Source organism: Methanobacterium veterum (genome assembly GCF_000745485.1).
In the GTDB taxonomy this organism is placed as follows: Archaea; Methanobacteriota; Methanobacteria; order Methanobacteriales; family Methanobacteriaceae; genus Methanobacterium_D; species Methanobacterium_D veterum.
This window is the reverse complement of record NZ_KN050693.1, coordinates 403,337-634,022: the sequence shown is the minus strand read 5'-3', so window position 1 is coordinate 634,022 and position 230,686 is coordinate 403,337. Positions and strand designations below refer to the sequence as shown.

General features: G+C 32.8%; 233 protein-coding genes and 6 tRNA genes (1 of these 239 only partly in view). 95 read left to right on the top strand and 144 right to left on the bottom strand.

All coding sequences use genetic code 11. The features are described from left to right. Window positions 1–130: 130 nt before the first annotated feature. The 11 genes from EJ01_RS13320 to EJ01_RS13270 all read right to left on the bottom strand — a co-directional run bounded on the left by EJ01_RS13320 (window position 131) and on the right by EJ01_RS13270 (window position 9,958). Complete coding sequence (locus EJ01_RS13320; RefSeq protein ID WP_048080690.1) at window positions 131–1,048, bottom strand: fimbrial biogenesis chaperone; 918 nt, start codon at window positions 1,046–1,048, stop codon at window positions 131–133. 114 nt (window positions 1,049–1,162) lie between these two features. Continuing rightward, window positions 1,163–1,675, bottom strand: a complete 513-nt coding sequence (locus EJ01_RS13315) for a hypothetical protein (protein ID WP_048080691.1) — start codon at window positions 1,673–1,675, stop codon at window positions 1,163–1,165. Between the two features lie 389 nt (window positions 1,676–2,064). Next, the gene (locus EJ01_RS13310; RefSeq protein WP_048080692.1) at window positions 2,065–2,616 is read right to left on the bottom strand and encodes a hypothetical protein; all 552 of its coding nucleotides are present in this window, start codon (window positions 2,614–2,616) and stop codon (window positions 2,065–2,067) included. 386 nt (window positions 2,617–3,002) lie between these two features. Beyond that, on the bottom strand, window positions 3,003–4,046 hold the full coding sequence (gene asd / locus EJ01_RS13305; protein ID WP_048080693.1) for an aspartate-semialdehyde dehydrogenase: 1,044 nt from the start codon (window positions 4,044–4,046) through the stop codon (window positions 3,003–3,005). 121 nt (window positions 4,047–4,167) lie between these two features. Further along, complete coding sequence (locus tag EJ01_RS13300; RefSeq protein WP_048080694.1) at window positions 4,168–5,325, bottom strand: phospholipase D-like domain-containing protein; 1,158 nt, start codon at window positions 5,323–5,325, stop codon at window positions 4,168–4,170. A gap of 53 nt (window positions 5,326–5,378) precedes the next feature. Further along, on the bottom strand, window positions 5,379–6,200 hold the full coding sequence (dapB, locus tag EJ01_RS13295; RefSeq protein ID WP_048080695.1) for a 4-hydroxy-tetrahydrodipicolinate reductase: 822 nt from the start codon (window positions 6,198–6,200) through the stop codon (window positions 5,379–5,381). 217 nt (window positions 6,201–6,417) lie between these two features. Further along, window positions 6,418–7,311, bottom strand: coding sequence for a 4-hydroxy-tetrahydrodipicolinate synthase (gene dapA / locus EJ01_RS13290; protein WP_048080696.1), 894 nt, complete (start codon window positions 7,309–7,311; stop codon window positions 6,418–6,420). Next, entirely contained in the window at window positions 7,308–8,528 is a 1,221-nt protein-coding gene (locus EJ01_RS13285) for an aspartate kinase (protein WP_048080697.1), read from the bottom strand. Before EJ01_RS13285 ends, dapA begins: the two co-directional genes overlap by 4 nt. Before the next feature lie 38 nt (window positions 8,529–8,566). Then, window positions 8,567–8,758, bottom strand: coding sequence for a 30S ribosomal protein S17e (locus EJ01_RS13280; RefSeq protein WP_048080698.1), 192 nt, complete (start codon window positions 8,756–8,758; stop codon window positions 8,567–8,569). Next, window positions 8,751–9,056 (bottom strand): chorismate mutase, encoded by a 306-nt coding sequence (locus EJ01_RS13275; RefSeq protein WP_048080699.1) that lies wholly within the window; start codon window positions 9,054–9,056, stop codon window positions 8,751–8,753. Before EJ01_RS13275 ends, EJ01_RS13280 begins: the two co-directional genes overlap by 8 nt. Before the next feature lie 35 nt (window positions 9,057–9,091). Beyond that, window positions 9,092–9,958: a shikimate kinase gene (locus tag EJ01_RS13270; protein ID WP_048080700.1), complete on the bottom strand. Its 867-nt coding sequence runs from the start codon at window positions 9,956–9,958 to the stop codon at window positions 9,092–9,094. A gap of 431 nt (window positions 9,959–10,389) precedes the next feature. Here EJ01_RS13270 and EJ01_RS13265 point away from each other — a divergent pair, with 431 nt between their 5' ends. The 4 genes from EJ01_RS13265 to moaC all read left to right on the top strand — a co-directional run bounded on the left by EJ01_RS13265 (window position 10,390) and on the right by moaC (window position 13,676). Then, window positions 10,390–10,650: an MJ0307 family thioredoxin gene (locus EJ01_RS13265; RefSeq protein ID WP_048080701.1), complete on the top strand. Its 261-nt coding sequence runs from the start codon at window positions 10,390–10,392 to the stop codon at window positions 10,648–10,650. A gap of 64 nt (window positions 10,651–10,714) precedes the next feature. After that, on the top strand, window positions 10,715–11,773 hold the full coding sequence (gene cbiD / locus EJ01_RS13260; protein WP_048080702.1) for a cobalt-precorrin-5B (C(1))-methyltransferase CbiD: 1,059 nt from the start codon (window positions 10,715–10,717) through the stop codon (window positions 11,771–11,773). Between the two features lie 70 nt (window positions 11,774–11,843). Continuing rightward, window positions 11,844–12,914, top strand: a complete 1,071-nt coding sequence (locus EJ01_RS13255) for a glycosyltransferase family 4 protein (protein ID WP_048080703.1) — start codon at window positions 11,844–11,846, stop codon at window positions 12,912–12,914. A gap of 288 nt (window positions 12,915–13,202) precedes the next feature. Beyond that, window positions 13,203–13,676 (top strand): cyclic pyranopterin monophosphate synthase MoaC, encoded by a 474-nt coding sequence (gene moaC, locus EJ01_RS13250; RefSeq protein ID WP_048080704.1) that lies wholly within the window; start codon window positions 13,203–13,205, stop codon window positions 13,674–13,676. 21 nt (window positions 13,677–13,697) lie between these two features. Here moaC and EJ01_RS13245 read toward each other — a convergent pair whose 3' ends face one another. Continuing rightward, window positions 13,698–14,051, bottom strand: a complete 354-nt coding sequence (locus EJ01_RS13245) for a DUF5518 domain-containing protein (RefSeq protein ID WP_052376185.1) — start codon at window positions 14,049–14,051, stop codon at window positions 13,698–13,700. 424 nt (window positions 14,052–14,475) lie between these two features. After that, window positions 14,476–14,814: a rhodanese-like domain-containing protein gene (locus EJ01_RS13240; RefSeq protein ID WP_048080706.1), complete on the bottom strand. Its 339-nt coding sequence runs from the start codon at window positions 14,812–14,814 to the stop codon at window positions 14,476–14,478. 191 nt (window positions 14,815–15,005) lie between these two features. On the opposite strand from EJ01_RS13240, the gene EJ01_RS13235 reads away from it, so the two are divergent. After that, window positions 15,006–17,099 (top strand): DEAD/DEAH box helicase, encoded by a 2,094-nt coding sequence (locus EJ01_RS13235; protein WP_211251410.1) that lies wholly within the window; start codon window positions 15,006–15,008, stop codon window positions 17,097–17,099. 50 nt (window positions 17,100–17,149) lie between these two features. After that, entirely contained in the window at window positions 17,150–17,686 is a 537-nt protein-coding gene (locus EJ01_RS13230; protein WP_048080707.1) for a DUF2115 domain-containing protein, read from the top strand. A 15-nt stretch (window positions 17,687–17,701) separates the two neighbouring features. Here EJ01_RS13230 and EJ01_RS13225 read toward each other — a convergent pair whose 3' ends face one another. The 5 genes from EJ01_RS13225 to EJ01_RS13205 are packed head-to-tail and all read right to left on the bottom strand — an operon-like array spanning window position 17,702 to window position 21,391. Further along, a complete protein-coding gene (locus EJ01_RS13225; RefSeq protein ID WP_048080708.1) occupies window positions 17,702–18,298 on the bottom strand; it encodes a 4Fe-4S single cluster domain-containing protein in 597 nt (198 codons plus the stop codon). Next, window positions 18,298–19,038, bottom strand: a complete 741-nt coding sequence (locus EJ01_RS13220) for a ComEA family DNA-binding protein (RefSeq protein WP_048080709.1) — start codon at window positions 19,036–19,038, stop codon at window positions 18,298–18,300. Before EJ01_RS13220 ends, EJ01_RS13225 begins: the two co-directional genes overlap by 1 nt. Window position 19,039: 1 nt before the next feature. Next, complete coding sequence (locus EJ01_RS13215) at window positions 19,040–19,252, bottom strand: DUF2997 domain-containing protein (RefSeq protein WP_048080710.1); 213 nt, start codon at window positions 19,250–19,252, stop codon at window positions 19,040–19,042. Window positions 19,253–19,256: 4 nt separating this feature from the next. Next, complete coding sequence (locus EJ01_RS13210; RefSeq protein WP_048080711.1) at window positions 19,257–19,739, bottom strand: hypothetical protein; 483 nt, start codon at window positions 19,737–19,739, stop codon at window positions 19,257–19,259. Between the two features lie 11 nt (window positions 19,740–19,750). Next, window positions 19,751–21,391, bottom strand: coding sequence for an AAA family ATPase (locus EJ01_RS13205; protein ID WP_048080712.1), 1,641 nt, complete (start codon window positions 21,389–21,391; stop codon window positions 19,751–19,753). Between the two features lie 239 nt (window positions 21,392–21,630). Between EJ01_RS13205 and EJ01_RS13200 the strand changes: the two genes are divergently transcribed. After that, window positions 21,631–22,164, top strand: coding sequence for a DUF2115 domain-containing protein (locus EJ01_RS13200; RefSeq protein WP_048080713.1), 534 nt, complete (start codon window positions 21,631–21,633; stop codon window positions 22,162–22,164). 1,190 nt (window positions 22,165–23,354) lie between these two features. Here the strand turns inward: EJ01_RS13200 and EJ01_RS13195 are convergent. From EJ01_RS13195 to EJ01_RS13185, 3 genes are all read right to left on the bottom strand, one after another. Beyond that, window positions 23,355–23,702, bottom strand: coding sequence for a HepT-like ribonuclease domain-containing protein (locus tag EJ01_RS13195; protein WP_052376182.1), 348 nt, complete (start codon window positions 23,700–23,702; stop codon window positions 23,355–23,357). Beyond that, complete coding sequence (locus EJ01_RS13190; protein ID WP_048080715.1) at window positions 23,695–23,976, bottom strand: nucleotidyltransferase family protein; 282 nt, start codon at window positions 23,974–23,976, stop codon at window positions 23,695–23,697. Before EJ01_RS13190 ends, EJ01_RS13195 begins: the two co-directional genes overlap by 8 nt. A gap of 233 nt (window positions 23,977–24,209) precedes the next feature. Then, a complete protein-coding gene (locus EJ01_RS13185) occupies window positions 24,210–24,617 on the bottom strand; it encodes a hypothetical protein (RefSeq protein ID WP_048080716.1) in 408 nt (135 codons plus the stop codon). Between the two features lie 524 nt (window positions 24,618–25,141). On the opposite strand from EJ01_RS13185, the gene EJ01_RS13180 reads away from it, so the two are divergent. Beyond that, window positions 25,142–26,152: a S1 family peptidase gene (locus tag EJ01_RS13180; protein WP_048080717.1), complete on the top strand. Its 1,011-nt coding sequence runs from the start codon at window positions 25,142–25,144 to the stop codon at window positions 26,150–26,152. A 37-nt stretch (window positions 26,153–26,189) separates the two neighbouring features. Here EJ01_RS13180 and EJ01_RS13175 read toward each other — a convergent pair whose 3' ends face one another. Both EJ01_RS13175 and EJ01_RS13170 read right to left on the bottom strand, forming a co-directional pair. Beyond that, the gene (locus tag EJ01_RS13175; RefSeq protein WP_048080718.1) at window positions 26,190–26,576 is read right to left on the bottom strand and encodes a DUF488 domain-containing protein; all 387 of its coding nucleotides are present in this window, start codon (window positions 26,574–26,576) and stop codon (window positions 26,190–26,192) included. A 110-nt stretch (window positions 26,577–26,686) separates the two neighbouring features. Next, entirely contained in the window at window positions 26,687–27,307 is a 621-nt protein-coding gene (locus EJ01_RS13170) for a hypothetical protein (protein ID WP_048080719.1), read from the bottom strand. A gap of 824 nt (window positions 27,308–28,131) precedes the next feature. Between EJ01_RS13170 and EJ01_RS13165 the strand changes: the two genes are divergently transcribed. Further along, window positions 28,132–29,316, top strand: coding sequence for a trypsin-like peptidase domain-containing protein (locus tag EJ01_RS13165; RefSeq protein WP_048080720.1), 1,185 nt, complete (start codon window positions 28,132–28,134; stop codon window positions 29,314–29,316). Between the two features lie 83 nt (window positions 29,317–29,399). On the opposite strand, the gene EJ01_RS13160 is transcribed toward EJ01_RS13165, so the two are convergent. The 6 genes from EJ01_RS13160 to EJ01_RS13135 all read right to left on the bottom strand — a co-directional run bounded on the left by EJ01_RS13160 (window position 29,400) and on the right by EJ01_RS13135 (window position 35,790). Then, window positions 29,400–30,194 carry an EFR1 family ferrodoxin gene (locus tag EJ01_RS13160; RefSeq protein WP_048080721.1) on the bottom strand — a complete coding sequence of 265 codons (795 nt, stop codon included), beginning with the start codon at window positions 30,192–30,194 and terminating at the stop codon, window positions 29,400–29,402. Between the two features lie 38 nt (window positions 30,195–30,232). Then, window positions 30,233–31,021 (bottom strand): EFR1 family ferrodoxin, encoded by a 789-nt coding sequence (locus EJ01_RS13155; protein WP_048080722.1) that lies wholly within the window; start codon window positions 31,019–31,021, stop codon window positions 30,233–30,235. A gap of 100 nt (window positions 31,022–31,121) precedes the next feature. After that, complete coding sequence (locus EJ01_RS13150; protein WP_048080723.1) at window positions 31,122–31,859, bottom strand: 4Fe-4S binding protein; 738 nt, start codon at window positions 31,857–31,859, stop codon at window positions 31,122–31,124. 102 nt (window positions 31,860–31,961) lie between these two features. Continuing rightward, window positions 31,962–32,555: a TetR/AcrR family transcriptional regulator gene (locus tag EJ01_RS13145; protein WP_048080724.1), complete on the bottom strand. Its 594-nt coding sequence runs from the start codon at window positions 32,553–32,555 to the stop codon at window positions 31,962–31,964. Between the two features lie 279 nt (window positions 32,556–32,834). Then, window positions 32,835–33,845, bottom strand: a complete 1,011-nt coding sequence (locus EJ01_RS13140) for a histidine kinase dimerization/phosphoacceptor domain -containing protein (protein ID WP_052376180.1) — start codon at window positions 33,843–33,845, stop codon at window positions 32,835–32,837. A gap of 130 nt (window positions 33,846–33,975) precedes the next feature. After that, a complete protein-coding gene (locus tag EJ01_RS13135; RefSeq protein WP_048192891.1) occupies window positions 33,976–35,790 on the bottom strand; it encodes an MJ1255/VC2487 family glycosyltransferase in 1,815 nt (604 codons plus the stop codon). 1,245 nt (window positions 35,791–37,035) lie between these two features. Here EJ01_RS13135 and EJ01_RS17370 point away from each other — a divergent pair. Continuing rightward, window positions 37,036–37,185: a hypothetical protein gene (locus EJ01_RS17370; RefSeq protein ID WP_157197546.1), complete on the top strand. Its 150-nt coding sequence runs from the start codon at window positions 37,036–37,038 to the stop codon at window positions 37,183–37,185. A 157-nt stretch (window positions 37,186–37,342) separates the two neighbouring features. On the opposite strand, the gene EJ01_RS13125 is transcribed toward EJ01_RS17370, so the two are convergent. Beyond that, entirely contained in the window at window positions 37,343–37,642 is a 300-nt protein-coding gene (locus tag EJ01_RS13125) for a DUF2098 domain-containing protein (protein WP_048080727.1), read from the bottom strand. A gap of 34 nt (window positions 37,643–37,676) precedes the next feature. Continuing rightward, a complete protein-coding gene (locus EJ01_RS13120) occupies window positions 37,677–37,970 on the bottom strand; it encodes a PRC-barrel domain-containing protein (protein WP_048080728.1) in 294 nt (97 codons plus the stop codon). Window positions 37,971–38,170: 200 nt separating this feature from the next. On the opposite strand from EJ01_RS13120, the gene EJ01_RS13115 reads away from it, so the two are divergent. After that, window positions 38,171–39,259 (top strand): site-2 protease family protein, encoded by a 1,089-nt coding sequence (locus EJ01_RS13115; protein WP_048080729.1) that lies wholly within the window; start codon window positions 38,171–38,173, stop codon window positions 39,257–39,259. Between the two features lie 28 nt (window positions 39,260–39,287). On the opposite strand, the gene EJ01_RS13110 is transcribed toward EJ01_RS13115, so the two are convergent. Then, window positions 39,288–39,632, bottom strand: a complete 345-nt coding sequence (locus EJ01_RS13110) for a hypothetical protein (RefSeq protein WP_048080730.1) — start codon at window positions 39,630–39,632, stop codon at window positions 39,288–39,290. Between the two features lie 299 nt (window positions 39,633–39,931). On the opposite strand from EJ01_RS13110, the gene EJ01_RS13105 reads away from it, so the two are divergent. Genes EJ01_RS13105 through EJ01_RS13090 form a run of 4 tightly spaced genes read left to right on the top strand, consistent with a single transcriptional unit; the run spans window position 39,932 to window position 42,972 of the window. Next, the gene (locus EJ01_RS13105) at window positions 39,932–41,572 is read left to right on the top strand and encodes a tRNA uridine(34) 5-carboxymethylaminomethyl modification radical SAM/GNAT enzyme Elp3 (RefSeq protein WP_048080731.1); all 1,641 of its coding nucleotides are present in this window, start codon (window positions 39,932–39,934) and stop codon (window positions 41,570–41,572) included. 32 nt (window positions 41,573–41,604) lie between these two features. After that, a complete protein-coding gene (locus tag EJ01_RS13100) occupies window positions 41,605–41,865 on the top strand; it encodes a hypothetical protein (protein ID WP_048080732.1) in 261 nt (86 codons plus the stop codon). A gap of 43 nt (window positions 41,866–41,908) precedes the next feature. Next, complete coding sequence (gene deoC / locus EJ01_RS13095; RefSeq protein ID WP_048080733.1) at window positions 41,909–42,613, top strand: deoxyribose-phosphate aldolase; 705 nt, start codon at window positions 41,909–41,911, stop codon at window positions 42,611–42,613. 5 nt (window positions 42,614–42,618) lie between these two features. Further along, complete coding sequence (locus EJ01_RS13090) at window positions 42,619–42,972, top strand: cyclophilin-like fold protein (protein WP_048080734.1); 354 nt, start codon at window positions 42,619–42,621, stop codon at window positions 42,970–42,972. Window positions 42,973–43,046: 74 nt separating this feature from the next. Here the strand turns inward: EJ01_RS13090 and cofH are convergent, their stop codons facing one another. After that, window positions 43,047–44,162, bottom strand: a complete 1,116-nt coding sequence (gene cofH, locus EJ01_RS13085; protein WP_048080735.1) for a 5-amino-6-(D-ribitylamino)uracil--L-tyrosine 4-hydroxyphenyl transferase CofH — start codon at window positions 44,160–44,162, stop codon at window positions 43,047–43,049. A 235-nt stretch (window positions 44,163–44,397) separates the two neighbouring features. On the opposite strand from cofH, the gene EJ01_RS13080 reads away from it, so the two are divergent. Together EJ01_RS13080 and EJ01_RS13070 are read left to right on the top strand one after the other, a co-directional pair. Then, window positions 44,398–44,730, top strand: coding sequence for a hypothetical protein (locus tag EJ01_RS13080; RefSeq protein ID WP_048080736.1), 333 nt, complete (start codon window positions 44,398–44,400; stop codon window positions 44,728–44,730). 481 nt (window positions 44,731–45,211) lie between these two features. Beyond that, window positions 45,212–46,522, top strand: coding sequence for an ATP-binding protein (locus EJ01_RS13070; RefSeq protein WP_048080738.1), 1,311 nt, complete (start codon window positions 45,212–45,214; stop codon window positions 46,520–46,522). 604 nt (window positions 46,523–47,126) lie between these two features. Here EJ01_RS13070 and EJ01_RS17365 read toward each other — a convergent pair. Continuing rightward, window positions 47,127–47,291: a hypothetical protein gene (locus EJ01_RS17365; protein ID WP_157197547.1), complete on the bottom strand. Its 165-nt coding sequence runs from the start codon at window positions 47,289–47,291 to the stop codon at window positions 47,127–47,129. A gap of 202 nt (window positions 47,292–47,493) precedes the next feature. Here EJ01_RS17365 and EJ01_RS13065 point away from each other — a divergent pair, with 202 nt between their 5' ends. Next, entirely contained in the window at window positions 47,494–47,700 is a 207-nt protein-coding gene (locus EJ01_RS13065) for a histone family protein (RefSeq protein WP_048080739.1), read from the top strand. A gap of 298 nt (window positions 47,701–47,998) precedes the next feature. Continuing rightward, window positions 47,999–48,490: a rubrerythrin family protein gene (locus EJ01_RS13060; RefSeq protein ID WP_048080740.1), complete on the top strand. Its 492-nt coding sequence runs from the start codon at window positions 47,999–48,001 to the stop codon at window positions 48,488–48,490. 872 nt (window positions 48,491–49,362) lie between these two features. On the opposite strand, the gene EJ01_RS13055 is transcribed toward EJ01_RS13060, so the two are convergent. From EJ01_RS13055 to EJ01_RS13040, 4 genes are all read right to left on the bottom strand, one after another. Beyond that, window positions 49,363–49,707 carry a hypothetical protein gene (locus EJ01_RS13055; RefSeq protein ID WP_048080741.1) on the bottom strand — a complete coding sequence of 115 codons (345 nt, stop codon included), beginning with the start codon at window positions 49,705–49,707 and terminating at the stop codon, window positions 49,363–49,365. Between the two features lie 568 nt (window positions 49,708–50,275). After that, window positions 50,276–50,455: a hypothetical protein gene (locus EJ01_RS13050; protein WP_048080742.1), complete on the bottom strand. Its 180-nt coding sequence runs from the start codon at window positions 50,453–50,455 to the stop codon at window positions 50,276–50,278. A gap of 259 nt (window positions 50,456–50,714) precedes the next feature. After that, window positions 50,715–52,574: a glutamate synthase-related protein gene (locus EJ01_RS13045; protein WP_048080743.1), complete on the bottom strand. Its 1,860-nt coding sequence runs from the start codon at window positions 52,572–52,574 to the stop codon at window positions 50,715–50,717. Continuing rightward, window positions 52,571–53,242, bottom strand: a complete 672-nt coding sequence (locus EJ01_RS13040) for a GltB/FmdC/FwdC-like GXGXG domain-containing protein (protein WP_048080744.1) — start codon at window positions 53,240–53,242, stop codon at window positions 52,571–52,573. Before EJ01_RS13040 ends, EJ01_RS13045 begins: the two co-directional genes overlap by 4 nt. 155 nt (window positions 53,243–53,397) lie before the next feature. Between EJ01_RS13040 and EJ01_RS13035 the strand changes: the two genes are divergently transcribed. The 3 genes from EJ01_RS13035 to EJ01_RS13025 all read left to right on the top strand — a co-directional run bounded on the left by EJ01_RS13035 (window position 53,398) and on the right by EJ01_RS13025 (window position 55,057). Beyond that, window positions 53,398–53,946, top strand: coding sequence for an ArsR family transcriptional regulator (locus EJ01_RS13035; protein WP_048080745.1), 549 nt, complete (start codon window positions 53,398–53,400; stop codon window positions 53,944–53,946). Window positions 53,947–54,318: 372 nt separating this feature from the next. Beyond that, complete coding sequence (locus tag EJ01_RS13030) at window positions 54,319–54,516, top strand: hypothetical protein (protein ID WP_048080746.1); 198 nt, start codon at window positions 54,319–54,321, stop codon at window positions 54,514–54,516. A 121-nt stretch (window positions 54,517–54,637) separates the two neighbouring features. After that, the gene (locus EJ01_RS13025; protein WP_157197548.1) at window positions 54,638–55,057 is read left to right on the top strand and encodes a hypothetical protein; all 420 of its coding nucleotides are present in this window, start codon (window positions 54,638–54,640) and stop codon (window positions 55,055–55,057) included. A 39-nt stretch (window positions 55,058–55,096) separates the two neighbouring features. On the opposite strand, the gene EJ01_RS13020 is transcribed toward EJ01_RS13025, so the two are convergent. Genes EJ01_RS13020 through EJ01_RS13010 form a run of 3 tightly spaced genes read right to left on the bottom strand, consistent with a single transcriptional unit; the run spans window position 55,097 to window position 56,384 of the window. Next, window positions 55,097–55,339 (bottom strand): hypothetical protein, encoded by a 243-nt coding sequence (locus EJ01_RS13020; RefSeq protein ID WP_048080748.1) that lies wholly within the window; start codon window positions 55,337–55,339, stop codon window positions 55,097–55,099. A gap of 3 nt (window positions 55,340–55,342) precedes the next feature. After that, window positions 55,343–55,924: a DUF2953 domain-containing protein gene (locus tag EJ01_RS13015; protein ID WP_048080749.1), complete on the bottom strand. Its 582-nt coding sequence runs from the start codon at window positions 55,922–55,924 to the stop codon at window positions 55,343–55,345. A 49-nt stretch (window positions 55,925–55,973) separates the two neighbouring features. Beyond that, the gene (locus EJ01_RS13010; protein WP_048080750.1) at window positions 55,974–56,384 is read right to left on the bottom strand and encodes a GerW family sporulation protein; all 411 of its coding nucleotides are present in this window, start codon (window positions 56,382–56,384) and stop codon (window positions 55,974–55,976) included. 336 nt (window positions 56,385–56,720) lie between these two features. Here EJ01_RS13010 and EJ01_RS13005 point away from each other — a divergent pair. Further along, window positions 56,721–56,792: transfer RNA gene (locus EJ01_RS13005), tRNA-Val, on the top strand. A 3-nt stretch (window positions 56,793–56,795) separates the two neighbouring features. Next, window positions 56,796–56,868: transfer RNA gene (locus EJ01_RS13000), tRNA-Phe, on the top strand. Between the two features lie 400 nt (window positions 56,869–57,268). Here the strand turns inward: EJ01_RS13000 and EJ01_RS12995 are convergent. The 8 genes from EJ01_RS12995 to tes all read right to left on the bottom strand — a co-directional run bounded on the left by EJ01_RS12995 (window position 57,269) and on the right by tes (window position 65,334). Further along, entirely contained in the window at window positions 57,269–58,069 is an 801-nt protein-coding gene (locus EJ01_RS12995; RefSeq protein WP_048080751.1) for an MFS transporter, read from the bottom strand. A gap of 143 nt (window positions 58,070–58,212) precedes the next feature. Next, window positions 58,213–59,022 carry a hypothetical protein gene (locus EJ01_RS12990; protein WP_048080752.1) on the bottom strand — a complete coding sequence of 270 codons (810 nt, stop codon included), beginning with the start codon at window positions 59,020–59,022 and terminating at the stop codon, window positions 58,213–58,215. A gap of 168 nt (window positions 59,023–59,190) precedes the next feature. Beyond that, complete coding sequence (locus EJ01_RS12985; RefSeq protein WP_048080753.1) at window positions 59,191–60,465, bottom strand: tRNA (N(6)-L-threonylcarbamoyladenosine(37)-C(2))-methylthiotransferase; 1,275 nt, start codon at window positions 60,463–60,465, stop codon at window positions 59,191–59,193. Between the two features lie 125 nt (window positions 60,466–60,590). After that, complete coding sequence (locus tag EJ01_RS12980) at window positions 60,591–61,244, bottom strand: protein-L-isoaspartate O-methyltransferase (protein ID WP_048081047.1); 654 nt, start codon at window positions 61,242–61,244, stop codon at window positions 60,591–60,593. A 2-nt stretch (window positions 61,245–61,246) separates the two neighbouring features. Further along, a complete protein-coding gene (locus EJ01_RS12975; RefSeq protein ID WP_048080754.1) occupies window positions 61,247–61,846 on the bottom strand; it encodes an HVO_0476 family zinc finger protein in 600 nt (199 codons plus the stop codon). 85 nt (window positions 61,847–61,931) lie between these two features. Further along, window positions 61,932–62,423 (bottom strand): homoaconitase small subunit, encoded by a 492-nt coding sequence (gene hacB, locus EJ01_RS12970; protein WP_048080755.1) that lies wholly within the window; start codon window positions 62,421–62,423, stop codon window positions 61,932–61,934. 173 nt (window positions 62,424–62,596) lie between these two features. Next, window positions 62,597–63,595 (bottom strand): beta-ribofuranosylaminobenzene 5'-phosphate synthase, encoded by a 999-nt coding sequence (locus EJ01_RS12965; RefSeq protein ID WP_048080756.1) that lies wholly within the window; start codon window positions 63,593–63,595, stop codon window positions 62,597–62,599. A gap of 206 nt (window positions 63,596–63,801) precedes the next feature. Further along, complete coding sequence (gene tes, locus EJ01_RS12960) at window positions 63,802–65,334, bottom strand: tetraether lipid synthase Tes (RefSeq protein WP_048080757.1); 1,533 nt, start codon at window positions 65,332–65,334, stop codon at window positions 63,802–63,804. A gap of 66 nt (window positions 65,335–65,400) precedes the next feature. Between tes and EJ01_RS12955 the strand changes: the two genes are divergently transcribed. After that, window positions 65,401–65,982 carry a CDP-2,3-bis-(O-geranylgeranyl)-sn-glycerol synthase gene (locus EJ01_RS12955; RefSeq protein WP_048080758.1) on the top strand — a complete coding sequence of 194 codons (582 nt, stop codon included), beginning with the start codon at window positions 65,401–65,403 and terminating at the stop codon, window positions 65,980–65,982. Between the two features lie 315 nt (window positions 65,983–66,297). Then, entirely contained in the window at window positions 66,298–66,741 is a 444-nt protein-coding gene (locus EJ01_RS12950; RefSeq protein WP_052376178.1) for a response regulator, read from the top strand. A 46-nt stretch (window positions 66,742–66,787) separates the two neighbouring features. On the opposite strand, the gene EJ01_RS12945 is transcribed toward EJ01_RS12950, so the two are convergent. After that, complete coding sequence (locus EJ01_RS12945; RefSeq protein WP_052376177.1) at window positions 66,788–67,297, bottom strand: CcdC protein domain-containing protein; 510 nt, start codon at window positions 67,295–67,297, stop codon at window positions 66,788–66,790. A gap of 77 nt (window positions 67,298–67,374) precedes the next feature. Here EJ01_RS12945 and EJ01_RS12940 point away from each other — a divergent pair, with 77 nt between their 5' ends. After that, entirely contained in the window at window positions 67,375–67,614 is a 240-nt protein-coding gene (locus EJ01_RS12940; RefSeq protein ID WP_048080761.1) for a hypothetical protein, read from the top strand. Between the two features lie 89 nt (window positions 67,615–67,703). On the opposite strand, the gene EJ01_RS12935 is transcribed toward EJ01_RS12940, so the two are convergent. From EJ01_RS12935 to EJ01_RS12900, 8 genes are all read right to left on the bottom strand, one after another. Next, window positions 67,704–68,432 (bottom strand): hypothetical protein, encoded by a 729-nt coding sequence (locus EJ01_RS12935; RefSeq protein ID WP_052376175.1) that lies wholly within the window; start codon window positions 68,430–68,432, stop codon window positions 67,704–67,706. Window positions 68,433–68,573: 141 nt separating this feature from the next. Then, window positions 68,574–69,269, bottom strand: a complete 696-nt coding sequence (locus EJ01_RS12930; protein WP_048080762.1) for a hypothetical protein — start codon at window positions 69,267–69,269, stop codon at window positions 68,574–68,576. Between the two features lie 62 nt (window positions 69,270–69,331). After that, window positions 69,332–70,012, bottom strand: a complete 681-nt coding sequence (locus EJ01_RS12925) for a hypothetical protein (RefSeq protein WP_048080763.1) — start codon at window positions 70,010–70,012, stop codon at window positions 69,332–69,334. 126 nt (window positions 70,013–70,138) lie between these two features. Next, on the bottom strand, window positions 70,139–71,161 hold the full coding sequence (locus EJ01_RS12920; protein WP_048080764.1) for a hydantoinase/oxoprolinase family protein: 1,023 nt from the start codon (window positions 71,159–71,161) through the stop codon (window positions 70,139–70,141). 104 nt (window positions 71,162–71,265) lie between these two features. After that, window positions 71,266–72,267, bottom strand: a complete 1,002-nt coding sequence (locus tag EJ01_RS12915; protein WP_048080765.1) for an ATP-grasp domain-containing protein — start codon at window positions 72,265–72,267, stop codon at window positions 71,266–71,268. Between the two features lie 21 nt (window positions 72,268–72,288). Further along, window positions 72,289–73,590 (bottom strand): nucleotide sugar dehydrogenase, encoded by a 1,302-nt coding sequence (locus tag EJ01_RS12910; RefSeq protein ID WP_048080766.1) that lies wholly within the window; start codon window positions 73,588–73,590, stop codon window positions 72,289–72,291. 508 nt (window positions 73,591–74,098) lie between these two features. Then, the gene (wecB, locus tag EJ01_RS12905) at window positions 74,099–75,409 is read right to left on the bottom strand and encodes a non-hydrolyzing UDP-N-acetylglucosamine 2-epimerase (RefSeq protein ID WP_048080767.1); all 1,311 of its coding nucleotides are present in this window, start codon (window positions 75,407–75,409) and stop codon (window positions 74,099–74,101) included. Window positions 75,410–75,919: 510 nt separating this feature from the next. Further along, entirely contained in the window at window positions 75,920–76,699 is a 780-nt protein-coding gene (locus EJ01_RS12900) for a CPBP family intramembrane glutamic endopeptidase (RefSeq protein ID WP_048080768.1), read from the bottom strand. Between the two features lie 952 nt (window positions 76,700–77,651). Between EJ01_RS12900 and EJ01_RS12890 the strand changes: the two genes are divergently transcribed. Continuing rightward, the gene (locus EJ01_RS12890) at window positions 77,652–77,933 is read left to right on the top strand and encodes a DUF5654 family protein (protein ID WP_048080770.1); all 282 of its coding nucleotides are present in this window, start codon (window positions 77,652–77,654) and stop codon (window positions 77,931–77,933) included. A gap of 67 nt (window positions 77,934–78,000) precedes the next feature. Here the strand turns inward: EJ01_RS12890 and EJ01_RS12885 are convergent, their stop codons facing one another. Further along, entirely contained in the window at window positions 78,001–79,365 is a 1,365-nt protein-coding gene (locus tag EJ01_RS12885) for a DUF460 domain-containing protein (RefSeq protein WP_084689220.1), read from the bottom strand. Window positions 79,366–79,888: 523 nt separating this feature from the next. Here EJ01_RS12885 and rsgA point away from each other — a divergent pair. Continuing rightward, complete coding sequence (gene rsgA / locus EJ01_RS12880; protein WP_048080772.1) at window positions 79,889–80,938, top strand: ribosome small subunit-dependent GTPase A; 1,050 nt, start codon at window positions 79,889–79,891, stop codon at window positions 80,936–80,938. A 248-nt stretch (window positions 80,939–81,186) separates the two neighbouring features. Here the strand turns inward: rsgA and EJ01_RS12875 are convergent, their stop codons facing one another. The 12 genes from EJ01_RS12875 to EJ01_RS12820 all read right to left on the bottom strand — a co-directional run bounded on the left by EJ01_RS12875 (window position 81,187) and on the right by EJ01_RS12820 (window position 94,941). Next, window positions 81,187–81,849, bottom strand: coding sequence for a phosphatase PAP2 family protein (locus EJ01_RS12875; protein ID WP_245611211.1), 663 nt, complete (start codon window positions 81,847–81,849; stop codon window positions 81,187–81,189). 461 nt (window positions 81,850–82,310) lie between these two features. Beyond that, window positions 82,311–83,423, bottom strand: coding sequence for a M20/M25/M40 family metallo-hydrolase (locus tag EJ01_RS12870; protein WP_052376171.1), 1,113 nt, complete (start codon window positions 83,421–83,423; stop codon window positions 82,311–82,313). 328 nt (window positions 83,424–83,751) lie between these two features. Continuing rightward, window positions 83,752–85,134 carry a hypothetical protein gene (locus tag EJ01_RS12865; RefSeq protein ID WP_048080774.1) on the bottom strand — a complete coding sequence of 461 codons (1,383 nt, stop codon included), beginning with the start codon at window positions 85,132–85,134 and terminating at the stop codon, window positions 83,752–83,754. Between the two features lie 242 nt (window positions 85,135–85,376). Next, the gene (locus EJ01_RS12860) at window positions 85,377–85,706 is read right to left on the bottom strand and encodes a Rieske (2Fe-2S) protein (RefSeq protein WP_048192890.1); all 330 of its coding nucleotides are present in this window, start codon (window positions 85,704–85,706) and stop codon (window positions 85,377–85,379) included. Window positions 85,707–86,015: 309 nt separating this feature from the next. Next, window positions 86,016–86,864: a prenyltransferase gene (locus tag EJ01_RS12855; protein ID WP_048080776.1), complete on the bottom strand. Its 849-nt coding sequence runs from the start codon at window positions 86,862–86,864 to the stop codon at window positions 86,016–86,018. Between the two features lie 4 nt (window positions 86,865–86,868). After that, window positions 86,869–87,708, bottom strand: a complete 840-nt coding sequence (locus EJ01_RS12850) for a phytoene/squalene synthase family protein (RefSeq protein WP_048080777.1) — start codon at window positions 87,706–87,708, stop codon at window positions 86,869–86,871. Window positions 87,709–87,719: 11 nt separating this feature from the next. Then, window positions 87,720–89,192, bottom strand: coding sequence for a phytoene desaturase family protein (locus EJ01_RS12845; protein ID WP_048080778.1), 1,473 nt, complete (start codon window positions 89,190–89,192; stop codon window positions 87,720–87,722). Window positions 89,193–89,363: 171 nt separating this feature from the next. Continuing rightward, a complete protein-coding gene (gene cruF, locus EJ01_RS12840; protein ID WP_084689219.1) occupies window positions 89,364–90,113 on the bottom strand; it encodes a bisanhydrobacterioruberin hydratase CruF in 750 nt (249 codons plus the stop codon). Between the two features lie 288 nt (window positions 90,114–90,401). After that, on the bottom strand, window positions 90,402–91,697 hold the full coding sequence (locus EJ01_RS12835) for a hypothetical protein (RefSeq protein WP_048080780.1): 1,296 nt from the start codon (window positions 91,695–91,697) through the stop codon (window positions 90,402–90,404). 129 nt (window positions 91,698–91,826) lie between these two features. Further along, window positions 91,827–92,996, bottom strand: coding sequence for a nucleotidyltransferase family protein (locus EJ01_RS12830; RefSeq protein ID WP_084689218.1), 1,170 nt, complete (start codon window positions 92,994–92,996; stop codon window positions 91,827–91,829). A gap of 317 nt (window positions 92,997–93,313) precedes the next feature. Further along, a complete protein-coding gene (gene truA, locus EJ01_RS12825; protein WP_048080781.1) occupies window positions 93,314–94,120 on the bottom strand; it encodes a tRNA pseudouridine(38-40) synthase TruA in 807 nt (268 codons plus the stop codon). Window positions 94,121–94,521: 401 nt separating this feature from the next. Beyond that, complete coding sequence (locus EJ01_RS12820) at window positions 94,522–94,941, bottom strand: hypothetical protein (RefSeq protein WP_048080782.1); 420 nt, start codon at window positions 94,939–94,941, stop codon at window positions 94,522–94,524. Window positions 94,942–95,441: 500 nt separating this feature from the next. Here EJ01_RS12820 and EJ01_RS12815 point away from each other — a divergent pair, with 500 nt between their 5' ends. Together EJ01_RS12815 and hisA are read left to right on the top strand one after the other, a co-directional pair. After that, window positions 95,442–95,672: a hypothetical protein gene (locus EJ01_RS12815; RefSeq protein ID WP_157203593.1), complete on the top strand. Its 231-nt coding sequence runs from the start codon at window positions 95,442–95,444 to the stop codon at window positions 95,670–95,672. A gap of 223 nt (window positions 95,673–95,895) precedes the next feature. Beyond that, a complete protein-coding gene (hisA, locus tag EJ01_RS12810; protein ID WP_048080784.1) occupies window positions 95,896–96,615 on the top strand; it encodes a 1-(5-phosphoribosyl)-5-[(5-phosphoribosylamino)methylideneamino]imidazole-4-carboxamide isomerase in 720 nt (239 codons plus the stop codon). Between the two features lie 357 nt (window positions 96,616–96,972). Here hisA and EJ01_RS12805 read toward each other — a convergent pair whose 3' ends face one another. Continuing rightward, window positions 96,973–98,211 carry a putative PEP-binding protein gene (locus tag EJ01_RS12805; protein ID WP_048080785.1) on the bottom strand — a complete coding sequence of 413 codons (1,239 nt, stop codon included), beginning with the start codon at window positions 98,209–98,211 and terminating at the stop codon, window positions 96,973–96,975. Window positions 98,212–98,821: 610 nt separating this feature from the next. Here EJ01_RS12805 and EJ01_RS12800 point away from each other — a divergent pair. Further along, window positions 98,822–99,280, top strand: a complete 459-nt coding sequence (locus EJ01_RS12800) for an adenylyltransferase/cytidyltransferase family protein (RefSeq protein WP_211251411.1) — start codon at window positions 98,822–98,824, stop codon at window positions 99,278–99,280. Window positions 99,281–99,374: 94 nt separating this feature from the next. Here the strand turns inward: EJ01_RS12800 and EJ01_RS16710 are convergent, their stop codons facing one another. From EJ01_RS16710 to EJ01_RS12780, 4 genes are all read right to left on the bottom strand, one after another. Then, a complete protein-coding gene (locus EJ01_RS16710; RefSeq protein ID WP_157197549.1) occupies window positions 99,375–101,999 on the bottom strand; it encodes a pseudomurein-binding repeat-containing protein in 2,625 nt (874 codons plus the stop codon). Between the two features lie 913 nt (window positions 102,000–102,912). Continuing rightward, complete coding sequence (locus EJ01_RS16705) at window positions 102,913–103,839, bottom strand: transglutaminase-like domain-containing protein (RefSeq protein WP_245611210.1); 927 nt, start codon at window positions 103,837–103,839, stop codon at window positions 102,913–102,915. A gap of 778 nt (window positions 103,840–104,617) precedes the next feature. Continuing rightward, complete coding sequence (locus EJ01_RS16700; protein WP_052376163.1) at window positions 104,618–106,837, bottom strand: transglutaminase domain-containing protein; 2,220 nt, start codon at window positions 106,835–106,837, stop codon at window positions 104,618–104,620. Between the two features lie 417 nt (window positions 106,838–107,254). Beyond that, window positions 107,255–108,433 (bottom strand): glycoside hydrolase family 10 protein, encoded by a 1,179-nt coding sequence (locus tag EJ01_RS12780; RefSeq protein WP_048080786.1) that lies wholly within the window; start codon window positions 108,431–108,433, stop codon window positions 107,255–107,257. 400 nt (window positions 108,434–108,833) lie between these two features. Here EJ01_RS12780 and EJ01_RS12775 point away from each other — a divergent pair, with 400 nt between their 5' ends. Then, window positions 108,834–109,874: a thiamine-phosphate synthase family protein gene (locus EJ01_RS12775; RefSeq protein ID WP_048080787.1), complete on the top strand. Its 1,041-nt coding sequence runs from the start codon at window positions 108,834–108,836 to the stop codon at window positions 109,872–109,874. A 236-nt stretch (window positions 109,875–110,110) separates the two neighbouring features. Continuing rightward, on the top strand, window positions 110,111–111,130 hold the full coding sequence (locus tag EJ01_RS12770; RefSeq protein ID WP_048080788.1) for an SIS domain-containing protein: 1,020 nt from the start codon (window positions 110,111–110,113) through the stop codon (window positions 111,128–111,130). 106 nt (window positions 111,131–111,236) lie between these two features. On the opposite strand, the gene EJ01_RS12765 is transcribed toward EJ01_RS12770, so the two are convergent. The 3 genes from EJ01_RS12765 to EJ01_RS12755 form a co-directional block, all read right to left on the bottom strand. Further along, window positions 111,237–111,671 carry an Hsp20/alpha crystallin family protein gene (locus EJ01_RS12765; protein ID WP_048080789.1) on the bottom strand — a complete coding sequence of 145 codons (435 nt, stop codon included), beginning with the start codon at window positions 111,669–111,671 and terminating at the stop codon, window positions 111,237–111,239. Window positions 111,672–111,797: 126 nt separating this feature from the next. Next, window positions 111,798–112,415 carry an Hsp20/alpha crystallin family protein gene (locus EJ01_RS17865; protein WP_245611209.1) on the bottom strand — a complete coding sequence of 206 codons (618 nt, stop codon included), beginning with the start codon at window positions 112,413–112,415 and terminating at the stop codon, window positions 111,798–111,800. Further along, window positions 112,387–113,388, bottom strand: coding sequence for an NOG1 family protein (locus EJ01_RS12755; protein WP_048080790.1), 1,002 nt, complete (start codon window positions 113,386–113,388; stop codon window positions 112,387–112,389). The genes EJ01_RS17865 and EJ01_RS12755 overlap by 29 nt, the downstream gene beginning before the upstream one ends. A gap of 369 nt (window positions 113,389–113,757) precedes the next feature. On the opposite strand from EJ01_RS12755, the gene EJ01_RS12750 reads away from it, so the two are divergent. Then, window positions 113,758–114,186 carry a hemerythrin domain-containing protein gene (locus EJ01_RS12750; protein ID WP_048080791.1) on the top strand — a complete coding sequence of 143 codons (429 nt, stop codon included), beginning with the start codon at window positions 113,758–113,760 and terminating at the stop codon, window positions 114,184–114,186. A 313-nt stretch (window positions 114,187–114,499) separates the two neighbouring features. Here the strand turns inward: EJ01_RS12750 and EJ01_RS12745 are convergent, their stop codons facing one another. Then, the gene (locus EJ01_RS12745) at window positions 114,500–115,060 is read right to left on the bottom strand and encodes a TIGR00296 family protein (protein ID WP_048080792.1); all 561 of its coding nucleotides are present in this window, start codon (window positions 115,058–115,060) and stop codon (window positions 114,500–114,502) included. A 43-nt stretch (window positions 115,061–115,103) separates the two neighbouring features. Next, window positions 115,104–116,477 carry a TldD/PmbA family protein gene (locus EJ01_RS12740; RefSeq protein ID WP_048080793.1) on the bottom strand — a complete coding sequence of 458 codons (1,374 nt, stop codon included), beginning with the start codon at window positions 116,475–116,477 and terminating at the stop codon, window positions 115,104–115,106. Window positions 116,478–117,027: 550 nt separating this feature from the next. Between EJ01_RS12740 and EJ01_RS12735 the strand changes: the two genes are divergently transcribed. Together EJ01_RS12735 and EJ01_RS12730 are read left to right on the top strand one after the other, a co-directional pair. Beyond that, entirely contained in the window at window positions 117,028–118,578 is a 1,551-nt protein-coding gene (locus EJ01_RS12735) for a homocysteine biosynthesis protein (protein ID WP_048080794.1), read from the top strand. Next, window positions 118,575–118,961 (top strand): 4Fe-4S dicluster-binding protein, encoded by a 387-nt coding sequence (locus tag EJ01_RS12730; protein WP_048080795.1) that lies wholly within the window; start codon window positions 118,575–118,577, stop codon window positions 118,959–118,961. The genes EJ01_RS12735 and EJ01_RS12730 overlap by 4 nt, the downstream gene beginning before the upstream one ends. Before the next feature lie 196 nt (window positions 118,962–119,157). Here the strand turns inward: EJ01_RS12730 and EJ01_RS12725 are convergent, their stop codons facing one another. The 3 genes from EJ01_RS12725 to EJ01_RS12715 form a co-directional block, all read right to left on the bottom strand. Beyond that, on the bottom strand, window positions 119,158–119,535 hold the full coding sequence (locus EJ01_RS12725; protein WP_048080796.1) for a DUF5518 domain-containing protein: 378 nt from the start codon (window positions 119,533–119,535) through the stop codon (window positions 119,158–119,160). 375 nt (window positions 119,536–119,910) lie between these two features. Further along, window positions 119,911–120,873, bottom strand: coding sequence for a methenyltetrahydromethanopterin cyclohydrolase (gene mch / locus EJ01_RS12720; RefSeq protein WP_048080797.1), 963 nt, complete (start codon window positions 120,871–120,873; stop codon window positions 119,911–119,913). Window positions 120,874–121,193: 320 nt separating this feature from the next. Next, window positions 121,194–121,943, bottom strand: coding sequence for an SDR family NAD(P)-dependent oxidoreductase (locus tag EJ01_RS12715; protein WP_048080798.1), 750 nt, complete (start codon window positions 121,941–121,943; stop codon window positions 121,194–121,196). Between the two features lie 269 nt (window positions 121,944–122,212). Between EJ01_RS12715 and EJ01_RS12710 the strand changes: the two genes are divergently transcribed. Together EJ01_RS12710 and EJ01_RS12705 are read left to right on the top strand one after the other, a co-directional pair. Further along, window positions 122,213–122,689, top strand: a complete 477-nt coding sequence (locus tag EJ01_RS12710) for a DUF2975 domain-containing protein (protein ID WP_048080799.1) — start codon at window positions 122,213–122,215, stop codon at window positions 122,687–122,689. A 10-nt stretch (window positions 122,690–122,699) separates the two neighbouring features. Then, a complete protein-coding gene (locus tag EJ01_RS12705; protein ID WP_048080800.1) occupies window positions 122,700–122,915 on the top strand; it encodes a helix-turn-helix domain-containing protein in 216 nt (71 codons plus the stop codon). 39 nt (window positions 122,916–122,954) lie between these two features. Here the strand turns inward: EJ01_RS12705 and EJ01_RS12700 are convergent, their stop codons facing one another. From EJ01_RS12700 to EJ01_RS12655, 10 genes are all read right to left on the bottom strand, one after another. Next, window positions 122,955–123,884 carry a TDT family transporter gene (locus EJ01_RS12700; protein ID WP_048080801.1) on the bottom strand — a complete coding sequence of 310 codons (930 nt, stop codon included), beginning with the start codon at window positions 123,882–123,884 and terminating at the stop codon, window positions 122,955–122,957. 43 nt (window positions 123,885–123,927) lie between these two features. Beyond that, complete coding sequence (locus EJ01_RS12695) at window positions 123,928–124,614, bottom strand: thymidylate synthase (protein ID WP_048080802.1); 687 nt, start codon at window positions 124,612–124,614, stop codon at window positions 123,928–123,930. 252 nt (window positions 124,615–124,866) lie between these two features. Then, window positions 124,867–125,823: a methionine synthase gene (locus EJ01_RS12690; protein ID WP_048080803.1), complete on the bottom strand. Its 957-nt coding sequence runs from the start codon at window positions 125,821–125,823 to the stop codon at window positions 124,867–124,869. 235 nt (window positions 125,824–126,058) lie between these two features. Then, window positions 126,059–126,943: an alpha/beta fold hydrolase gene (locus EJ01_RS12685; protein WP_048080804.1), complete on the bottom strand. Its 885-nt coding sequence runs from the start codon at window positions 126,941–126,943 to the stop codon at window positions 126,059–126,061. 38 nt (window positions 126,944–126,981) lie between these two features. Then, complete coding sequence (locus tag EJ01_RS12680; RefSeq protein WP_048080805.1) at window positions 126,982–127,878, bottom strand: SAM-dependent methyltransferase; 897 nt, start codon at window positions 127,876–127,878, stop codon at window positions 126,982–126,984. 138 nt (window positions 127,879–128,016) lie between these two features. Next, on the bottom strand, window positions 128,017–128,913 hold the full coding sequence (locus EJ01_RS12675) for a class I SAM-dependent methyltransferase (RefSeq protein ID WP_048080806.1): 897 nt from the start codon (window positions 128,911–128,913) through the stop codon (window positions 128,017–128,019). 353 nt (window positions 128,914–129,266) lie between these two features. Next, window positions 129,267–130,061, bottom strand: coding sequence for a TetR/AcrR family transcriptional regulator (locus EJ01_RS12670; protein WP_048080807.1), 795 nt, complete (start codon window positions 130,059–130,061; stop codon window positions 129,267–129,269). 45 nt (window positions 130,062–130,106) lie between these two features. Continuing rightward, the gene (locus tag EJ01_RS12665) at window positions 130,107–130,949 is read right to left on the bottom strand and encodes an MBL fold metallo-hydrolase (protein ID WP_048080808.1); all 843 of its coding nucleotides are present in this window, start codon (window positions 130,947–130,949) and stop codon (window positions 130,107–130,109) included. 96 nt (window positions 130,950–131,045) lie between these two features. Beyond that, the gene (locus tag EJ01_RS16695; RefSeq protein ID WP_052376161.1) at window positions 131,046–131,684 is read right to left on the bottom strand and encodes a class I SAM-dependent methyltransferase; all 639 of its coding nucleotides are present in this window, start codon (window positions 131,682–131,684) and stop codon (window positions 131,046–131,048) included. A 56-nt stretch (window positions 131,685–131,740) separates the two neighbouring features. After that, window positions 131,741–132,166, bottom strand: a complete 426-nt coding sequence (locus EJ01_RS12655; RefSeq protein WP_048080809.1) for a pyridoxamine 5'-phosphate oxidase family protein — start codon at window positions 132,164–132,166, stop codon at window positions 131,741–131,743. Between the two features lie 116 nt (window positions 132,167–132,282). Between EJ01_RS12655 and EJ01_RS12650 the strand changes: the two genes are divergently transcribed. Continuing rightward, entirely contained in the window at window positions 132,283–132,588 is a 306-nt protein-coding gene (locus tag EJ01_RS12650) for a carboxymuconolactone decarboxylase family protein (protein ID WP_048080810.1), read from the top strand. 13 nt (window positions 132,589–132,601) lie between these two features. Here the strand turns inward: EJ01_RS12650 and EJ01_RS12645 are convergent, their stop codons facing one another. From EJ01_RS12645 to EJ01_RS12620, 6 genes are all read right to left on the bottom strand, one after another. Beyond that, window positions 132,602–133,093, bottom strand: a complete 492-nt coding sequence (locus EJ01_RS12645; protein ID WP_048080811.1) for a hypothetical protein — start codon at window positions 133,091–133,093, stop codon at window positions 132,602–132,604. A 402-nt stretch (window positions 133,094–133,495) separates the two neighbouring features. Continuing rightward, window positions 133,496–133,798: a DUF1894 domain-containing protein gene (locus EJ01_RS12640; RefSeq protein ID WP_048080812.1), complete on the bottom strand. Its 303-nt coding sequence runs from the start codon at window positions 133,796–133,798 to the stop codon at window positions 133,496–133,498. A 41-nt stretch (window positions 133,799–133,839) separates the two neighbouring features. Next, window positions 133,840–134,313 carry a DUF1890 domain-containing protein gene (locus EJ01_RS12635; RefSeq protein WP_048081057.1) on the bottom strand — a complete coding sequence of 158 codons (474 nt, stop codon included), beginning with the start codon at window positions 134,311–134,313 and terminating at the stop codon, window positions 133,840–133,842. Window positions 134,314–134,340: 27 nt separating this feature from the next. After that, a complete protein-coding gene (locus EJ01_RS12630; RefSeq protein ID WP_048080813.1) occupies window positions 134,341–135,423 on the bottom strand; it encodes a hypothetical protein in 1,083 nt (360 codons plus the stop codon). Between the two features lie 351 nt (window positions 135,424–135,774). Beyond that, window positions 135,775–136,854, bottom strand: a complete 1,080-nt coding sequence (locus EJ01_RS12625; RefSeq protein ID WP_048080814.1) for a hypothetical protein — start codon at window positions 136,852–136,854, stop codon at window positions 135,775–135,777. A 171-nt stretch (window positions 136,855–137,025) separates the two neighbouring features. Continuing rightward, window positions 137,026–137,517, bottom strand: coding sequence for a GNAT family N-acetyltransferase (locus EJ01_RS12620; RefSeq protein WP_052376160.1), 492 nt, complete (start codon window positions 137,515–137,517; stop codon window positions 137,026–137,028). 247 nt (window positions 137,518–137,764) lie between these two features. Here EJ01_RS12620 and EJ01_RS12615 point away from each other — a divergent pair. Next, window positions 137,765–137,837: transfer RNA gene (locus tag EJ01_RS12615), tRNA-Ala, on the top strand. 147 nt (window positions 137,838–137,984) lie between these two features. Here EJ01_RS12615 and EJ01_RS12610 read toward each other — a convergent pair. The 3 genes from EJ01_RS12610 to hypA are packed head-to-tail and all read right to left on the bottom strand — an operon-like array spanning window position 137,985 to window position 140,057. Continuing rightward, window positions 137,985–139,010 (bottom strand): DUF354 domain-containing protein, encoded by a 1,026-nt coding sequence (locus tag EJ01_RS12610; protein WP_052376158.1) that lies wholly within the window; start codon window positions 139,008–139,010, stop codon window positions 137,985–137,987. A gap of 17 nt (window positions 139,011–139,027) precedes the next feature. Beyond that, a complete protein-coding gene (hypB, locus tag EJ01_RS12605; RefSeq protein ID WP_048080816.1) occupies window positions 139,028–139,684 on the bottom strand; it encodes a hydrogenase nickel incorporation protein HypB in 657 nt (218 codons plus the stop codon). Beyond that, window positions 139,677–140,057, bottom strand: coding sequence for a hydrogenase maturation nickel metallochaperone HypA (gene hypA / locus EJ01_RS12600; protein ID WP_048080817.1), 381 nt, complete (start codon window positions 140,055–140,057; stop codon window positions 139,677–139,679). The genes hypB and hypA overlap by 8 nt, the downstream gene beginning before the upstream one ends. 690 nt (window positions 140,058–140,747) lie before the next feature. On the opposite strand from hypA, the gene EJ01_RS12595 reads away from it, so the two are divergent. Continuing rightward, window positions 140,748–141,605, top strand: a complete 858-nt coding sequence (locus tag EJ01_RS12595) for a ribose-phosphate diphosphokinase (protein ID WP_048080818.1) — start codon at window positions 140,748–140,750, stop codon at window positions 141,603–141,605. A 49-nt stretch (window positions 141,606–141,654) separates the two neighbouring features. On the opposite strand, the gene EJ01_RS12590 is transcribed toward EJ01_RS12595, so the two are convergent. After that, window positions 141,655–142,467 carry a P-loop NTPase family protein gene (locus EJ01_RS12590; RefSeq protein ID WP_048080819.1) on the bottom strand — a complete coding sequence of 271 codons (813 nt, stop codon included), beginning with the start codon at window positions 142,465–142,467 and terminating at the stop codon, window positions 141,655–141,657. 237 nt (window positions 142,468–142,704) lie between these two features. On the opposite strand from EJ01_RS12590, the gene EJ01_RS17565 reads away from it, so the two are divergent. Beyond that, window positions 142,705–143,424, top strand: coding sequence for a DUF5518 domain-containing protein (locus EJ01_RS17565; RefSeq protein WP_052376156.1), 720 nt, complete (start codon window positions 142,705–142,707; stop codon window positions 143,422–143,424). Window positions 143,425–143,483: 59 nt separating this feature from the next. Here EJ01_RS17565 and EJ01_RS12580 read toward each other — a convergent pair whose 3' ends face one another. The 3 genes from EJ01_RS12580 to EJ01_RS12570 all read right to left on the bottom strand — a co-directional run bounded on the left by EJ01_RS12580 (window position 143,484) and on the right by EJ01_RS12570 (window position 147,921). Further along, window positions 143,484–145,064 carry a DEAD/DEAH box helicase gene (locus EJ01_RS12580; protein ID WP_048080820.1) on the bottom strand — a complete coding sequence of 527 codons (1,581 nt, stop codon included), beginning with the start codon at window positions 145,062–145,064 and terminating at the stop codon, window positions 143,484–143,486. A 189-nt stretch (window positions 145,065–145,253) separates the two neighbouring features. Further along, window positions 145,254–147,158 (bottom strand): ATP-dependent protease LonB, encoded by a 1,905-nt coding sequence (lonB, locus tag EJ01_RS12575; protein ID WP_048080821.1) that lies wholly within the window; start codon window positions 147,156–147,158, stop codon window positions 145,254–145,256. Between the two features lie 508 nt (window positions 147,159–147,666). Beyond that, complete coding sequence (locus tag EJ01_RS12570; protein ID WP_048080822.1) at window positions 147,667–147,921, bottom strand: hypothetical protein; 255 nt, start codon at window positions 147,919–147,921, stop codon at window positions 147,667–147,669. Between the two features lie 249 nt (window positions 147,922–148,170). Here EJ01_RS12570 and cobQ point away from each other — a divergent pair, with 249 nt between their 5' ends. Then, entirely contained in the window at window positions 148,171–149,673 is a 1,503-nt protein-coding gene (gene cobQ, locus EJ01_RS12565) for a cobyric acid synthase CobQ (protein ID WP_048081060.1), read from the top strand. 40 nt (window positions 149,674–149,713) lie between these two features. Here cobQ and EJ01_RS12560 read toward each other — a convergent pair whose 3' ends face one another. The 3 genes from EJ01_RS12560 to EJ01_RS12550 form a co-directional block, all read right to left on the bottom strand. Next, the gene (locus EJ01_RS12560; protein WP_245611208.1) at window positions 149,714–150,178 is read right to left on the bottom strand and encodes a universal stress protein; all 465 of its coding nucleotides are present in this window, start codon (window positions 150,176–150,178) and stop codon (window positions 149,714–149,716) included. Beyond that, complete coding sequence (locus tag EJ01_RS12555) at window positions 150,165–151,163, bottom strand: calcium/sodium antiporter (RefSeq protein WP_048080824.1); 999 nt, start codon at window positions 151,161–151,163, stop codon at window positions 150,165–150,167. Before EJ01_RS12555 ends, EJ01_RS12560 begins: the two co-directional genes overlap by 14 nt. 98 nt (window positions 151,164–151,261) lie before the next feature. Beyond that, window positions 151,262–151,657, bottom strand: a complete 396-nt coding sequence (locus EJ01_RS12550) for a hypothetical protein (protein ID WP_245611207.1) — start codon at window positions 151,655–151,657, stop codon at window positions 151,262–151,264. Window positions 151,658–152,126: 469 nt separating this feature from the next. Between EJ01_RS12550 and corA the strand changes: the two genes are divergently transcribed. The 4 genes from corA to EJ01_RS12530 all read left to right on the top strand — a co-directional run bounded on the left by corA (window position 152,127) and on the right by EJ01_RS12530 (window position 153,624). Further along, the gene (gene corA, locus EJ01_RS12545) at window positions 152,127–153,173 is read left to right on the top strand and encodes a magnesium/cobalt transporter CorA (protein WP_048080826.1); all 1,047 of its coding nucleotides are present in this window, start codon (window positions 152,127–152,129) and stop codon (window positions 153,171–153,173) included. A 125-nt stretch (window positions 153,174–153,298) separates the two neighbouring features. Next, window positions 153,299–153,372: transfer RNA gene (locus tag EJ01_RS12540), tRNA-Gly, on the top strand. A gap of 2 nt (window positions 153,373–153,374) precedes the next feature. Further along, a tRNA-Gly gene (locus EJ01_RS12535) sits at window positions 153,375–153,448 on the top strand. A gap of 102 nt (window positions 153,449–153,550) precedes the next feature. Further along, window positions 153,551–153,624: transfer RNA gene (locus tag EJ01_RS12530), tRNA-Gly, on the top strand. 243 nt (window positions 153,625–153,867) lie between these two features. On the opposite strand, the gene EJ01_RS12525 is transcribed toward EJ01_RS12530, so the two are convergent. Then, window positions 153,868–154,272 (bottom strand): CBS domain-containing protein, encoded by a 405-nt coding sequence (locus EJ01_RS12525; RefSeq protein WP_048080827.1) that lies wholly within the window; start codon window positions 154,270–154,272, stop codon window positions 153,868–153,870. A 344-nt stretch (window positions 154,273–154,616) separates the two neighbouring features. Between EJ01_RS12525 and nikR the strand changes: the two genes are divergently transcribed. From nikR to hycI, 3 genes are all read left to right on the top strand, one after another. Beyond that, on the top strand, window positions 154,617–155,063 hold the full coding sequence (gene nikR, locus EJ01_RS12520; RefSeq protein WP_211253436.1) for a nickel-responsive transcriptional regulator NikR: 447 nt from the start codon (window positions 154,617–154,619) through the stop codon (window positions 155,061–155,063). A gap of 106 nt (window positions 155,064–155,169) precedes the next feature. After that, window positions 155,170–155,988, top strand: a complete 819-nt coding sequence (locus EJ01_RS12515; protein ID WP_245611206.1) for a 50S ribosomal protein L11 methyltransferase — start codon at window positions 155,170–155,172, stop codon at window positions 155,986–155,988. After that, window positions 155,972–156,448, top strand: coding sequence for a hydrogenase maturation peptidase HycI (gene hycI, locus EJ01_RS12510; protein ID WP_048080829.1), 477 nt, complete (start codon window positions 155,972–155,974; stop codon window positions 156,446–156,448). Before EJ01_RS12515 ends, hycI begins: the two co-directional genes overlap by 17 nt. Before the next feature lie 90 nt (window positions 156,449–156,538). Here the strand turns inward: hycI and EJ01_RS12505 are convergent, their stop codons facing one another. Then, the gene (locus EJ01_RS12505) at window positions 156,539–156,901 is read right to left on the bottom strand and encodes a carboxymuconolactone decarboxylase family protein (RefSeq protein ID WP_048080830.1); all 363 of its coding nucleotides are present in this window, start codon (window positions 156,899–156,901) and stop codon (window positions 156,539–156,541) included. A gap of 223 nt (window positions 156,902–157,124) precedes the next feature. On the opposite strand from EJ01_RS12505, the gene EJ01_RS12500 reads away from it, so the two are divergent. From EJ01_RS12500 to EJ01_RS12465, 7 genes are all read left to right on the top strand, one after another. Continuing rightward, window positions 157,125–158,240 (top strand): ATP-grasp domain-containing protein, encoded by a 1,116-nt coding sequence (locus EJ01_RS12500; protein WP_048080831.1) that lies wholly within the window; start codon window positions 157,125–157,127, stop codon window positions 158,238–158,240. Between the two features lie 105 nt (window positions 158,241–158,345). Continuing rightward, on the top strand, window positions 158,346–159,425 hold the full coding sequence (locus EJ01_RS12495) for a glycosyltransferase family 4 protein (protein ID WP_048080832.1): 1,080 nt from the start codon (window positions 158,346–158,348) through the stop codon (window positions 159,423–159,425). Window positions 159,426–159,794: 369 nt separating this feature from the next. Beyond that, entirely contained in the window at window positions 159,795–161,210 is a 1,416-nt protein-coding gene (locus EJ01_RS12485; RefSeq protein ID WP_048080834.1) for a Mur ligase family protein, read from the top strand. Window positions 161,211–161,285: 75 nt separating this feature from the next. Further along, complete coding sequence (locus EJ01_RS12480; RefSeq protein ID WP_048080835.1) at window positions 161,286–161,744, top strand: hypothetical protein; 459 nt, start codon at window positions 161,286–161,288, stop codon at window positions 161,742–161,744. A 75-nt stretch (window positions 161,745–161,819) separates the two neighbouring features. Further along, window positions 161,820–163,034, top strand: coding sequence for a hypothetical protein (locus EJ01_RS12475; protein ID WP_048081062.1), 1,215 nt, complete (start codon window positions 161,820–161,822; stop codon window positions 163,032–163,034). A gap of 524 nt (window positions 163,035–163,558) precedes the next feature. Continuing rightward, complete coding sequence (locus EJ01_RS12470) at window positions 163,559–165,154, top strand: MFS transporter (protein ID WP_048080836.1); 1,596 nt, start codon at window positions 163,559–163,561, stop codon at window positions 165,152–165,154. A 16-nt stretch (window positions 165,155–165,170) separates the two neighbouring features. Next, window positions 165,171–166,421: a cation:proton antiporter gene (locus EJ01_RS12465; protein WP_048080837.1), complete on the top strand. Its 1,251-nt coding sequence runs from the start codon at window positions 165,171–165,173 to the stop codon at window positions 166,419–166,421. Between the two features lie 51 nt (window positions 166,422–166,472). Here EJ01_RS12465 and EJ01_RS17860 read toward each other — a convergent pair whose 3' ends face one another. The 5 genes from EJ01_RS17860 to EJ01_RS12445 all read right to left on the bottom strand — a co-directional run bounded on the left by EJ01_RS17860 (window position 166,473) and on the right by EJ01_RS12445 (window position 168,778). Further along, window positions 166,473–166,808 (bottom strand): AI-2E family transporter, encoded by a 336-nt coding sequence (locus EJ01_RS17860; protein ID WP_245611221.1) that lies wholly within the window; start codon window positions 166,806–166,808, stop codon window positions 166,473–166,475. Between the two features lie 435 nt (window positions 166,809–167,243). Further along, on the bottom strand, window positions 167,244–167,477 hold the full coding sequence (locus EJ01_RS17855; RefSeq protein WP_245611205.1) for a hypothetical protein: 234 nt from the start codon (window positions 167,475–167,477) through the stop codon (window positions 167,244–167,246). Between the two features lie 55 nt (window positions 167,478–167,532). Further along, a complete protein-coding gene (locus EJ01_RS12455) occupies window positions 167,533–167,904 on the bottom strand; it encodes a hypothetical protein (protein WP_048080838.1) in 372 nt (123 codons plus the stop codon). Window positions 167,905–167,971: 67 nt separating this feature from the next. Beyond that, complete coding sequence (locus EJ01_RS12450) at window positions 167,972–168,178, bottom strand: hypothetical protein (protein WP_048080839.1); 207 nt, start codon at window positions 168,176–168,178, stop codon at window positions 167,972–167,974. A gap of 75 nt (window positions 168,179–168,253) precedes the next feature. Next, window positions 168,254–168,778 carry a DUF308 domain-containing protein gene (locus EJ01_RS12445; protein WP_048080840.1) on the bottom strand — a complete coding sequence of 175 codons (525 nt, stop codon included), beginning with the start codon at window positions 168,776–168,778 and terminating at the stop codon, window positions 168,254–168,256. Between the two features lie 720 nt (window positions 168,779–169,498). On the opposite strand from EJ01_RS12445, the gene EJ01_RS12440 reads away from it, so the two are divergent. Then, a complete protein-coding gene (locus EJ01_RS12440; RefSeq protein WP_048192887.1) occupies window positions 169,499–169,861 on the top strand; it encodes a DUF356 domain-containing protein in 363 nt (120 codons plus the stop codon). Between the two features lie 25 nt (window positions 169,862–169,886). Here EJ01_RS12440 and EJ01_RS12435 read toward each other — a convergent pair whose 3' ends face one another. The 3 genes from EJ01_RS12435 to EJ01_RS12425 form a co-directional block, all read right to left on the bottom strand. After that, window positions 169,887–170,546 carry a TIGR04086 family membrane protein gene (locus EJ01_RS12435; RefSeq protein ID WP_048080842.1) on the bottom strand — a complete coding sequence of 220 codons (660 nt, stop codon included), beginning with the start codon at window positions 170,544–170,546 and terminating at the stop codon, window positions 169,887–169,889. Between the two features lie 145 nt (window positions 170,547–170,691). Then, window positions 170,692–171,297, bottom strand: a complete 606-nt coding sequence (locus EJ01_RS12430; protein ID WP_048080843.1) for a TVP38/TMEM64 family protein — start codon at window positions 171,295–171,297, stop codon at window positions 170,692–170,694. 347 nt (window positions 171,298–171,644) lie between these two features. After that, complete coding sequence (locus EJ01_RS12425) at window positions 171,645–172,877, bottom strand: proteasome-activating nucleotidase (RefSeq protein ID WP_048080844.1); 1,233 nt, start codon at window positions 172,875–172,877, stop codon at window positions 171,645–171,647. 420 nt (window positions 172,878–173,297) lie between these two features. On the opposite strand from EJ01_RS12425, the gene EJ01_RS12420 reads away from it, so the two are divergent. Next, window positions 173,298–173,756 (top strand): multiprotein bridging factor aMBF1, encoded by a 459-nt coding sequence (locus tag EJ01_RS12420; protein ID WP_048080845.1) that lies wholly within the window; start codon window positions 173,298–173,300, stop codon window positions 173,754–173,756. Between the two features lie 52 nt (window positions 173,757–173,808). Here EJ01_RS12420 and EJ01_RS12415 read toward each other — a convergent pair whose 3' ends face one another. Then, window positions 173,809–174,537 carry a UPF0280 family protein gene (locus EJ01_RS12415; RefSeq protein WP_048080846.1) on the bottom strand — a complete coding sequence of 243 codons (729 nt, stop codon included), beginning with the start codon at window positions 174,535–174,537 and terminating at the stop codon, window positions 173,809–173,811. 130 nt (window positions 174,538–174,667) lie between these two features. Here EJ01_RS12415 and EJ01_RS12410 point away from each other — a divergent pair, with 130 nt between their 5' ends. The 4 genes from EJ01_RS12410 (at window position 174,668) to EJ01_RS12395 (ending at window position 179,349) form a co-directional block, all read left to right on the top strand. Continuing rightward, window positions 174,668–175,270, top strand: coding sequence for a PH domain-containing protein (locus EJ01_RS12410; RefSeq protein WP_048080847.1), 603 nt, complete (start codon window positions 174,668–174,670; stop codon window positions 175,268–175,270). A 162-nt stretch (window positions 175,271–175,432) separates the two neighbouring features. Continuing rightward, window positions 175,433–176,599, top strand: a complete 1,167-nt coding sequence (locus EJ01_RS12405) for a geranylgeranyl reductase family protein (protein ID WP_048080848.1) — start codon at window positions 175,433–175,435, stop codon at window positions 176,597–176,599. Between the two features lie 175 nt (window positions 176,600–176,774). Then, window positions 176,775–177,809, top strand: coding sequence for a TIGR01177 family methyltransferase (locus tag EJ01_RS12400; protein WP_048080849.1), 1,035 nt, complete (start codon window positions 176,775–176,777; stop codon window positions 177,807–177,809). Window positions 177,810–177,843: 34 nt separating this feature from the next. Next, a complete protein-coding gene (locus EJ01_RS12395; protein ID WP_048080850.1) occupies window positions 177,844–179,349 on the top strand; it encodes a (R)-citramalate synthase in 1,506 nt (501 codons plus the stop codon). A gap of 63 nt (window positions 179,350–179,412) precedes the next feature. Here the strand turns inward: EJ01_RS12395 and EJ01_RS12390 are convergent, their stop codons facing one another. Further along, window positions 179,413–179,781 carry a hypothetical protein gene (locus EJ01_RS12390; RefSeq protein WP_048080851.1) on the bottom strand — a complete coding sequence of 123 codons (369 nt, stop codon included), beginning with the start codon at window positions 179,779–179,781 and terminating at the stop codon, window positions 179,413–179,415. A gap of 312 nt (window positions 179,782–180,093) precedes the next feature. Here EJ01_RS12390 and EJ01_RS12385 point away from each other — a divergent pair, with 312 nt between their 5' ends. After that, window positions 180,094–180,501, top strand: coding sequence for a hypothetical protein (locus EJ01_RS12385; protein WP_157197550.1), 408 nt, complete (start codon window positions 180,094–180,096; stop codon window positions 180,499–180,501). Window positions 180,502–180,667: 166 nt separating this feature from the next. Continuing rightward, window positions 180,668–181,162 (top strand): KEOPS complex subunit Cgi121, encoded by a 495-nt coding sequence (cgi121, locus tag EJ01_RS12380; protein WP_048080853.1) that lies wholly within the window; start codon window positions 180,668–180,670, stop codon window positions 181,160–181,162. 147 nt (window positions 181,163–181,309) lie between these two features. On the opposite strand, the gene EJ01_RS12375 is transcribed toward cgi121, so the two are convergent. Together EJ01_RS12375 and EJ01_RS12370 are read right to left on the bottom strand one after the other, a co-directional pair. After that, window positions 181,310–182,287, bottom strand: coding sequence for a DegT/DnrJ/EryC1/StrS family aminotransferase (locus EJ01_RS12375; RefSeq protein ID WP_048080854.1), 978 nt, complete (start codon window positions 182,285–182,287; stop codon window positions 181,310–181,312). Window positions 182,288–182,345: 58 nt separating this feature from the next. Continuing rightward, window positions 182,346–182,732, bottom strand: a complete 387-nt coding sequence (locus tag EJ01_RS12370; protein ID WP_048080855.1) for an ArsR/SmtB family transcription factor — start codon at window positions 182,730–182,732, stop codon at window positions 182,346–182,348. 172 nt (window positions 182,733–182,904) lie between these two features. Between EJ01_RS12370 and tsaA the strand changes: the two genes are divergently transcribed. From tsaA to EJ01_RS12350, 3 genes are all read left to right on the top strand, one after another. After that, window positions 182,905–183,855, top strand: a complete 951-nt coding sequence (tsaA, locus tag EJ01_RS17015; protein ID WP_084689216.1) for a tRNA (N6-threonylcarbamoyladenosine(37)-N6)-methyltransferase TrmO — start codon at window positions 182,905–182,907, stop codon at window positions 183,853–183,855. A 78-nt stretch (window positions 183,856–183,933) separates the two neighbouring features. Continuing rightward, a complete protein-coding gene (locus EJ01_RS12355) occupies window positions 183,934–184,470 on the top strand; it encodes a GyrI-like domain-containing protein (RefSeq protein WP_048080856.1) in 537 nt (178 codons plus the stop codon). Between the two features lie 283 nt (window positions 184,471–184,753). After that, entirely contained in the window at window positions 184,754–186,241 is a 1,488-nt protein-coding gene (locus tag EJ01_RS12350) for an Ig-like domain-containing protein (RefSeq protein ID WP_048080857.1), read from the top strand. Window positions 186,242–186,469: 228 nt separating this feature from the next. On the opposite strand, the gene EJ01_RS12345 is transcribed toward EJ01_RS12350, so the two are convergent. Next, window positions 186,470–187,636, bottom strand: coding sequence for an Nre family DNA repair protein (locus EJ01_RS12345; RefSeq protein ID WP_211251413.1), 1,167 nt, complete (start codon window positions 187,634–187,636; stop codon window positions 186,470–186,472). A gap of 149 nt (window positions 187,637–187,785) precedes the next feature. Continuing rightward, complete coding sequence (locus EJ01_RS12340) at window positions 187,786–188,181, bottom strand: PadR family transcriptional regulator (RefSeq protein ID WP_052376154.1); 396 nt, start codon at window positions 188,179–188,181, stop codon at window positions 187,786–187,788. A gap of 207 nt (window positions 188,182–188,388) precedes the next feature. Here EJ01_RS12340 and EJ01_RS12335 point away from each other — a divergent pair, with 207 nt between their 5' ends. The 7 genes from EJ01_RS12335 to EJ01_RS12305 all read left to right on the top strand — a co-directional run bounded on the left by EJ01_RS12335 (window position 188,389) and on the right by EJ01_RS12305 (window position 193,149). Then, window positions 188,389–189,279, top strand: coding sequence for an alpha/beta hydrolase (locus EJ01_RS12335; RefSeq protein WP_048080858.1), 891 nt, complete (start codon window positions 188,389–188,391; stop codon window positions 189,277–189,279). A 78-nt stretch (window positions 189,280–189,357) separates the two neighbouring features. Then, window positions 189,358–189,987: an SGNH/GDSL hydrolase family protein gene (locus tag EJ01_RS12330; RefSeq protein WP_048080859.1), complete on the top strand. Its 630-nt coding sequence runs from the start codon at window positions 189,358–189,360 to the stop codon at window positions 189,985–189,987. Between the two features lie 166 nt (window positions 189,988–190,153). Next, window positions 190,154–190,714 carry a GNAT family N-acetyltransferase gene (locus EJ01_RS12325; RefSeq protein WP_052376152.1) on the top strand — a complete coding sequence of 187 codons (561 nt, stop codon included), beginning with the start codon at window positions 190,154–190,156 and terminating at the stop codon, window positions 190,712–190,714. 16 nt (window positions 190,715–190,730) lie between these two features. Further along, a complete protein-coding gene (locus EJ01_RS12320) occupies window positions 190,731–191,537 on the top strand; it encodes a HEAT repeat domain-containing protein (RefSeq protein ID WP_048080861.1) in 807 nt (268 codons plus the stop codon). A gap of 35 nt (window positions 191,538–191,572) precedes the next feature. After that, window positions 191,573–191,911 carry a cupin domain-containing protein gene (locus tag EJ01_RS12315; RefSeq protein ID WP_048080862.1) on the top strand — a complete coding sequence of 113 codons (339 nt, stop codon included), beginning with the start codon at window positions 191,573–191,575 and terminating at the stop codon, window positions 191,909–191,911. A 96-nt stretch (window positions 191,912–192,007) separates the two neighbouring features. Further along, window positions 192,008–192,673 (top strand): hypothetical protein, encoded by a 666-nt coding sequence (locus EJ01_RS12310; RefSeq protein ID WP_052376151.1) that lies wholly within the window; start codon window positions 192,008–192,010, stop codon window positions 192,671–192,673. A gap of 2 nt (window positions 192,674–192,675) precedes the next feature. Then, the gene (locus tag EJ01_RS12305) at window positions 192,676–193,149 is read left to right on the top strand and encodes a hypothetical protein (RefSeq protein ID WP_048080863.1); all 474 of its coding nucleotides are present in this window, start codon (window positions 192,676–192,678) and stop codon (window positions 193,147–193,149) included. A gap of 46 nt (window positions 193,150–193,195) precedes the next feature. On the opposite strand, the gene EJ01_RS12300 is transcribed toward EJ01_RS12305, so the two are convergent. The 5 genes from EJ01_RS12300 to EJ01_RS12280 form a co-directional block, all read right to left on the bottom strand. Continuing rightward, a complete protein-coding gene (locus tag EJ01_RS12300; RefSeq protein ID WP_048080864.1) occupies window positions 193,196–193,837 on the bottom strand; it encodes a class I SAM-dependent methyltransferase in 642 nt (213 codons plus the stop codon). A gap of 26 nt (window positions 193,838–193,863) precedes the next feature. Then, on the bottom strand, window positions 193,864–194,487 hold the full coding sequence (locus EJ01_RS12295) for an MBL fold metallo-hydrolase (RefSeq protein WP_245611220.1): 624 nt from the start codon (window positions 194,485–194,487) through the stop codon (window positions 193,864–193,866). A gap of 21 nt (window positions 194,488–194,508) precedes the next feature. Further along, complete coding sequence (locus tag EJ01_RS12290) at window positions 194,509–195,297, bottom strand: EFR1 family ferrodoxin (protein ID WP_048080866.1); 789 nt, start codon at window positions 195,295–195,297, stop codon at window positions 194,509–194,511. 42 nt (window positions 195,298–195,339) lie between these two features. Next, window positions 195,340–195,894, bottom strand: coding sequence for a PadR family transcriptional regulator (locus EJ01_RS12285; RefSeq protein WP_048080867.1), 555 nt, complete (start codon window positions 195,892–195,894; stop codon window positions 195,340–195,342). Between the two features lie 212 nt (window positions 195,895–196,106). Continuing rightward, window positions 196,107–196,649, bottom strand: a complete 543-nt coding sequence (locus EJ01_RS12280; protein WP_048080868.1) for a hypothetical protein — start codon at window positions 196,647–196,649, stop codon at window positions 196,107–196,109. 277 nt (window positions 196,650–196,926) lie between these two features. Here EJ01_RS12280 and EJ01_RS12275 point away from each other — a divergent pair, with 277 nt between their 5' ends. Then, window positions 196,927–197,484, top strand: a complete 558-nt coding sequence (locus tag EJ01_RS12275; RefSeq protein WP_048080869.1) for a cysteine hydrolase family protein — start codon at window positions 196,927–196,929, stop codon at window positions 197,482–197,484. A gap of 70 nt (window positions 197,485–197,554) precedes the next feature. Beyond that, window positions 197,555–198,409 (top strand): MBL fold metallo-hydrolase, encoded by an 855-nt coding sequence (locus tag EJ01_RS12270; protein WP_048080870.1) that lies wholly within the window; start codon window positions 197,555–197,557, stop codon window positions 198,407–198,409. A 59-nt stretch (window positions 198,410–198,468) separates the two neighbouring features. Here the strand turns inward: EJ01_RS12270 and EJ01_RS12265 are convergent, their stop codons facing one another. Then, on the bottom strand, window positions 198,469–199,032 hold the full coding sequence (locus EJ01_RS12265; protein ID WP_048080871.1) for a GNAT family N-acetyltransferase: 564 nt from the start codon (window positions 199,030–199,032) through the stop codon (window positions 198,469–198,471). 53 nt (window positions 199,033–199,085) lie between these two features. Continuing rightward, a complete protein-coding gene (locus EJ01_RS12260) occupies window positions 199,086–199,565 on the bottom strand; it encodes a MarR family winged helix-turn-helix transcriptional regulator (RefSeq protein WP_048080872.1) in 480 nt (159 codons plus the stop codon). A gap of 107 nt (window positions 199,566–199,672) precedes the next feature. Between EJ01_RS12260 and EJ01_RS12255 the strand changes: the two genes are divergently transcribed. Beyond that, a complete protein-coding gene (locus tag EJ01_RS12255) occupies window positions 199,673–200,629 on the top strand; it encodes a ketopantoate reductase family protein (RefSeq protein ID WP_052376148.1) in 957 nt (318 codons plus the stop codon). Window positions 200,630–200,690: 61 nt separating this feature from the next. Here the strand turns inward: EJ01_RS12255 and EJ01_RS12250 are convergent, their stop codons facing one another. The 3 genes from EJ01_RS12250 to EJ01_RS12240 form a co-directional block, all read right to left on the bottom strand. Then, window positions 200,691–201,131, bottom strand: coding sequence for a hypothetical protein (locus EJ01_RS12250; protein WP_048080873.1), 441 nt, complete (start codon window positions 201,129–201,131; stop codon window positions 200,691–200,693). 46 nt (window positions 201,132–201,177) lie between these two features. Continuing rightward, window positions 201,178–202,104 carry a glutamine-hydrolyzing GMP synthase gene (gene guaA, locus EJ01_RS12245; protein WP_048080874.1) on the bottom strand — a complete coding sequence of 309 codons (927 nt, stop codon included), beginning with the start codon at window positions 202,102–202,104 and terminating at the stop codon, window positions 201,178–201,180. 273 nt (window positions 202,105–202,377) lie between these two features. Next, window positions 202,378–203,349, bottom strand: coding sequence for a tetratricopeptide repeat protein (locus tag EJ01_RS12240; protein ID WP_048080875.1), 972 nt, complete (start codon window positions 203,347–203,349; stop codon window positions 202,378–202,380). A 378-nt stretch (window positions 203,350–203,727) separates the two neighbouring features. Between EJ01_RS12240 and EJ01_RS12235 the strand changes: the two genes are divergently transcribed. The 4 genes from EJ01_RS12235 (at window position 203,728) to EJ01_RS12220 (ending at window position 209,082) form a co-directional block, all read left to right on the top strand. Then, the gene (locus EJ01_RS12235) at window positions 203,728–204,252 is read left to right on the top strand and encodes a hypothetical protein (RefSeq protein WP_048080876.1); all 525 of its coding nucleotides are present in this window, start codon (window positions 203,728–203,730) and stop codon (window positions 204,250–204,252) included. 128 nt (window positions 204,253–204,380) lie between these two features. Then, a complete protein-coding gene (locus EJ01_RS12230) occupies window positions 204,381–205,811 on the top strand; it encodes a DUF2142 domain-containing protein (protein ID WP_052376146.1) in 1,431 nt (476 codons plus the stop codon). 852 nt (window positions 205,812–206,663) lie between these two features. Beyond that, window positions 206,664–207,140 carry a GtrA family protein gene (locus EJ01_RS12225; protein WP_048080878.1) on the top strand — a complete coding sequence of 159 codons (477 nt, stop codon included), beginning with the start codon at window positions 206,664–206,666 and terminating at the stop codon, window positions 207,138–207,140. A 331-nt stretch (window positions 207,141–207,471) separates the two neighbouring features. Then, on the top strand, window positions 207,472–209,082 hold the full coding sequence (locus EJ01_RS12220; RefSeq protein WP_048080879.1) for an NAD(P)/FAD-dependent oxidoreductase: 1,611 nt from the start codon (window positions 207,472–207,474) through the stop codon (window positions 209,080–209,082). A 73-nt stretch (window positions 209,083–209,155) separates the two neighbouring features. Here the strand turns inward: EJ01_RS12220 and EJ01_RS12215 are convergent, their stop codons facing one another. Continuing rightward, window positions 209,156–209,725, bottom strand: a complete 570-nt coding sequence (locus tag EJ01_RS12215) for a GMP synthase subunit A (RefSeq protein ID WP_048080880.1) — start codon at window positions 209,723–209,725, stop codon at window positions 209,156–209,158. Between the two features lie 783 nt (window positions 209,726–210,508). On the opposite strand from EJ01_RS12215, the gene EJ01_RS12205 reads away from it, so the two are divergent. Next, a complete protein-coding gene (locus EJ01_RS12205; RefSeq protein ID WP_048080881.1) occupies window positions 210,509–211,126 on the top strand; it encodes a DUF447 domain-containing protein in 618 nt (205 codons plus the stop codon). Between the two features lie 67 nt (window positions 211,127–211,193). Here EJ01_RS12205 and EJ01_RS16685 read toward each other — a convergent pair whose 3' ends face one another. From EJ01_RS16685 to EJ01_RS12185, 4 genes are all read right to left on the bottom strand, one after another. Next, complete coding sequence (locus EJ01_RS16685) at window positions 211,194–212,423, bottom strand: histidine kinase dimerization/phosphoacceptor domain -containing protein (protein WP_052376144.1); 1,230 nt, start codon at window positions 212,421–212,423, stop codon at window positions 211,194–211,196. Window positions 212,424–212,653: 230 nt separating this feature from the next. Further along, window positions 212,654–213,532 carry an MBL fold metallo-hydrolase gene (locus EJ01_RS12195; RefSeq protein WP_048081070.1) on the bottom strand — a complete coding sequence of 293 codons (879 nt, stop codon included), beginning with the start codon at window positions 213,530–213,532 and terminating at the stop codon, window positions 212,654–212,656. Window positions 213,533–213,552: 20 nt separating this feature from the next. Further along, window positions 213,553–215,160: an adenine deaminase gene (gene ade / locus EJ01_RS12190; protein ID WP_048080882.1), complete on the bottom strand. Its 1,608-nt coding sequence runs from the start codon at window positions 215,158–215,160 to the stop codon at window positions 213,553–213,555. A 93-nt stretch (window positions 215,161–215,253) separates the two neighbouring features. Continuing rightward, window positions 215,254–216,321: an NAD(P)/FAD-dependent oxidoreductase gene (locus EJ01_RS12185; RefSeq protein ID WP_052376142.1), complete on the bottom strand. Its 1,068-nt coding sequence runs from the start codon at window positions 216,319–216,321 to the stop codon at window positions 215,254–215,256. 109 nt (window positions 216,322–216,430) lie between these two features. Between EJ01_RS12185 and EJ01_RS12180 the strand changes: the two genes are divergently transcribed. The 11 genes from EJ01_RS12180 (at window position 216,431) to EJ01_RS12135 (ending at window position 227,891) form a co-directional block, all read left to right on the top strand. Next, complete coding sequence (locus tag EJ01_RS12180) at window positions 216,431–217,234, top strand: class I SAM-dependent methyltransferase (RefSeq protein WP_048080883.1); 804 nt, start codon at window positions 216,431–216,433, stop codon at window positions 217,232–217,234. 551 nt (window positions 217,235–217,785) lie between these two features. Then, window positions 217,786–218,016, top strand: a complete 231-nt coding sequence (locus tag EJ01_RS12175) for a FeoA family protein (RefSeq protein WP_048080884.1) — start codon at window positions 217,786–217,788, stop codon at window positions 218,014–218,016. A gap of 198 nt (window positions 218,017–218,214) precedes the next feature. Further along, window positions 218,215–220,320 carry a ferrous iron transport protein B gene (gene feoB, locus EJ01_RS12170; protein ID WP_048080885.1) on the top strand — a complete coding sequence of 702 codons (2,106 nt, stop codon included), beginning with the start codon at window positions 218,215–218,217 and terminating at the stop codon, window positions 220,318–220,320. A gap of 95 nt (window positions 220,321–220,415) precedes the next feature. Next, the gene (locus EJ01_RS17355) at window positions 220,416–220,556 is read left to right on the top strand and encodes a hypothetical protein (RefSeq protein WP_157197552.1); all 141 of its coding nucleotides are present in this window, start codon (window positions 220,416–220,418) and stop codon (window positions 220,554–220,556) included. A 257-nt stretch (window positions 220,557–220,813) separates the two neighbouring features. Continuing rightward, window positions 220,814–221,173, top strand: a complete 360-nt coding sequence (locus tag EJ01_RS12165) for an ArsR/SmtB family transcription factor (RefSeq protein WP_048080886.1) — start codon at window positions 220,814–220,816, stop codon at window positions 221,171–221,173. Window positions 221,174–221,505: 332 nt separating this feature from the next. Then, window positions 221,506–223,854, top strand: a complete 2,349-nt coding sequence (locus EJ01_RS12160) for a heavy metal translocating P-type ATPase (RefSeq protein WP_084689215.1) — start codon at window positions 221,506–221,508, stop codon at window positions 223,852–223,854. Between the two features lie 504 nt (window positions 223,855–224,358). Continuing rightward, window positions 224,359–224,808: a sirohydrochlorin nickelochelatase gene (gene cfbA, locus EJ01_RS12155; protein WP_048080887.1), complete on the top strand. Its 450-nt coding sequence runs from the start codon at window positions 224,359–224,361 to the stop codon at window positions 224,806–224,808. A 64-nt stretch (window positions 224,809–224,872) separates the two neighbouring features. Next, on the top strand, window positions 224,873–226,798 hold the full coding sequence (locus tag EJ01_RS12150; RefSeq protein ID WP_048080888.1) for a heavy metal translocating P-type ATPase: 1,926 nt from the start codon (window positions 224,873–224,875) through the stop codon (window positions 226,796–226,798). 295 nt (window positions 226,799–227,093) lie between these two features. Next, entirely contained in the window at window positions 227,094–227,282 is a 189-nt protein-coding gene (locus EJ01_RS12145) for a DNA helicase PriA (RefSeq protein WP_048080889.1), read from the top strand. Further along, window positions 227,269–227,526 (top strand): hypothetical protein, encoded by a 258-nt coding sequence (locus EJ01_RS12140; protein WP_048080890.1) that lies wholly within the window; start codon window positions 227,269–227,271, stop codon window positions 227,524–227,526. Before EJ01_RS12145 ends, EJ01_RS12140 begins: the two co-directional genes overlap by 14 nt. After that, entirely contained in the window at window positions 227,523–227,891 is a 369-nt protein-coding gene (locus EJ01_RS12135) for a FeoA family protein (RefSeq protein ID WP_048080891.1), read from the top strand. The genes EJ01_RS12140 and EJ01_RS12135 overlap by 4 nt, the downstream gene beginning before the upstream one ends. 141 nt (window positions 227,892–228,032) lie before the next feature. Here EJ01_RS12135 and EJ01_RS12130 read toward each other — a convergent pair whose 3' ends face one another. The 3 genes from EJ01_RS12130 to EJ01_RS12120 all read right to left on the bottom strand — a co-directional run. Then, window positions 228,033–229,268, bottom strand: a complete 1,236-nt coding sequence (locus EJ01_RS12130) for an ornithine cyclodeaminase (RefSeq protein ID WP_048080892.1) — start codon at window positions 229,266–229,268, stop codon at window positions 228,033–228,035. 395 nt (window positions 229,269–229,663) lie between these two features. Continuing rightward, window positions 229,664–230,533: an agmatinase gene (gene speB / locus EJ01_RS12125; protein WP_048080893.1), complete on the bottom strand. Its 870-nt coding sequence runs from the start codon at window positions 230,531–230,533 to the stop codon at window positions 229,664–229,666. 70 nt (window positions 230,534–230,603) lie between these two features. Next, a protein-coding gene (locus EJ01_RS12120; protein WP_048080894.1) for a translation initiation factor IF-5A crosses the window boundary here: on the bottom strand, window positions 230,604–230,686 show its 3' end. Its footprint extends 307 nt past the window's final position; only the last 83 of its 390 coding nucleotides appear in the window; its start codon lies off the right edge, out of view; its stop codon occupies window positions 230,604–230,606.

Below are 230,686 nucleotides of genomic sequence, written 5' to 3'. Positions count from 1 at the left end.
CAAAATCTTCGATTTTGGGGTTCAGGAAATGTGTAACATTTCCTTCAACATGTGAAAAATCTCCGATTTTTTACGGCCACAAAAACTTCGTTTTTGTGAGTACCGGAAATTCATAGAATTTTCGAGTGAATTATTTTTTCCTTTCTATTTTAATATTGATCGGAGACTGAATTTCCTTTTTCCGGATAATCCAGATTGCTACAGCTAGAATTATTATAAGAATTAGCCATACTGGAATTACAAGAATTGTATCATGGACCTGAAGAAGCTTATCTTGCTGATATCTTCCATAGTTTATGTTTGTATCAGCAGAATAAAGACCAAAATCTGCAAATCCAGGTGTCCACTGTGCTGTTAAAGTATAATTATCTTCAGGATAAACACTGCCGTTTATCGGCACGTTGTGTTTACTTAATAAACCATTAATCTCTATACTTCCATTCATATTTGCAACTACTGTTCCATTATTGTTCAGCTGGTATGTAAAATCACCAGGCATGTACGAAAGAAGGATTGTAGGTGCACTATGCTGAAGCATCTGTATTGATTCAATTATTGGACCTGGAAGACCAGCTATTATCTTAATAACAAGTTCTATGCCCTGCTTTATAGCTAAACTGGAGAAAGTTGAGTTATTATTATTCTGAGATTGTATTGGGAGACCTCCAATAATTAGAGCTCCTTCTGCATCAGAATAATTTATAGTCGATGGCGCTTTAACAGTAAATGATACAACTTTACTAGCTCCAGGAGCTAATGTAAAATTTGTTGGATTAACAGATATCCATGTTGCAATTCCTCCATCAGAATAAAGCAGATGGATACTATCCATTAATAATCTTTTTTTATTAACCGTCACATTCATTGGTACGTCGCCTATATTTGTAACAGTTACCTGTCCAGTAACAGTTTGAGATGATGTTAAATTATATTTAAATTCTGGTGGAGAAGCTCTAAGCCCTGCACCATAAGCTGATCCAATAAGACTAATTAACACGATTAAAACTAATATAACAAATGAAAACTTCTTTACTTTTCCTGAAATCATCATGTACCTCCAGATCTATTAAATGATCTGTAACTAAAAAAAATAGAATTTATGAATATTTATAGATTTCTTAAAAATAAATAAAACTAAAAAAAAAAAATATTTTTTTTAATTTTATGCTACAGCGGTATAAGTTATAGTGTTAGTGTAAGAACCTGCTTCTGTTCCAGTTGGTATCATTAAACGCTGCAGTGTATCTAATGTGTTACTGCCATGTTTTGCAGTGTCTAATTTAGTAGAGGTTAATATTGTTCCTGCACCACTAGCTGCAGTGTGAATATCTGTCCAGGAACTTGCATCATTTTCTATCTGGAAAATATTAGTTCCTGATGTGTCAATAGGATCTGAACCTGCAAAGTTTTCATTTTCAAGCTTCGCATACACGTTTATTTTTACGTTTCCATCATTTGAAAGAGTATATTCATCACTGGTTGCGTAAGATCCATCATTTCCAGAATATGCTATACTTGGAGTGTTAACACTTAAAGCAATATTTTGATTGACAGTTACAGTTGCAGTTTGATCTGCTGTAGATGCTGCGGCCACTTGATTGTCCCCCACTGCAAAAACTGCTACAAACATCATTGCAGCGATTAAAGGGATTAATCCTACTATTTTTTGATTCATTATTAATCACGTCCTTATTAATATAATAATTATATAGCTATCGTTGTATCCAATTAGTGACGATTATCACTAAGTTATAACTGAATATCAATTAGAATGAGATATTGCGATCATTATATATAAATATAATGTCCTGTTTTTGTGAAATAGGATATATACAAACTTAAAATTTAATAATAACGTATTTATACTTCTTAATTAATATTAAATCAATTAAATTGTATTAAATCCAATGTTATTTAATGTATTAACTTATATAATAAAAAGTATTCCCATATAACTGAATTAATCAAATAAGAAGCTCATTAAAAAGAGTTTAAGGTTGTCATATTAATAAATTTAACAAAATTAGTAATGTTAATGAAAATCATAAATTAAAATTAAAATTTTTAAGTAGCTGTATAAGTGATTTTTGTGGTGTAAGTACCAGGTTCAGTACCTTCAGGAATTGTTAAAAAATAATTCATATGATAGGTCTTACTACCAACAAGTAAATAAGCATACGTCCCTACTAACTCATTACTCGTAGTAAACGATTTTTTGGTTGTAGTAGAACTTGAATCAGGAGAAGTATATTTAAAATTACTTAATGGGATACTATTACTGCCGCTTTTAAAATCACCACTTGCACTAACATAAAGACTAGCAGTTATTCCCACTGCGCTTACAGTAACATTTGTAGCATTGATATATGTATGTTCAACACCATCAGCCATTAAACTTCCAAAATTGATAGTTGATGGAGTTTCAGTGACACTCACCCATATAGACATTGGTTGAACTGCAGCATTCTTTGTTACATTTGTTTTTGTAATATTAGTTGATGTGCTATTTCCAGTTATATTTGAGGAATTAGAATCATCTGCATATACTGAAAATATACTTACAATTAAGATAGTTAAAATTAAAGTGATACAAAAAATATTGTACGATTCTCGCATAAAATTCCCCATGGTTATTCAATTTATATCACAAAAAATATCCATTTCTGTGAATATAATCACGTATAATTTATATTATTTCAACTAAATTGTGAGTATAGTCCCTATTTAAAAAAGGGTATATATAAAATTTATCCTAATTAAATCCCCATATTTGTTATATTACTTATCCATATATTTGTTATAAGTTATTTAAAAAATTAAATGTTATGCATAGCTTAAAAAGGTAATAAGTTAATAAACAAGTGTTATATAAAAATCAGAGAATTATTACTAAAAATTAAAAGAAAGTGAAACTCTGCCAAGCACCAAAATATCAGATTTAACTATTTTACACATTGAGAATCTCTAGAAACTATAAACGCATGAGATTCCCAAGTATACAACTACATTATCTCAGAAATAAGTTCAGCATTCAAAATGGAAGCGCCAGCGGCACCTCTTATGGTGTTATGCCCAACTAGTACATATCTGAGACTGTTATCAAATGCAGCATCTTTCCTTAATCTTCCAACAGTTACAGCCATACCATTATCCGCATTCCTGTCCATTCTTGGCTGTGGCCTGTTTTCTTCTTCCCTAATTACAACAGGGTTTTTTGGTGCAGAGTGGAGATCTAACTTTTGTGGAAGGCCTTTGAAATTACCCATTTGGTTTTTAACATCTTCAATTTCCAAATCATCTTCCATTTCAATGAAAACAGCTTCAGTATGCCCATCAACAACAGCAACCCTGTGACAGGAAGCACTTAATCCGAATGGCGCAGGGACTACAGATTCTCCATCAAATTCACCAAGCAGGTGAAGTGTTTCAGATTCCATTTTCTCTTCTTCGCCGCCGATAAAAGGCACGAGATTATCCACTATTGCCATTGAAGGAACACCATTATAACCCGCTCCAGAAACCGCCTGCATGGTTGAAACATACACCCTTTTTATGTTATACTGATCATAAAGCGGTTTTAAAGTGAGAGTTAAAGCTATAGTTGAACAGTTAGGATTTGTTACTATGAATCCATCCCATCCTCTGTTTTTTTGTTGAATTTCTACTAAATCCAGATGTTCAGGGTTAACTTCAGGTATCACCAGGGGAACATCGGGCTCCATTCTCATTGCACTTGCATTTGATGCTACAATACATGATTTGGCAAACTTCGGCTCAACAATCGCTGCAGTATCTGCTGGAAGCGCAGAAAACACAATATCAACATCTTTAGTTTCTTTAGGGTCTGTATCAACTACAGTAATATCTTTAACACTTTCTGGTATCGAACTATCAAGATACCAAGTTGCGGCGTCTTCATATCTTTTTCCTGCTGATCTTGCAGATGCTGTAAGAGCAGTGATTTCAAACTTTGGATGATCTGCCAAAAGTTCGATGAATCTCTGCCCAACCATTCCAGTTGCTCCGAGAATACCTACGTTTACCATATAATCACCTATAATACAGATTCATAACAAAATATCCTAGAAATGACTTTCCATTTTATTTATGTCATATTATCTTTAATTTACTAAATATATCTAATAATTTATGTTATCTACTATAAATTTATACACCTAATAACTTTATTTTTCCGTCGTTCTTTTGAAGTCCTAATCTTAATTCTCCTTCATGGACCTTTGTATAGCCGTTTGTTATTTCCAGCTTGATACCACATTTAAGTTTTCCACTCGGAATTATATTATCCCAAAGCTCTAAAGTGATATCTCCAGTGTTATCTTTAATTTTAACAAGTGTTAACACTTTACTGCCGTACTTAGTCTCCATTTCAATTACTTCTTCTATACTTACAACTTCTCCATTTATCCTAATTTTACTTAAACCTAGCCTCAAATTATTTATGTTAAATTCATCAGTACCCTTTGATAATTCTTTTATTATGAACTCGCTATGTCCTTCTATCCTGTTAAATTTGCCTGAAATTTCTACTTCATCACCAATTTTAGATGAATTCAAACTTCTGCTATCTCGCAAAAGTTTCACGGCAATATCTTTCCTTGTTTTTCCCAAAACATACGCCTTTTTACTATCCAAATAACCTAAAATTCCATTAAACTTTAAAGTTCCATCGTCCTTTACCCGCATCTTCTCCTGATTCACTATTTTATCAAAGTCCTTTCTGTATCTTTGATATATCCCAGATAGATGGTAAGATTTACATGATAACACATATTCATTATCAGCATATTTATTTGAAGTTTTATGGCTCCATAGCCTGACAAAAAAACCTACTCCATTTTCTACAGCTTTTCGGTCATTTGTATAAATATTTGCTTCGATCTGGGGCTTTCCTTCATAATCTCTAGATGATCCAAGACCGCTTCCAGTTAGATTTGAAGATCCAGCAATCATTTCAGTGTCATCGACAATTATCATCTTTGCATGAAGATTATTATTGTATTTTATAGATATATTATCACCGAAAATACTTTTCCACCTTTCAACATCATCTAATTGATGCAGCCTTCGAAATACATCTTCTTTTTCCAGTTTAGTGATAAGATATACTTCTACATCTTTATTATTAGATAAAGCATTTTCAAAAGGAATGATAAATTCCTCACCAAGCGTGATCCACGGATATACAATATAAATATGATTTTGTGCACCACTTATCATTTCATGAATCTTTCTTAAAGCAGAACGGTCTTCCTTTAAGAAAGTTGGAACAAATTCAGTTACTGGTTCACGTTTCTTAAAAAGCATATATCCCCCTATAAAAAAATAAAAATATCATATAAAATAAGCAAATTATTTTTTTATTTTATACCGAGAACATCTCCCATATCACTTATTTTCTTCGAAGCACCAACAACATATCTTACTGCTTTAATTACTCCAGATACAAATGCCTGCCTGCTGTGTGCTCTGTGGACAATTTCAATTCTTTCTCCTTCACCTGCAAAAAGTACAGTGTGGTCTCCAACGATATCTCCACCACGGACAGCATGTATTCCGATCTCTTCAGGAGTACGTGCACCTACCATTCCCTGCCTGCCGTAGACGCCGCATTCATTCGTATCTCTTCCAAGTGCCTCTGCCAGAACTTCATATGCTTTAACTGCAGTTCCAGATGGTGCATCAGCTTTATGCTTGTGGTGAGCTTCTATTATCTCCACATCATAATCATCTTTTAAGATTTTAGCAAGGTCTGCAATGATTTTAAAGAATACATTCACACCCACTGCCATATTTGGAGCGATAACTGCCTTAATATTATTTTTTTCTATAGCATTTTTCATTTCTTCCATTTGCTCGTCTGAAAATCCAGTTGTACCTACAACTACATTAACGCCACATTCTGCGGAAGTTTTGATTGTACCTACGGCTGCATTTGCTATAGTAAAATCAACAAGCACATCTGGCTTCTTTTCAGTTAGAACTTCAGCAAGTTTTTCAGCGCCGTTTACAGGAACACCTAGGGTTCCCACGCTGATTACTTCACCCACATCCTTTCCCTCAAAAGGAGTATTTGGTGCTTCTATTGCTGCTACAACTTTCATATCATCCTGTTCAAGTATGGTCCTAATTATTTTAGAACCCATTCTTCCGCTTGCGCCTGTTACAGCCACTCCAATCATTTTATCAATCTCTCCAATATTTAATATTTTGATTCAGAAAATCATTGATTTCGACCTAAAATTTTCTATTTCAGGCATAATATCTTTGATTTTTACCAACTTCCCTATAAAAATTATAAAAAAACCCGAAAAACATAGTTTTTGAGGGAATTTTTGAGTAATTATAAAAAATTAAATTAAATAATAGTTTTTAACGGATGTGCTAAAAAATAATAATTTAAATTAAATCAAGGTTTTTAAGCACTTCTTTTAATTTAGCCTTGTTTTCCTCATTAAGAGGTGCAAGAGGCATCCTTACATTACCTGCTGGCCTTCCCATCATACTTAAAGCTGTTTTTGCTGGGACTGGGTTTGTCTCAATGAATAGAACTTTCATGAGATCATAAAGTTCGTAATGGGATTCAGATGCAGATTCAAAGTCCCCTTCCAATGCATAATTAACCAGCTGGCTCATACGCGCTGGATCAACATTTGCAACAACACTTATCACTCCTTTTGCACCCAAAGCTATCATAGGAAGTGTAAGATCATCATTTCCAGATAGAACTGCGAATTTATCAGTTTTACCTATTTCATCAATTTTTTTAATTATTTGAGATACTTTATCCAGGTCAGGGTTTGCTTCTTTAATAGCAGCAATGTTGTCAAGTTCTGCAACTTTTCCTATAGTTTCAACGTCTATATCTGTACCTGTTCTTGAAGGTACATTGTAAACTATTATAGGAATATTTGTAGATTCTGAAAGTAATTTATAATGCTCATAAAGGCCATTTTGCTGCGGTTTATTGTAATAAGGTGTTATAACCAGTGCTCCATCTGCACCTATATCTTCAGCATGTTTAACAAGCCCAAGAGCTTCCTTGGATGAATTACTACCCGCACCGGCGATAGTCGTAACTTTACCATCAGCTTCATCAATTAAAATATCTAACAGCTTTCTGTGCTCATCGTGAGATATTGTAGCTGATTCACCAGTTGTTCCTGCAGCTAATATCCCATTAACGCCGTTTTCTATCAAATAATTTATGTTTTCACGAATCCCTTCTTCATCTATCTCATCGTTTTTCGTGTATGGAGTCACCATAGCCACGGTCGTACCTTCAAATTTCATTTTAAGACACCTTTTACAAGTTCATAAGCCTTATTACCATCATCCCAATCCACAAAAAGAACAACAGAAGTCTGACTTGAAGAAATCTCAACAATATTTATTTTACTTTTTTGTAAAGGTTCAGTTATTTCTGCTATTACTCCAGGAGTGTCTATAAAATCCTGACTTGCAACAGTTATCATTGCAATTTCTCTTCCCAGAGAAAGAGAACTTAAATCATCAGTTGTTACAACAACCTCATGGAGAACTTCATGAGCACGGTCTGAATCAGATTTATTAACGAATACAGTTATGGAATTTTGACCTGTAGAAATTCCATAGATGTTAATTTTATGTTTTGCAAGAGTATCTGTGATTTTTGACAAAATTCCAGATTTTGTTAAAATCTCTTCCCCAACAACAGCGATAACAGATATAGGTTCGCTGTTTATGGTCGCACATTTAATTAATTCATTATTAGATGGACCCATTATTTCAGTCCCGGGAGTAGATAAATCTCCTTTCTCATATCCAATTATTTTAGCATCTATTTTTGGATCTTTGTATTTCAAAGCATGAGGATGTAATACCTGTGCTCCATGAGTAGCAAGGTCCCTCATTTCTTCAACAGAAATTTTATCAAGCTTTTTAGCAGAGAGAAGTTTGTTTGGATCTGTAGACATTACTCCATCAACATCAGTTACAATAATAACTTCCTCAGCTTTGAGGCAGTGCCCCAGTAAGAATGCTGTTATGTCACTTCCTCCTCGCCCTAAAGTTGTGATATTCCCTGATTCATTTTTTCCAAGGTATCCGCAGACTACAGGAATTATTCCCTCATCTACCATCTCTTTAATCTTGCTTGATTTTTCTTCTGTTACTTCAAAGTTAATTTTTGCACTTAAAAAATTGTTATCAGTAATTACGGGCCAAGCATCTGCATATGGATCTACATATTCGGATTTAACACCTAAAGATTCGATAGTTGATGAAAATATTCTAACACTGGTCATTTCTCCCATTGAAACAACTTCAGCAAGCTGTTTGTCTGTTATAGATTTTCCCATAGCAGTATCTACAATTTTTAAAAACTCATCTGTCGTTTTATTTATTGCAGATACCACAACTACCATCTTTTTACCCTTCATGTATTCATTTACAACTGATTGCGCTGCTTTTTTAATCCGTTCACCATTACCAACGGATGTTCCTCCGAACTTGGCCACTATAATTCCCATTAACTGTCACACCTGAAATCTATTGATATCTATAAGATCTATTGAGGTCCTTGTTTTACTAGTCTAGTTACATATCCTGCAATTTTATTTCTAAGATGTTTTGTACTTACAGTAGAAAATTCTTCTACTAATTTTTTATTTTCATCAAAATCTGTGGTAAATTTACCCTCATATGTTTCTACTAATTCTTTTGCAGTTCTTTTTACGAATGATGTTCTTATGTTACCCATTAGTATTCCTCCTAAGTATTTTTTCTTGTTCTTTTTTGCTTAATTCCATCAAAATTTTCATTATTTTATTGATGAAGTCTCCATCTATTTCTTTCTGTTTGGAGATCTTTTTAATTTTATCTTGAATAAAATCTTCTCTTTTCTTATCTTCTATATCCATACCAAGAGCCATTTTTGCACTGACAATATCCTTGGCAAGAGATGTTCTTTTTTCTATTAAATATATTAGTTCTTCATCTATTTTATCGATTGCGACTCTAGATTCTTGAAGAACTTTTAAAGCTTCTGCTCTATCCACTTTTTCACCTTAATTTGTTTAAAAAAGGAGACTTATTAACTCAGAATTTCCTTCGTGCCTTCATTATCAACTTCAGTATGTATAATGTTGCCTTCATAAGAGCTCCATGAGTCTAAAACATTATCTAAAGCGTCATCATCAGTTACAGCTACAAACGAAGGCCCCGTACCGGATAATCCGGCCGCAATTGCACCTGCACTTAATGCATCAAGGGCAATATTAGGATTAAATTCAAGAGCTGCACAATATAAAAGTCCATTTAAAGTTAGAGCTTTATATATATCACCTTTTAAAGCCTGGTCAAATGCAAGCTTGACATAAGGTGAGAGAAGTTTCATCTTCAAAATATCAGATTGTGCAGTAAGTGATTTTTTATCTGGCATATATATTAATATATTTTGCTCTTCCATGTCTTGCTTTTTCAAAATTTTTCGATTCATGTTGTCGGTTACAGTTAATCCTCCAAAAAAGGAAGCACTTGCATCGTCAAATGCACCTGTAATAGTAACACCCGCCTCTAACGAGGCATCTATAGCTAAATTTAATACGTCTATATCCGACATATGATAATCAGAACCATATTCCTTTGATAAAGCTGAAACAGTGGCCCAAGTAACTGCATTTGAAGTTGCACTGCTGCTTGAAAGTCCAGATGCAACTGGAAGATCAGAATATGTTTTAACTCTAACTCCAGTATCAATATCAAATTTATGGAGAACGCTTTTAACACATAGCTCCATTAAACTTGTGTCTACATCTTTATCTGACTTACATATTATATTTGATGATTTTAATTCCACTTCTGCAGTTACATAACGTCTAATACCAAATGCAGAACCACAACCAGTGGCTATAGCATTTATAACTGTTGCAGAACCTGGCGATTTAACAATTGTTTTCAATATATCACCTTTAGGTGTTATCATTATTCATAACTAAATAAGAAGATTATGATATGTACTTTTATAACTCCTAATATTTAAATAAAATAGACATTACCCTTTTAAAATCATAATTTCATGACAATCCCATTTTAAATCTAATTCGTATGGTAAAAATATAATGCAAAAACAGAAATTAAGGATAAATGAGAAAAAAATAAACCAATAATGTGTTGAATGACTTTACTGCGCCCCTAAACTTAACTAGTTTAGAAAAACTTAGACTATCACTTAAAAGATACACTTCAACATGTTTTTATCTGCAGTAACTTGCGGGTTAAATTTAAATCTTAAAAAAACCAAATAGATATTTTATTAAAATAGAAATGCTAAAAATATTGAATAAATTGAATAATGTTAAAATAAAAATCTTATATAATGGAGGTTAAATAATGGCTGTTAAAGTAGAAGTATTTACATCTCCTTCATGCCCATACTGTCCTATGGCCATAGAAGTTGTTGACGCAGTAAAAAAAGAAATGCAAGACGATATAGAAGTTGAAAAAATTGATATAATGCAGAATCGTGAAAAAGCAATAGAATATGGCTTAATGGCAGTTCCAGCCGTTGCTATAAACGGTACTGTGAAATTTGTAGGAGCTCCTGAAAAAGATGAGCTAGAAAAAGCTATTAAAGAAGAATTACAATCATAACTTTAGAAAAATGGAAATCCACAGTGCACATCTCATTAATAAGTCCAAAGATACAGGGGAATTAATGAAAAACAATGAAAATTCCCCTTACGGGATTACAACAGGGAGCGCTGCAGCAGCAGCAGCAGTTGCAGCACTTTTAACTATAAATAGAAATATTATATCACAGATAGATATTGAAACTCCTTTTGGAATACTTAAAATTGACATAAATTGTTCAAGGAAAATTAATTCTAATTCTGGAAGGGCATGTGTAGTTAAAATGCCCTATAATGACCCCGATGTCACCACAAACCTTAAAATATGTGCTGACGTGAAAATAACTGAAAACAATGAAATAAAAATTAAAGGCGGGGAAGGTGTTGGTAAAGTAACCAAACCAGGTTTACAGATCCCAGTTGGAGAACATGCTATAAATCCTGTTCCAAGACAGATGATAAAAACTAATCTCCAAAAGGTGCTCCCTAAAGGAAAGGGAGCAGAAGTTACAGTATTTGTCCCAAAAGGAGAAGAAATTGCAAAAAAAACCATGAATTCTCGTCTCGGTATAACCGACGGTATTTCAATTCTTGGAACTACTGGTATCGCAAGGCCTATGTCTTCTAAAGCTTATAAAGAATCTTTAGCCTGCCAGATTGATGTTGCAGTGGCTGAAGGATATGAAGATCTTATCTTCGTGCCAGGTAACATTGGAGAACGCCTTGCAGTTAAAATTTTAGATGCCCCTAAAGACAAAATAGTCCAGATGAGCAATTTTGTAGGTTACATGTTAGACAAAGCTGAAGAAAAAGGCATCAGCAAAATTATATTATTTGGACACGCAGGTAAACTCATTAAAATCGCTGCAGGTATTTTTAACACTAAAAATAGTGTTGCAGATGGAAGAAGAGAAATAATAGCAGCATACTGCGGACTTTTAGGTGCAGACAAAAAGTTAATAGGATCTATTTTTAAATCTAAGACTACAGAAGACATGATAACTATTCTTGATAAAGAAAACATGACCTTCTCTGTTTTTGAACTCATAGGTAAATCTATAAAAGAGAAATGTCAGGAAAAATATAACATAGATTTTGACATAATTATCGTTACAATGAACGGCAGAATTTTAAATAAACAGTAACTGCTTTTAAATTATAATTAAATAAATTTATAATTTTTACAATGATATAACTTAATTTAAGGTGAACATAATGAAGATATGTATGGTTGGCCATTTTCCACCCCATTTAGGAGGTATTTCTTCATATACCTATCTTTTATCCAGAGAACTGGTAAATCGAGGGGATAAAGTATGTGTACTCACATATCCCCATGAAAATATTTCTGATATTGAAGGTATTCCTGTTTTTACAGCCCCAACTGTAAATATTAAGGGTATACGAGGATTTTTATTTTCAATATCTGCCACTTTTAAGCTTTTGAGCATGATTAGAAAATATAACATTGATCTTATACACGCCCATTACGTTATGCCTCCGGGATTAATAGCAGTTATTTGCAGTATGTTTTCAGGGACTAAAACGGCGATTACGATACATGGCTCGGATATATTTGTCCTGGCACGTAAACCCCTGTTAAAATCGATAATTAAATTTATTTTAAAAAGATCAGATTATGTATTCGTTGTAAGTGATTCGCTCAAAGAAAATGTCCTTAAGTTAGGCATCGAAGGACTTGAAGATAAACTATCAATCACCTACAATTCAGTAGATGTTGAACGATTTAGACCAGATCAAATGGGCACATTTAAAGAAGAAATGCATATAAACCCACAAAAGCCAGTTGTGCTTTTTGTTGGTAATTTAGTGTGGCAAAAGGGTGTTGAATATCTTATACGGGCAAAAGAATTCCTCAATGTAGATGCAGAAATAGTGATTGTTGGAGACGGACCCCTTCTTGAGGAACTCAAGGGCATTGTAGAATTCGAAAAAATAGAAGGAATTACTTTTACAGGTGCGAGAAATGATATTGAAGATATAATGCCTTCAGCAGATGTTGTAGTAGTGCCTTCGGTATCTGAAAGTTTTGGTATTGTGATTTTAGAGGCTATGGCGTCTGGTAAACCCGTAGTTGCAACTAAAGTTGGAGGAATTCCAGAAGTTGTAAATAAAAAGATTGGAATACTTATAAATCCCGAAGACCCAGTAGGACTTGCAGAAGCAATTAATAAAATACTGCAGGATAAAGAACTTAAAGAGAACATGGGAAAAAATGCAAGGGAACAGGTAATGAAATATTCAAGTATTGAAATTCCCTATTGATTAACACTCATAAAATTAATAGTGAATTACCAGATAATTTAGATTAATAATTGATCTAAAAAAATGTATTTACGTGGTTTAAACCTCTAAAATTTTGTTAACAAAATTTTGGGGTTCAAGAAATGATATACATTTCTTTCAACCTGCAAAAAATCTTTGATTTTTTTGACGGCTGTCAAAAATGAAAGTTTTGACGTATCGAAAATCTACGATTTTCGGATATATTTAAAATTAAGCGTTTAAAAAGTCACGTAATTCACTATAATAATTCACTAGGAGCTGACTTAAATGGAAGAAAAATCATTTACACACCTTTCTAAAAAAGGTGTTCACATGGTAGAAGTATCAGATAAACCAGTTGTAAAAAGAACCGCTGTAGCACAGGGTAAGATCTACTTAAATGCAGAAACAATTCAACTTATAGAAAAAGAAGAAATTAAAAAAGGTAATGTCCTTACTACGGCCCAAATTGCGGCTATTGGAGCTGTAAAATCAACACACCACCTGATTCCTCTGTGCCATTCCCTTAAAATCACAGGTGTCGATGTAAAATTCGATGTAAAACCCCAATTTATACAGGCCGAAGTCAGTGTAACTTCCCTCGGAAAAACTGGTGTTGAAATGGAAGCTTTAACAGGTACAAGCGTGGCACTTTTAACTGTATGGGACATGGTAAAAAGTGTTGAAAAAGATTCTGAAGGTCAGTATCCTTCAACCAAAATTTCAGATATAATTGTTGTTAAAAAAGAGAAAAAAGGGTAAAATTATCCCTTAACTTATTTTCTATCCTTTTATTGCTCCACCTATAGCTCCGCCAATTCCCATAAGGATTAAAGACTGAATTATTGCAACTACTACAACTACCAGTCCCACTGCAGCTCCTGCTAAAAATCCTGCAATACCTAAAAACAGTGTTCCTCCAATAACAATCAGTATGGCTGCTATTATTCCACCAAATGCACCTGCTATAGCGGCATTCCACGCGCCGTTTAAGGCCCCATCACCGACCATTAAACCGACGATTAGTCCAGCTATAAACAATCCAAAGTAATTTCCTCCGCTAAACATTGCGCCAAATAGCCATGACAATATTATCGATAGAACAAATCCTATAACTACTGCTCCCCAATTTACCATCAGATACCTCCTTTAGATACAGAGTGATATATACTAATTTATTTTTAATTTTTAATAAACTTTTCTCTTTAAATGCCATAACTGGTTGAATTAAGATTAAAATAAGTATTGTAAAAAATAATAGGTTTATTTAACTGATTTATTCAGTTAATAAATTAAATAGCCATATTATTTAGGAAATGAATCCTGAAAAAGAATTATGTACCCTTAAAGCATATTATAACTAATTCATCTAATTCAAACTATACAAATAATAATTATTTTATCTTATTCCAAATACTTAACCAAAGTTACTCCAAATTTGAAACTTCTCCCTAAATATTAAGTTATAAGTTGGCCGGATTTAGCTGAACATTTCAATCATTTAAAATTATAAATAAAAATAGAACTTCACTCAAATTTAGATACAAATCAAGTTTAAGAATTAGTCTGTTCCACCTACAAGGGGAAGTCTACTTATTTTCCAGGCCACAAAACCACCTAATATATTATAAGCTCCATCAAAGCCTGATTCTTTCATTTTACCCATAAAATATTCGCCTCTAGCACCACTTTTGCAATATATAATATAATTCTTATTTTTATCCAGCTTTTCTGCCTTTTCCTGGAAATGATGTCCATGATAATCCAGATTTTCTGCTCCAGGAATGTGTTCTTTTTCAAATTCATCCTCAGGTCGGATATCCAGAATAGTTATTTTATTACCTTTCTCTTCCATTAATTTAAGTGCTGCTTTTGGAGTTACGGTTTGAAATACAGGCATGATAAACACTCACTAACTATCTTTATGTATGATTATATTCCTGATCACTATTATTTTTTTCTAATTATAAAGAATATCAAGCAAAAATAAGAGGGAATTAATAGTTTTTAACTTATTGAGGGCATATAACCAGATTGTTAAATGAATATTTAAAGGTATACTATAAAAAGCAGTACACACTATTAATTTCTATGGAAAAAGTAGATCAGAAAATCAGAGATATAATCAGTGATTGCTATCCAAAGATTAAAGAACTAAATCCAGCGCAAAAAGCGGTTTTAGATTCAGGATTACTTGAAAATAAGTCTAATTATATAATAGCAATTCCCACTGCAAGTGGAAAAACACTTCTTGGAGTAATTGCTGCATTAAATACAATTTTAAACGGTGGAAAGGTTGTATATGCCGCGCCGCTCATATCCATACAGAATGAAAAACTGGCAGAATTCAAGAAGTTTGAAAAATTTGGTATAAAGGTAGGGAAACACCCCAAATTTTCAGACCTCTCAGTTATGGTCTTTGAATCATTTGATGCTATCACCCGTTTTTCATGGAACAATTTAAGAGAAATGGATCTTCTGATTATTGACGAGTTTCACATGATTGGTGAATACTCAAGGGGCCCAACAATTGAATGTGCACTAACACGATCAAAAATTATCAATCCAGCCCTAAGAATCATTGCACTTTCAGCAACACTTAAAAATATGGACGAGCTTGCAAGCTGGCTGGATGCAGAAATTGTGGAACATGATTACAGGCCGGTTCCACTTTATAAGGATGTCCTTATAACTGAGGAGCTTGGAGTTAAAAATAAAAATGATGCTGTTTTAAAAGTTTTAAACGAATCCATTGAAGATTCATCCCAGATCCTTGTTTTTGTATCTACAAGACGGTTTACAGAAGCTCTTGCAAATTTTATCTCAGGTAAAGTGAAAAAGAAAATTCCAAGGGATAAAAAACTTGCATTTAGAGCCGTAGCCCAAAAAATACTGGACGTGCCAAGGAAAAGGGGGTCACGCCCAACTTCAGTGTGTCTAAAACTTGCAGAATGCATTGAAAATGGAATAGCATTCCACCACGCAGGCCTTTTTGACAAGCAGAGGGAAATAATTGAAAATGAGTTTAGAGAAGGCAACCTTTACATGATAACCGCTACTCCAAGTCTCATGTACGGGGTAAATCTCCCATCTAAAAATGTTATAATACGAGATTACACTCGCTGGACATCCAGAGGTCCTCAAAGTATCCCCGTATTTGATTATGAGCAGATGTCAGGCCGTGCAGGTCGACCGGGATATGATACTGAAGGGTATTCCTATTTAGTTGCCAAAAGTATGGATGAGGGCTACAACTTAAAAGACCATTATGTATATGGAGAAATAGAACTTACATCCTCCAAACTCATAGAAAATAAAGACGCTGTTTTCAGGCAGATAATAGCACAGGTTGCATCTTCACTTGCCAAAACTCCACAGGAAATAACAGAATTTTTCAGTGAAACATTCTATGGTTATCAAATGAACTGCAACGAGTTTTTCGGCGCTCTAGCAGTAGATACAATGGAATACGAAATAAACAGTGCACTTGAGTTCCTGATTCAAAACGGGATAATCCAACTTACTCCTGAAGGGCTTAAAACAACAGATTTTGGAAATTTAATTGCAAGAAGCAACTACACAGTTGAAACTGCAGTAAGACTTAAAGAATACGCCAAAAGAGCTTCAGATCTTGATATTTACCAGCTTATTTATGACATTTCAAGGACTCCAGATATGCCTAAAATCTCATTTAAAAGCCGTAAAAGTAAAGAACCAGTGATGGACAAGCTGAATGAATATGGAATATTTGCCTGCGATATCAGCAACGATGAAGCTACAACTGCCGCTCTTTTAGAGTGGATAAATGAGAGAAGTGAGTACGGAATAGAAAATGCGTTTAATGTGTACGCTGCAACCACAAGAAGGGCTGCTTATGAAGCTTCCAGAATGGTAAAGTTCTTTAAAGAAATTTGCCATGTTCTAGACAACTATTCACACTCTAACGACCTCGATAAGTTGTCAGCACGCCTTTACTATGGAGTCCGCGAAGACATCATTCAACTTGTTGTCAGTGTTAAAAGACTGGGACGTAAACGTGCCCGAGCTCTTGTAGAAGCTTTCGGAACTGATTTAAGTTACGTTTCAGAGAAAGAACTGGTTAAAATAGAAGGTATAGGACCTAAGACTGCTGAATCCATAATGAACAAGTTTGGAAAAGGCAGGCTTGCAAAATTTGAGCCTTAAACCAGCTTATTATTTTTAATTTGATTTATAAACAGCTTCATGGAGTTTAAATGGTAAATAAACTAGAAGACCTTGATTTTACAGGCCAAATAACAGTAAAAGAACTATTACTTGTTCTTAAAAAAGAAGCCTCAGATATCTCTGTGACAGATATCATGACTGCCCATTCTTACTTGGTGGCTGAAGGAAAATATGTACAGGGAAATTACAGGAAAGAGTACCTGCAGGCATATGTAAAAGGATTTATTCTGCGGTTAAAAGAAATAAAAAATAATCAAAATAAATTTGAAGGCACGGTAAATGCCTGCGAGCTTAAAGAAGCTGTTGAACTCCTGAATGAACAGGAGCAGGCGCTGATTAAAATAAGGTCAAGAGAATCACATTTCTTTAAAATTTATAAAATTATATCCATCTACACAACTTTCATCCTAGATGAACCAATACATATAGTCGGGACACCATTTCCAGGTGGTTTTAAAGTTAAATATGAAAATGGAACATATTTTTGCCCTGTAAAAGATAAACAAAAGGATAACCCGGGCGCTGTTTGTGGATTCTGTATCGCTGAACAGGATGAAGACATGTGAAAAGGATTAAATAAGTTAGATTATCCCCTTAAAGATATCTTCTAATTTAGAAAAATTAGTCATTCCATTCACCAATATGCTGCCATCTTCCTGAATTCTAACTTCAATACGGTTAGAAACATCTGATATTTCATATTTAAGATGGATATAACGTGAAGTAAGGAAATGATATCTCTGATTATATGAACCTACCCATAAATTAGTTGGATCATGCCCTTCTGAAATATAAGGACCATCAATTAGCAGGTCAGTGACTGATAATAAGTCCTGCCAGCCAGGATCAGCGGAATTTTGGATATTCTCCAGAGTGTACCCTGTAAATGTAACTACAGATAACCCTTCTTTTTGAACTATGCAGCCCAAAGAAGCTAAAGATTTTGCCTGGTCAAATGGTTCCCCTCCACTAAATGTTATACCTTCAATATTAGGTATATTTAAAATTTTTTGGGCTAATTCTTCTACTTTAACCTTTTCTCCGCCGCTTGTGGGCCATGATTCTGGTACTGCACAATCAGAGCATTGAATAGAACATCCTTGAACCCAGATGCACGCTCTATTTCCCGGTCCTTCCACTTTAGTTTCAGGTAAAAATCTTCGAATTCTTATAAACATTAATAATCCACCAGACGGCCTGATGTTGAAGTCTCTGATTCTTCATTATCTGGAAATTCACCAGAAATAACTATTAATGGCCTAACTCTTTCAATTATATGAGGTTTAAGTCCTAAAATCTCACCAAATTCATCTACAGATTTAAATGGACTTGATTGACGTGTTTCAACAACCTTTTTGGCCAGTATAGATCCAACTCCAGGAAGATCAGCAATTACTTCTTCAGGATCATTGTTGATGTCAACAGGTTTTGGCTGTACTTCTAAATCTTTTACATCTTCTTTTTTAATCCCGCTGTTCATTGAAGATCTTTTAAATGGATTTTGAAATTTACTTTTTTCTTCATTTCCATAAGCATATTCCATGGCATATTTTCTTTTTAAATATTCATCATCTCTAATAGGTTCACTTATGGCTTCTAACCTTAATAAATATTCATTACGCACCCATAATGCATGGATCATGGAAATTATCCATAAGCCAAAGAAATAAAAAATTTGTAGATCCATGATCCAGCTATCTTCTGGTACCATTATTGAATAATCTGCTGTTGGACCTATTAACATGGCTGTTATAGCCGAGCTAGAGTATATCAATCCCCATAAAATCCATTTTCTTTGCTTTGTCCTAAATCCAATATAAAAAAATGACACCCAGCTCAAAAATCCAAATGCTAATGTCCATAAAATCCATAAAGAATGTGTTAATTCCCATAATGTACCTTTTGATGTATCAGCCATTTTACCGCTCCCTAATTCTCTGTTCTTGTTTTTCAGTTATTTTCACTGTTTCAGTTTCGTGAAATTCAGGAGTATAATTAGAATCAACAGCCTCAGCTTCCAAAAGTTCTTCCAGGATGTGGATATATTCTGTACATCTTTTCCCTTTTATTCCCTGAATCTCTGTTTGGATCGTACCGTCTGGAAAAATCTGGATCTTAATTTTCTTGGTCATATTTTTACTCCTGTAAAGCAAACGTAAGCACAATTGAATTGTCTTCTTTTACTTCTTCTGATTCAAGTTGGAGATTATGTCCACTAGCATTTTTTAAAAGATTCTGATAGACTTTTTCCTGGACCAATTTAGTGTATTCACCATTTATATCTGAAATAAATTCTTTAGCTTTCTCTAGTGAAATATCACCAAGGAATACAGCATTGAATACCTCATTTTCATCCTTTTCAAACATGATTCTTACTTTATCCAACTCTGTTTCCAGATCATCTCCAATTAATACATTTTTACAGCCATAAATTTTCAAAGTCTCTTCTAATAATTTTGTATCTTTAATTTTAGTCCCTAGGGTAAAATAACCAGAGGATTCTCGATTTTTTTCATTTCTCAATGTCCTTGCTAATTCTTTATTATTTTCATTTCTAGTTTTTATTGCCCCTGCTACGGCTGCAATTGCAATAGGCATAAGTACAATTTCCACACTCATATTAACCCTCTTTAAACATCTATACTTCGGCCACCGCGGGTGATATTTACATCACCACCCATATCAGCGGTTTCATTCTGATATCCTTTACTATCTTCTTTAGATGTAGCTGCAACTGCACGTACATTTGCCCATTCACGGATCCTCATAATTTCTTCTTCCTGTGTTTTAGAAAGAGGAACTGTGCTAATAATCGCCTTTTCAAAATCATGCAAATTAATACTCCTATCTTCTGAAAACGCATCAAATAGTGCGGATATAACCACCTGTTCAATTTCTGAACCCGAATAGCCTTCAGTAAGATCAGCTAAATGATATAACAACTCATCACTTAATTCAAAGTCACCTATAACATTCTGATCTATAAGACGTTTTTTGATATGAATTTGGAATATGTTTACTCTTTCTTTATGCGTAGGCATATCTACAAAAAATATTTCATCAAACCTACCTTTTCTGAGGAATTCAGGAGGAAGTAATCGAATATTATTAGCAGTAGCAGCGACAAAAACCGGTTTAGTTTTTTCCTGCATCCACGTAAGGAATGTTCCAAAAACTCTCTCGGATGTTCCTCCATCACCGCCGCCGATACCTCCAAAAGCCTTTTCTATTTCGTCAATCCACAATATGCATGGAGATATAGTTTCAGCAATTTTAATGGCCTCTCTCATATTCTTTTCACTACTGCCCACAACTCCACTGAACACCTTACCTATATCCAAGCGTAAAAATGGTAACTGCCACATGGAACTAATAGCTTTCACGATTAAACTTTTACCACAGCCAGGAACTCCCGTAATTAAAACTCCCCTTGGTGCGGATATGCCGTAACGCTTTGCTGAATCAAACCACGATTTATTACGTTTTTTAAGCCATGTTTTGAGATTTTCCAATCCCCCAACGTCACTCATTTCAAGATCTGTACTGATAAATTCCAGAATTTCAGTTTTTTTGATTATCTGACGTTTTTCTTCAATAACCACGTCTAAATCTCCGATATTAAGACAACCATCTTCCACCATAGAACGTGCAAATGCATTTTCAGCTTCTTCTAATGTTAAACCAAGGGATGCTCTTGCTAAGCATTCCTTTTCATGTGGATCAAGATCTACAGTTATCCTATTATTTCTTTTATTTGTTTCAATCATTTCTTCAATTAAACTTATAATTTCATCAAAGGATGGAAGCTCAAAATCAACAATAGTTATTTCCTTCTGTAGATCATCAGGTAATATTAATGATGGAGATACAAAAATGACATTTTTAGGGTTCAAACTTCTTTTAAGAGCTGAAGACACGTCCCTAATTTTTCGAATAACATGTAAGTCTGGAGCAGTTCCTGAACGACCAAAATAAATATGGAAATCTATAAGTACAAATATAGCAGGCTCTTCATACTTTTCAATAAAGTCAAGAACCTCTATTGGATCTTTAATTACCTTTTTCGTTAATGATTCACCAGTAGAAAGTCCGGTGGTGATTTTCCATGTGAATAACTTCCTTTTTGTTTTAATTAAAGAATCATCATCAATTACTGAACTTATTATAGATAATAAACGATCTTCTTCCCAAGTAGCTATATACAAATAAGGAAATCTGGCTTTAAGTAGATTACAAAGAGATATTTTAAACTCATTTGAATATGATTCCATGTTTATGCCCCCTTAACACTTAAATCATTTTATAACATTACCTTAAATATATTATTATTTGTATTATACTCAAAAACAAAGAATAACCCCCGAACTGTTTGAGGGTTCTGTATTGCTGAGCAGGGCGAAAATATGTAACTACAGGATTCATCATTACAGAAAGAAACCATTTTTTAACTTTTATATAATAAGTTAAACAAAAACAGGTTTAAAATTTATAAAAATTAGGGTCTTATTATATGGTTGAAACAATTGAAGAACTCGATTTTTCCAGGAAGATATCAAAAAATGAACTTTTAGGTGTTTTAAAACAGGAAGCATCACGAATTCACATGCACGACATAATGCTTGCCTCTGCTTATATTCAGGAAGATGCTAAATACATGCATGCAGGGTACAGAGAAGAGTTCATTGAAAATTTCACAAAAGCATTCATAAACCGTTTCAAAGATATCCGGGAAGATAAAGGAAACTATGAAGGACATATTAACAATAAAAAGTTTCAAGAATTTCTGGAAGTGCTCAACAAACAGATAGAAGAATCTAAACTTAGATCAGAACTTTATTTTCTACGTTTAGCAAAAATTGTTTCTATTTATACGACTTTTATTTTAGAGGCATCGATTCACCCTGTTGGAACTTCATTTCCTGGAGGATTCAAGCTTAAATTTGAAAACGGGGTGTACTTATGTCCTGTAAAAGATAAACAAATGAATACGCCGGGTGCTCTCTGCAGGTTCTGCGTTTCAAAGCAGGACAAGAGTGTAGAATAAATATTGATATAATTGTTATTTTACAGCTATAAAACATGATTTAATTTAACACTCATGTCTATGATCATGGTACACACTTCATGCTTTATATTAAATTATAATATCAATTAATTATATGAAATTATATTTGGAAGAGTGTAATTTACCCTATAACTCATAAAAATTCAAAGTAACATCGGCACAACCATTTAGACATGAGCGTAATTTAAAAATAAGCTAAATCTGGACAATGGTGAGAGAACTCTCAAAACTCTCACCATCTCCTCATTACCAGATTCTAAAAGAGAAATGATGAGAGAAACATCTCTAAAAACTCTCATCATATCTCAACTGACTACCCCTACCTTCAACTTGATAGCAACGATTTAACGGATAATCAAACCATTATAATTCGATTTTGATTATGTCAACAAAGCGGAGGCATCCCCTCACTCAATTACAGCAGGTTTGATTTCCCCATTGCATTTTGTGATATATACTGGAACATATCCAGTACAAGCTAGAACTGGTAGTTAAAATTTCATTTTACCAGCGTATTAATCATAATACTGTGCTAATTAGTATTATAGTTGTCATGCTTATTAAATGTTACGGATGATTAACCCATTTTTTAAGTTAATAAGGTTAACTAGATAATCTTACATTATAAAAGTACAAAAATTGTATTAAAAAATATTAAATTTTTATTATAAATTTTTATTAGAAGATCAAAATGGTTTTAGTGTAATTTTATCCTAAAAGAACAGGCTTTTTATAAGAATACAACAATATAACTGTAAAACTTTGAAGTAAATCTAAAAAGAAATGAATTGAGTAAATTAAGAGCACATTAAACCTAACACTTCATAATTTATAAGAAGCATCATAATTTCTTATTTATATATGTTTTAAATGATTCAAAAAATTTATAATTGGATTAATCAGCATATTCTTGCCAAGTTTTTAGTAACCAGAGTCTAGACCTAGGCTAGAGACAAAAAAATAGCGATACTTGAAAATGGATTCATAAATAAAGAATCTGTTAAAAAATAGTTTTAGTTTATTATTTTTATTAAAAGTTCATGATTAAATTACTAACTGGTAAAATTTACTTAAAGCAGAAGATTTGATTATTTCCCAACAGCTTCAATGGTTTTTAAAAATTTTTTCATCATTAAACAGGTTTAATACCATAAAAACTTTTTTTCAAATTATAATAAATCATTAAACAGGTTTAATGCATTAAGTACAGTTACTTTAAGTTCAGGAAGTCTATTCATTAAAACTTCATAAACAATATCTAAATCAACACTAAAATAACGATGAATAAGTTTATCCCGCATCCCAGCGATCTCTTTCCATTCAATTTGAGAATTATCAGCTTTGAAATTATTGGATAAATTTTTCACAGCCTCCCCAATTATTTCAAGGCTCCTTACACTAGCTCTTTGGATAACAGGGTCACTTAAAAGCTCTTTACTGCTGTTTATTGGGAATACTTCTTCCAAAAATTCAATTTCGTCTAGAATATGTCTTAAAAAGATTTGATCCCTATTCACACCAGACAACCTCTTTTTCAACAATTGGGCGTAAATAAGGATTTAAAGATTTTTGAGTAACTAAATCAACTTTCCTATCGAAAAGATTTTCTAAATAATCAATTAATCCCATAAAATTATGCAGTGTAGGTTCCTCAAACTCTACAAGGATATCTATGTCGCTTTTTTCATTTTCCTCATGCCGAACATAGGAACCAAACAAACCAATCCTTTTAACATGAAACTTCTCTTTAATTTCATTTTCATGTTTTTTAAGGACATTGAAAACATTCATACGGCCGCCACCTATATATGTACATTCTTAAATCGTTCTTTAAGATTTAATTTGTGTTATATAATATTTAATTATTACACTAGAAAAAGAAATGAAATTAGAAATAACTGCATTCCACATCATTCCAAACCACCTTTTTTCAAAAAAAAGGATGGATCAAAAAATCCTCGCTCACGCTGCGGAAAAAAGTAAACCATCTTAAAAATCACTGCATTCCACATCATTCAGAACCGTCAAAAACTGTCAAAATTGAAAATTTTGACGCCTGAGGAAATGTAATTTCCTCTGCCCCGAACATGAAACATGCAAAAATCTATGATTTTTGCTGCATCAAACATAATATGTTTGACAGTGTTCGAGGGCATCGAAAATCTCTGATTTTCGAATGCTTTGTTTTCGGGTCTCAAAAATCTATGATTTTTGAAGACCAGCATTTTCTTAGTTTCCTCATTAATAACAACAAGCAGTTTCTCATCCAACCTTATTAGCTCTGCTAATGGTTTTCCATCTAATTCAAGCCCCAATTTTCTTATTTTCCAGCTATGTGCTGCTAGCCAAGTTTTTATATCGCTGGTTATTCCCATCTTAGAATATTTTTCTTTAATTGAAGAATTTTCTTTATAGTTGATTAAAAACGGCATCTTTTTCGCCTCCTAATATTTTTGTATTCTTAATTTTTCCGCTAAATTTTACCTACATCTTAGGTAATTCTACCTAACAATAGTAATGTAAGTCCTTACTTATACATATTTCCCCACATAGTAGATATTTAAGCAAAATAGTAAGGTTCATACAGTATAAAACGATATATTACGCTGATGGTGGGCAAATTGTCATCTCAGATTATCACAAACATAACGAACCAAAAACAACTGGAAAAAATAGGAAGATATTTTAAAAAAGATAAATACATTCATTGTAATTAAAACAAAATGTTTATATAAAACTTCAAACCGAATAAAACCATCTTGAAATAGAACAGTTTAAAAATGGTCATCATGATGTACATGCCTTATACCAATTTGAAGGCTTTAACTAATTTTAAAATCTACAAAACCACTTCTTTTCAGGATTAATTACTAACAAACAGGATATAATATATATTATTCCAATTATACAAATATTTAAGATATTGTTGAACAACCAATCCCCATGAGGTGGAAACATGATTCTACCTGAATCAAAAAACAAATTATTAAATTTATTTAGAACATTTTTACTGATCATCATTGTTATCGGGTTTTCAGGAATTGGATGTGCACAGGCAGTTGCTGGAAGCTCTTCAAACACTGCAAATGTTGCAGATAAAACTGTTAGCGTTGAACAGGGCTTTTCAGGCACAGTTACAATTAAAGACCCCATGTTTAATGTAACAACCAATTTAACAGTCAACTACCAGCCCTACAGCTACGGGTCAGGTTTTATTATAAATAAAAACGGCTATATAATAACTGCATTCCACGTTTTAAGTGATTCCAGAGCATTAGAAAGCAAAAATCAGCTTAAACAAATGAATTCTAGTGATATAAAGTGGTATGTTGAAGAGGCAGGTTTACTGTACTATTTAAAAAATAAAAATCCAGTACTTGCTTACCAGTTGTTTAAAAATGTGCCCAAAACTCAAAATGACCGCAGGAAAGCCTTAGAACGTGCGACAGATGATTTCATTAAAAAAGGATTGATATCTTCAAACTCTTATAGAAGTGAGATTTATGTCAAGGGAAACGCATTGCACAACGTCAATACCAGTAATTCACTAAAAGCCAGTTTAATAGGTTCTGGAAATACCGCAAATGGTGAAGATATAGCACTTCTAAAAGTAAATACCAGTGGTGTGAATCTGCCCATTTCAGGTATTAGTTTAAGCCACAAAATGAATGAAAAAGTTGTCATATACGGCTATCCGGTAAATAAAAAAAGCAGCACCCCATCCAGCTCATCAGGTAATTTAAAGGCAATGGCACCTAACCCTCAAGGCATTATATATTACGTAACAAACGCCATTACAGGTGAAGGTTACAGTGGAGGTCCTGTTGTTAACAGCCAGAAAAAGGTGATAGGCGTTTTAGGTTACGGTATTTTGGATGAAAAATCTAAAAAGATTGCAGGCAGTCTTTTCCTATCCTCAAGTTACATCCAGAAAATATGTAAAAAATATGGAGTTACATTAAATTAACTTCATTATTATCCTTTTTTTTGAATCTAATTAAAAATCACCCTCCATGAAGCCTGCCCACAGACCTGCTGACTGTCCTGTATCCATTAAGTTTATCTTTCAAAACCGCTGCACAATTACATTCGGGGTCGCGTTTAGAATATAACAAAGTAACAGTTCCATTTTCTTTTTCAAAGTTCCGGATAATGGAAATAAGTGTCTTTTTCCTTCGCAGTTCCCTGCGATACTCTTCTTTAAACCCTTCAAAATCTACAGTGCTCTCTGTGATCCATTTATCTGTATCTTTTGTAGGGGCAATTTCTTTAAGCCATAAATCTACCCTTCTATCTTCTTTTGATAATCCTTCGGGCCATGTTTTATCTACTAAAATTCTAAATCCATCTTCTTTATCTGCAGGTTCGTAAATACTTTTAATCTTGAACATTTCACATCTCCAGTGTAAAAATATTCAGCCATCACATATCCTTTCAGTATTAATTATGAGAAAGATAATTAATAAATTTACTCTTAAATACTTCTAAAAACGTGAAATGTTTACCATGTGCATCTGTCCAGGAAACATGCCGCTAAATCTCTTGTTTTAGGGCTTGAACTATCCAATTGAGCCTCAATGAACTTTGATACCCTCTCTTTATCCTTAATCTCAGGATACATTTTTCTAAGTGCTTCTATGACATAAGACTTAAGCAGCTCATTCTGCCGGCCCTGATGAATGTTGTCTATATCCAAAAGCATGTCAAGTATTTTTGATTGGAGTTCTGGCTTGTTCAGTGCTATTTTACTGGAATTAAGAGCCACATGAGAAGCTGTCATGATCTTATCCCCTGCAAGGATTCCGTAATATTCATCGAAAATGTCTTCAAATTTATTTTCTTTATCTACCTTGGTAAGGTCTGCCAGAATATAAATAGCAATGTATTTATGGTAATTATTTTTACTTATGAGCATTTTATGGAAATAATCCCACTGAGGATAAAGAATTTCTGGTTTTTCTGCACTTATAACCTGAAGTACATTAAAACTATTAGATCGAGTAGTGTTATCCTTAGATACAGCCCCTTTAAGTAGTTCATGTAATAACACTTTATCATTTAGCGCTTTTTCGGCTAATTTTTTGATATCAGCATCTTTTTTATCTAAATTATATTTTGACACACTAAAACCCCTTTTTAGCAATTTATATTTAAAAAAATTTATTTATTAGTCCTCTTTAATTAATTACAAATATATACAAATTTAAATGATGGTCCATCATTTAAATAAGTCCCAATTTTTATATATTTACTAATTAACTGAATTTAAGGTATATAAACAATAAATACACTTACCTAACAGATGTCATTTACTATATTTATGACGCTTTTCATATTTATTTTCTTAAAATACAGTGAAAAATAACGTATTAAACTTATTTTACAAAAGTAATACATAATTTGGATTTATTCAACATAAAAAAAACTGAAAATTACATTTTTTACCAAAAAGTAAATTATCATGCCATATGTTTTTATCTAGAAGAAATATATCTCCTCCAAAATAGCTAAAATCATTTAATATTTTTAAAATTAAGGTTTAATCGTAAGGGCATAATCAAAAATAATAATAAATTATGGAAACTCAATAACAATTTGAAAGAAAACTTTCTCTACTGTCTTTTTTTGATAAAATAAGCATTAATTAAGTTTATTTTTGGAAAATATAGCGAAATATTTATATGTGATATGAGATTATTAGGGTTGTCTTGAAATACTATTTTTGAAAAATGGTTATCATGACATAAAAGCGGTTTAATTAAGCGGAATACTGCATACATACATATAATTATGTTATGTGGTTTATTTTCTGGTTTTAGGATATAAAAGAGCGCGGAAGATTAAAATATTGCAGATAATCGTTTAGAATTTCAAAGTAATTTATTCTAACATTACATGCAGTTTAATGTTCTTTTTATCAATCCAGAATAATTAAGAGGTGTAACAGTGATTTGCCCAAACTGTGGGTTTAAAAATACCACAGGCGCAAATTTTTGCGAAAAATGTAATGGCCGACTTAAAAAGTCAAATATTTTATCTAAAAATTTTTTACCATCATTTGATTTTAAAAACAAAACATCAATATTACTCAAAGCATTGATACTTATAGTTGCAGTGGTTGGAATTTTTGCAATGGTTAATGTCCATCCTGTTTCTGCAAACTCTTTATCCCCTAATTCACACGTAAGTGCTGTTCAAAATGGAACCGTTTATATTGAAAGCGGTTTTTCAGGAGTAGTTACAGTTAAAAATCCCATTACTCATAAGAAAGTAAATGTGACAGTTAATTATCAACCATACAGTACTGGATCAGGGTCAATTGTAACTAAAAATGGTTATATCATAACTGCATTTCATGTGGTAAGTGATTCTAATACGTTAAACAATGAAAATAAACTTAAAAAAATGAATTCTAACGATGTAAAATGGTATGTAGAAGAGATAGGTTTAATAAATTATATAAGAAAGGATCCCAAATTAAGTTCCAAATTCCTCAAAAATACATCTAACCATGATCCTGAAAAAGTTATGGGAGATGTTACATCTAAATTCATTAAAAATGGATGGATATCTACAAAAACATATAAATCAAGCATTTATATTAAAGGTCTTGGATTAAAAGGCAATGGAAGCAACAATTCTCTAAAAGCACGTTTAGTTGATGTTGGAGACTGTGACAAAGATCAGGATATAGCTCTTCTAAAAGTCGACCCTGGTAAAGGCAAGAAATTACCTGCATTAACAGTCAGTGCAAAGAATCCAAAAATAGGCGGAAAAATTTCTATATATGGATATCCTGGCAAAAAAATGGAAGCACGGCTAAATACAAATAATAAAACCAAACATTCAGCTTCAAAATCATTGAATTATACCCCATTTATATCATCAGGTCATTTGATGGCTAAAAAGCCTAATGCTCAAGGTACAATTTATTATAGAACAAGTGCAGTTACAGCTGAAGGTTACAGCGGAGGGCCAGTTGTTAACAGCGAAAATAAAGTAACAGGTGTATTAGTTTATGGAATCGGATCTAAGAAAAATCCTAAAAAAATAGCAGCTAGCCTTTACTTATCTTCAAAATACATTAAAGAAATTTGTAATAAAAATAAAGTGCCAATTACAGTAGCTTGATCACATTCGAAACTGAATTCTCGAAATTTTTTTCTTTATTCAAATTTTTAATAATGTTTTAAATCATTTAATTCAATAAATAATTAAAGATTCTTTCTCTTCAAAAATTCTTTTGCCTTAACAGCGCTGTATGTTTTCCCTTTATAATTAAAACTGCATGGAATAGCATGTTTAGGGCAGAGGGAAGTACATCTTAAACAGTATTGACAGTTTAATCCATGTACAGGATAGTTTCCACCAGTTATCATGATATTTCTGGTGGGGCAGAGGCCCACGCATATCCCACATTTATTACATTTTTCTTTATCCACCTTAAAGAGGAAAAGTTTCTGGTGTAAATCAACTCCAGTTAGCTTCAAAGCGCCCCTTGAAAATAAGTTCACAGCATCTGATAAAATTGGAACACGTCCCCATTCAGCTTTTCCATTTACAAGATCTAATGCATATTTTTCAGCTGCTTCCAGCCCTTTTTGAACTTTATCTTTGTTAGTTTTTTCATCCTGTATAAAAAATATGTTGGAAGGCATCTGGATTTCCACAGCCCCAACTGGATTATAACCATTCTCTGCGACAATCTTTCGAAGTGGACCAACAATTCCTCCAGAAGTACTCCCCAGGGTGTCAACCATGAAAATTTTGGTACCACCTGCACGGGGCAACGACTCTATAAAATCCCAGACTAAAGGATAAGTTGAAAATACTGCCACAGGAAACGCTATTCCTATCATATGCTCCAAATTAACCTCATCAGGATTTGATTCTTCAATTTTGTACAAATTTACAGTTATACCATTTTTTTCGAAAGTATCGCGCATCTTCTTTACTACAAGCAGAGTATTTCCTGTCCCTGAGAAAAAATAAAAATCAATATCCTTCATTATTTATCCCCCATAATACAGTGTAACATAAATCACAGCTAAATTAAAAGTTTATTTGCTTTAACAGCCCGGTAAGTCTTCCCATTATAGTTAATTTTGCAGGGTATAGCATCTTTAGGACAGAAAGAGGTGCACCTTAAACAGTACTGACAGTGCATAAGATTTTCAGGATATCCATCCTCCCCCATCTTAATGTTAGCAATGGGACACAATTTAGCACAGGTCCCACACTTGTTACATTTTCCTTTATCTGCAGCCAAATATAATAATTTCTGGTTTAATCGAGTTTCAGTAATTTTCAAACCCAATAAAGATGTATAATACAATGCATCTGAAATTACAGGTATTTTACCCCATTCAGCTTTTCCATTTATAATATCTGCAGCATATTCTTCAGCTTCAATAAGCCCTTTTTCGACTTTACCTTTATTTATTTCCTCGTCCTGTATATAAAAAATATTAACAGGCATGATGATTTCTTTTGCTCCAATTGGAACATATCCTTTCTTTTTAACGATTTCTCGCATATGCCCAACTACTCCTCCAGAAATACCTCCAAGCGTATCCACCATAAATATTTCTGTACCTTCAGATTGAGATAATGAATTTATGAATTCCCATACAAATTCATAGGTTGAAAGCTCAGCAACAGGGAATCCCAGGCCAATCATATTATTCAAATTAACTTTTTCAGGGTCTGAGTTTTCAATCCGGTGCATATTAACATCGATTCCATTTTTTTTGAAAGTTTCCTGCATTTTTTTAACTACAAGGAATGTATTTCCAGTTCCGGAGAAATAATAGAAATCTATTCTTTTTAAATTCATATTATACACCCCCCACCAGTTTATTCTTTTAAATATTGATTATATTACTCCATTGTTAATTCATATACCTTAACGCGCTTTAAATCTAATTTACACTATTTTATTTTTCAGGCCTACCAAAAGAATATTTAATTGCCCCTTTTGGACAGGAATCAACACATTGGCCGCATAAAATACATTCAAAATCATGCATATCCCCTTCTTTCACTTTTTGCTGCACATCAAGACTCATCGGACAGTTTCTACAGAGCCTGCATTCAGTGCAAAGCTCTTTATCAGCTTTAATGTGAAGGGAAGGCCATTTAAAAAAATTCTTTATTTTTGTCCCAATAATCATAAATGGAGCTATAAAGCAGAAATAGTGACAGCTAGCCCTTTTACCCGCTATTAATGAGACTGTAATTGTTGATAGCAGCACGCCGTAGTAAATAATGTACATAAATGGTTCTGAAATAGAAACTCCGCTGTTGGTCATAAAGAAAGGATCAATTTTAGTTAAACCGCCTGCTAATAAGGCCATTAGTGCAATAATAACCAGCCATGGTACAAAGAGGAAATATTTAATCCAGTTATATTTTCCACCCCTTGTTTTCCCATCATTTATTGAGAAGCAATATTCCTGAGCTCCCCCAGTTGGACAAGCCCATCCACAGAATGCTCTACCAAAGAACAATGATAAAATGAACAGAGCAGTGAAAGTTATAAAGCTGCCTGCAATTATCCCCAGGGAAGCTCCCCATATTATCAAAAAGGGTGAAAAGTAAAACATGGTAACTGGGAAGAGTAAAAATGAAATTAACAACGTTGTTTTTCTAATTTTCTGTTTTATATCTTTCATACAATAACCCCATTATTTTATCATAATAACATCTATTAAAGACGTATATTATTAATTAAGTAATTATATTCCTTTAATTATTATTTAATTAATTTAAACCAATTATGCTCCTTTTTCAATTGGTTTTATAAATTTTTCTTCAAATCGTTTTACCACTTCTTCAAGATTCAGCTGTTCATCAAGGACCATGTAGCATATAATTCCATCTAGTGCTGCTACTAATGTAACTGCACTAGTTCTTGCATCGTGTGAAACAAATTCGCCTGTTTCAACTCCCATCTTAAAAGCTTCTTCCATATAATTCATATAATCCCCAGTAAACTGCTGATAATACTTTAAGAGCTCAGAATTGTCTAAAATTTTAGTAATAGACAGAAAGAGAAAAGTAGTTTCTACAGGATGTTCTAGCCAGTACCTGAGATAATTTTCTATATAAAACAGCAGCCCTTCTTTAACTGACGGCATTTCCATTGATCCATGTGCTATTTCCTCTAATTTTTCACTTATCTTCTGGTTAACAAATACTAATACCATATCCTTACTTTTAAAGTAGTGATATAATCCTCCCTTACTTATACCTGCCTTTTTAGCAATTGATTCCATTGTAGTATTTTCATAACCTTTTTTTAAGAAAATTTCCATGGCAGCATCAGTAATATCATTAATACGTTTTTCTTTGGATTCTTTTTTAGTCATTATATTTCTCCAAAAAACCGACTGTCGGTTTGTTAAAATAAAAGTAATACATTTCAATATATAAAACTTTCTAAAACTTTCAAATAGTCCAAAATTATAAATTTTGAAATATCTTGAAATTCATCCAGTTTAAATCTTCTAAAATTAGTTTAAACAATATAATAAAAGATTGAAAAAAAATTAGATTTAATATATAAAAATATACAACCATTTAAAAGATTATGATACATTAACTAGCAAAATTAGTCATTATATAAAGTTAATTCATCAAAACTCAAATTATGGAAATTTTATGGTGAATTCTGTCCCTTGACTTCTATCCATATTTATTTCACCCATTATCTGATCTACCAGGCTGTTTACAATTCTTAAACCTAAAGAATCTGATTTTTTGTAATCTAACTCTTCTGGAAATCCGATTCCATTGTCAGAAATTATCAATACATAATTTTCACTGTCTTTGTAGAACTTTATTTTGATAATACCATTTCTACCATCCTTAAAAGCATGTTTCAGGCTGTTTGATATAAGTTCATTGACTATAAGCCCTAATGGAATTGATGTTTCAGTATCCAGTTCATGATTTTCTAAATCAAAATTAATTTTTATATTATTAGATTGTCCAGAATATGTTTCGAAAAGTTCCATAGATAATTTTTTGATGTAATTTGCAAAGTTAATCCATTTAAGGTCAGTTGTTTGGTAAAGTTTTTCGTGAATTAACGCCATGGATCTTGCACGATTTTGACTGTCCCTGAAAATATTCTGCGTTTCTATATCTTCAATATATCTTGCCTGTAAATCAAGAAGGCTTGATATAACCATTAAATTGTTTTTTACCCTATGATATGTCTCTCTAATTAACATTTCCTTCTCTTGAAGGGAATTTTTAATTTTATCTTCCATTATTTTACGTTCTGTGATATCACGCGCTATGTGCACGCTCCCAAGCGTATTTCCAGATTTATCCTTTATAGGAGCAGCAGTAACCATAAAATATCCGCCCAAATTAGGTTCATACACTTCTTCAGTATGCCCTTTATTATCCATTATCATTTTCGCATGGGGGCAGTTATCAACAGGCAATTTAGTACCGTGAATTGCCTCAAAACATTTAACTCCTAAACATGAATCTGTTGAAGTATTTAAACACTCCGCCATAGCAGTGTTCGCCCATATAATCTCATATTTATGGTTTAAAATAGCTATAAGATCAGGTAAGGAGTTTAATACAAACTTCCACCCATCAATATCTTCTAAAAAGGATGTTACTCGGTATTCTACATTCATTTTAATCATTTACTGAAAGTGTTTTATTCAAGTAACTCATTTTATAATTTGAAGTTTTATAAATAAACTGCCATAAGTTCCGAATAATAAATAGGATAAATTTTTTAAGAAAAAAATTAAAAATAAAGTTTTATTTTGCGTTTTCTCTTGATTCTATTAAATTAACAATTTTGTAGGTAGCTTGTGAATATTCCTTAGAATATTTTTCAATTGCGTCATTTAAAGCCTGGAAAATTTCCTGATTTCTATCATGTTTAAATGAACTAAGTGATTCACGGTACACATCTAACTTATCCAAGAAATTTTCAAAGTTTTCTTTAGTTAATAATTCATGGAATTCACCATAGCCCAGTTTTTCGATATACATCGCATTAACAGTCTGTTCTGGCTGTTTCTTTACAGGAATACAAAATATTGGCTTTTTAAGATACATTGATTCACTTATCAAAGTAAATCCACCATTAGAAACCACTGCTTTACACGATTCAAAGTCTTTGAAGAACTGGTTTTCATTAAATTTCCTGAAGTGAAGATTTCCATCTTCTTTTTCCATATTAAAACCATAAATTACAAATTCTTCATTAATAGATTTTAATGTAGAAATAAGCTCTAAATTAGAATCACTTGTTTGATAAACAAGCACATGGTTACCATTTACAGGGTTAAGATTTAAAATTTCTTCTCTAAGCACAGGAGGGAATAACTCTACTTTCTCCTTATTTTTAATTTCAGGATAGAAAAATGTTGTAATTAAATAACACTTAGGCCTGTTTATAAATAAACGTATAACTCCCCCAGCCACTATCTTTTCACTTAAATACCGTTCAGGGAGGTCTAATTTACACTGAGTAATAACATGTATATTATCAAGACTAATAAGGGGTATTCCAAGTAGTTTACTTAAAATGTTGGAGAATGCCTCAAAATCAGAAACTATAATATCCGGTTTAAAAGCCCGGGCGATATTATAAAGCAGTTTAATATTAAATTTTAAACTTTTTGGAAGGTCTTTAACTACAGAAAAGAATGTAGATTTATACTGCGCATTATTTCCACTGTAAACGGTGTTAGGCCCTTCTATATAATATACATCATCGAATTTTTCTGAAAGATATTTAAATGCTCTCCCTCCAGCAAAAATAACCACATCATTTTCCTTTAACAGATGTTTAATCATTACTGAACTTCGGATAGCATGGCCCATTCCTTCCCCACATACAGAATAAAGTATCTTCTTTTTCTTTTCTTTGGAATGTCCAAAGGTATAGTTTAATTCACCGGCTGTAATTTTCTTGCCCATGAAGTCGTACAGGGTACTCTTTGCATAAATTAACGCCAGGCTTTTAAGCCCTTCTTTTTCAAGCCTTCTTGTAGATATAAGAAGTTTAGGATCCCTTAGCACCTTAAAAGAGTGTATTTTCCCTATCCGTTCTATATAATCACTGTCTTCTCCAAAATCAAGACATTCATTAAATCCTTCTGCTTCCTCATGGATATCTTTCTTGGTTAAAATTCCATAGCAGCCTGCACCATGGGGCTTTATTGACTCTACAAGTTTCATAAAGAAGTTGGCAAAGTCATGTAATATTTTATCTTTCTTACTATCACTAATAGGAACTAATTGAGTTATACCAATATCAAGATCATTTTCAATAAATTCATTTAACGCAGATTCTAGATATCCTTCTGTTAATATTGCATCAGAATCCAGAAACAATAAATATTCCCCTTCTGCTACTTCAGCCCCTTTATTTCGACCCACAGCAGGAGATCCGCCATCTACAACTTTACATCCGAATGATTCTGCGATTTCTCTTGTTTTATCCGTGGATTTAGCATCCGCTACAATAATTTCATAATCTTTGAAATTCTGATCTTTTATACTTTGAAGTAATTTAGGGAGATAACACTCCTCATTGTATGTTGGGATTATTATACTAAGCATTCATAGATTAGTTTATTTTAATTTATTTTTAAAGCTTACTATTTAAAGCATAATTAATACTAATTATTATGTTTTTTATGTATAAATATAAACTAATTACCGATACCTATAAAATCCATTTTTAAGGAAACTTTTTAAAAAATTGAATTAGACCCCTATTAAAAAGAAAATAATCTTAATTTAAAAAAATATACATACTCTAATTAAATTTAATGTAAAACAAATGAAATTTCTTTAATTTTTGTCAATTATACCTGAAAATAATTTATTATAAACTCTTTTTTACCTATATCCGTCCCAATTCTACATAGAACATATCCTCAATTACTATTTATCCACGTTTAACTATCTTTTTACATAAACCCCTATTCAATTTTAACGTACGATCTCAGTAAATCAGGCTTAAACTACAATTATTCCCGGTAAAAAGCACTTAAACAGTGCATTAATATCAAAATAACAAAAACATCGTGGGGTTATAAAGTTTTATTATATTCCTATTTATTCTCAGCCATATTAACCCATTAAAATCATTTTAATTTATATTACACCATAATGAAATTTTATTTACCACTATCAAATTCTTTTTAATAAGTTATTTTAACCCTTGTTATATCTTAATACTCCCATGAAAAGTTAGATTCTTAATTAACTAAATTTTACGAATTATATAATATATAAACACATGTAAAATTAATATTATACTTAAAAAATAATTTTAATGCAATAATGTGAAATTTTTGATAAGTCTTTATATCTTTCAAAGTACAATACAATAATTGCAGAACAAAAATTATAAATAGAAGTTAAAATGGAAATTTCGATTTTTGATTTTATATTGTTTTTAACTTTTAATAGAATGGAGATGTTAACATAGACAGTATAGACGAATATTTAAGCGAATTTTTAGAATCTGCTGGCAAAACAGAAGAAGTTAAAAGAATAGATGATCAAATAAGCATCTATCAAAATGAATTAAATAATCTTGAGAATAAAGACACAATTACCACAAATAATATTACACGCACAGAAGAGGAGCTTAAATATCTTAAAGATAATTTAAAAGAAAATAACAGTGATTCAAGTCTTAAAGATATTGAGACTACAAAAATTAAATTAAATGATCTTGAAGAACGCCATACAACAATTAAAACATTGATATCTGAAAAAAATGAAACCCTAACCGAGTTAAATCATGAAAAAGACGAAATAATTAAAAAATGTCTTATGAAACTACATGCAGATATGAAAAAAAGTCACAGAAAAGTAACTGAAGACCATGATAAATATGTAGAGTTATACACAAAAGCAAGGGAAGAAAGACACAGTATAGAAAGAAAAATGAGAAATTTAAAAGTACTTGTCTATAAAACTTATAAAATACGACTAAAATAAATTTGACATGTTGTCAAATTTTATATTAAATTATAATCGCTTTAAAGAATGAGTTAATTACTTCTTTTTTGTATATTATTAAATTACAAAAAATAAGCGGCATAATTACGGTAAAAAAATTAATTAATAGAGCAAAACTATTTTTGAAGGATATAATTTATCCTCCACCGTCACAAAGTTCTGAGCTCATATCGATATCTTCATCAACTAGTTTCTTCCTGTTTTTAAGTTTTTCTTTGATGTCTTCTCTGGATTCTTTTTTAAGTCCATTTTTTTCTATTTTTTCAATGGCCTGCAAATAATTGCTTTTATACCAGAGATCTGTATCTTCTAATTTTGCCCAGGTAGCTTCATTTTCAGTTTTAATGTCAATAACTTTACCAATTGTGCCAGTTCCATTATATATAACATAGGAACCTTTCATTATAGGTTTACCGCAGGAATCTGAAACTTCCATTATTTAACCCCCTTACAGTTAATAGATTTAAACATCAATCATCTTTAGTAAGAGTTAATCTTGTCTTTTCAGGAGCTTTTTCCTCTTCTTCTTCAAATATTCCTTCTATTTCAGCTTCTTCAAGATTTAAGATTAGATAGTCCCCTACCTGTTGAATGTCACTGGGTTTAATTTCAAAAGTTCTATTTCTAACCCACACCTCACCAGTAGATATCGTGATTGTATCTATAATACCTTCTTTTGGCATCAAATCAACATCAGATACCTTGCCGATTTCCATTGCATTTTTATCCAGGACTTTTCTACCCATTAACTCGCTTACTTTCATAAATACACCTGTTTTTAGTCTATTTTTTAAAGCATATATTTTTTATGAGTGCACAATATAACCGTAGTATAATTATTATTAACAGCTTATATTCCTTAAATTTAGAATATACCTCAAAAATCTATTTAAAATTTAAATTAATTATTTTTAGGAAATATAATTTTATTAACTTGATGGGATCATAATAATATAGTGATGTTATGAAGTCTTCATTTAAAATATTCAGCGCCTTTGGAATCCCTGTGGAACTGCACATTTCATTTTTATTATTAATGCTTTTTATATATTTTATAGCCTTTTTAGGAATAATATCTACATATATCGCATTTTTAATCACATTACTATTTGTAACAGTTGTTGTACATGAATTAAGCCATTCCTATGTGGCAAAGAGATATGGAGTTAAAGTAGGCAAAATAGTTCTCTTACCCATTGGAGGTGTATCTGCAATGGAAGAGATTCCTAAGGATCCAGATCAAGAACTTAAAATAGCCGCTGCTGGGCCACTTGCCAATATTATAATAGCGTTAGCTTGTTTTATAGGCCTTATAATTATTGGAGGAGTAGGGTCTTTAACTTTTTACTCATTTTTTATATCAAATACTCCATCCGCAGATTTATCGCTGTTTCTTGCTAACTTTTTAGGAGTTAATCTGGTACTCGGACTTTTTAATCTTCTTCCTGCTTTCCCTATGGATGGGGGAAGAGTATTAAGAGCTTTTTTTGCAAAAAGAATGAGTTATACCAAAGCAACTAAAGCTGCTGCTTCGGTGGGAAAACAGTTCGCTATCTTAATGGTTATCTTAGGCATATTTTTTAATTTTATTTTGATATTGATAGCCATATTCATTTACTTAGGTGCAGACCAAGAATATAAAAATGTCATGATTTCATCAAAGCTCGAAGGAATCAGCGTTAGAGATATCATGACTAAAGATGTAAATACGTTAACTCCAGATACCTCTGTTTCAGAGGCATTAAATACCATGTTCAAGCAAAGGCACATGGGCTATCCCATAAAAGATCATGGAGAACTTGTTGGTATCGTTACTTTCGATGACATTTCTAAGATACCCGAAAATCAGAGGGATACACCTATTGGAAATATAATGACTAAAAAACTTATTTTAGCAAACCCTGACGAGCCTGCGATGAATACTCTAGAAAAAATTACTAAAAACAATATTGGAAGACTTCCAGTCATTGAAAATGGAAATTTAGTTGGAATAATCTCTAAAACTGACATAATGAGGGTTTTAGAGGTATTAGATACTAAACCCCATGAATAAATTCTTTTTCAGCACTTGGTAATTAAATTTACGTTTCTTCCAGGATAATTGTAAATTTATAGACCGGTTCAAACTCAGATTCAATACTATTTAAAGAAGATATGCCTCTAAATTTATATGAGACTGGTTCAATACTTCCATTAACTTTGTCTAATGAAATCAATTGACCATTTTTCACGGTCTGGTTTTCATCATTTTTATCTTCAAAGAATTCATGAATTATCTTTCCAATTTCACCTACAGCAGAAACATCGACCCTTTTAATTCCTTCCCTATCATTTTTCATCTCAACGAAATCTTTCAAAACTTTAAGTTTGTATTCTTCATTCCCACAGACTTTACTAAATGTTACTTTATTTACAGCCTCGCTCATAGAATACCTCCGTCATAATCCATGCAATTTCCGAGTATGAATTAATTAATTTTAGATATGAACTGAACTTATAAAAAAAATTTACTATTTTAAAGTCTAATCCAACAAATAGTTCATGAATAGTCAATAAAAAAATATTTAATTCAGTTAAACTATTTCCCATTTTGGGAAAAAATAAAAATTAGACATACATAACTATTATATTATACCAGTTGTCTATAAACTTATTAAAGTAGACACTTGAGATTATCTTAAAATTATCTTAAAATTTAAATACTTATTTTTTGGAGAAAATAATAATGGAAAATGCATGCAAACTCATAATTAACCAGATAATAGAGGGAAAAATTAAAACAAAGAAAGATCTGGAGAAAGCAAAACATAAGGCTTGCAGAGACTACAAGCTTGAAAAATTTATGAGTAATTCACTGATACTGGAGAATGCAACTCCTGATGAGAGAAAGAAAATAGTACGGATCATACAAAAAAAGCCCACAAGAACCATATCTGGTGTTGCAATAGTTGCAGTAATGTGCAAACCACACAAATGCCCCCATGGAAGATGCCTTTACTGCCCAGAAAGCGATGTAGCCCCTCCGAGTTATACTGGAGAAGAACCTGCAGCGTTGCGGGCTAGAATGTTTAAGTTCGATCCTTATTTACAGGTGTACAACCGCCTGCTTCAACTTGAAAGCATAGGTCATCCTTTAGACAAGGTGGAATTAATTATAATGGGCGGGACATTCCCTTCATATTTCCTGTGTTATCAAGAATGGTTTGTCAGCAAATGCCTTCAAGCTATGAACGATTTTGGAGTAAAAGATGTATCAGTTTCATCTGAAAATTTTAAAGGGTCCAATGCAGCAGATAATATTGAAATCCCAACTGATTTTGTTTACCTAAGTGATGTTCAAAGTGAAAATGAAAAATCCAATGTTCGATGCGTTGGGATGACTTTTGAAACCCGTCCAGATTACTGTAAAACCCAGGATGTTGATAGAATGCTCAATATGGGAGTTACAAGGGTCGAACTTGGAGTCCAGACCATTTACAATTATATATACAAACGGATTGACCGCGGACATACAGTAGAAGACTCCATAGAATCTGCAAGGATACTCAGGGATTCTGGTATCAAAGTAGCAATGCACCTCATGCCTGGCCTTTTCGCCGATTTTGATAGAGATCTGAGAATATTTAAAAGGTTATTTTCAGATGAACACTTTAAACCAGATATGCTTAAAATCTACCCATGTTTAGTGACTAAAGGTTCAAAACTCCATGAAATGTGGGAAAAAGGAGATTATAAACCATATACAAGTGAAGAAGCCGTTGATCTGATAGCTCAGATTAAAAAGAACCTTCCAAAATGGGTCAGGACCATGAGAATCCAGCGGGACATACCTTCTCCTCTAATCGAGGCAGGAGTTAAAAAATCGAATCTTGGTGAACTTGTATACAAAAAACTCCATGATTTAGACGTCAATTGCAAGTGTATTCGATGCAGAGAAGTTGGACATAAAGCAGCGCATGGTTTAATCCCAGATATTGATAACGTGAAATTATTAACGGAAAAATATCGTGCCGGGGAAGGAGATGAAATCTTTTTATCATTTGAAGATGTTAAAAAGGATATCTTAATCGGGTTCCTAAGGTTAAGGATACCCTCAGAACATGCCCATAGGGAAGAGATAGATGATAAAACAGCACTTATACGGGAATTACATGTTTACGGCTCGATGATGTCTATTGGTGAAAGAGAAGAGGGTCAGTGGCAGCATTTAGGCTATGGAGAATCATTATTAAATGAAGCAGCTAGAGTTGCATCTGAAGACTACGGCATGGAAAAGATACTTGTTACAAGCGGAATAGGGGCTCGAAACTACTACAGAAAATTTGGGTATGAAAAATTAGGCCCATACATGGCAAAGAAGATTTAAATTAATCATTAACACAAAAATTAATGATAAATATGAGTGATAATGAACTCAGACAGGAAATTTTAGAAGTACTCCATAAACAGGGAAGAAGATGTAATGCTGGTGTAAAAGAAGAATTTTTAATAGAAAATCTGGAAGCAAAAATCGACAAAAATGAATTAAAAATTCACATTGATTATTTAGATGAAAAGGGATATATTCTTATAAAACCTGTGTATGAGGGTTTTATAACAATTAGAAACATTAATATAACCGAAAAAGGTATAGATCTAGTTGGAAATCCCAGATTGTAGGTTTATATTTCGAAAGAAACTTTAAAAATAAAATGGTGTTCAAATGATAAGTTTAGTAGAATCTCCAGAAAAAATCGCCAAAATCATCGACCACACCAATTTAAAGGCCGATACACGAGTAAAAGACATAAAAAAATTATGTATTGATGCAAAAAACTATGGATTCGCTTCAGTCTGCGTTAACCCTGCAAATGTTGAACTATGTACAGAATTTTTAAAAGAATCGGATGTGAACATTTGTACTGTTATAAGCTTTCCTCTAGGAGCAAACACTTCTAAAATTAAATTCTTTGAAACTAAAGATGCACTGCAGCACGGAGCAGATGAAATTGATATGGTAATGAACATCGGCGCTCTTAAATCAGGACTTAATGATACTGTGAAAACAGATATAGAAGGAGTTGTCACTGCAGCAGAGGGTAAAATAGTCAAAGTAATCATTGAAACAGCATTATTAACAAAAGAAGAGAAAATTCTGGCATGTGAGATAGTCAAGGACGCAGGTGCAGATTTCGTGAAAACTTCAACTGGTTTTGGACACTCTGGAGCTACAGTGGAAGACATTGTCTTAATTAGGAAAACAGTAGGACCACAAATGGGTATCAAAGCTTCAGGAGGCATAAGAAGTATAAAAACTGTCTTTGATATGGTAAAAGCCGGCGCAACACGGATTGGTACCTCTTCAGGTGTTAAAATTATGGAAGAACTCTTCAAACTTAATCATGGAATGGAACCACCTAAAAGGTGAATATTATGGAAATTGAAATAGAAATAGTAGGAAAAGGTAAAGCTGCTGCAAAATTAGATGATAGAAACCCTGAAACTGCAAAAAAATTATATGAAACATTTCCACTTCCCGGAACTGCACATACCTATCTTGAAGAAGTATACTTTGACATGACACTTGAATTAGACTATGAAAACCCATCGAAAACCACAGAAGAAGGAGATATATGTTACTGGCCGCCAGGACCCGCTTTTTGCATATTCTACGGCAATTCACAGCCTGTTTCGGAAGTAAATAACATTGGAAAAATTACAGAGAATTTAGAACTGTTTAAAAAATGTAAAGATGGGGATGAAATAATAGTAAGGAAAAAAGAGTAATTAAAATCCCTAGAAATCTGTAAAAATCCATAATTTATGCAAAAATTAAAAATAGAAAAATTTTAGTAAATATTTTATATTTCCTCTATTTTAGTATACAGAGTATTCCTTCGAGCTGGAATCCTTCCAATATCTTTTATTGTTCTTTCCAGTTCGCTTGGAGGAGTAGATTCTCCATAGGATGCTCCTGCAGACTTGGATATGCTTTCTTCACCTAAAGTACCTCCAAGGTCATTTGCACCGGACATAAGACAGAACTGGGCAAATTTAAACCCAAGTTTAACCCATGAAGCCTGTATATTTTTGAGCAGGTCCCCAAACATTAACCTTGAAACCGCATAAAGCCTTAAATCGTCAGCTCCTGTTGTTCCAGGGCTTGAAATTCCGCTTCTGAAAATTGGGGCGTTTTTGTGCATGAATGTTAAAGGAACAAATTCTGTAAACCCGCCTGTTTTTTTCTGTATGTTCCTTAAAATCTCAAGGTGTTCAATTCTGTGATGTATATTTTCAACATGGCCGTACATCATTGTACAGGTTGTTGGAACACCAGTATTATGGGCCGTTTCGATGACATCGATCCACTCTGCTGTCTGTAACTTTCCAGGACATATGATATCCCTTATATCATCACTTAATATTTCAGCAGCAGTTCCAGGCATTGAACCAAGCCCTGCCTTTTTCAACATCTTGAGCGTGTCTTCTACCTCAAGTTCCGCTTTTTTAGACCCATAAAATATCTCCATTGGAGAAAACGCATGAATATGAACATTTGGGACTTCTTTTTTGACATTTAAAAGAATATCCTCATAAAAGTAAGCATCTATATCTGGGTGCAGGCCTCCCTGTATGCAAACTTCAATTGCACCCTCCTCTGCAGCATTTTTCGTTCTTCTAACGACTTCATCAATCTCTAAAAAGTACGCGTCTTTATCATTTTCGTCTTTTTTAAACGCACAGAAACCGCATGTTCCAGAGCAAATATCAGTAAAGTTGATGTTCCAGTTTTGAATATAAGTTACTTTGTCCCCAGCCAGCTCTTCCCTGAGCAGGTCTGCAGTGAAAATTAACGCTTGAAGTTCCCTTCCCTTAACTTTCATTAGTTTTTCTGCTTCATCCTTTGAAATTTCGTCATCAAAAGATTTTTCAAGTATTTCTTTTATCTGAGGATCGATGTTCATGGTGTCAAACATACAATTCCATATTCAGGTTCACTGTTTTAAAAGTTTTGGTGGTAAAATTTCAGATATTTCCATACTTACTTTGCACTTGTAATTAATTCTACAATTGTGCAAGGGACGCTAGTTCCTATTTTCAAACAATCAATTCAATTTACTGTACGGAAACATTCCGAATTACTTTAAAAATCCAAAATTATTTATGATATGTTTAGAAATAAGTATGCAAAATATTATTGAGGTAATTAACTTGGTAAAGATCAGAGATGTGGGTGAATTTGCATTTGGACTTTTACTTGTGTACGGTACAGTTTCCATTATATTTTTCGGCTATTCCATATCAATTATTAACATTATTTTTCTTTTAGGTGGAATATTTTTAATTTTTGAAAGTATTTTAAAACATAAAACAGCGATATTGTACTTATCGCTTGGTTTTGCAATATTAGTATCTACTTTTATTTGGATAATAACTCAAAAAGTATCTTTATTGCCCTTAGATATATTAGTTGGCATTATTACAGGAATATTTTTTTTAATATGGGGAATGCTGACGCGTTTAGGTTTTTTATCTGAAAAATAATGCATGCGCAAATCCAATAAAATAAATTTTAAAATAATTCACGAAGCAGTGATTTGCATCCTTAAACACAGCTTTTTTCATTCTGCAAGGAGTTATAATCCGTGTTTAGCTGTTTCTTGAAAATCTTCGATTTGCAATTCATGATTCACTCTTCCAAATTCTGAACAAGGTTGAGCAAACTCGCAAATTATATTTGCGAAAACCAAAAATTTAAGTATTTCACCCAACAATATCCACTTGAAGTTTCTTTGGCAATATATCATTAGAGATTTCATTTTATCACAAGGATGAATTATATAATTCCTCCATATTGAATTTATAGATTTAATTTGCAGTTAAATCAGATACAGCTAAAAATAAAAATGCACTTTTACAATATCCCCATAAACTTAATATTAAAAATACAAAAAATAAGCTATCATAACATTTATACAATCATGGAATTTAAAGGGGCTAAAAGAGTTTATTAAGAGGCAATAAAATGTATCATTTGACATCCAAATTGGTGATTTACAAAAACATCGACAAAGACAGCATTTTGTTTAGATTATCCAATATTTGCCAGCAGTTTGCAGCAGGCAACTACGAGAAAGAAGATCTAATTAGAGATATTTATATTGAAATCAATCGTCTGCTTGATATTTCAACGCGTTACGGCTTTGACAAAAATCTGTGGCACAATTATCTGGCTTTTGTTTTGGCCATGACTGAAAACCCATTTACACTTGTTTCAGAAAAAGTTGGGGGGAGTGTAGGTACTGTAAATAAGTTTGCCCGGAGCGATTTCTCCATCTTCAAGCAGTTGTTCGACTATGACTTCTCTGAGATAGAAAAAGAACTGGATATCGACTGCTTTACAATTATCACAGATTATGAGGCGGTTGTAAAAAGTGAACAGATTTTCAACAAGGGGGTGAGCGAAAAAGTTCAGCGGCTCAGCTGTGCTATTGAACAGGCTGAAGATGAAACTGAGCTGTATCAGATCATTACAGATTTCTACAAAACATACGGCGTTGGAAATTTTGGGCTGAATAAAGCTTTCCGTATTTCAGCTGGTGATAAGTCTGGAATTCTCTGCCCCATCACGGCAACCAGTGATGTACTGCTTGACGATTTGGTCGGTTATGAATCTCAGAAGAAAGAACTGGTACAGAATACGGAAGCGTTCGTTGAAGGGCGCAGGGCAAACAATGTCCTTCTCTACGGCGATGCCGGCACCGGCAAATCCGCAAGCATAAAAGGAATTTTAAATCAGTATTACAGCCGCGGTCTCCGTATGATCGAGGTCTACAAACATGAATTCAAGGAACTGCCAAAGGTCATTGAAGCCATAAAAAACAGGAACTACCGCTTTATTATTTATATGGACGATCTGTCCTTTGAAGAGTTCGAAATCGAGTATAAATATTTGAAGGCCGTTATGGAAGGTGGGCTGGAGACAAAACCTGAAAACGTACTGATCTACGCAACATCCAACAGGCGCCATTTGATCCGTGAAACATGGAGCGACCGTTCAGATATGTCGGAGGATGAACTGCACCGTTCAGATACAATGCAGGAAAAACTATCCCTGGCGGAGCGGTTCGGAGTGACCATCGCTTATTTCAAGCCTATGAGGAAAGAATATTTCAACATCGTTATAAATCTTGCAAGGCGGTACCCTGAAATCAAACTGACAGACGAAGAACTGAGAGCAGAAGCAAGTAAATGGGAAATGCGTCACGGCGGAATGTCAGGGCGTACTGCACAGCAGTTCATAGATTCACTGCTTGGAGCTGTTGATCTATCTTGATTCTTTTTTAGGAGATGAAGTGCAGAAATACTGCAATTGAAAAAAATAGAAAGCATACAACGTAATTGAGATGGACGTGTTGTTTTCCTCGCGAATAATCGCGAAATTTTTCTCTTTTAGAACGTAATATCCTCCGGAATTTAATAGGGTGCATCTATTAAACTAATTCTCTCACTCCCTTTAGTGGAATTGCTAGACCATTTGATTCATAAAGAAGAATCCATAAAAAAAGAATTTATCTATGTAATTGACAGCTTTTATTGAAACTGCATATTTGACTAGTTTTTTATAGTTTATTTAGAAAAAGAATTATTATGAAAATTGATTTTTTAATATTTGGAATAATCATTATTCTATTATATGCATATTACTTCTTAATACCTCTGAAAAATAAAAGTACAAATAACTCCCCAGATAAACATCCGAAACTTATGCTTTTAGCTGGAATTATAATTATTATTTGGGGAATTTTTACTAGTTATCCCAGTTAAAGACTGTTGCATTGATTTCATAAAAAGAAGCCGTAAAAAAGAATTTAGCTTGTGGTCGCATTTTGTTGAAATCATTTGATAACACATTTTATTGAATTCCTTTGATGCTGCCACTATAGAACTACCATAATTTTTTTTTCGGATTCCATTACTCCCCCCAAAGCTCCTTTAAGAATTATATATTCCCTTTTTCTAAAGGTTATACTCCCATTAAGGGCTACTCTTCTAGGACTTTTTGTGATGTATTTCACATGCCAGAGACTATCAGCTACCTCCAATGTTATGTCACATTACAAGTTGAGGCACATATTCAAAGTTCATGAACTACAATATTCTATTAATGATGTGCCATGCTGAGGAATTTACATATATACCAAACACATTTATTGAAACAGTAGGGAGTTACCCATAGCCAAAAACACTATGAAAATCGATAAGTTTAAATATTATAGATGTAAATCTAAATTAGGAGGTGAAATTATGGCTGAATTACCAATTGCTCCAGTTGGAAGAATCATAAAAAATGCTGGTGCTCAAAGAATTAGTGATGATGCAAAGGAAGCTTTAGCAAAATCATTAGAAGAAAAAGGTGATGAAATCGCTAAAAAAGCAGTAGAACTTGCAAAACACGCAGGAAGAAAAACTGTTAAAGCTGAAGACATCGAAATGGCTGTTAAAACAGCCTAAGTTTTCCTTTTTTTATTATTACGAAATATTTTTTTATTAGTTTAATTTATTTAGTAGTTTTAAATTATACATCGATTTTTGATTAGTACAGTACTTCTATTTTAGCTTTTAAATGATATTACATTAATAAGATGCAAGTTTAACCATTAACTAGCCCCATAATGTATAACAATTTAATAACAGCAAGTATCCCATTCTCAGCACAGAGGATCAAGATATTTTTTAACTGTCGAAAAAAATAAATATTTATTGAATCAAATAAAAGCTTGATATTAAACTAACTGACGGAGGCCGTTATATGAGTACTACTGAAAATTTAAAAGAAGCTTTTGCAGGTGAATCTCAGGCAAACAGAAAATATCTGGCATTTGCTAAAAAAGCAGACGAAGAAGGATTTTTCCAGATTGCAAGATTATTTAGAGCTGCAGCAGCAGCAGAGACCGTGCATGCTCACAACCACCTTAAAGTCCTTAAAGGAATAAAAAGTACCGAAGAAAACCTCAAAGAAGCAATAGCAGGAGAAGTAGCTGAATTTAAAGAAATGTATCCTGCAATGATAAAAGTAGCCAAAGAAGAAAATAACGAAGCTGCTCTCTGGAGCTTTGATGTTGCAAACAAAGTAGAAGAAATTCACGCTGACCTTTATGAAAATGCACTTAAAAACATTGGAAACAATGTAGAAACAGTTTATTACGTATGTAATTACTGTGGAAACACTGTAGAAAAAGAAGCACCTGAAATATGCCCAATATGCGGTGCACCTAAAAAAGAATTTACAAAAATAGAATAAATTAAATTTTATTCTAACTACTTTTTATTTAAATTAATTTTATTTTGAAGGGCGAATTTTATTTAAATTTAGCAAGTATTCGGAGATGCTGCTTCGCCCTTCATTTTTATTATTAAAATTAATAGGTATCATATTTATGGTAGTAAAAAAATAAGAATAAAGTACAGCCGTTAAAATTGATAATTTTGGACCTCAAAACCAAAAATTTTACATTACAACTCCTTACTTTTTGGTTCTATGTTTGTTAATTTATTAAATGAGCTATTTTATGCCTAATTTTAAAAAAGAAGATGCTCAAAAAAATAATATATAGACCTATCTCTCCAGCAGGTGCTGTTCTTATGTTTCAAAGAGAATATAACGAGAACCTAATCCGTAGCATTCCCTCAGAGATAGTTCTATTCATATACAAAGCATGAAATGATCTAAATTATAATATTAAACCTAATATACTGCTTAATAAAGATAAAATAGGACTTAATAAAGCTAATAAGCTCTCCAGCATAACTTTCACCCCCCTCTTGAATCATTTATGGGATTTTACTTCCATGTACTAAGAAATAAGGTTTGATTATTATTTATATAATTTTAAATTCATAATTGCAGACTAATGCATAAGCACAATAATGAATTAATGCAAAGATGAGCAAATACTTTATTTACACTCCAAAATAATGCACATGTGTAATTCTGCACACAATCACGAAAATGAAGTTATAAATAAGTGGAAATTGGTATCAATATCTACCCCATACCCTTACTCATCTTGGACAATTACTTCTTACATGTGTCCAAGATGAGTTAATCTATAAAAAAACAAATTAAACTCGAAATCGTAAAAAGAATAAGAATCAAAAAATTATAATAAATAACTATTGCCCGCTGTTATCTAACATCCAATCATCATGCAGCTCTTTCGTTTTCTTATATCTTATATTTTCTAATCCTTTTTCTAATCCATTCTGCAATTCAAAGCTTGCATTAAGATGATCTGCAATTAATTCCATCGCTAACTCTTCATCATCACTTTCTTCATTAGATGTGTAACCAATAATAGCAAATAGAGATTCATACCATGCTTTATATTCGTCTGTAGTTTCAAGAGCTTTTATTAAGTCTTTATCTATCCTATTTTCCTGATTTTCATTACTCATTCTTGTTTCTCCTTCCAGTTTTCCATTTATGTAAGCACTTATATCAACAATTGATGTTATCAACCATTATAAATTAAATTATCTATTTAAATCTTCTAAAGTTCTTCTAAGATTCTAATAAAAATTACTGTAATTTTAACTTTTAAATTCAAAAAAAGTTTAATTTCTTTTATTTTTAAAAATATTAAGGAGAATTGGTGGTGAGATGAAGATTGTCAGCTCTTCCAGTAATTAATTACCAGATGTTTTGGCTGACAATCTTTTTTCGTATTATACCCAAATAATATGGACATAATACGAAACACCTATCGTTATAGCAAGTTTATATCTACCCAACAAGTATATAAACTTTTATATAATCATCGAGAATTAATCCACATTCAGTTTGTTAAAATACACTTTATTAGTTGTTTTCAGTTACATTTTCAAAATTCAACATCAAGGGATATTTCAAAAATATTTTAATTTTCTGGTGTTGAATTTTACAAAATAGTTTTTCAGAATTAAATAATATTAATAAAAAAATTCAACGACTTTAACCATACCTGCGATGACCTTAAAATATAAAAAAATAGATTATAAATTATAAAATTACTTATCACTAATATCAAATCTAAAATTAGATTTATATTCACTTCTTATCAAAATATTTCATTCTTATAACATTAAATGCTACCACACACAGTATTATACCTATCCTAATTAAAGGGTTTAAAGGTGCAAATAACAGAAAATAAAGCAGTACAATCCCAACAAGAGCATGAACTAACCAATTCTTTGGTTCTTTCAAATAATCTATCACTAGTCCCATCCTATCACATTCCATATTTTATTTATTTCGGGTATTAAGTCAAAATGAGCTTATGCAGTATATATTATTTGCTCCATATCGTTATCTCCAAAATTAATATTTTTACATACATATGTACTGTTTACCCGCACGAAGACCACTTTATTCCATTTTCTAAGCTAATGTATGCAATTAAATCATAATATTAATGTTAAAAATAGAATAAATCATGAATTTATTTTTAGCTTTTATTTTAAACTAGAAAAATAAAAATATAGGTTTATGTACCTATAAGTTTAATTCCAGTTATTTCTGCTATATTTGTATTCAATGCCCGTAAATCATCCATAGAGAAGTTGCGTATATCATTGTGGCCTGCTAACTGCGCCAGCATTTTTGTTTCTTCAGTCATAGATTTTATATAATTTCCAACCCTTTCTGCAGATAAATCAACGTTCATTCTTTCTCTTAAAATAGGATCTTGGGTTGCCACACCTACAGGACATTTTCCTGTATAGCACATACGGCATGCACGGCATCCTGCAGCGATCATCGCCCCTGTTCCAATGTATGCTGCATCCGCCCCCATGGCCATAGCTTTAGCCACATCAGCGCCGCTTCTTATTCCTCCAGTAATTATAAGGTCTATTTCATCCTTCATTCCAATTTCTTTAAGGCCATTTACAGCTTGAACAAGTGACGCAAGTGTAGGAACTCCTGTATGTTCAATGACTACTTCGGGAGCAGCGCCTGTTCCACCTTCCATTCCATCGACTGAAATGATATCTGCTCCAGCCTCTGCAGCAATTTTAACATCTTCATCAACTCTTCCAGGTCCGAGTTTAACTATTATTGGAACGCGCCAGTCTGTGACTTCTCTAATTAGTTCAATGTGTTTTGCAAGATCTCCATCCCTGGTCGCATCCAGGAATCTACATGGACTTAAAGCATCAGTTCCAATTGGTATTCCCCTTATCTGGGCTACTTCTAGGCTTACTTTCTCAGCAAGCAGGTGACCTCCCATTCCAGGTTTGGCCCCTTGACCTATTTTCACCTCGATAGCATCACCCGCATTTAGATAATCAACTGAAACTCCAAATCTACCGGATGAATATTGAACAATTAGTTTATCTGCTTCTTCTCTCTCTTCAGGGAGCATTCCACCTTCTCCAGTATTTGCACATGATCCTACAAGTGAAGTGCCCTTAGCAAATGCCACTTTGCATTCTTTGCTTAGTGCACCAAAAGACATTCCTGCAATTAAGATAGGAGTATCTAAAACCAGAGGTTCTTCTGCATAACGAGTTCCGAGAACAACTCCCGTATTACAAGCCTCCCTATATTTATCTACAGGAGCAATAGATGCTTGAGCTGGGAGAATTACAATATCATCAAAATTAGGGAGGCTTCTTTCAGTTCCAAAACCTCGTAATACATATTTTCCAGCTTTAGAAGTGAATCTTATATCTGCAATGGTTCTGGGATCCCATATACTTCCAGCACCACTTGGTATCAAAACAGGACATGCTGCAAAACACGACCCGCACATTATACATCTGGATTTATCAATTTCTGCATGATTATCAATTATTTGGATTGCATCTGTGGGGCAGACAATTTCACATGTTCCACAAAACACACAGAGTCCCTGTGTTGCATTAGCAAGATCTGATGATGAGTAAGGAGTTAATGAAGATGTAGTTGAGTTTCCATTCATTTCAAATCCTTTCTGGACTCCTGCAGCTACATCTTTTACATCCACTGTTTTTAAACATTTAGACTCGCATGCATCAACACATACTGGTCTTCCGCCATTAAAAGCAGTGCACTGCTGTTCACATTTTAACATCATGTTCTCAGTGTAGGTTATACTCCCAATAGGGCACATTAATACGCATAACCTGCATCCTATACATTTATCTTGGTCGATTTTTACAACACCATTTTCACGGTATATGGCGTCCCTAAAACAGCCTTTAATACAGGAAGGATTAATACACTGTTGACAGACAATAGCCTGGTATCCCTCAGTCATTTTGTGCAAAAATAATCCACTTCCCCCATTAACTTTAGAACACGCTTCTACACATTCATTGCACCCATCACAGTTCTCAGGATTAGTTAAAAGAATTTGCTTCATTTTTCATCACCATAAAAAGGCCTTAATTTTTTGGGTTCTATTTTAGTAAAACTAGTAATATCTGCCTCTATTTTATAAATATCAAAAATATCTTTAAGTTTTTGCCGGTCATCATCGTTCATTTCATGAATTTCTGCATTTGTACCTGTATTATAGGTTCCTCCAACGTATATCGAACCACCGATCATCCAGTCACCCGTGTCGATACCTGTGCTGCCTGTTACGATGATATCTCCACTTAACATGTACAGGCCTGCCAGATTTCCAATGTCTCCATCAATAACAATTAATCCACCTTTATTTAATTGCCCTATACCATCACCTGCACTCCCATAGACTACAACTGTGCCGTCATAGGTTCCAAAGCCTACACCCTCTTCAGCCGAACCATTAACAATTATCTCGCCGCCAGTCATGTTATTACCAACATATCGTCCAGCATTGCCTTCAATCTCTATTTTAGCACCGTTATTAAGTGCTCCCACGAAATCGCCAACATCGCCCTTTAAAGCTATACTAACTCCATCTCCAAGCCCAACTGCTATGGAGTCCAATTTTTTAGGCATTTCAATTGTTAGAAAATGTCTTTCATCGGCTATTTCATTTTTAATCCCCACGTTTACCTGACGTGTGGATATCTCACCTTCAGATGTTATCACATTAGCCATATTATTCCCTCAATCATTCTTTATTTAAAATAAATTAGGAACTTAAATAAACCTTCTCATGCATATAACATGTATAGTTGACCAGTCTACAATTAAATGAGACTAAGTAACATAATTAAAATACTTAAAATTAGTAGTTAGTTACAGGTGAAAGAATGAGAACCCTAATTACAAACCTCAAGGGCCAGTGCTTGTTTAATGCATCAATGAAAACACAAGCTGAAGGCGTGATCATTTTAAGTGGAAAACATCGCAGAAGAACTGAATTAGATAAATTCATTAAAGGCGGTGAAATTAAAATTGAAACTGAAGATCCTGTAGAAATATGTAAAGAGATATCTGAAGTTATAAATGCAGCTAAAAAACATGGTGAAATATTTGTTGCATATGGGGGAGATGATCTGGGTTCTTTACTCAATTTTGTGGCTAATAAAGAAGGAATAAACGCAATTTTCAGCTGCCATAATGAGAAAGTCTTAAGAATTCCTCTTTTAAAACTGGATGTATCAAAGACAAGACAAAAAATTCTGGAAGTTTTAGCTAATGAAGATCTAAGTGCCGCTGAAATAGGGAAAAGTGTAAATATATCACGTGCGATGGTATACAAACATTTAGCAGGACTTATAGATAGAGGCTTAGTTAAAAAATCAAGATTATTTGAAAAATACGCCATAACGCAAGCTGGAATGATCGTAATCATTTAATAAAATTCATATTCCCCTATTTTTACCCACATACCTTACATTAAAAATAAAATATTAATTTTAAGAGCAAATGATAAATTCACCAAATTTTCCATTATTTTAATTTAAATTTTTTACATATTTTTATAAAAAGCTAATTATTTTAAACAATGTTCAAATATAATAATAATTATCTGAGCAATATAGGGATATTTAAGGAAAAAATTGAAAAATATTTATATACTAGTTCTGACACTTTATTATTGTATAGAAAATATTGACATATGATGTACATATTTCAACAAAACAGAGGATCTAATAAAAAAAATATGAAATAAATTATATGATCTGAAAATTTTGAGATAAGTACACGTACTCAAAACAGGTGGTATAATGGATGAAATGAAGGATGAAATCATTAAAATGAGATACATGATTCTTGTAAAGAAGGGGATTGTAGATAAAAAATATGAATCATACAAAAATATATCTAAAATTGTAAAGGAATATGAGAACCAGTTTATTCCGGGGACAGTCTTGTTAAGCGAGAAAGCCGGTTATAAATTACGTATTGAGTATCCCATGGAATGATAATTCCAAGAGGTCATATATCTGTTATTGATTTTAAAACCATTAAAAATTGTAAATCTGTTATAACCTTTGTTAATTTTTACAGATTAAATTTCAGGAGTAGTTAATGAGGGGCATTAATATGTGCATGAGATCCGGCAGCACAAAAAAAGGTGAACTTCCGAGAAATATAGCCAAATCTTTAGTAGATACATTACAAAAGGAAGGTTACCTTGTAAAACGGAACTTTGAATACCCTAATAAAATTTCAAGCAATTTTGATGTTAAATATCCTAGCTACACATTAGATATATTCGCAGTTAAACGAAATGATATAATGGTAATTAAATATGAAAACTGCTCAGATGTTTTATCTAACAAACATAAGAGGCTTTGGAAAGCATTATCTTCTAAACCTGGAGTAAATTTTCACATATTAGTTCCATCTTACTGCAGCAAAAAAGCTCATGTGAAAAGCAGGATGTTAAATGTTCCAGTAAAAATTTTATGCATGAATGATTGGAAAGATTCATTTGAATCCAGTTTAAGAAATTCTAAATAAACAATTATGTCTTAAAACCTGACTAGAATAATGTTTAGATCATACCATCTTTAAAATCTCATTCTGGTTAATTTTTTCATCAGTTAAAGAAATAATATATTTTTTTTCATTTTCTTCAATTACAAATGCAATTGGAACTATCCATGATCCAACAGTAGTCATTTTATTATCCTTTAAAATGGAAACTCTAACTATAGGATAGAGAATTTTACCTTGCGCTTCAATAGATTTACCAACTATAGTCTCAACATCGAAATTCTCTGCAAAGTTAGTTTTAACCATTGTTTAACCCCTAGTTTCTCTTAATTCTTTTAAAAGTGCCCTTACAGGTTTCTTGGTGAAAGCCCTTATAAGTTCAACAACTATCCAAAAAAGCCGGATTTTTATTTTTAAAGTTGCATCTGCTTCTATTTTTTCATTTAAAAAATCAGGTTCCAGTGATATATAAGCGTTAGGAATTAAATTTAGCAAAGAAGATGCAGCCCAGAAATAACCGCTGACCATAGCCGTATCTGCAGGATCTCCTAATCCTAAAATTAAATTTAAAGAAAATATTTCAAAAGATGTGGATTTTAAAAAGCTGTTAAATACCCTCTCAAGATAAGGCCATGATTCCACCAAAAGAGACAAAATTTTTGGAATACGGCTTATTTCAAATTTATTTTCCTTTTCATTTTCTTTCTTTGGCGCTTGTTTTTCTGGAGGTATTTCTCTCTGGATTAATTTTATTTTCATCCACGTTAATCTAAAAGTCCCTGTGATCTTAAAACCAGTATTGTATATATTCAGGTATATATGAAATGGAACCACCAAAATTCCAATTACAATTATTAGAATAATCAGGATTATGGCGGTCGCTATGAACATTAAATTCACTCTTTAAATTCCTAATTACAAAAAATAAGTAGAAAAGATTTTATTCACTTTCTTCCTTTTCTTCTTCTTTTTTTTCTCTCATCTCTTTTACAGTTTCTTTACCTTCTTTCATAAGGTCAATTACTGCAGGCATTGCTTCAGATATTGCCCTACCCATTGGGCTAGGCTTGGTTAGATGCATAACTCTAACGCTTTCAGGACCTTCCATACCTTTAAAGACAACTACCATGGCTATTGGTTCAATACCAGCTCCACCACCAGCACCACTGCCTTTTCCACTTTGATCTTTAAGTGCACTGCCTTCAGCGCTTGCAGCACCAAATGCCATTCCAAATTTTGTAACTGGAATAATTATTTTATCCTCAGTCTCTATTGTCTCACCAATCACATTTTCAGTTGCCAAGACTTTTAAAAGCTCATCTACTGTAGTTTTTATCGGCTCCACGTCCATATTCCAACCCTCCCAGGGATTTTTATATATAATAAGTTGTTTTACTAATATTTATAATTAATGTATGCTTTTTTACTTAAATAATCCAAAAATAATTCCCAATATCCCGCATATAACAGATATTATATTTTAATCTGTAAATTGCATAAATTAAAGTTTTAAAAAATATAATGTATAAACACATAGGATAGGTAGCAAATAATTTAAGCAAGTTTAACAAGAAATGGTTAAAAAGTCGGAATAATTTGATTTATTTTACTGTTTCACAAAAAAATTCCATTGAAAAAGGGAAAAGGTTATATAGGAATACAACTATATTCAAGTTAGACGCACTCCGGGCCGGTGGTCTAGGGGTATGATACCTCCCTGACACGGAGGTGATCACGAGTTCGAATCTCGTCCGGCCCATTTGCCGTGGTAGTTCAGTTGGGAGAACGCCAGACTGAAGATCTGGATGTCGCTGGTTCAAGTCCGGCCCACGGCATTTCTTTTATTCTAAATTATTATTTTTAAATCATTACAACTATTTTCTTCCCAATTCACTGTTTTTAATCAAAAAATTTATCCCGTTAAATGGTAATATTATTTTGGGAAAAATTCATGACAAAGAAAAATTTGTGTCCACGATGCAGTTCCAAAAAATAAATGGCATGACCTGCAGTTAAGGCTCTGGGAATGTGGAAAATGCAGCTATCGAGGTTCTGTAGTTATAGAAAACGGCAGTGTGCAAAAAAAGGTTAAAAAATCTAAAAAAAATAGAACGGCTCTCCTGGAAACGGCAGCTCAGGTAATTTTATATTATAAACACGAAACCTCAATTGTAATATTTGTTGTTTTAAAAACTAAATAACTACAAATTACTATTTTTTTAACATTAACTGATTTTATTCATCCATTTGCTTCTTAACAAAGATTCCTATTACTCCACCAATTGTCGCCAATACACCAAACACAATTATACCCATGAAAGCTATGGAGATTCCACCAAAAAATCCTAAAATGACTGAAGCTATGGCTCCCACTAAAAATCCATTGATGATTCCATCATCATAATCCTTACTGATACCAATAAAAGCAGCTAAACCCCCCGAAACCAGTGCAAAAATGCAGGATAATACAACAAGCGCTGAAAATGCAAATATAAAACCTGAATAATTGTAATAAGAATTACTAAACAAGTAAAATGATAACAATAGAGACGTAAATACACTTATTACGAAAAATACAACTCCTGCTACAATTGATAACCAGTTAATCCTCTCAGAGAAATTTTTTGATTCCCTATAATCATCATAATCAGTTGCAACCTTTCTAAAGGCATTATCTGACAATCTTTCAAGCCTTTGTTCATCAAAACTTTTGGTATTGCTAATTATTTTTCCTTCCTTTACTGCAATTAGCCTTCCACCACATTTAGAACAAAATATTCCTTCTCCATGTTCCCCCATACAGTTCGGACAGATAAATTTTGGTTTATCATTTTTTCCCACTTCTTTAAATGTTTCTTCAACATTTAAATTATTTTCATGAGGGATATCCCAATTTTCTAAGGATTCAGCTTCTTTAAGTTCGTTTTCAGGATATTTTAAGGTACCGCCGCATTGACATGCCTCAAAATTATCAAGGGATTCACCTTCTGCAAGTTCATAGCGTCCCCCACACTTTTCACAGATTACATAGTCCATAAAATCACATTGTTTAATAATTTATAGCCATAATTTCCGTTTGCTTAAGTTTTTGTGACATAAAAAGATTAGATTGCATTATTTACAGAACTTTAGTCATAATTTGTTTGTTAAGATTTCTTTCCATTCTGAAAGATTTTGCTTTAGATATATGATGTGTGTCTTCTAACATAAACCGCTATTAAGCCTCCGACAGCAGACATGGCACCCCCATAAATGATACTTATTATTAATACCATTAATCCAGCTATAATTCCAACACCAATATTTATCTGCCCATATAATCCTAAAAATAATAATCCAAATACCAGATAAAGTATTCCAGAAATAATTGTTATTACAATACCCACCATACTTCCAGTCATTATCCCGGTTACATAATTCCTTGTTGTGATATAAGATACTGCCCAAAAACCAGATGCTATTGGTATAATAGCAGAAATTAAGCCAAAAAACAGGACTATAACGTTGGTAATAGATATTAATGCAGTTGTATTTGCATTTTGAGCTACAATAATACCACCGCCTAAAAATATTCCTCTAACTATTCTAGTAACTATACTGGCTACAATATAAAATATAATTCCAGAGGTAACTGCACCCCAATGAATTCTATCAAAAAAGTGAATTGATGAACTTTCAGCTAAAATATGTCTATAATCACCCCTATTTTGGTGATACATTTTATTTTGGTAATTTGTTTTCCTAATCCTGCTACCGCATTTAGAACAGATTAAACTCTTATTTTGTTCATATCCACATATATTGCATTTAATACCCGATGGTTTTGTTCTCTCTTTCAGGGCGGACTTGTTTTGAATAGGACTCACATAACTCCAATTCTTCAAAAACAACAGTGTCCCGCCACATTGACATACGTCAAAGTCCGCTATAGATTCCCCTTCTTCAAGTTCGTAGTATCCACCGCATTTTTCACAGATTACATAGTCCATAAAATCAATATTGTTGATATATCATTAAAATATTTTATTATTTGATATCACTAACAAATAAAAACAATTATTCAAAATAAGAAGCAAATTTTAATAATTTCTAGGATATTTCTTCATAAAAAAATTAAAATTAAAAAAAATAAACATATTGAATTAATTATCTAAATATCACAAAACAGAACCTTTTAGATAAGTACTCGTGACTTCATTTATTTTTACCTTAACAAAAGTACCAATTTCACCATTTTCTATGACTACATGCTTGTAAGAATCTGTCCTTCCAATGTAACCGCCCTTACTACCTTTTTCTGTTATTAAAATTTCATGAACTTTTCCAATTTCTGCAAGGTTGTTCTGGTAAAGTATCTTTGATTTAAGATCATTCAGTACTTTAGACCTTTTTTTCATAATTTTATGATCTATTTCATGCATTGAGGAGGATATGGCCATTGGTCTGTGTCTGTATTTCGAAATATGAATAAAATTTGGCTTAATATCTTCGATTAACTTTAAAGTGTCTTCAAAGTCTTCATCAGTTTCTGTTGGATAACCCACTATTATATCTGTAGCTATAGAAACCTCGGGTATTTTTTCCCTGACTTCAGATATTATATCTTTATACTGTGCAACTGTGTGATCACGGCCCATATGATTTAATACAGAGTCGCTGCCACTTTGAATAGGAATATGCATGAATTTATAGACATTTTTATGCATGAAAGCCTCGATTAACCCATTTAGATCTCTCATCATACTCTTTGGGTGCATCATTCCAACTCTCAACCTGAAATCACCAGGAATCGTAGTGATCTCCTTTATAAGTTCAGAAAGTTTTCTTCCAGTATCCATCCCATATGCAGCCGTATCTTGAGCCGTAAGTTGAATTTCAACACATCCATCTGCTACTGCGCTTTCAATCTCATTCTTTATATTTTTAACTGGATAGCTCTGGAGTTTCCCCCGTGCAAACCTTGTACAGCAGTAAGTGCATCTTCCGACACACCCCTCGCATATTTGGGATATATGTACAAATGGATCAAAACGTATCTTTGGAAGGCCTGCTTTTATTTCATCACTGTGGCCAATAATCCGTGAAGTTTTACCATTCATACATGATTTCACAACATCTATAGTTGATTTAATTTGACGCGGCCCAATCCATCCAGCAGAAGGTGCAGCTTTTTTAAGTTTATCTGGATCAATTTCCACCATACATCCAGAAATTATCAATTTTTTATCTGAAAACTGCTCTTGAATTTTTTTAATCCTGTTTATAACCTTCTGTTCTGTTGGCTGCTTAACGTAACAGGTGTTGAGTATTATTACATCTGCATCTTCCATATTTGAAACTATCTGGGCATTATCTTCCTGCAGAAGCCCTGCCATTATCTGTGAGTCACCCTGATTAAATGTACAACCAAACGTATCAATGTAAACTTTCATTTTATCGAACCTGATCCTATGTAAAAATACAAATCAAACTATAATCTAAAATCAGCTGTTATTTAGATATATTTAACTAAAAATTATTTGGATAAATATAACTCTTAAAAATTAAGATTTTAAACCTATTTTTCAGGCCAGCCATGTTTACCAATCATCGGAACAAACACAACTCCGCCCAGTGATTTCTCTTTGAATTCAGTTTCGGATTTCTTAACCATGCAGATAAGATCCTGGAAATATGCCTGTTCCCCAACTGGGATTAAAAGTCTTCCACCTATTTTAAGCTGTTCTTTAAGGGGTTCTGGCACAAATGGAGCACTTGCAGTTCCATAAATTCGATCATATGGAGCTTCTTTCTCATATCCCTGTGTTCCGTCACCAATTATCACTGTTACCTTTTCACCGTAGCCTGTTCTTTCAAGATTCTCTTTAGCCAGCTCTGCAAGGTATTCTATTCGTTCAATACTGTAAACATGGCCTTTTTTACCCATAGCCTCTGAAATAACAGCAGCATTGTATCCAAAACCAGTACCAATCTCTAAAACTTTCATGTCCTCTTCAAGTTGAAGTTTCTCACATATCATTGCTACCATATGCGGTGCTGAGATTGTTTGACCTTTTCCTATTGGTAAAGGCTGATCAACATAAGCGTAAGGCCTGTTTTCTGCTGGTAAAAATTCTTCTCTTGGAACTTTTTCCATAGCCTGCCTTACATTCTCTGATTTTATGTATCCATATTCTAAAAGTCTCTTAACAAGTTCCTTTCTTTCATCCATCATCATACTATATTAGAACTTAGATCATAATTATATCTTACGAATTCTTCTAAAGGTCTTCCATAAACCCTTTTAGTCACATAAGCCTTTGCAAAACCTTTTCTAAGTTTTCGTTCAATGGTTTTCATGGAAGTTATTTTAAAAATCAAGTTTCCCATTTTGACTATATCTCCAACAGTGAACTCAAAATCCCTATCAACATCCACCTTTTTTGAGATAACTCTGCCACCGAAATCTACAGAAATTCCAACTCTCGCAGGTATATCCATTGAAGATGCCCAAATAGTTTCTATATCAGATACCTGACTTCTATAAACCCTTGCACTAGTTTTTATTTCAATCGAGTTTACTGCAACTTCTTTTCCATCGAGGTCTAAAATATCATCCACCATCAGCACCTCGTCAGGATAAAGTTTTACGAATGCTTTTTTAGATTTTTCAAACTCACTTATAACTATTCTAACATCTACTGGCTTTTCTCGTATTATGGTTTCCCTATAAATATTACCGCATTCTTCACACTTCAAAAGAAGCTCTTTTGAATGCTTGCCTTTTGATTTTAAAATTTCATATGATTCCGATTCACATACAGGACATTTCATTTACTTTTCCTCAAATTCTTATAAATTTTTTATCAGTATATAACTTATTTGTAATGCTTAAATAAAATTATGTTTACCTAAACCCCTATCCTTCTTTGAGTTTAAGGTAATGTTTAACTAATCCGCCGTCTTTTAAAATATCAAGCATGAATTTTTTAAACGGCTCTATTTTAAATGATTCATCAGTTGATTTGTTCTTTATAATGCCTTTTTCCAGGTCTATCTTTAAAATATCTCCTTTTTCAGCATTTATATCTGCCACAATGACAGGTAGCCCTATATTTATCGCATTCCTGTAAAAAATTCTTGCAAATGATTTTGCAACTATTGCTGAAACACCAGCGTGCTTTATGGCTACTGGAGCTTGTTCTCTTGATGAACCACATCCAAAGTTCCAGTCGGCAACTATGATATCTCCCTTTTGGACATTTCCTGAAAAATCAGGGTCTACACCTTCCATTACATGTGCTGCCAGATCATCCAGGCTGAAAGTTCTCAGATATCTTCCAGGAATTATCACATCAGTATCTACATTATCTCCAAATTTCCAGACTTTTCCTTCTATTTTTTTCTTCATATGAATCAGTGATGAATTTTTAAAGAATTTTGATTAATTTAGCGGTGTCAATCTATTATCATTTAATTTTTATATAAATTAATTTTAACCAATAGTTTAACACAAATGGTACTGTGTAAACAGGTTATGTTAAAATTTTTACTTTGATTATATCCTTGAATTTTTGAACATCATCAAAATTCTTTTTTCAGCGTAGCACCGCTATTTTTGGCTTCAGTAACAATAACTTTTCCACCAATCTCGTTCATAGTACTCTGAGCTACTTTTGATATATCTTTTGTGTTTGTATCAGTTACCGCATAAATAGTAGGGCCAAATGAACTCATTCCAACCCCTGCTGCACCTGCATCTCTGAGATTTTGAGCTATTTCATTAATTACAGAATCCTGAAACCCAACTTCTATTTTTTTAAATCCAATATTCTGTATTTCATTAACTGCAGATCCAAAAGAGTCTAAATCTTCTTCAACTAAAGAAGGCATCATTTTCATTAATATCAAATGAGATAATTTCTGTACTTCATCCAGCTTAATTGGGCAGTACCCCTGGAAAATATTTACCTCATTTTGACCTGATGCACCTGCAGGGACATTTGGAATTGCAAGTACTACTTTCCAATCCTCTGGAAAATCATATCTTGCTATTAAAGGTGCAGGACGTGCATTAGACGCGGATGATGGTAAAAAATCAGGCTTTTCATCCACCTTATGCCCACCGTCAATAATAAATCCGCCATGATCGAAGGCCCTGACTCCAATACCAGAAGTCCCACCTCTTCCAACGATTTTTGCTATTTGCCATGCATCCATATCACGATCATTAAGATTTAATATAAGCTTTGCAACTGCAAGGGATAGTTGAGTACCTGATCCAAGTCCAGAATGTGCAGGATAAGCTGTTTTAACTTCAAATTTAAATCCAGAGTCAATTTTAAGGAAATCAGTTATTTTCTTAACTGTATTTTCGATTTTTCTCCCATAATCCGCCATTATTTTTTCATTTAATTTATGAGATTCTTTAAAAAATATATCGATGCCCTCATCTTGAGATTTTGCTTCAAGAACAAGTTTGGGTTTTTTGATGGTAAGTCCTACACCACCATCAACTCTTCCAATAGTTCCATTAAGGTCTATTAAAGTCATGTGTAGCCTTGATGGAGTTTCTATAATCATTTGAACGACCTGCTATTTGATTTATTCCAGACTTTCAAAGAAATGGTACTTTGTACTGTTTTTGTTATATTTTTTGTTAAATTATTAATAGTTGATCTCTTGTTTAATTCTGCATATTAATAGTTTTCTGAACTTCCAGAAAATAAGTCTCCAAAAGAGAATTAGAAATAGTTATTTTAATTCCTAGAGTAACAATTTAACTCAATTTAGGTTTTATTAGAAGGTAAATCAGATTTTCCTTCCAATCTTCCACCAGTTATATTTCCCTTCTCAAATGGAATCGCAAATTTTTTCTCTATTTCTTCCCTGTGAATAGCATTCATAGAACAGAACGGGATTATTCTTCCATCTGGGACTGCATAGTGTATTACACACCTTTTTACCCTATCCTGATCAAAGTTCCATGGGTCCATAAAGTGCATGCATCCAATAAGAAGTGTTTTATGGTGGAAATCTCCAAGAGCGCTGTAAGATCTCTCTTTAAAAACCGAAGTCAATATAGATCGGATATCAACTGTACTTGGTGATTTTGACATATCTACTGTTCTTGGAAGTTCAAGTGTAGCCCTTGCTACTGTTTTTGCTTTTCCAGTTAATCCTCCGTCTTTTATGTCTTCAGCGCTTTTTGAAAGTAATTCAAAGAATTTATCCACATCTACAAATTGAGTAATTGGGATAATTTCGCCATCATCAATAAAAACATAAGTAGCAGCACCGCAGTGAGGGTGACAGGTAAATACAACCTGCTCTTCTCCTTCAATAGCTTCTATAAATTCTGAAATTGGTGTAACGCATGATGCAGGATGGAAATCTTCCACTTTAATTTGGGAGTCAGTCTGTTTTTCTACCAGTTTTTCAAAATCAGGAATTGTTATACGCTGTTCTTCCACTTCATCTGATGGTGTTCTTCCTGCAAAGGATACCGGCTGGAAGTTAACTCCCCTTATTATATCAAGGTTATCAACTGCAAATTTTATTATACCACCAATCTGGTGGTCATTTATTCCTTTTACAATTGTAGGAACCAGTACTATGCCCAAATCTACTGCTCTACAGTTTTCTATTGCTTTAAGTTTGGTTGCAAGTAAGTCTTTGTTTCTTGTCTTAAGATATGGCTCTTCTGTAACTCCATCAAATTGAAGATAAACTGTGTTTAATCCTGCTTCTTTGAGTTCTTTTGCAAGTTCCGGATTTCTTGCAAGTCTTAAACCATTTGTAGCTATCTGAGTATGTCTAAATCCTTCTTCTTTTGCAAGTTTAATCAAATCTACCAGATCTTTTCTTACTGTTGGTTCTCCACCAGCGTATTGAATTGCTGGTGCTGGAACTGGCTTATTTGACCTTAAAGTCTGAAGCATTTTCCTTATTTCTTCGTAAGTTGGTTCATATAAACGGTTTGAAACTGCAGCATTTGCAAAACATACAGGACATTTTAAGTTACACCTGTTTGTTACATCAATAAGACCGAGAATAGTTTGACTTTCATGATCGGAACATATCCCACAATTCATAGGACATTCTTTTTCAGATAAAGTTTGGGGATTAATTATTCCATTCCCCTTGTGATCACTCTCTGAAGCTTTTAGGTAGAGTTCATCACTACCCCAATAAGTACTATCAAAAATACCATGCTCTTTGCATTCTTTTTTTATCATAATTTTGTCGCCGTCTTCATAAACTTCAGCATCTACAACTGAAAGACATTGAGGACATAGACTTTTGGTTTTCTTTATAACCATCATCTCACCATAGATATATTTATAAATAACATAATTATTATCTTGCTTTAAAACAGGAGGTAAACCATGGATGCAAGTGTTATCAGTGTTTTAGTTTTATCAGCATATGTAATATACTTTATGTTACCGGCATACCTTGCAAATGTTTCAGCATTAGTCTTCGGAGGCGGTAAACCACTGGATTTCGGCCGTAATTTTCGTGACGGTCGGCGTATTATAGGTAATGGAGTAACTTGGAAAGGAACCATTATTGGAACATTAATTGGAACTTTAATAGGAATCCTTCAAGGATCTGTATCAGCGTATTATGGAAACGTCTTTAGCTTAATACCCGGAATTACGATAATTCAAGGACCAATACCGACAAGTATACTACAAGGTGCCATCATAGGACTTTTCCTAGGAGGCGGTGCTTTAATTGGTGATGCAGTCGGAAGCTTTATAAAAAGAAGGATTGGAATCGAAAGAGGAAAAGCTGCACCATTTCTAGATCAACTTGATTTTGTAATTGGTGCATTAATATTTGCTTCGCTTATAGTTTTTATACCATTAAACATGATTATAATTATACTTATTATAAGTATCGTTCTACATCTTCTAACTAACATGATTGCATATTTAATTGGTATGAAAGATGTTTGGTACTAAAACCAAACTCAAAATCTTAAATCGTGTAGATTGATCAAATTACACATTAAATTTCTTTTTTTACAATTTTCAACAAAAAATAATTTGAAAATTTTAATTTTTAATTTCACTATTTTTTTATGAACTGGAATAAATTTTTGAGTATTACTAATATGGCCAGATCATAGCCACAATTCCAAAAATTAAATTTATTAAGGATTAATTACAATATAATATAACATACGATGTCTATTCAACAATAGGAATATTGAAACTGATTCAATCACTTAAAACATGAATTAAAATTCAGTTTGTACAAGGATCTTGAGGCATACAATGAAGAAACCTGTTAAATTACTACTGGTTGAAGACAACCCTGCAGACATTAGATGGACAGTAGAAATTTTTAAAGAGTATCATATACCCGCTGAAATACACGCGGTTAAAGACGGCACAGAAGCATTAAATTTTTTGTATAAAAAAGGAAATGATAATTACAATCTGGATATAATAATATTAGACCTGTACTTACCCATTATAAACGGACATGAAATACTTAAAAGAATTAAAATGGATAAAAAATTAAATTCAATACCCACTGTAATTCTTACAGCTTCAAATTCCCCAAAAGATGCTAAAATTGCTTATATAAATCATGTAGATTGCTATATCTCAAAACCTCTTGATTTTAAAGGTTTAATGAAAATCATACAACGTACTGGGAAATTCAGGCTTACAACGACCACCTTACCTGGATGTATCGAAATGCCATGTAAATAATATTCTCATTTTAAATGTTGCATCATTAGGCCAATTTATAACTTTTTCAGTTAATTAAGTCCTGCTTTAAAGCATCATTCTTTTTAAAGTTTACATATTTCCAGTAAATGAATATACGGCGGGAAATCATTGCACCCACTGCCATAATAAGGAATATAGCTGTTAAAAGGTTTAAGTCTATAACTCTCATGCTGCTAACTGCACTTTTTCCATATATCCTAACTACAATAATTGCAGCCCATAGAAGCACCGCAATAAGAGAACCCTTCATTACCATAGAGCCATCTTCATTCATCTTAACTTCCATAAATCTGGATATTAAAAAGCCCATTAATATTCCTATTAAAAGGCCAAAAAATATAACTACGGCGTTGAAAACGCTGTATATTTCCACATAAATCATGGGAATTGTAATTATAGACAAAATTACTGGCATAATTATTAATTTCCTTAATTTTATCTTCCTTTCACGTAATTGCAGTATAATGATTAACAAAATTAGGATAAGGAAAGAAGGACTGGCCATAAAATTATTATCTGGTACTATCACTGTCATTATATCACTCATTATTGGATTTATTTCAAAGTATATAAATTACATACTAAACAAAAATAATAAAAAAGAGGCATCATATGTCACCAAATGACAGATTCAGCATTGCAGCAGGATGTATATTTCTAATTATTTTTATATATACATTGTATATTAAAAGTTACTTATATGCCCTCGGATGGCTTATACTAAGTGCAGCACTGCTTTTAGAGACATATACCCCTCGAAAAATTGGAGATATGGAAATTCTAATTATTATAAATGAAGCACTGCCTTTTATAGCCCTCGGAATATTTATTTATACATTGATTTATGGATAGATTATTTTTTAGTTTTTAAATTCCTTGATTTTGCAAAATTTAAAAAAAGTTAAACAATAATTATATGAAAAATGTTGATTTTCCATTAATTATATCGAATTATAAGCCGTGTCAACTAAATTATAGGTCACATTATAAGCTTCGCTGTAACTCACCCATTCAGGGATCTCATAAACAAATGTAGCGTGTCCAGTAGCTGCTAAAGGTTTTGTGAAAACTTCGGTTGATGTACCTTTCTTTTTAGGATTTTCATCGGAAGGCAGGAATCTTAATCCAGACATAGCTTTGTCAACCTTTTCTGCAAGTGTTACAGATTTATTATCCATTGAAGGAGTTGCAATGTAAAACCCTTCACCATAACCTTTTTTATGGTCATGACATATTATTATAACATCATAATCAGATTTAGCAACATCTTGAATGATATAATCTGCGGCAAGACCCTGTCCTTTGTTTCTACCTGCAGTATAATAATCAAAGTTTTCATGCACTACAATGGTGTAATGTACTATCTCAACATCGTGGGATTTAGCATAATCTTTTACTACAGCATCAGATACATTTATTGAAAGTGTTTCTCTAGGATGTATACCTGTAACAACTGCTACTTTAACTTTTTTTTGAGAAGAAGTACCAGTAAAGTTCGCCAATTTAGAGCTTAAAGTCTCATTTGGCATATACACATCCTTTATGACATAGCCTCGGCTGTCTGAACCTAAAGTAGTATGTTTAGTTGAACTAGCTGTATTTAAAGATGCAGCTGTTAATATGATAACAATTGCACATAGAACAATTATAGTTAATTTTTTTTTAATCATTGAATTCACCTAGAACTCTGATTTCTGGAAATTGTCAGCTCTGATTTTTGAATATTTAGAGATTTATTGACCTGCCTAAGAAAGGTTTGATCTAACCATATAAAAACTTTTATAAAAATTAGTAATAAAAAGGGAATATGTTTAAGTCGCCCCAATTGACTTAAAACATGCATCAATTAACTTATTAGAATTAGAATATACATTAGAGTTATCTAGCCATTCTGGAATCTCATAAACAAAAACGGGAGTCCCAGTAGCTACGATTGGGTCATCAACAGTGGTAATTGATGAACTTTGAGCCTTCGAATCTGCGTCTCTTTGATAGTAATTAAAATCAGGCAAGAGATTGTGTACTGATTCTGCCAGAGTTATAGATTGAGAATCCATTGTAGGGGTGGCAATGTAATAGCTATCATTACCATAGCCCTTCTCATGATTGTGGCAGATAATCACCAGTTCATAATTTGATTTTTTAATATCAGGAATTACATATTTAGCAACGAGGCTTTCACCGTTATGCCGGCCAGTTACAAATATATCAGGATTAGCAGTGACAGTTACCTGATAGCTTACAACTTCAACTTTGTGTGATTTAGCATAATCTGTTATAACTTCAGGCACCACCATTTTAGCTGAAATTTCCCTCGGATGCATTCCAGTTACAATTGCTATCTTCTTAGTCGATGATCCTGAATGATCATATATGGTTTTAGTGACGAATCCTTTATTATCTGACCCTAAAGTAAAATGTTTAATTGAACTGGCTGTATTTAAAGATCCAACCATAACTGCAACGATAATAACAACTATACCAATTATAACTAAAGTTTTTTTCATAATTATATTTCCTACGAGTTTTAACATATCGTTCAAAATAAAAAGTAAATGTAGTTAATTCTTTAAATTGAATTAAAACAGGCATCAATTAACCTATTGGAGTTAGTAAATACATTAGAATTACTTAACCATTCTGGAATCTCATAAACAAATACTGGAGTTCCTGTATTTACGATTGGAGTGTCAACCTGGGCAATTGATGAACTTTGAGCTTTTGAATCCGTGTTTCTCTGGTAGTAATTAAAATCAGGTAAAAGACTGCTCACTTTTTCTGCAAGATTTACCGATGGTGAGTCCATTGTAGGAGTAGCAATATAATATCCGCTGCCATATCCTTTTTCATGGTCATGGACTATTATTACCAGGCTGTAATTTGATTTTGCGATATCTGGAATTATATATTTGGCCACCAGACACTGACCGTTGTAACGACCGGTTGTGAAATCCTGCGGGCTGTCAGTAACTGTTACCTTATAATTTACAATTTCAACGTTGTGCGTAAGTGCGTATAATTTAATAACTTCCGGTACAACTGTTTTAGCAGAAGTTTCCCTCGGATGCATCCCAGTTATAACTGCTATTTTAGGTGCAGATGCGCTGTAATGAGCATATACATCTTTAGTGACATATCTTTTGCTATTTGAACCTAAAGTAGAATGATCGCTGGAATTATACAGCATAAATACTGCCGCGGCTATTATACCCACCATTAAAATGAGTATTATGAACATCTTCTTAATCATTAAATCACTACGCTTTCCGTTAATATTTGCAATTTAAAAGGTTTGGTTTTAGTTTAAAACTTATTATAATTTGCTGTTATCAAATTCAAAGATAGTCTTAATTTAATAAAAAAAGTTGAAATGAATTTAATCTTTTATGTGGTCCCTCATCATCAGCGCAGTACCAACTGCAGGGGCAACGACACATTCATCCTTTTTAAGTATTGTATCCATACCTGTTGATTCAAGTCCAGCTACTTCTGCTGCTCTTGCACCAACTATGTCCATGCCAAGACCAGTTGTTACAACTTTTGTGATATTTTCCCTTTCTGAAACTTCTAAAAGGGCTTCAGCAACTTTTTCAGCTTGTCTCTTGTAGATATATGCTGCAATCTTTTCTATATCAGATTCACTCAGCATATCCATATCTCCACAAATAACCCTTGAAATTCTTCGCATACACTCTTCTTTTGATTTTCCTGCCCCATCACAGGTACTGCAGCTGTAATCCTCTTCAGTTATGTTTCCAAGTACTGTGTGAATATCTGCAGTGGCTGCGAAAAGTTCTGAAGATACCCTTACCCATTCATCACCTAAAGGTACTTTATCTACTATTGCAGCCAAATTTGTCCGGAGAGTTGCGCTGTATACCAGTTCTCCTGTTTTTAATCTTTCAAGGTCAGATCTACCTTTAGCGCATTCAGATCCATTTTTAATTGGAATAATATCTGTGGTTGTGCTTCCAGTATCTATCATTATACAATTTTCCTCTATTTCTGCTGCTATTTTAGATGTTGCAATCCAGTTTGCTGCAGCAACTTCATCAGGCCTTTCAACAAGTTCTTCAAAACTTAAAACACCATTTATTCCAATAAAACCTACAGGAACCGGAAATGATTCCTTAGATTTTTTTGCAATGTCTATTACTCCTTCTCTCTTTGTTTTATATGCATCCACAAGTTCTGCTGTCATACAAATGCCCACAGCATCTATATCCTTTAAATCATCACCAAGTAAGCGTAAAAGGGCATCACCAAGTTCATTATTTTTTAACCACATTGGAAAATACTCAAAATCTGCTTTAATTCCTGTTATATTACCCTGATCATCAAAGTCAACCACTGCCAGGTCTGTATTTGCTCCACCTATGTCAAATCCCGCAATTTTCATAAAGATCACTCTATTATTTTAAATTATTTTTTAGATATCTCAAGATTTATTTCATTTAAACTTTCAATGCATTTAATTAAACTCATAATAGTTTTAATCATTACTCATCCCAATTTATCAAGCTTTAAAACATCGTCTTTTTTACAAAATGATATTGCTCCACTTAAATTAATTTTTGTAGGTAATTTACCACAGTAGATAGAATCTAAAATGGCATCACCAAGATTAAAATTCAAAAGATTCCTTAAAGCCACGTAAGGAGTTGTAATCCTTGAATTTATCTCAACCAGATGCACTTTCTCTCCCAGAATCATGTCAACACCAACATAGCCCTTAAGGCCATCTATTGATTCTACAGCCCTTTTTGCCACTTTTTTAGCTTCTTCTTCAAGTTCATGAGTTAAAGGCACCTGCCCCCCATTATAATTTATCCCCTCGTCTGAAAAATGAATATCTTGAAGATTCAGACTTAACGGAACTGCTTCCCTGCCGTTGCTTATCAAACTCACGCTGGCTGAAGTTCCCCCTATAAAGTTTTGAATTATAAAATAGGGAAGATTGGTTTCAATCAAAGAAGCTGCTTTTTTCATTTCACCCTTTGAGTTAACAACATGTACACCTGAGCATGAAACTCCATCAGCAGGTTTTAAAATCCGTTTATTATTAAATGGTTTATAACTATCCATATCCTTGAAAAATACTTTTTCAGTCTCAATTATTGGGACATTATCTCTGAGAGATTCATACATTTTGAATTTATCAGAGCATTTCATTACTGCATCTGAACTTGATCCTATAATCTCCACGCCTTTTTTTTCGATGAAATTTACTATATCATATAAAATAAAATCTTCTTCAGGAGCTATTACAAGACATGAGCCATAATTTGATATATTTTCATCTAACCAATTCATTAATTCCCCTTCAAGTTTAACTGGATTACAATAACTATTACGAGAAATAGACTGGTCCAAAGATATGAGATAATCTACATCTCTATCTTTAAAATCCTCTAAAAATCCATCAAGCATTGCCTGTCCTTCAGACCATAAAGAGGGATCGTCAATTCCCATAGCTGTGATATATTCAAGAACAAGTATTTTCAAATAATCAACTCCAGAAAAAGTTTAAAGCCGTCCAATTCCTTTAAAGATGACGCCTTCCATTTTAAATTCATCCGGGTTCAAAATAGGCCTTGTACAAACGAATATTTTATTTTCAATCATATCTGGCGTAATTGATTTATACTCATCATGATCAGTTATGAGCACGACGCAGTCACACTTCAAAACCTCTTCCATACTTACAGGCTCGGCACCAAAGTATTTTATTAAATCACTGGAAGTATGTGGGTCGTGGGCGTATACATCAAAGCCTTCCTCAAGCAGAAGTTCGATCAATGGTTTTGCCGGTGTTTCCCTGGCATCAGCTACGTTTCCTTTGTATGCGACACCCAGTATACCTACTTTAGAATCATTGATTTGTTTTCCAACATCATTTAACGTGTTAACTACAATTTCAGCAACATGTCCCGGCATTCCATCATTTATAGCTCTTGCATTCTTTATTAAAGTAGATTCTATTCCTTCTTGTTCAGCTATTTCCACTATGAAGTATGGATCAATAGATAAACAATGTCCTCCAACACCAGGACCTGGAGTATGTATATTAACTCGAGGGTGGTGGTTTGCAGCAGCTATAGCTTCTATTGCATCAATGCCAAGTTTTTCACAGACCTTTGCAAGTTCATTGGACAGCGCTATATTGGTATCCCTATACGTATTTTCCATTAGTTTGACCATTTCTGCAGTTATCAGATCATTAACCTTTATTATTTTGCCCTTTGTAATGTGTTCATAAAGAGAAACAGCTGTATCTGCGCTTTTTTCGTTGATTCCACCAATTACCCTTGCATTATGGGTCATTTCATAAATGGTGTTATTTGGAAGCGCCCTCTCAGGAGTATATGCTACTCCAAAGTCATTCCCTGCTTTTAACCCGCTTTCTTCAAGTATTGGAATTACAATGTTTTCACATGTTTTTGGGGGCGTAGTACTTTCTATTATAACAAGATCATCTTTATTTAAAGCTTTTGCAATGGTTTTACATGCTGATTCTACAGCAGATAAATCTGATTTTTTAAATTCATCTACAGGTGTTGGGACAATTACTATTTTGATTCTTGAATCTTTAGAAGCGGCGATTCCATCGTCAGTTGCAGTTAGTTTACCACTTTCAACTGCTTTCTTCACCAATTCATCAAGTCCTGGCTCCATAATTGGAGTCTTACCTTTATTTACATATTCTATCGTTCTCTTGTTTATGTCAACTCCTGTAACCTGCAAACCGCTATTTGCAAAAAGGGCTGCAGTCGGGAGCCCAATATGGCCAAGACCAAAAACTGTAATCTTTGAATTTTCGAGAATCATTGTTTCTATCCCTTTTAGTTAATATATAAAATATATAACAAATATCTAATTAATTTCAAAATTTATTGTTTCTATCCCTTTTAGTTAAATTGGAATATTGATAACAAATATTTAACTAATTTCAAAATTTATTGTTTCTATCCCTTTTAGTTAAATTAAAATATTAATAACAAATATTTAACTAATTTCAAAATTTATTGTTTCTATCCCTTTTTAGTTAAATTAAAATATTAATAACAAATATTTAACTAATTTCAAAATTTAATTAATCAATATTAATAACTGTCTCAATCAATTAAAACTTATCCAATTTATAGTGAATGACCCAATACTTTTGGCGCTATTTAATAAGATAATTTGTTTATCGTGCCAAAGCTAATTACCTAAATTTTATAAGTTTAGAAAAGTTACTTTATTCCCTATAAAAAAGTTAAATAAATTAAGTTACATCAATAATTTGAAGTATTGACAATTACTTACCAATACTCACTAATTTTCAAAATAACAACTAATCTGCTTTAAAACTATCAATTAATGCAGTTTTACCATTTAAGTTAAGATTCTCATAGGGAAATACAGCACTACCCTCTTCAAAGACCATTTTCACTATTGAATCATGGTTATTTTCAAATTCCAATACAGATATATCTTCTTTGATTTCAAGAAGTTTACGGGTCCTGTTTTTCATTATATCTTCAGGTACAGTTATTTTAAGCTCGCCTGCATCGTATAGACCCAAAATTGCATCAAGAATTCCTTTTGAAGAATTCCCAGTACCATAAGGATTTTCAGCTTTGCTCATTTTACCATAAAGATCATCATTATTTAAGATTTCTTTAACTGTACTTGTTATTTTATCTTTTTCTGCTCCAACAAGGATATTTCCTCCAGCTTTAACTGTTTCAGGGCGTTCAGTGTTATATCTTAAAGTCATACAGGGTACATTTAATGTAATTGCCTCTTCCTGTAGTCCTCCAGAATCAGTCATGATAAATTTAGACTTTGACAGGAGAAGTAAGAAATCAAGATAACCTACAGGCTTTATAAGCTTAATATGATCAGCATTCTCTAATTTCTCAAACATGTCAAATTCTTTAAGGGTTTTAACCGTTCTTGGATGTACTGGAAAAACAACTGTTACATCATCTAATTCTAACAGTGCATCTATAATATTTTGAAGCCTTTCTTTGTTATCAACGTTTTCTGCCCTGTGCATGGTAAGGGTGAGAATATCTCCATCAAAATCAAATTTAGGTTTTTCTTCTGACTTTTGTGCAATTTTAAGGTTTCTGATACATGTATCAACGATAGTATTTCCAGTAATAAAAATATCTTTGGGGCTGATACCCTCAAAAAGCAGGTTAACTGCTGATTCTTCGGTTGGCACGAAATAAAGTTTGGAACATACATCTGCAATTTCCCTGTTTATTTCTTCAGGCATGGATTTATCATAAGACCTTAAACCTGCTTCAACATGCCCTACAGGGATATGGAGCTTTGATGCCACAAGTGCCCCTGCAAGTACTGCATTAGTATCTCCCTGAACAAGAACTATATCAGGTTTTTCTGCAACTAAAACTTCCTCAATACCATTCATCATGGTCGCTGTTTGTTTCCCATGGGATCCAGAGCCAACCCCTATATTAAAATCAGGCTTTCTTAATTCTAAATCAATAAAAAACTGGTCAGACATTTCATGGTCGTAGTGCTGTCCAGTATGGATTAAAATATAATCGATATTTCTTTTTTCTATTTCATCGATTACAGGGGCCATTTTGATTATCTCCGGCCTTGTCCCAATAATGACTGCAATTTTCATAATGCAATTTAATATTTCAAGCTTAATAAATTTAATTCTTTGAAATTATCCAAGGTTACAAAGAAAATTTCCAGTTTATTAAGCTTTATTATATGAACCAAAACATATAGCTTACTTCTATGCAATAGCACCTATTTAATTACTTATTTTTGAAAATTTCAAATATTAAAGTATGGATACACGTATAGATCACTTATTTTTATATAATTCAAAATTTGGACATCCAGAATTATTTATATGTCAAGAATGATGTTAATTGAGATTTTTACATAGAAGACAAAGATGAGTTCAAATTAGATATTAAATTGTGTTTTATACAGTTATTGACCCCATTTATCTTTTAATTGGGATTATTTCACGTTTATGTACCAAATTAAACTTACTTACACAACTAATTTATCTGAATATAAATAACATAAAAACAGTTTTAAATTAGACCATTAACATAAATTGTCCTGGACATCGCATGGAAGTCCAGGATTGTAATTAAAAACATTCTTTGGTTTGAGGCTATTTTTCTGTTGGATAATTGAAGCCTATTTTTTTAGAGGCCCAGAACCATAAAATAACCAGGAACACTATACCAAAAGCCAATCCTAACAAACCACTTTCAGGGCTAAATATGTTAGTCATTTTAATTCCCAAAATACCGATAGTACTGCCGAAACCAAATAGAATATAAACTAATGTATTCCAAAGAGCATGGGAGAATGAGGATACAATTATAGAACCCGAAATGTACCGTAAGAGCCCAAAGGTCAGCCCCCCAATAATCCCACCAGTAATGTATATAGGAAGCATACCCAGCGTGAACGACGCGTCCAGGAAGAATAAAGGTAAATGCCATGAAGCAAAAGCTAACGCCGTGAGTAAGAGAATCAATTTAGGATTTATTTTGCCCCGTTCCAGTATTCCAAAAAGCCACCCTCTGAAAAAGCCTTCTTCAGTAGCAAATGCTAATATAAGTGTATACAGGAAAAGATAAGCGATTTTTCCAGCTGTTCCATCAAAGTATTGAATTCCACTAATATTCCCAGTTGCCAATGCAATGACAATAATCACTGCACAAATACTTACTGGATATAAAATAGCCCACATATAATCTCTTAAACTTCCAAACTCCAAACCCAACTCTTTACCATTCATTTTAGTCCAATAGGCTAAAACTAAAATTAGGGGGAATATTACAAACGATTGAAGTTGTTCATTATTAAATATTACTGGTGTAATTACACTAAAAATCATCACTAAAACATATCCAATTAAACCTATTTTGTAAACATTTTTCATTTTGACACTCTCTCAAATCATATTTAAATAGTTGTGAAAGACAAAAACCAGAGTAATCTCTCAAATCACTCTGATTTACAAAAAATTTCATCTCCACCAAAACATGCAATGGTAATTCTAGAAGTATTATCTGGGCAAATGGCATTTTCGTGAAATAATTGAGATTTATTTCAAATAAATCCATTGCCCTTATTTTATATTTGATTATTCCCTCCAAAAAGACTTATTTTTATTTATACAAGTTTTTTAAAAGGTTTTTACTCTAGAATCCCATTTATTACATGCAAATTCTAATTATCCATAAGTCGATAAAATTAAATTTAATTTTAATAATGTCATAATTTGCTATTATAAAAAAATAGAAAATATTATAGCATCTATTCCTAAATAAATTAATATTCTATTTTAATGAGCTAATCAAGATGTAATATTCACACAAAAATTAATAAAAATTTGAATAATACTTATTCAAAATAATAAGGTTGAATATAATATTTAAATTAAATAAAAAAACCGTAATACTGTGAATTTTATTAATTATAAGTTTATTTTAAGTTTTAATAGTAGTAGACTTAATTGAAAATATACGATTAGAATTTCATTGGTATAATGCTCCTACATGAAATGAAGTTTTCATCTGATAAAACTTTCAATTCAAAATAAGCATCAATATACCTTTAAATCAGTGAAAAAACTTTTATTATTCTTTCTACATTTAAATTAATCTATATATTAACCCAATTCACTAACAAATTTACTGAGTCTCGGCATACTTCAAACAAAACGAATTTGAAAGGAATTAACCTAACATTTCAGTTTTTATAATTATTAGAAATTAATTTTTCATTATCCATAATCAAGATTTAAAAAATATAATTAAGATCATAATTTATTTGATTAGTTTCATATATATTCAATTATATTGTAATTTAGATCAAAAAGGGAGATATTAATGAAAGAAAATGTAAATAATGTGAAAAGTACGGTTATGACTACAATATCCACATTGGTAACAACTGCTTTTGGGTTAATTGCTGCTTTAGCATGGAATGATGCTATAAAAGCTGTAATAGCAGAATTTTTCAAAACAGGGAATGGAGTTACAGGTTTACTCATTTATGCAGTTTTAATAACAATAATTGCAGTAATTGCAACACTCCTGATTGCAAGAGCAATACCTACTGAGCCTCCAGTACAGAATGTAAGAATTGTAGAAGATGCAACTGAAAAATAAACTATCTTTTCTTGTTTTTTTCTTTTAACTATATTAAATTAAAATAATTCAATAACTATAAATGAATTTAATCACCATTTGACGGCCTTCTTCTATGAGCCCTGTATTCATCTATCATTTTTAAGAGCTGTTTTTTCTCTTCCTTATTCCGTCTGTTTTCAACACGTGTTTTCCAGCTTTCAATTTCTTTATCTAAAATATCTTTATCTATAACTGCAAATTCATCAATTATTTCAAGATCAATTTTATTTGCATCTAGTACCGGCACCATACTCTTCTCAAATTCTTCCTCTGCAGGGTGCGACATTTTATCCACAAATATTGCGGCTTTTATACCCATATTAATCAGCATTGAAGCTGTTTGAGATCCCCCGCCTTCAGAACTTGATAAAAGAACCACATCTCCTTTTTTAATAGTCCAGTAATCCATAGCCTCTTTGATTTTCTCGCGGGTAAACGATTCAATGATCTTTACAGGGACTGCTTTTTCAGATAGCTCCATAACCCTTATTTCCTTCATGGAACGCAGATTCTCTTCAAGCTTTTCTCTAAGTACCCTTTCCTGAGTATACTTTTCCTGGAGCCCTTTTATAAGGGATACTTTTGAAGATATTTCCTTTTTACGCAGGATATCCTTTGAATACTCATAATGCAGTTTTTCTATTTTATCTTCAAGTCTGGAAGTCTTCTTTTTGTAGTGCCTGACATCCTTTTTAAGGAGCTTATTTTTCTTCTTCAAATAGCTCATCTGCCTTTCTTGAGACTTTATCTTATGTTTAAGTTTTATGGCGGCTTCTTCAATTCCTTTGAGTTTTTCTTCATCTATAAATTCAATGTTATTCTCCATTTCCTCAATCTGAACTTCCAGGTCATCCTTACCTTCAGGGATTTTTAAAACATCGTCTATTGCAGAAGTAATTGGACGGTCCCTGATGACCATACTTTTGACTTCGTCCACTTCTTCAGGTGCTAAACCCAATTTTTCAGTACGCCTCTCAATCTGCTGGAGCTTTTTTTGGTAATGCTTGTATGTTTTAATTGCAGCAGCTAGAGCATCTCTCTCGTGAGCATTTCCAGGATAATTATTAGAAGATATCTCATTTAGATAGCTATCTACAAGTTCTGTCTTGGAACTAACAGTAAAAGTTTTACTTGGAGAATAAATTTTAGAGTTAAGTGTTGATGCAAGCTTCCTAACATTTTTAGGGACAGGATAAACATCAGTAGCTATTAAAACAGTTTTTCCATGACTTATAATAAATTTTATTACTTCAGCTCGGGCCATTTCTTTGCAGCTCTTGGTTGCGATTACATTTCCCGAGAGATCTAAAATAGCTATTCCTACAGTTAATCCAGGATCAAAACCTACAATAAGCCATTTTTGTCTTTCCTGTGAGGATTTAGAATTTAAAAATAAGTTCGAGTTTTCAATTTCTTCAGTTTTATCTACGTTCTTATAAACCAGGGAATTTCCTCCTAAACACCTGTTTCATGCTTTAAATACGGATTATAAGATAAATGTAATATTTTAAATATTGATATCTTGATTAATAATATGGGTTAATACAATTTATATTATTTATTAAAATCTGGAAAATTGAAATTTTACTAAAATTGAAAAACAATGTAAAAAGTGGTAGCACTCATAGATAGATTTTAACAAAAATATCTTCATCACGTTTCTGGAAATTTTATTCTTATTAACATATAAGTTCATTAAACCACCCATAACGCAATATATGACCAAATATAGTCTAATTTAAAGAAATATAAATCGATGCAACCTCTAAAATATCCTGAAACCCCACGTAATACTATCTAACTTTTTCTATTTAATAAAAAACGCATAATACTTATATACTTATGAACAATTCCTAATTCAGTGAAAAATTAAGTATCAGAACCCAGATCTAAAAAGCTGAACACTGCCATATTAATAAAATGGAGATATTAAATTGAATAATTTATTAAAGAAATTAGGATGGAATGCCTTTTTTGGTAAACATTTTAGGAAGTATGTAGAGTTATATGAACCAGCAAGGGTCTCAACTGTATATAAAAACGGTTATAAAGTGTATAATAAATCTGAAGAGGTCCGTGCAAAAGTTTCAGGTAATTTACGCCAAAATGGAGAACTTCCCGCAGTAGGGGATTGGGTAGCCGTATCAAAAGATGACATAGGTTCTACTGTTATACATGCAATTCTACCTCGAAAAAACAAATTTTCCAGGAAAGGAGCTGGAAATGTTACTGAAGAACAGATAATTGTCACAAATATTGATACTGTTTTCATAGTTACATCATTAAACAAAGATTTTAACTTAAGAAGGATAGAACGATACCTTGCTATAGCTAATGAAAGCAAAATAGAACCAGTAGTGGTTCTAAGTAAATTAGATCTTTGCAAAGATGTTGAACAAAAAATAAGATACGTTAAAGAGATTTCACCTAATACAAATGTGGTTGCTATTAGTTCTATGGAAAATAAAGGCATAGATCAACTATCACCTTATCTTAAAGACGGTGAAACTGTGACACTTTTAGGATCCTCCGGTGTGGGCAAATCTACACTTATCAATATTCTTGAAGGTTATGAAAGACAAAATGTCGGTGAAATCAGGGGAAAAGACAGCAGAGGAAGGCATGTCACAACTGAAAGAGAAATGATCCTTTTAGAAAACGGCGGTTTAATTATAGACAATCCAGGAATGAGGGAACTTCAGTTATGGGATGCTGGAGAAGGATTGATCGATCTTTTCAGTGATATTGTAGAACTTGAGATGCAGTGTAAATTTTCTGATTGCTTGCATGAAACCGAACCAGGGTGTGCCGTCAAAAAAGCAATAAAAGAAGGAGCACTATCAAATAAAAGGCTGGAAAGTTACAGAAAATTACAAAAAGAAATGCAGGCTGTTGAAAGGAAAAAGAACCCTAAACTTGCAGAAAAAAAGAAATGGAAAGATATAAAAAAAATGGCCAAAGAGATTAAAAAAACCAGGAAATGATTGTATTGGATATCATACCATCTGCTCATTTTAGATTGATCATGTCACTACAAATCAGATATAGCGACCATGTGGCTAAACATATCAACATTTAACGACCATATGGCTAAAAATAGTAAAATTAATGAAGAAAATTTAATTAAAATATCCTTTTTTAATTTTTTATAATCCCATTAATACCCACATAATATTAAATTACTGATAAAATTGATTCAAATAAATATAAATTAATCTTGTTTAATTTTAATTCATAGATAAATTAGATCTAATACTATCAAAATAGTAAATACAAGAGCATGCCATTTTTCATTTTTAAGGTTTAAATTTCCAGTATCTAATAACCATTTTAATAGAACCGCTAATAGAACCATCAGAAACATTGCAAGCCCAATTCCAAATAAAACATCCGTTAGAAAATGCATGCCGGCCAATATCCTGCTGAAAGAAAGGCTTATTGCAAAAATCAGCAATAAAATTGCTAATGCAATTTTTATATTGTTTCTTTTAAAATACCCATCACTGGTTAAAAAGCAGATTATAATTGGTAATGTACCTGCAAATGCTTGAAAGGCATGTCCGGAAGGAAAAGAAGTCCCCCTTCCATGATATAAACTATTAATATCGAGGTAGAGTATCCATGGACGCGGAACAGCTGAATATAACTTTATTATATCTAATATTGGAATGCCGATGGCCAGAGTTATAAAGGCAAGGAAAAGTACCATCCTGTATTTTTTTAATTTATTAACTTTAAAAGCCGCTAAATAAAAGATTAAAACAAGAGGTATGATAGCATAAAGCATGTAATAAGTATAATAATAACATAAAGAGGCAAATAGTGGATCAGTACGTAATGAGTTGAAATTTAGTAAAAACCAGTGATTAAAATTAGGGGTAAGATAAGCTATCAAAGCAGCCAGCCATAATATGGTTATGCATAAAATAAAAAACAGTTTTTTATTAAATCCAAATTCGAATAATTTCAATTTTATAGCAAATTTGTTTGATTCATTTTTCATTAAAGATATTTTATTTCAACTGGCAATATATAATCCTTAATCTAATAAAAGTCTAATGTAAAAGTTTATTAAAATATTATATGAAAATTTTTCAAATCTGCAGGTTTACATTTGTATGCTTCATTTAAAAAGCTTAAAGACATATTACTATTATCCAAAAGTATTTCCTCCATAAATTAATCAAGGCATTAGGTATTTCATCATTCTAGCTTCTAACTGTTCAATTTTATGACATAATCATCAGATCTGTTTAATTAGTGTTTCATTTTGCAGCCTGTTCCTTTCTAGAGTTAATATAATCTCATTTTGCGCGGCTAAACGTTGTTTAAGTGTGCTGTATTCATCAGTGTCTTTTAAATTTCACCCTTCATCAATTCAATTACAATTTTTGTTATATTTTCAAGTTCAAAAACAGAAGTGCATTCTTCACAGGAATGGCAACCGTTCATGGCTGCCGCCAGCACAAGTCCATTTATATCATGCTGTTCTATGTTGTTGTTGTCGCTACCACCGAGTGTGGAGCATAGTTTACAAGGAATGCCTAATTTTTCACATACATTTTGAAACCTTTTTATAACAGAATGGTTTAATGGTGTTTCATATGCTTCTATACGAAGTTCATGTGTAACTTGCATTTTGGCCCCGTGTTCTTCCGTTATTTTGGAAAATATTTCTATAACTTCATCTAATAATCTAAAAGTCTCATCATGGGAATAACTTCTTATTTCTCCTTTAACAGCACATAAATCAGGCACAATATTTGGAGCGCGTCCCCCTTGAATAAGTCCTATGTTACATGTAGAGTTTTCATTAATCTTGCCGGTTTTTATTTGTGCAAGTGCTTTTGCAGCAACGATTATCGCATTAACATTTTCTTTACATTTAAAACTAGAATGAGCTGACTTTCCCTTTATGATTATATCAAAAGTAAGGAGTGAAGGCGCTTTATAAGCAGCTGATCCAACTTCTCCTGATAAATCAAGAGTGTATGATTCTTTTGATTTTATCATAGAATAATCAAAAAACTTTGATCCAAGACCATATATCTCTTCTGCAACGCAAAATAATACTTCTATTGGACGATGGTTTATGTTTTCTTCTTTTATTGCTGTAACCGCTTCTATAATGGCTGATACTCCAGATAATGCATCGCATCCCAAAATAGTGTCTCCATTTGATGTAATTGACCCATCATCATGGAATATGGCTTTTTTTCCTTTGGCAGGTTCTACTGTATCCATGTGCGCACAGAAAAGCAGTGGCTCTAAAGATTCATCCCCTGGTAAAAATCCATATAAGTTCCCACTGTTTCCCCCAATCTTTTCACCTACTAAATCTTCATGAAGGGTAAATCCTAATTTGCTAAGCTTAAAACTTAAATAATCACAAACAAGTCTTTCTGAAAGGGAGGGGCTGTAAATTGAAACTAAATCTGAAAATGTTTCCAGTAATCGCTGTTTATCCAAAATGTTCACCTGTTACTTAAAAAATGTTTAAGTTTTTAAGTAAAGTGTTACTACAGTGAATTTAAATTTTTTCATTTGTTTATAAATTAAAATTAATAATTAATTTTAGCAGTTTAAACAACTATGTATCTGGACTTGTAAAAATTATAATAACGCACTACCACATGTTAAGTATCAACCAGAATACATATAATATGCCATCAAGTAAAAACAAGTTAATTAAGCCATCAATATGAACCAGAGCATCATCACACATTAAATATCAGCCAGAATACATGTGTATGTCATTTAAGTGAAAACAAGTAAATAAATTAAGTTATCCATTGAACTAGAGCTTTCCATATTCATGGATTAGCTCTTCTATTTTTCCTCCAGAATTCAGATGTTTTATCAGTCTTTGAGCAGGGTTTTCTAATGATTTTGCTCGCTTATACAATGGATTTAGCAGCTTTTCCTCTTTGTTTCCCCTTTCTTTTAGGCTTTTTGATGCTAGATCAAGAATTTTAATTAAAAGCTTTTTAAGTTCTTTTTCCTCTACAAATTCTGGAAGATAAGATTTTACAAACATTTTTCGCAGCTCAGTTAAAGAGTATGGCTTGTTAAATATGGCAGTATCCTCATCTAAAATTTGGTTTACTTCATCTATCTGATTTATAAGTCCCAGATGGAATGCATGAGCAGTCATTGTTTCATTAATCGGCTGACAACAAACTGATCTAAATTCTATTGTGCCCCTAAAAGTTAAATCAACAAATTTAAAAGGTCGAAAATAATTAAAGTCCCCTTTTTTTGGTTTAAATATTATTTCATGATATTTTCCACCTTCAAAGTATTCTCCATTTATTTCATCTTTTTTAAAAAATTCAGTTACTACAGTAGGTTGGAAATTAAGGTACTTCCCTTCCTGTTCAGTACAGTATATGCTTGTACTGAGCAAATATTCAAGGAGTTCTTCAATATTTTGCGGTAGGGTATCAAACATTCCAATGTTTTTCTTATTATACCCATGCATACTGTCTTCCCACAGCATATCTCGACTGCAGGCCAGTTCCATGTTTTCTCCGTTTAACACAGAATTAGAAAAAAGAACAGCTTTTATTGGCTCAAGTTTGGAAAATACACTTAGGGCAAGTATTAAATCATCAAAATTAACATCTATATGAGTCTGTGATGCACTCGTAAACATACCAAATTCAGGCATATCATGAAAGTTTATTCCATCCCCATACAACTTATATAAACATAAATGATGATACAACATCCTGTATCTCCCATTAGGTATAGGAAGACGTTTGTTATGTTTTCTATAAGGATTAATGCCTAATCCGGTTAGAGTATGGTTTTCTTTATTTAATACGTCCTGAATAAATTTATAGTATTCTTCAAACCTTTCTTTAACATGGTACAAGTTTTTTTCTTTTCCAAATGAAATTTCAAGGTTGTTATAAGAACAATCGAAAGTATAGATATCACCTGTCACCTGATCTTCAAGGGCACAGATTACATTATTTTCATCTCTGTCTTTTATTTTGAAGTTAAAGTAGTTTTTAAATTTTACAGTCAATTTATGAACTAGTTTAAAATCCACTGCCGTTTTATTTAAGTTGATAATAGGTAATTCCAGTTCTACTCCAGTAAAAACATCTTTTTTTAGTTTTGTAGGTTCAATAAACCGTCTGTACATTAACTTTTTAACTTCCTCTCTTTTCATATTCTCCCACATATAGCTTTGTGACGCTTTTCAATATCTGAGGTGCCATGTTAGGACATAATGTGAATAGTTCAAGGAGTTTCAATCAAATAAAATTTTTGATTTTTGCAAACATCAAAACTCCGCGTTTTTTTGGAAGCTACGATTTTTCAACGGTAAATTTCGACAGATTTTTTCAAACACCAAATAAATTTAAACCCATCATTAAAACCGGTTATCCATTTTACAGTTCATTCCTCAATTTAAAATTTAACAAAAACAGAGTTATTTTCTATTTCAACGTTATAACTGTTCAAATCACGCGACCCTCCGCCTGTAACAATCTTCAAAAAGCCAGGGACATCTTTAACGAGTTTTCCAGTTTTAACATCGTACTGGGAGCCGTGCACCGGACATGTTACAATGCCGTTTTCAAACTTGCCAATAGGGAGGTACCCGCCCATATGGGGACACACAGCATCTACAGCATAAAATTTTCCACCTAAATTCGCCAGAAGAAGGTATCTGAATTTAACAGTGAACCCCCTTATAGCCCCTTCCGGAATATCAGAAACATTACATACCTTTTCCATTAAATTCACCTCTCATTATTCCTTAAACCTACCAAACCAAATTAGAAATTAAATATTTTCAGACACAACATTTCTTTTTACCACATTCGGGTACTGTAATTCAGTCTGCAGTTTTTACAGGGCTTAATTCAACTACCGAAATCCAGTATTTGTGAAAATTTACCATAAGTACCCACTGTAATAATATAAATAATATATTTATTAATACTTACCATGACTATTTTTAATTATTTTCATTAGCGTATTTTGTTCCAAACAACCGCTTAAAAACGTGTGATTAAATTAAAAAACGAATATTAATGGGTAAATTTACAAGCTTAAAATATTTTTATTAACAATCAGGGCAAAGAAAAGCAAACCACCTAAAGCTGTATTTACATAAGGCAAATACCAGTAAAGCTTATTAATATCCAATTTGTCAGTAATTAAGAGTAGAAGTGGAAACAGAGGATATAATAATACTAAAAAGCTTAATAACCTGAACCCTGCAAGTATTATTACTATTACAGATAATATCGACCAGAATATTAGTGTAAGAATTAATGCATATTTTTCACCTATAAAAACAGGAGTGGTATTTATTCCAGCAGCACGGTCATATTCAACATCCGGAATTGCAGAAAATATATGCATTGCAGATATATGGAAATAAGCACCTGTTAAAATTATTAGAGAAGGTAGAGAATTTGATACCATGCTGTAGGCAAATATTCCAGGCATTATATACAAATAATTAGATGAAAAATCCAGTAACGGCCTTTCTTTAAACCTTAGTGGTGGAGAACTGTAAAAGTACGACAGTAAAAGGAATATTAAAAATAAAATTCTTTCTAAATTTGTTTGAAAAAATAGCAGGACAAGACTGATACCTGCAACTAAATAAATGACCCTTAAAAGATTCCTTTTTTCAGAATTAACTATTCTATATTCTTTTTCATCTTTTTTAGGGTTATTTTTATCTGTTTCCTCATCCCAGTAATCATTGACTCCATATATAAACACATTTGCAAAAAAGAAAAAATATAACAGATAAATGTAGTAATCAAGCCTGAAAAAATCCCCTATTGTGTTAACGGCGAGAGCATAACCAACTACAAATGTTCCCCCTGTATAAATCCAGAATCTAAATCTGGATATCTTAAACATGAATGATAACATAATCTCACTTAAAACTTAAACCTGCGCTTACTGAATTAAATAAAACTTTAGAAATAATATTAGGAAATGAAGGCTTGACCTTTTTTTGATACACAACATGAGGATGCTTTTTAATCTGCGATCCCGTCCATTTATAAAGATCTGATGCTGTTTTAATTGGAACTAAATATCTAAAAGGTATATAAGAGAATCCCCCTTCTGCTTCTTTTTGCCATGAATAATAAGTATCTAATTGTTTTCTAACAAAAGCATTGAATTTTTCTGATTTTTTACGGATACATTCTTCATCTAGAGATTCAAGATTAAAAAATTCAAGATCACTTTGAGGAAAATAAGTTCTTCCAAGCTCGATATCTTCAGGAATATCCCTTATGAAGTTTATATACTGCATAGCCCTCCCCAAATAACGTGCATTCTCATAAGAATCCTGCGATAAATCCATAATTTTAGCCATAAAAAGCCCCACAACTTCAGAAGAACCATAAAGATAAACAAGGAGATCTTTCATTGTGTCATAGGTTGATTTTGTAATATCCATCTCCATTGAAGCTAAAAATGAATCAACCCAACTTGTATCAAAATTTTTTCGTTTTATAAGGCTAACAAACGAATCTATTACTACGTCTCCTGTTCTAGAACCATTAATTCCCTGATAATATCTCTCTTTAAAAGAATAAAACCCTTCAGTATCTTGAGGAATAGAATCTACATAGTCATCAGCCTTTCTCAAAAAGCTGTAAAGTACAAAAACATCTTCTTTAACATTTTTAGGGAAAAATAGGGTGCTGTAAAAATAAGTTTTACTTCCACCTTTAAATATAGAGTAAATGGTTTGATCTATCATGTGTTCTCACTCTACAAAAATTTACCTGAAAGCTCACCTGCGACGATTTGAGATGAAATAAGTGTCATTGGAACTCCAATTCCAGGGTGTGTGTAATGGCCAGAATAATACAAATTTTTAACTTTCTTGCTTTTATGGGCAGGCCTCCATAATGCAGACTGCCTTAATGTATGAGATAATCCTAAAGCAGTTCCTTTATATGCATTATAACGGCTTTTAAAGTCATCTAGCGCGAATATACGCTTTACGACAGTATGATCTCTGATGTTTTCATCAATTTTAGATTCAAGATCATCCATTATTTTATTATAGAAATTCTCTCGGAGTTTAGAATTATCTTCAAGCCCCGGAGCAAGGGGTATTAATATAAATAGTGTATCTGAACCTTGTGGAGCTGCAGATGAATCTGTTCTTGATGGAACATTCACATAATAAGAAGGATTTTCAGGCCATGCTGCTTTTTTAGAATCAAATATCGTATCGAAACCATGTTCCCAGTCATCATCTAAAAAGAGATTGTGATGAACCAGTTTGTCAATTGTGTGATCAACACCTAAATATACAACCATTGCAGATGGTGCCATAACCCTTGAATCCCAGTATTTAGCATTATATGTCCTATTATCATTTGTAAGGAAATTTAGTTCAGAATGCGCGTAATCTGCATTTACAATAACTAAATCAACATCATAATCTGCTTTACTTGTTATAACTCTTTTAACGTTATGATCATGAATATCCAACATTTCAACTGGCTCATTAAATTGAAAGTTAACACCATATGATTGTGCCAGTTTATATATTGAATCTACAACTTTTCTCATTCCTCCTTGAGGGTAAAAAACTCCCATTGTAAGGTCTACATGGGACATAAGATGGTAAAATGAAGGAGTATTAGCAGGAGCACCCCCAAGAAATCCTATAGCATACTCAAGAATTTTTCTTGCTTCGTCACTTTCAAATTTCTTGTTTACATAGTGCTGCAAATTTTCCAAAATATTCATTTTATATCCTTTAAGTAGAAGTTTACCGTTAAAAAAGTCCAGTATGGAAGTATAATCTTTGTACAACATTTCATTTAATGAAAAATCGTATAATTCCTTTGAAGATTTCAGATATTCTTCTAATTTTTTCGCTCCATTTTCTTCAAGACTGTCAAAAAGAATATAATTTTTTTCAATGTCTGCTGCTACATCTACAGATTTTTTGTTTCCAAAAAATATCCTGTAAGACGGATCAAGTCTTTCTAACTTGAAAAAATCTTCTGGTTTCTTCCCAAACTCAGCAAAGAATTTTTCGTATACATCCGGCATTAGATACCATGATGGACCCATATCAAAATAAAAATCTTCATCATTATAAACACTAGCCCTTCCGCCAGGTTGTTCATTTTTTTCAAGGACTGTTACATTAAATCCATTTTTTGCAAGTAATGCTGCTAGAGACAATCCACCAAATCCAGCACCTACAATTATCGCTTTCATTTTTACCACATAATTACAATTAAGACATAATAATTTTTAGTAAATTTTTAATAATTTATGTTTATAATGCTTTATATTTTTTAGCCGTAAAAATTGTGAATATTTAAAATTGAAAATAATAAAAAATTGTTTAAATCATTTAAAAAAACAAATTAAGGTTTTATAAATCATTTAATTAGAATAATTTCCTATTTTTCCCTTACTACCATTTAAAATAAAAATTAAAAACACTGTCCCGATAATCCCTGGAATCCACAGTTTTAAATAAAAACATGAAGGTGTCCAGAAGCACAGAATTAAAAATAAACTTGAAATTAAGGCTTCTGGCTTATTAGGATCAAATAATTTACCTTTTAGTAACACAATGCTTACTACAGCAGCTAAAAAACCAGTTAATATCCAGCCAATAAAGTTCATTAATGGAATACCATAATAAACCCCTTGAATTTTATATATCCAAAAATTTAGAGCCACTGCTGCAGGATCAAGAACTAAATCCGCGAGTAGAACAAAAAATGCAGTAAATAAAGATATTTCAATATAATTTCTAGATTTTAATGCTGCCAGATAAATACTGCCTATAAATAAAGGTACATAAGCAAAAGGAACTGTATATGGAGTGTATCCAAAAACCTTGAACCCAATAAGATTAGTATATACAAATTCTGAATAAGGAAATCCCGTGATTATTGCAAATGTTTCAATAGAAACAGCATAAATACTCATAATTATTATGAAAAATAAACCTTTTTTGTATCCTAACCACTTTATAGAAGCAAAATAAGCAGGTAATGATAGTGCAATAATAAAAATTCCAGAAATAAATGCCATTTCAGATTTTATAGGCATATTAGTTACAAAAAAAGCTATTATTACAAGAATAATTCCAGTAATCCAAAAAAATAAAGAATAATCTTTCATATACTTTTTATCCATTCTACAATTATATTTTCAAAGCCAAATTTAATACTAAATGGAATTTTAAATGATATTTGGTAAAATATAAAATGTTACCCAAACTCATTTATAAAACTTATTCGCTCATGTACATGATCCTGTGCATGAGTTATACTTCCTGTTAAATTGTAGTTTTAATTGATTATAGGGGATTTATCTTAAAAAAATGCAATTTACTTAACCAGTAATCACGTGAAAATGAAGTGATATTATTTACACAACCTTCTGGGCATGAGCGAAAATTAATTAAAATTACATCATTTTATTTATATCATGGCTCAACTTCTGCAGTTTACCTGAAGATTTAGCCTCAACATAAACTCGAAGCAGCGGCTCAAACCTGGAAGGACGTACAAGAACAAAAGAATCTTCTTCCTGCATTTTAATTCCTTCAGTAGTATCAATTTCGCCATTTTCTTTTAAATTTTCTTCTAAATTCGTTAAAACTTTCTGTTTTTCATCATGTTCGCAGTTTACAGAAAAAACAGTTCTTGGATACTCTGGTATTTCGTTAACCAGGGTAGAAAATGTTTTGTTGTGCTTGCAAATTATTTCTAACATCTTAACCGCCGCAAAGATTGCATCAAAGCATTCCTGGAACTGTGGAAATACATACATTCCAGAATCATCTCCACCGAATACTGCCTTATTTTTTATTATTTCATCTAAAACACAGTTCATTGGTGCTTTTAGAAGTTTACCCCCCTGATCTGATACTATTTCATCCAGAGACATTGATGCTGTAACTGAAGATACAATCGTCCCCTCTGGATTTTCAATTAAAGCTTCCCGTGCAAGTATTGCAAGTACAGTTTGATCCCTTATCACATTTCCCTTTTCATCAATGAAAATCACCCTATCACCATCGTTATCCATTGCAATTCCCATATCTGCGCCTACGGCATTTACAAGGTTTGAAACCAGAGAGACACTTTCAGGAGTTGGTTCTGCAAATTTTTTAGTACTTACATTGGTGGGCTGGCATCCAAATAGTATGACATCACAGCCCAACCTGCTTAAAATCTCAGGCAAAAACTGTACAGCCGAACCATTTGCACAGTCTATAACCACTTTAGGTGCCCTACTGCTTATAACATTCTTTTCTGTATTTTCCAACACTGCATTTAAATATTTATCAACGTAATCATGCACATATGAAAGCTGGCCCACTTTATCCCATGATACCTTCTCAGCGTGCCTTTGGGTTAATGGTATTTCATGATTGCTGAAGACTTTAATATCTATTTCTTCAGGGTTCATATGTGATGCAGTTATAGTGACAAGAACGTCTGTATTATAGAGATCTGCACCATAGTGAACAGTAGGTATAGGTGCAATACCAAAATCAATTACATCGATCCCTGCTGCCAGTATACCTGCAGTTATGGACCGTTTGATCATCTGAGATGGATCGTTTATATCACGTCCAACTATGACCTTTTTTCCAGATCTAACAAAATTTCCAATTATATTACCCAAATTTGATGCAAACTCGTTGGTTATCTCAGAATTTACAACTCCCCTAATTTCGTTTATATACAATGACATTTTAATCTCCGAAAGAAATTTTATTCACATAATCTATTTAGATAATTTGAATGAGGGATTTATTTCATTAAATAAAGGACCCTCCAATTTTAAAAGAGTTTTTTGTTCTATTGCAAATTATCTAGTAAATTATTTGGCCTCCAGCACATAATCCGAATCAATTATGGAATTTGGTACAATTTTCATATTATTAGTTATAGACCGTGAAGAGCGTACGATACTGTTTCTTCCAATTTCAACAAGACTTCCAGTTACAACACCATTTTCTACAACGGTGTTTTTATCAATCAAACATTTTGTATCTATTATACATCCATTTAAGAAAGAATTATCTTCAATTATACTGTTTGGAAAAAGAACTGCCCCGTCGATGTTTACATCCTTTCCAATTGAGACATTATCCCCTATTACACTTCCCCTTGATATTTTACATCCTTCCTCAATTGTACAGTTGTTTCCAATTACTACAGGACCCTCTATTCTGGCTTTTTCATCTATAAAAACATTTTCTCCGACCCAAATATTTCCTATTTTTCCAATACTCTCTTCCATTTTTGTTTTATAGAAGTTTTGATCTGTTTTCTGGTCTAAAATATCATAGGTAGCTTCAAGATATGTTTCAGGCCTACCAATATCGTTCCAGTACCCATCGAATACGTACCCATATATTCCGGCATCCTGTTTTATTACTTCAGGGAAAATATCCTTTGAGAAATCAACTTCTTTCTCTTTATCATCAAAAAAGTCGAATATCTCAGGCTCAAAAATGTAAATTCCAGTATTTGCAACATTACTGAATGCCTCTTCTGGAGATGGTTTCTCCAGGTATTCAGTTATTTTATGGTCCCTATCCATTACTGCTATTCCAAAATGGGTGGGATCTTCAACTTCAGTTAGTACCATTGTTGCAATTGCCCCTTTTTCTTTATGATACCTTACAACATCTTTAAAGTCAACATCAGTGAGCACATCCCCACTTACAACCATAAATGTATCATCTATATATTTTTCTGCTTTTTTAACACTTCCTCCAGTTCCCAGGGGCCATTTTTCAACCGAATATCTTATATCTATACCAAACTCAGAACCGTCTTTAAAGTATTTTTTAATATTTGTTGACATATAATTCAAAGTCATTATAAGATCGTTAAATCCTGACTTTTTCAACTTATTAACAGTATATTCTATAATAGGCTTATTTACCAGAGGTATCATTGGTTTAGGCCTTACTAATGTTAGGGGTCGCAATCTTGTCCCTTTTCCACCAGCCATCATTATTGTTCTTATAATATCACCCATTATTATTATTCTAGTTAAACACTTAAATAATTATGGTATTTCAAAATAAAAGGAAAATATAGTTTATTGTACGATAATAGCTTTTATAATCTCGTTTTTTGTTAAGCAAGTTTGATCATTATAAATCTTCATATTTTATTGAATTAACAATATTAAGAGCATAATAATGCACATTTAGATAAAAAAAATATGTTAAATACTATTATTTACTTTTAAGATTAAAATAAGCATAATATTAAAATTAAAATGATTTATAACAGTTTTTAATAAGCAATAATTTCCGGATAAATTATAATTAAGAGTAATAACTTAACTGATTAATGGCCAATTAATTCATCCATCATGATCTTTTCTGCAGCAGCAATAGTCTGATTATATGTATATTCATCCATAAGTGCAGATAAGAACTTGCTTTTTGCATATTCATCATATTTGAAGGTCACTCCTTCATAAATTGTATCCATAAGAATAAGCCCTTCTGGAGGCATGGGTGTAATAGCAGCAGTAGTTGATGGATCAAAAAATGTTTGAAGTTTTTTTATACTCAATTCGCCATTTCCAACCAAAAAAAGGGCAGTTGCTATTTTTCGAACCATATTCCATAGGAAACTTTCTCCAATTACATCAATTATCAAAAGGTTATCATTTACATTTATTTCTACATTATCTACTTTCCTTACAGGATTTCTTTCACTTCTTTTTGAGAAATTAGAAAAATCATGGTTGCCTTGAAAAATTTGAGATGCCTCTTTAATTTTATCTAAGTTAAGATCATCATTATTTACAATGGTATACCTGTAATGCCGGTATTTTGCAAACCTTGGCTTAAATCCAAAACGTACCCCTGCTTTGGCTAAAATTCGTATGCTTTTAGGTAAAAAATCATTGATCTGGTTTATTATGACATCTTCTGGTGTTCTAAACGAAACTACGTTACCAAGCGCATGAACTCCCCTGTCAGTTCTGCCTGCTATTGCATATCCTGAATCCTTTAGATTATCTATTAAATTAGCATTCTTTAAAGCATCTATAAGTTCGCCTTCTACTGTTTTAAAATCAGGCTGTCTTTGAAATCCATGAAAGTCTGTTCCTATATAAGCTACTTTTAAAGCTACTTTTCTCATTGTTTCACCTAGATAACGTTCTATTTATAATGAATGACCAAATATTTTTGACGCTTATTTAATAATATAATTTCTTTATGTGTTTTAATTTAAAGATGTAAATTTAATTAATTACCTAATTTATAAGTTTAAAAAATTACTTCATTCACCATAATTCAAGTATAGAAATACAACAAAAAATTATTCTCAGTTATATCATATCCAAAATTGATCTTGTAATCAGACAGGATTTTGAAAAGAATAGATCATGATTTTGTCTTTATTTAAAAATTGTATTTAATTATAATTAATACAAACCTTATCCTATATACATATCCTATAAAATAGAAAATTACTTAATTTAAAAAGCAATTTAAGAACATTTGACATTTCATGCCCTTAAAATAAGTAAAGAAAATTAATTAAGGGTATTTACGAATTCCAACACGTGGTGGGAATGAAAAACAGATATTTGGATATTTTCTTTTTTCTTCTTGCCCTATTTTTTCGATTATTTCATCTTCAAGGTCTTTAGTCTTGGTTGTATCTACAGAAAACACATTATCTTTAAATGATGCTTTAATATCTTCTTCACCAAGCTTAATATCAAATTTAACTTCTTTTTTATCATCTATATTTTCTAAAATATCATTTAAAATATCCTCAGATAATTTAAGAAATTTACCCTCATCAGGAGTATATGTATTATTTTCCGTTTCGATCTTTTCAATTAAAAATGGAGCACAGCCTTCACTTCTTACACCTTTACGGTTAGTCCAGAACAAGCCCATTAATAATTTTCTTTTAGAATCCATATTTCCAGTTATTTCCACAGATTTCATATTAATCCCCCTTTAAGTTAATTTCATACTCCACATAATCCATCAATTATTAAAATATAATATCTCTGCTTATTATTTGTGATAATAAATTTATAAAATTTACTACAAATTTATAGTGAATAACTTAACTTTCTAAACTTATAGATTTTGGATATTCGAAAATCCACGATTTTCGATACGTCAAAACTGAAAGTTTTGACAGTAGTTAATTAAGTTTACATTGATAAATTAAGGAAAATTCAAAGGATTTTATGAACATTCGAGAGTTTAAAGCACATAAACAAATTTCTTATAGTTAGTCAAAAATATTTGGTCATTCACTATAAACGATATAAATCTGCATAATAAAAAAAATTAAATTAAATAACTAATATTACTTTAATGTCAATACTTACATGGATAAATACTAATTTATTTTTACCATTACATCTTATGTCCCCGTACAAAAAAATCTAAATACTTAATGAAACAAACAGAGTCATTGTAAAAAATATAGAGGTATGAACGAAATGGGACTATTTAAAAACCAAAGTACTCATAAAAATAAAAAAGATGAAAATAGATATAAAGACATCATAGAAGAAGTTAATCATTGCAAAGGTGATGATTTAGAGTCTCTACTTCAAAAAATAGAGTCTGAAATTGAAAAAAGCGATAAAAAAGATAAAAAGCTTTTATCTGCAAAAACTATGGTAACAAGTAGAATTGCAGTCAGAAATAGTTCAAAATAAATTGTAATTTTTGTAAACAAGGGTAAAATTAACTCCCTTGGCCTCTTAAGAGGCAAATTTTCAATAATAACTTCAATCATAATTTATATCCTGCTTATTTAGATATTAAGGCTATTTTAAAAATATATGTTAGATCATTATTATTATCTTCTAAAAACTTCAAAAAAATATTATAAACATAATTAAATTATATTTTATATTCAAACATTTAAAGAGGAGTAATATGTTAATAATTCCTGCCGTGGATATTAAAGATGGAAAATGTGTTCAATTAGTTCAAGGGAAGCCTGGAACTGAACAGGTAGTCATTGAAAACCCTGCCGAAGTTGCAAAGGAATGGGAAAAAAAAGGCGCCAGTATTTTACACATTATTAATTTAGATGGTGCCTTCGGAGATAAAGAAAAGAATATCGATGTAATAAAAGAGATTATAAATACAGTCTCAATTCCAGTTCAGCTTGGCGGCGGTATAAGAACAAAAGAAGATGCAGCAGAATTACTTAAAATGGGTGTGGATAAGGTCATTTTAGGTACTATGGCCATAGAAAATCCTGAAAACGTTGCAGAACTTTCTGGTGAATTTGGTAGTGAGAGAATAATAATTGCACTAGACAGTAAAGATTCCAAAGTTGTGGTAAAAGGCTGGACAGAAAAAACCGAAAAAAGTGCACCTGAATTTGCAAAAATATTTGAAAAACAGGGAGCTGGAGGTATTCTATTCACTAATGTGGACTATGAAGGCCTTCTTAATGGATTTGACACTGTACCATTAATCGAATTATTAGATGCTGTAAATATACCTATTATTTACTCAGGAGGAGTTACTTCAATAGAAGATATCAAAAAATTGAGCCTTACAGATGCATATGGTGTAGTAATAGGTTCTGCATTGTATAAAGGCAAAATTGACTTTGAAGAAGCTCTACTGGCATCAAAATCATGAAGTTGAAGGGCCATTGATATTTTATTTTTCATAGAAGATCGTGTTATTGAAAATTTTTCAACAGCCTCAAAAATTCCATGAAATGGAATTTTTGGGCATCAAAATTATAAATTTCAACAGCTCTCAAATGCACAGCATGCGAAAATCTTTGAATTACCAAAATAATTAACCATTTTTTTATTTGAATATATAGCGTAAAATATGCACAGATAATAACACAGACCATATCATGTATCAAATTAAAATATTGATCAATCTAAGCATGATATGTTCAAAAATTATCAATTAAATTAATAGTACTTTTATGTAAATGGATGCAATATATCATTAACCAAATAATGAATTTAAATAGTATTTCTATGAAGTAAATCCGCGCTTTATAATCTCATTTTCAACATTATAGACTGTTTTTCGTATTTTAAGCACCTGATCTGGATTTGTAGAAATACTGCTTATTCCAAACTTAATGAGTTTTTCAACAATTTCAGGGTCTCCCCCAGCATGTCCAGACACACTGCTTTCTATACCATACCCATTACATTTTGCAATTACCATTTCTACCATTTTCAAAACAGCAGGATGCATGATATTAAAAAGTTTAGCAACTCTAACGCTTCTCCTATCAACAGCCAGTGAGCACATAGCCAGATCACTCATACCTAAAGACATAAAATCAATTCCTTCCTTTAAAAACTCATCAAATGTAAAAACCACAGATGGCGTTTCAACAGAGACTCCCACATCAATATCTTTATGCGGCCTTAATTCAGCGTCTTTTAAAATTTTCTTTGACAAAATATACTCACCAATATCTCTCACAAATGGAATTTTAAGCCCTATATTATCATAACCATCATCTAAAAGATATTTAATTGCCTGAAATTCAGCCATTAACACATCAATCCTATTTAAATCTTTTTGTATGCCCCTAAGTCCTAAAAGAGGGTTTGTTTCATAAGGCTCTACATCTCCCCCTCTTAAACGTTTCAATTCATCAGTTGGTATGTCAAATGTTCTAAACCATACTGGTTTTGGATAGAATGCATCTGCAATTTTTCTCACTCCACTGACAATAACATTTACTAATTCCCCATCCTCCAAAAGTTTATAAGGGTGTTTTAGTGTCCGCACCATCATATTCTCAATCCTTATAGAACCGACACCATCTGAATAAAGTGCAGCACTTTCTGCAATCTCAGGGACATTTAAATTAACTTTAATTTTTGTTGCAGGATTGTAAATATCAAAAAGTTCTTCTTCACCTTCAATTTCCATAAAACCCCCATAAACGTTTCCAGTTTTACCATCAACAGTTACTATCATCCCATTTTCAAGAATTTCCGTTGCATTTCCAGTTCCAACTATACATGGAACCCTCATTTCCCTAAGTACAATTGCAACGTGACTGGTAATTCCCCCATAATCTGTTATAACTCCACCAGCCTTTTGGAGATGTTGGAGCATGTCTCTTGAAGCTTTTGAAACCACAACAATTTCACCTTCTTTGATCTGTAAAATATCACGGTCAGTTTCAATTTTTCGTACTTTCCCAACTCCAACATAGGAACTCGTACCTATTCCTTTCAATAGTTTCATATTAAAAGATGTATCTTTATTACACAAATATATTTACATTATATAAAGAATTAGGAACCAATATAGGAATCGTTATTTATTTAATGAGGATTTTGAAAAACCCCAAAAAACAAATTTTTTGGGTTCAGGAAAACAAGTTTTCCTTCAACCTGCAAACACGCTGTGTTCGGGGCATCAAAAGCAAAGCTTTCGAATGTTCCGAAAATTCAGAATGAATTTTTGAGAACCTCAAAAAATTTTGATATCCTCCAAATCTGTCAAAAATCAACGATTTTTTATGTTTGCGGAGCTTTGCTCCGCAACTGCAAAAATAGAAAATTTTTGCATGCCTACAAAAAACCTGTGGTTTTTTGTGGCTGAGGAAATTTCATTTACTCAAGTATAGAAAAATGCACTGCATTTTTCTCTAACTTCGATTTTTGGGAGTTAAAAATAAATAAAATTGAAACATGCTGTATAACTATCACTAAAAAATAGTATATTACATATTTAATTTTAAAGACTAAAATTACATGATGGAAATAAACCCAATTAACAAAAAATAAATAAATCAAAATCCTCTAATGTTGATTCATATCATAATCTATTTAAAGCAAAACAAGGTGAAGAAATGAAAACAGTGATGGCAACAGGAACGTTCGATATAATTCATCCAGGACATGGATATTATCTTGAAGAGGCAAAAAAACTAGGAGGGGATGATGCAAAGCTCGTAGTAGTTATTGCAAGGGATTCTACTGTAAGGGCAAGGAAAAGAGTGCCTGTTGTGGGTGAAAATCAAAGGTTAGAAGTTGTTAAAATGTTAAAACCTGTTGATGAAGCTTATTTAGGGCATACTAGCGATATGTTTAAAATTGTTGAAGAAATAAAGCCAGATATAATTGTTATAGGTCCTGATCAGGATTTTGATCTTCGAAAACTTAAAGAACAGCTCAAAGAAAGGAACATTGATGTAGATGTCGTAAAAGTTACAAGCTATAAAAAATCTCCACTCGACAGTTCATGTAAAATAATTAAAAAGATCAAAGAAATGGAATTTGACGAAAAAATTTTTAAAAACGGACCGTAAATCGATTAATATTAATTAAATAATTATTTTTAAGTTTAAATATGTTAAACAGTCAAATTAAACTTATTTTAAAAAAGTAAAACATATGCTTTGCCTAGAAAGGCAATTCAGCATATGTGCCATAATATGTTGCTGTTGCAGTATTCCAATTATTGATAACACCGAAAGTGTTCTTGGAACTGGTTCCATCTGCATTGTACCATTTACCGTTCACCCATACCTGAGCGATGACGTGTCCGTACCATGTACCACTTGTAAATTGAGCCTTAACATGCTCATATCGTGCAGGAATTCCTGCAGCCCTTTCAAGAGCTATTAACAAGTGTGCGGTATCCACACAATTTCCGGTTTTGGCATTCAATGTACCTACCGCCCCATATTTGGTGTTATAATAGAAGGAATAACCTATATTGTCCCTTACCCAGTTGAAAATTGCTACTGCCTTATCGTAGGTAGAAGATTTACCGCTTGTTATTGATTTTGCCAGTGCTTGAATCTGTGAATTAGTCACCTGACAATTCTTGGTTTCCTTGAGATACTGCTGTAACTCAGATGGTATTGGCACTGTTGAAACAATACTCCACGGACTTACCGAAACATAATTTGGTAAAGCCTTGTTTGTACTGTCATATGCAAGTATCTTTGAATACATGTAAATCAAGGAGGAATATCCAATTTCACCAAGAGTAGTTGATGCATGGTTTGGTAAAGCTCCATTTGCATCTATGAATGCTTTGACCCTATTTGCAAGATCCATATAATTGGCTTTAGTTATGTTTCCACTTTTAATGCTTTCACTTGGTGTTGCTGCTGCGCTTACTGTTTTAAGTGATATCTGTGCATTTGATCCATCATTTACCTCAATTGTACCTATAAGTAACAAACGTAAGAAATCTGTCATTTTAACCTGTACTGAACCAATTGTTACATAATTTGGCAGATCATGATTAGATTCTATATAAGATTTGACGCTTGTTGCCGCACTTTTGATCTGGTCTAATGTAAATACCTGTGTGGTTTGGATATCACTACCCGACGATGGTGAAACTTTAACACCAGGATCCATTGAAACATAGCTTGGTAAAGCCTTATTTGTGTTGTAGTAGTTCAATATTTTAGAGAACATGTACACTAGCTGTTCATACTGAACTTTTCCGAGGCCAGTTGTTGCATAGTTTGGTGCAAGACCGTTTGAATCTATGAAAGAATTGATTCTCTGTGCAATATCCATGTAACTTGTTTTGTTTATATTTCCTTTAGTAAAAGACCCTGTGGAATTTTGAGGGTTATTTACTGTTTTAAGTATTATTGGTGTTGTTATTTTACTGTTTATCTGTATTAACCCTTTAACCATTAGTTTCAAAAATGCAGGCATTGTAACCTGGGTGGTACCAATTGTTACATAATTCGGCAGTTTGTGATTAGTTTCAATATATGCTTTTACTTTCGCTGCAGCACTTTGAATATCACTTGTATTAAAGCTCGGAGGAGCTATGAAATCTTTACTGATTAATCCATATCTGTAAAGTGCATATCCAGATGCCCCATTACTTAATGCTGATTTAATGTCTGCATTCAATTCACCAGCACTTAAGGGTGTTGTATCATAGTCTGAAATATAAGACTGAAGTCCCACAATCACTGGCTTTCCACCTGCATTATTAACTATGTATTTTGTTGTCGTTCCAATCCAGGTAGTGTTTTGACCGTAATTTCCTTTATAGATCATTGGAACAAGGAAGTCAAGATATTTAGAAAGCTGTGTATAGTTCTGTCCATAAGTGTTTGCATTTGTTGCTCCTTCAGGCATTACTGTTGCTGAAACAGCTGCTTTAGGTTTTATCGATTTAACGGCGTTATAGACTTTTTGAACGAATGATGTTATTGTTTTGGTTCCACTTGTACCTGCGGTATTGCTTCCTACTCCAGAATACCTTACGTAATCCAGAAAGATACCATCTACGCTGTAATTGGTTACGATCTTTTTAATTGCATTCAACAAGGTTGTTTGCTGAGTAGTATTTGCTGGATTAATCCATTTGCCATTTGCATCCTGGAAACAGGTGATCCATGCATGAACTCTTATTCCAGAATTCTTGAATTTTGTTATAATACTCGATAACACGCTGGAATAAGTTGGTGCTGAGATTAAATTTGCTTTTACGAATATATCTGTAATATTTGCTTTTTTTAGTTCACTTACAGTAATGTTTCCTGCATCTTCGGCTCTAAGCCAGATGCCATGAACATTGGTGTAAGTGGTTCCTGCTGCAGCTAGTTGTGGAATAGTCGTATTGTTTGCTGAATTTGTTAGAGATGTATTTGCTGAATTTTGATTGTTAGTCTCTGCAGTTTGTACTGCGTTTTGTGTATTTGTTAATGCATTTATTGAATTTTGGCTGTTTGAACTTATATTCGATGTAGAATTTGTAGTATTTTGAGCCTGTAGAGTTTTTGTTGTACTGTTTCCTGTAGTTCCTGTTGATGAATTATTTTGAACCCTATTTTGGATCCCTGTTTGGTTATTTTTAACAGTTTCAACTGGGTTTTGATTAACTGTTGTGTTATTATTTAGAGCGGAATCTGCATTAGTTTCCGCTGATTGCTGATTATCTACTGTGGCATATGAACTACCAATGGTAGAGATAGCCATGATGCAGATAATTAACATTACAAGCAACGAGTGTCGCTTGATAATACCGCCTCCTATTGTTTCCAAATTGTAAATAAACCATTGAGGTTATTCATTTACAAAGGGAGATAGGGAAATATAATATTTAAAGCTTTGGATTTTAAATTGAAAAAAAGGCATTCAAAACACTCTTTTTAGAGTTTAAAACGTTTTAAGAGCTTATTTAAAATGAAGATCAGAAGAAATCATGATAGGTTTATACTTTTATAAATTAAAAGTTCATTAGTGTATATTTAAAGTTAAAAATAATTTTAAACAAATTCGTAAAATTCTATTACCATTTTTAAGGGATTATTAAGCTTTTTAATTACGCATATATAACTAAATTATGTAAACCGGCATTTTGAGCATGCAATGTTTTTTAAAAACAAATTTAATTAATCAGCACATTATGTGTATATCTAATTTACTATTACCAGAAATCATGTGTCTTAAACCATTATTACACAGGAAAAGGAATATTAATTTAATTAATACATAATTTTAGTGATAATACTAACCAAACAATGATATTACAATCCTATTAAAAGCAAAATTTACATTAATTGCCATATTTAGATATAATAATAAAATAAAAGTTTTTATTTACTTCATATTAACTTTAGCATAATTTTTACCAATTTTATATGAATATAATGACAATAAAACTAGTAAACATATTATAATATATTAAAAATCTGTTAATTAATTTACGCTCATGTTCAGGATCTGGCATGAGTTACTTATGTTAAATTGTAATTTTAATTGATTACAGGGGATTCATCTTAAAAAAATGCAATTTACTTAATCAGCAATCACATGAAAATGAAACGATATTATTTGCACAACATTCTGGCATGAGCGTTAATAAAAATAAGGTAACTAAATAAAAATAAAAAAAGCTCAAACACAAATGTTTGAGTTTTAATGTATTTAAGGTGGTTTTCAAATAGCCATGTACTTAAAATGATAGACTATTGTGATAACCTTGGAATCTTACTACTTTTCCTCTCATTCCACCGAAAGAGTTTCTGTTGCTTGATGCATCTGCAGTGTACCATCTACCATTGGCTTTTATTATAGCCCATACATGCCCATAGATCCTACCACTTGAGAATCTGACTTTCCCGTGACCATATTTTGCCTGTAAACCTGCAGATCTTGCTAAAGCGACCACGAGGTGTGATGTATCAGCACAGTTTCCTTTTCTGTATTTTAATGCACCAGCTGCACCAAGTTTAGTATTATAATAAAAGGAATATCTCAAGTTATTCCGTACCCAATTAAATATTCTAGCTCCTTTCTGGTACTGTGAACTGGTACCTCTTGTAAGTGAATAAGCTAGTGCTTTTATACTTGAGCTGTTTGCACTTGATCTATGATATCTGTGAGCTCTATGAGTTTTTTTGTATTTGTGAACTTTACCGTGGTATCTGTACCATTTACCATGGTATCTGTACCATTTGTGGGCATATCTTACCTTCTTTTTATGTCCATATGCGTACTTAGGTTTCTCCCCATATGCATACTTAGGAACTGATTTTGTTACTGTATTATTTTTTGCCTTCACTGAATTTTTACTGGATGAAGCCACTGTTTTATTTTTATTCACAAATTGTGTAATATTGTTTGTAGTGTTAACAGTCTTTTTAACCGTTTTATACTTTTTAACGACCTTTTTTTGTGTTTTGATCGGTTTTTTTAGAGTATTTATATATTTATCATGTAAATTTATATCTTTTTGCACAGTATGGTGATTACCAGTCTGTGTTGTAGCAGTCCCAATGTTTGCTGCACTTACGCCAGCAATACCAATCAGCGACATACTTGCCACTAATAAGACTGCAAATAACAGTTTCCTCGTAATTATACCGCCTCCAATTGCCAATCATCAAAAAAATCCATTTGACTTTTTCTCGAGGTTGCCACTAGTTTGACTTCATACCTTATAAACGTTTTGGTAAAAAAGTTTAAACAAAGCATTCTTAAAAGCCCAATTTTAATTTAAACCATTCTAAATGGTTTTCATAAAATCAATGAAAGATCATGCATTGAAGTTCAAGCTTGATCACATTCAAAATACACCCTAAGTGAAATTAGAAAGAAAATTAAACTAATGAAATATTAATGTCATGTAAATGGTAGATATGTACCAAATAGAATAAATTAATTATATTATTTAGAACACACCATTATGACCATTATCTTAAGCAATTAAATCATTATAAGACGAGAACATATTCATCAAATTGCCATTTAATTGCCACAATTTATTATCAGAATATTTTAGATTTTTTATATGTAATAACTAATTATATTAAAAACTTAATTATTTGCATAGATATTAAAATCAAAGTTTATAGAAATTTAACACTTTACTCAAATACAATTGGAAATATGACATAATTTAAGAAAAATTAATAAGATATGCCCAATACGGTTTTAAACCATTAATATAACATATTAATAATAAAAAAAGTATTATTTAGTATTAATATTTAGCAAATTTTAACCCATGTTAATTTTGTATTTAAAGATTTAGAGCATTAAAAATTTTTTTTATGTTCAAAAATACAACGTATTTTTTCAACATTTAAAAAAAACTTATCTAAAACAAAAAAGCCCAAAAACTTTCAAATCTATAATCTGAAAGTTTTTGAGTTGACTTAGAAAGGCAGCTCTGCATAGGTGCCCTCTATTGTCGATTTATTTTTGTCCCAGTTATTTATTTCACCAAGTGAATTTCTGATGCTTATCCCATCTGCATCATACCATTTACCATTTATATATAACTGTGCCCAAACGTGCCCATATATAGTACCACTTGAAAACTTACAATAACCGTGTACGTATCTTGCTGGAATTCCCGCTGATCTTGCCAGTGCTATCATAAGATGCGAAGTGTCGACACAATTTCCTGTTTTTGCATTTAATGTGCCCACTGCCCCGTATCTGGTATTGTAGTAAAAGGAATAGCCCAAGTTATCCCTTACCCAGTTAAAGATCTTTTCGCCCCTATCATGGGTTGAAGTTATACCTTTTGTAAGTAATGATGCAAGTGATTTAATTTTAGGGTCGTTTGATTGACAATTATTGGTTGGTTGCAGGTATTTCTGCATTTCGGATGGTAAATCGTTCCATATCCCTGGAGTCATTGTTACATATACAGGTAAATATTTTTTTGTCTTGTAAAAGTTCAATATCTTTGAATACATGTAAATGGCAGATTCATACTGTATCTTTCCCAAAGAACTTGTTGCATAATTTGGTGCAATACCATTTTTTTCAATAAAGGACTTAATATTCTGTGCAATCTTTAGATATCCTGCTTTATTTATTATCCCATCTATTGTATCTCCAGCAGGCTTTACTGGTGAACTAGTACTTTTCAGTGCTATAGGTGTCTTTGTTCCGCTTTTTAACTGTAAGAGACTTGCAGTCATTAATCTTAACATATCAGGCATTTTAACCTGAGTTGTACCAATTGTCACATAATTTGGAAGTACATGATTGGTTTCAACATATGCTTTGACCCTAGCTGCGGCATCTTGGATTTGGTCCATTGTGAACTTAATCTGAGTGCCGGTACTGTTTTGACTGGTATATAATTTACTATCTATTAGTCCATATCTAAACAATGCGTATCCAGATGCTCCATTATTTCCAGCTGATTTAATGTCGCTCTTTAATTCGCCTGCGGGTATTACTTTTACATTTTTATCTGAACGGTACGTCTGAAGACCTGCTATAACAGGTGTTCCGTTAGCCTGGCTAACTATATATTTCACAGTTGAGCCTATCCAGTCTGTACCGCTTTTTCCATTACTGTTAGTACCTGTTGAACTGTTGTATCCGTAGTTGCCTTTATAAAGCATTGGAACCATGAAATCAAGGTATTTTGCAAGTTGAGTATAGTTCTGCCCATAATAATATGCGTTCATTTTTCCTTCAGGCATTAACTCTGCCGAAACTGCTACTTTCGGTTTAATCGATTTTACAGTGTTATACACTTTTTGAACGAAAGATGTTACTGCTGCGGTTGAACCTGAACTTTTATAGGCATTACCTGGATATCTGATATAGTCAAGATTGATTCCGTCTATATTATAGTTTTTAACTATCTTTGAAATGGAAGAGATCAATGAATCTATTTTAGATGTATTATATCCATATTTTGTTTGATATTTATAAGTGTATTTGTACTTATAGTAATATTTCCACTTATATTTCCATTTACCATTGTATTTGTACCAAGATTTGTACCAAACCTTGTATTTAATTTTTTTATCAGGAACTTTTACCGTATAACTGTATTTTCCCTGAGGATCGATCCAATTACCATTTACATCCTTAAAGCATGTTATCCATGCATGAACTCGAAAATTTGTGCCTTTAAGCTTGTTTAAGAGAGCCGTTAACACGCTTTTATACGAAGGAGCAGATAATAGGTTTGATTTGATGAATATATCTGTAATTCCTGCTTTTTTAATTTCACTTATGTTTAATTTGTTCACATCTTCGGCTTTTAGCCATATCCCGCGAACATTTTTATATAATTCAGCTCCTGCGGCGTCAGTAGAATTTTGAAGGTGTGTTATATTACTGTTATTTGTTTTCATTCTGCTATCGCTTGAATTCGATGCATTTTTTGGTAAGCTTTGGTTTTGTACTGTTTTGGTAACAGATGCTGTTTTTTTTACAGATTCTGTTGTATTTTGAATAGTCAAATTATTTGAAGTATTATTTGTTATATTTTCTTGAATTAAACTGGTGTTTAGGTAATTATCTGTAATCTGCGAATATTCTGTGGCGGCATATATATTAGTTACATTAAACAGCGCTGCAACAAAAAGGAGCAACACTATAAGCAACAAAAGTCGCTTCATTTTATATTGCCTCCCAGTTTTTTCCAGATGTCAGATCAACACCGATTTGGAGTTATTGACAATTAAAAAGTTGTTGCTTTGAACATATAAAACTTTTGATTTAAAATTTCAAGCGGTATGCTCCTAGTACTTATTTTTAAATTTAAAGCGCTCTAAAAAGGAATCAAAATCATATTTTATATTCATAATAACTTGATTTTACAAGTAACAACTAAAAATTTGTGCAGAATTAAATTAAAAACAATTGAATTATTAAAATATTACTTTGATATGATTAATAATTATTTATTTAAAATAGATACTAAAATAGCAGGTCTAAATAAAAAATGAATACCCTTTAAATCCTAAAAAATGAATTTAAAGAGCTTTTAACTAATTTAGTACATTAACCTTTTTATTTTCTGAATTTCAGTAGTTTCAAGTCCAGGTAGGTACATAAGAGCATCCAAACCCATATCTAAACAGTACAAAACCAGATGCCCCTCCAGCATTTGCAGAATTTACATCCTGTTGTAATGCATTTAGATTCAACGATTTAAGATTAGAATCAGAACAGTATGTTGTCAAACCTGCATATACTGGTTTTCCTTTTGCATTGCTTACGATATATTTTATTTTATCAGTTATCCATGCATTATTTGCATTATAGTTCCCATGATAAGTCATTGGAACTAGAAAATCAACGTAATCTGCAAATCTTCCGTAGTCCTGACCATAATAATATGCATTTTTTGTTCCTTCAGGCATTACTGCTGCTGAAAGCTCTTTAGTTACCACACTTCTGACACTTTTAACGAATGATGTTACTGCATTTACTGCTGCATTTACCCCACCATGCTGTTGATATGCTGCATTACCATATTTGGCAACTCCAGAATACCTCACATAGTCCAGGTGAATTCCAGAAACAGCGTAATTATCATTGATATTTTTAATTGCAGCTATTAATTTCTTATTGTAAGAAGTATCATAGCCTGTTTTTGTCACATATTTGTAAACCGGCTTATATATCCAACCCTTTTTATACTTAGTTACATATTTCCAGGTATATTTCCATTTATAGTGCCATTTACCGCGGTATATATATCTTGATTTGTACCATACCTTCTTTTTAACTTTGTATTTATATTTAATACCCCAGTACTTCTTTGTTTTTACGTAAACCTTCACTTTCTTACTGTAATACCCTGAAGGATTTATAAAATGGCCATTATAATTAAAACAAACTATCCATGCATGGACTTTTATTCCATACCTCTTTAACTGACTTATAGCATTATTTAATTCACTGTAATGATATTTTCCACTAGTGTCCCTTGTACAAACAAATACATCTGTAATCCCCTTTTTTTTAAGAGCGGCTGCCGAATTTGAATTTAACTTTGCAGCTGATGACGAAAACATCCAGTAGCCCTTCATTGAACTTGTTGACTGTTTAGTCACTTTAGATACATTAGATGATGTAGCGTGGATGGAATTATTTAATGTTTTATTCAATGTTGCATTGGACGTGCCGTTCATTGTGGCAGAATCAACAGCACTAACAGCACCTAAACCCATCAATACAATGCCAAATATCAATACTACAAGCAACATGTGTTGCTTAATCTTACCCCCTCCTTATCCAAAGATAATTTAATCTATGGAAATTTTAAGCATGTATAATGTATTTAAATCATAAATATATAAATATTATGTTTTAAATTTATAAAAAAAAGGTTTATAGTGGCAATATAAATATATAAAACTCTATTAGGATTAATTATATAAATTTATAAGGTATAAATTTCAATAATAGCACCATATACATACTTCCAGCCATTTATTTATGCATTAGATCATTTATGTGCTTTAAAACAAAATCAGTCTTTAATCAGGGGCATATAAAAAAAAATATGAAAATCCATTTTTATTGAAGTAGTTTATTAGACTAGATAGTACCCTCCCTTATTTTAATCCTAATCCTTATATCTGATTACAGATATAGTAATTAGTTATGGAAATAGAGAATCTGAAAAAAGCCGTTGAAATTATACAAAACTCTGAAGAATTAGCTGCATTTATTCCAGAGGTACGAAGTAATATTGTAATGGCAAAAGAGAACGCAAAAGATGTAAATGACGTGGCAGGAATTCCCGGAAGAATAACAATAGTACATGGTAAACCTAAAGCTTTCGTGGAACCAGAATTCGGAGTATCTTCACACATGGCTAGATTAGTATTGAGCATGATGAAACATGATTCCTCAAAGAGAAGTGCCATGAATATTAAATATAGCCCCAAAATAATTGAAATAAGTGAAAAATTAGGGCTCAAAGTCTCATTTTATGATAGAAATGATGAACCGGAGGACGTGAGACAAGTAGAAGGTGGTACCATCCCATGGGGTGTTGAGACTGCCGTTAAAAGAATTGGAGATATTCCAGACATTATATATCACAAGGGCGCCTGGGGAAAAGAACCTTCAATTACTTTAATTGGCACCAGTGCAGTAGATGTTGCCAAAATGGCAGTGTGTATCGCGAGAATTTTCAATATTGAAGGAGGTTATAAAGTAATTTTTACTCCCCCTACCGAAAAATCAGATTCAAAAAGTTCAGATACATCATGCATATTCTGTGCAATGGCAAAAGGTGATCCAGAAGTTTCAAAACATGTGCTTTACAATGATGGAGAAGATATAGTAGCTTTAAATATAGCTCCTTATACAACAGGACATCTCCTGGTTATTCCAACAAAGCATTACACCGATTTGGATGAATTAAATCCAGAATCTCTTAAAAATTTATTTAACACTGTAAAAAAAGCAGAAGAACTTATAAAAGAGGTTATACATCCAGATGGAATAAATATAGGGATTAACCTTGGTGAAATAGCAGGACAACGCATACAACATATTCATGTCCACCTTGTACCCCGGTTTAAATTTGAGTCCAGTTTTATAGGGACAACAGCAAATACTAGGATTATTAAAGAAAATCTAGATGAAACTTATACTAGATACATGGAAAAAATTGAGAAATTAACCAATGTTTAAACAATGCAGTTGATGTAAATCTTTAATTGCATATATTCACTGAAATGAGTTTTTGATGAAGCATTTTAGAAAAAAGGTTTATGTGAACAAATAAAGTAAAGTAATTATACTATAAAATTCTGAAAGTATTAAGGTGAATCCCTTAATATTTGAAATCAAAGAATTGATCAACATTACGCTAAATTAAAATCTTAAAAAGGAATTTATGGCATGAAAATTAAGGTTGAGTGAAAATAATGAAGTATAAAATGTATGATGAAATTATAGAACAGCCGAGATCCCTGAAAGATACTTTAAGTGAAGAAAAATCACATATGAAAGAGATTGCAGAAAAGTTTGAAGAATTTGATAAAATATATCTTTTAGGATGCGGTAGTTCACTTTCAACATGCTATTCTGCAAAAAGCGCACTTGATTTCATATCAGATAAAAATATAGAAGTTTACACAGGATATGAATTCTTTTATAATAAGAAAATTGAAAATGAGAATGCTGGAGCTCTTTTAACTTCTCAATCAGGAGAAACTGCAGATACTGTCGCTGCTCTTAGGATGTCACAGCAAAAAGACATTTATACCGTAGCAATAACCAATGAAAGCCAGTGCACAATGATTAAAGAAGCTGATGACACTGTGATTACAAGAGGCGGGCGAGAGAGCGCAATACTTGGAACTAAAACTTACGTAACTCAACTAATGAGCCTGTATGAAATTCTATTCAGCATGAACAATTTCAAAGATGATGCCCAGAAAATAAAAAAAGAAGTTTTAGGAAATATCGAAAAACTTCCATCTGTAACTGAAGACCTGATTAAAAAAACTGAAGGTGAAGGCAAAGAAATCGCCGAAAAATTCAAAGATGACGATATATTCTACTGTATGGGAAGCGGGCCAAACTACGGACTCGCATACAAGCTTGCAATGACCATGTTCATGGAAGGAGCTTTAAAACATGCATGTCCCCTTTATTCTGGAGAATTCAGACATGGGTTAATTGAACGTGCTGAAAAAGATGTTCCAATCGTGTTTTTAAATGCGGATTACCCTGGAGATGACATGACCACGCGTTCCATTGAATTTTGTGAAAAACTGGGAACTAAATCACTCGTTTACAATATGAAAGATTATTCAGATATGAACCCTTTGATGTCGCCTTTTTCCCTTGTAATTCCACTTGAATGGTTTATTTATTATCTTGCAGACTTTAATAATGAAGATCCAGGGGCTACAAGGCACATTGGGAAGGTCAGATATTGACCTTTTTAATTAAAATTAGTTTTTTATATTTTTAAATTTCAGTTAATATTAAAAATAAAGTCATTTATTTATTAAATTCCCAGGCTACATGTTAAAAAGAAAAGAATTAATTAATAGGCACTTCATGCCTTACCTTTTTCTCTGCTTTAGGCATTGTAACTGTTAAAACGCCGTTTTCAAGTTTTGCAGCTGCTTCTTCTACAATAACTTTTTCTGGAAGTCTTACAACTCGTTTTATTTTACCGTGTCTTCTTCCTTTTGATTTTACTTGAGCCCCTTTTTCCAGGGGAGTCTCTTCATAACCTAAAACTTTAATTTTAAGTTTTTCTTCTGTTAAATCTATTTTTATATCTTCCTTCTTAAATCCCGGAAGATTTGTACGGACTATTATGTTATCATGAGTTTCAATTAAATCTGTTTCTGGAGCACTTGTATAACTGCTAATAGATCTTTCAATTTCATCGCTTACATCATTGATATAATCCATAGCATCATCTATTATCTTATCAATCGAAGTTCTCCTTTTAGGCCTTCCATTCATTATATTTCCTCCATTTAATTCAAACTATGACATACTCATCAAATATCTATTAAAAATGAATAAATGGTCATGAATTCATGATCTCTAAAATAAAGTAAAAATTTTAAAATGAAATTACAGGTGTATTTAGTCAACTTTTACCTGAAACCTCTTTTTTTCTTCCAGTTTAGGAAGTGTTACTGTTAAGACACCATTATCAAACTTAGCTGATGTTTCTTTGACCTTAACTGCTTCTGGCAGTATTAAAGATCTTCTTGCTTCACCATATCTCCTTTCTTTTTTGATGAAGTTTTTACCTTCCTCTTCTGTTTCTTCTTCGAATTTTGCAAAGATTTCTATGGAGTCATCTGTTAAATCAATGACTATATCTTCTTTTTTAACACCAGGAAGATCTGCTTTAACAATCAGACTACCGTCAGTTTCTATTAAGTCTGTTGTTAACTTACTTGGAGCAGATGCTGTGTATTCAGATAAAGCCTTCTCAAAGTCCCCTCCTCTTTCACGGAATGTGCCTATCATATCATCGAAAAACTTCTGTGCAGCTCCTCTTCCTCTTTCTGCTCGGGTTTCCCATTCTGATTTTGTTTCTGTTTCAGGTTCATCTTGAAGTTTTTCTACTTTTTCTACTTTGACTTCTTCTACTTTTTCAGGTTCAGTTGATTCTGTTTTTGCTACTGGAACTTCTTTTTCAGTTTTTTCCATTTCTAATTCTTTTTTAGTCTTTATTTCCTTTTTTTCCACCATTAAATTCCTCCAGCTCTTCAATTATTAAATCCACGCCAGAACCTTCTGATGCTGAAATCATTAGAGGTTCATTCAGTTTACTAATATATTCATCTAAATACTTATTATTTTCTACTAAATCCATTTTGTTAAAAACACTTATTATTGGAGTGTCAAAAACATGTTTTATTTCTTCATATAATCTCATCTGAGCATCGAGAGGATAACCCGATGTTTCAGATGCATCGAAAATATATAAAATGACATCAGCTAAGTGTTCCAGTGCAACCATAGCGCGGAGTTCAATATTGTTCATGTCCCGTATAGGCCTGTCAAGAAGTCCAGGTGTGTCTATTATCTGGTATTTTTTCCATCTTTTCTCAAAGTGCCCTATTTGAATCCCATGGGTTGTAAAAGGATAGTTTGCAACCTTCGGCTCAGCAGGAGTAATCTGGCGAAGCAGTGTGGATTTCCCAACATTCGGGAACCCTGCTATAACTAATGTAAATGCTTCAAAATCTATGGTGGGCATATTTCGAAGTTTCCCTTTCACAAAGTCTAAGAAGTCAAGTTCATCTTTTATCTGGCGCATCACAGATGCAATTCTACCGAATGCAGCCCGTCTAACATTTGCTGCATTTTCAGACTTTGACCTTCTTACTTTAAACACATATTCATTTTCAATCTTGGATATAATACCCACTGCCCAGTTTAAAGCCCCAAGAGACTTTTTAAGCTCATCTACACCTACCATAACATCAATGTAGTCCTGGTAAAACATGTGCATTTGTTCCACCTGCGGTGTTTTATCCAGTAAATTATTTAATGTATCTTTTGTAACTTGACAGGCAGTTTTTATTCTGGCCTCTTCTGTTTTTTTCGCCATTTGATAACGGGGGACCTTGGATGTCCTTACTTTATCTGCTGCTTTTTTGGCCCTTCTAAAGCTTTTATCTAAGATTTCATCAGGCGTTGGTACTGTTGGTATAAACATATAATCACATCAATTCCTTTAATTAACTTGTTAAGCAAAAAGTATGATAAAAATCAATATTTTAAGGGATTTAAAATCTTTTCTCAAGACTTCAGTATTTTCATAATATGATATTGAATTTCATAAAACAAGTATTTTTATAAATCACTTTTTTTCTAATTTAGATATATATTTGAGATATATAAAGTTGTAGCTTTAAACAAGTTTTTATTTATTTTCAAAAAGGGATTTATTAGAACTTACTGAATCGTGAATTCTTCCCAAATTTGAATTTTGATTATATATGAAATCAACCCAGTTTTATTAACTATTCAAATAAATTTATTAACTTTCAGGAACATAATAAGACTAAACACAGGAGGTATTTAATTGGCAAAAGGAGATGTTTACAAAGTTTTTAAGAAGGATCATGCCCATATTAAAAAATTGTTTAATGAAACCTTAAGAGATACCTCAAAATATCCTGAAGCTCGGAGAGAACTGGAAGCTAACATGCTTGGTGAAGAGCAGTTCCTTTATCCTGCAATGGACTTTATTGATGAAGACATGGTAAATGAAACCAAAAGAGAAAATGAAGAAGCATTCAGAACAATGGCAAGAATGAAAAATATGAATGAAGAAGACCGTGAATGGGTGGACAGCTTAAGACGGCTGAATGATCTTGTGGTTCATCACATGGAGATTGAGGAAAAGGAAAATGGACTTTTTGATAAGGCATCTGAGGTTTTAAGTGAAGAAGCAGAAGAAGATATACTCCATTTATACAACGAACTAAAGGCAGAAAATCTTCCACCTTAATTAAAAAAAATTACAGCTCTAACTTAGTTTAAACCGATTAAAAAGTACTTTTTGATAGATTTAAAAAAAAATTAACACATTATATATAGTGCACTAATAACTAGCAAATAAAAAGATCCTGATTACTTTTCAGATTATCCCAGAATTTACGAATGGAGTTATAACTATTCCTAGACAGATAAATTATATACAAATTTGTGATTAAATTCATTAAATCTTTTCCGTTCATTCATAGAAAAATTTCAGAATGGAATTAAAGATCATGATAGCTAATCTAAGCAATATATAACATCTGAATTAAATTCCACACCTTTTATTCATGGAAAATTTCTGAATGGAATTTATAGATTTTTACATCATTGTAGAGCCAGCAGTCTGCAGTAAGTCCTGCTTTTGTACAGGTATTATATAAGAACTCCTCTACATTCCATCCCCATTCTACAGCTACTTGTGGAAGTAACAACCCTTTGAATGGGCCTCTTTCTATAATAAGGCCGTCTTTACCTATTTCAATCTTATCCAGATATTCTTCAGGTTTCTCAACCTCAATAATCTCAGGTTTTGTAAGTACACTTACTTCAATTTCAAGGTCGTCTATTTCATCAAGGCTTACCGGTGGAAAACGAGGATCATTTACTGCAGCAGATATAGCAACATCAATTACAGCATTTACAAGCGGCTTAACGGGTTCTGAATAACCTATACATCCCCTGAGCATTCCATTCTTATTTAAGGTTACAAATGCGCCCATATCTTCTTTTAAATTATTAGGAACATCTTCAGGTACATCCATAATTTTTCTGCGGACTATATAATTTTTTATGGACTCCTTTGCGAGTTTTACCAGAAATTTTCCTTCTTCTTCAGATACCATTAAATTTACCCCCTAAAATAAAAAAATAAATAGAAAAAATAATTTACATTGCTCCCCCAACGGTCGCTTCGCTGACTCTTACATGAGGTCCCCCATCTCCAACTGGAGCAGTTTGACCTCCTTTTCCGCAGAATCCAATGCTTAGTTTGAAGTCGCTTCCAACGCCGTCCACTTTATTGAGGATTTCCAAAATGTTTCCAGATAAAGATACATCTCTGAGTGGGTCTTTTACTTCCCCATTTTCTATCATGAACGACTCAGCAGCATTGAACTGGAAAATACCTTTTCCAGTGTCTACCTGTCCTCCCCTAGAACCTTTAAGGTAAATTCCATTAGCCATATCTTCAATTAACTCTTCAAATTTCATATCGCCAGGTTTAAGGTATGTATTACTCATTCTAACAATTGGCTGATCCCCAACTCTAGATCTTGCATTTCCTGAAGACGGAATTCCAAGTTTTGCCGCAGACTCTCTGGAACTTAACAGAGATACAAGCATTCCATTTTTAACCAGTACATTTTCACTGGTTTTTACACCTTCTGCATCGTAGGGATAATAACCAAATGCATCCATGCTGGCATCATCTATTATTGTAACTAATTCTGATCCAATTTGAGTCCCCATTTTACCTTTGAGGATAGAATCATTCTGTAAAATAAGATCAGCTTCTGAAGCATGTCCTACAGCTTCATGTATAAATACACCCGTGAGTTCACAGTCCAGTATCACTGGAAATTTTCCAGAAGGTGGTTTGTTTGCATTTAAAAGTCTTACCGCTTTATCTGCAGCCTTTCTTCCAAATTTCTCTATGTCCTGTTTTTGAAGCACTTCAAATCCACGTGCTCCCCCAATACTTCCATGTCCAAACTGGATCATATCTTCTTCTGATGCAACAGCATTCAAGAACATGGCAACCCGTGATTCTTCATTTGTAATTGAAGTACCTTCAGTGTTTAAAAATAAGCTTTTTCCTTCTGCATCAACATAGCTTACTGTAGTACTTACTATTTTTTCGATAGTTGCAGCCTGGTTGACTTCATTCATGAGGTCCTTTTTGTCCTCGATTGATACATTAGAAGGTTTTATTTTTGCCTTTGATTTTACACTGTCAACTTTTGCCTCAACATCTGCAAGTTCCACGTCACTTTTTAATGATTTTACCAGTTTAAGGGCAGTTTCTACGACTTCATCCATCCTTGAAAGCTCGGTTGTAAATGCCGAACCCCATGCCCCATTTTTCAAAACCCTGATAACAGTTCCAAAATCAGACCCGGATCTTATCTCCTGAACTTTACCATCCTTCATAGTGATAGCTGTATTTTGACTATCACTGACTCTTATGTCAGCATAATCCACTTTATTTTCTATTTTATTGAGTATTCCCCCAAATAAATCGAGATCTAGTTGATTTGTCATTTATATCTCCCTTTAATTGTTATTTTTCTCTTTTTATTCAAAATAAATCTACTTAAAGTATTGATATCAATATAAATGTTATTTTAGCCATAAAATATGACAATTAAGAAGTATAATGTCCCCATCAATTAATAATCACTTGCAGCGATTTTTTTTAAAAGATAGAGCTATTTATATTATGTAATAAGGCCTTTATATTAATTATGTTTAAGCTGGTTGTTGAATTTAATAACCCTACCCACGAAATAAAATTCACATTTCATTATTTAAAATGAGTGATGTTTCTTGAGACCACTATTTGAGTTAAATATATCTTAGAAAAAATGCAATTATGATAAGGTAATATAATTGACAAGTTTTTGATCTAAAGCTCTTTATTTTAGGGGACGAAAAATTCAGTTATGTTAATTAAACTTTATTTACTTGCATGTGGAGGCGAAATGTACATTACAACGTTTCTAAAACCGAAGCTGACTAAAGTAAAATAAAAAATAGATGCAAAATCTATTGCTTTTATAAAAATCATTATAATAATATTAGACGTGGTGAAATGAAGACAATCAAAGAGATTAACCAAAAAATCGAAACTGGTGACGCTGTTGTCTTAACTGCTGCAGAGATGACAACCTTTGTTGAACAAAACGGTGCAAAATCAGCTGCAGAAGAAATAGATGTTGTTACAACAGGTACATTCGGTGCTATGTGTTCTTCAGGAGCATTTTTAAATTTCGGTCATTCTGATCCTCCTATTAAAATGAATAAAACATATTTAAATAATGTTGAAGCCTATTCAGGGCTTGCTGCTGTTGATGCATATATAGGGGCCACCCAATTAAATAGAAATCCGCAAATAGGGATGGATTATGGTGGTTCTCATTTAATTGAAGATTTAATCAGAGGCAAAGAAATAGATCTTGCCGTAGAAGCTTATGGCACTGACTGTTATCCTCGGAAGGAGATAGAAACCACCATTACCCTCGATAAATTAAACCAGGCAGTGATGGTAAATCCAAGAAACTGCTATCAAAATTATGCCGTTGCTACAAATTCAACTGAAGAAACCTTATACACTTACATGGGAACACTCCTACCTTATTTTGGGAATGCAAGCTATTCCAGCGCAGGGCAGCTGAGTCCTCTCCTTAATGATCCTTATTTTGAAACTATAGGCATGGGAACTCGAATATTCCTGTGTGGAGGAGAAGGATACATAATCAGTGAAGGAACACAGCACTCTACTGATGCTGAACGTCGAAATGGAGTTCCTATCAGCGGTTCTGGGACATTAATGCTCATGGGAGATATGAAAAAGATGAGCAGTGATTTCGTCAGGGGAGCGACCATGCAGAAATACGGCCCTACATTATATGTTGGTGCTGGAATTCCTATTCCTGTTTTAAACGAGGACATAGCTAGAAGAACAGCTATAAGCGATGAAGATATTGTCTGCCAAGTTGTAGACTATGGAGTTCCAAGGCGCAGCCGTCCAGTTATAAAAGAAACAAATTATAAAGAGCTTAAAACAGGTAAAATTGAAATTAACGGCGTGGAAGTTAACGCATCGCCATTATCATCCTATAAAAAAGCTGAAGAAATTGCAAATGAGCTTAAAGCATGGATAACTAAAGGCAACTTCTTCCTTACAGAACCTATTATAAAGTTACCATCTGAAGGGTACACTGTAAACCCACTTGAAATTACAAAGCCTGCCACTCTTGTAAAGAATTTAGAAAGTAAACCTGTAATAAGGGCATATCCAACAGAGGGGATAAGCGACGTTGCTAAGAAGCTCGTTGATAACAACATAAATCACTTACCAGTTGTAGATGAAAATGGCAAGCTCAGGGGGATCGTGACTTCATGGGACATAGCAAATGCTATTGCAAAAGGTAAAACCAAATTGATGGATGTCATGACAAGAAGAGTCATAATAGCACGTGAAGATGAACCTGTGGATTTAGTAGCAAGAAGAATAGACAAACATGAGATTTCAGGGCTCCCAATTGTTGATAAAGATAACAAAGTTAAGGGAATGATCACTGCAGAAGATATCTCAAGATTAATTGGAAAGGAAAAAAATAACGACGAGGTGTGCAAATGAAGGCCTGGCTAAAATTTTCACCGGACATAACCAATAACTCAATAATTTCAGACACAATAAAATCCTATGATATAGATTTCAATATTTTAAGGGCAAATATAACTCCTAAGGGAGGTAAACTGCTGGTTGAAATATCAGGAAATCAAGTTACAGAGAGTATTGAATACATGGAAAGCCAGGGAATTAGTGTAGATCCTATTAAAAAAGTGGTGAAAAAAGAGGAAGAAAAATGCGTGGACTGCGGTGCATGCGTTTCTTTATGCCCTGTAAAGGCCATATCTATCTCTGATGACTGGACAATATTAGTAGATGACCAGTTATGTATTGGATGTGCATTCTGCACCAGTTCCTGCCCAATGAAAGCTATAAAAGTCACTGAATAGGTATCCACAGCATTAATTAAATTTAATGCTTTTTAAGCATTAAATTTTTATTTAAACCAATAACTCTTTTTTTTAAATTATTTTTATATGTTAATGATTCAATTTTTATAAAAAAAGTTAATTTATTTTTAAATCTGATTTTCAATTTATCTAGTTTAATTATAACTTAAAAAAAGTAGAAGAATAAGTTAAATACTTATTCTTGAACTGGAGTTTCTTTTATTTCTGCTCTTATTACAGATCCAAGAACTCCACCAACTATTGCTAGAATTATATCTGCAACCACGTAAATTACCAGATAACTGAGTATGGATGTTATTAAAGATCCATAACCCTGGCTAGCGTATATAATTACCAGTATTATAAGGAATATAACTGCCCCTATTATACCCATAATTGTTCCATTAATTGTTCCATCTTTAATTGTTCCCCCAACCATGAACCCGACTGCTATTCCAGCCAGTAAAAAGTCAGCGGTTAATAAACCTGAACTAAGCATTGATAACACACTTAAAATAACAGCAATTATTGTACCAATAATTATAGGTCTCCATTGAATCATATTATTAGCCATATTTTTTCACTTCCTAATCTATATAATAGAAAATTAGTAAGACCTATTTAATAACTTTTTCCAAATTTACACCCAAATCTATACCAGATTAAACTTATTTAAGAAGTCTCAAGTAATTAAATTATTATCCGCTGTAACAAAATGATGTGAAATAATTAAATCAGTGATTGATTAATTATTTAAATTCATTTAATAAAAAAGGCAAAAATAAGCCTATACATGGCTTAAAATACAATCCAAACAATTTTAAATATGTATCCTACCTGAAAACACATCATAAAAATAGAGCTGAAATTTCATAGCAGAACAAAATTACAGCTTGATATTGATTATAAAAATTAAAAATTAAAAATAAAAAATAAAAAATTTCGATTATTATAAACCGAATGATTTTTGAAGGAGCTCAGCGTTTACATATCCTGCTCTGAAGAGTTCACCAGTTCTTAGATCGTTTATGACCACTTCAGCAGGAGCAAACATTCCTTTATCTATTTTGTAGAAGTCGTATTCAGCTTCTTTAAATACGTCGTAGAATGGTTTTCCATATCCTTCTGATGCGGATGATGGGAGGTTTTCAGCTAAAGCTTTTAAATCGTCACCTTCTTCTGACTGGATGTAGTAGTAAGTCCTACCACCGAATAAAACTGCATCGTTTGTTTTACCCATTGCTTTGAGTCCGTCTGGGTCAACAGGTGCTATTGGTGCGATTCCTGCAGCAAATTTAACTTTTGTAACATCGAAGTCTAAAGCTTCCATCATTTTGTAGGTACCGTTTTCTACAACTCTTCCTGCTATCTGGATTGAACCAACTATTGAAGATGTTGGAGCTACGAGTACTATAACGTTTTCTGGTGAAACACCACAGTCTTTTGCGATTGCATCAGTCACGTCAGCGCCAGGTAATTTGTCAGCTTCTAGGGTAAGGATTGCAATATCTGCATCATCTTCATAGCCGATTACTTCATAGGTGTGGGCTGGTTTTTTAGCTAATGCCCTTGCAGGTCCTGAACCGAGTGCAAAGAAGTCACCTACGCTTACAGACCATCCTGCTTTTTGTGCTCCAAGGGTTGATATTGCTGGGGAGTTAGTTTTAATCTTTACAGAAGGTAATGCGAACTTTTCTGAGAGGTCTCCTGGAATTGAGATTCCCACTTCTGCGAGTCCTCCTAGACATACTTTTGTGTAAAGTTCCCCTGCTTTAAGGCTTCCATCGACATTTACACCGGCGTCGATGACTGTGGAACCATTTTCAAGTTTTTCTACGCTTATGTTTAATTCATCTGCGTTTTTTATCATTAAGTCTACTGTCTTTTTTGCTTCAAGATTGACACTTACCATTATTTCACCTCTAATAATGTGATTATTATATAAATACAAAATTTGTTTATCAAATGGATTTTAAGCTATTGTCCTTTAATTAGTTTACTATTTGATTTTTTGGAAATTATTTAAGATCCAATTTAATTAAAAAAATAGCTCTGTAGAAAACCTATGAAAAAACTAGAAATTAGTTTTTGAATATTAAGGACATACAAATTTAACAGATATTTCCATAAATTAGATGATTCCTACAAAACTTAAAAAATAGGTATGTAACTCTAAAATCCATTGCATCATATATTGATTTCCAGTACTGTTTCAATGTTTTGAGTTTTAAACTATCGTGCAGTGTACCCTCCATCTATAGGATAGAATCCACCTGTAGAAAAACTGCTTTGGTCAGAAAGTAGAAAAGCCACAAAAGATGCTATTTCACTTCGTTCTGCCATGCGGCCCATCGGGTGCAGTGATGCAAACTGAGACAGTACCTCTTCTGGCATTTCGCGTATTCGGGGAGTGCTGACATACCCCGGCCCAACAGCATTGATACGTATACCTTTATCTGCAAATTCAAGGGCCGCTGAACGAGTTAATCCAATGATCCCGTGTTTTGCTGCCGTATAAGCAGCCTGGCCGGCAATTCCAACTACACCATTTGCAGAAGACATATTCACAATAGCACCGCCTCCACTGCTAGAAATAGCCAGGATCTCATATTTAAGGCAGTGAAAAATACCTGTCAGATCTGTTGATATTACATCATTCCAATCAGAAATCTCGTAATCAGGAACTGCGGTTCCCGCAGGCCCCGTAATACCTGCATTGTTTACTGCAAAGTGCAGTGCCTCAAAACGCTCCATGGTAGCATCAATTAAATTTTTAACAGAGTTATGATCCCTAACATCCGCCTTAACTGCATAAACATGTTTACCAGTAGGATCCAACCTATTTGCCACATCTACTAACTGTTTTTCATGGCGCGCTGCGATCACCACATTAGCACCGCGTTTAAAAAGTTCCTCTGCAATCATTTCACCCAGACCAGTTGATGCACCTGTTACAATTGCCACCTTACCACTGAAATCCATAAAATCACCTCAAATTGATTTATATCAATCAAAATCAAGTTATTTTTATTTTCCATGTTTATTTATCTATTTTGATTCTTAATTAATTTACTATTTGATTTTTTAGATTTTTGGAAAAATGTGCCGTTAATGACTACATACTCCTAAAGTTTGGTGCTTTAGAAAAAACTATTTATATAACATAATCTTATTATCAATAAAAATATATTGTAATTCGATAAATAGTTTACGATAATCAATATATAATAATTAAGTGAGGTGTTTCTATTATGGAGAGAGGATCAACAATTTTTTTAAGAGGGCTTATTTCTATTATGGGGCTTGCAGTACTTGTTTTATGCATATTAGGTATGTACTGGTTTGCAAATAGAGTGTTAGAAGGAGAATTAATATACTTACATTATGCTATCTTACTGGGTTTAATTATACCTGCAGTACCATTTTTCTTTGCTCTGTATCAGACTTTAAAACTTTTAAACTTCATTGATAATAATAAAGCTTTCTCTAATTTATCAGTAAATGCTTTAAAGAACATAAAATATAGTGCAGTTATAATCAGTATTTTGTATGTTATATGTATGCCCGTCGTATATTTAGTTGCAAAGGAAACCGATGCTCCAGGTTTTATACTAATTGGATTAGCCATTACCTTTGCTCCAGTTGTAATAGCAACTTTTGCAGCTATTCTTGAAAGGCTTCTAAAAGATGCTATTGATATAAAATCAGAAAACGATTTAACGGTCTGAGGTAGATAATGTGGGAATTATAATTAATATTGACGTGATGTTAGCAAAAAGGAAAATGAGCGTTACTGAACTTTCTGAAAGGGTTGGAATAACCATGGCCAATATTTCTATATTAAAAAATGGAAAAGCAAAGGCAATTCGATTTTCAACTTTAGAAAAGATTTGTGAGGCTTTAGAATGTCAACCTGGAGATATTTTAGAATATAAAAATGATGAAACTGTTTAAACTTTATAAGTTTTTAATTTTCATCTAAAAACATTGAATTTAACTTGTTTTCTTATAATCTCCAAATAAAAAATTGGCATAATGAACCAGCACATAAACAACGAATAAAACCGCCAGCAGTTCCTCAAAGTACCCAACATACTGAAGCAAAGGTATTTCAATGTTCATATTTGCCAGAAAACTATTTGCATACTGCATTGCAATGGCGCTGATTACCAATGGAAATGCAAATGCAGAATAACTCGGATAAAACTTTAATTTAAGCATTTTAGGCATGTACAAAAGCACTGCAAAAAACATGATTACTGCTGAAATAACCAGTACCCAGAAAAGATTCATGTTTATAACATTAAAAGAGCTTAGATATCCCGCTAAACAGATGCTTGAAGGCGCTGCAAAAATAGTCAATGTAGGAATGGCTGGTTCTGGAAAAGATTTGACTACAAACACCCGGTAAAGCATTACCGGCAATAAAATCAAATAAGATATAAAGCCAAACCAGAACAACACCATTCCAACGTCCTCAGCGTTAAATATCGGCGCCACTATACTCCCAACTGCAATTCCAACATAAACAACAAAATAACATGGAAATACTTTGTTTATATTAAAATTAAAGATAAATTTCCAGGTAAACAGAATTACAATAGCAAACTGCATTAAAATCCCTGCAATCCACATGGCATAAGCCGCAGCAGGGAAAAATGAATTAACATATGTTGATAAAACAATGATTCCCATTGGAAAAGTGGAAGCAACACCCGCAACAGCAGGATTATCTAAATCTCCCTTAAATGCCCTTGGATTAGAAGCTATTTTTATTAAAATTAACGCTAAAATCAGTGCCGATATAGCCCCAAATATAGTTTTAAGTGCAACTTCTTGAGAAGATACTAAATTCCCTGCTTCCGCTAGACCCAGCATTAAACCAGATATAGGTACAGAAATTTTGTTTAACAAGTCTTTCATAATCTAACCATTTAAAAAAATAAATAAATTAGCCGTTAATTCACTATAAACCAAACATCTGCATGCTTAAAGTTTTTTTAGCGTCATCAAAATTAACTTCGTAAATATGGGCACTTATGGAGTGGATTGTAATCTCCCCTACTTCTACACCAAGCTGATCAGCTGCATATTTGGTTAAATAAGTTAAACCAACCGCATTTGGGAACCAGGCGCCATAGATGTCGTGTGACCTCCATAGGCCAGTCGTATAAAGTTTTCCGTCCCTTATTTTGAGATCTACAAGGATCATGCACGGTACTTCATCGACTTTTGTATCAACAGTTGGGTCCCATGTTACAGAAATTGATCTCCTTGATTCAGTACAATTTTTGAGCCTATCAATAGCCACTTGAATCTGGTCAATACCTTCAAAGTGTGCTCTCAAACGGTTGCCGTAAGTATAAACAAATCCCTGCTTATCATCACTTATAAACTGCTCAGAATAAATTTTAAGTTTTTCCCCTCTCCAGAAATAGCCCGTAGGTATTCGTATGTCTTCAAACATGTCATTTTCATCATTGTTTTTAGACCGCTTTTTTCCAAGGGGATCTCTTATTGTAACAAGGGTGTTCAAAACTTCTTTAGTTAATGAGCCCCTTTCATCATTTATATCCTTACCTTCTTCCATGATCTTTTTTACAAGTGTTTCCCAGCCGTCTGCTATTTGGTTGACTTCAATTTGAAATGACATGTTATATTCTCCGTTAAATTAAGTCTTTATTAAACTGTTATAAATGTAATGTTTTTTGAATATTTAACCCACGTAGGTATTATAATTTATAAAATTAAGTAAATTCAATACCATAGGCAATATCAAAATCAAACCTTAGCAACTATCAAAGCCTCTCAAAATTCGAAGCTATAGAAAATTGTGAATTTTCAATAAGTTAAAAATTGTAAATTTTTTATAAATTTGGGGCAACATTCAAAAATCTCTCAAAAATTAAAAATTTTTGGCAACGTTTACCATTACTTTAAGTTTTGAAAGTGCTGCCTCTCTTGACCTCAGCCTCATTCCACAGTCAGGGTCTGCAATCATGTTTTCAGCACCTATCAAATCTATTCCATTTTTTATCAGGTTTTCCACTTCTTCCTTACTTTCAATTCTATCGGTTTTGTTATCCAGACACCCGAACCCTATTTTTTTCCCGCGGAGATTCACATTTTCAAGCGCGTTGATATTGGCCGGGATACCTGCAAATTCAAAGTCCGCGATGTCTACCGGAAATTTTAAAAGCTGGTCAAATATATCCACCACTTCGCCGCATACATGCATAGATACTGGCACGGACAAACCATCTGCTATGATCCCTACAGCTTTCTTTGCAACGTTAATATCCACAACTCCAGTAGAAATAAATGGTTCGTCTATCTGTACCACTGCAGCCCCTGCATTTTCAAGATGTTCTGCTTCTTTCTTTAAAGCATACGCTAAATCTATGACTGCATCTTCTTTTTTATCATAGTATCCTTCAATTCTTGATGAAAAAACAAGTGTAGAAGGGCCTGTTATTATCCCCTTAACTCCTTTAACGCTGCCTTCAAGGGTCTTCTTAGGTTTTTGGCCATATTCATTTGAGATTCCCTTTGCTATCTTTATGGCAAATTTAAGATCATCTGCACATACTGATTTAGGTGAAGGCATTATCTTTCCCACAATTTTAGGCGTGTTATCTTCAACAGTCATCCCATAAATAGAATTAGCGAAAATTTCCACCATTCCATCCCTTACCTGTCCATCAGATATTATATCAATATCTGCACTTATTTGATCCTTCACTGCAAGTTCTATAGCGGGTTTATATGCATCATAAGCCCCAAAAACATTAGAAATCTTATCTGAAAATGATGATGGGTTTTTTAGTAATGGTGGGTAACTCCCAACGACTGTAGTTAACATGATTGGCCTCAAATATATTAGAGTACTAATTTTTTACTTTAAACTTTTATATTTCACCTATGATCTTAAATATATAATCTTAGATATATAAAAAATGTGTTCTTAGGTTTACAACATGATTATATTAATTACTTTTTCTAAGTACTAGCTTTTAAATTGTTTTAACTTAACTAGAGAATAAAAAGAAGAAAATAAATTATTATATTGTACTCCAACTACAGCAGATGATAAGCTGTTATGGTTGCTTTAAAAACTCTAAAACTTTTTTATTCACCATTTCGGCCTGTACTGAAGCTAAATCATGGCCTGCATTATGAATAATTTCTGTTTTTATCTGAGGAGCCACAGTATTAAGATGTCGAACTGCTTTTTCAGCTGAATAAATCTTCTCATTTTCGCCTACTACATAAAGCATTGGTACTCCTATGCTTTTCCATTCATCATCATCGAAAACTGTTGGTTCCGGAGGACGTCTTGTTTTAAAAGATTTTGACGCCAGAAACATAGCATCCACTAATTCACTCATTGCTTCCTCATCTTTCTTCACTGCATCTTCCATAACCCAGTACATTAATCTTTTAGTAAAATAGCGGACAGGCAGCATGCTAAAAATAGCCCTTATACCAAAAGCAGAACTTACTGGCAATACGGTAGCAGCTGGTGCTAATAATGCAACTTTATTGAGTCTATCTGGGAATCTGAGTGCATATAGACCTGCCTGCCAGCCACCATACGACATTCCCATAAGATTAATATTATTACCTAACTCAAGGACATCAAATAACTCATCAAGCCAGTTTACAAAGTCATTTGAGTCCTTGATGGTTTTAGTATATATACTTCGCCCGTTTCCATAAATATCATCTATGGCATAGGTTCTATAATCTTCAGATAAACTTTCAATGTTTCGCAGCCACATAAGTGAATTACTACCCATTCCATGTAAAAGAACCAATGGAGGAACATCTGCTGGCCCACTAATGCGCACAAATGTTTTACCATAAGATGTATCTATCATTTTAACTTCAGAAGGAAGTGGCCAAAGCTTTGCAGTATCATCGTATAATTTCAGATACGCTTCTTTTGCATCTTGGGATTTAAAGGGATGATAATTTTCCATAAGTCAATCTCCATCTTAATTTTTTAGGGTTAACAATTTTATTCAACAACAGCATGTGCAAAGTATAAAAGTTCACAAACATCCCGGTTTTCATTTTTACCATGAAAATACGCTCTTTTATAGTCTTCACTGGTTACATTTTGAATTCCTGAAAATCCGAATTCAGTAAGAAAATCCTCAATTTTTTCCTCTTTAATTCCAAATTGGAGTGGCTCTTCTAGTTGTATGAGATGGTTTCTAATATTCATCCCTATTTCTAGTTTACAAGTTCCATCAACCACTGATTCAGGATAATAATCAAAAATAACCTGACTACCATTACCTGAATTTTTTACAATAAATAAAAGAGTTTCAGCTACAGCCTTAGGAGGAATGTACATTATAAGTCCTTCCATAATAAATAAAGTCTTTTTTAAAGGATCATAGCCATTATCAAATAATTTTTGACCTAGAGTATCCTTTTCAAAATCAACAGGCACATAAACAACATGATCAGGACGAGAACCAAAAATATCCCCAATCTTTTGAATTTTAAAACTCTGAGTGTTAGGATGATCAACTTCAAACACTTTTATATCCTTTAATTCCTCAATTCTATATGCTCTAGTATCATATCCTGCACCAATCACAACTAACTGCTCAATTCCCTCAACAATTGATTTTTTAGTAAAATCATCAAAAAATCTAACTCTAGCCATTATTGAGCTGCTAAGCCCTGGAAAGAGCTTTTCCATTTGTTCTACTTTTTCTTTGGCTTCTTTCGGATGTTTCATCCCAAATTTTATTATCTCAGGACTGATAAAATGTACAGCATAAGGATCATAACAGATTCTTTCACCTTCAGGCTTAGCTGATTCACCAAATCTTTGCATTGCAATTCCTTCAGCCATTTTACTTGGGTTTTCCCTATTAACTTCAACTTTATTTTCAGACATTTAAAAACCTCAAAAATTTTTTATTTTTGTGGTCCTCGAACACTTTGTGTTCGAGACATCGAAAAAATTTCATTTTTTCGAATGTTCAGGAAATGCATGCATTTCCTTCTACCTCTTTTTTAAAATTTAAGCGTCATTCTATTCAACCACTGCATAGGCGAATGATGATAAACTATTGACCTCTCTATTCTTGTTTTTCCCATGGAAATAGGCTTTTTTATAATCTTCGCTGGCCATATTCTTGATATTCTTGAATCCTCTTTGAACTAGAAATGATTGAATTTCTCCATCTTTGATACCAAAAAGAAAAGGCTCTCCAACTGCCATAACTCCATTTCGCCAGTTCTGTCCTGCTTCAAGTTTACATGTACCACCAACCACAGATAGTGGGATGTAATCAAAAATTATGGCACTGCCTTTGCCGGAATTATGTACTATGAAAGATAGTATCTCGTCCACGATTTCAGGAGAGAGATACATTAAAAGCCCTTCCATAATAAAAAGAGTTTTCAGAGACTTGTTATAGCCACTTTCCAGAAGCTGCCGGCCGAAATTATCCAATTCAAGGTCCATTGGAACATATGTTACATGATCAGGAAGTGAACCAAAAATCTCAGTGATCTTCTCGATTTTTATACTCTGGGTGGCAGGATAGTCTACCTCGAACACTTTAACATTATCCAACCCTTCAATCCGGTATGCTCGGGTATCATATCCAGCTCCAAGTATGACAAGCTGTTCAAGGCCTTCATTAATGGATGACTTTACAATATCATCAAAAAATCTAACTCTAGCCACAATTGAGTTACTGGCCCCTGGAACTAAGCTTTCATTTTGAGCTACGAACGCTTTATACTTCTCAGGATTATGAGCCGCAAAATCCAGCACCGCCTGGCTGACAAAGTGAACAGCATACTGATCATGACAAATGCGCTCATCTTCAGTTTTTCTCGATTCACTCATCCTTACCACAGCTATTGTCTCAGCCGTTTTACTGGGGTTTTTTCTATTTACCTCAATTTTATTTTCGGGCATTTTTTCACTCCATATTACAAGCTATTTTCAAAAAACAATGCTTAATAACAATTTTTGATAATCTGTTTATTTATTCAATGACACCATGTCACTGACATAATGTCATTTAATGACGTTGTGTCATTATATATTTAAAGTTTTTGATAAAAGAGTCCATCATTAATTCTGAACTAAAATTAAAAATAGCATAAAATTCAAATTAAAACTATATAAACTGACTATTAACTATTATTTGTATAAAATCAGCATGTTAACTAAAAAAAATAATCATTATAATAAAGTAAAATCAAAATTCACCCATCTAACATTAAATTATACAAAATATACAATCAATAAATACATAATCAAATAAATTATTTAGTTTTCCTTATATTCTTTCTGTTACTAATCATATTACCCATTAACTCTCCAACATCCTTTAAAAATTCTTTCTGACTGATATTCTGACTTTCAAGTAAATCTTTAAGGTCCGGAGGTAAATTATCAATACTATTTGCAATTAAAGTTTGCAGAACAGTCACTTCAACAGAATTGACATCAGGCCTAACTATCCCTTCTTTTTTACCTTGTTCTACTGCACTACTAAAAATATTCAACATCTCCCGGCGCAAAATAAGTATTTCATTTAAATATTCGCTGGTTGTGAATTTTGGTATTGGAAAATTAGGTATAATGCCTTTCTCTAAATTTCTTATATATATTTCTTCAAATTTCTTTTTATATTCAGAATAGAGTTTACCTTCAGAAGAAGGAAATAGTTTATATTCTGAAGGCTCAATGCCCGCTAAATCAAACCTTCCAGACAGCAAATAATTATATGCTTTAAGATAATCCGGATGTTCTTTAGCAAAGTTATAATAAGCATTTCTAAATCCTGCAAGTTTTGAAAAACTGCTTTTTCCTTTCTTCACTTCATCATTAATCATTTTATATAATATTCTGGTTCCACGAAGGACAATTGCAAAAAATAATTCTTCTTTATTCTCAAAATATAAATAAAGCGTAGATCTACCTAATTTCACTTCTTTAGCTATATCCTTTAAAGAAACGTTTTCATAACCTTTAGAAAAGAATAATTTCTCTGCTGCGTTTAATATATCATTTCTTCGCTGTTCCTTTTCTAATTCTTTCCTGGCTATGAGTGACATTATCTTTTCACCTGTAAAATGTATCAATATTAGTTTACATTTAATTTATAAAGTAATTTCCATCCCAGTATAAATGCTTTTTAACTTATCGCTTAAAATTGGTTTCATTATATTAAATCCACGTTCTCCAGTACAATGACCCGTGTAAATTTGTCCTGCAGCTTCCAATTTTAACCACTCTGCTATTTCTTCAACTTCTTCATTTTCTGCCACCTCAAATGTACGGGCTCCAGCCTGGAGATGGAACCCTCCAATCACATTGCCTATTTTTTTATCAGGGAAAGCTTCTTTAGCTGTATTTATGATATTTTTGATCCCGCTGTGCCCGCAGCCAGTTAAAACGATGATTTTATTGTCATTTTTTATTACCATAAATGATTCATGTTTAAAATTATCTTTTACTAACTTTCCGTTTACTTTTTCAAATAAAACAGAATTACTGGAAGGAACTGAGAATTTTTTATGAATATTAGGCACTATAAACACATTCTTGGCTATTTCTACAGTTTTATCAATAAAATATAATCTTTCTGTATATTTTTCTACTATTTTGCTGTCGATACCAATGTATTTTTCGCCTTCAGGACGTTTAGAATAATAAGAACCTAAAGCTTCCTTTTTAAGGTAAACTGGTGCTTTATCGTTAATCTGGAAAAATTTTAGAAGTCCTCCGGTATGATCGTCATGTCCATGAGAAATAATTACAGCGTCCACTTTCCCTAGATCAATGCCTAATCTTGATGCATTTTTTATTGCACTTTCCTGAGGACCACCCGTATCAAAAAGAATGTTATACCCATCTTTTTCAATAAATAGTGAGATTCCATGTTCTGCAATTAAATCAGAATTTTCTAGCTTGGTATTTTCAGTCAAAACAGTTATTTTCATCTCAAGTCTCCAATTTAAATAAGCTGTATCAAGTGTAATATTCTATACTTATTAAACCTCATAAAATTCAGCGTTTAGAGAAAATATTAACATTTTTCATTTCAGGGTTACTGCTTTAATATAATTAACTGTAACATAGTTAGGGTCCGTTTCATCACGAATAATTTCCTTGCTGACCACTTCAAATCCAGTCTTATCCAGCATATTCACTATCTTTTCTTGATTTAAAAAATGACCAGTAGTTGGGATCTTACGATAATTTACAAGTGCTTTAAACCTGAACTTTAAGTTTCCATAAAAGGATAGAAAAGAAATGTCAGGGTCTGCTATTATAAGTAAACCTCCAGGTTTTAAAATTCGGCGGCTCTCTTTAAGAGCTTTTTCGGGTTCAGTAAAGAGAAGAACCAAACCCATAAATACAGTATCAAATGTTCCTTCCTGGAATTTACAATCTTGACAGTCCATAACCTGAAATTCAAATCCTTTCAGGTTTTCTCTAGCAATTGACAGCATTTCCTCTGAAATATCAGTTGAAATAATACTTTCTGATTTATCTGCTAGTGTTTTTGTGAAATAACCTGTGCCACAGCCAAGTTCAATTAAATTTCCTAAATTATCTTCTTTATTTAACTTTTCCTGTATTTTTGGCCTTATTTTTTCTCCCATAATATTATCTATAGATGAATCGTATCTATTTGATAATTCTGCCCAAAATTTAATGAATTCTTCCGCCAAAGAAACCCCTCTTATTACAAAGCATGCTCCAGATAAAAAAAGAATATAAATTGTATTTAACCAAAATTAATGAACTTTTTAGGCTCAAAATTGGTTGCCATTGTCCAGAAATAGGCTTCACCTTTAGCAATACGGAAAATTATAAGGCCAGGACTGTCAAATGTCATACCAAACTCCTTAAGGAATGGCCTATCTTCCAAAACCTTTTTCTTAAGATCTGGGTCATCAACAAATTCTATTTCACCAGCTACCCTCATCATTTTTCCTGTCGCCTCGTCTGGCTGCCAGAAACATGCCTCCACTTTAGGATTTGCTTGAAGCTGTCCATACATATCTTTCATGCCCCCGATCTGGAAGTAAAATCCACTTTCATCAGCAAACCAGAAACCAAGAGCCCTAACTCTCGGTTGATCGCCTTCAGTTGTTGCAAGGTAGCAAACAGGTGTTTCATTTGCAAAATTTATACAGTCTTTAAAATCCATAATATCATTTCCCCCATTCAATTAATTCAAATAGATTTAATTATATTTATTTTTTAATAAAATATATAAAATATGTTATCTTTACAGGAGAATCATAAAATTACGGAGCAAATAAAATGGAAGAACAGAAGCCAAGACCATATAGATTTACAGAAGCAGTAAGTGACGAATTGAACGATGCATTTCAAAATTTAGCCGTCCAAATAATGAAAGATGGAGCATTATCTTCAAAGGAAAAATCAATAATAGCACTGGCATGTGCAGTAGCTCTAAAATGCGAACACTGTGTAAAAGCCCATAAAAAAAGCGCTTTAGCCGCGGGTGCAAGCATGGAGGAGATTCTCGAAGCTGCCGCAGTTGCAGGTCAGGTCAGGCTTGGATCAGGTTTAACCTTTGCATCATTCCTTCTTGATGAAGATTAAATTAAATAACTCTTTATTTTTTTAACCCAATGATACTCTCACAGTAATCATCACCTGCACACATTCTTTTAGTAAACATTTGAGTATATCTTGGATTAAGAGACTCAACAGCACTGGTACAGTAGGCCTGGCAAAGATCAGGCATGCTGATAACAGGGATATACATCTCTGCATGAACATTAAAGTTAGGACAACTAGTACAATGATCTATAACAAGTTCACTGGCTTCATCTTGAGTTTCATGTTCTGATTTTCCCATAGTTATCATTCCAACAATTTTCAACGCATTATTGACATCTATTGCATTTTCAGAAGGTAATTTCAAAATATCTGCAATTTTTTTTACTTCTTTACCACATTCAGCCCATACTATCTCTTCTACGTTCCTAACAGCTTTTTCATCCATAATTTGCCTAAATGATGCGCCATAACCTAAAAAAAAGCTTTGAAATGTCTTTATGGCGATTTTCCACTTTAATTCAGCAGGTATATCATCTAATTTCATAATATAACCTCCAAAAACCGACGGTTTTTGGGGTTTCGGAAATCTCTGATTTCCTTCAACCTCCAAAAATTGCAGATTTTTGGGGCCGTCGAACATTTGTGTTCGGGCATCGGAAATCGCAGATTTCCGAATGTTCAGAAAATACTAAAGTATTTTCTTCAACCTGTCATCAGTGATAATATTTTTGTTGATGATATATCATATTGTTTTTGTTGATGTTACTTACTTTTACAAAAATAAAAAAGATTTTTAAAATTAAAACAAAAACATCCGAAAACCCCATAAAATAAAAAGCTAATGCTTAAAAAGCATTATTATATTCAATTAATTATTTTTATCAACATTAGAATTAAAATATTTTAAAAATAGAAATGCAATTAAATAAAAATTTAATGTCCGACATTATTTAATATTTAACTTTTTTACATTGTCTATTTCTTCTTGACCAACAGGTATTTCAACTACAGCAGTTCCATGGCAAGGTTTTGTATAAGGAAACAGCACAGTACCTTTTTTTTCATTGATACCTACAGATATTGGAGGTATTCCAATAATTCTAGCGCCTAAAACCTTATCTCCAGGATTAACGTAGATTATTTCAAGAGCATTTTCTTTAATAACTTCAATAGCTTCTTTAAAACCTGTTCTGGCTATTAATACTTTATAATCTTCAGATTCTTGCAAATATGTTTCAAGACAGAACATAAAATCCCCCTAAGATTGATTAATTCCTATTAAATTTAAATTCAAAGAGCATTGGATTCTTCAAGCTTTTTGATGGTTTTATCAAATTTCACTCTGAGTGGAGTCGGATTGTGGTAAGCCCTTGCAGATACAATTTCTGCATCTGTACTTTCTGAAACAGTATCTATAAATTCAGCAAGCTTATCTGCATCTTTTTCAAAAACTATAGCTATAGATTTTGTATCAAGTATACTATAAAAAGTTACAAAATATGAAACAGCTGCATCTTTGTGGATAAACCCAACAAGGAGATCAAAAGCACCTTTGTCCAGTTTTTCAATACATGAATCAATATCTACTTTATTTTGAATATATAACTCCTCAGGATCTCCCACTTCCAGCAGTTTCATTGCAGAAGGAGTACTTGCTGTTGTAACTTCATATCCCATTTTTTTAAGTTTATATGTAACATAAACAGCCATGGGAGTCTGAGAAGGTGATTCAGGACATCCTAATAATATCAAGGCTTTTTTCATTTCTTTTCCTCCTATCATATTCCAATTTTAACGGGTGGTTCTTTTCACCATCACCACATGGCCCAAAACCAGTGCACCCATAAGCATGAATGTTAAAAGTGCCATTCCATTTATATCCCTGTTAGAGAAAAACAGCCCCATTATTGCCTGGGTTGAAAATGCAGTAAGTGCACCTATAAGCAAAGCTTCTCTACCAAGATAATTCCGGTTACCGTTTTCCCTCTTCTCACGGTATGCTGACAGCATTTTAAACCCTACAAAAATCACGCCTGCACAGTATATTAAAAGGCAGATCAATGTAATGTACCCGAAGTCAAATGTCCATCCAAATATTCCTGGCAAGAAATAATCTATTACATCCTTTTTACTTACTAAAACCCCATAAAATACTGGGAACGGCAAAGTAAGCATCGTGATCAAGGTTAAAGGTAAACTCACATAACCGCTGCCAAATCCAGTATCAGCTGAAGCCCAGTAACTTGAACCCTGAACGTGGCCTAAAAGCGCTGAATTCTTTAAAACCATTGTAATACTTGGGAGAGCATTCTCTTCAAGCCTGCTGAACCTTAAAAGAGGGCTTAATACAGACATATTTAATGCATCAGCTAATAACTGGAGAGCTCCAAAACTTACAACTACTACTCCCACCACTGCAATTACCCTTTTAACTGTAAGGAAAGATTTTTGGCGGAATGATTTTGAAATAATAAATAAACCTATCAAAAGTCCTAAAATCCACAGAACTAAAAAAACCCTATGTACTACACTTCCAGCAATTGCAATTACGCCTATAACCATAAATATAAATATTCTTAGATTAGCCACTCTTATACCTACTTCTTTCATCATTGGTAAAGCAGCAAGTAAAGTTACAACGGCAAATAATGCTATTGGACCATAGGGAATACTGAATTCATGAGCATATGACACAAATAAAAGCCCAGCATCAACACCAAACAGCAAGGCAAGTCCTACTGCCAAAATAAGCGTTGCAAAAAGCACGAGACTCAATGATATTGGAACTATATTAAGCAGTAATATGATCCCTATCTGTATTATAAGTCCTACTTCTACTATGAATTGTAAATGATTTTGAGCGATTAAAACCAATTCTATTCCTCCAGCCCCCTGAGGGACTTACTATTCTATTATTTTGAGTATGTATAAGTTAATTTGATGAAATTATTTCCATATTATTAGAAAAATTTAACTCTTAAACCTTCTTAATCTCAAATTTTACTTTTATATATACTGACTCATCTATACATAAACTCATTTAAAAGTTTTTTGGAGAGTCCACCTATTAATTTATTAAAAATAAACTATAATTTGTTCATATTACTATAACTTATTAATGGTATTAACCATTTGATCTTTATGATATCTTAATTTTATATTCCAAAGATAGAATTTTAGATCAATATAATTCTAATTTATTGCTTTTATAATAAATCATAGTTTTTATCTTCTTTTTACAGTCAAAACATGGCCCAAAACCATAGCCCCTAAGAATATGAAAGTTACAAGTGCTAACCCATTTATAGACCTATTCTGTACAAATAATCCAATTATAGCTTGAGCTGAAAATGCAGCCAGAGCTCCTATAAGCAGAGCTTCCCTTCCAAGATAATTCCTGTTACCATTCTCCCTCTTCTCACGGTATTCAGCAAGTATCTTAAATCCAACGAAAATAACACCAGTACACAGAATTAAAAGAAATATCAATCCCAAATACCCAAAATCAAATGTAAAACCAAATATTCCAGGTAAGAAATAATCCACTATATCCCTTTTATTTGATAAAACTCCATAAAATATTGGAAGTGGCAGAGTGAGTGCTGTAATCAATTGATAAGGTAAACTTATGTAACCACTGGCAAATCCAGTATCCAATGTTCCCCAGTAACTTGAACCCTGAATATGGCCCAACATTACTGAATTTTTCAAAACCATTGTGAGACTTGGGAGTGCATTCTCTTCAAGCCTAGTTACTCTTAAAAGCGGGCTTAAAACTGACATATTTAATGCATCAGCTAATAACTGGAGAGCTCCAAAACTTACAACCATCACCCCCACCACTGCAACTATCCTTTTAACTGTAAGGAATGATTTCCTACGGAATGATTTTGAAATAATAAATAAACCAATCAATAGTCCTAAAATCCATAGAACTAAGAAATCCCTGTGTACTATACCTCCAGCAACTGTAATTAAGCCTATAATCATGAATATGAATACTCTTAAGTTAGCTACTCTTATACCTACATCCTTCATCATTGGCAAAGCAGCAAGTAACGTTACAATAGTAAATAAAACAATTGGACCAAAAAAGTGAGTAAATTCGTGAGGGTTACCTAAAAATAAAAGTGAAAAAGCATCAAAACCAAATATTAACATAATTCCCACTGATAAAATAAGCATTGCAAAAAGCACAAGACTCAAAGAGATAGGAACTATATTAAGCAGCAGCATTACTCCAACCAGCATCATAAGCGCTACTTCTATTATGAATTGTAAATGATTTTGAGCAATTAAAACCAATTCTATCCCCAAATCCTATAAAATTTATTATTTTAACAATATAACAGATTAATTAATAAAAAATCAGTTATAACCTGTGAATAACTTAAATGTGCATCTTAAGTTATCCAATATTAAACTTTATTATTATTAAATTAATTAGAGTAAATTTACTTAAAAAGTTTGCGGAATTCAACCTATTAATTTATAAAAAACAACCATATGCTGTCCCATACCGTTATAATTTTTAACAGCGTTTGTACCCAAAATATTTATAGTTTCCTGGCTCTTGTCTTCCAAAAATCCTAGTTTTTTATAAAAAGATATAGAATTCCAGTTTACAGGCTTTGTAATTAGATAAATCTTTTTACATTTTTTTAAAGCTGCTTCTTCAGTGAACTTTTCTACCAGTTTCCTTCCAATATGTCTGCCCCTCATTTTCGGGTCAACACATAAAAGATGGATGTATGCGTCTTCAGGATTTTCCTGAGATAGGAATCCTAAAAGAAATCCACCTAGTTCTCCTGAGGGTAACTCGGCCACAAAAGATGTGCTTCTAAAAAATTTAGTAAATATATGGTAAATAGAGTTCCTTTCAGTTTCCATCGGACTGCAGTTTTCTGCCAGATCAGCTATTTCAACAAAATCTTCTTCTAATGCGCTTCTTATTTTAAGATCTTCCATATTTTAAGCTCCATCACATTTTAAAATAAGTACTAGACATTCATGACATGAATGCATCGTAAATATTAATTATGAAATATTAAATCTTTTAATAGATTAAAATCCATAGATTTCTTAAATTAATTAACATACAATGAAATCATAAATATGCCCTGAAATGAACACAGGCAACATTAGGTTTAAATATCATGATGTCAAATTGTTAATATACCTCGATGTTATATTTTATAATATCAAGTTTAAATAAGGGCTGGTAGCTCAGGTGGTAGAGTGTCGCCTTGGCATGGCGGAGGCCCCGGGTTCAAATCCCGGCCAGTCCATTTTTATAATTTAAAAATACAAATTCTGATCAAAGCTGTTTTTATGCCTATTATCCATTAAACAGACTACATTACTTTTTTATACTTAAAAATTTAAAAACTGCACAAAAATAGAAAATAAGAAATTTTAAAAATTAATTAATTATTTTAACCATTTGCAGACCTGTAAATATGATCTACAACCAGATTAAATAGATCCTCTGTTTTTATTTCTTTTACGTTCCGGCCATCCGATAACAATTCAAATGCAATATCTATAATTTCGTCTACATTTGTAGATCTCTTCATAAAGCCGTTATCTACATAATATTTATCCACAGATAATAATTTTCCAGGATAACATGAAATAACCGGAGTGCCTAAAAGTACAGCTTCCCTGTTCATCGTTCCCCCAGCGCCGATTACAAGATCGCATTTTTTCATGAGGCTGAAGGTATCTACAGGAGGTTCTATTAAAGTGACATCAGGATCGTTTTCAAATATCTGCTGCTGTTCTTTAAATCGTGGGATCACCAGTATATTCGCATGGTCTTTTAATGCATCCACAATTGGTGATAAAACAGATGTTTTACAATCTGCATCCAAATAAGATGCAAGAGCAGGTTCAGTTCTCATTAAAATTGTTTTTTCTTTCTTTAAATTTAATTCCAGATCATCGAAGATGTTTTCATTATATTTAAAGTCTTTAAAATGAGTAAGCTCAGAGGTACCAGTATACCTGATTAAACTGTTTGGATCAGCGCCTGTTTTAAGAACATTCCACACATCAATCGCTTTAGGAATTATTATTTTATCACAAAGGGATAATGTAAGCTTATTTGCAGCGATAGCATGTTCATTATCTAAAACAAAAACACTTGGTATTCCCAAACCAAATGCAACTCTTGGAAGCTCAATTGAGTGTTTTGATACTGCCACATCGGGTTTTTCTTTTGCAATTAGTTTTGAAAGTTCATAAGCTCTTTTTGTACTTTCCTCAAGTTTTTGTGATAATGTAACTCCATGTTTTCCAACCGATGTGTACTCTATTTCAAAAAGGTCAAGGAGTTTATGTATATCTCCAAATTTACGAGTTGTTATAAACACCTCTTCCCCTTCATTTTTCAAATAATCAATTATGCTCTTAAAAAATCTCACATGCGGCGCATTTACTAAATCAATCCAAACTTTCAATACATCACCCGACCCAATTAGGCTTCATCCATAAATTTCTGGATGCTTTGTATAATCTCATCCAGCCCTTCACCAGTCTTGAGACTGCTTTTTATGACTATTGCATCAGGATTAAGCTCTAAAACATCATTAGCCATTTTGTTTTCGTCAGCACCGACTGCTTCTGCAATATCTACTTTATTAATAACCACAATATCCGCATCCTTAAAGATCAGAGGATGTTTTTCGGCTGTATCGTCCCCTTCGCTTACACTTATTACAACCATCCTTATATGGGAACCGAGGTCAAAATCAACGGGACAGATGAGATTTCCAACATTTTCTATGAAAAGTAATTCCATATCATCAAGTGGAAGGTCATGAAGAGCATGTTCTACAAGATGGGCGTCCAAATGGCATTCTTTTCCAGTGTTAAGTCCTACAACAGGTACATCGTGCTTTTCAATTCTTCCAGCGTCAAACCTGCTTATTACGTCACCTGCTATGACACCTATTTTGTAGTCCATTTTTTCTATGAGCGCTTCTATAAGTGATGTCTTTCCAGAACCTATTGCCCCTAAAAAGTCAACTGCAAATACGCCTGCTTTATCGAATATTTTCTGATTTCTTTTGGCAAGTTTCTTATTTGCAACCATGATATCGTGTTGTATTTCCACTTCAGCTATTTTATGCATCTTCATCCTCCTTCTCTATTTTAATAGTTTTAACGTTACATTCTCTTCCTTTAATTATTTCAACATTTCGTTCTTCACATTCAGGACAGGTAACAATTGGTACATAATGATCTGAATCATCTGAAACGGCCAGCCCTTCAAAGTCACAGGACCTGCATTTTATCTCAATCGGAATTTCATTAACTATAACTTCAGCTTTCTCAAGAAGAGTATCTTCACTTAACACTTCAATCATGAACTTAAGCTGTTCTGGATTAAGCATGGCAAGTCTTCCAACTTCTATGGTTACTTCAGTGATCTCCTGAGCGTCATTTTTTTCTGCAACATCAATTGCAGTCTTTACTATAGCATCAGCCATTGAAAGTTCATGCATTCTAATACACCATCCTTCAAAGTACAGTATTTAATAAAAAATTTATTAATCAATCGTTATATGATTTAATGTTACCATTCAATTATTTCATAGAACTGAATTCATTTTGCATATAATTTCTTATCTTATAGAACTATATGTATAAAATACTTATTAATAAAGTTAGCAAAATATGCAATAGTTAACTTCATTACGATTATGAACTCTACTAAATAATTGAAATTAGAATTTTAATTACATTATAGTTAATTTCATAATATTAAAAGTTTTACATCCATATAACCAGATAAATAAATAATTTCATCTTTAAAAGAGAAATATAAATAAATTAACCGGTTATAACAATAAAATACAAATGAATTTTAATTGTATTTATAATTAATTTGGATTTACATCAATGTAAATATATTTAAGTAGATTATATGTCCAATTTAATTCATGGATTTTAATCTATAATAAAATACAAATAAATTTTAATTGTATTTATAATTAATTTAGTTTTACATCCATGTAAATGTAATTAAATAAGTTCTTAATGAATAATTTAAGTATATTATATGCCAATTTTAGTTATAAGTTAATTCATGGATTGGTTTTAATACTCATTGTAAACATATAATTAAGTAATTCTCTTAAAATATAAAGTTAAATAAATTAATTGATTATATCCATAAAGTATAGGTGATTTTAATGATTATAGGTGGATCCGCTTCACAAAAATTAGCTGCAAAGATCGCGAAAGAACTTGAATGTCCCTTAATTCCAATAGAAACCAAAAGATTCCCCGATGGCGAACGATATGTGCGTATAAAAGGAAAAGTGGGTGAAGAAGTAACTGTTGTCCAATCAACAGGTTATCCTCAGGATGAAAATTTAATAGAACTTTTTTTAATCCTTAAAAATTTAAAGAGTATGGGTGTTAAAAAAATAAAAGTTGTAATTCCTTATTTTGGATACGGAAGGCAAGAGAGACGCTTTAAAAGTGGAGAAGCCGTTTCAGCTGTTATAATTGCAAATTTACTTGAAGCTGCAGGTGCTGATGAAATATTCTGTATAAATTTACATGAAGACAATATCAGGGAGTTTTTCCAGATTCCAGTACATAATTTATCTGCAATGAAACCAATTGCAGAATATATCAAAAATAATTTAAATGATCCAGTGATTGTTGCACCAGATAAAGGTGCCCTTGGATTTGCAAAGGAAATTGCTGAAATTCTCGGTTGCGAATATGATTACCTTGAAAAAACAAGGTTATCCCCAGAAGTTGTAGAAACAAAACCAAAAAATCTTGATGTTAAAGGGAAGGAAGCTGTCATAATTGATGATATTATAAGTACAGGCGGTACAATAGTGAATGCCACAAAGATTTTAAAAGAACATGGAGCCACAAAGGTGGTTGTATCATGCGTTCACCCTGTACTGGTTGAAGATGCGCTGCTTAAACTATTTGCAGCAGATATTGATGATGTAATTGCTACTGATACTCTACGTTCAGATGTAAGTCTGATTTCTGTAGCTCAAATTGTCGCTGATGCAGTAAAATAAAAAAAATATTTTTTACATCATTTTATTTCTAAATAAATAATTTATAATATTATTTTCCAGATTTACTGATCGTTTTTGCGGGCTCTGGGTTTTTTAAGTCTTTACGACTCACCGTTTTATTTTCCAAATCATCTAATATATATCTGGGTTTATTTCCGTATTTTTTAATATAATACTGGATTTTTTCATCATCAATATCTCTAAAATGATTTTTTACTATTTTAACTGTATCACTTTCAGAATAGGATATTTCAACCACTTCAAAAAAAATCTTTAAAATTAAAGAAATTATCTTAGATAAAACACTAAAATCCGTTATTAAATCGTATTTAACTCCTTTTACTTCAAAAGTCCATGTTGTGTGTACAATTAGGTTCATTTTATTTAAATTTATTTTGTTTATTACGTATTCAAAAAACAGAATAAAATAAAAGGGGATCGATTTTAAACCCTTATTTTTTATCCATTCTCCTAATCCGATTTTTTTTTGATTTAAAGATTCAGAATCCATTATTTTATCTGCAATTAATACAGCATCATACTTTGAGAATTTATTAACCATTTCTTCTTTTGTTTTAACTCTAAAATCTTTTTTTATTCCACCCATAAGTTCTTTAAAAATTACTAATGAGCTTTTTTTGGTGTTATCTAAAAATAAAACGGGCTCATAATAATTTAAATTAAGTTCTTTTAAAGCTTTATAAATATTAGATGATTTACCTGTTCCTGGAGAACCTGTAACTAGAATAATTCTTCCCCGACTACGTTTCAACTTTTTAAATTTAGCACATAGCTTTAAAAATGAATCAGTTACTACAAAATCGTCATTGTCTTTTGAAGAAATTACTTTATGATTTTCCATAGTATAATATTGTTTATTTGTTCATATCTATTTTACATTTAATATGAAAAATATAACTGTAATTAACTAATTTTTTAGGCACCCTATATTTAAAAAGATAAATAACCACTTTTTAGATTTTCAATTTGATTAACAGAACGATTTAAAATAAAAGTTACCTTTTTTTCAAATCAAAATTAATAATAAAAATAAAAAATATATTAATACTAATGATGATTTAAATAGGTGAGAAAAAAAATGATTAAATGGAAAGCCATAATTATTGGGTTTATTCTAGCGATAATATTAACTATCATTTTTGGAGGTGCAGGAGGAACTGTTGGTTTTTATTTAGGCGTATTTATAGCAGGCATAGCCGTTGGTTACATCGTTGATGTAAATATAAAAAATGGTGCCACACATGGGGCTATTACTGGGCTAATTACAGGAATAGTTTCAGCAGTATTAAGTATAATAGTAGTTTTAGCTTATGGCGCAGGTGGAATGTTACTAGGATTAAATGTAGTTGCTGAATTAATATTGTCCCTCATTTTATGGACAGTTCTCGGAGCAGTTGGTGGAGTTATAGGTACTATAATAACCGAAAGGTTATGGCAAACGGTTTTCACAAGGGGAATGATGGGTGGAACAGGCAAGACTGGCAGTCCCGAAGAAACAAAACCAAAAATTGAATTTACAAGAGAAAATATCACAAAATGTTTATGTCCTCAATGCCCAGTTCAGGCTGAAAGCGAATGTGCACAAATAAAAATGAAAATGCTTCAAGAATCCATGAGAGGTATGAGTCCAGAACCTTCAGATGTTCCAGGAGTGTACTGCGCAACAGGGACAGCAACATGTAGTGATCTTGACCCAAGTAAAATGTGTAACTGCCCTAACTGTGATGTATTTAAAGAAAATAACTTAGAACAAGGTGAACCTAAAGGATACTTCTGCCAAAAAGGGAATATAAAATAAGCGTTTTAATGTTAAAAAAATAGAATTTAATTAAAAGTAAAATTAATTTTTACTTAATTTCACTTTTTATTTGCAGGTTCCATATTTGCAGACTTACCTTTGATTTTACATCTGCCCATTATAGATAAAACTTCACCTGCATTTTCCTCTGGAATTTCAACAAATGAGAATTTGTCAAAAACATCTATTTTACCAACTATCTTACTTGAAAGCCCTGTTTCTTCTGCAATAGCCCTAACTATGTCCTTTGCTTTTACCCTCTGTTTACGTCCGACGTTGATAAAGAACCTTACCATTCCAGGACTTGCACCAGTATCTCCAAAGCCTTCATCTCCAGACTCCTTCTGGTCTTTTTTGGTCATTATCATCTTTAGAAGAGCAGCAGCTATTTCGATAGATGTGTAATCTTCTTTAATTAGCCTTTCAATTTTTGTGGTGTAATCATCCAGATCTTCTGTATTTATGACGTGTTTTATATCGTCTAAGAACATATTTGTCTTGATTTTTTTAACATCACTGAGAGATGGGATTCTGTGCTGTTCAATTTTTGTTTTGGTGAATTTTTGTATATCCCTAAGCTGATAAATCTCCCTACCAGAAGCAAATGTGAATGCACGGCCTGATTTACCTGCACGGCCTGTTCTACCTATCCTATGCACATAATATTCATCATCGTTAGGCACATCATAGTTAAATACAGCTTCTACATCACCTACGTCGATTCCACGGGCTGCAACGTCTGTTGCAACAAGGATCTCAATCTGACCTGATCTGAATTTGGACATGACTCTATCCCTCTGTCCTTGAGTCATATCTCCATGAAGTCCATCTGCAAGATATCCCCTTACCTGAAGGTGAGTTACAAGAGTATCAACCCTTCTTTTGGTATTACAAAATACCAGAGATAGTTGAGGGTTGTATATGTCTATTAAACGGGATAAAAGTTCTAATTTCATTTTCTCTTTAACTTCAAAGTATATCTGCTGAATTTCTGGAACTGTCATCTGCTGGTGAATGACCTTTAAAAATTCAGGATTAGTCTGATATCTTTTGGTTAAATTCAAAATTGCTTTAGACATGGTTGCAGAGAAAAGGAGAGTCTGTCTTTCTTCAGGCATATCCTCTAAAACTGTTTCTATATCTTCCCTAAATCCCATGTCAAGCATTTCATCTGCTTCATCAAGAACCATAATTTTGACGTTGTTCATTTTTAAGGTTCCACGCCGCATATGATCCATTACACGTCCAGGAGTACCAATAATAATTTGTACACCTTTTTTAAGGGATTTAATCTGCCTTTCAATTGGTTGACCACCATAGATTGGCAGAACATTGAGTTTTCTCATGTATTTTGAAAGCTTTCTGAGTTCTTCAGCTACTTGAATTGCAAGCTCTCTTGTAGGGCATAAAATTACAGCTTGTAGACTTTTATTATCTGGATCTACTCTTTCTAAAGTGGGAATTCCAAATGCTGCTGTTTTTCCGGTTCCGGTTTGGGCCTGCCCTATAACATCTTTTTCATCTAATATATATGGAATTGCAAGTGACTGAATCGGGGTTGCTTCTTCAAATCCCATATCTTTAATGGCTCGTTTGATCTCATCTGAGAGATCTAAATCAAAAAATCTTAATTTTTCCATCTTTATCGTTCCTTCATTTTCTATTTATCATTAATTAAGGCAAATATTAAAATGCGTGTAATCAAAATTAGCATAACAATAATTCATCCTAAATATTTATGATATTATATAATTCAATCCATTTAAAATAAAATGCTATTTTAAATATAAAAATAAATGAAAGGAAAAAAATTCCTTTCAAGATTCAAGTTAATGAGTTGTTGGGTTTTGTAAACCTATGTTAGGTACCATATTGGTGATTTTCTGCATTCTGTCAAGAAGACCTTTCTTATCTTTTCCAAGTAATGCATGTTCCAATACTTCACTCATGTTTTCTACAGGAATTATTTCAATTTTATTTCTGTATCTTTCCTCAATCAGAACATCATTCATATTTGACTTAGGTATTAAAACCTTTTTAATTCCTGATTCTGCTGCAGCTTCAATTTTACCAGTCACTCCACCTACAGGGAGAACATCTCCTCTGACACTTAATGAACCAGTGAGTGCAACTGACTGGTCTACAGGAATGTTTTCCAGTGACGAAATTACTGCTGTAGCTACTGAAACACTTGCACTGTCCCCTTCAACACCTTCATAAGACTGCAGGAACTGTATGTGAATATCATAGCTTGATATATCTGTTCCAGTATGCTTTTTAATTAAAGCGCTGACGTTTTGAACAGCTTCTTTGGCAATTTCACCAAGTTTACCTGTTGCAATGATCTTACCTTCAGATTTACTTTGGGCAGGAGCAGCTTCAGCAACTATTGGGAGGATTATACCACTTCTATCTCCAATTATTGCAAGACCATTTACAGTACCTATTTTTCCACCTTCAGATGCAAAAGTCTCGTACTGTTTTTTCTGGCCAATGTAACGATCTGCAATTTGCTGTTCAAGTGTCCTTGCAAGCTTTTTAGCACCTAATACATGCTCTAAAGTGACGTGCTCTGCACCTTCTCCTTTTGCAATATCACCTGCAGCCCTTACAAGACCACCTAAATCTCTTAATCTTAGAGTAAGTGTATCCTTTTTACCAGCTCTTCTTTGAGCTTCCCTTATAATCTCCGCAACTGCTTCTCTACTAAAGTGAGGTATCCTACCATCTTTTTCAACTTCTTGAGCTACAAATTGAACCAGTTTATCCCTATTTTCAGGTGTGTCTGGCATTGAATCTTTCATAAATACTTCGTAACCATATCCACGTATCCTTGATCTAAGTGCAATATGCATTCCCTCAAGTACTTTGAGATTTCCAGATGCTACAAGTACGAAGTCACATGGAACCGCCTGGGATCTGACCATTGCCCCACTGCTTGTTTCACTTTGCCCAGTTATTGAATATTTCTTTTCCTGCATAGCAGTCAGTAACTCTTGTTGAGTTTTCATATGCATGGTCCCAATTTCGTCCACGTAAAGAACACCTTTGCTGGCTTTGTGAATCATTCCAGCTTCAACACGTTCGTGGGCAGGAGTTCCTAATCCTCCTGATTGATAAGGGTCATGTCTTACATCACCTAAAAGAGCTCCTGCATGTGCACCTGTTGCGTCAATGAAAGGAGCAGTAATGTTGTTTTCATTGCTTACAAGAAGTTTAGGAATCATAACTGTAGTTCTAGGCTTTATTTGCAGAAGTGCAACAAAAACAATTGCTGCTGCTATTAAAGCCATGAAAAATTGGTTCACCACAAATCCCACAATTAGTATAAAGGAAATTATAATCATTGTGAACATGTTCTTCCTTTCTTCCTGAGATTTTGCTTTGGCTTTATAGTTTGCAACTATTTTTTTACCTTCCCCAGCAGGCATAGTTCCAATTAGAGGGTTATGATTATCTTCAATATTTGGATAAACCAGGATATCTTGAAGTTCTTCTGGAGGTAGCAGTTCTGCCATTCCCTTTGCGAGCATGGATTTACCAATTCCCGGTTCCCCAATTAAAAGAACATTCCTTCTCTGTTTTGCAGCCTTCTTAATAGTCTCAACTGCTTCTTCTTGACCTATAATTTGATCAATGATCTTTTCAGGGACTTTAATTTCCTCTGATGTCTTATAAGTTCTTAAATTGAATGAATTTGAGCTTGAACTTGAGTCTGAATTTAGATTTGCCATGATTCATGACAACCTCCTATTTTCATTTTATATTTAAAAAATCAACATTTTTATTTATAATAACTTTATGGAATATTAACTTTATTGATATATAATATTGTTATATATAAATATCTACTTTTCGTTTCTTGAATTTAAAAATATTTCACTTTAACTTTAACCAATTAATTATTTTAAATTCTTTTTAGAATAATTTTATGACTGATTTCATATTTATAATTGTTGAAATCAGTTTCTATAATTTCCTCGATGTCTGCAAAACAAATTTTAACATCAATTAGAATAAAACTCATTATTCAAAAATTTTTCTAAAAGTTAACCATGCATTTTAGAATAAATGCAGGATAAACCGAGAAATGAGTTTATTTACCTACTTACTTATTTGAATATGCATTTTCATTTTATTTAATAAATGGAATAATCAATTAGAATTCACATTATATAACCCTTTTGCAATACACTTAAAATATCTAAAAATAAGTTATATCAATTTAAATAATAAACAATCTTACTTTTTTTCAATTTTACTTCCTAATCTTACACTTTGTATTGCTCCACCGCTGATCATTTCTTTAATACCGTCAGCATACTCTACAATGAAATTTAAGTTTTTGAATTCAATAGCAATTATTTTGGCGTGCACTGAACTGCCATTTAAAAGTATAATAGTGGCCTCTTCCCCTTTAAAATTTTTAAGCTCATTAAAAAAGGCACTTTCAGTCTTAGATACAGTTTTAGGTACTTCAATCTTTTTGCTCATCATAATTATCTCCTCAACTTGATTTTTTGGCGCAGTAAATTATTTTGAAATACAGAAGTTTCCATAATATCATACCATCAGTATTACTATTTTTGAGAATTATAACATAATAAAATTACTTTTAATATAATTGAAAACAATATTGAAACAATTTTAAAATATTTACTATTAACTTTAAAATTAGAGGTAGATCATTTTAAATTTAACATATACGGAGGCTGAATTTTGCGTTCTGATAAAACCAAATGCATAATGGTACAGGGAACTTCATCAAATGCAGGAAAAAGTGTTGTTGTAGCTGCACTTTGTAGAATATTTTCAAAGAGAGGATACAACGTTGCACCGTTTAAATCTCAAAACATGTCCCTTAACTCATATACAACTCATGAAAATGCAGAAATAGCAATTGCGCAGGTTCTGCAGGCTGAAGCCGCAGGTATTGAACCTTCATACCATATGAACCCAATCCTCCTTAAACCAAAGGAAGATTTCATATCCCAGGTAATAGTGCATGGGAAACCTGTTAATGATATGAATTTCTATGATTACCAGAATTCATTTAGAGAAAAAGCTTTAAAAGCTATAAAAACATCTTTAGATACTCTAAAGGAAAAATATGACATAATAGTGATAGAAGGTGCAGGTTCCCCTGCAGAAATAAATATGCAGGACAAAGACCTTGCAAACATGAAAATAGCAGAAATTGCAGATGCAGATGTTATATTAGTTGCAGACATCGATAGAGGAGGAGTTTTCGCATCAATCGCAGGAACATTTGCTTTACTTCCTGAAAAAGACAGGAAAAGGATAAAAGGAATAATTATCAACAAATTCAGAGGTAACCTGGACATATTAATTCCGGGAATACGTCAAATTGAAGAAATTGTAGGAGCTCCAGTACTTGGAGTTTTACCATATGATGAAAGCTTAAAACTTCCAGAAGAAGATTCTGCATCATTATCAGAACGAAAATACAGTAAAAACGAAAAAGTAACCATTGGAGTGATGCGCCTCCCAAGGATCTCTAATTTTACAGATATAGATCCCCTCGAATACGAACCTGATGTTGGTATAAAATTAATAGAAATGGGAGATGAAATAGGGAATGTAGATGCACTGATACTTCCAGGGACAAGAAACACTGTTAACGATATGATAGCTTTAAATGAAGCTGGTTTCACCGATGAAATTGCCAGTTTATCCAGAGAAATACCTGTTTTTGGGATATGTGGTGGATACCAAATGCTTGGAAAAAAGATAATTGATGAATCATTTAAAGAATCCAAATACGGCAGCGTGGAAGGAATTGGTATTTTAGATGCTAAAACTAAATTTGACAGAATTGACAAAATTGTCACTCAAAGTAGAGCAAGCATACTTGGAAATGGAATATTTAAAGAAATAAAAGGAGATTCTGTAAATGGATACGAACTGCATGAAGGCCTTACACTTCTTGGAGAATCCAAACCACTATTTGAAGTTATTGAAGGATGTGGAAATCACCCATCATCTCCATATGACGGCGCAGTGAATGGTTATACTGCAGGTACATATCTTCACGGAATATTCCACAATTTCACCTTTAGAAGGTTCTTTACAGATTATTTAAGGGCTCAAAACGGTATTGATATGCTCGGTTTTAGTGAAGACAATTTTGAGAACCTTAAGAAGTATTCAATCGATAGGCTTGCTGAAATCGTTGAAGACAATGTAGATTTAAAATTAATTGAAGAATCTATTGAAAAAAGAGTGTAAAAATAAAAAAATATACTTTATTTATTTTTTTTAATTAAATCTACTCGATCTGCTCTAAAGGCTTATGTTTAGACCTTATCAAAAGGACTGTGCATGGAGCTGAGTGGACAACTTTTTCAGATACGCTACCAAGCAGGTGCTTATCTATTTTGCTTTTTCCAGTTCCCATTATTATTACATCTACATTTTCATCTTCTGCAGTTTCAACTATCTTTTCTGCAGGATCCCCCTCAATAAGCATCGGTTTGAAATTTAAACCTGCATTTTCGAATTCTTGTCCCATGCTTTCTAAAACTTCTTTTCCTTTGCTTTTCAACTCGTTAACCATCATCTGTTTAACTTTACTTGGAGTCAGGAAAGGTGCAGATGTATCTGCAATATAAAGGCCAATGACTTCTATCGATCTTCCATCTACTAAATCAAGAGTATGTTCAATTATTTCATCTAAATATTCCCCAGTACTTGTAACCAATACTTTTTTATACATAGTATCACCCGAATACAAATATTCTTATTACTGCATAAGCTATATATGTTGCCAGCAAAATTAATCCATTGCTTCTTGTAAGTTTCATATCTTTTTTTATAAGTAATAACAGCAGTACTGTAACAAAAATCATCGCAGGAGCATCAAAGATAAGTGAAGTATGGTCTACAGGAACGTTCAAAATAAGGGCAGGTACTCCAATTCCTATAAGTATATTGAAAGTGTTACTTCCAAGAACGGTCCCTATTGATAAATCATGTAAACCTTTCATGGCAGATGAGAACGTAACCACAAGTTCAGGGATACTGGTTCCAATAGCAAGCACAAATAGACCCATTATCATTTCAGGAATACCTAAAATCTTCCCAATTTCAGTTCCACTGTAAACTAAAAGCCTGCATCCGATTATCAGTCCTGCAAATCCAACTAATATCCACACTATGCTCTTAGGAGGGATTGATTTAAGTTTGGATCCAGACTTTTCATTAATGTTTTCAAGTTCAGATTTTTCTTCAATTTCAATCTTATTACTTTCAGCATCTTCTTTTTGGGCTTTTATTAAGCTTCTCAGGTAAATTGCATATACAACTATCATTACAATAGCTGCTATTTTTCCAATGTCCCCAAAGAACATGAAAAACATCAGTATAAGCGCGGTGGCAAGTGTAACTGCTCCGTCCCTTTTAAGCCCTTTAGTATCTGATTTTATAACTCCTGTAAAAGCGGCAGTTATACCTAATATCCCTGCAATGTTCCATATATTTGATCCAATTACAGTTCCAACTCCTATATCCACACTGCCGCTTAAAGTAGCTATCATAGCAGAACCAAATTCTGGCAGAGAAGTCCCAATAGCCGACGCTGTAACTCCCAGTATTATCTGGGATATCCCCAACAAAGCACCGACTTCTACCAAATGATCAACAAAGATATCTGCTGATTTTATTACAATAAGTAATGAAATTATCAAAATAACAATTAGTTCTACTAAAAATATTTCCATAAACTCACCAGTTTTTTTATTAAATTAATAATAAATGGACAATTATTTTGTACCATAATTAACCATCATATGTTTATATAAAAAAATGAGTTAAATTATTACTCATGATATATTCCAAAAATAAGAACTCCTGCAAGCACTATAACTAAAAATAACAACTGAGGATTATCAAAAAAAGGAGCCATGCCCCTCTGCAAAATATCATCAATAAAAGACCGGGAAGTAAGTTGAATTCCCATGCTTAAACCTATTACTACCCCGTTCAGTTTCAATCTTTTCTTTTCTTTCTGTATAGCAAGATATTCTTTATCAAAATCAATCTGAGAATGACAACTTAAAAGTCCAGATCCTAATTTATATTCCTGTGGAAGATTTGAAATATCTTTATAAGTCTTCCTGTATTTTCCTGATGCTTTACGCCAGCTTTCACGCTTAGCTTCCTGGCTACAATTACTAATATCAGATGGACAGTATTTTTGATTTGGTGATTTCACTTCAAATGGTTTACCGCACCATTTACAATATTTTATTTGTGTAATTTGACCGCTAATCGTAAAACCTCATATTTTTGAATTTTAATTAGATATCCATTATTATACTGACTTTAAATTTATGTATATTGAATATAAACTGCTTTAATGCTGTTTACAAAAATTAACACAGCCAATATAACAATGCACCCCATTAAATAAATCTCATTTAACTTATTTTCATATTTTTGAGCATTGCATGATTAAATAAGTCAACATATATAAAATTTTTACACTATATATTCTACGCCGGAAGTAGATTGCCTTTTTCCTTATATAAATGTTTCGAAGAAATAACATTATCCAATAATAAATTTAAATTAATTCTCAAATTTATACCAGCTTTAAGTCTAATAAAATATTTCAAAAATTAAATAATAAAATAAAAATTAGCATTAATCTTATAAAAATAAATAAATTTTAACGTGAAAACATGCTAAATTTGAAACAACGGTCAAAAAAAGCAGGACTTCCTCCAGGATCACTTATTTACACAGGTGCAGAAAATATACCCACTAAAATGATTCTTATCGAATATAATAAAGATATTTTCAATGAAAAAACGATAGATGAATGCCCCCAATTTGCAAATAAAAATACAATAAAGTGGATAAAAATAAATGGCCTTAAAGATGTAGAAAATTTAAAAAAAATAGGTAAATGTTTTAATTTACATCCACTGGTACTTGAAGACGTATTAAACACAAATCAGCGCCCGAAAGTAGAAGATTACAGCGACTACCTTTACATAGTCTTGAAGTTATTTGATGTCAGTGAAAATGATCAGATGGTTACAAAACAGGTTAGCTTGATTCTCAAGAAGAATCTGGTAATTTCTTTCCAGGATGATGATGAGCCCTTATTTGATTTAATCATCAAAAGAATAAAAACTAAAGAGAACCAAATAAACAGCAGGGGAGCTGACTACTTATTGTATTCATTAATAGACACAATTATCGATAGTTATTTTTTAGATCTGGAAAATGTTGAGGACAATATAGAGCGCATAGAATATAATCTAATAGAAAATACAAGTCCTGCGGTTCTTAAGAGAATTCACAGCATTAAAATGGACATTATAACCCTTAGAAAAACAATTCGCCCCCTCAGAGAAATGCTGAGTACACTTGAATCCTCAGAATATTTTCAAATTGCAGAATCAACAGACTATTATTTTAGAGATGTCTATGACCACTCGCTGCAGATCTATGAGATGTTAGAATCTTTAAGAGATAGAACTTCAGAAATATTAGATATCTATCTTTCAAGCACAAGTAACAAATTAAATGAAATAGTAAGGGTTCTAACAGTGATATCTACTGTATTCGTGCCTTTAACATTTATTGTAGGGCTTTATGGGATGAATTTCAACAACATGCCAGAACTAAGGGAACCATTAGGATACCCTGCTGTTTTAGTAATAATGGTGATAGTAGCACTATTTATGCTGGCTTACTTTAGAAGGAAAAAATGGATATAAAAACATATTAATATTAACAGAGAAATTATTCAATAACATCGATTTTGAGGAAATTTGGCATTTGACCTCACAAAAAACCTAAAAGTTTATATATGATGAACCTAAAAAGGATGGTATGCTGATATGCGACGTTAGTCCAGTCTGGTTAAGACTCTGGCCTGCCACGCCAGTGACCCGGGTTCAAATCCCGGACGCCGCATTGCATCTGTAGTCTAGTCTGGTTAGGACTTGGGCCTTCCAAGCCTACGACCCGGGTTCAAATCCCGGCAGATGCACTTCTTATAATAATGAATTTTAAAATTAATTAAACTAAATCCACTTATATTTATTCTATCCCTATTTTAAATCAACTTATTTTAAATCCAGGAGATCTCATTGCATCTGTAGTCTAGTCTGGTTAGGACTTGGGCCTTCCAAGCCTACGACCCGGGTTCAAATCCCGGCAGATGCACTTCTTACAATATTGAAGATTAAAAATTAAAATTTTAAGCTGAATTCTTATTTTACTCATCATATCTTGTTAAGATTAACTTATTTTAAAAATATAAAAATAAATTTCATTTTACAGTGATTTCAGAGTTATAAAAAATGATTTAATAGAATTTTCAAAGTTAAAAAATTCAATAAATAAAAATATAATTGACGGTCTTAGTGCGACAGCCAATTTAATGTACTAAAAAAGTTTTAGAGCAGTTTAATATTCTGGCACTAAAATTTCAGCTGCTACCAACCGACATATATCTGTTTTTGTAATTACTCCAGCTGGTTTTTCATTTTCCAGAACCAAAAGTCCAGATACATCAGCCCTTAACATCAAATTTGCAGCATCTTCAATTTTATCTTCTGCAGATATCGTTATAATATCTTTTGACATTATATCTTCAATCTTTAGATTATCAGATACTGTTGTACGTGGCTTAAAAGCTCCAAGCATGCCTACAAGATCAAGATAAGATATTACACCCACGGGATTTTCAGATTTATCCATAACAAAAAGTCGTCTTACTCCTTCTTTGTACATCTTTTCAAATGCATCAATTGGCCTTGTATTTGGGTCAATTGATATTATGCCTTTATTCATCGCTTCCCTAACTTCCATCCTATCCCTCCTGATTATCCATTACAATTATTAATTGATCTTTTAAAGTTATATGAGTATTGAAAAAGTAAGAAGATAAGTACTTATTTTTGTATTACATAAGCTATTTCATATTACAAATTTCAAAAAAAGTAATTACACCATTGTTCTCTTAGAGCAATATTGCTCTTCAAGGACAAAGTTTAAATAGTAATATAGTAATCAAATAGTATTATATCATATAATTCGTGTTTAAAATATGCATGAATATTGTTGGCCATGCACAATATTGTTGTGCAATAACAACATTTAAATACTATAAAATGTTATGATAATAATAACGTAATAATGGAGGGAGAATTGTGATGAGAATTAGTATGTCGTTGCCAAAAAAATTGTTAAATGAATTTGATGGAGTATTAAAAGACAGAGGATACCCGTCAAGATCAAAAGGTATCAGAGATGCTCTTAAAGATTATATCGTAAGGTACCAGTGGATGAATGAAATGGAAGGAGAACGTATAGGAATAATTGCTGTAATATACGACCACCACTACACTGGAGTAATGGAAGACCTTACTGAAATTCAGCATGATTACAAAGATTTCATTAACGCAGTTATGCACGTACACATGACAGACAAACACTGTCTTGAAGTCATAGTTGTTAAAAGAGACGTTAAATACATCCGTACACTTTCAGAAAAAATCATGAGACTCAAAGGTGTAGAACACGTACGTCTTACCAGTACAGCAGTCGGCAAATCAATCGATCTTGAAAAAGCCGGTGCAAGCAGCCCAATGTCACCTTAATTAATGAATTTTATTATAAATTAACAACGCAATTGCTTATCGTGACTCGTGTTCAACCAGTCACGATAAGAACACTTACTCTTTTTAAGTATATTAGGTGAAAAATGTGCACCTTAATGAAATTGAACCACTGATTAAAACTAAAATTCGCACAACACCCTATCATCTCAATCTTTTATCTGATGAAGAAAGGATACTTGCCTTTTATGAAGCAATAAAAGAAAAAGCTGAAGGTACTATATACGATATAGGTACTGGATGTGGAATACTTTCGATTTTAGCAGCCCCTTATGCTGATTTTATTTATGCTGTTGAAATAGATCATACTGCCGCAAAACATGCCAAATCAAACCTTGAGTATTTTAGTAATGTTTTAGTGATAAACAAAGATGCAAAAGAAGTTACTTTTCCGAAAAAAGCAGATTTAATTATCTGTGAAATGTTAGACACTGCATTAATCGATGAGGAACAGGTCCCTGTTCTTAATTCTATTTTAAAATATCTGAAAAAAGATGGTGAAATCATACCCCAAAAGATCCTGAACGGTGCTGAAGCCATTGACATGGAAAGAGAAAACATCTGTTACGAGGATAATGAGGCTAATGAAAATCCAAATTACGACGTTATGAGTAATTTCAAGATATACAGTGAAATTGATTTTAAAAAAGAAATTAAAGAAGATGTGGAAACTGATTTGGAATTTAAAATTTCCAAAAAAGGATCTGTTTCAGGGATTAAAATCACTACTTTTACTTTACTAACTGACCACCTGATCTGCGGGCCAACTCCAATGCTCAATCCACCATTGCTTATTCCAACTGAAAAAATCAAGGTAGATATAGGAGATATCATAAAAGTTAAATTGATCTATAAAATGGGTGGTGGATTAGATAGCATTAAAACCAGAATTGAAAAAGTTTCTTAGAGGATATAAAAAAATAGTAATTTTGGGCATTGGCAATGAAATAAAAGGTGACGATGCTCTTGGAGCCATTATAGCTCAAAAATCATTATTATTATTTGACAAAAATGAAAATATTGTTGTTTTTGATGGGGGGACTGTCCCTGAAAATTATACTGGATTAATAAGAAAAGAAAACCCCACCCACATAATCTTAGTTGATGCTGTGGATATGAAAAAAGAACCAGGACATATCCGTGTGGTGGAGAAGGAAGAAATTGCAAACTATAACATTTCAACACATGCTATGCCTATATCATTTTTAATAAAATATATGGAAACTACATTAAGCGCACAGATAATATTGTTAGGAATTCAACCAAAAAGCATGGGTTTTGCAGAGCCCATTTCAAAAGAAGTTGAAGAAAGTATTGGAGAAGTTTTAATTACATTTGATAAAGTGATTAAAGAGAATTTTAACTGAATTTTTAATAGTTTTCAGTAGTTAACGATTTTAAAGCTTATATAATCTAGTTTTAAGGAGTTATTATCTAATGCGTAATTTTCAAATTATTTAAAGCTTTTTAATGACTTCGGAGACAATATCTCTACAATTAGCTAATGCAGGGGCTCCGGATGTGAGTAAAACTACCCCAAGTAAATCTGCTATTTCTTCTTTTGTTGCTCCAGCATTAATAGCAGCATGCAACTGCTGTTCAACACAGTAACCACATTTACCCGAAATAATAATTCCAAGTGCTATCAATCTTTTTGTTTTAGTTGGAAGTGCACCATCTTTTAAAATTATATCATCGAACTCACTTATTACATCCAGAAGTTTGGGATTTAATTTTTCATACATGTCCAGTATGTCTGGAGAAAAGCCCATTAATTTTCTAGCTTTTTTAATAGCCTCATGTCCTTCTTCATGTACCATAATATCACCAGTTTAGTATATGACATTCAAATTTATTAAATTTGGTGGAATTATTCATAACTATTAATCTTTATATTGAATCCCAATTAAACTATCTAAAAATTAAAAAGCAAATCAAATATTTTTAAGTAAGAAAAAACAAACCTGTTAATGTTGTAAAATAATACGTTTAAACAAGGCTAATATTACTAAAGATTAATGTTAAGTGATTTCCAGTGATAAAATGAAGATACTATTTATAGGGGCAAGACTTTTTGATGATATTGCAGCATATACAAAAAAAGAAGGAATTACAAGCATAGTAACAGAATCCAATCCTGATTCTAAAAATCTAGATCTTCCTGATGCTCACCATATTGTTCCAAGAGGAATGGAAGGACCTAAAGAAATTGCACTTAAAGAAGATGTAGATGCAGTTGTACCCCTTATAGGGATAGATAAGCCTCTTTTTGAAATTGCAAAATTAAAAGAAGATTTAGAAAAAAATTATGGATTACCTGTTGTTGCATCTCCAGTAGATGCTGTTTCTATATCAAGAGACAAACTTAAGACAAAGGAATTCTTTATTAAAAACCAGATTAAAACTCCTTCTTTTAGTAAAGTTTCTAAGAATCTCCCTGAAATCCCATTACCTGCAGTATTAAAGCAGTTAGAAGGCCAAGGAGGTAGTGGAGTAAAAATTGCGGCGAGTGAAGATGATCTTAGGGGCTGCATCAATGATTTTGAGGGAGCATTTATAGAAGAGTTCGTTGAAGGCACAGAAGTATCCATTGAAGTTTTAAGATGGAAAAATGAAACTGTTCCTCTTGTTCCAGTTTATAAAGGAAAAACAACTCTTGAAGGTACCCATCCCCTAGATAAATTAAAAACTGCTCCTTTAAATATAGAAAATCAAAGAAATGAAGATATAAGGCAGGTAGCTGGAAAGATTGCCGATAGTTTGGGATCAGAAGGCGTAATTGATATTGACATAATTATTGATAAAACAGGGATCAATTATTTTATAGAGATAAACACACGGCCCAGCGGTACACGATACTTAACAGCAGCTTCAACCAACATAAGTCCAATGCACGAACTTGTAGATATGGCTTCCCAAAAATGGAATTCTAAAGAAGTTCAAAAAAGGATCATGCAATACTACGCACTTGAGATACCTGTAGGTGACTACAAAACAGATAGGAACAACTATAAATTCAGAGATTTTGAAAATAAAAATTGCTGGGTAATTCACGGCCCTCAAAATTTTCAACGTATAACTATACGCGCTGAAAATGCACAAAAAGCATATGAAACCGCAAAAATGTTAAATGTGGATTATAACAAATTTCGTAAATAATTATTGTCAAAAACAAAAAATTAAATTTTAATAAATAAATATAATAAACATAAAAAAGTCAGGATTAGTAATAATAATATAATAAATTTAATATAAGGTGGTAAGTTGAATAATTTCCAGATAGACATTTTAATATTCATTATTGCATTATTATCAACAATATTCTTTACAATAGTCATAAAAAGAGTATTGATAGAAGCTAATGTAACAGATAAACCTATTGTAACCGAACACAGCCATAAAGCAGGGACCCCTACAATGGGAGGGCTTGCAATTTTACTGGGTATTCTCCTTACTTCGTCGATCTATTTTACAAATAGATACTTAATGATAGTGGCCATTATAATGGCAACTGCAGGAATTATAGGACTTTTAGATGATTTACTTGGACTTAAAACCAAAGAAATTCAAAAGAAGGTTCGAAATATATACTCCACCCCAATAGAAATGGGAAGATTAATGCTTAAACCAGGGGAAGAAGCACGAGTCGCAACTGAAAAAGCCAAAAAAGACCTAGTGAAATATTTAGCTGAGAAGAAAGTTGAAATAGTTGGTGAAGCCCCCATTAAAAGTGAAGTAGAAGAAAGTGAAAAAATAATTGCCCAAATTATAATTTCATTATTTTTATTAGGCTCAGGAGCCGTTAGTTCCTCAGTACTCGGAATTGATATCGGCTATTTTATAATACCCGTTGTAATATTTGGTATAGTTGGAGCTATAAATGCAGTAAACCTTATTGATGGTATGGACGGTCTTGCAGCAGGAATACTTGCAATAGCATCTTCTGCCTGTGCAATTTTTGCCATTACAACCAACAACGTAGATGGTGCACTTCCATTCATAGCACTTGCTGGAGTTTCATTTGGTTTCCTCGCTCTAAATAGGTACCCTGCCAGCATATTTATGGGAGATACTGGTTCTTTCGCACTAGGGGCAGGTTACATTACAGCAGCATTTTTAGGCAATGTATTATACTTTGCACTGATTGCACTTGCTATTCCTATAATTTCAGTTATAGTGAGCCTTTTACACCGTGCCCATATTATAAACCTGCCAGTAGAACCATTACACCATACTTTAAATTATAAAGGACTTTCAGAAAAGAAAATAGTGCTTCTTTACTGGGGAATTACCCTCATAATATGTATTCTAGCACTTTATTTCTACCATGCATTTATAATTTAAATATTTTTTTACATTTTTTTGAAATAGGGTTAGAATAGGGACCCTCAAACACAATGTGTTTGGGGGGGCCAAAAAATCAAAAGCCAACAAAAAACTTTGTTTTTTGTGGCGTGCAAAAAAATTTTATTTTTTTGCAGTTGCAAATCCCTCAAAATTCTTCGAATTTTGGGGCACAAACACTGTCAAACACGAGGTGTTTGACGCATCGAAAATTTTCAATTTTCGAATGCTTCGTGTTTGTAAGCTTCGATTTGCAAACGTCAAAATTTTCAATTTTGACAGATTTTTTGAGCAAAATACTTATCTAGAATTTTAACACCACATTAATTAGACCATATTTAAAATTATTAGATTACAAATCGTGAAAAAATGAAAGAACTTACAACATCGATTATTGCAGAAAAAGTAGAAGGAGTACTAACAGGCCCTGATAAAAATATGGACGGAATTTTTAATATTTTAAAGGACGCTCAAAAGGGAGATGCAGTAATAAGACACTGGATAGATGAAACCGGGGTAAAAATTGCAGCTCAAAAAGGTGTTTCATGTATAATAACTCAAAACCCTAAAGGCAGTGCAGTAAAAACTGCAGAAGAGCTGGAACTACCTTTTATAGTAACAGAAAAAATAGAACTGGCCAATGCTTTTGCTATTAACTGGGCCCTCGAAACATTTGCAAAGAATTCTTTACGTGTTGTAGTAACTGGAACTAACGGAAAGTCCACAACTACCCATATGATTTACCATATTCTAAAGGAAGCGGGTTACAGCACATATACAAACACTGATTCTGAATCTGAATTCAATACACTTATAGATCCGATGGTTGCAAAGCAAATCGCAGAATTCGATGCTCCTATCGAGGCTGCAGTGATAGAAGTCTCTGAGGTTCAAGGCTGGCTCGGAGATATTATGAAAGACCATGCATACCTAATGACGTCAGCAATCAATCCAGATGTAGTGATTGTAACCAATGTAGCTCTAGATCATATAGGTCTCGTAAATTCTATTGAAGAAACATTTAATGAAACCTCAGGTGCAGTTAAAGGCATAAAAGAGAATGGGACTTTAATATTGAACTATGAGGATCCACTTGTTTTAAAAATGAAAGATTTAACTTCAAACTATGGAAAAGTCTTATTTTTCGGGGATAATGCAGATATTAAATTTGAAAGTACTGGAATAACATATAAAGATAATATTTTAATTAAAATTGATGATTTACCATTTAAAAGCCGCCATTTTGTCCAGAACACTATGGCTGCTGCAGGCGCAGCTATAGCTTTAAATATTGATCTCGAAACCATTAAAAACTCGATTTCATCATATAAAGCATTAAAAAGGAGATTTACAATACTACACAATGATCCCTGTATAATAGATGACTTTGCACATAATCCAGATGGGATTCTTGCTACAATACAAAATGCTGCTCTAATTGGGAATGGAACCCTCTTCGTGGTTTCAGCTATCAGGGGATCAAGAGGAGAAAGTATTAATCAGGCAAACGCGGAAGCCATTGCTAAGGGACTTCAAAATATCCCATATAAATTGATTATAACAAGCAGCACTGACGTGGTGGATCATTTAAACACAGTAACAGATAATGAAAAAAAAGTATTTATAGATGCACTTGAAAAGGAAAAAATAACATATATCTTTAATGAGAAACTATATGATGCATTGAAAAATGTACTTAAATTATCACATAACAAAAACACAATTTTATTAATTGGTGCGCAGGGCATGGATCCTGCAAGTGAACTTTTAAACAAAATTCTATGAAATTTTTTAGCAAGTCTTAAGTTAACAGAAATTCATATTATATAATTCAAATTCATATTCACACTTGGTGATGAAATGTTCATAAAAGTAAGAAGAGATACTATAATCATTTTAACACTCGCATTTTTATTAATAGTATCAGGGAGGGTCATGAGTTATATGGCGTTTGCCGAATCTCCTGCTACAGATCAGGGAATACCCATATCTGGAGTCATGATAAAAGGAAATAATCTCGTACCAACTGATTCTATTCGAGCTAATATATATGCATCAGGTTTAAGGCCAGGAAGTTACATCAACGGAAGTACATTAATTACAGACAAACGAGAATTGCCTTTAAATGAAGCAATAAATAATGCCCAGCAATTTGCAACGTTGACGACCATTCCCGGTACAAGACTAACACCTATAGTAGCTGCAGATGTTAAAGTAGACAGCACAACAGGAAGTGTCACAGTAACTGTTGTTGAAGACTGGTCACAGGTAGTAGTAAATACAACGTCAAGTACTACAAGTTCATACACAACGGGGTAAAAATATATGAAAATTCCGCAAAGACTTCAAGGAAAATATGTAAAAGGAATATTAGTATTCCTAATCACAGTTGCAATGATTATTGGACCTGCTGCAGCAACCTGTAACATAATCGTTATAACAGACCCTACAGGAAAGGATCCAAATGGCGCAGCAGCAGGGAGTATGTCATTCCAGAACAACATGTTTCAGTCAACTTTCTTATCCTCATCAAGCGGCCATTTTGCTATACTCTCCGGGGGTGAAGGGTCATCTACACCCAGGCTGCAGGCTATTGTTGCATCTGTAAAAGCTATGGAAGCTGGAGCTTCCCCACAAGCAGCAGCGAACCTCGCAAATTCATACAGTGGAATCAGGGTCCTGGTTGGAACCGCTACTAAAGGTGCGGCAGTAGGAGGATCATACGACGTTTACGTGGTTACTGTGTCAAATAATGGGACCATTACAGTAACACCTCACTCATCAGATGGAACCGCAGTTTTACCTGCAGGGACAAGAGGAGCTATTATTCACTTAAGAAACACCGAAGGTAACCCGATGTATGGAACAGCTTCTAAAGTACGTCAGGAAACTGCAGTAAACATGGGTAAAATGATAAGAGACGGTTATTCTGCAACTTACATACTGGGACAAGCATTTGGAGAAGTAGCAAATGATTCCGGTGAAAAGTACGGTGGTGGTGGAGTTAACCTTGTTTCAGGAATCACAACTGGAGACATGTTCACTCCAGCTCAGTTAAACACAACCGGTTATGCTATGAACACTCCCTATGCTAAAATAAGTACATCCAGCGACGGATGGAGTATAGGTTATCCCGCAGCAGAGCAATACCAAACCGATCCATATGATGGTTCACCACTCAAGATAGAGTATGCTTATGAAGCACTTATAAATGCCATTACAGTTACAGGGCAAACCGTACAGGTTTCTGTTTATGGAAGTGACGATATAGGTATTTCAGAAACTACACAAGAAATTGTAGCTGCAACTGTAAAGAAATATGGTTACGATAACGTTCAAATAGCAAACAGAATCAATACAGCAATAGACAGTGGAACTATTGTAGGCGTTAACCATGTAGAACCTAAAGATATCAACGTCAAGTCAAGTTCAAGGGCAGTAGGAGTCTATTACAAACCTCTCGGTAACGACAGGTCTTCCCCACCATGGAATTTACCAATAAGTTCTTCACTTTTAGACTTAATTGGAAATATCCAAACTGCAATCGGTTTAATACTGGTACTCCTGGTTCTGTTTAGAAGTACTCTAATCAAATCATTCATGAGATAATGAAAAAGGATTTTACAATCCTTTAACTTTTTTAATTTTATTTTAATTAATTATTTCACAGTATATATCAAAATAAAGATTTCTACCAACGCATTTTATACTATTTTAAGCAACACATTCTTTTCAATTAATTCACTATTTTTTAAGTTTTAAAAATTATCATTGATTTCATCACCCCTCGCTAAACCATTGCTAAAAAACAATACGAAACATGGTATTTCACTAGAATTGGCAGATAGCTAATATTTAAATAATTTGAAGGTAATAATTAATATTATCAAAATAAATGATGATATTATGGAGAGAAATTTTAAATTAATCTTCAACGAATTATTGTCAATTTTTATGTTAGCTAATGCTTTGTTTTTAATGATTTTAAGGGTTTATGTGGATTTTAATTCAAAATTATCCTCTTTAATCACACAAAATATAATAAAATTTGATTTACTTGTTTTTCCAGATAATTATGCCTGTAATTTTTAAATCAAATAAGATGCTGTAACGCTAAGGTAATGAGTGATAAAATGAATGCAGAAATAGTAAAAAATAAAGATTCTGAACCTGGAATGGTAGTTCTGGCCACCCTTATTCTAGTAGCTGCAGTAGCCAATTTAAATTTATCAGTTGCTAACGTAGCTCTGCCTTCTATAGGTTTAGCTTTTAATGCTTCGCAAGTTCAGATTAATATGGTAGCTGTAGGCTTCTCACTTGGCCTGGCTTCTTCAGTACTATGGTTTGGTGCTTTAGGTGACCACTACGGCAGAAAAATGATGCTTATAATAGGAACTATCATATCCATACCTGCATCTTTAATTGCAGGTTTTGCCCCAACTGTTGATGTGCTGGTTTTAGCCCGTATAATGGGAGGTTTAGCTGCAGGGATGTCATTTCAAACCACTTTAGCAATAATAACTGCATTGTGGTCAGGCCCTAAGCGGACAAGATCTATTGCACTTTGGTCAGGTGTGGGCGCCGCTATTGCAGCTCTAGGGCCTCTTCTCTCAGGATATCTTCTTATATCCCATGATTGGGGATCTGTATTTTTAATTACACTGCCTCTGGCAGTAATATCATTAATTATGGCCATTAAGTTCGTTCCATCCCATGTAAATGAGACAAAAAATCCAGTGGACAACCTTGGAGGATTAATGTCTCTTATTCTTATAGGAATATTAATTTTAGCTATTAACTTTGCTCCAGTACCAAGTATAAGGACTTTCGTAGTTGTTTTAATAATTATGGCAGCCATAATTGGATTTTTATTCATAAAACACCAGAGGAGTATACCTAATCCCCTTTATGATCTGAAAGTCGCTAGCCGACTGATTTTCTGGGTAGCGGCAAGTGCAGGGATAATTGTTTTTGGAGCATTAATGGGTGCTATGTATATTGGACAGCAGTTTTTACAGAATGTTTTAGGTTATTCCACCTTTGATGCAGGACTTTCAATTATACCTGCAGCGATTCTCATGATCCTGGTGGCACCGAGGTCTGCCAAGCTAGTGGAATCACACGGGTCCCGTTTCACGCTTCTTGCAGGTTATTTATTCTGTTTGTTAGGATTCTTGACCATGTTATTACTATGGAACGAAGGCATACCCTACTGGAAAGTCGGAATGGCTTATGCATTAGTCGGAATTGGAGTTGGACTAGCAGGGACTCCAGCATCCCATTCTCTTACTGGATCCGTTCCAGTTAAACGTGTGGGTATGGCCTCAGGTACAGCAGACCTGCAGCGTGATTTTGGTGGTGCAATTATGACATCTATCTTCGGTACACTACTTACAGCAGGCTATGCTTCTGCATTTGCTGCAAAAATCAATAATGCCCCTCAACAAATCTCAGCCAGCGTGGAAACAACACTCCAAAAATCATTTGCCAGCGCTACCACCCTCGCTCAACAGTACCCCCAATATTCAGACCAGATCATATCTGGAGCAAAAGCCTCATTTTTAGCCGGAGACAGATGGGCCTATCTTGCAGGAATTATTGCCATTTTAGTTGGGGCTGCAATTGTATTTTATAAGTTTCCAAATATGGAAGAAGAAAAAAAATTACTTGACCAATACTATAAAGAAGATACAAAGACAGAAAATATGGAAGAGAAAAAATTAGAATAATTCCCCTGGTGATTTTATGTTTGAAATCATTTTCTTTTTTATAATGCTCATGGTAGTAGCGATTTTTTCTCGTTTAATTGGCAAACTTCCAGTTAGTTTCCAGATGATATTTATTGTAGCAGGAATGTTTACAGGGTGGCTTGTTACAGGATATGTAGACATTACAAAACCGCCATATTCAACTATAATTTTTTTAATTGCAGAAATAGCTCTTGTTCTTGTTCTTTTCAGTGATGCATCTCGAGTAGGATTAAAAGCACTGGATAATAACCTGAGTACCCGACTACTGACCATAGGTTTACCTATTACTATTATTTTAGGAGTGGTGATAGCAACCTTACTATTCCCCGACGTACCCTGGTGGGTAGCAGGCATTATAGGTGCTGCGCTAGCTCCAACAGACGCAGCATTGGGACAAATAGTAGTTCAAAACAAAAAAGTACCTGAAAGAATACGCAAAACAATAGAAGTAGAAAGTGGATTAAATGATGGGGGTTCAGTTCCTTTCCTTTTAGTTTTTATAGCCATTGGTTTGGCAGCAGAAACTTTTAGACCAATTGGGTACTTCATTCAGGTGGCCCTAGAACAAATTGGTTTTGGGATAATTGTAGGTTTGATCGTTGGAATTGGGGGAGGGTGGCTGGTTTTAAAAGCCAGGGATAAAGAATGGATCACTCCCAACTTCCAGAGAATAGCTTTTCTGGCAATGGCAATACTCACATTTCTTATAGCAGATCAATTAGGAGGAAGTGGATTTATAGCGGCTTTTATCGGTGGTTTGGCATTAGGATATGTTGTTAAAGATGCAGGAAAAATTCTAATAGATTTTTCCGAAACAGAAGGGCAGTTGCTGAATTTAACAGTTTTTTTCCTATTAGGAATAGCAGTTCTTCCCCTGCTCTTGAATGTAACATGGCAGATAATTCTCTATTCTATTTTAAGTTTAACAATCATTCGGATGTTGCCTGTTGCAGTATCATTGATTGGGACTAAATTAGACATTGATACCCTCCTTTTTATAGGTTGGTTTGGCCCTAGAGGTTTAGCATCAATAGTACTTGCACTTTTAGCTTTAGAGGAATTAAAAGTATTCCCTGGAGACAGCACTTTTATTTCAGTTGTTTTCATCACAGTGCTGATAAGTGTTTTTGCACATGGGTTTACAGCTTCCCCTTTATCAACCATTTATTCAAGAAAAATAAACCATGAAGAAGTGGAAATAGAAACAAATGATGAAAAAGAATCATTACCTCCAAAAAGCGGGTGATTATAAGATTTTTCAGCGTTATCTAAATAAATTGATTTTGTGTATAACTATTTATTCCTCTTTTTTCTGCTTATTATCTGTTAACTGTACATCTTCATCATCACTGGCCATAAGTAAGGCCAGCCATCGTGTTTCGTCAAAATTTTCCAGATATTTTATGATGATAAGCGTCAACGGCACGCCAAGGAAAAATCCAACAGGCCCCAAAATCCATCCCCATACAAACAGTGAAGCAAATACAACATAAAATGACATTTGAAGCCCTTTTCCGGTTAATCTGGGAAATATATAGCTTTCTGCAATGATATTAATTGTAATAAAGAAAAGTCCCATTATTATAGCTGCCTGTATTCCATATTTACTCCAGGCCACCAGCACAGGAGGAATCGCTGCTATTACAATACCCCAATATAGAATAAATCCAAGTATAAATGTTAATAAACCTCATAGTACTGCAAAATTAATGTCAAATATGAAAAGAACACCTGCAACGCCTATACCATAAATAAGATTTATCTTTACCCTGATTATAAAATATTTAATGAAATCGCCGACAAGAGCAAAAGTTTTATTTAAAATAAGATTATCTTCACCTAATCCTTTGATCAATCTTTTTTTATTTGAGGAAGCTCATAAACCAGGAATATCACCACAAATATAATAAAAGTACCATCTGCTATAATTCCATTTATATCTGTTATAGGTATATTGGAAACAATAAACTCAATTATTTGATTTCCGTATTGTGCAGAAATTAGGTGATTTTATCGATAAACTAGGGGAGTGCCTGTACTAATTGAGACAATGTTACTACCAGAAATGCTAATATTCCAAGACCCAAATAAAAATTCCCAGAAGAGTTATCACCATTCCAATGTTGTAAGAGAGACCTCTTTTTTCCAACCATTTTAAAAACAGGTAGATAAGTAAGCTCAAGAATATAGAAAGCAGTATAAGGCTAGTTATAGGTGCAGTAAATTTCAATGCAACTACTGCAGATAAAATAACCACAATTACAATAATCTGCTGAGAATTGAGGTATTTTAAAGTTATCAACCATTTTTTGGCTCTTTATTCCAATTTAAATAATAATCAAAAAAAATGAAAAGTTTTAGAATTTTTGATCTATATTGACAACCCCCATATTCTCAGATGTACTTCGAGTCTGTACAGTACTTCCACCCTGAAGCAACTGTATAATTAAAGTATCATTGCCTTTATTCTCTATAGAAACCGTGACATGACCTGGATTAGGGCCTAAATTATAACTAGCATTCCCTGTTCCATTAATTTGCACATTTCCATTTGTATATGCATAGTCACCAGTCCACGGACTATTCGATATAATTTGTAAGGTTACATTAGAGCTACTTTGATTTGAAATATTGGCACTGTTGTTTGTTGACATATCACTACTTGTGCACCCAGAAGCAAAAACAACCAGTATAGAGACAGCTAATATAATTCCCGCAATTTTTTTCATGATAATTTCCTCTTGCCCATAATTTTACCATGAAGCCATTTTATACATAATAATCCACATTTTATTTTTATTCAAACAACAGATCATACTCATCTTCTGTTATTACTCCTTTATTTTTCAGTAATTTAGCTAGTTTCTTTAATGTATCAAAATCAACAGACTCTCCCATGTTATTTTGTTCATCCGATGGCTTGTTAGATTCATTCATTGCCATCATTCTCCTTCTTGTTCTTCTTCTAGCTCCGCCACGCCCTAAAGGTCCTAAATCAGGCATAATATCACCTTTTTAGTTAAATTAATATATCTTTTTTAATTTTTAAAGAGACGGGCTTGCATATTTTAAATAATTTTAAATTTCTGATTTTCCAGTACTTACCAAATCAGATGGATTAACAAAGAATAGAGCTATTCCATCAATTATCAGCCAGATTCCAATTAACAAAGCAAGGTAATAAGGGTCCCATGCAAATGAAGCTAGTATTATATATAATATACCCAGTATGACACCTATACCTCCAGATCCTTTAGCTGCTGTTCCTTGTTTAGCAAATAGTGACATTATACCTGAAATTATCAGGAAAAAACCTGCAAAGAAGAGAGCTATGCTTGCTAAGAAGCTAAATGCAAGTATATGCCCAAATAAACCTATTCCACAAATTACTGCTACGAGTCCAAGTATTAAAAATGCAATACTTGCGGCTTTGCTTGCTCCCCATGTCCCAAAACTCTGTGCTAATAACCAGATTCCTAAAAACACTACAGCCAATCCTGCTAGGACACTGGCTGTTAAAATACTTAACAATGGGAAAGCAATGACCAAAATACCTAAAATTACAGCTAAAATACCTAACAACGCGTTGTTACCTTCAGCCATATAACATACCCCCTTTTATTTTTTAAGCAAGCCCTAATAAATTATTATATTAATAAATATAAATAATTATTTATTACTAGTACGTGGTAGCCCATATGCCCAGAATTAATTTGAGGAATATTAACAACAGAATTAAAAGCATGATAATTATAGTTACCTGATACTCCAAATGAGATATGATTAAATAAAAATTGAAGAGTGGTTAAACTTTAAAAATGAGAACTATAAGTAGAGAACAACCGGAAATAATTTATTAAATATGGCCACATAGCCTGTAAAAAAATTTAACAGATTTGTTTATCTGAAAATGTATACCTATATCTTGAAGAAGATGCTTTCATAACCGATTTAAAATCATTGCAAAAACATGCTAAATAATCTGAAATTAGTAGCCTAATGGATAAACTTAAAAATCAATGGGACTGCTTGATCATAAGTGATCAATGGAAAAAAATTTGAAAATATAGAAAAGAAATGTTTTACCTTTTAAACAATCCCTCATTAATTATACAGCTACATAAGATAAATTTAAATACAGTAATCTTAGATATAATAACCCTTATACCATTAATTGAATCCTAAATACTAATTTTATATTTTTAAAAAGTAAAGAATATTTAATTAGAAATCATCTACAATACTTATATATCCACAAAAATAAGTTTAAAAATTAAATTTTATTTAATTAATCATATCAAAAATAATTACACCGGTGAAAAAATGACCCTAATTTTAATACGTGCAAACAGTCAAGGAAAACTATTGAATGCCATTGCAGACATTGAAAGGCATGCTAATTTAAAAATATCAGGAAACCCAAAGATAATTGAACCCCAAATTGCAGACAAACTGGCTAAAGGCATTCTTAAGCAGAATTTAAGATCAAAATGTGAAATAGCAGCTCTCTTAAAAGTTTTAGACGATACAACAAAAAGTATAATGCATATTAAAAAAATACACCCGCCAGCACATATTGTCGTTATAAGTGAAGAATATAAAGAATTTGAAGAAATAAAAAAGATGTTTAATAGGTTACCTGTACTTAAAGGCTATTATTCACATAAATCAGTTCCTTCAAATTAAAATTCTTTATTTAAAAGCAATGATATTATTTTTCAGCTTTAATTAAAAATTCGCGTATTGAAATACCAATTACTCCTCCAATAAGGCCAAAGAGGGCAAGGATTAATATGGCACCGCTCATTTCAAAAATGAATATTTCTATATTAAAGAGGACATCATCAATAAATAAAAAATTACCTCTAAGGCTTAAAATTAAGATTGCAGCTATTACACCAACTACAATTCCATTTATAGCCCCATCTTCACTTTTTCCTCCAGCAATTAGCGATGCAACTATTCCCCCAATTAGAAGCAGTAACAATGCATAATTCGAATCTACAAATATTAAAGTAGGGATCACTACAATTAAAATGCCTACAATAATTGCCACAGCCCTCAATATCCATTTATTAGATGTAGATTTTAGCACATTTTTATTAGCATCAGAATTATTTTCTTCATTTTTGGTATCTTTTATCATTTTACCACATGATTTACAGTATTTTTCACCTGCAGAATTCTCAATTCCACAGTCAGGACAAATATTAAATTCATTTATAGGGTCTAATTCTTCGTCGAAATGCGCATTAAAATTTTGAACATATCTGAGGGTTCCCCCACACTCACATGCCTCAAATTCATCCGGCTTTTCTCCCTCTTTAAGCTTGTAATAGCCACCACATTTCTTGCAGATAAGATAAGACATCTAAACACATCAACTGAGATAATCTACTATTATTATTTGTTTTGCATGCTTAATAAATTTTTAATAATGCAGAATAAATAATGACCTTAATCAGGATTAAATGTCTTTTTATTTTTCAAAATGACAATCATAACTCCCGGGAATATCATAGCAGCTGCAAAAGCAAACAAAAATGAATTAATATGCGCCGAATAAGCCCAACAGCTGCATAAACCATAGATATACCCAAATTAGATATTGTAACCATAGAAATAAAACGGTTGAATTTCATACGGCCAATTCCTGCAAATAACACTGAAGTTTCAGCAAGTAGTGGAACTGAACGTGAAATAATAATTATCCAATCCCCATATTTTTTTTGAAGAGATTCAAATCCAGAAATTTCTTTTGTATCTACCAATCGAAGAACTGCAGCACGTCCAAATTTAGCCCCAATCCAGTAACCTATTAAACAGCTGATTGTCATACCCACTAAAGAAATAATAGTTCCACCTATAAATCCCAGAAAATAGCCCCCAGCTGTACTTAATATACTAGATGGAACTGGAGCTATAACATCAATAGATAATAAAGATCCAATAACTAAGCTTGCAATTAGATTAGAAGGTTCAGATTGAAAAAAACTATTAGTCCAGTTATCTAAAGGATCTCCAAATAAAACAAAAGAGATTAAAAGCAGAATTAAAATTGCAGATGTTAATAATATCCCTTTAATTCCAATACGAGTTTCTAAATTTATTTTATTTTGCAAGATTTAACTCCTACAACCATCACATGCATAATACTTATATTAAAATTAATATTAATATGTAACCTAAAATAAATAATTTTATTGAAATTCTGCAAAATAGTGTAAATTCATTGCTTAATTAATTTAAATTCAATTATACCATTAGTAAAAACCTATAGAATCTAAATTAAATTAAAAAAATTGGATTAAAAGTCGAATTTAATAGTAATAATAATATAATAAGCCTCAGATCGCCCATCATTCATCACGTATCAGAGCTCATAGGGTTCATCACTGGCTTAAAATTAGATTTTAAATTATAGAATAAATAGTTTGTGGATTAAATAATTAAAAAAGAAAAAAATAGTTTAACCGTACATTACGCCGGCTTCTCTTCTAACTTCTTCTTCTTTCTCAAGACCTACAATTTTATCAATTGCATCCATGAAGTCGTTCATTGTAACGCTGGATCTCTCTTCCCTTATTGCAAACATACCTGCTTCTGTACAGATAGCTTTAAGGTCGGCACCAGAAGCACCTTCAGTTAATGATGCAACAAGTCTTATATCCACTTCTTCTTCTAAGGACATATTTCTAGTGTGGATTTTTAAGATCTCCATTCTACCGTCTTCATTTGGAATTGGAACTTCTATGAACCTGTCAAATCTTCCAGGACGTAAAAGTGCAGGGTCTAATATATCTGGCCTGTTGGTCGCTGCAACGATTCCAACATCTCCCCTGGCTTCGAAACCGTCCATTTCTGCAAGTAGCTGCATGAGCGTCCTTTGAACTTCTCTGTCACCACTTGTTGAACTTTTGAGTCTCTTAGCTGCAATTGCATCTATTTCATCAATGAAGATGATACTTGGTGCTTTCTCTTTTGCAAGTTCGAATACACCTCTAACTAATCTTGCACCTTCACCAATGTATTTTTTTACAAATTCAGATGCAACAATTTTTATGAATGTTGCATTGGTCTCATTTGCAACTGCCTTTGCAAGAAGAGTCTTACCTGTTCCTGGAGGACCGTATAAAAGTACTCCTTTTGGAGGTTCAATTCCAATATTTGCAAATAATTCTGGTTTTTTAAGCGGTAATTCTACTGTTTCCTTAATTTCAACGACTTGTTCTTCAAGTCCACCAATTTGCTCGTAACTTACGTCTGGTTTTTCTTCTACTTCCATACCGCTGATTAGAGGATCTTTCTCAGATGGTAGTACATTTACGATACTAAATGTTTGCTGATTTAAAGCAACCCTTGAGCCTGGTTCTAATGATTTTTTATCTAATAAACGTGAATAATTTATAACGAAATGAGGTCCTGTGCTGCTTTTTACTACAAGTTTTCCGTCTTCTAAAACTTCAGTTATAGTAGCCACTACAAGAGGAGGGGACCTAAACCTTTCAATTTCGCCTCTTAGAGATTTTACTTCTCTGTCGAGCCTCATCTTTTCATTTTCAACTAAAACTTTGTCTTTCTCAAGCTTTCTAACTTTCCACATCAAATTTCTTTTAGTTTTAGTATTCTCCTCCTTTAGGAGTTTAATTTCCTTCTTAAGATCTTCAGTTTTTTTCATTATATTTCGGGACATGTCTTCCATGATCCTTATTCACTCCTGAAATTTTTATTAAATTGAAAATATTTATTAATTAATTCAGTCATATTTTTGTTTTAATAATATTTAAATATTGAGGGTACACAATATAATAGAAAAGTATAATTTAACGTTTTTTTTAAAAAACCAATCAAAATAAAGTTTTTCATATCTCCAAATTGTAAAAAATTTTATTTCAAATATTGGAAAATAATAAATTATAGAAAATAAATGCACTTTCACCTGCATAAATTCATAAATTTATGAAAATATTTACAACATACATTTAAAGAAGCTAATCAAAGAGACATAAATATTATAAAGAAGAATAAAAAAAGTATAAATACTTAAACAAGAACAACTGTTCGTTTTATTGCATTATCAATATTATATATTACACTTACATGAAAATACAAAGTGATCAGCATGAGATGCGAGATATGTGGAAAGAAAATAGTTGGAGAACCAGTGAAAACAAAAATTGAAAGCTCAATTATGGTTACATGTAATGAATGTTCTAAATTCGGAAAAGTACAGAGAGAACCACCAAAAGCAAGGAAACCAAGGCCAGTAAGAAGAAGTCCTAAATTCAGGGAACCTTCAGAAGAAGTTATCGAAGATTTCAAAGATATTATACGAGAAGGCAGGGAAAGAAAAGGTTGGACACGTGAAGTGCTTGCTGAAAAAGTATATGAAAAAGCATCTGTGGTTAACAGGGTTGAATCTGGAAAAATGGTTCCAGATATTAAACTTGCAAAAAAATTAGAAAAAATACTGGACGTAACGCTCATTGAAAAAACCGACGATGGAAAACAGGAAGATTTAGGCCCGCGGGCCAGAAGAGGAGCCACAATCGGAGATATAGCTCGGATTAAGAGGAACTAAATCCAATTTGAAAAAATATCAGAAATATATTTTTTCAACTTCTTTTTATTTTCTAATAAATATCAAATAAATCGCCTAAAACAACTTTTTTATCAGTTTTAATCAATTTAGGGATTTTTCCGACCGTTCCGGCAGATTCGCCGACCACAATCATAACACCCCTAAAATAAGGTTTAAAGTCTTCAGCCCTTGCCAGGCAGTTCTGCACAGCATCCTGTTCTAAATCACCTTTAGCTTCATTTGCAATGCTTGTTGCAAGCGCGTCGGCAATGCTGGCATGGTCTGCAAATACAGTTACAGAATCTGCCCTGCCTAAACTTATAGAATGCCCAACAGTTCCAGAAGAGGTGCATATTCCCATTGGAGTTTTTTCGTATTTTATTTTAAAACCGATCTGTCCAGAAAGTGATGAAGTTCCGGCGTAAAGGCCCATTACCACATTTTTATTAGTTTTGATGGCTATATCCCCACCGTTTTCTACAACTGCATATTTTGCACTGTTTTCTATTAAGAAATTCATTGAGAGTTCAGATATCGTTCCTGCAACAGCGGCCATAGGACCTACTTCTGCAATTTTACCTGCTTTTGCCATTACGTTAGCTATAAAAGGTGCATCTTCAACTTCTACCGGCTCAAAAGATATTAAAAATTCCTTATTCTTTCTAATATAATTTATAAGCTCCATACGCTGGCTTAAAATAAAATTAGGAAGTTTATGATTTATTAAGTCTGTCTTAAGTAAAATGTTAGTTTCATCAAGCCTAATTCTTTCTGTGATCATCGTGGTTAGTTTGTCTTACATAAAATATTTAGATTACTAATTCTAAATTATGCATAGATAAAACACAGAAAGGATCATAATTAAATTTAGTTTATCCCTCCTAAAGTAGTGAAAAATAAGTGGTGATTTTATGAGACACACAAAAGATATTCGTTCAGGAGAAAGAATTTTATTTGAGACCAAGCCTCGCTTTTTTATGTATTTAAAATCAGCTGTAATTAAATTCATCGCATTAATTGTAGTTATATATCTTTTCGAGCCAGTAGTATCTCTCGTTGCAAGTATACAAAATTATATCATAAAATATATCCAGGTTCCACTTGTAGAAGCTACCACCATAATCCTGTTCTTTTTAATGCTTATTTTGATTCTCTGGATTATATGGGATATACTTTCATGGGAATACACAACATATACCCTTACAAACTACAGAGTTATTCTGGAAAAGGGAATAATCCGTAAAAACAAATCATATATGCATTATGATAAAATTCAAGATGTTAATGTTTCACAAGGATTAATAGAACGATTAACCTCCAGTGGAGATATATCAGTATATGGAGGTCATGAAAATACCAGAATAATACTCAATGATATTCCAGATCCTAAAAAAGTAGAAGATAGAATAAACCAGATGATTGAAGGGGACTACATAGTTGAAAAACCATCTGGCCCCAAAAAGATTAAAGATTCGGTAATGGACAGATATGACAAAAAATTTAAGAGATATTAATTAAAATCTTAAATAGTTGTAGTTACAAACTTCAAATGTACTCTTCTAACACTAATTTAACATATATTACAGGTATTTCCTGTTTTTTACAGTCCCCGAAAACATGTTTTCGTGGTTTTACATGGAATGAGATGAAATAGCGTTGTTAACGGATAAGATAACATGAAAAATTATGATGTGGCTATAGTCGGAGCCGGACCTGTAGGCTCAACATTTGCAAGATATATGGCAGGAAAAGGGCTTAAAGTAGCAATATTCGAGAAAAAAAAGGAAATAGGAGTACCTCTACAGTGCGCGGGACTTCTAGGTACCAAAATAAAAGATGTGAATGTTCTACCTGATGAATTTATACTTAATGAGATATATGGGGCCTGTTTATATTCTCCGTCCAGTACTATGATCTCTATGCATAAAAAAGAAGAGCCTTTAGCCTACGTTTTAGATAGAGTTGCATATGACAAATATCTAGCACAATTAGCAGTGGATAAAGGAGCAGAGCTTTTTTTAAACCATCGAGCAGAAAAAATAGACATAGAAAATGGAGAGATATACTTCAAAGATAAAAAAATATCTGCTGAAATTATTGTAGGTGCTGATGGCCATTCATCCATAGTATCTGAAGCTTTTAACAACGATACCAAATATGTACATGCAAGCCAGTATTTAATCGAAGCTGGAGAAAATGCATTTAAAGAAGATTATTTTCAGGTATATGTGAATTCAAAAATATCTCCAGGGTTTTTATGGGTTATTCCAATTTCAGAATCCACTGCAAGGGTAGGTCTATTTGGTGATTTTGATTATAAGGATTTAAGTGAGATTTTAAATGATTTTTTAAAAAACAATGAAACTTTAAGAAATGCAAAAATTTTAAAAAAATATCACGGTAAAATTCCCATATATGACCCTAAAAAAGACATAGTAAAAAACAGGGCCATACTTATAGGGGACGCAGCTTCCCAGGTTAAACCAACTACAAGTGGCGGACTTATAATAGGATTTAATTGCGCAAAAATCGCTTCAGAAGTGGTATATGAAGCAATTAGTTCTCAAAACATTGATATTTTAAAGAAATATCAAAAAAGATATAAAAAAATGTATAATACAGAACTTAAAATGCAGCTCAAAGTACAGGATACCTACAAATCCCTGGATGATGAAAATCTTGACTCTGTAATTTTAAAACTTAAAGAAAAAGAAGTAGGAAAAATAGTTTCTGAATATGGAGATCTAGATTCCCAATCACCACTCATGATAAAATTAATAAAAAACGGAGTAATTTTCTCAGTTCTTCCTAAACTGCTGTCACGTAAAATATTTGGTTTATAAAATTAACATACTTTTCATTACTTATTTTAAAAATAGTTAGTTCAAATGAAAAATTATTTTGTTTAATTTGAACCGTAATTAAGTAATTTATTAAAGGTGAAACCCCCAACTATCAGTTAATCTATGAAATATAAAAAAATAAATACCACTCAACTCATTAAAAGGTGTCTAATCTATGGAAATAATCTTCATTTTATCCGGTGAAAACGAAACTTTACCAAAAGCAGAAGTAACAGCAAGTTTAGAGGCTGAAAATGTCTCCTTTAATATAAAATATCATCAAAATGGAATTTTAATTATTGAAATTGCAGATGAAGACTCTGCAGTTATTGAGGTAATTGGTAAAAAAGTTGCCTATACCCATGAGATATGTAAATTACTGTTTAAAACCAGTACTCCTCATTTAAACGATGATATCCAAAAATACCCCTGGAAAGATATTATTAGTCAAGATTATGCAGTAAGGGTTAAAAGAGTAGGCATTGACCCTGATTTTAACTCCCAAGCCATGGAAATCGAGCTTGGAGGTATCATTAAAAAAGAGTTAGGAGATAAGGCCAAAGTAAATCTTGAGAACCCAGATACTTTTTTAAGAACCATCGTACTTGATGATTCTGTTATAGTCAGTAAACAACTGGTTAAAAGAAGTAAAAAACATTATAATGACTTAAAGCCCCATAAAAGGCCATTTTTCTATCCAGGATCCATGAGCCCTAAACTGGCAAGGGGAATGGTTAATTTAGCACGGGCCAAAAAAGGAAGGGCTGTTCTAGACCCATTCTGCGGAACAGGGGGCATTTTAATAGAAGCAGGAATAGTAGGGGCCAGAGTAATAGGAACTGATATAGACGAGAAAATGGTTGAGGGAACTAAAAAAAATCTTGAGTACTGCAATATTAAAGATTATAATATTTTTCAGGGAGATGCAAGGTATATTACCATTGAAGAAAAAGTCGATGCTATTGTAACTGATCCTCCTTATGGTATCTCAGCTTCAACAGCAGGTATAGACAGCAAAAAGATTTATGAAGAATCCCTTGTATCTATGCAAGAACTGCTAAAAGAAGACGGATATATCTGTATGGCAACTCCCCACTACCTGGACATCCATGAACTTGTGAGTCATACTAAATTTAAAATAATAGAACAATACAAGATAAGAATGCATAAAAGTTTAACCAGAGTTATCTCTGTACTTACAAAAAAATAAAGTTTATAAATTTAAAATAAAAAGAGGAATTCCTTTGAACGCTAGAATATTAGATACAACACTTAGAGACGGCGAACAGACCCCTGGAGTTTCTTTAACTCCCGATGAGAAGCTGCGAATGGCCCTAAAACTTGACGAACTTGGTGTAGATGTTATTGAGGCAGGATCTGCCATTACATCAATTGGTGAAAGGGAAGGAATTAAAAAAATCACTGGTGAAGGGCTTTCTACTGAAATATGCAGTTTTGCAAGGGCTGTTAAAGTCGATGTAGACGCTGCATTGGAATGTGACGTAGACAGTGTTCATCTGGTTATTCCAACATCTGATCTTCATATAAAATATAAGTTAAAGAAAACAAGGGAAGCAGTTAAAGACCTTGCAATTGAAAGCACACAGTATGCTGTCGATCATGGACTGCTTGTAGAACTTTCTGCAGAAGACTCAACCAGAAGCGACCTTGATTACCTCACGCAGGTGTTCCAAGAAGGAATAGATGCTGGCGCAAAAAGGATATGTGCATGCGATACCGTTGGAATGCTTACTCCTGAAAAAGCCTATGAATTTTACGGACATTTATCAAAACTTGATGCACCTTTAAGCGTTCACTGCCACAACGACTTTGGACTCGCTGTTGCAAATTCACTTTCAGGTTTAAGGGCTGGTGCAAGTCAGGCCCATGTTACAGTAAATGGAATAGGTGAAAGGGCAGGAAATGCATCTTTAGAAGAATTAGTGGTTTCATTATATTCACTTTACGGTGTGGAAACAAATATAAATATAGGAATGTTATATGAAATCTCTAAAATGGCCTCAAGGTTAACCAATGTTCCACTACAGCCAAATAAAGCCATTGTTGGAGAAAACGCGTTCACCCATGAATCAGGCATACACGCAGACGGTGTAATTAAAAAAGCCGAAACATACGAGCCTATAACCCCAGAACTTGTAGGACATAAACGTAGATTTGTAATGGGTAAACACATAGGGTCAGGCCTGCTCAAAAAGCGGCTTCAAGAGATGGGACTGCGTGTAAATGATGAAAAACTCAACCAGATATTTACAAGGGTAAAAGCTCTGGGAGATAAAGGTAAATGCGTTACAGATGTAGATTTACAGGCAATTGCAGAAGATGTACTTGGAATAGTGGCCGAAAAAGTGGTTGAGCTGGAAGAGCTTACCATTGTTTCAGGAAATAAAATTACTCCAACCGCATCGGTAAGACTTAATATTAACAACAATGAAGTTCTTGAAGCGGGAATAGGTATAGGTCCAGTAGATGCAGCCATAGTTGCTGTTAAAAAGAGCATAGCTGATTTTGCAGATATAGAACTTGAACAGTACCACGTAGATGCTATAACTGGAGGTACCGACGCACTGATTGATGTAATTGTCAAGCTCAAACATGAAGACCAAATTGTGACTGCAAGGAGTACACAACCTGATATCATAAATGCAAGTGTAGAAGCTTATTTAAGTGGAATTAATAAAATATTAGGCGATAAAAAAGATATTAAAAAGATAAAAGAAGGGGACCTCTAAAACAGGTTTTTCTCTTTTAAAATACTTTTTTTTAATTTAGATTCTTTTTATGGTTATAATAACCTAATTTGGAGCTCTCTTTACATTGCGATATTTCACATAACCATAAAACCATCTTATGGACCATATAATGTGAAATCCAGACCACCAGATAATTCCAATGAAATAAACCATTATCCCTAAAAAGATATTGATCAATGCCACCATTAAAAAAACAATGGGATTTCTATAAAAAAATGATGTAACTCCCATAAACTGTTGTATAGTCGATGAAAAGAAAATTGTGGGGTTAACACCTATTAAAATCCATAGTAACAAACCAAAAGTCCCCAGAATAATTCTAAATACTGCTCTAGCTGGAGATAATTTTTTTTCAAGATCTGCTGCTAATTTTTTTTCATTACTAACTGTATCCTTTTTACCTTTTCTCAAGAAATTATCCCCCATTATTTTTAAAAGTAAATTGAACCTTAATAAACATTTCTTAAATTACAGGCAGTGTTTATTCTATTTAAAAAATAAAAAATATATTTTAACTTAATTAAATAAACACAACACCTGCATTACACGCATAAATACCAAATAAAAGCTTTTTAGAGACTATATTCTCTATTTAAGTATGTATAAATAATCAAGTCTTTAACTTAATTTTTAAATATTTTAATTAGCAGTGATGATGCTTAATTTTACCAGATGATCTATATATTTAGAAAATTAAATAATAGTTTTTATATATTAAATGATATGGAAACCAAAAATGAATCATATCAAGTTAATATTGAAGAATCATTTTTAGAAATTATTAAAGATTTTAAGGACTCTTACAGCGGTCTTTTTATTAAAGGCGTTACAGATCCCCAGGTTATAAAAGAAGGAAATCTAGAGAAAATAGGAGAATCACTGACAAGAATATCTGAATTTTTAGACAACAGACTTCAAGATCTAAAATTTGAAGCCAGTGAAGAAAAAGTCAATGAAATAAATTCACGTCTAAAAACTGCTGTAAAAGTGGTCAATGAAATGGGAAATGAAATAAAATCATTAGAAAACCATGAACCAAAAGATTACCACTGGTATGTAGTTGGAACACTTACTGTGGTTTTAATAGGCTTATTTGATTATATTGAGATTTATATGGAACACCACCCCTAATTCAAATAATCATCAACAAAAAATTTAAAAGACCCGCTGTCTTAACTAATAGTTGACTGTCAAACAGCCCATATTTTTACAATACAAAATAATAAAATGGATTAATAGAATAAATAGCATGTATTAAAGCTATAACAAGTTTAAAATTATCTTTGAGGAATACACTATGGAATACAATATCCAGATAGCTGGTTTCAGGTCAAATATCGAAGATTTCGGAAAATTAATGAGTGATATTAACAAAATGAGCAAAAACTGTACTGTTCAGCTTTTAAATGCTGATGGAATCGCCGGCCGTGAGCATATCATCCATGCAGCAGTTCATGCAGTTAAAGCATTTGAGAGGAATGAAAACATTGCAAAAGACCTTGGACTTGAAATATGTGTGCGCGCATCTGCTCAAAGACAAATATCCAAGGCACTTTCAATTTTAGGGCTAAAAGAAGGCGAAATGAATATTTGTGCAGTTGTTGTAGACTGCAGTGAAAATATTATGGAAGAACTGGAAACTGTACTGGATAAAAGAGACGACAGCATCTTAAACCCTGATGAGGCTCTCTTAGAAGGTATTTACAATATTTCAGAAGGGGAAATAAAAACTGCAGGTGGAATATCCAGTTTGATGATTGAAAAAACCACACTGCTGATACTGGAAACTTAAGTACATTTGCCAGTTTTTCAAATATTAACTCATTTAAATTTAAATTAAATCGACTACTTCTTTAACAATTAAATTTTATACTGGAAACTTAAGATGAGATTATATTTAATCAAAATTTCAATCCCTTTTTTTCAAATATTAACTTCTTTAATCCATTACTTCTTTAATAATTCGAACGATCTCTTTTAAGTTATCATTTTCCAGAGACTGCATATCAAGATTCTTAACCTCAATACATACAGCATCCATCATCACTCGTTCATATCTAGGGCAGACAGTTATTATACTCCTCCCATCAGCTTTTAATTCTTGTCTGAGTAAATATCCAGTTTTTTTGGGATCATCTGTTTTCAAAGCAACACTTATTCCCCTTTTATTAGAGTGAAGTACAGATTTAAATTCTTTTTTAAGCATAGCACATGCTTCAGTTGTTTTTGACAGTATCTGCGAGGCGTTTTTAATTTCTTCTGATATTCCTGCACATGTTACAGGACTTGCTTTTAATGTTTTCAAAAGCACCTTTGATTTTTTTAAAATTTCGTTGTGGTTTGTTGAAATAAAACCCCCACTTCCAACGTTTACTATTTTAGGAGATCCTGTTGAAGCCACAATTACATGGGCGTGTTCACCATTTCCCAGCTTTTTTTCTCTATCTCCAATTCCCCCTGAAGCATCTTCAACCAGAATTACTCCTTTATCGTCACATACTTCAAACAGCTCTTTTACAGGTTGTTCTGCAATGTACCCTGCAAAACTCGTTATAACAAGAGCTTCAGGCTTATGTTCATTAATAGTGTCTTCAAGGACTTCAGGGTTAATAATTCCAAGATCTGTAGGTACTTCTACAACTTCAATACCCCTAAACTCGGCCATGTTTCTAAATCCAGTCCAGCCACCCTGATCTGGAATCAACACTTTATCATTAAAGGAATTCATAGCCGTCAGAATCGCGGAATTTCCACTGTTTACAGTTTTTACGTACTCATGCCCTGTTATTTCACTTATTTTATCCTGTGCAAGTTTGACTTCATCAAATCCCCTGTTTGATGCATAATCAATATTCACTGCAGCTTCACACATTGCACTTCTAGCTTCTTTTGACGGTTTTTTAAAGTGTAGTTCCAATTAGATCATCCCATAAACTTAACTTAAAAATAGTTAATTCCAATAACATTAAATAATATTAATCTTTATTTCTTTCCAAAAATGATTTTGCAAGCTCCATTCTTTGCTTTGTTTCTTTAAATTTTCTTTTCATGACCATATTTTCTCTGTAGGTGGTTTCAATTGATTTAACATAATTTTTTCCATATTCAGTAATTATATAAGTTCCATGCTGAACTTTTTCCACGAGAAATTTATCTTTTAAGTCATTCAAATGGTTAGCTAGTGCAGATTTTTTCAAATCAGTTTCTTCAAGCAGTGTCTGGAAGGTTAAAGGCCCTTCTAAAAGCAGGGTAAGAATTTTAAATCTATTTGGATGGGCAATTGTTTTTAAAATAGAAACAATTTCATCAGATGAATTTAAAAGAAATTCTTGTGAAGGGTTTAAATTACTTTTTTTATCCATATGCTAGTTTTTTTTTAGAAGTTAGATAAAAATCTTTTCTTTAAATTAACTTTTGTATTTTACCCATCCCACACTAAAGTTCACAAAATTATGGAGTAATATTCCATATTATAGTAAACTTTTAATATAATAAAATTCAATTCACAACTGTAGATTTAAAGGAGAATTCAAAATGAAAATTGAATTAAAAACCGTAGAAGAAAATCAAGTAGCCAGCATTTCACATGTAGGGCCAGTAGAAGAAATGGGCGAGTTAATAGGTGAGTTGACAGGATGGGTAATTCAAAAAAGGCTCCAAGTTACACAACCACCGTTTGTAGTCTATTATACAAGCCCTATGGAAGTTTCCACTGAAAAAATGGAATATGAAGTTGGAATACCATTTAAAGGAGAAGCAAAAGAAGATGAACACGTAAATATAAAAATAATGCCAAAACATAAAACCATCTCCACCCTATTTAAAGGCCCATACCAAGAAATATGTCCTGTTTATGCTGAAATAATGCAATACATCATGGAAGGGAAATATGAAATGATCGGAGCCCCACGGGAAGCTTATCTCAACAACCCCCAGGAAGTTCCAGAAAATGAACTTCTAACTGAAGTTATATTTCCAGTTATAGATTTAGAAGACTGCGAGAATCCTACTGAAAATGTCAACATAACAGAGAATCCAGAGATAACAATAGAAGAAGAAAATTCATATACAATTTCACCAATAGGATATGCAAAAAGAAATGGTATGGATGCATTTTTGGAAATTGATGGCAAATATATCCCTGGATTAAAAGAACTAGATAATTTCAGCCACGTGATGGTACTTTGGTTAGCAGATAAAATAGAAAATAGAAATATGCTGCAAATGTATCCCCCATATTCAATGAATACGTTTACAGGAGTTTTTGCAACCCGTTCAGAGTATCGACCGAACCCCATAGCAGTAACTACATGTAAAATACTGGATATTAATGAAGAAAAAGGTATTATTAGGGTAGCAAACCTTGATGCAGTTGATGGGACTCCAATTATAGATTTGAAGCCATATATGCCGTCGTTTGATCGGGTTAAAGAACCAGAAATTCCCAAGTGGCTTTCTTTTCTGTGGCCAGAATGGGTGCATTAAACAGTCAGCTGAGACATCAATAATTAATAGAGGGTCATCCTAAAGATATTATTAAATATTTTTTTCGGAAGTATCAATATGGCCTCAAATAAATCTTTAAAGCCTTTAAAGGTGGAAATTACTGGTTTAAAAATGCTTAAATTAATAGGATGTGTTTATTATGGCGATCCATTTCATTCTAATGAAGAATGGAGTGTAGAAAATGAAATAGGATTGCTGTGGAACCGTTTCTATAAGTTATGTGAGAAATATGGAGATATACTCCAAAAAAAAATAGTTAATGACCTGGCCTATGAAGTTCATCTTCAACCTGAAGATTATAAAGAAACTGGGAAATTTTACGTTTATGTTGGAGTTGAAGTAAGGGAAATAGAAGAAATGCCCCTTGAAATGTTTTGTAAAACATTCCCAATGACAAAGTATGCTGTCTTCACATTTAAAGGAGAAAAAATGTCTCAAGGGGGAGAACACATCTGGAATGAATGGCTCCCAAACTCAGATTACCATGAAGCTCATCCATACATGGCATTAGCATATGATAAAGACCGGTTCTTTGGACTAGATAATCCCGAATCAGAAATTGATTTCTATGTCCCTGTAAAACCAAAATATTGATAAAATGATTTTTAACATTGCTTTAAAACATTTGATCACTCTCATCCCCCTTAAAACAATTAAATTAAATAGTAAATTTTAAATAACAATTTAATGTTAATATCTCCATTTAGTAATAATTTGCTAATTATTTTCTAAGACACAAAAGGGGATAGATAAAATTAATGGGAAAATAAGGCATAAATACACGAGCAAGTTTATAATATTAGTTTTTTTATTCAGCTTAACTTTCATAACATTATCAGCAGTTAATGCAGTTTCTGCCAGTTCATCAGTCATTTACGTGAACGGTTCACATGGAAACGATGCAAATGACGGTCTCTCCTGGAAAACCGCGAAATTAACAATTGCAAACGCGACAGGAACCGTATCAGATGGTGGGACTGTAAATATAGCAAATGGAGTTTACAGAGGGTCTGGCAACACCAAGATCATAATTAACAAGAGCATGACTATAACAGGACAAAGTAAAAGCGGCACTATCATAAATGGAGACAATAGTGCACAAATATTCAAGATTCAAAAGTACCCTAGAGAAGAATCAATGCCAAACTTAAATATAGTAATCCAGAATTTAACAATTACAAATGGAAATCCTGTAGGAACAAGAGGCACTATTTCAACTGATAATGTATGTGAAGATACTCTAACTATCAAAGACTGTATTTTTAAATATAATAATGAGGCAATTTACTGTAATATGGGCACCTGTGCGGTTACTGGATGTACTTTCATAAATAACACACGTGCTATCTCTAACACTGCTACATTAACTATTACTGGCTGTACTTTCGTAAATAACACTGCGTATTCTGGTGGTGCTATTGCCACTTCAGGTACTTGTACTATAACTAGAAGTGTATTCACAGGTAATAAAGCAACTGGCGATACTGGTGGTGCTATTCACAACATAGGCACCTTAAATGTCTTTAACAGTGCTTTCACATATAACAATGCCGCTTATAACGGTGGTGCTATTTACAGTAAAGGTAACTTAACCGCTAACTTCAATCAGATTACTGAAAATACATGCAGAATGGGAGGATCTATTGTTCGTAATACTGGTGGAACAACAAATGCAGAACTAAACTGGTGGGGAAACAATAATAAGCCTACTGGAATAGGTGGATTTACCATTAACAAATGGTTCGTACTCAAAGTAAACACAAATTCAAGCTCTGTTCCAATTAATACCAACTCTAAGATAACTGCAGATTTAAGGTATGACAATTATGGAACACTCCATACAGAATCATATTTACCAAATGGAATACCAGTGGCTTTTACTACTAACCTCGGAACTGTAAGCGCGAAAGCTTATACTGTTAAGGGAATAGCACAATCTACATTAAAAAGCGCATTAGGGGGCACAGCTAACGTTTCAGCTATAGTTAATTCTCAACAAGTATCTAAATTGATTAAAATTATAGATAAAATCCCACCTAAAGTGAGTTCAACAAATCCTAAAAACAATGCAACAGGATTTTCAAGAACAGCCACTATCTCAATTAAATTCAACGAGAACATAAAAGCAAGCACATACTGGTCAAAAATCTATGTTAAAAACATGAAAACAGGGAAAACTGCCGTAATCAGCAAAGCAATCAAAGGAAATACACTTTACATCAAAATGAGCTCAAAAAGATACCCATACACATGGTACCAAATTTACATTCCAAAAACAGCAATAAAAGACAATTTTAACAACAATTTAGCGGCAGCTTATACTTTCAAGTTCAAAACAGGAAAATATCCCTTAAACTACCAGTAAATTGAAATATATTCAGCACTTTTGCTGAATTCTAATTATTTCTTTTTTTATATTATTTTAAGGATTTAAAACTATTTTACAGAACTAGGGCATATAGTGACACCCTTCCTATAGATTACATTATTTAAACTCACCATCAAATTCCAAATTCAAAAAAATATTTAAAAAAAAGTCAGATATCGAATTTGTGCCCCTTGAAATTGGTGGGACCTATCAATTAAATTAAAATTACCTGAAAAAGTTATCCAGCGTCATCTGCCTGGACCTCATCAAATCCTGAAGCAAAGTACTTGTTTCTTTGAATTTATCCATAGGGAGCTTTAATTTACTTTCAATATAAGCAAGGGCTGTTTTCATGTCTTCAAATTCCCTTGGGATTTCACTCATTGCACTCCTTACATTTTCCCTGACGTTGAAAACTCCCAGAGGGACATATCCATTATAAGCTTCCCTCAGTACTATAGCGCCGGCCTGTTTCTTCTCACGGGCAAGGGCTTCCAGGATTGCCATCTTACAAGTATAATAGCATCCACCTACACATGAATATTCTTTTTTACCACCGTTTAATTCGTGATCTGCAAATATGAGCTCTTCACGGCCCATAACATGCATGAACGCTTCGATCCATTCATACTGCCATTCCATTGGGAGTAACAACACAGCATAATAATTGTTGAGGCTGCTGAATTCATATACTCTGTAAGTATCCAGTATATCATAATGCCGGACTTCTCGAAGCAAATTATCTGCTATAATTGTATCACAGGCTGTAATTGACCACCGTGTAGGGACTAATTTCCTGTTTTTTTCAACCCCCATTGTTCCCACAGAAAATGCCTTCTGGATACTTGAAAAGGGAACCCCTTTGCTGTGGAGGTCAACTGTGGCTGCAGCTGCCTTAAAATCAGTGTCGTAGTACACTTTTTCCAGCTGGCGGTCCCATTTAACTGCATCTATGTCAAATTTTTCAATTAAAGCACTTGGACCGTGTGGGGCGGTTTCATCGCTGAATGAAAGACCCTTAGGGCGACTCCCAAATTCAGCCTCGCTTTCAATTGAAGTGGATGCAAGGGAAATCTCCTGCAATTTTTCAACAAACGAATTATTAAAGTCCTGTATCCCTACAGTTTGTTTACCGCGTACTAAATTCAACCTGTAGCCTATGATCTCTTCCTGAGTTGTCTGGTTTGGAATCCATGACTCAGGACTGTCCATAATAGATATATCGCCCTGCATTGGTGCAATCATTGGGCCGGCATACACTTTAGGATAATTCCAGCTCCCAATGAAGACTGAAGGCGGTGTAGTTCCATCGAGTTCTTTTCCTACATCAACTGATTTCATGTTGATGTTTGCTGTGAGCCTTTTGAGGTAGGCTTCCTTGCCCTTTATCATGATCTTATATATCCACTTACCTTAATAAAAAAGTAATGAGAGCATATGGAAATTATCTTTAGAATTATTTGATGGCATTTTTACCCCAAATTATGATTCATAAGTGAAATTGAAAATACCGTTCGCCAATTTTAATTTTTGACTATATGTTAAATAGAACCCATATATTCTTGAAATTCTGTCCATAGGTTAGCATGATCCTTTTTAGCATGGTCAGAGAGTTTTTTGAAGCTTAAAATGAAATTTTTACCTTCATCAGTTATTACATAACATTTTACCTTTCTTTTTCCTTGATGCTCCCAAGATCCTTTTATTAGTCCATTCTTTTCTAAATCATGCAGTACTGGATAAATCTTACTGGTACTTGGCATTTTATTATCATAGGGGTTAGAATTACTAAGTGCAGTCATTATCTCATATCCATGCATCCTCTTTTTGTTAATAAGCCATAAAATCATAATATTGCTGAAACCTTTCATTAAACCTTTAATAAGTTTTCTTTCATATTTAGACAAACTTTTAAAGATCTGCATATGTTCTTCCATGAAATTAACTCCTTTATTCCCTGTGAAATATCAAAATTTGATATATCACTTTTTGATACTAATGGTTTGATATAGCGATTTTATATAATTTTTTAAATATTCACAGATAGTGAGATAACTGAAAAGTATTTTTTAAATTAAATTCAAATTAATTATATTAAATTTTAAAATCTAATAGATACATGTTTTACTTAGAAAGGGGTTATCATGAGCAATAAACAAGCGGAAGAAGTATTGGACACAATAAACAAAAATATTTCTTTAAGTCAGGGAAATATATTTCAGCTAAGAAAAGATTTTGAACAGCTGTATCTTAAATTCAGTTCTAAACATGAGCTTAATGTGAAAATTCAAAACGTCAGTGATATCCCTGGATTTAAAATCTGTGCTGAAAATGCTCAAGATGACCATATAATACTGTTTTTCCATGGAGGCAGCTTTACAACAGGCTCTACAAAGGATCACCTTGACTTGTGCGGGAAACTATCTCGTGCATCAGGTTTTTGTGTTTTTAGCATTGATTACAGGCTTGCACCAGAATATAAATTTCCTGATGCTGTAGAAGACTGCCTAATGTCATATTTATGGCTCTTAAAGAATGGAATAGAAGCCTCCCAAATTGTTATTGCAGGAATATCTGCTGGTGGAACTTTAGCGTTATCTACGCTTTTATCTCTACGAGATAATGAAGTTGAGCTTCCAAGAGCTGCAGTATGCATGTCACCCCTGGTTGATATGCTATTTGAAGGTCATTCCATGGTAACAAATAAAGGAAAAGACTGGATTACCCAAGAAAGGCTTGAAAAATCAAGGAAAATCTATTTAAAGGGTAACAGCCTAACTCAGCCTTTAGCTTCACCCCTTTATGCAGATTTACATGGATTACCGCCCATAATGATTCAGGTCGGCAGCCATGAACTGCTCCTGGACGATATTATAAAATTTTATGAAAAAGCAATTGATTCCAATGTTGAAGTGACTTTTGAACTCTGGAAAGACATGTTTCACAGTTTTCAGATTTTTTCATCATGTATTGAAGAAGGGCAAAATGCCACCCGAAATGCTGGAAAATATATAAAGCATATGTTATCACTGTAATTTCCATATTAATATTTGAATTTATAAAAATGAACTATTTATGTGATTTATAAATATAAAAACAACAGAGGACTATTTATGAAAACTATTCTTTGTTACGGTGATTCACTTACATGGGGCTATGATCCTTCAAATGGTAAGCGTATTGCAAGAGATAAACGATGGCCAGGAGTTTTAAGGAACGATTTAGGCAGCAATTATTTTGTAATTGAAGAAGGACTGAATGGTAGAACAACATTATGGGACGACCCACTACATGGGGGTTATAAGAATGGAATGAAATACCTTATACCATGTCTTGCATCCCATAGACCAGTTGATCTTGTAATATTATTTTTAGGCACCAATGACCTTAAAACCCGCTTTTCTCTTTCTGCTACAGAAATTGCCCGTAGTATCCGTGTTCTGGTGGATCTAATCCTTAAAAGTGAAGCAGGTCCCCACGAAAATGCACCAGAAATATTATTAGTTGCTCCGCCAATAATTACAGAACTATCCAATTTTGCTGAGGAATTTGAAAGTGGAAAAACTAAATCAAATCTATTAGGCAAATATTACAAGCAGGTAGCTGAAGAGCATAATGTTCATTTCTTAGACTCTTCAGAAGTGGTTGTAGCAAGCGACTTGGATGGAATTCATCTGGATGTCGGGGAACATGTTAAACTCGGCCATGTAATGGCCAGTATTGTTGGAAAAATCATGAAATAAAGATGTTAAATCAGATTATATATCAAAAATATTAGGAGAAGCAAAAAAATAGTAAGATTTAACTAGTTTAAGTTCCATCAATAAATTTCTATAGGTTAAAATCAATAAATATACACAGATTAATTTTTAAATTGATGAATTTTATAAAGCATGAGGGATGAAAAACTTGAGAATAAGACCAGGATTTCCGAAACTATCTACAGAAAGATTAATTTTACGCAAAATGACCAAAAAAGATGCAGAAACATTATTTAAGTTCTGGTCTGATGATGAAGTTACAAAATATATGAATATGAACTCTTTTGTAAATATTGAACAGGCCACATATATGATTAACTTTTTAAACAACCTTTTTAAAAACAAAGAGGGTATTAGATGGGCAATAATACGAAAAGAAGATAATACCCTTATTGGGACCTGTGGTTTTAACACATGGATCAAAAGAAGCTCTAGAGGAGAAATTGGATACGAGTTAGGCCACGGATATTGGGGAAAAGGATACGCTACTGAAGCATTGAAAGAAGTGATCCGATTTGGATTTAAAGAAACACTTTTAAACCGTATTGAAGCATATGTTGTCCCTGAAGCATCAAGATCCATTAATGTACTTGAAAAGCTTGGCTTTAGAAAAGAAGGGACCCTCAGAGAATATGGGTACTGGAACAACAGGTACTGGAGCGAGCATATTTACGCATTACTCCGGAAAGAATGGAAGCAGTTGAAATAAATAATAATGAGAGTACATGATAACTGAAGATAAAAAGAAACAAAGTAGGAAAAAAAGAGGGCAGATTTCATCAGAAGAACTTGAACCATGTATTGAATTTGATGCAGAACGTTTAATTGAAATGTTAAACAGCAATAATCCCCAAGAAAGAACGATTGCTGCGACTATATTAGGAAATAGAAGAGATAAAAAAGGGATATTAACACTATGTAATTCTTTAAAGAAAGAGAAAGCACTTTATTCACGAATTGCAATGTCTGAAGCGTTGGGGAAAATGGGCGAATCAGCAGTTCCTCCATTAATCAAATTATTGGGCCAGATTGGAAATAATCAGGAAAGAGAACTACCAGAAAAATATTTTAACAAGAAAAGTTTTCCACTGGCACGCGATATGGCTGCAAGGACAATTATAAAGATTGGAAAACCTGCCACACCCTATTTAATTGAAGTAATAGAAAAACAGGATGATTATATCTCACAGCAGGCAGTTGATGCTTTAGGAGGAATAGCCGCTAAGACAGGTGACAGGAGTGCACTGCCTGTACTGCTTAATAGCCTTGGTTCAAATAATGAAATTACCTTGTGGAAAGTAATCAGGTCTTTAAGTGGATTTAAACATAGTTCTAAAGCACTGCCGCCACTGCTAAATATTTTAGAAAGAGATTATGACGCTGCAATTATCTGGGAATCTGCAAGAACACTAGGCCAGATAAATATCAACAACCAGGATGTTATGGATGCTCTTTGTAAATTAGAAAAGAATGATCACCCTGAAATTAAAAAGGCAGCAAAAAATGCGTTGATAAATCTTGAAAATCTTTAAGACATCCAGAAATTTGTAACACATGGGGAATAAACATGAAGACATATAAAATTGGAAAAACAAGTGAAGATGATTATATTAAAGTTTTTGACGGAATAGAACGAAAAACACTGGTTTATGGAGATAATACACTTTTAACTGAATTTAAATTAGAAAAAGGAAAAATACTACCTGCACACAGCCACCCTGAAGAGCAGACTGGCTACCTCGTATCGGGCCACATAATACTGATTATCAACGGCGAAAGGCATGATATAAAACCTGGCGACAGCTGGGCAATTCCAGGCGATGCAGAGCACGGTGCAGAGACAATTGAAGATTCAGTTGCTGTTGAAATATTTTCGCCGGTTCGAGAAGATTATATCCCTGAATAAATGTTATCTACATTTTTTATTTTCAGCTATTGTTTAGGAATACTGTTCCAATTAAAAAATTGAATTAAAAATGCATTATGTTGCAGGTATTATTTTATGGAAAATATACTGAATTTAATCAATAGTTTAAACAGCCCCAATGATATGGAATCATTAAAAGCATTTAAAAAAATTTCCCGCAAGGCTTCTAAAAATCCGTTGATTGTTGAAAAATACAGATCACATCTTACTGAAAAATTATATCATGAAAATCAAGAGATATGCGCATATGCCTGCTGGTCAGCAGGTATAATCGGTAGAAAGAAGCCAGAATGGTATACAAATTCAATTTTAAGGCTTTTTAACCTTATAAACCATTCAAATGATCAGATACGAGAATATGCTCTTTTTGCATTAGGATGGATTGGTAGAGCAAAACCAGAATTAATAGAGGAACACCTTGATAAACTTATTGATAAACACGATGATCAATGCCCTAAAGTTCGTGTTAGTATGATATGGGCATCGGAAAATATAGGAAATGCAAAACCAGATTTGTTCAGAAACTACATTCATATTTACGAAGAACTATTAAACGATACAGACAAAAGAGTTCGCAGCGAAGCTCCAGAATTTTTCAGAGTTATGGGTAAAAGTAGGCCAGAACTGGTTAAAAACTCAATCCCAAAATTAAAGGCAAAATTAAATGATGAGTATCATGTGACCAGGGTCCATTCTAATGGAGCAATAAAAACAATAGAAAAAAATTTAAAAGGAGATTAAATTTGCCTCAAATAAATAAAGGAGGAAAATACGTTTTTGGATGGTCACCCATTAGCAGAGATCTACACATAAAAATTCCAGATGAAATTATTTTGGAGTATGATCTGCTTAAAGAAGGAAAATTGATACTTATATCTGGAAGTAAAACATCAGGAGGATTTGTTGTATCCAGATTAGACTTAATAAAACAGTCCATAATGAAAGGATTATTAACAGATTACCCCGACATTGAGGATTATTCGCTGCCGGAAGGAAAATGTGTTAAATACAAAGGGAGACATTACTGCTGGGTTAAGATCAACACAAATGGAATTTTAAAACTGCCTGAAGAAACAGCAGAATGCTTTGATGTCAAAGAAAATGATAAATTATTATCCATCAGGGGAAGTAACATTGGATTCGTCCTTGCAGTTAAAGGCCCAATTGTAGAAAGTGCAAATAACTATGATGGAATAATTGAAGAATACATCTGCTAAATTATCTAAAAATAAAAAACATATAAAAAAATTAATTTAAACACGATTATCTCTTTTTCCCAATATAATAAAACCCATTTGATTTATGGCCGTTCATGGTGTCAAAAACTGTTTTTTCAAATACAATCTTTTTGAAATCATTTGTTAATTTCAAAATATGTTCTTCAGTATGATGCCTTAAAACTGCACCCTCTGGAAGTTCAAAAATACCATAAATCCCATATTTATCTTCATATTTTTGGTATCTCCCAAGATTTCTTTTATCCGAATTTATTAAAAAATCAGTTAGATATAAAATCCCATCATCTTTAAGCACTCTAAAGATTTCTGAAATCAGTTTTTCCTGTTCTTCATCTTTAACATTGGACGTTAACACAGAAATAAGAAGCACAGCATCAAATTTGTTATCAGGAAATGGTATACTGTCCCCATCAGTTTTAATAAGATTTAAATAAGGGTGTTCATTTAAACCTCGCTCTACCATTCCCTTAGAGTAATCAATACCTGTTAAATTCTTAAAACCATTACTGTAAAGTTCATTTAGAATCCTTCCATAGCCACAGCCCACATCTAAGATGTTTATTTCCTTTGAAACATGTTTTTCAAACTCTTCAATTTTAAAAGGGGTTGGAAATTCTTTTTCTTTGGCTGCTTCGTTCCAGTATTCCTGATTGTGAGTATCTTCCATATATTTTCCCCATCTAAGCTTATACCTTAATACAATTCTTTTAACTGCCCATTTCTTTTAAGTGGTTCACCATGGGCAGGACATATCCACTCAAAATCAAAATTATCAATTTTAACCAGGGACTCTTTTAAAACAGAATCATTCCAGTTCATAAATGATTTCATGAGAGCTATTTTTCCATTTGATGTCCTGAATAAGTCACCGGCAAATAAAACACCATTATAAATGAAACATACATGCCCCGGAGTATGTCCCGGAGTGGATATAGCTTCAATATTCCCTATTTTTCCATCTTCAGGATAAGAATTTATATTTTCCGGCTTTTTAACTCTCATAATATATGAAATCAATTTTTTGATACCAGGACGGTTTTTTTCTCCATAAATATAAGGAATATCTTCTTTTGAGGCCCATATTTTAGCCCCAGTCGCCTGCTGCAGGAAAGCAAGGCTCCCAATATGGTCTACATCATGGTGTGTTATTAAAATATGTTTAACATCTTTAGGTTCTATATCCATAGATTTCAAATCATTTAAAATCCCTTTTCCCTGTCCAGGACGTCCTGTATCAACTAAAATTATTTCTTCGCCAAAAATTAAATAAGCATAATTTCCTTTTGTTGAATCCAATGCATAAACATCATTAGTCACTTTCAAGAAATCCACCCCCCCCTATCTTATCATTATATCTTTTACCTTTATTTCAGGATTATGATAGCGCCTTTTAGGATCCTCATTTTTAATATGAATTGCCTCTTTAGGGCACCACTGAATACATGCCTGGCAGAATTCGCAGTTTTGAGTCCAGTGAGGTTTATCATTTACTACTTCAATGTTGTTGCTCGGGCAAATCCTCTGGCAGTTTAAGCACATACTGCACTTTTCATCAGCCCAAAATTTACCCATGGTATTTATCCGGCTCATACCCATCCCATAAACGAAGTTACCAAATTTATTAAGCATCACGGAACTTGTTTCAGGTTCATGTTCCTTTTTATTAGTTATAACTTCTACCATCTCTGAAAGCCTTTCTTTTCCAGACTTAGTTATCTTGCTGTTCCTTTCAATTAGCATGGCAATTTTAATAAAAATGTTATCTTCCTGAATCGTATTAGCAGTTTCCCTAACTGCAAAACCTGCATGTAAGTCTGTACCTTTCTTTTGAAGCATCTTCTGCAGCTGAACCAGTGTTTCACCCGGCTGACCTGCACATGTGGTTACAGCAAAAACATATTGATCACTGCTTATTTTAAGTTTTTGAACAAAATCAACCACCATATTAGGTATTCCCCACATATAAACTGGAAAAACAATCCCAATATCAGAATCATCGGTTTCAATATGTCCATCTACAACTGCAGGAATTGAAACAAGTTCTGCACCCCCAAGTTCATTACTAATATCTCTTGCAACGGATAATGAGTTGCCAGTTCCAGTAAAATAAAATATCTTAGTTTTCATAGCTTTTTCCCCAAAATTTATTTAATTTTATTCAATCATTCCCTAACTTTTTAATTCTTCAATACATTCTTCAGCCCATTTTACAGCAGTTTCTAAATTCATTATGCCTCTTTTAATGGTAAAATTCCAGAAGATCTCCTCTTTTTCAGGGATATCCACTGTAAACTCATGGCGATATCTACCAAAATTCTTTTCTATCCCTTTTAATGATCTTAGATACTCTTTCTTTTGCAAAATAAATTGATTAAATTCTGTTATTAACTGTTCTTTTTCTAATTTTGACCCAAAGAAAATTTTAAGCATGAATTCATCCCTTTTTGGAGATGTAAAAGTCCCTGAGAAATCTTTTAGCCACTCCTGAAATGCATTTCTACCTTCTTCAGTTATATTATATATCTTCTTATCAGGCCGATCTTCCTGCTTTTTAATAGTTGATTGCACATATCCTTTTTTTTCTAAAGCAGATAGTTCTCTGTAAATTTGACTTAAACTAGCCGACCATACATGAGATATCGATTTATCAAATATTTTTTTTAAAGCGTAGCCAGTTAGAGGCCTGTAAGTTAAAAGACCTAAAATTGCATGTGATAACGACATTACTATCCTCCAAAAAATTTAAGATTTAATATATAACTTGTTATATATAACTTGTATCATAATATATAACAAGTACTATATAAACTTTTCATAGAACTAACAAAAATAAATGCATTAAAAATGAGTATGGACCCTTAAAAACATTACTTAAACCTTAATGGGACACTTAAATTAAAAAATATATCTAAAATAAAATAAAGGATTTACAAGATTTATATACCATAAAATTCAATTTTTTTAAGTAAATCCCTAGTCCTCATGACAAGATACTTTTCATCAGACATATCCCTATTAAATTCCAGAATTTTCTCAGATTCGGCGCTTATTTTTATTTTATTGCTTAAAATATCATTAATTATAACTATAATAAACTTTTTAGTTTCTAAAAGAGTATCTTCAGGAGCATGCTCATGAAATTTGCTCTTTTCTATTATGTCAAATAACTCTTCAGCATACTTGAGTTTTAAAAAAGAATCTGCTTCACTGTAATTATCTGAAATAAAATACAGTACTTTTTTTAATAAATCATATTCACCAAAATAGTTTATAATTAGTATCAACCCATTAAGCGAACTATTATGTTTAACATCGAGCTTTGAGCATAATTTATCTATTAATTCATCTTTCCAGATTAATTCTTGGTCTTTAGATATATTATAACTTTTATATTCGTCTAAATCACCGTCTTTCCACATGAAAAATTCATTACCATAATAACTGAAAAACAATTCTTTAGCCCTTTCTTCACTCACCAAGAACCAACTCCAAAATATTACTTAAATTCGCTCAGGCATATTTTACAAATGTTACTGCTATAATTTATGTGAATTGTTGATTAAATAAATTGAATTCTTTTAAACAAATTCAACTAATAATATAATTTAACATAAAGTAAATATTTTTGCACGTTATCATGAGCGTTTAAAATAATTATAGCATTAAAAAGAAGATCACATTCCAGTTATTAACTATAAAATACCATTCTAACTTTAATAGTTTCATTTAATCATAAATTAGAAAGTGAGGAAAAATATGAAAAGAGCACTGCTTGTAATAGATGTACAGAATGAATATTTCACTGGTAAATTGCCAGTTACATATCCAGAAAACAGCTTTGAAAATATTATTAAAGTTATAGATTTTGCAAATGAAAATAAAATTCCAGTACTTCTCATTCAACACACCAATCCTGAAAAAGATGCAGCTACCTTTAAAAAAGGTACTGATGGACATAAAATTCATGAAGAAGTAATGAAAAGAGAATATGATAAAATCATAGAGAAAAATTTGCCAGGAAGTTTTACAGGAACAGAATTAGGGCTCTGGCTTAAAGAAAACAACATAGATACCCTCGTAATCAGTGGATACATGACTCAAATGTGCTGTGATACAACTGCAAGGCATGCCATGCATCTAGGTTTTAATGTTGAGTTTTTAAGTGATGCTACCGGAACACTTGATATATCAAATTATGCTGGAGAAATCAGTGCTGAAGAACTGCATAAAGCCATATTAATTACACAAGCCACGAGGTTCAGTGAAGTCATGTCTGCAGACGAATGGATAAAAACAGCTGTAAACTATAAATAAGATGAGTTTTAAATGAGTATTCTTCTTGAATATATTGAATAAATAAAAAGATCACTAAGGAGTTAAAAATATGGAAATTAGAAAAAATGTCCACGCAATAAAAATTCCTTTTCAGGTAAAAACTGAATTAGGAACGCTTGATAGATTCGTTTATTCATACCTGATAAATGGAGAACAGGTATGCTTAATTGACAGCGGAGTTGTGGCATCTGAAAGTGTGATCTTTGATTATATGGAGAAAATCGGTTTAAAGCCCGAAGATATTTCTTTAATGATTTTAACACATTCACATCCTGATCATATCGGATCAGCCAGGTCAATAAAGGCAAAATCAGGATGTAAAATCGCTGCCCATTCCGGCGAAATACTGTGGATTGAAGATGTTGAATTACAGGCAAAAGAACGGCCGGTACCTAATTTCCACTTGCTGGTAGAAGGGTCTGTTGATGTTGATGATATCCTTGAAGATGGAGATACACTTGATTTAGACGAAAATATTAGCTTGAAAGTTATCCATACTCCAGGCCATTCCAAAGGTTCTATTTCTCTTTTAATAGAAGAAGAAAGAGTTATAATAACTGGAGATGCTGTTCCACTTAAAGGCGATTTGCCAATTTATGAGGATATTGAAACCTCTGTAAATTCAATTAAGAAACTAAAATCCATTCCTAAAATTGAAACGCTACTAGCTTCATGGGACGACCCCCAAGAAGGTGACAGCGTATACCAGATTATGGATGACGCTCTGGATTATCTTCAAAGCATTCACAAGTCAGTTATAAAAATTAACAAAATGGATCCATCTTTAGAGCCCATGGAATTCTGTAAGATAGTTTTAAAAGATTTAGGAATACCGGAAGTAGCTGCAAATCCAATAGTTGCTCAGTCTTTCCAGGCTAACTTGAATGTCAAGGATTTATTTTAATAAAAACAGCTTATTTTTATTTTTTTAAATTTATATCCGGTAAATCCATTTTTTATTTTTTAAAGATCTTTAACCATAACTGTCCTGTCCTGATTATTGTAAAACCCATTTTTGATATAAAATTCTTCAGCAGGTATTCCATTATTGGTTAACAAAACCAAACGAGTATAATCTTCTTCAATAAGCTGTTTTTTTATATAACCCATCATTCGGGTTCCAATTCCATTTCCCTGGCTTTCATTTCTCACATAAAACTCATCAATGAACAGTTCTTTTCCCATCCACCATGATCTCCTATGACCAAAGCAAACTGCTACCAACTTTAATCCACTATATGCAACATATCCCTCAAAAACAGGGTTTTCGATTAATTCTATTAAATAGGTTCTTGCCTGCTCCAAAGATACCCAGTTATCGTACCAGGGATACTCTGAAAACACTTCCTTAAACAGTTTAGCACATTTATCCGCATCTTGAACTGTGAATTTTCTCATTAAAAGAGTTTCATCTTGATAAACTAATTTCATACCGCTAAATCCGTGCAAATAATCAAAATGATTCTTAAGGTGCCTTGAAATTGGACTATATGAAAAATGATCTTTAACCGCTGTTTTTATGGACATAATATTATCTCTCCCTAACAGTTTAGTAGCTAAACTGTTTGATAAAAAAAATATTATTTTTTATTCTTTAAAAAGGTATCGATATATTCTTCAATTCTAGGTAAAATCTGGAGAAAAGAGTCAATTTGTTCAGGAGTAAACATTTCTAAATGGTTTATAAACTCATATTCCATCTTTTTATGGAAATCATCCTGAACTTTAAAGGCATTTTGCCCTTTTTCAGTTAAAGATAAGATAATTTCTTTCCCATAATCCTTATTTCGTTCCTTATTTATGAAACCTTTATCTTGAAGTTTATTTACAACCTGCGAAACAGCGCCCTTTGTAATTTCAAGTCTTTTACTTAGTCCTGTAACAGTATTTTCATAGCCGCTTCCAACAGCTACTATAACATGAAACTCAGAAGGATAAAGTTTTTCCCCAATTCCTACATCAATAGACATCTTTTCCAGTTCATTGAACTTCTTTGTGATTCTCAGGAATTGAATCATTAACTGGAATATAGTTTCATGAGTAATTTCGTCTGGTTTCATTTATTTCACACTTTTCAAACACATTGCTTTTATTATCATTATATTCCAAAATATTTAAATAGCAATTTAACATAATTAATCATGTTAAATTGGATGGAGATAATTAAATGAAATATGATAATGAAATAAAAAGAATATGCATTTATGGAACTGGGGGCGTAGGGGGCTTTTTTGGCGGCAAAATGGCCAATGAAAGTGAAATTTTCAAGGAACTAGAAATATACTTCATAGCACGTGGAGATCACTTGCACAAAATTCAAGAAAGGGGATTAATCCTAAATACAGTTCAGGAGAAGGAGATAATCTGTAAACCAACAGATGCATTAAAAAATTACAATGAAATACCAGCTCCAGATTTAGTCCTAATCTGCGTAAAAGGTTATGATCTGGATGCAGCAGTCGATAAAATTTCAGGCAATATAAAAGATGACACAATCATTATTCCTTTGTTGAATGGTGTAGATATTTACAATAGAATTCGAAAAAAGCTACAAGCAGGGATAATATTACCTGCATGTGTATATGTTGGAACTTACATTGAAAAACCAGGAGTTGTAACTCAAACTGGGGGAGAGGGCAAAATAATCATGGGTAAAGATCCAAATTATCCATTATTTGTACCCAATTCTATTATAGATCTATTTAACAATCTAAATATTGATCATGAGTGGGTTGGAGATTCTTTCCCTGCTATCTGGGAGAAATATATTTTCATTGCTCCATTTGGGCTTGTTTCTGCCGCATATGATAAGAGTTTAGGTGAACTAATGGCCAATTCAAAACTAAGGGAGCAAGTTCAAAAAATAATGGAAGAAATTGTTTCAATTGCTGTCTTTGAAGGAGTAAAACTAAAAGAAACCATAATTGAAGAATCTCTTGAAAAAGCTAATAATTTCCCCTATGAAACAACCACTTCATATCATAAAGATATTGAAAAAGGCAAAAAGAATGAAGGTGATTTATTTGGTGGAACAATAATAAGATTAGGAAAAAAATACAACATCCCTACGCCAGTTACTGAAAAATTAGATGCAATAATTCAAAATAAATTAGAAGAAATCTAAAACCGGTCTATTGACTAAAATAATTTAACTAAAAAATTTCTCTAATTTTTTTCAATGATATTTAAAACCTCAATTCTTCCCTGCGCTTTGGATCCATAATTTGATCAAAAAGGAAAGAACCACTGATAGTTATAGCTTCCTCAAAGATTTCCTGAGTATCTAATCCTTTTTCTTCTAAAAAATCCCATAAATGCACTAGTTCAAGAAGATCATCACGAAAATCAGGCTTTCCATCCCTGATTGAAGCTGAAATAAGCCTGTACATTACATAACGCTTTGGATCAGATTCTAAACATGGAGGGATCCAATGAACAAGTTTGTAACTTAAATCTATATCGTTTTGAACAAATTCATTTATAGAAGACTTTTCTAAAGGGCTAGAATTCTTATAGATCTCAAATAATTCCTCAAATAAAGGTTGATATTCTTTTCTGTTAACCACTTTTAAATCACCATGATCAAATGGAATTTGAGTAATTATTTCTTTAAACCGTTCTGACATGCTTTAACCTGAAAATAATAAAAAAAGTAAGTTAAATTTAATTAAATTATGCAAACTCAATAGTGCTAGGTGGTTTATCACTGACTGAAAGAGCTACATGAGTTACTTCGGAAACCTCAGCTGTAATCCGTGCTGAAATTGTTCTTATCATTCCCCATGGGAGTTCAGGCACATTAGCTGTCATTGCATCCCACGATTCAACCATTCTCAAAACTACAAGGTATCCAAAGTCCCTTATATCCCCTTTAACCCCTGTAACCTTAGTATCAGTTAAAACTGCGAAGTACTGCCAGAGCGATTCGTCAAGTCCTTCTTTTTTAACTTCTTCTTCCACGATAGCATTAGCCTTTCTGCAGATTTCTATCTTCTCAGGAGTTAATTTTCCAACAACACGGACTGCAAGTCCCGGACCAGGGAATGGCTGCCTGTTGACTATTTCATCCGGAAGGCCCATTTCACTTCCTACAACTCTCACTTCATCTTTGTAAAGTTCTCTTATAGGTTCTACCAGTTCTAAAACTAGTCCATGAGGTAAAGCTACATTGTGGTGGGATTTAATTTTTCCTTCACTTTCAATCCAATCCGGTGCAATTGTACCTTGTACTAAAAATTTAGCACCTTCTTTTTCTGCTTCTCTTTCAAAGACCCTTATAAAAACTTCACCTATAATTTTACGTTTTTCCTCAGGGTCTTCTACTCCCTCAAGTTCCTTTAAAAATTCTTCACTTGCATCAATGCAGTCAAAGTTGAGTCTTGGTTCAAATGTTTCTTTAACGTATTCGGCCTCCCCTTCACGTAAAAGACCGTGGTCAACAAACACTGCCAGGAGGTTATCCCCTATAGCTTCAGAGACTAATACTGATGCAACAGAACTATCTACCCCTCCAGAGAGAGCTATTATTGCTTTTTCGTCTCCTATTTGTTTTTTAATTCCTTCAATTGATTCCTTTATAAAATCAGATGGATCAAGCATTTTTTTTCACCTAAAAACTGTTAAAATTTTTATTTATTCAATTAAATTATCTTATACTGTTATATTTTGTAATTTATATAATTATATTATTTTAAATTCGTAAATACAATACTGGACTGAAAATTTTATAATTTCAAGCCATTTAATTTAATTCAGTAACATAAATCATAATATCATTATGTTCCTTTCCTGAACTCTTTAAAGATTAATATCACCATTAATCCTTATAATTTTTAGTATATATTACATGAAAATATAAGAAAAATTTCGTTATTATTTTTCAGATTTATACGCTGAAATATCCGCTTTTCCTTTTTTAGCAGCTACGGAATCCGGACTCAATTCCAGTACTCTATTATAACACTCCAAAGCTCCTTCGAACTTATTAAGACCTGCAAGAGCATTACCCTTACCAATTAAACTATCAATATACACTTGAGGTATATCCCCTTCAGAATATAATCTCAAAGATTTATCAAAGCTTTCTACAGCTTCATCATACTTTTTAAGGCCCAGAAAACTGTTTCCCCTAACATGCCATGTGATCTGTTTGTTTTGATTTTTATTCTGCACCCCTAACCCTTTGTCTTCAAGAATTTCAAGGGCTTTATCTGTGCATTTAAGAGCTTCTTCAAACTTTTTAAGCTCATTAAGAACCGCACCTTTATTAGCCCAAAGCATAGGATTTTCAGGATCCAATTCTAAAACTTTTTCTAAGCATTCTAACTCTTCATCATACTTATTAAGGAATCCCAGAGCTAAACTCTTGCTAACTAACGCGTCAAAACTATATGGATTTATTTTCAGGATTTCATCAAATGACTCAACTGCATCCTCGTATCGGCCGATCTGGTTTAAAATTAACCCTTTTCTAAAATAAATATCCACATAGCGATTTTCAAAGTTTTTAAAGCCCAAATCCAGAGATTTATCATAGTACTCAATTGCTTCTTCATATTTACCTAACTTTTGATAAACCAGTGCTTTACTATACCATGGAGCTGCTAATTCAGGATCTAGTCTTATAGCCTTATCTAAACATTCAATTCCCTCTTCAAGATTGGCCATCCCTATAAGCACGTTGCCCTTAAGATTCCATGCTAAAGCATAAGCTGGATCCAATTCTAATGCTTCATCAACAAGTTCTAAACCTTTATTAAAGCTTTCTAAAGATTGATTATGACCCATAATGTTTGTAGCCAGTTTAATTAACGATTCTTTTTTATTATCATCAGATGAACTCATAAATAACACCTACATATCTTATAATTCAATATATTCAACTTTTATTATGTGAAATTTAGATTATAACGGATAAATAATTTTTATATCCTACCATATAAAACTATAAAATTTTATCGAAATTTAATTAAACCACATTAACCAGTACAATATCAGAAAATATTGAATTTTCCGATTTATTGAATTTAGAATCTTATTTTTAAAATATAGTAAATTAAGATTTATATATAAAATTTCAATATAATCAATCTTTATAATTTATATAATTATTTTAGTTTATTAGATATTAATAACAACTAGGCCAATATAGTTATAAATAATTACTGCCATAAAAACTAATCAAAGTGCTGCACAGGATTTTGATGAAGATAGAGGGATTTTTTGAACCAAAAATATAAAATTTTAACTGTTATACTAATCGTTGCAATAGTATTATGTGGATACTACGGATATGAACAGTACAACCTCTCAAAAACTCAGGAATACTTACAAACATCCTTAATTCATAAAACCGCTGCTAATAATTATTCAGCCCAGGCAAGCGCTTATGCAAACAAAAATGATTATGCAAATGCCGTTACAATGTTTCAAAAAAGTTCAGATGAAATATCAAAAGCTTTAGAAAGCGATAATAGTGCATTATCCTATGCAAATAACCTTTATAAAGATTATATTAATAATGATATTCTTATGTTACAAACTACATCCAAATTACTAGATTTTCAAATATATTTAAACAAAGTGAAAAATAATGATTTAAACCAGGGGCAGGAAAAAGTTAACCCAGTTGATCTGTATCCCCACATAAATCAATTAAAAGAAGATATTTCAGTTTATAAAAATAATGAAAATAAAATCATATCTGCAAACCCTGAAAAATTTAAATTCTTGAATTCCAGTTCCTAGTTAGTACTACTATTTAGAAAGTTAATAGAATAACTTTTTATTGATTAACATGGAAATATATTAACCTCAATTTTGATAATTCAATCCATTAGATATTTATAAATAAAAATTCCGAGTCTGTGTCAATGATGAACAAGTTCAGAGATATCAACCCTCAAACCGCTTTTCTTATTATAGGGCTAATTTATGGATTAGGTTTCCTTCTTGCAACTCCTGCTTTTCAGGTTCCTGATGAATACGAACACTTTTACAGGTCATTATATGTAAGCGAAGGACATATAGTGCCTGAAAAATTAGGTAACCTGTCAGGAGTTTACGTTCCTGAAAGTGTGAAGTTTACATCAGATACAGTTAATCAAGAATGGTATACATTCCTTCAGGACAGAGACAATAAGACAAATCTAGCTCCTCTTTTACATTTGCCATTTAACAGCAAGAATATGGTTTTTGAAGACATTTCAAGAATTGCAGTAATCACTTATTCCCCTGTCCCGTATTTAGTATCTGCATTTGCTATAGATCTTGGTAAATTGTTTAATTTAGCTCCGTTAGTACTTATGTACATTGGAAGATTAGCAAACCTGCTGGTATGGATTTTTCTCACATATCTAGCAATCAAAATAACTCCTGTCCATAAGTGGGTTTTCTTTATGTTAGCATTGCTTCCAATGACAATTTTTGAGGCAGCTTCACTTTCTGCAGACAGTTTTTTACTGGGAATATCCTTTTTAATCATTGCAATTTTCTTCAAATATGCATTTGATGATAATAAAAAGAGAATAGGCTTTAAAGAAATTTATATTTTAGGTATACTTCTCCTGCTAGTAGGACTTGCAAAAAGTAATTATATTCTACTGTTATTTTTAATATTTCTTATTCCTGCACAAAAATTTGGGAACAGGAAAAACAGGATTTTAGTAACAGGATCTTTATTTTTAGTCGTGATCGCAGTTGTAGGTATCTGGAATCTTATTGTTAACGGGCTTTATGCTCCCATTATACCACAAGTATCTATTTCAGGCCAAATCGCCTACCTTCTAGGAGATCCTTTCAGGTTCCCATACTTACTAATAAACACATTTATTAGCCGCGGCTTATCCTATCAATTTTTATTTGTAGGTAATTTCTGGCTGGATATCCCATTACCTACATGGTGGTTAGGTTTTTATTTAATTACAATAATTCCTGTAGCTTTACTTGATAAAAGCAGGATAAATATAACCCGGAATCAAAAATTAATTTCAGCAGCGACTTTCATCCTTAACGCCATTATCGCCTGTGCCCTTGTGTACATTACATGGACCCCTGTTGGACAGAATGTTATAGATGGAATTCAAGGAAGATATTTCATTCCTATATTCCCGCTTCTCTTCCTGTTGTTATACAAAGTAAAAGATTTCGAAAATTATTATAAAAAAATAGACAGCAATAAACTGGTTATTAAAGATAAAGATATTGTTAAAATTATTCGCGAGAACTTAAATTTAATATTAATTGCATATATTATTATTTTCCTGTCAATTACACTTTTAATATTTATATTTAGTTATTACATCTAAAATACAATTATACTCTTAATCAAAGCTTAAACTTTGTTTTATAGTGAATTACATTTGAAAATTTTTAATTTTCACGGTTGCAAAACTCCGTTTTGCAAACAGCGAAAAACAAGGTTTTTTGCATGCTATCGAAATCTTAGATTTCGATGCTCTCAAACACTCCGTGTTTGGAGCCACGAAACTACGTTTCGTATGGCACCGAAAATCGTAGATTTTCGAGTGCTATGCGTTTTTCTACACGTAAAAAAAATCAGAACTTACGAAAATCGTAGATTTTCGTGCCCCAAAAATTCTTTGAATTTTTGAGGGATTTTTTTAAGATTTTGACAGATTAATAAAATTTAGATTGAATAAATTGAAGGAAATTCAGAATGAATTTCCTGAACCGCAAAAACGAAGCTGGCAAAAATCTTTGATTTTTGCTGCCTGCAAATCTGAAAGATTTGCGGTTCGGAAATCGTAGATTTCCTCAACATCAAAATTGAAAATTTTGACAGTTTTGCAGGTTTAAACCACTTAAATACATTTTTTTAGATCAATTAATCTAAATTATTTGTTAATTCACTATAATTAAAAATAGCACATAATACATGTTTTGGTTTTTTAGAAATAGCCTAATTTCATGTATTCTAATAATTAAAAGGTGAGTATTTATTATAAGTAATTATTACTTACAAAAATCAATGAATAAAGCGTTCTTATAAAAAATAGAAAAATATAACGAATGTTAAAATGAATATTTTATATGCAGGACAAATGAGAACTAAATAGCAAAGATTTATACAGAATAAAATTTAGAATAATATAATACACACTTACAATTATCTTACTTATTTTAGATGGAGATATTAAATGACAGATATAGAAGATACTATTATAGACAAATTACTAAAAAATCAAACAGATCAAACACATATCCAGTTCTTCCGTTACATGTTCGTTGGGGGAGCTGCATTTTTAGTGCAATTTGCATCATTTATGATATTTATAAACGTCAATATCAATTATCTTATTGCTACGCCACTGGCATTTATTTTAGGATTAATAGCTAACTATGCTTTAAGTATTAACTGGGTCTTTAACAAACATGCACTTGACAATATGTGGTCAGAATTTGTGATTTTTGCAGTTATTGGCGTTATAGGAATGGTAATAACTGAAATACTTACATGGTTCTTTGTAGATTTCGTTGGTTTCTATCAAATTTTTTACAACGTTCATCTATACAATTCAAGTCATAATATAGGCTTTTATGTGGCAAATGTTGTTACCGCTGCCTTAGTATTATTCTGGAACTTTTTTGCAAGGAAATTAACATTATTTAAATAAGGATAACCCCATCCTTATTAATTAAAAACTACAATTATAGTTGAGTAACAAATGTTTTAGACACTAATCTATAAAAAAATTGTTTATATACTTTAAACCAAAAATTGCAAGGAAATTAACAATATTATACGAGTATAACCTTACCATTATCAATTAAAAACTACAATTAATATACTAAAAATTTCTGCAAAGAAATTAACATTATTATAAGGATACACAATATTATTAGTCAAAAATTGCAATTATAAAAATAGTTAGTATACTAAAAGCGATGCTTAGTAAAAACATCGATAATAATCAAAACACAAGGATTTAAGCAAGGAGTACCGATATGAGTCAAAAAACAGCGATTATAATAGGAGCAGGACCTGCAGGATTAACTGCAGCTTATGAATTACTTGATAAAACTGATATCAAACCAATTATCTATGAAAAAAGCGAAGATATTGGAGGAATCTCAAAAACCGTTGAATATAAGGGCAATCATATAGACATAGGCGGTCACAGATTCTTTTCAAAAAATGATCGGGTTATGAAATGGTGGCAGAATATCATGCCGCTACAAGGGACACCTGCAAAAGACGATTTAACCCTTGGAAGAGAAGTTCCATTGGAGAAAGAATGCTTAAAAAGAGAAATAGGGCAAAAAGAAGCTAAAAAAATTGCAGCACCTGATCCAGAAGAAGAAGATAAAGTAATGCTTAACAGAGGGCGCCTTTCAAGGATCTATTTCCTTAGAAAATTTTTTGATTACCCTGTTAAATTAAATTCCAACACTATTCGAAATTTAGGCGCCTTAAGAATGATTAAGATAGGCCTAAGTTACGCTAAAGTCACAATATCTCCAATTAAAGAGGAAAATACCCTCGAAGACTTTTATATCAACAGGTTTGGTAAAGAACTTTACGGCACTTTTTTTGATGATTATAATATAAAACTATGGGGAGTTCCCTGCAGTGAGATTGCACCCGATTTTGGAGCCCAAAGGGTAAAAGGCTTATCTATAACTAAAGTTGTCACCCACGCATTAAAAAGTGGATTTTCAAAAAACGATTCCATAGAGCAGAAAAACGTGGAAACAAGCTTAATAGGACAATTTATGTACCCCAAATATGGGCCAGGACAAATATGGGAAGAAGTAGCAAGAATTATCACTGAAAACGGCGGCGAAATACACTTCAATCAGGAAGCTGTTGGAATTGAACATGATGGCAATAACGTTAATCAAATTGAAATTAAAGACGCCAAAACAGGTGAAATAAAAAGTATAGAAGGAGATTATTTCTTCTCAACAATGCCAGTTAAAGACTTAATTAACGCTACAGAAAATGTACCTCAAAATGTTCAAGATGTTGCAAATGGCTTGATATACCGTGACTTTATTACAGTAGGTTTACTTTTAAATGAACTTAAAATAAAAAATGAAACTAATCAAAGGACCATCAATAATATAGTCCCAGATAACTGGATTTATATACAGGAACGTGATGTTAAAATTGGTAGGCTTCAAATATTCAACAACTGGAGCCCTTATCTTGTAAATGATGATTCCAAAACATGGATTGGTCTTGAATACTTCTGTGATGAAGGAGATGAATACTGGACTATGAGTGATGAAGACTTCTCAAAATTTGCCATAGACGAACTTGCAAAAATTGACATCATCGACAAAAAAGATGTGCTTGACAACGTAGTAATACGAGTTCAAAAAACGTATCCTGCATACTTTGGTACTTATAACCAGTTTGACACCGTTAAAGATTTCACAAATAAGTTTGAGAACCTGTTTTTAATTGGAAGAAATGGAATGCATAGATACAACAACATGGACCATTCCATGCTCACTGCAATGACTGCAGTTGACAATATTATAAAAGGAGTCACTTCCAAGGATAATCTATGGTGTATAAATACCGAAGAAGAATATCATGAAGAAAAGTAAGTATTTAGCGCCTTAAATGGCACTAATTTTCTAATTTTATTTTTAAAATTTAAAAAGTGAACTAATTTATTCTTTACTGACTTGAGTAATTCTTACAAAATTCATAGAAATTTTCAAGTAGTTTAGGCCCGTTTTCAGTATGATGAACTTCAGGGTGGAACTGTATACCATATAACGGTTTAGTTTCATGCTTCATCGCTTCAATTTCACAAATTGGAGATGTTGCAAGCAGTTTAAAACCTTCAGGTAACTTTGTAACCTCATCCTTATGAGATGTCCAGACTTTCATGGTATCTCCAAGTCCCTTAAAGATATCATTCTCTTCTTTTATGGTAATTTCAATTTTTGCATAACTTTCCATCCCTGCAGATCCTACTTCTCCACCATAAGCTTTTGCTATTATTTGATGGCCAAGGCAAATCCCTAAAATAGGATAATCCAGTTCTTTAACATATTCAAAACAATTTCCAGTCCTTTCTATAGATGGTCCTCCACCCAGTATGAGACCTACGGGTTCTTTTTCATTTATTTGATCAATAGATGTTGAATTCGGAATTAGTTCTGAAGGAATCTTTAGATAATGTAATGTTCTATGGATTCTGTGATTGTACTGTCCATGATTATTTATAACAAGTATTTTCATTATATATCTCCCAAATATTGTTTTATTAGTAAATTAAGTCATGTAAACATAAAAATGTATAAATATATTAAAATACAATTAGGATATATGGAATTTAGAGATATCATATATATAATAATAGCTATTATAGTTGCAGTAATTTTACTCAAGATACTATGGTTCTTGCTACCAATAATCATTATACTTGTCCTAGCCTTTATCGTATATATCTTTTTGAAAGGCAGAGACAGATACGGATAATCAAAACAATTTACCTCCCATTTAATTTTATTTCAAGTTAATATTAATTAATCATACAATAATTTTACTCAATTTCTATTAACCTCATTTCGATATGAGTATGATTATTTCTGAACGATTTCTAATTAATGATTTCAGACGAAATACATTCTTTAAACCTGTTTTAATGTTATTAATTATCATAAAATTATATCACATCTCCATTTGGACTGTTTTTAGAAATTCTCTCAAGATATAGTTCTTAAGCCAATCATAGCCTTTATCATGTATATCTTTAAAAGGCAGAGACAGATACAGATAAATTAAGATAATTTACTCATTTTCTATTTATTTAATTAAATAAAATAGTTTATTTTAGATTTAATATACAATTAATTTATTAAACATGCTACTTTTTAATTTAAATCCTGTTTTTATAATATTAAATTTAAATAATCAGTTATAACCCGTCTAACTTAAAAATAGATTCTTCACCACATAATTTATTAACAGTACTAAAGAAATCAAATGACATAAGTTTAACTAAATTAGCAGGGTGAACATATGCAAGATCTTGAATCTGTGGGAATGAAAAAGGGATTACTCTATGAAACAATTATAACCACTCAAAATAGGAACGGAGTGCCAAATGCAGCCCCTATAGGAGTTATCTGCAAAAATAAAAGTGAAATCGTGCTGAATCTTTTTGAAGGAACCCACACTCTTGAAAACATAAAAGCGAACTCCAAATTTGTTGTAAATATACTAAAAGATCCTCTAGTTTTTGTAGGTTGCACCACTGGAGATCTTTCTCATGATCATTTTAAAAAGCATGGTGATGTGTTTTACATTAAAAATACAGATGCGTTTTTTACTGCAAGTGTAATCGGCACTAAAGAAATTGAAAAAGAAGATAATATCAGCAAATCCAAGATGACAATAATAAAAGCCGATGTAAATGAAGTTATTATTAAAAAAGAAAGTGTTGAACCTTTAAACAGGGCCATTTTTGCGATAATAGAATCACTTGTTTATTTAACAAGAATTAAAATGGTAGATGAAAATACTGCAAAAGAATATTTAGAACGAATTCATGAAATGTCAAGAACTGTAAACCGTGTTGGAAGCTTAGATCATAAAAAAGCGATGCAAAATATTCTAAAATATATTGAAAACGACTGATAAACCCTTTAATTTAAAATAATATAATGAATATATAAATTTAAAAAAAAGACTTTTAAAATTTTATCTATACACTGGATTCTCTAAATATAATTTTAAATTCACAACCATTATCCTTTTCAAGATCAATGAGCCCATCAAGCTGTCTCACCAATGCATTTACCAGTTGCAACCCACTAGTCTCTGCATATCTAAAATCAATATCATCAGGTAAGCCAATTCCATTGTCCCCCACTTTTAATGTGAAATTACCATCATCTAAAGTAAAGAAAATATTTATTTCTCCAGTTATATCATTTTGACCTTTAAATTGATCATTTACAAATTCACGGTTAGATGGCTGCGTAAATCTACTTTTTAAGAGTTTACGATCTTCAAAATACGACGATGGGAAAGCATGTTTTATGGAGTTGGTGACGAGTTCATTTAGAATTAAACCACATGGAACTGCAGTATCTATATCCAGCAGAATTCCATCTATCTTTATCTTTGCATTTATATTTTTATCAACTGTATATGACTTAAACAGGTGATTAATTAAATCATGGGCATATTTATTAAAATCAATTATTGCAAAGTCTTCAGATCTAGATAGAGTCTCATGAATTAAAGCTATCGTTTTAACACGGTTTTGGCTTTCTTGATAAATCTCAATAGGTTCTTTATCATTGAGCTGAGTATATTCTAGTCCCATAAGATTAGATATTGTCTGTAAATTATTTTCGACTCGATGGTGTATCTCTTCAAGGAGTATATTCTTTTCCTCAAGTGATGTTTTAATCTCATCTTCAGCCATTTTACGTTCTTCAATTTCATTTTTAAGCTTTTTATTTGCTTCCTGAAGTTCAATTGTTCTTTCTTGAACCAGTTCCTCAAGATGATCTCTGTGCCTTATCAATTCACCCTCAATTGCTTTACGCTCGATTGCATATGATATAGATCGCGACAGAAGACTGCTGTCAACCTTTCCTTTAATTAAATAGTCCTGTGCTTCACCTTTAACTGCATTAATTGCCACATCTTCATCATCGAATGCACTTAATATAACGATAGGAATTTGAGGTACTCTTTCTTTAGCTTTTAGAAATGTATCAAAACCAAAACTATCCGGTAAGTTTAAATCCAGTAACAGCACATCTGCCCCATTTTTTTCGATATAATTTAATCCATCTTCAAGGCGGCGAGTATTATGTAACTTAAATCTATGTTTTCGTACTTCATTTAACATTTCCCTTATTAAAGCTGTGTCTGTAGGATTATCTTCTATCAAAAGAACGTTAATGTACTTAGCATCCATCTTATCATCCTTAGGTCTTTAAGATTAGCATTTTGAACTATTGGCTATTTAATGGCATTATCCCAAATAAGATGGTTATATTTACTTTTATTACAATATAAGTTTTTTTATTATAAAACAGAATTCTACTTTTTTAAAGCTATTTAACCATCATAATATGAATTATACATGATTTAACAGCCATCACATTTTAAAATTTTTAAATAAATAACCAGATGCTCTTAATAAATTTAAGTTCTATAAAATTGTTTCCGTCTTGCCTCTAACAAATCAGGTTCTTTACCTACGATTTGAGATGCTACCATTATTTCACCACCAGATTCCTTCTCTACTGAATTTACAAAATTGGTATATCTCGTACTCCTTAAAAGGTGATGGTCCAATACCACTTTAGGTATTTTTTCCGCTATTTCAATTAAATTGATTCGAGCTTTTTCGATATCTTTTCTCTCAACGGCATATCCTGCAAGATAAATAGGAGGGCCGCTTAATATCAGCATATCCGGTTTTTCTTCGAGAATAAAATTCTTTGATTCGCCATAAATGGGGCCTTGAACATCAGATGCATGCATAAAAGTTTTTCCATCCCACATGATGGTTACCGCAAGTACATAACCTAATTTACTCCCCTGCGATCCATGGGGAAGAGGATTTGAAAATTTAATAGATGTATCTCCAATTTCAAATGATTTACCATCGGCATATGATACTTCACAGTCTAAATCCTTTAAATTCTTTAAAAAATCAGAAGCTCGTTTTTGCTGGCTTTTGTTGATTTTGGAAGTGGGGTGTTTAATGAACAATTTTTTTCCTTGATACAGCTTTTCTGCAATTTTCGGTGAAGAATCCAGAAATTTTCCAAGTTCAAATGGAGTGTAGTGGTCATGGTGGTAATGGCTTATAGTGATAATATCTGCTTTTTCTGCATATTCTTCAATTCTAGCTCTGTTTTCGTGCAATGCATCAAATTCGGTCTTCCATGGAGGATATCCAAACCTTTTAGGCGCTATAGATGTCCCAGGATCAATAAGTATTTTCTGGTCGGTTTCAACAAATGTAGCCATGGACCTTACGCCCATACTTTCAAAAGCAAGCGGTATAACTTTCATGAGATCACCTGAATTTCCATTCACTTTACAACATCCACAAAATCAAACTTTTCTACATCAAATAGTCCCATATCACTTATTTTTAGTTTAGGAATTACTAGAAGGGCTAAAAATGACATGGTCATAAAGGGTGAATCCAGTTTACAGCCCATATCATCCAGAGCATTGTGTAAAACTTCAAGTTTAAAGGCCACATCTTCAGCAGATTTCATACTCATTAAACCACCGATTGGGAGTTTTAAGGAATGTATACACCCATTAGATGCAGTTACAAGTCCGCCGTTATTTTTAACAAGACTGTTAACAGCATCTACCATATCCTGACTGTTTGTTCCAACTGCAATGATATTATGTGAATCATGGGCCACACTTGATGCAATTGCTCCCTTTTTAAGTCCAAATCCATGGACAAATGCATTTGCCATTTTGTTATGGCCGTATCTTTCAAGAACTGCTATTTTTAAAATATCATTTTTTACATCCGGCCCTATTTTACCACTGGCAACAGTTAATACTGCTTCAGATTCTCCAGTAAGCAGCTGCCCCTCACGTACATCAATTACCCTTACTTTTTCTTCTCCTTCATGAGATGAAATTTCAAAATCTGCAGGTTTTTTAGAACTTATTTTAAATGTACTTTCAAGTGCAGGAGGATTAACTGAAAACAACGCTTTTCCTTCACGTGCAACAATATTTCCATCAATATAAACTTCTTTTACATTGAAATTTACAAGATCATCAACTACGACCATATCTGCAGATTTTCCAGGAGCAATTAATCCAGTATTTAAGCCATAATGAGCTGCAGGATTAATAGTTACCATCTTAACTGCTTTAACAGGATCTTCTCCCAGTTCAACAGCTTCCTTCAGCATTAAATTAACATGCCCTTTTAAGAGATCTTCAGGATGTTTATCATCAGATATTATGAAATCTCCACCAGCGCATATTAAATCCGCCAAATTTTTTGCAGACGAGCCCTGTCGGAGCATCACCTTCATTCCAAGTTTTCTTTTTTCAATTACTTCCTTTTTCAATGTGCATTCATGATCAGTTGAAATTCCTGCTGCAATATACTTACAGAGGTCATTTCCACTTAAAAGAGGCGCATGCCCATCTACAGGCTTTCCATGATTTTTCGCGGCGGCAATTTTGGCCGTAACTTCAGGATCATCCGACAAAACTCCTGGAAAATTCATCATTTCTCCAAGTGCAACCATTTCATCATATTTAAGGAGTTCGTCAATCTCTTTTGAGCTAATTACAGCACCCGAAGTTTCAAACGGCGTTGCAGGAACACATGATGGGGCTGTAAAAAACACATTAAGTGGAACAGTCGATGCATCCTCAATCATATACTTTATTCCAGGGATTCCCAGAACATTGGCAATTTCATGGGGATCTGATACAACTGACGTTGTTCCGTGTGGTACAACTGCTTCTGCAAACCTTGAAGGCGTAAGCATTGAACTTTCAATATGTATATGTGCATCAATAAATCCAGGTAAAATGTACTGGTTAAATTTACCTTCAATTTGCTTCACGCATTCTACCATCCCACTACGTACTTCTATTTCTGCAGGATAGATCTCTTCAGTAAACGGGTTAACTAAATTGCCTCTGATCATGGATAACGCTCCCAATAAAATCAACTTAATCTAAATTTAATATTTATAAATTATTTAACTGTATTTTCTTTATAGATATTCTTTTTAAAAAAGTTAAATACTTAAAATCTCATATTTTTTCTTTAAATATCTGTGAGCAAATGGATAAATCATTTTATGAATAAAATTGACATTGTAAAAATAATTAAGGAATTTAAGGGGATCTTTTGACCTATGAATTCTGTTTACAATAAAAGAATAATCTAAAAAACAGAATCGTTCCCATAAATAACGGTTAACCATACCTGCTTTTAATTTATCCTCAAAAAATCTTTCTGCACATTTCTGGTAATCTTTTCCATTGATTATACTTTTTGCAGCAAGGTATCCTGATGTCACAGCGCTTTTAATCCCAAAGCCCCATAAAAAGTCCTGCAGACCCGCGGCTTCGCCCACATATAAACTTTTACCTCGTTTAAAAACATTTTCATATGAAAAACTACCTATACCGCCCATATTACATGTTTCTTTCAAATTCAAGTCAAACTTATTATTAAAAATCTTTTTTGTTTGTTTAAAATAAGAATCCATGTTGTTAAAATTATTGAATAAGACAGTAGCCATGCAGCCATGTCCACCTGCAATTAAAAGGTAAGAATAACCAGTTAAAGCTGCATTATTGTTAACAAGGCCAACGGCCATATTTTGAGAGAACGTTTTAAAGGTAATTCCCTTTGCTGCAGCATAAATTTTATCTTTTATAGGGCCTGTTGCAATAATATCAGCTTCATTTTCAGGGATTATCTCGTTAAAATGAACATTTACTCCCAGATCCAAAGCTTGATTTTTTAAAGCAGTATCTAAAGTTTCTTCTTTTGATCCCCTCTTAACAAGATAAAATGCGGGCCTTTTACATTTAAAATTCCATATTTTAGATTCATTGAAAATTTTAAGTTCTAAAAAGGGATTATATTTGAAATTAAGATTAATGTTCATATCCTTAAATAATTTAAGTACATCTTCTTTATCAGACCAGTTTTCAAGTCCCTGAAAGTCCTCATGAAATCTTGAGCCCACATCACTGCTCTTTTCAAAAATATCTACATTATAACCAGATCGGGCAAGATTTATAGCTGCAGATAATCCAGCAGGGCCTGCACCTAAAATTTGTATCTCTCCCATAGTATTAATTTTGTCTGTAATTTTATAAATTATTGATCAAATTGAGACAGAAACACATTATATAAACTAAATACTAACTATTAAATCTTAATATCCAAGGTGCTAAAACATGGAACAAAAATTAACGGGCGTACCTGAAACATTACTGGTTCCCTTGTGGGCCAGGGCAACTGAAACAAAACATGAAAATCCAATTATTAAAGATGAAAAAGCTGTCGAAATAATGGCAAAGATCGAATATGACTTTTCCAAATTTAAGAATCAAGAGCCAACACAGATCAGTGTTGCCGTTCGAACTGAACTCTTAGATAAAGCAGCGAAGACTTTTATTGACAAATATCCTACTGCCACTATTATCAATATTGGATGCGGCCTTGACACCCGCTTTTTAAGGACAGATAACGGCAAAATTTGCTGGTATGACCTGGATTTACCTGAAGTAATCACTATTAGGGAGCAGTTCTTCAATGAGAGTGAAAGACATAAAATGATAGCCAAATCTGTCTTTGATTATTCATGGATAGATGATATCAAAGCAAAAGGACCTGTTCTAATAATTGCAGAAGGAATATTCATGTATCTCACAGAACAGGAAGTTGAAGAGATAATGGATAAATTAGCCCATGCATTTAAGGGAGCTGAAATGCTCCTTGAGACCACGCCTGCATCACTGGTAAAACAAAACCAAGAACATGATCTTATCAAGGATCAGTACAAAATAGAAGCTCGTCTTCAGTGGGGAATCAAAAAAGGAAAAGATATTGAGAAATTAAACTCCCATATTGAATTTATTGAAGACTGGCATTACTTCGATTACCATAAAAACAGGTGGAGGATAATACGCTGGCTGTCATTAATTCCAACCTTTAAAGATAGGTTTGGTAACCGGATTGTCCATTTGAAATTCATTTAATTTTTTAAATTTTTATTTTAGACATCTTAATCACATCTAAGATATCATCTAATTTTTAGGTCAACCTAAAAATTTATATATTATAAAAGATTTAACTATACCTAACTTTCCATTATTTAGGTACGCCTAAATATGAAAGTAGATTGTAAACATGGTTTTAGATCATCAGAGCTCAAATGTATCATTTGAAACCACGTTTATAGACAGAACACATCAAAATATGGTTTTAGGCCTTCTTCTGCCAAAAAACTAGCTTAAAATCATATTTTAAATAATCAAACATGTAAATAGGTCTACCATACCGGTTTATCCTCCAAAATAATGTCTAGTTAGGGATCTGGAATTAAAACAGGTCCCTGACCTCCTTATTTTTACTAATTTAACTTAAAACTACAATTTAATTGTTACTTGCTCTATGAGACCCATCTAAATTTTTAGGCCAGCTTAAAAAAATAGCAAACCTTATATATCAAAAAAGATTTAGGTATACCTAACTTTACAATATTTAGGTGGACCTAAATATTGGAAGGACAAATGAGGTGAATAAAAAAATGATAACAACATTGAATGAACTTAAAACAGGAGAATCAGGAATTATTGTATCTTACAACGGAAAAGGTGAACTTCGAAAACACCTTATGGAAATGGGATTTGTAAGAGGGTCCAATATTGAAGTAAAAAGAATAGCACCCTTAGGAGATCCCATGGAAGTGAAAATTAAAGGATACTCCATATCTTTAAGAAAAGAAGAGGCAGTAAATATCGAAATCGAAGTAACATGATAATTTCAGTCAGGTTCTAAAAATAAGCGCTGAAAATAGTTCAATAGAAACAAATAGAAAGCAAAAAGTTATCCACAACTTAAATTTGGATAATTTCAAGATAATAATTAAAAAAATACCTAAAACCTTTAATAATGAATTTAAATCGTCATGGGTCTTAGGACGTGAAAAATACCCAATATGGGAGGAATACAACCCATGGAAAAGATAAAAATAGCCCTGGCAGGAAATCCAAACGTTGGTAAAAGTACACTTTTTAACCAGATGACTGGTATGAAACAGCACGTTGGTAACTGGCCGGGCAAAACTGTAGAAAAAAAAGAAGGAAGCTTTAAATATAAAGGAAATGAATTTGATGTAATCGATCTTCCAGGAAATTACAGCCTTACCGCTTATTCCGTTGAAGAAATAGTTTCAAGAGATTATATTGTTGATGAAAATCCAGATGTAATTGTTAATATTGTTGATGCTGCTAATCTAGAAAGGAATCTATATTTAACTGTGCAAATGATGGAACTTGGAGCCAATTTAGTGCTTGCACTCAATATGAACAAGTTTGCAGATGAAAAAGGCTTTAAAATAAACATTGATAAATTATCCCAACTTTTAGGGATACCTGTTGTTAAAATTGAAGCTGTTGATAAAACAGGGTTTAATGAATTAATGAAAACAGTAATGGAAGTTTCAAAATACCCTAACGATGTTTCAGGCAGAATAGAATACGGAAATGAAATTTCTGAACATGTAGATCAGCTCGAAGAAATTATAAATAAAAATATTTCAACAATAAATGCTCCTTCAAGCTGGACAGCTCTTAAACTACTCGAAAATGATAAAGAAGTTGTAAAAAAAGTTGAAAATTCTCAAAACGGGTCAAAAGTCATATCCGAGGTAAAGAAAGTTCAAAAACATTTAAATGATGTTTTTGGAGATGATGTTGACGCATCAGTTACCGATGCTCGATATGGTTTTATAGCAGGACTTATTCAGGAATCAGTGCAGAAACCAAAGATAGACAAGGTAACAAGATCTGATTTAATTGACCGCGTTGTAACCAATAAATATCTGGGAATACCCATATTCCTAATTATAATGTGGCTCACATTCCAGATAACCTTCACTGTAGGTGCACCATTCCAGGATCTTATCGATTCAGGGTTTGGTTGGCTTGGAGACACTATAAGTGCATATTTAGGCCCTGGATTTGTAACATCATTCCTTGTTGATGGAATAATAGGTGGTGTAGGCGGTGTAGCTGTATTTATACCTATGATCTTCCTGCTGTTTCTGATACTTGCTATACTGGAGGACAGTGGTTATCTGGCAAGAGCTGCATTTGTAATGGACAAATTAATGCATAAACTGGTTGGTCTGCATGGAAAATCATTTATACCAATGATACTTGGTTTTGGGTGCTGTGTACCCGGTATAATGGCCACAAGGACACTTGAAAATGAGAAAGATAGATTTTTAACCATGTTAATCGTTCCATTCATGTCCTGCAGTGCAAGGCTACCTGTTTACGCCCTTATTATAGCTGCGTTTTTCTCTGCATACCAAGGATGGGTCTTGTTCTCAATTTACATGCTGGGAATAGTAGTAGCAATCATAATGGCATCTATATTTAAGAAAACATTATTTAAAGGGATGTCAGCGCCTTTTGTTATGGAACTTCCACCATACAGACGGCCAACTGTTAAAGGTGCTCTACTCCACATGTGGGAGAGAGGATATCTTTTCATAAGAAAAATGGGTACAATTATCCTTGCCCTATCCATCGTCATATGGGTACTCAGCAGTTTACCTGTGGGGGTCGAATATGGTTCACAGGCAAGTATAACCGGACAGGTAGGGACTGCTATAGCCCCAGTATTCGCACCTCTCGGTTTTGGTGAATGGCAAGCTTCCGTTGCAGTAATATTTGGTTTCCTTGCTAAGGAGGTGGTTGTAAGTACTTTTGGTACCATTTACGGAGTTGGTGAAGATTCAGCAGGTGAACAGGCATCAAGTGAAGTATCCAGTGATAACGCAACAGCTGAAGCGGCACCTGCAGACGAAGAAGAATCACCCGAAGAAAATGCAGGGTTTATATCAGCCATACAAAAACTATTCACTCCCCTCTCAGCTTATGCATTCATGGCATTTGTACTGCTGTACATACCTTGTCTAGCTGTGCTATCTGCAATAAGAAGAGAGACCAATTCATGGAAATGGCCAGCTTTCTCTGCAGGGTATACTCTGGTGGTTGCATATGTGGTTTCATTTGTCATATACCAGGGAGGATTACTGCTGGGATTCGGTTGAAGTGAAGTTATAAAATTGTAAATAAATCTTTAATTGAAAATTGGGGAAGAATTAATATCTTCCCCCCTTAGGTTTTTAATTTTCAGGTGTTAAAAATGACAACAAGATGTGGAATAAGAGGCATAAAAAGTATAGAAAAAACCCAAAACATTGAAAACAAAGTATGCTGTTGTAAAAATGGTGATGAAACAGTAGATAAGAGTGATATAAAGAAGGTGAAACCTAAAGAGAGATAAAAAACAGGGTTAAAACAGTTTAAGTTACATCAAATGAATGAATTACAGGTGTTAAACAGGAGATTCATTCATAAAAGATTAACGCGTAACTTAAATGATTTTATTTTTTTATTTTAATAAATATTTAATTTTAAAGTTATTTAATTAATAAAAAGCAATTATATCGCTGCAAACATTTTAGAAACATTTAATAAAAGCTATGTCTGTTGTATATTGAAATCCAAAATTTTATAGGATAAATATGACCATTTATTCATATGGAAGAGAAAGATACATGTGAAATTGTATGCGTGCACGAAGATAAAGTTAAAGAAATAAAGTCCCAAATGCTTGAAGATGAACTTCTCTTTGAAGTTTCTGACAATTTCAAGATATTTGGAGATTCAACCCGACTTAAAATACTGTATGCATTATCTAAAAAGGATCTCTGCGTTTGTGACTTAGCCGCAGTACTTGATATGAGCCAATCAGCTATCTCTCATCAGCTTCGGCTTTTAAGAAGTAAAAACTTAGTTAAATTCAGAAGAGAAGGTAAAATGGCTTATTATTTCCTTGCAGATGACCATGTCGTTTCAATGATCGAGCTTGGAGTAGAACATACCCAAGAAAAGCTTTAAACCCTCTTAAAATAATTTTCTAGTTTTTATAATATTTCAAATTAAGTTCTATTTCTAATCATAAATTTGATCTTTGTTTCTAATTTAAAGGATCTAATAGGTTCATATTAAAAATATAAGTATAAAATGAGATTTAATGAATATAAAAATTGATATTAAATTTCATAACCAGATAAAATCATTGAAATTAACTTTAATTTATTATAAAGTTACATACCTACTTTTTTTATTTTAAATCATTTTTAAGCGCAAAATATATATACTCATATGAACATCAATTCATATGATGATATGTTTGCAAGACCAAATATAGTCATGATGGAGATTTAAAAATGCCAGATAAAGAAATAATTTCCTGCCAAGATGACCTCTGCAGCGAAAACTCAGCTGAAAACAAAGAAAAACAGGATAATTGCCAAATAAAAGAAATAGAAGATCACTACAGCATTGCTGAAAGCTCAACTCACAGCAAAAAAGAATCAAGCTGTGAAGAATCAGATAATTCATGCGGCTGCGGCTGCAGCGAAGTTTCAAACGAGAATAAAGAGAACCATAAGCACGATCAACACAGAGAACACTACGATTGTGATGAACGCTCTGACCATACTAAAGAAAAAACAGATGATTCATGCAGCTGCGGCTGTGAAGACACATATGAAAACGAGCACAACACCTGTGAAGTAGAAAGTACACACCATGCATGCGGCTGCGGCTGCAGTGAAGGATTACTCGAAAAAAGAGAATCTTTATGGACCCGGAAAAATCTCTTTGTTATGATTACATCAGCTGTACTGCTACCTGTTGGGTTATACTTTAACTACTTTACAGGCCAGGAAATAGTATCTGAAATCCTGTTTCTGGCAGTTATAGCATTATCAGGTTATGAAATAATTAAAAGCGGAATTATGGGTCTTTTAAAAGGTAATTTCAGTATAAATCTTTTAATGACCATTGCAGTTGCAGTTTCATTTGCAATAGGATCCGGTGCAGAAGGAGCAGTTATAATATTCCTGTTCTATATCGCTGAATTTTTAGAAAATTATGCAGGAAACAGGGCACGAAAATCGATAGAAAGTCTCTTAAAACTAGCCCCAGATACAGCTACTATTAAAATAAATGATAAAAACATCGAATTAAATGTAAATGAAGTAAAAGTGGATGATATTCTTGTTGTAAGGCCTGGTGAGAAAATTTCATTGGATGGAATCGTGATCAATGGAGAATCCACAGTAGATCAGGCAGCAATTACTGGAGAAAGCATACCTGTCAATAAAACTGAAGGAGATAATGTTTTTGCAGCTACTTTAAATGGAGAAGGATATTTAGAAGTTAAAGTAACTAAAAAATCAGATGAAACAGTGCTTTCAAAGATTATAAATCTTGTAAGGGAGTCGCAGCAGAAAAAATCCATTACTGAATCTTTTATTGAAAGATTTGCAAAATATTATACTCCTGCAGTAGTGTTAATTGCAGCTGCAATAGCAACGGTGCCTCCGTTCGTATTTGGACAGCCATTATATACATGGATTTATAGAGCATTAGTTCTCCTGGTAATTTCATGTCCATGCGCATTTTTATTATCTACTCCTGTAGCTATGGTTTCAGGGATAACTGCAAGTACAAGAAATGGTGTACTGATTAAAGGTTCTAAATATGTCGAAGAAATGAAAAACATCAGTACCATAGTCTTCGATAAAACCGGTACCATTACAGAAGGAAAATTAGAAGTTACTGATGTTTTGACTCTGAATAATTACTCTAAAAATGAAATTCTTCAAATAGCAGGTTCACTGGAATCTAGATCTAAACATCCCCTTGCAGAAGCGGTTATAAACTATGTTGAAGAATCAAATATGGACTTTAAAGAAGTTAAAGACTTTAAATCAATTACTGGAAACGGTGTTAAAGGCCGTATAGATGGAAAAATGTTTTATATTGGTAAAAAAAGTCTCTTTAAAGATAATCCAGAGTTTCCTGAAGAATTAATAAACAAACTTCAAAATGATGGTAAAACCATTATAATTCTTGGAAATGATGATCACATACTTGCTGTAATAGGGTTAATGGATAGAATAAGAGGCCTTTCAAAAAGTACCATTGCCGGACTTAAAGAAAGAAGTATTAAAACTGTTATGCTTACTGGAGATAACGAAGGCACTGCAAAAGCAGTGTCAACCAAAATAGGAATTGATAAGTATTATAGTGGGCTTTTACCTGAAGATAAAGTTAAAATAATTGATGAACTGCTCAATAAAGGTGAATGTGTTGCAATGATTGGAGATGGTGTAAATGACGCCCCTGCACTTGCAAGGGCCAATGTAGGTATCGCCATGGGTGCTGCAGGATCAGATGTAGCCATAGAAACAGCAGATATAGCATTAATGCAGGATGACATCTCAAAAATCAATTATCTCATCGACTTAAGTAGAAAAACCATGTCTGTAGTTAAACAAAACGTTTCAGCAGCTCTTTTAATCCAATTGGCACTTGCAGCACTTGCAGTATTTGGGTTTGTATCTCTGTGGGTAGCAGTTACCTTTGGAGATGTGGGTTTAACACTTGCTGTTATATTGAATGCGCTGCAAATAGGAATTAAAAATAAGAATGACGCTATTTATGAAAATGAGAAACATGACCTCAACATAGATTACCCCAATCTTAAATTGAAAGGTCAGAATTGATATTTAAATAAAAATATCCTTTTTTTATTTTTTAAATTAAAGTTATTATCAAATTTTATTCTTTATTTTAAGGGACGTGTTTTAAGTATTCCCAAATTTGCTTAAACTTGTTTAAAAATCGGATAAAATATTTTTTTAAAGTTTACTTATCTTCTGGAAAATTCTCGCATTTTCTATACCATTTCATTTCTTATTAAAAACAGTGCCTCAATTAAAAATTTAAAAGCTCCAAATAATTAAATTATTCAAATTAACTTTATTTCTAATCAAAAAAGGTTTAATATATGTTTAAAGATCAAAATAAGTCAAATTAATTTTATATATAGTCAAATAAGCTTGAACATGCCTTTAAATACGATGATGACCATTACAATATTGTTAATAAGTATCCAAAATGAGTTATGATGTAAATAGTGTTTTCCCTTTAAGGGAGAGACATGCAAAAAATGCCAGATATTTAGTTATAACTCAAAACATGGAAAAACACGTAGTGGAAGAGATAATATGCATGCAAATCTAGATTCAAACGATAATGAAATAGGCATTTTACTTGTTGGACATGGAAGCAGTTTACCCTATGGGCAGGAAGTTCTCTATAAACTGGCAGAAGAATATAGAAAAAATTCAGATTACCCAGTTGAAGTAGGATTTATGAATATAGCAAAACCATCAATAGCTGCTGCAGTTGATACCCTTAAAAAAAAGCATGTGGAGAAAATAATCATTGTACCGGCATTTATAGCACATGGAATCCACACAAAGCAGGATATTGAATATGTCCTCCGCTTAAGGGAGGATAAACGACCATCAAAAATCCATAATTTTGATGAAAGTGAAAGAATTGATTTCGATGGTGAAATTATCTACACTGAACCATTTGGTGCTGATTCAAGGATCGTGGAAATACTCCAAGAAAAGGTGAATAACTCAATTAAACCACTTGAAAAAGCTTAAAAAATTATATCATAATTTTAAAATTTTTAACAATTAAATAATTTTATGTGCATCTGTGGTGAAAATGGACAAAATTATCGACTTCAAGAGATTTAAAAACGATGGCGAATATAGGACAATTATTTTAACTGTAATTTCAGGATTATTCCTCATAACAAGCTGGACTGGATTGTTAAAAGGCATTTTGCCCTTTGACCCTGCACTGATAAGTATTGTGATCAGCGGTACTCCCATACTGCTTGAAGCTGGAGAAGGATTAATTACCCGATTTGATTTAAAGGCAAATGTTCTGGTAAGCATTGCTCTTATTGCATCAGTTGCAATTGGCGAATACTTTGCAGCTGCAGAAATTGCAGTTATTATGATGATTGGAGAAATACTTGAAGATAGAACTGTTAGAAAATCACAGGAAAGTGTTAAAAAACTTATTCAACTGACCCCACAGACAGCACGAATAATGAGCCCTGCCGGGGAGAAAGAAATTTCTATTGAACAGGTAAAAATTGGAGATATTATCCTCGTCAGACCAGGAGAATCGATCCCTGTAGACGGAATTATAATAAAAGGACATACATCTATAAATCAATCCATTATTACAGGAGAATCAATTCCTGTTGACAAAACTGTGGGTGATGAAGCCTTTGTTGGTACATTAAACCATTTAGGGGCTATTGAAATAAAAGCAAGAAAAGTTGGTGGAGATACTTCCCTTGCAAAATTGATAAGGCTCGTTAAAGAATCAGAAGATAAAAAAGCCCCGGTTGTTAGAATTACAGACAGGGTAGCCACAGTAATTGTACCGCTTGCAGTGCTCGCATCTATTGTTACCTATTTACTGACCCGAGATATTACACGGCTGGTCACAATTCTTGTTGTGTTCTGCCCCTGTGCACTGGTACTTGCAACGCCAACTGCAATTATGGCAGGCATAGGCAATGCTTCACGTAAAGGAATTTTAATCAAAAGCGGTGAAGCATTGGAAAATGCAGGAAGAATTGATACAGTTGCATTTGATAAAACAGGTACAGTTACAAACGGTAATCCCGAAGTAATCGATATTATTTCACTAAATAATAGATACAGCAAAGATACTGTTCTATCATTGGCATCAGCAGCAGAAAAATTTTCAGAACATCCATTAGGTAAATCAGTTTACGTAAAGGCAAAAGAAATGTCACTAAATGTAGCTGAACCTCAAAAATTTAAAATAAAACCCGGTAAAGGTGTCACGGCTTTAATAAATGGTAAAAATGTCATGGTCGGAAACCAAAAGATGATTGGAACAACTGAGGAACAGTCCCAGTTTATTAAATCCTATGAAAACCAGGGAAAAACCGTTTTGATAGTAGCAGTAGAAAATTCAGTAATTGGACTGATAACTGTAGCAGATAAAATAAAAAACAAATCCCCAGAAACAATACAGCAGCTCAAAGAAATGGGCATAAATAAAATTCTGCTGATTACAGGAGATAATAAAAATGTCGCACATTCAATTGCAAAACAGGTGGGTATAAAGGATGTTTACGCTGAACAGCTCCCTGAAGGTAAAGTACATGTAATTGAGAACCATCTTAACGATAATAGAAAAGTATGTATGATCGGTGATGGAATTAACGATGCTCCTGCCCTGGCCATATCAGATGTAAGTGTTGCAATGGGAGCACTTGGTGCTGATGTCGCCATAGAAACAGCAGATATAGCCCTGATGTCTGATGATACAAGTAAAATTCCAGAATTAATCGACCTTTCAAAAAAAGTTATGGGCACTATCAATGTAAATATAGCAGCCCCCATCTTAATCAACATTACAGCCATCATGCTTGCAGCATTTGGAATCATTGGACCTGTAACTGGTGCTTTAATCCATAATATAGGGTCTGTACTGGTAGTAGCTAATTCATCTAGATTAATAAAATACCGCACAAATAAAGGCTCCCAAAAAAGAAAAGATGTGTTAAATATAAGTCATCCCCTTAAAGCCGAAAGATAGAGTACAATTAGTTATGTAAATTATTTTATCCTTTTAAAGTGTGAGATAACGTCTTAATTCATTTTTTAATGTATTATACTATTTTAGAAAAATTCTAAATGCAGCAAAGTTTATATACCATGAAAGATTTAGGTATACCTAACAATATTTAGGCATACCTAAATTAAAAAATATAATTTAAAAATCTATCTTAAAATTAAGATAAAATAAATTAAAGCTTTTTTAAGCATTTTCAATAAAAAACTGTTAAAAAACAAAAAATGAATGTAAACATAAATCAAATGGAGGTCATTTAATGCAATGCAAGCTTTGTGGATATGTATTTGATGAAACCAAGAAACCTGAAACCTGTAATCACTGCATGGGATCAAGCTGTAATAAAATCAAATGTCCAAACTGCGGATATGAAGTTTTACCCGAGTTTAAAATAGAATCTAAGTTTATAAACTTCTTAAAAAGGAGAATTAAAAATGAAGATAAGTAAACCTGCAGAAAAAACACTGCAAAAACTGTGGATATACTGGGTATACCTGGAAGGAAGCAGCAAAGTGCAAAAAGAACTGCATGATAAAAATGTAATTGACGAACTTGAAAATCTAAAATTGATAGAACCCAAATACAACGAAATATATCTAACTCCAGAAGGTTTTGAAGAGTCCAAAAAAATAATAAAAAGATGTAAATTGTCTGAAAAATCAGAAAAAATGATTCAAGAAGTGTTGTTATGAAGAAAAATATGGAAATTAAAATCCCCAATTTTGAATTAATTAAAGAGAATACATCTGAAGGACATACCTGCACCTGTTCATCAGGTACTGGTTCCAGATCAGCGTGCGGGTGCTGTGGAGGATCATGCAAATGTGCCAAAAAATCATTTTTGCCACTTGCACAAATGAAAAAAGGACAGTACTGCAAAATAGCCTATATTAAACCTGGAAAATATGAAAAGTCGCACAAAATACTGTCACTTTTACCGGGAAGTAAAGTTAAAATAATTCAAACAAGTCCTTCCCACATATTTCAGGTAGAAAACATCCAGATTGCAGTAGACAGTACCTTAGGAAATAACATATACGTGGATCACCTGAAATAATTCTTGAAAATAAAAAAAGACTTATTTTTTAAATGTAATAACGTTAAAAACTTTAAAACCGCATTATCATACTAAAAAAGTGTTTTCCATCAGCTGATTTTTGATTAAATAAATTTTAAAATTAAAAAATAAAAAAGATTTTTAATCTTTAATACACTCCAAACCTTCTAAACTTTCATAAAGAATAGGTAAAAATGCCCCAACATCTGTTACAACGCCCACAACCTGCGCACTTCCCCGGTCTGCAAGTTTTGTAACTGTTGCAGGATTTATATCTACACAGATACTCTTTACGTATGATGGGAGTATATTACCAACTGCTATGGAGTGGAGCATAGTTGCAATCATGATTACCATGTCAACGTCCTGAGCATATTTACGCATTTCATCTTGAGCCTGAATAACATCAGTTATAACATCTGGGAGCGGTCCGTCGTCCCTAATTGATCCTGCAAGCACGAAAGGTGCGTTATTTTTAACACACTCATACATGATTCCGCTTTTCAGCACTCCTTTCTCAACAGCTTCTTTTATTGAACCTGCCTTGTTAATTTCATTAATTGCATAAATATGGTGTCTATGTCCCCTAACAACAGCTTCACCACTCTTTGTACATATTCCCAGTGAAGTTCCATAGAGATCATTTTCAATATCGTGTGTTGCAAGGGCATTTCCCGCAAACAGTACGTCTATAATTCCTTCTCTTATCATCCTGGCTAGAATTGGGGCTGACCCCGTGTGAACTATTGCAGGACCTGCTACTATTGCTATTTTTCCATTCCTTTTTTTAATTTCCCTAATTTCGGATGCTATGTTTTTAACTATGGACCTTACAGGTTTTTCAGAAGATGCTTCACTTGACATGAATTCAAAGACTCCTTTTTTACCCCTTGGCCTTTCAGGAGGTTCTACTTTGATACCTTCTCTTCCAACAGCTACTAAGTCTCCTTCTTCGATCCGCCCTATTGGCTTACAGAGTGCGTGTTTGCTTTCTGGATCAATTACAATCATACAGTCCATTTCAATATCTTCAACTTCTATCCATTGTCCATCATACCTCACCTGTGTAGGGTGGTTGGTGGTGGAATAAAAGTCTTCAGGGAGAGTCTTATCTTTTGTGGATGGAACAAGTTCAATTTCCTTTATTTCTGAAATAACTGCCCCTATCTCACTTAATTCGTCAAGAATTTCACCTAAATGAGATTCATCATTTCCTATAACTCGTATTTTAGCATGGCTTACATCTTTTTTTTGTTTACCTATGTTAACATCAAGAATCTCAAAGTCCCCTCCCATATCCATTATAAGATCAAGGGTCTTTGGGAGCGTTAAGGAATCGATTATATGACCTGAAAGTTTAACTTCTCTTGTATCCATAATAACATCTCCAATTTAGTCTAAATTAAAGTAATAATTCTTAAAATATTGATTAAATTTAAGTTAGTATACTTTTTGTATTTAAGTATGCAAAATATCATAAGATTTCTTTTTAAATGAGTTTTAAACTTTTTATCTCCAGAATTCTCATGTGACTATTTATTAATAAATCATGGTATATAAATTTTGAGAGGATTTTAAAAAAGGATCAAAGATGAAAATGAAATTAAAAGAAATATAAAAGGTTTATTGCCCATATATATTGCTTTAAGGCATTAGTTTTATAAAAATAATGTATAAAAATTAGATTTGTAATTATTGCAAGGGAACAAAAAAATCAAACACCAAAAAATTGTTTAAACCATCCAGAACATGACTGTAACTCAAAAATTAACTTACTGAACAGCTAAAAAATCATATATAACTTTTGCACTGTTTATAGAAGTTATATCCCCAATTTCAGATGATGAAACCTCTACTAAATCAAATCCAATGACTTCTTTATCTTTTAAGCAATGAATCAAGCTTTCAAGTTGAAATGGATTCAATCCACATGGAGATGGAGTACCAACATCAGGAGCATAAGCCGGATCAAGCACATCAATATCTACAGTTACATACAACGGACCTTCAATGTTTTTTATGGCATTTTTAACCATATCTATGTTTTTATTAACTTCATGAGGCGTGAAATATGTTATTTTGTTTTCCTTTGCAAAAGATATTTCATCCTCCGAACATGACCTTATACCAATTTGAATCATATCTTTTGGATTTAAATCAAATATTCTGTGCATTACAGTCGCATGTGAATACTTTTCACCCATATATTCATCCCTTAAATCCATATGGGCATCAAAATGGACAATAGTGGTATTTTCAACATCAAGAGCTTTTAATATTCCCTCACTTATGGTGTGTTCTCCACCTACAGCCAAAGGGATAATATTTTTGTCTAAAAGTTCTTTAACCGTAAATTCTATAATTGAACTTGTTTTTTCAAAATTACCTTGAATTACTTCAATATCACCAAAATCAAAAAGAGATACATCTAAATTTTTATCTAAAATTATGTTATATCTTTCAAAATTATAAGAGGCTTCACGAACTGCCCTTGGACCAAATCTTGAACCTGGTTTGTATGTTGAAGTGCTATCAAAGGGAATGCCTATAAAACCAAATTTTTTAGTATCATCTGCTGATTCACCATCACCCCATAATTTCGAAAAAGCAAATTGTAAGGGGCTTTCTGTATAAAAAAGCATTTTATCATCTGTTAAAGGTATAATAATTAAAATTATTTAAAAAAAAAGAAAATAATTGAAATTAATTCAATTATTTAACCCTCATGATTTTTTGTTTACCTAAAGCTTCAATATAGTCTACTTCTACTCCTTCAACTATATCGTCTTTAAGTT

Bases quoted from the DNA above. Each gene is read 5' to 3' on its own strand.
- EJ01_RS13320 (WP_048080690.1), bottom strand. From the start codon at position 1,048: ATGATTTCAGGAAAAGTAAAGAAGTTTTCATTTGTTATATTAGTTTTA.
- EJ01_RS13315 (WP_048080691.1), bottom strand. From the start codon at position 1,675: ATGAATCAAAAAATAGTAGGATTAATCCCTTTAATCGCTGCAATGATG.
- EJ01_RS13310 (WP_048080692.1), bottom strand. From the start codon at position 2,616: ATGCGAGAATCGTACAATATTTTTTGTATCACTTTAATTTTAACTATC.
- asd (WP_048080693.1), bottom strand. From the start codon at position 4,046: ATGGTAAACGTAGGTATTCTCGGAGCAACTGGAATGGTTGGGCAGAGA.
- EJ01_RS13300 (WP_048080694.1), bottom strand. From the start codon at position 5,325: ATGCTTTTTAAGAAACGTGAACCAGTAACTGAATTTGTTCCAACTTTC.
- dapB (WP_048080695.1), bottom strand. From the start codon at position 6,200: ATGATTGGAGTGGCTGTAACAGGCGCAAGCGGAAGAATGGGTTCTAAA.
- dapA (WP_048080696.1), bottom strand. From the start codon at position 7,311: ATGAAATTTGAAGGTACGACCGTGGCTATGGTGACTCCATACACGAAA.
- EJ01_RS13285 (WP_048080697.1), bottom strand. From the start codon at position 8,528: ATGGGAATTATAGTGGCCAAGTTCGGAGGAACATCCGTTGGTAATGGT.
- EJ01_RS13280 (WP_048080698.1), bottom strand. From the start codon at position 8,758: ATGGGTAACATAAGAACATCATTCGTAAAAAGAACTGCAAAAGAATTA.
- EJ01_RS13265 (WP_048080701.1), top strand. From the start codon at position 10,390: ATGGCTGTTAAAGTAGAAGTATTTACATCTCCTTCATGCCCATACTGT.
- cbiD (WP_048080702.1), top strand. From the start codon at position 10,715: ATGAAAAACAATGAAAATTCCCCTTACGGGATTACAACAGGGAGCGCT.
- EJ01_RS13255 (WP_048080703.1), top strand. From the start codon at position 11,844: ATGAAGATATGTATGGTTGGCCATTTTCCACCCCATTTAGGAGGTATT.
- moaC (WP_048080704.1), top strand. From the start codon at position 13,203: ATGGAAGAAAAATCATTTACACACCTTTCTAAAAAAGGTGTTCACATG.
- EJ01_RS13245 (WP_052376185.1), bottom strand. From the start codon at position 14,051: ATGGTAAATTGGGGAGCAGTAGTTATAGGATTTGTTCTATCGATAATA.
- EJ01_RS13240 (WP_048080706.1), bottom strand. From the start codon at position 14,814: ATGCCTGTATTTCAAACCGTAACTCCAAAAGCAGCACTTAAATTAATG.
- EJ01_RS13235 (WP_211251410.1), top strand. From the start codon at position 15,006: ATGGAAAAAGTAGATCAGAAAATCAGAGATATAATCAGTGATTGCTAT.
- EJ01_RS13230 (WP_048080707.1), top strand. From the start codon at position 17,150: ATGGTAAATAAACTAGAAGACCTTGATTTTACAGGCCAAATAACAGTA.
- EJ01_RS13225 (WP_048080708.1), bottom strand. From the start codon at position 18,298: ATGTTTATAAGAATTCGAAGATTTTTACCTGAAACTAAAGTGGAAGGA.
- EJ01_RS13220 (WP_048080709.1), bottom strand. From the start codon at position 19,038: ATGGCTGATACATCAAAAGGTACATTATGGGAATTAACACATTCTTTA.
- EJ01_RS13215 (WP_048080710.1), bottom strand. From the start codon at position 19,252: ATGACCAAGAAAATTAAGATCCAGATTTTTCCAGACGGTACGATCCAA.
- EJ01_RS13210 (WP_048080711.1), bottom strand. From the start codon at position 19,739: ATGAGTGTGGAAATTGTACTTATGCCTATTGCAATTGCAGCCGTAGCA.
- EJ01_RS13205 (WP_048080712.1), bottom strand. From the start codon at position 21,391: ATGGAATCATATTCAAATGAGTTTAAAATATCTCTTTGTAATCTACTT.
- EJ01_RS13200 (WP_048080713.1), top strand. From the start codon at position 21,631: ATGGTTGAAACAATTGAAGAACTCGATTTTTCCAGGAAGATATCAAAA.
- EJ01_RS13190 (WP_048080715.1), bottom strand. From the start codon at position 23,976: ATGAATGTTTTCAATGTCCTTAAAAAACATGAAAATGAAATTAAAGAG.
- EJ01_RS13185 (WP_048080716.1), bottom strand. From the start codon at position 24,617: ATGCCGTTTTTAATCAACTATAAAGAAAATTCTTCAATTAAAGAAAAA.
- EJ01_RS13180 (WP_048080717.1), top strand. From the start codon at position 25,142: ATGATTCTACCTGAATCAAAAAACAAATTATTAAATTTATTTAGAACA.
- EJ01_RS13175 (WP_048080718.1), bottom strand. From the start codon at position 26,576: ATGTTCAAGATTAAAAGTATTTACGAACCTGCAGATAAAGAAGATGGA.
- EJ01_RS13160 (WP_048080721.1), bottom strand. From the start codon at position 30,194: ATGAAGGATATTGATTTTTATTTTTTCTCAGGGACAGGAAATACTCTG.
- EJ01_RS13155 (WP_048080722.1), bottom strand. From the start codon at position 31,021: ATGAATTTAAAAAGAATAGATTTCTATTATTTCTCCGGAACTGGAAAT.
- EJ01_RS13150 (WP_048080723.1), bottom strand. From the start codon at position 31,859: ATGAAAGATATAAAACAGAAAATTAGAAAAACAACGTTGTTAATTTCA.
- EJ01_RS13145 (WP_048080724.1), bottom strand. From the start codon at position 32,555: ATGACTAAAAAAGAATCCAAAGAAAAACGTATTAATGATATTACTGAT.
- EJ01_RS13140 (WP_052376180.1), bottom strand. From the start codon at position 33,845: ATGAATGTAGAATACCGAGTAACATCCTTTTTAGAAGATATTGATGGG.
- EJ01_RS13135 (WP_048192891.1), bottom strand. From the start codon at position 35,790: ATGCTTAGTATAATAATCCCAACATACAATGAGGAGTGTTATCTCCCT.
- EJ01_RS17370 (WP_157197546.1), top strand. From the start codon at position 37,036: ATGAAAAAAAGTCACAGAAAAGTAACTGAAGACCATGATAAATATGTA.
- EJ01_RS13125 (WP_048080727.1), bottom strand. From the start codon at position 37,642: ATGGAAGTTTCAGATTCCTGCGGTAAACCTATAATGAAAGGTTCCTAT.
- EJ01_RS13120 (WP_048080728.1), bottom strand. From the start codon at position 37,970: ATGAAAGTAAGCGAGTTAATGGGTAGAAAAGTCCTGGATAAAAATGCA.
- EJ01_RS13115 (WP_048080729.1), top strand. From the start codon at position 38,171: ATGAAGTCTTCATTTAAAATATTCAGCGCCTTTGGAATCCCTGTGGAA.
- EJ01_RS13110 (WP_048080730.1), bottom strand. From the start codon at position 39,632: ATGAGCGAGGCTGTAAATAAAGTAACATTTAGTAAAGTCTGTGGGAAT.
- EJ01_RS13105 (WP_048080731.1), top strand. From the start codon at position 39,932: ATGGAAAATGCATGCAAACTCATAATTAACCAGATAATAGAGGGAAAA.
- EJ01_RS13100 (WP_048080732.1), top strand. From the start codon at position 41,605: ATGAGTGATAATGAACTCAGACAGGAAATTTTAGAAGTACTCCATAAA.
- deoC (WP_048080733.1), top strand. From the start codon at position 41,909: ATGATAAGTTTAGTAGAATCTCCAGAAAAAATCGCCAAAATCATCGAC.
- EJ01_RS13090 (WP_048080734.1), top strand. From the start codon at position 42,619: ATGGAAATTGAAATAGAAATAGTAGGAAAAGGTAAAGCTGCTGCAAAA.
- cofH (WP_048080735.1), bottom strand. From the start codon at position 44,162: ATGTTTGACACCATGAACATCGATCCTCAGATAAAAGAAATACTTGAA.
- EJ01_RS13070 (WP_048080738.1), top strand. From the start codon at position 45,212: ATGTATCATTTGACATCCAAATTGGTGATTTACAAAAACATCGACAAA.
- EJ01_RS13065 (WP_048080739.1), top strand. From the start codon at position 47,494: ATGGCTGAATTACCAATTGCTCCAGTTGGAAGAATCATAAAAAATGCT.
- EJ01_RS13060 (WP_048080740.1), top strand. From the start codon at position 47,999: ATGAGTACTACTGAAAATTTAAAAGAAGCTTTTGCAGGTGAATCTCAG.
- EJ01_RS13050 (WP_048080742.1), bottom strand. From the start codon at position 50,455: ATGGGACTAGTGATAGATTATTTGAAAGAACCAAAGAATTGGTTAGTT.
- EJ01_RS13045 (WP_048080743.1), bottom strand. From the start codon at position 52,574: ATGAAGCAAATTCTTTTAACTAATCCTGAGAACTGTGATGGGTGCAAT.
- EJ01_RS13040 (WP_048080744.1), bottom strand. From the start codon at position 53,242: ATGGCTAATGTGATAACATCTGAAGGTGAGATATCCACACGTCAGGTA.
- EJ01_RS13035 (WP_048080745.1), top strand. From the start codon at position 53,398: ATGAGAACCCTAATTACAAACCTCAAGGGCCAGTGCTTGTTTAATGCA.
- EJ01_RS13030 (WP_048080746.1), top strand. From the start codon at position 54,319: ATGGATGAAATGAAGGATGAAATCATTAAAATGAGATACATGATTCTT.
- EJ01_RS13025 (WP_157197548.1), top strand. From the start codon at position 54,638: ATGTGCATGAGATCCGGCAGCACAAAAAAAGGTGAACTTCCGAGAAAT.
- EJ01_RS13020 (WP_048080748.1), bottom strand. From the start codon at position 55,339: ATGGTTAAAACTAACTTTGCAGAGAATTTCGATGTTGAGACTATAGTT.
- EJ01_RS13015 (WP_048080749.1), bottom strand. From the start codon at position 55,924: ATGTTCATAGCGACCGCCATAATCCTGATTATTCTAATAATTGTAATT.
- EJ01_RS13010 (WP_048080750.1), bottom strand. From the start codon at position 56,384: ATGGACGTGGAGCCGATAAAAACTACAGTAGATGAGCTTTTAAAAGTC.
- EJ01_RS12995 (WP_048080751.1), bottom strand. From the start codon at position 58,069: ATGGACTATGTAATCTGTGAAAAGTGTGGGGGACGCTATGAACTTGCA.
- EJ01_RS12990 (WP_048080752.1), bottom strand. From the start codon at position 59,022: ATGGACTATGTAATCTGTGAAAAATGCGGTGGATACTACGAACTTGAA.
- EJ01_RS12985 (WP_048080753.1), bottom strand. From the start codon at position 60,465: ATGAAAGTTTACATTGATACGTTTGGTTGTACATTTAATCAGGGTGAC.
- EJ01_RS12980 (WP_048081047.1), bottom strand. From the start codon at position 61,244: ATGGATGAAAGAAAGGAACTTGTTAAGAGACTTTTAGAATATGGATAC.
- EJ01_RS12975 (WP_048080754.1), bottom strand. From the start codon at position 61,846: ATGAAATGTCCTGTATGTGAATCGGAATCATATGAAATTTTAAAATCA.
- hacB (WP_048080755.1), bottom strand. From the start codon at position 62,423: ATGAAGAAAAAAATAGAAGGAAAAGTCTGGAAATTTGGAGATAATGTA.
- EJ01_RS12965 (WP_048080756.1), bottom strand. From the start codon at position 63,595: ATGATTATAGAAACTCCATCAAGGCTACACATGACTTTAATAGACCTT.
- tes (WP_048080757.1), bottom strand. From the start codon at position 65,334: ATGGTTATAAAGAAAACCAAAAGTCTATGTCCTCAATGTCTTTCAGTT.
- EJ01_RS12955 (WP_048080758.1), top strand. From the start codon at position 65,401: ATGGATGCAAGTGTTATCAGTGTTTTAGTTTTATCAGCATATGTAATA.
- EJ01_RS12950 (WP_052376178.1), top strand. From the start codon at position 66,298: ATGAAGAAACCTGTTAAATTACTACTGGTTGAAGACAACCCTGCAGAC.
- EJ01_RS12945 (WP_052376177.1), bottom strand. From the start codon at position 67,297: ATGACAGTGATAGTACCAGATAATAATTTTATGGCCAGTCCTTCTTTC.
- EJ01_RS12940 (WP_048080761.1), top strand. From the start codon at position 67,375: ATGTCACCAAATGACAGATTCAGCATTGCAGCAGGATGTATATTTCTA.
- EJ01_RS12935 (WP_052376175.1), bottom strand. From the start codon at position 68,432: ATGATTAAAAAAAAATTAACTATAATTGTTCTATGTGCAATTGTTATC.
- EJ01_RS12930 (WP_048080762.1), bottom strand. From the start codon at position 69,269: ATGAAAAAAACTTTAGTTATAATTGGTATAGTTGTTATTATCGTTGCA.
- EJ01_RS12925 (WP_048080763.1), bottom strand. From the start codon at position 70,012: ATGATTAAGAAGATGTTCATAATACTCATTTTAATGGTGGGTATAATA.
- EJ01_RS12920 (WP_048080764.1), bottom strand. From the start codon at position 71,161: ATGAAAATTGCGGGATTTGACATAGGTGGAGCAAATACAGACCTGGCA.
- EJ01_RS12910 (WP_048080766.1), bottom strand. From the start codon at position 73,590: ATGATTCTCGAAAATTCAAAGATTACAGTTTTTGGTCTTGGCCATATT.
- wecB (WP_048080767.1), bottom strand. From the start codon at position 75,409: ATGAAAATTGCAGTCATTATTGGGACAAGGCCGGAGATAATCAAAATG.
- EJ01_RS12900 (WP_048080768.1), bottom strand. From the start codon at position 76,699: ATGAAAAATGTTTACAAAATAGGTTTAATTGGATATGTTTTAGTGATG.
- EJ01_RS12890 (WP_048080770.1), top strand. From the start codon at position 77,652: ATGAAAGAAAATGTAAATAATGTGAAAAGTACGGTTATGACTACAATA.
- EJ01_RS12865 (WP_048080774.1), bottom strand. From the start codon at position 85,134: ATGAAAAGAGAGGAAGTTAAAAAGTTAATGTACAGACGGTTTATTGAA.
- EJ01_RS12860 (WP_048192890.1), bottom strand. From the start codon at position 85,706: ATGGAAAAGGTATGTAATGTTTCTGATATTCCGGAAGGGGCTATAAGG.
- EJ01_RS12855 (WP_048080776.1), bottom strand. From the start codon at position 86,864: ATGTTATCATTCATGTTTAAGATATCCAGATTTAGATTCTGGATTTAT.
- EJ01_RS12850 (WP_048080777.1), bottom strand. From the start codon at position 87,708: ATGATAGATCAAACCATTTACTCTATATTTAAAGGTGGAAGTAAAACT.
- EJ01_RS12845 (WP_048080778.1), bottom strand. From the start codon at position 89,192: ATGAAAGCGATAATTGTAGGTGCTGGATTTGGTGGATTGTCTCTAGCA.
- cruF (WP_084689219.1), bottom strand. From the start codon at position 90,113: ATGAAAGATTATTCTTTATTTTTTTGGATTACTGGAATTATTCTTGTA.
- EJ01_RS12835 (WP_048080780.1), bottom strand. From the start codon at position 91,697: ATGTCATTGTATATAAACGAAATTAGGGGAGTTGTAAATTCTGAGATA.
- EJ01_RS12830 (WP_084689218.1), bottom strand. From the start codon at position 92,996: ATGGGTGATATTATAAGAACAATAATGATGGCTGGTGGAAAAGGGACA.
- truA (WP_048080781.1), bottom strand. From the start codon at position 94,120: ATGAGAAAAGTAGCTTTAAAAGTAGCTTATATAGGAACAGACTTTCAT.
- EJ01_RS12820 (WP_048080782.1), bottom strand. From the start codon at position 94,941: ATGAAATCTGTGGAAATAACTGGAAATATGGATTCTAAAAGAAAATTA.
- EJ01_RS12815 (WP_157203593.1), top strand. From the start codon at position 95,442: ATGAACGAAATGGGACTATTTAAAAACCAAAGTACTCATAAAAATAAA.
- hisA (WP_048080784.1), top strand. From the start codon at position 95,896: ATGTTAATAATTCCTGCCGTGGATATTAAAGATGGAAAATGTGTTCAA.
- EJ01_RS12805 (WP_048080785.1), bottom strand. From the start codon at position 98,211: ATGAAACTATTGAAAGGAATAGGTACGAGTTCCTATGTTGGAGTTGGG.
- EJ01_RS12800 (WP_211251411.1), top strand. From the start codon at position 98,822: ATGAAAACAGTGATGGCAACAGGAACGTTCGATATAATTCATCCAGGA.
- EJ01_RS16700 (WP_052376163.1), bottom strand. From the start codon at position 106,837: ATGAAGCGACTTTTGTTGCTTATAGTGTTGCTCCTTTTTGTTGCAGCG.
- EJ01_RS12780 (WP_048080786.1), bottom strand. From the start codon at position 108,433: ATGTTGCTTGTAGTATTGATATTTGGCATTGTATTGATGGGTTTAGGT.
- EJ01_RS12775 (WP_048080787.1), top strand. From the start codon at position 108,834: ATGGAAATAGAGAATCTGAAAAAAGCCGTTGAAATTATACAAAACTCT.
- EJ01_RS12770 (WP_048080788.1), top strand. From the start codon at position 110,111: ATGAAGTATAAAATGTATGATGAAATTATAGAACAGCCGAGATCCCTG.
- EJ01_RS12765 (WP_048080789.1), bottom strand. From the start codon at position 111,671: ATGAATGGAAGGCCTAAAAGGAGAACTTCGATTGATAAGATAATAGAT.
- EJ01_RS17865 (WP_245611209.1), bottom strand. From the start codon at position 112,415: ATGGTGGAAAAAAAGGAAATAAAGACTAAAAAAGAATTAGAAATGGAA.
- EJ01_RS12755 (WP_048080790.1), bottom strand. From the start codon at position 113,388: ATGTTTATACCAACAGTACCAACGCCTGATGAAATCTTAGATAAAAGC.
- EJ01_RS12745 (WP_048080792.1), bottom strand. From the start codon at position 115,060: ATGGTATCTGAAGAAGAAGGAAAATTTCTGGTAAAACTCGCAAAGGAG.
- EJ01_RS12740 (WP_048080793.1), bottom strand. From the start codon at position 116,477: ATGACAAATCAACTAGATCTCGATTTATTTGGGGGAATACTCAATAAA.
- EJ01_RS12735 (WP_048080794.1), top strand. From the start codon at position 117,028: ATGAAGACAATCAAAGAGATTAACCAAAAAATCGAAACTGGTGACGCT.
- EJ01_RS12730 (WP_048080795.1), top strand. From the start codon at position 118,575: ATGAAGGCCTGGCTAAAATTTTCACCGGACATAACCAATAACTCAATA.
- EJ01_RS12725 (WP_048080796.1), bottom strand. From the start codon at position 119,535: ATGGCTAATAATATGATTCAATGGAGACCTATAATTATTGGTACAATA.
- mch (WP_048080797.1), bottom strand. From the start codon at position 120,873: ATGGTAAGTGTCAATCTTGAAGCAAAAAAGACAGTAGACTTAATGATA.
- EJ01_RS12715 (WP_048080798.1), bottom strand. From the start codon at position 121,943: ATGGATTTCAGTGGTAAGGTGGCAATTGTAACAGGTGCATCAACTGGT.
- EJ01_RS12710 (WP_048080799.1), top strand. From the start codon at position 122,213: ATGGAGAGAGGATCAACAATTTTTTTAAGAGGGCTTATTTCTATTATG.
- EJ01_RS12700 (WP_048080801.1), bottom strand. From the start codon at position 123,884: ATGAAAGACTTGTTAAACAAAATTTCTGTACCTATATCTGGTTTAATG.
- EJ01_RS12695 (WP_048080802.1), bottom strand. From the start codon at position 124,614: ATGTCATTTCAAATTGAAGTCAACCAAATAGCAGACGGCTGGGAAACA.
- EJ01_RS12690 (WP_048080803.1), bottom strand. From the start codon at position 125,823: ATGTTAACTACAGTCGTTGGGAGTTACCCACCATTACTAAAAAACCCA.
- EJ01_RS12685 (WP_048080804.1), bottom strand. From the start codon at position 126,943: ATGGAAAATTATCATCCCTTTAAATCCCAAGATGCAAAAGAAGCGTAT.
- EJ01_RS12680 (WP_048080805.1), bottom strand. From the start codon at position 127,878: ATGTCTGAAAATAAAGTTGAAGTTAATAGGGAAAACCCAAGTAAAATG.
- EJ01_RS12675 (WP_048080806.1), bottom strand. From the start codon at position 128,913: ATGCCCGAAAATAAAATTGAGGTAAATAGAAAAAACCCCAGTAAAACG.
- EJ01_RS12670 (WP_048080807.1), bottom strand. From the start codon at position 130,061: ATGTCACTCATAGCCAGGAAAGAATTAGAAAAGGAACAGCGAAGAAAT.
- EJ01_RS12665 (WP_048080808.1), bottom strand. From the start codon at position 130,949: ATGAAAATAACTGTTTTGACTGAAAATACCAAGCTAGAAAATTCTGAT.
- EJ01_RS12655 (WP_048080809.1), bottom strand. From the start codon at position 132,166: ATGGATTTTAAAGACTGTATAAATTTTGCAAATGAAACACCTGTTTGC.
- EJ01_RS12650 (WP_048080810.1), top strand. From the start codon at position 132,283: ATGGAAGAACAGAAGCCAAGACCATATAGATTTACAGAAGCAGTAAGT.
- EJ01_RS12645 (WP_048080811.1), bottom strand. From the start codon at position 133,093: ATGAAATTAGATGATATACCTGCTGAATTAAAGTGGAAAATCGCCATA.
- EJ01_RS12640 (WP_048080812.1), bottom strand. From the start codon at position 133,798: ATGTTCTGTCTTGAAACATATTTGCAAGAATCTGAAGATTATAAAGTA.
- EJ01_RS12635 (WP_048081057.1), bottom strand. From the start codon at position 134,313: ATGAAAAAAGCCTTGATATTATTAGGATGTCCTGAATCACCTTCTCAG.
- EJ01_RS12620 (WP_052376160.1), bottom strand. From the start codon at position 137,517: ATGGAAGATCTTAAAATAAGAAGCGCATTAGAAGAAGATTTTGTTGAA.
- hypB (WP_048080816.1), bottom strand. From the start codon at position 139,684: ATGCATAAAATAGCTGAAGTGGAAATACAACACGATATCATGGTTGCA.
- hypA (WP_048080817.1), bottom strand. From the start codon at position 140,057: ATGCATGAACTTTCAATGGCTGATGCTATAGTAAAGACTGCAATTGAT.
- EJ01_RS12595 (WP_048080818.1), top strand. From the start codon at position 140,748: ATGATTATAGGTGGATCCGCTTCACAAAAATTAGCTGCAAAGATCGCG.
- EJ01_RS12590 (WP_048080819.1), bottom strand. From the start codon at position 142,467: ATGGAAAATCATAAAGTAATTTCTTCAAAAGACAATGACGATTTTGTA.
- EJ01_RS17565 (WP_052376156.1), top strand. From the start codon at position 142,705: ATGATTAAATGGAAAGCCATAATTATTGGGTTTATTCTAGCGATAATA.
- EJ01_RS12580 (WP_048080820.1), bottom strand. From the start codon at position 145,064: ATGGAAAAATTAAGATTTTTTGATTTAGATCTCTCAGATGAGATCAAA.
- lonB (WP_048080821.1), bottom strand. From the start codon at position 147,158: ATGGCAAATCTAAATTCAGACTCAAGTTCAAGCTCAAATTCATTCAAT.
- EJ01_RS12570 (WP_048080822.1), bottom strand. From the start codon at position 147,921: ATGATGAGCAAAAAGATTGAAGTACCTAAAACTGTATCTAAGACTGAA.
- cobQ (WP_048081060.1), top strand. From the start codon at position 148,171: ATGGTACAGGGAACTTCATCAAATGCAGGAAAAAGTGTTGTTGTAGCT.
- EJ01_RS12555 (WP_048080824.1), bottom strand. From the start codon at position 151,163: ATGGAAATATTTTTAGTAGAACTAATTGTTATTTTGATAATTTCATTA.
- corA (WP_048080826.1), top strand. From the start codon at position 152,127: ATGCTAAATTTGAAACAACGGTCAAAAAAAGCAGGACTTCCTCCAGGA.
- EJ01_RS12525 (WP_048080827.1), bottom strand. From the start codon at position 154,272: ATGGAAGTTAGGGAAGCGATGAATAAAGGCATAATATCAATTGACCCA.
- nikR (WP_211253436.1), top strand. From the start codon at position 154,617: ATGAGAATTAGTATGTCGTTGCCAAAAAAATTGTTAAATGAATTTGAT.
- EJ01_RS12505 (WP_048080830.1), bottom strand. From the start codon at position 156,901: ATGGTACATGAAGAAGGACATGAGGCTATTAAAAAAGCTAGAAAATTA.
- EJ01_RS12500 (WP_048080831.1), top strand. From the start codon at position 157,125: ATGAAGATACTATTTATAGGGGCAAGACTTTTTGATGATATTGCAGCA.
- EJ01_RS12485 (WP_048080834.1), top strand. From the start codon at position 159,795: ATGAAAGAACTTACAACATCGATTATTGCAGAAAAAGTAGAAGGAGTA.
- EJ01_RS12480 (WP_048080835.1), top strand. From the start codon at position 161,286: ATGTTCATAAAAGTAAGAAGAGATACTATAATCATTTTAACACTCGCA.
- EJ01_RS12475 (WP_048081062.1), top strand. From the start codon at position 161,820: ATGATTATTGGACCTGCTGCAGCAACCTGTAACATAATCGTTATAACA.
- EJ01_RS12470 (WP_048080836.1), top strand. From the start codon at position 163,559: ATGAATGCAGAAATAGTAAAAAATAAAGATTCTGAACCTGGAATGGTA.
- EJ01_RS12465 (WP_048080837.1), top strand. From the start codon at position 165,171: ATGTTTGAAATCATTTTCTTTTTTATAATGCTCATGGTAGTAGCGATT.
- EJ01_RS12455 (WP_048080838.1), bottom strand. From the start codon at position 167,904: ATGAAAAAAATTGCGGGAATTATATTAGCTGTCTCTATACTGGTTGTT.
- EJ01_RS12450 (WP_048080839.1), bottom strand. From the start codon at position 168,178: ATGCCTGATTTAGGACCTTTAGGGCGTGGCGGAGCTAGAAGAAGAACA.
- EJ01_RS12445 (WP_048080840.1), bottom strand. From the start codon at position 168,778: ATGGCTGAAGGTAACAACGCGTTGTTAGGTATTTTAGCTGTAATTTTA.
- EJ01_RS12440 (WP_048192887.1), top strand. From the start codon at position 169,499: ATGACCCTAATTTTAATACGTGCAAACAGTCAAGGAAAACTATTGAAT.
- EJ01_RS12435 (WP_048080842.1), bottom strand. From the start codon at position 170,546: ATGTCTTATCTTATCTGCAAGAAATGTGGTGGCTATTACAAGCTTAAA.
- EJ01_RS12425 (WP_048080844.1), bottom strand. From the start codon at position 172,877: ATGGAAGACATGTCCCGAAATATAATGAAAAAAACTGAAGATCTTAAG.
- EJ01_RS12420 (WP_048080845.1), top strand. From the start codon at position 173,298: ATGAGATGCGAGATATGTGGAAAGAAAATAGTTGGAGAACCAGTGAAA.
- EJ01_RS12415 (WP_048080846.1), bottom strand. From the start codon at position 174,537: ATGATCACAGAAAGAATTAGGCTTGATGAAACTAACATTTTACTTAAG.
- EJ01_RS12410 (WP_048080847.1), top strand. From the start codon at position 174,668: ATGAGACACACAAAAGATATTCGTTCAGGAGAAAGAATTTTATTTGAG.
- EJ01_RS12405 (WP_048080848.1), top strand. From the start codon at position 175,433: ATGAAAAATTATGATGTGGCTATAGTCGGAGCCGGACCTGTAGGCTCA.
- EJ01_RS12400 (WP_048080849.1), top strand. From the start codon at position 176,775: ATGGAAATAATCTTCATTTTATCCGGTGAAAACGAAACTTTACCAAAA.
- EJ01_RS12385 (WP_157197550.1), top strand. From the start codon at position 180,094: ATGGAAACCAAAAATGAATCATATCAAGTTAATATTGAAGAATCATTT.
- cgi121 (WP_048080853.1), top strand. From the start codon at position 180,668: ATGGAATACAATATCCAGATAGCTGGTTTCAGGTCAAATATCGAAGAT.
- EJ01_RS12370 (WP_048080855.1), bottom strand. From the start codon at position 182,732: ATGGATAAAAAAAGTAATTTAAACCCTTCACAAGAATTTCTTTTAAAT.
- tsaA (WP_084689216.1), top strand. From the start codon at position 182,905: ATGAAAATTGAATTAAAAACCGTAGAAGAAAATCAAGTAGCCAGCATT.
- EJ01_RS12355 (WP_048080856.1), top strand. From the start codon at position 183,934: ATGGCCTCAAATAAATCTTTAAAGCCTTTAAAGGTGGAAATTACTGGT.
- EJ01_RS12345 (WP_211251413.1), bottom strand. From the start codon at position 187,636: ATGATAAAGGGCAAGGAAGCCTACCTCAAAAGGCTCACAGCAAACATC.
- EJ01_RS12340 (WP_052376154.1), bottom strand. From the start codon at position 188,181: ATGGAAGAACATATGCAGATCTTTAAAAGTTTGTCTAAATATGAAAGA.
- EJ01_RS12335 (WP_048080858.1), top strand. From the start codon at position 188,389: ATGAGCAATAAACAAGCGGAAGAAGTATTGGACACAATAAACAAAAAT.
- EJ01_RS12330 (WP_048080859.1), top strand. From the start codon at position 189,358: ATGAAAACTATTCTTTGTTACGGTGATTCACTTACATGGGGCTATGAT.
- EJ01_RS12320 (WP_048080861.1), top strand. From the start codon at position 190,731: ATGATAACTGAAGATAAAAAGAAACAAAGTAGGAAAAAAAGAGGGCAG.
- EJ01_RS12315 (WP_048080862.1), top strand. From the start codon at position 191,573: ATGAAGACATATAAAATTGGAAAAACAAGTGAAGATGATTATATTAAA.
- EJ01_RS12310 (WP_052376151.1), top strand. From the start codon at position 192,008: ATGGAAAATATACTGAATTTAATCAATAGTTTAAACAGCCCCAATGAT.
- EJ01_RS12300 (WP_048080864.1), bottom strand. From the start codon at position 193,837: ATGGAAGATACTCACAATCAGGAATACTGGAACGAAGCAGCCAAAGAA.
- EJ01_RS12290 (WP_048080866.1), bottom strand. From the start codon at position 195,297: ATGAAAACTAAGATATTTTATTTTACTGGAACTGGCAACTCATTATCC.
- EJ01_RS12285 (WP_048080867.1), bottom strand. From the start codon at position 195,894: ATGTCGTTATCACATGCAATTTTAGGTCTTTTAACTTACAGGCCTCTA.
- EJ01_RS12275 (WP_048080869.1), top strand. From the start codon at position 196,927: ATGAAAAGAGCACTGCTTGTAATAGATGTACAGAATGAATATTTCACT.
- EJ01_RS12270 (WP_048080870.1), top strand. From the start codon at position 197,555: ATGGAAATTAGAAAAAATGTCCACGCAATAAAAATTCCTTTTCAGGTA.
- EJ01_RS12265 (WP_048080871.1), bottom strand. From the start codon at position 199,032: ATGTCCATAAAAACAGCGGTTAAAGATCATTTTTCATATAGTCCAATT.
- EJ01_RS12260 (WP_048080872.1), bottom strand. From the start codon at position 199,565: ATGAAACCAGACGAAATTACTCATGAAACTATATTCCAGTTAATGATT.
- EJ01_RS12255 (WP_052376148.1), top strand. From the start codon at position 199,673: ATGAAATATGATAATGAAATAAAAAGAATATGCATTTATGGAACTGGG.
- EJ01_RS12250 (WP_048080873.1), bottom strand. From the start codon at position 201,131: ATGTCAGAACGGTTTAAAGAAATAATTACTCAAATTCCATTTGATCAT.
- guaA (WP_048080874.1), bottom strand. From the start codon at position 202,104: ATGCTTGATCCATCTGATTTTATAAAGGAATCAATTGAAGGAATTAAA.
- EJ01_RS12240 (WP_048080875.1), bottom strand. From the start codon at position 203,349: ATGAGTTCATCTGATGATAATAAAAAAGAATCGTTAATTAAACTGGCT.
- EJ01_RS12230 (WP_052376146.1), top strand. From the start codon at position 204,381: ATGAACAAGTTCAGAGATATCAACCCTCAAACCGCTTTTCTTATTATA.
- EJ01_RS12225 (WP_048080878.1), top strand. From the start codon at position 206,664: ATGACAGATATAGAAGATACTATTATAGACAAATTACTAAAAAATCAA.
- EJ01_RS12220 (WP_048080879.1), top strand. From the start codon at position 207,472: ATGAGTCAAAAAACAGCGATTATAATAGGAGCAGGACCTGCAGGATTA.
- EJ01_RS12215 (WP_048080880.1), bottom strand. From the start codon at position 209,725: ATGAAAATACTTGTTATAAATAATCATGGACAGTACAATCACAGAATC.
- EJ01_RS12205 (WP_048080881.1), top strand. From the start codon at position 210,509: ATGCAAGATCTTGAATCTGTGGGAATGAAAAAGGGATTACTCTATGAA.
- EJ01_RS16685 (WP_052376144.1), bottom strand. From the start codon at position 212,423: ATGGATGCTAAGTACATTAACGTTCTTTTGATAGAAGATAATCCTACA.
- EJ01_RS12195 (WP_048081070.1), bottom strand. From the start codon at position 213,532: ATGAAAGTTATACCGCTTGCTTTTGAAAGTATGGGCGTAAGGTCCATG.
- ade (WP_048080882.1), bottom strand. From the start codon at position 215,160: ATGATCAGAGGCAATTTAGTTAACCCGTTTACTGAAGAGATCTATCCT.
- EJ01_RS12185 (WP_052376142.1), bottom strand. From the start codon at position 216,321: ATGGGAGAGATACAAATTTTAGGTGCAGGCCCTGCTGGATTATCTGCA.
- EJ01_RS12180 (WP_048080883.1), top strand. From the start codon at position 216,431: ATGGAACAAAAATTAACGGGCGTACCTGAAACATTACTGGTTCCCTTG.
- EJ01_RS12175 (WP_048080884.1), top strand. From the start codon at position 217,786: ATGATAACAACATTGAATGAACTTAAAACAGGAGAATCAGGAATTATT.
- feoB (WP_048080885.1), top strand. From the start codon at position 218,215: ATGGAAAAGATAAAAATAGCCCTGGCAGGAAATCCAAACGTTGGTAAA.
- EJ01_RS17355 (WP_157197552.1), top strand. From the start codon at position 220,416: ATGACAACAAGATGTGGAATAAGAGGCATAAAAAGTATAGAAAAAACC.
- EJ01_RS12165 (WP_048080886.1), top strand. From the start codon at position 220,814: ATGGAAGAGAAAGATACATGTGAAATTGTATGCGTGCACGAAGATAAA.
- EJ01_RS12160 (WP_084689215.1), top strand. From the start codon at position 221,506: ATGCCAGATAAAGAAATAATTTCCTGCCAAGATGACCTCTGCAGCGAA.
- cfbA (WP_048080887.1), top strand. From the start codon at position 224,359: ATGCATGCAAATCTAGATTCAAACGATAATGAAATAGGCATTTTACTT.
- EJ01_RS12150 (WP_048080888.1), top strand. From the start codon at position 224,873: ATGGACAAAATTATCGACTTCAAGAGATTTAAAAACGATGGCGAATAT.
- EJ01_RS12145 (WP_048080889.1), top strand. From the start codon at position 227,094: ATGCAATGCAAGCTTTGTGGATATGTATTTGATGAAACCAAGAAACCT.
- EJ01_RS12140 (WP_048080890.1), top strand. From the start codon at position 227,269: ATGAAGATAAGTAAACCTGCAGAAAAAACACTGCAAAAACTGTGGATA.
- EJ01_RS12135 (WP_048080891.1), top strand. From the start codon at position 227,523: ATGAAGAAAAATATGGAAATTAAAATCCCCAATTTTGAATTAATTAAA.
- EJ01_RS12130 (WP_048080892.1), bottom strand. From the start codon at position 229,268: ATGGATACAAGAGAAGTTAAACTTTCAGGTCATATAATCGATTCCTTA.
- speB (WP_048080893.1), bottom strand. From the start codon at position 230,533: ATGCTTTTTTATACAGAAAGCCCCTTACAATTTGCTTTTTCGAAATTA.